This window comes from Pseudovibrio sp. SCP20 (assembly GCF_057774105.1).
In genome coordinates this window covers 1-230,686 of sequence record NZ_JBYMDH010000004.1, presented here as the reverse complement: position 1 = coordinate 230,686, position 230,686 = coordinate 1, and the positions used below count along the sequence as shown (strand labels likewise).

Below are 230,686 nucleotides of genomic sequence, written 5' to 3'. Positions count from 1 at the left end.
TTCCGATTTTTCCAGATAATACTTTTTACCTAGACTTCATGGTGAGACTGTTGCTAAAAATACTTTAAACTTGAAATATTAAAAAATGGAATCGACGCTCGGTTTCTATTAGATGCCAATCCGAGCGCGATCACAAAAAGATAATAGGGGGCCTGACAGTGGAACTGGATGCAGTAAGCATTGAGCAAAGAGACTCAGCTGATCCACTTGCTCATTTGCAGCAGTTATTCTCAATTCCGGATGGGATTATCTATCTGGACGGCAATTCTCTGGGCGCTCTACCCCAAAATGTGTCTTCAGTTCTCACCAACGCAGTTGAAGAGCAATGGGGCAAGAGCCTCATCAAAGGCTGGAACTGTCATAACTGGATTGATCTGCCTAGCAGAGTAGGCAACCGGATTGCAAAACTGGTTGGCGCTGAAGAAGGCACTCTAATTTGTGCCGACAGCACATCTTTGAATGTCTTCAAAGTCCTCGCAACAGCTATGAAGCTGCGTCCGGGCAGAAAAGTCATTCTTTCAGACACAGGCAACTTCCCAACAGACCTTTATATGGCGCAAGGCCTAAAAGAGCTGATTGGCGGTGATATCGAGCTTCGTCTGGTCGCACCGGAAGAAGTTGAAACTGCTCTGGATGAAACCGTTGCAGTTATGATGTTGACGGAAGTTGACTACAGAACCGGTCGCAAGCACGACATGAAAGCGCTCACCGAAAAGGCGCATTCAGTTGGTGTGCTGGCGATGTGGGACCTGTGCCACTCTGCAGGTGCATTTCCCGTTCATCTCAAGGAAGCCAATGTCGATTTTGCTGTTGGGTGTTCCTACAAGTATTTGAATGGCGGACCCGGCGCGCCAGCATTTGTCTATGTCGCGCCAAAACATCAGGCCACTTCTGGTAATCCGCTAACAGGTTGGATGGGCCATGATGCCCCCTTCGCCTTTGATCTGGGCTACACGCCCTCTGCAAAAACAGATCAGATGCGGGTCGGTACACCACAAGTGCTTGCCATGACCGCGTTGAATGCCTCTCTGGATGTGTTTGATCATACCAACTTGGAAGCATTGCAGGCCAAGTCCATCGAGCTGAGTGAGCTATTTATTTCAGAGGTCAAACGCCGTTGTCCTAACCTGGAGCTTGCCTCACCGATTGATCCGATGAAGCGCGGGTCGCAGGTCTCTTTCCGACACGAACAAGGTTATGCGGTAATGCAAGCGCTTATTGATCGCGGTGTGATCGGAGACTTCCGCGCACCAAACATCATTCGCTTCGGGTTTGCGCCGTTGTACCTCTCATTCGCAGACGTCTTTAAAGCAGCTGAAATTCTGGAAGAAATTATTGCAGGTGATCTCTGGGACAAGCCGGAGTACCACCAGAAAAGCAAGGTTACATAAGCATGGTTGAGAGCATTAATCGCGAAATGGAGCATCACGGGGCTGAGCTCTCTTTCAAAGAAAACATGTCCTATGGTGACTACCTGCGCCTGTCAGATGTCTTGGGAGCTCAAGCACCTTTGACAGATGCACATGATGAGCTGCTGTTCATCATTCAGCATCAGACCGCCGAACTCTGGATGAAACTGGCAATTCGGGAAATGTCAGAGGCGTGCAACTGTCTGGCTCAGGATGAGTTTGCTCAGGTCTCAAAGCTTATGGCTCGCGTAAACAAGATCTTCTCTCAATTGAATGGTGCTTGGGATATCCTGCGCACCATGACGCCGAGCGACTACACCACCTTCCGCGACAGCCTTGGCAAATCATCTGGCTTCCAGAGCTATCAGTATCGGGCGATCGAGTTTGTGGTTGGAAACAAGAACCCGGCGCTGATGAAACCGCATGAGCATATGCCTGAAGTCTCAAAGTGGCTTCATCAGATTTATGAGGCTCCTGGCATCTATGATCAGATGGTGCGTGCACTGGCACGTGCTGGCTTCGAAATCTCGGATGAAGTGCTCAAAAGAGACGTTACGAAACCTTATACAACCGATGCGTCTGTTCAGAAGGCTTGGGAAATAATATATCGCAATCCGCGTGATAATTGGCATTTCTACGATCTAGCAGAGAAGCTAATCGACTTTGAAGATTTTTTTCGGCGATGGCGATTCAATCATCTCACAACCGTAGAGCGTATTATTGGAAGCAAAATGGGCACCGGAGGCACCTCTGGAGCGCCATACCTGAAAAAAATGTTGGATACTGTGTTGTTTCCAGAACTTTGGCAGGTGCGCAGCGATCTGTAAGATTGCTGCGAAAATTACCTAATTTGTGAAATTATTTTGTTCTAAAAACCATTGAAACTGCGCATATAAGTGGAATTATCTATATGTTTCAGGCAATATATGCGCAGTCGAAGCTGTTTTCTTGCAACTTATGGGAAGGTTGTAAGGGAATGGAATCTGGAAAGTTTCACTCAACTTGTCCAGACAGAACCACAATAATCGAGTGTTATGGCTGCAAAAGGCGCGGACTTCTGCCTTGAAATAATATGCTACTAAGGGCATTAGGTAGGAGCTTGACAACAATAAAACGCCAGTCCTTTGCAGTCTGGGGGGATAATAATGCTGGAAATCGAACAGCTGTCGAAGCAATTCGGCGGTTTTAGAGCCGTAAATAATTGCTCGTTTTCGGTTCAAAAAGGCACAATCACAGGTTTAGTTGGCCCGAATGGCGCTGGCAAAACCACAATGTTCAATCTCATTGCCGGTGCCTTTCAGCCAACTGCTGGAAAAATTCGTTTTTTGGGAGAAGATGTAACCAGCCTCAGCTCTGATCAGCTGTTTCATAAAGGCTTGGTACGCACCTTCCAGATTCCGCACGAGTTTCATCGTCTGTCTGCATTGGAAAATCTCATGCTGGTTCCACCTTCACAGAAGGGGGAAAGCTTGTTCCAGAACTGGCTCAGCTATGGCAGCGTAAAAAAGCAAGAAGAAGAAGTGCGCCAGAAAGCTCTGGAAACTCTTGAGTTTCTGGAACTGTCTCACGTTGCAAATGAGCGTGCTGGCAATCTGTCGGGGGGACAGAAGAAGCTTCTTGAGCTTGGCCGCACCATGATGACTGATGCAAAGCTTGTTCTGCTGGATGAGCCAGCTGCAGGCGTCAACCGTACTTTGCTGCGCCGTTTGGAAGACAAAATCCTAATCCTGAACAAAGAACGTGGTTACACCTTCATTCTGATTGAGCACGATATGGAGATGATCGAGAAGCTTTGCGATCCGGTCATCTGTATGGCCGAAGGCTCTGTTCTCATCGAAGGTGACTTCCAGACCGTTCGTTCAGATGCGCGTGTGCTGGAAGCCTACCTGGGAGAAACGGTTGGGGAGGCTGCACTCTAATGACTTCTCAAGCAATTGCAGAGCAACCAATGTCCAAGAACTTCGCGCAACAAAAATACTCCGGCAAGCCAATCCTCACCATGACAGGCGTTCGTGGTGGTTACGGTGATGCAGACATCCTGCAGGGTGTCGATATGCAGGTGACCGAGCAGGAAATCGTCGTGATTGTTGGCCCGAACGGCGCAGGCAAGTCGACCGCGATGAAAGCGATCTTCGGTCTGCTGAAAGTTCGTGGAGGTTCTATCGTTGTCAACGGAACCGACATTGCAGGCTGGAAGCCAAACCGCATCGTTCAGCACGGTGTCTGCTACGTTCCTCAGGTGAACAACATCTTTCGTGAGATGACCATTCACGAAAACCTCGAAATGGGTGCCTTCCTTAGGAAAGGCGACATTTCTGAAAGCTTGGAAAGGGTCTACACCCTGTTCCCGGATCTCAAAGAGCGTCGCAACGCATTGGCTGGCAACCTGTCCGGCGGTCAGCGCCAGATGGTTGCGATGGGCCGCGCACTGATGCTCGACCCGTCTTTGCTTCTTTTGGATGAGCCAACCGCTGGCCTTTCTCCAAAGTACATGGAGCAGATTTTTGAGATCACCCGCAACCTGCGTGATGCAGGTCTTTCGATCTTGCTTGTAGAGCAGCATGCCAAGCAGGCGCTTGCATTTGCTGACAAAGGCTATGTTCTCGCCGCTGGTAGCAACCGGCACGAGGGCACCGGTCAGGAACTGCTTGCAGATCGTGAAGTCGCTGAAATGTTCCTCGGTGGGTAATAAGGGAAAATCCAATGTCATTCATGGAATTCGTCAATTTTTACCTCATGCCGGGGATCGTGCTGGGCTCTATCTACGCTCTGGGCGCGGTCGGCATCACGCTTGTTTTCGGCATCTTGAGATTTGCACACCTCGCGCACGGTGACCTTGCAACTCTTGGTGCTTTCGCAGCTTTGGGTGTGGTGACCATCTTTGGTGTGAGCCCTTGGGTTGCTCTACCGGTTGCGATGATCGTTTGTGCCATCATGGCCATCGGTATCGATAAAGTGTTTTATGACTACCTCTCCGAACGTCCGAAGATCATCGTCGTGATGTCGTCACTCGGTATCGCATTGATGCTGCGTGCTGTTGTTCAGGTGATCTGGGGTGTTGATACAGAAACCTACACACGCGGCATCGTTCGTCCGGAAGATTACTGGGGCATCCGCATCCGTGATCGTGAGATCTACACCATCATTGCGATGTTCGTGATTGTTGGCGTGCTTTGGGCATTCCTGCAGAAGACTAAGTGGGGCAAGGCCATGCGTGCCATGTCGGACAACCCGGATCTTGCCCTGCTTTCCGGCGTCGACAACCGTAAGATCACAATGCTGACCTGGGGCATTGTCGGCATCCTGTGTGCAGCTTCCGGGTTCTTCCTCGGCATCAACACAGAGCTGAAGCCTCTCATGGGCTGGACAATGCTTCTGCCAATGTTCGCAGCTGCAATTCTTGGCGGCGTGGGCCGCGTAGAAGGTGCTGTTATTGGCGGCCTCATCGTGGGTATCGCCGAAGAAACATCCGTTCTGTTTATCCCAGGAGAGTACAAAGCCGCCATGGCATTTGCGATCCTTCTGCTCATCCTTCTTGTGCGGCCAACCGGTCTGCTCAAGGGTAAAGTTCTGTAGGAGGGAGAAGAACCATGGAACTCATCGGTCTGCTTAACTATGCGGTGTTCATGGCGATCTTTATCGGCATTTACTCCCTTCTCGCTCTTGGTCTTAACATTCAGTGGGGCTTTTCAGGCCTCTTCAATGCCGGTATCGCTGGTTTCTTCGCGGTTGGTGCCTACACATCAGCACTGTTGACAGCACCTGAGTCCTCCGTGCATCTGGGGGGCTTCCAGTTACCTGTCGTAGTCGGTTGGATCGGGGCGATGATCGCTGCTGGTGCAATCGCATGGCCAATTGGCAAGGTGTGCTTGCGCTTCCGTTCCGACTATCTGGCAATCGCGACCATCGGTGTGGCTGAGATCATCCGTCTCGTCGTCAAATCCGAAGGCTGGATGACTGGCGGTGCGCGTGGCGTTAACAAGATCCCACGTCCATTCGGTGATCTATCTTACTTGTACTCGCAGTTGGCCTATCTCGCGCTGGTTCTGGCAATTGTTGCAGTTGTGTACTGGGCGATTGAACGCCAGATCTCTGCCCCTTGGGGCCGTATGATGCGCGGTATTCGCGACAACGAAGATGCCGCAACGGCGATGGGTAAGGATATCAAAGCCCGCCGACTGGAGGCGTTCATCTTCGGTGCTGCTGTGATGGGCCTTGGTGGTGCGCTCTTTGCTCACTTTAACCGTTCCATAACCCCAGAAGCCATCGATCCGATGATCGCCACATTCCTGATCTGGATTATGTTGATCCTCGGCGGTTCAGGAAACAACCGTGGTGCGCTTCTTGGTGTTGCCGTTGTCTGGATCATCTGGTCTGCCTCTGAGTTTGTAACGGACCAGCTGCCAACCGAATACGCCATCAAGGCAAAGTATATGCGCGTATTCATCATTGGCTTGCTTCTGCAGTTGGTCCTTCGGTTCAGACCGGAAGGTATCTTGCCGGAACCTCAGGGAACCGCAGATAGACCAGAAGTCAAAACCTTTCAAAAACAAGAAAGTGCAGCGAAGTAACGCCAGCACTCATAGAAAATCAATTTTAACGCCCTGACCAATCCGGAAACCGTTTAAAACAGGGCTCTTTGGAGGTGAACTGATGCTTAAGAAAATCGCATTGGCAGCAGGCTTGTTCAGCGCTACTGCACTTGCATCCAACGCTGTTCAGGCTGATGTGAAAGTCGGTCTTCTGGGAGGTATTTCTGGCCCGATCGCAGCAATGGCTCCACCAATGCTGGACTCTGCGAAATTGGCTATTCAGCAGGTAAACGAGCAGGGCGGTATTCTGGGTGGCCAGAAGCTGGAAGCTGTTGTTGGTGATAGTGCATGTAACCCACAGAACGGTGTTGATGCAGCAACCAAACTCGTAAACATCGAACAGGTGGCTGGCCTGATCGGCCCACACTGCTCCGGTTCTGTTCTGGCCGTTGCAAACTCCGTAACCGTTCCAGCCGGAATCACTCTGATCACACCATCCGGTACTTCCCCTGAAATCACAGGTCTGGAAGATAAAGGTCAGGTGTTCCGTACTGTACCGTCAGATGACTTCCAGGGACGTTCCCTTGCACGTACTCTGCTGAACCTCGGCACCAAAAAAGTAGCTGTTGCATACCTGAACAACGACTACGGCAGTGGTCTGGCAAACGCATTCAAGGTTGAGTTTGAAGCAAACGGCGGCGAAATCGCTGGCTACGCAGCTCACGAAGAAGGTAAGGCGTCTTACCGTTCTAACCTCGCTGAGCTTTCCCGTGGTGGTGCTGATACACTCGTTATCTTCGATTACGGTGATGGCACTGGCCTGACCATTCTGCGTCAGGCGCTGGAAAACGGCTTCTTCACCAACTTCGTTGGCGGCGACGGCATGAAGTCTGACGCAATCATCCGCGAACTGGGTGCTGAAAACCTGACAACCTTCATCGCATCTTCTCCAGTCGGCGAGAAGTCCAACAGCCTTGAAATCTTCAACGAAGCTTACAAGTCCGTTGGTGGCAACCCAGATGCAATCTTCGTATCCAACTCATACGATGCTGCATTCCTGATGGCGCTGGCTCTGGAAAAGGCTGGTGGTGACGCTGCTAAGGTTTCCGAAGCAATGTCTGCAGTGTCCAACGGTCAGGGCGAAGCAGTTCTCCCAGGTGAATGGAAGAAAGCAGTTGAGCTGATCGCAGCAGGCAAAGACATCGACTACAAAGGCGCATCTGGCGACCTGAACTTCGATAATGCTGGCGACGTTCCTGGTTCCTATGGCCTGTTCAAGGTCGAAGGCGACGCGTTCGCTCTGCAGCAGGCTCTGAACTAAGCTTCAGCACAGTCTAAAGGAAAGAGCCGGCCTCATCTCAGGCCGGCTTTTTTCATGGACAATTGCTCACTTAGTGAGAATCAACTTGCCAAGTTTCGTGATCGACAATCGGTAGAGATCCTCGCGGTGGGAGATTGTGATCTCACGCTCATCTCCAAAGAGTGCCTTGCTATCTACAGTGCGCTCATGTGGCTGATTTTGAGAGCTTTCCTGAGTTTTTTCCATGTCAGTCATTCGCCTCAGCCTTTCCCCAATTTTGGCTAGAGTGGACAGTCGCGATACCCTCAAGAGCTAGGGGGGCTCTATCGCGTTTAATTCTTGACTTTATTATTCATGTTTTATTACAAGTGCAATGCCTGCTCGTTAAATCCTGGAGATCGCGTCCTTCAGTATTCCGTCTTGGGGCAGGTTTAGTATCGATGCGCAAGCCAGCTGTTTCTCTCTCCCTCAACAGCCAGCCAGCCCACGATATCCTTGATATCTGCGACTGATTTGCATTTGCAACTAGGTTTGAATTTTTGGGTTGGGGTCCTATGAATAAGTTGGTTAAGCTGTTTTCTCTCGCTCTTGCTCCCTTGTGGATAACGCAGATAACTGCGGTTGAGGCAGCAAACACGACAAGTAATCCGGTGATCGCTCTGCAGTTGAACAAAGCGGAGACCACACAAAGCGGATGCCGTGTAAGCCTTCTTGTACGCAATCACCTGCAAGATGAGATCAAGCAGCTGGCTTTGGATCTGGTAGTGTTTGATAGTACTGGCGGAATCTCTGATTTCCTCAGCATGAAGACGGGGCGCCTACCTTCCGGAAAAACCCGCGTTCAGCAGTATGATCTTCCATCCAGCAGTTGTGCAGACATCTCCTCGCTGCTTATCAATGACGTCAGCCAGTGTGAGGGAACGGAAAATGTCTCTCCAGCTAGATGCTTAGACTCATTGAATGTATCTTCCCGCGCTGCGATAGAACTAACACTCTGAACCGCTGCAGAACCGAACTAGAAAAACTACGAGAATTCCAGAATGAATGCCATGATTGAAAACCTGGGCCTGACCGCAGCAGTAAGTCCGTTTATGGATCTGCTCGCAAAAGGTGGCGTCGTCGTTGGATTGCTGCTGGTTATCAGTGTACTTGCTCTGACAATTGTTTTCGCAAAGCTCTGGCAGTTCTGGGTGGCTGGCGTTGGTCGCCATCGCAAAGCAGAACAGGCCGTTGCTTTCTGGCGCGTTGGCAAGCGGGACCAAGCCTACAAGATCGTGGTGACTGATCGTTCTCCGGTTTCAGACGTACTGGCCCACGCTATGCGCGGTCTTATGAAGCCGCAGGTGCCAGAAGAAAAGGTGCGAGAAGACGTAGAGCGCGTCTGCTTTACGCATTTGGGAGATCTTCGCAGCTATTTGCGCGCATTGGATATGATTGCTCAGATCGCACCGCTGCTCGGCTTATTTGGTACTGTGCTTGGTATGATTGGTGCCTTCCAGGCTATGGCAGATGCAGGTTCTCAGGTTGATCCATCCACTCTGGCAGGTGGCATCTGGGTAGCGCTTCTGACGACTGCTGTTGGCCTCGCCGTTGCAATCCCGGCCTCCGTGATGCTGTCCCTCTTCGAAGGCCGCATTGAACGAGAGCAGGGAGCTATGGAGAAAATCGTCACTGAGCTCTTCACTGGGGCTGTGACATCAATTGCGACACAAACAGAAGAAGTAGAGCGCGTAGGCAAAGAGCCACGTTTTGAGGTGGTCCACGATGCGCCTTAGTGAGGCTCCCAAACGCAGTCGTGCTCCAGGTCTCACGTCACTGATTGATGTGATCTTCCTACTCCTGATGTTCTTTATGCTCGCATCCACATTCTCGATTTATCAGAAGCTGGACGTGACATCAGGCGCTGAAGGGGTTGGCCAAATGGAGCAGTCTCCTATCCTCCTGCAGGTTTTCGGAGAAGGGCAGCTGTCAGTGAATGGTGATCGGGTAAAGGTCGAAGTGTTGATCGCAACACTTGAAGAAGCTGGCATTGAAAAGAACCGGCCTGTTGCGATTATTCCAGCCAAAGACTCCACGGTGCAGGATGTTGTGAGTGCGCTCGAGATGCTCAAGACAGCAGGCTGGTCCGCTACGATTGTCGGCAATTGAATTCAGAATATTGCGAAACAAGAAGTTTAAAGAATGCGTCTGAAGACAAAACCACAAAAGAGGACATTGGAGAACACGATCCCCTTGATCAATATCGTGTTTTTGATGCTCATTTTCTTCCTCTTTGCAGGTTCTATCGATAGGGACGATGCAAAAAATGTCAGCCCTGCAGAAACGCAGGAGCAATCCAGTCGTGAACTCATCGCCGGAGCACTTATTATCGCGCCTGATGGTACGATGACCCAAAACGAACAGCCAGTTCAGGTTGAGAATCTAATCCCACTTGAGGGAAGTGAAGAACCTTTGATGGTTGTCGCCGATAAAGCACTCTCCGGCCAAACGCTGGCAAGAACTCTCGCTGCGCTTAAGAAGCAAGGCTTTTCTGATGTCACACTTGTCACTGTGAGGGCATCACAATGAAGCGCGGGATACGGAGAAAAATCGGTGGTTCTGCTTTAACCACAGCCTTGCTGGTTTCAGTGAGCGTTCACGCAGCTGGCTTTGCATGGTTCTATGCTCGAGCCCCTGAAGTTCAGGTTGCTTCAACGCGATCAACGTCACTTTCAGTTGTTGGTTCAATTGAGGATCTGATTGCTGGCACTAAAGAGGTCGTTGAACCGATCGAGCCAGATCAACCGGATGAGATTGAGCCGCGTGAGTTCGAAACTGAAACACCCGTTGAGCAAGTCAAAGAAGTTGAGCCTGTAGAGCCAATTGAGGTTACTAAAGCAGAGATCACGCCAGTCCAACCCGTGGAGCCGATTGTTCCTCAAGCTGTAAAGCCTGAGGTCGTGCCGGTTACAGAAGGCGTTACGATTAAGGCTGATGTTGAGCCAATCAAACCCAAGGAAGAGCTGGAACCTCTTGAGCGCCAGGTTCAACCAGAACAAATCCGGCCGGCTGAAGTTCAGGAAGTAAAGCCTCTCGAAGTTGCTAAGATCCAACCTCTTGAACAGTCAAAGCCAGTAGAACAGGTAAAGGAAGTTGAGCCTGTAAAGCTGGAGGAGCTTGAAAAAGTCGTTCAGCCGGATGAGGTAAAACCGTCCGAGCCAGAGAAGTTGGAAGAAGCTAAGCAGGAAGAGCCTGAAGAGCTAAAGCCAGTTGAAAAGAAACCTGCAGAACCAGTTGAAGACAAGAAAGAGCTAGAGGCAAAGCCTGTCGAAACTGAGGTTGCAGCAGTAACAGTTCCGGTTCCACGCGCGGCACCGCCACGTCCAAAGCAGGTGCAGAAAGTCAAACCCAAGAAAACTGCGAAAAAGGCTCCAACAAAAGCTAAGAAAGGGCCGGCCAAGAAAGCTGGTAATGCGGATGTCAACTCAGTTCGCGGCTCCAAGGTTGCCCGCAAAGGTTCCAACTCTGCAAAGAAGGGTAACAACATTGCCGGCTCCGGTGATAGTGCAGGTAATGCGGCGACAAGCAACTACTGGGGCAAGGTTCAGAAGAAGATTCAACGTGCAGCTGACCGAAGGTATCCACGTCGAGAGAAGAACCGGAAAAAGTCAGGTGTTGTTCGTGTGAGTTTTGTTGTTCATCGTGATGGTGCTGTGACAGGGATCAAGTTAACTCGTTCAAGCGGAAACAAGCGTTTTGATCAGGCTGCTTTAAAAGCTGTGAAAGCAGCAGCTCCCTTCCCATCATTCCCATCTTCGATGAGAAGCGGGACGGTATCCAGAACAGCTCCAATTGTGTTCAGAGCGCAATAACAAAAAAGGCAGCGAGTTATCGCTGCCTGATCATCTCGTCTATGGGGTCGCGCTTATTCAGCTGCGGCCATATTTTTTGGCAGAAGCGGGTCTTCAATCTGCAGCAGATGGCGAATGCTCGCACGGTTATCTGCAAGGTCTGCAATCGTGCACTTGTCGAGCACACCAAGGAATGCTTCCAGCGCTTCATGCAAAACAGAGTTGAAGCCACAGTGGTTGACGAGCGGGCAGTCCTGACGGCCACTGTCAAAGCACTCAGCAAGAAGGAATGACTCTTCAGTTGCACGCACCACCTGTCCAACGCTGATCTGTTCAGCAGGACGTGGCAACACGATACCACCGTTGCGTCCCCGGATGGTTTTCATCAGGTCAGCATCAACGAGCACCTTCATGATTTTGAAAAGGTGGGTTTCCGACATGGAAAACGAAGCTGCGATCTCCGCAACCTTGCTTGGCTTGTCAGGATTTGCCGCACAATACATCAGGGCACGTACAGCATAGTTGGTTTGTTGAGTGAGTCTCATAGTATTAGCTATGCGTCTTCCGGCGTCTGTCGTCAATCAAAATATGCATCTCTAACTCAAGAATAAACCATTCCCAGTTTAGAGTCATTAAAAACTTTGCCGGAGCAGAAAAGAAACCCGACGCTGCCTTTTCGCAAATGCACGCGCAAAATATACCTAAATCGTGCAGCTCCTTCAATAATCACAAAGCAAATATCTGGAGTGCCAAACTCGTCATTTATTCAGCAAGCTAATGGTGATACAGCTCAATGCAGAGAGTGAACACGACGGACGTGATTGAGTTCCAATGAAGATTTCAAAACAAAGCCTTGAGGAGCAGGCCGCAGATTTTCTGAGGCAGCAGATTTTGGCAGGTCATTATGTCTCAGGCGATAAGCTTACGGAAAGTACGCTTGCCAAGGATCTGGAGCTTTCACGCACAACTGTTCGCATGGCGTTGAACACTCTCGCAAGTGAAGGCCTTGTCTCACAGAAGCCATACGCAGGTTGGAGCGTTACCACGCTCACTGATCATGATATCTGGGAAATCTACCATCTGCGTGTCGCTCTGGAGAGCCAGGCAGCGCAAATGGCGGCAGAAACGATCACACCTGAAAAAGCTGTCCGCCTGCGTAAAGAGCTGGATGTCTTTAAAGAGATTTGTCAGCAAGATGGTGTCTCCATTACCGAAGTCACATTCTACGATTTCGAGCTTCATAAGCTGATCATCGAACTCAGTGAAAGCGCGCGGCTCGCGCACATGTATAAGAGCGTGATCAACCAGCTCTCAATTTACATCCGCATCACTCACTTCGATTTCGATATCGAAGACAGCGCGAACACTCACATCGGTTTGGTAGAAGCAATCTGTGCAGGTGAGCCAGATAGAGCCCGCAAGCTTGCGATTGAGAACATCAGCACCTTCACAGAAATGGGTCACAAGCTGAAACATGAACACACCAAGCAGATGGATGAAGACTAAACTCGTTTGTTGGAATGTTTGAAGCAATAAAAAAGGGCGGCCCGGAGGTCGCCCTTTTGCTTTGCCTGAGGAGGATGCTTATTCCGCTGGAACAGCATCTGCTGTTTGGCGGGACTGCCGGAGAATATCTTCGCCACTTGTTAAAGCGAAGTCCTCACGCATCCACTTGATAAATCCGTAAACCATATAGCCGATGATAAACATCAGTGGGATAGAGGTTACGATGGCACATGTTTTGATGGTGTTCAGTGGGGCATCAATGAACATCATCGCAAGTGGAACAGCAGCCAGCATCACACACCAGAACAGGCGCAGCATTGGAGATGGCTCTTCGTTTTCTTTAAGACCCTTTGTGGAAGTTGCAGCCATGGTGAATGCAGCAGAGTCCAGAGTGGTTGCCAGGAAGAGAACGGAAACCAATGCGAACAGAACGATGAAGATCGCGCTGAATGGCAGTGAGTTCATAACCTGAACGATTGCCTGGTTGCCTTCGCCGGAAGCCACGAGACCAGCAACATCAACAAGACCGTTCACGTTTGCAGACTGAGACAGACCGCCAAGGATACCGAAGAAGAAGAAGCAACCTGCACTACCGCTCAGCAGCATGTTCGTGATGACACCACGGATGCTACGTCCCTTGGAGATCTTGGTCACGAAAATGGATACGAATGGAGTGTAGGTGATCCAGTAGAGCCAGTAGAAGATGGTCCAACCTTCTGGGAAACCACCGTTTTCAACTGGATCGGTGTAAAGGCTCATACGCACGAAGTCCTGCAGCATGATGCCAAGACCATTCACGGTAGACTTCGCGATGAACATGGTTGGGCCGATCAGGAACACAGCAATACAGAAGCCGATTGCCAGGTAAGTGTTCATGGAGCTGATACGCGCCATGCCCTTCTGAATACCCACGTAAGAGCTCAGAGAGAAGAACGCAGAGATAATCAGGATCAGAACCAGGTTCACGTTGAAGGTTGGCTCAATACCGATCAGAGAAGACAGGATCTCAGAAACCATCGGCACGGATACACCAAGGGTGATGGAAAGTGCGCCGAAGATGGTGAAGATGAAGATCACGTCAATCACGCGGCTGATTGCACGCCAAAGCGGAGTGATCGGCTTGTTGCCACGGATAGCAGTACAAACAGCGGAAAGGCTGAGGCCAGGGTTTTTACGAACGTGGAAGTGGTAAGCCACTGGCAGGGATACGATGCAATACGCTGCCCAGGCACTGAAGCCCCAATGGAACAGATTGTATGCAGTGCCCAGCTCATAAGCTGCTGTTGTACCAGTCTGAACACCCAGAGGAGGGGCGTTGAAGTAGTATGCCCATTCTGTGAATGCCCAGTAGACGGTTGCGGAACCCAAACCCGCACAGATCATCATGGAGACCCAGGCGAACGTGCTGTATTCTGGTTTTCCTTCGCCCAGACGGATGTTGCCGTACTTGCTCAGGCCAAGTGCAGCAAGAAAGATGACAGATCCAAATACAAGCACCAGCACTGGCGTGCCAAAGATCGTGTTGAATGTGCTGAATAGATAGTTGGCGATTTCGTTGCCCTTGTCAGGGAAGACGGTTAGGCCTGCAACAATAGCAACGACAAAGCTCAGACTTATCGAAAGTAGAAAGGTGTCTAATCTTTTCCCAGTGTTAGACATTTGTTTTTCCTCCATCTTCAAGCGTAGGCCGGTTGGGCGTTCACTTGATATTTTTTGATTAGGTCTTCGTTCAGCTCGATCCCAAGGCCTGGGCGATCAGGAACAACAAGCTGCCCCTCAGCGAAGACCACTGGCTCTTTGGCCAGCCCGTTACCCGCCACCAGCGGGCTATTGCTCTGGGAGTATTCCATCAGGTTTCCATGCTCACATGAGGCAAGGAAATGCACAGAAGCGGCGAGCAAAATGTCTGTGCTGAACCCATGAGGAATGAGTTGGACACCGCGCATCTGCGCCATGTCATAAATCTTGCGCATCTCGGTGATGCCACCGCAACGCGTGATGTCTGGCTGGATGATGTCTGGCTCACAGCGCTCCAGCATGTCGTGGAACTCGCGGCAAGTGGTCAAAGCTTCACCACCTGCGATTTTTTGAGAAGCCTGACGTCCGAGCTTTACGTAACCACGCTCGTCATCCGCCATGACAGGTTCTTCAATCCAATGCAGGTTGAATGGTTCCAGACGTTTGCACATCTGCAAAGCGTGAGAAGCTGTGCGCCATTTGGTGGCAAGGTCGATCTGCAATTCAATGTCCGGACCTATGGCTTCACGGACAACACGAACGATTTCGTAATCGACATCTGGATCATCGCCCAGAACACCACCACCGAACTTCAGGCTCTTGAAGCCCTTGGCCACCAGATCCTGTGCGATCTTGCGGTTGTCTTCTGGGTTATCTGCCGGGATGAAAGTGCCGTAAGCCGGAATACGGTCACGATACTTCGCTCCCAGCAGAATATGCAGTGGCACACCATAATGCTTGGCGGCGATGTCCCACAGTGCAATATCGATAGCGCTCATGGCATGAATGCCAGCCCCGCGGCGGCCAACATAGTTGCTGGACCAGTACATCTTGTTCCACAAACGGCTGATTTCCAATGGATTTTCGCCAATCAGCAGGGACTTGAGACCAGTGCAGTACAAGTTGGACTGCGGGGCTTCAATGAGTGCTGCAATCACGGATGGCGAGCTGTCTGACTCCCCAAGCCCCACAAGACCTGTGTCTGTGTGGATGCGTACGATCAGTGCATCTTCGCCCCACTCGCAGTTTTGTGCGAGCAATGGAATACGAAGATGGATGACCTCAACATCAGTGATCTTCATTTTGTTCTCCCTGATGCGCTGGCTTTTTTTGCAAAGGCCTGCGCGTTGTTTTGATTATTCTGCGGGGATTGAAAGCAGCCGCTCGACGCGCTGATCTTTCTGAATGAGCGAGCAGTAGGCGTAGCCAAAGTCTTCAATGGCTGTCTTTTCGCCGTTGATCACGCCAGCAAGTGTTTTCAGGATTTCTTCTGAGATATTCTCGAGGCTGTCTTCACCGCGCATGATGCCGGTTGCATCAATGTCGATGTCTTCATTGATCAGCTGACTGTTACCACTCACGCGGATGACAGGAACGATGGGGTTGTTAAAGCCAGCACCACCTGTGGTCCAAAGGATTACCTGACAGCCAAGTGCTGCAAAGTGCATCGCTGAACCACCACAAAGCATTGTAGTTTCGGACAGGTACATGCCTGGCACCTCAGGCTTTTCCAGCTTCTTGGCATTGATGCGCAAGATGTCCTGAATTGGCTTGGAACCAGTTTTCGCAAGAGCGCCGAGGGATTTCTCTTCGATGGTTGTCAAACCGCCGATGCTATTGCCAACACTCATGGTTTCAACCTGAGTGCCTTCCACGTGCCAGCGCTTCTCTTCATCACTGATCAGTTGCTCAATCTTCTCAAACACCTCAGGCGTAACCGCACGCTCTTTGAGAATGTGCTCACAACCCAGCAACTCCAGAAGTTCACCGGCAACAGCAGAAGCACCCATGTCAATCAGCTTGTCTGCTGCAAGACCAACACTTGGGTTAGAAGCAATGCCAGAGCTCGTGTCTGAGCCACCGCACTTGATGCCGACGAACAGCTTGCTGATCGGAGCATCCACCATCTCGGTTGCATTTGCGTGATCGACAATCGCAGCAATGCGCTTCAACCCTTCGCGAATGGTTGAAACGGTGCCGCTTTCTTTAATGCAAGTCAGGGTCTCCACTGGACGCCCGGTAGCGCGGATTGGCCCAGCCACCAGATCAGGAGCGATGCTGCCGCAACCCATATTAATCACCAGCGCCCCGGCGATGTTTGGGTTGGTTGCAGCGTTGATCATGGTGCCAATCATCTCTTCGTTGCCACCATACATGCAGGTATTGTAGTTGGTAACGACGACACTACCGGGCGTCTTTTCGGAGATTGCGCGGGCGATGCCCTCGGCGCATTCATCTGCTGCGATAATCATGATGAGGTTGCGGATGCCGACAGACCCATCTGCTCGCTGATAGCCTCTGAACGTCTGCATCAGTCCACCTCAATTCCCATCTGGGTGATGATTTCGCTGATCATCACCTCTGGAATATCCAGATTTAAGCTTCGAATATTTTGAACGTGAGCAAGTTGTCCTTGTGGGACAGGCTTGATCGCCTTGCCAACCGCGACGCCACCTTTAATCAGGTGGTCCTCTGGTTTCATGGGGCGCAGTGCGACTTTGTTGCCAAAGGGAATAGCTTGCAGAAGTTCCAGCTCTCCCAGGCTTTCGTTCTGTTCGGAGATCACCAGAACTGTTTCGCCCTTGCCGGCATCTTCCAGCAGGGTTGCAACATTGTCTGCAGCATTAAGGCGTAGTGCCTTTATCATAATGTACTCCGTCGATTGTCCTACAATCGACTATTACATAAAATGCACTTTAAGTCTTGAGAAAAATCAATATTGTCTGACAATCTTGTCGCAGGTGGTGTGATGCCTATTAGATTCAATAGGTTAAAGCCCACAAGATTTCTCTGTTATCTTCGATTTTGAAGTTGTTTTTGTTTTTGTAGGTAAAAGAAAACACCCGCAGTTACGCAAAACCACGGGTGTTTCAAAGCAAAAAAGCACGATGCAATAGGGTGAGCCTTGCATCGTGCTTGCTACTGAAACTCAAAGGGTAGTGTGTAGGTTCACCTATAAAGGAGAGACATCCACGTAGACTTGATAGTCAAAGATCAAAGCATCCTTCAGCTTCAAAACTGCTGAGAAGGGGATTTGAAGCGTGCTTTTGTCGTGCCGGATGTAATGCACCTCACCAGTGCATATGACTGTATCCTCAAAAGTCCAGCTGTCTTTAAGTGTATGAGACATAGCTGCAATGGACTTAAAGAACGCTGCATTCGCATCAACGACGGCTGCATACCCAACAATCTCATCGAAGTTGCCAAGCTGGAAGCGGACGTCTGGTGATAGAAACGCTCCAACTGCGTCTGCATTCAATGAATCGACAGCTTTATAGAGTTGCTCTGCAAAGTCTCGAGCGTTCAGGGAAGTTTCGCTAACAATAGTCATGGGGCGTCCTTTCATTATATCTCAGGGGAGCGGGGATTATCTGTTGTGTTGGGAGTTTGAACTGGGGAGCGATGGCAGTTGAAGATGCCCATTTGTTAAGGCAAGGCCGACAAACAGAACCGCAATGGCGACAAAGATGACTGGGCTGATTGGCTCTGCGAACACTAGAGCAGCAACAAGAACGCCAGATATCGTCGCGAAGTAGCCGACCTGACTGAAACCGACGCTGTCTGTCCTGTCTTGAATGAAGAAGGTCAGCGCATAGCTGCCAGCAGTGAGCAAACCGATGCCCAACACAATCCACCAAACAGCGGCCATAGGTCCGGCAGCCGCGGCAGGATCATTGATCAAAAGCAAAGCTGGCAACAGCAACAGCACTTGGGAGAACATGGTGCCACTGGCAACGCCTATAGATGTAGTATCTCGTGGATAGGCCTTGTTGCGATAGATATTGGCAATCGCCAGCGACAATGGCATTGCAGCGCCAAACAGGATCCATATCGGATCGAACTGTCCTTCCTGTACGCTACTAAAAGTCACGAGGCTGATACCAGCAAGCCCGATAGTGATGCCCAGCAAACGCTGGGGGGCGATCAGCTTCCGCTCTAGCAGAGATGTCAGGCCGGCAGTGATCAAAGGTGACAAAGTAACCAGAACAGTCAGCAACCAGGCAGGAATATACTTCAACACCCAATAAGCTATCAGCGTTGGCACCGTGATCCCGAGGAAGCCATTCAGGATGTAGTACTTAATGTGTTTGAGTCTGAAGGAAAGCCGCTCTCGCTTCAATCGAAGAAGAAGATATAGAAACAAACCTGCCAATAGAAGTTGCGCTAAGGTTGCGCTCAACGCAGTCACGCCAGCCTGGGTGACAAGCTTCGCGCTGGCATAGTTCACACCCACCAGTACACCGATCAGGATGATGTAACCAGTTGGGTTCTTTTGTTTATCAGTCTGTGAAGAAATCGCGTTACCTGTCATTAGGCCGCTCCTTTCTGATAGACGCCGACATGTTCACGACCATGAGGCTTGCTTAGGTCGACTTGCGGGCCTATCGAAACAATGCCGTTAGGATTCAAATGAAGATGGCTGCGGAAGTAGTGTTCCCGCATGCGTTGGAAGTTCACCGTCCCTGCGATACCCGGGATCTGATAAAGCTCTCGCAGATAGGGACTGAGATTGGTGAAATCTGAAAGGCGCTTCAGATCAGTTTTGAAATGCGTGACATACACCGCATCAAAGCGAATGAGCGTGACAAACAGTTTCCAGTCGACCTCAGTCAATCTTGCGCCGAGCAAGTATCTCTGTCGTTCCAAACGCTGATCAAGAACATTAAGAGCGTCAAACAGATCACGAACGGCTTCATCATAAGCTGCCTGAGTTGAGGCAAATCCCGCCTTGTAAACTCCTGAATTCACATGTGTTTGGATGTAATCGGCAAGCTGATCAATTTGGCCTGTCAGCTCGGCAGGATAAAAGTCAGCAGATGAGCCTGCGAAAGCACCAAAGGATCTGTTCAACATCCGCATAATGTCAGCAGAGTTATTGCTGACAATCTGGCCCGTTTTCTTGTCAATCAGAAGCGGAACGCTGATAGGACCAGTGTAGTTCGGATTAGCCCGTAAATAGGCTTCATAAAGAAATGTATCCTTTGGGACACCGGCGGTTTCATCAAACAAAGCTGGGTCAATCCGCCAGCCTGTATCATCCCGGAACGGATGCATCTCGCTGACAGATATAACATTTTCTAGTCCCATCAGAGCACGCATCACCATCACACGATGACACCAAGGGCACGCGTGAGAGGTGTAAAGATGATAGCGGTTTACCTCTGCTGGAAATGGAGCCGTGCTATCAGCCTCAATCCAGTTGCGGATGTCGCTGCCGAGCTGAGGGTGTTGTCCATCACTGCTCTTGGGTTTCTCCCGCAACTGCCCATCAATGAGCATCATAGTCATAACTGTGTCCTCTGCTTCTTTAGAGAACCTAGGACGTTTCCTGATTTGTGATAATCTGCTATTCGAGAAACTATTTGGTGAGAAAAAGAGAACGCTGAGGCTCAAACGAATGGATCAGATAAGCGCTTTACCTGTCTTCGTGATGGTCGTGGAACATCAAGGCTTTGCAGCCGCCGCACGTGAGCTAGGTGTTTCTAAATCGGCTGTCAGTAAGAGAATTACCCTTTTAGAAGAGCACCTTGGCGCACGTCTTCTCAATCGTTCAACCCGCAATGTCAGCCTGACGGAAGCAGGAGAACTCTATTATGCTCGTGCTGTCGATGCCCTGGAAGCCGCGAAGGAAGCTGAAAATGCTGTGGCCCAAATGCAGGGCAAGCCAAAGGGGCGGCTTAAAATCAATGTTCCCATGACCTTTGGCCGACTTCACATCGCGCCACTGATACCTAAGTTTCTGAAATTAAATCCAGAAATCAGCGTCGATATGATTATGGATGACCGAACAGTTGATCTGGTCGACGGCGGCTTTGATCTCGCCATCCGGGGAGGGCGCTTAAAGGATTCATCCCTCATAGCGCGAAAAATAGCTCCATGCCTCAATGTGTTAGCCGCATCTCCTCAGTACCTTGAGGAACATGGAACACCAGCAACGCCGCAAGACCTACAGGCCCACAACTGCCTGCACTATGCCTATTTTAGCGACCAGCATGAATGGACATTGGAAGGCCCAGAAAGGCAAATAAGAGTAGAAACTTCAGGTAATTACCAGGTCAACAATGGAGATGCTCTCACAACAGCAGTCCTCGGTGGCTGCGGTATCGGTCGCCTGACAACCTTCGTGGCAGGAGAGTACATAAGATCCGGAGCCCTGACCCAAGTCCTGCCTAACTACACTCTCCCAACCCAAACCATGTACGCCGTCTACCCCAACCGCAAATACCTCCCCACCAAAACCCGCGTCTTCATAGACTTCATCTCTGAACAAATCGGCAGCGACCGACCTTACTGGGATGAGGGAATCTTTGAAAAATAGCTGATGTACAATAGCAAATCTCAAGTACGAAAAAAGGCCTCTCGTTATGAGAGGCCTTTTGTGGTTGGGGTTCCATGATGTCAGGACGGTGGGATATCTGGGAGGGATGGTAATCTCCCTTATGGATTTACAACCACATAAACGGTTTTACCGTCTTCGGTGATGGCCTGATAATACGTGCCGCCGCAGTTGTAGTAGCCGTTGTATGGAGTACAGCCTGCGATGTTGTGGCGGCGGTTAACCCGGCGGGATGTGCGGCGTGCAGTCCGGCGAGCGGCGTTTTGTGAGGCAGTCTGTGCATTTGCTTCGCTCACTTTGAAGGAGATTGGTGAGATGGACTTGGTGCCAGGCTGAGACGGTCTTGGGTTATAATCAACTGTGTAACCAACGGAGAGGGCGACTGCTGCGATTGTCAGGGCTTTAACGTTCATTTTTCTTCTTCTTTTTGTTTGGGTGGTCCCGAGAGGCTCTCTGCGCTTTGGGGTTCTCTGCAAAGAACCTCTCGTTTGGGACCGTGGGTTTTGATGAAGAGAACGGGTTGCTCAGATTGCCAGTTAGGCTGCTCTCTTCTGTGATACTCCCGAGCGGAACCAGTCCGGATCCATGTCTGCTTGATCGGTTTGCTTTCCGTCTTCGGGAGAAACTTGATTGTTTTGAGTTTGTTAGCCTGCTTGCTCTTAGTGAGCAGATCCTGCCAGACCAATTCCCATCGCCAGGCCAAGCCATGCTTTGACACGTAGGCCAACTGCCTTGATAACGCCGAGGGCTGAGATCACGTGGGATGTAAAACCGCCTGCCATGTCACCTTTCAGGTCTGTTGTGTAGGCTTGCACAATGCATCCGCTGCCAGGAACCAGATACTTCTGGTGTTCGGGGTAGACCAGATCGAGGTGAGCGACGACTTGACCACGTTTTGCGCGTTCTCCCGGTTCCATCAGTCTTCCGGAAGGAGCCATCTGACCGGCGGAGATTGACTTCTGGATCCGTGTGATCCGTGCTGGCAGAACAGTGTGATACATTGCGATGTTGAAGTTGCTCTCACAAGCGATCTCAGCAGCCATGCCTTCGTAAAGTTCAGTGCGGGACACCTGGGAGAAACCTGCAACCACTCGGGAGCCTTCCTTCTGGGTCCGGTCCGGAATGATCACCATCGCCGGGGCCATCGCGGCCTGAGCAGCTCGTGCTCCAACATGCAGGGTAACTTGCTCAACCACGCCATCTACCAGACTGTAAACTCGTGTCTTTTTCAGTTCGATCTCGGCCTGCTCAAGAGTAGCCTTTGCGCTGGCCAGTTGAGATGGCAGTGTGGAGTACGCCTGCACTTTTGCCGCTTCCAGTTTTGCCTTTGCTGCTTTCACATCAGCAACGCTGGTGTCTCGCTGAGAGATGGCACGTTCCAATCGGGCACGCTGGAAGGCTGCGGAGTTTTTCATCTTGAGCTCTTCGTGATCAGCCAGTGTCATTTCAGCCTGATTGAGGCCAGTCTTGGCGGCATCCAAGGCTGCATCTGCTGTTTCCACTTCCAGATGCGCTGCTTTGATGGCGCTTTTGATTTCGTCAATCTTGCGGTTTGCATGATCAACCTTGGCCTGTTCCATCGCACTTTCCGTGCTGAACAGAGGGTCACCAACTTTGACGCGGTCGCCACCAGTTACGAAGACTTCGGTGACTGTTCCGCCGTTTTCAGCAACAACCGGAACCGTTTTGAAGGGCACGATGCCTGTGAACGACTTTGGGTAGTAGTAGAACACCGCAAAGAAGACGGCGAGAGCCATGAACACCCATAAAACCAAGGCATAATGCACGTTGTACAGGGTGACCGGGATCCCCTTCCAGCGCAGGTACCAGACCCGCAGGACGAAGGGAAAAGAAGTAACAAGAAGCTCAATCATTTTTCCGCCTCCTGCATCTTCGGGTTCCACCACAGCATGAAATCACGTGCGATTGCTGTGAGGATCAGCGCAGTTGGAAGCAAAATGCTGAAGTGAGACAAGGCTGGCATCACTTCATAAGCAAGGGCCACGGTCAGCATCACCGGCACTGTGGTGCGAAGCGGTGTTCCTTTTGCTTTGTGCTCCGCATAGCGGTCAAAGCGGGAGTAAAGATGCACGACCAAAAGAAAGGCCAGAAAGAAAACGACAATGCTGACAATGGAGTAACTGTCAGATTCTCCTGGTGGAACCCACCAGCGTGGTTCACCACCTGCCGCTGAGGCCTCAGTGGTGAATGCGCCCATTACCATGACGCTTGAAAGGATGATCGACTTCACGGTGAATGTCCTTTGCTTCGTTTAGAAAGCTACCGTCCTAGGCAGCACCGTTTGTTGATGTTCGTAAATTAACGTATGAGCAAAGGACGTTCTTTAGAGTTCTGGTCATCGGTTTTTGATTTCTGGACATTTGAGAGGCTAATCGACGCAAAGAACGTCGAAGCGCCCCTCTCAAACAGAGTGGAAGTCGCCATGACACGCATCAGCGCCTATCGATTGCGCCATGCAGCTCAGGTTTATGGGCAAGAACCCGCCGCCGCTTTGGGCTTTGATAAAATTCTCGAAGCTGTCGGCGTTGCACCCGACGTTTTGACGGATGCCAATGGACGGGTTGATCTGCAGCGCGAAGCTGCGGCACTGGAAACAGCCTGCGATGCCTTGCAAGATCCAACCTTCGCCGCACGCGCCGGTTTAGCCTCTCCGGGGGCAAAGACATTGCTGGCATACTTGGCGCAGGCCAGTGACAATGTGGGGCAAGTGTTTCGGTTCGCGCAGCGCTTTTATGCGCTGGAAGATCCTGACCTGAGTTTTGAGCTGGATGGCGATGAACATCACCCGACCATATGCCTGAAGAGTGATATCATCGGCGCCCATCAGTTTCCAAGACACCGGGAGTTTCTGGTGTTTGGCCTGCTCAAACGCACGGAACAGATTGCTGGTCCCGGTTTCGGGCAGATGTCTGTGCTGCTGGAGTGTGATGACACCGATCACTGCGCAACACTGGCAGAACTGGCCGGATGCGAAGTCTCTTCAGCACAAAAGGCCAGTGGCATTCAGTTGCCAGAAGGTGGTTTCGACTTTCCAATAGCCACCTCAGATGCCGCTCTGCGCGATCACCTTCTCAAACATGGCGAAGAACGGCTCAGCCAGATGCCGAAGAGCCGAACCGGTATGTCTGCCAAAGTGATCAAGCTCGTCCGCTCCCGTTTGCCCGGCAACTTGCCAAGTGGGGATGAGGTGGCCGAAGAACTGTGCGTGACCCGCAGAACGCTGACACGCAAGCTTTCCGAAGAGGGTACCAACTTCAAGTCGCTGGTTGAAACAGCGCGCTGCGATCTGGCCAAGCGCCTGCTGGTTGGAACCGACAGCATCGCTCAAGTCGCCTTTCTCCTCGACTTCGCCGATCAAGCCGCCTTCTCCGTCGCCTTCAAACGCTGGACCGGCGCAACCCCCGCGGTGTTTCGGAAGTCGAAGTTGTAGCACGCGCTTGTTCCTTACCCCAACTTTGCCCTGTCATGGGGATGGCTGTAGTCAACCTCTGGTCCAACCGGTACTATGCCTGTTGGGTTTATTGTTGCGTGGCTGGTGTAGTAGTGGGCTTTGATGTGGTGGAGATTGACGGTTTCGGCGATACCCGGTTGTTGGTAGAGATCTCGAAGGTAACCGGATAAGTTCGGGTAATCCTGTATCCGCCGCAGATTGCATTTGAAGTGTCCCACATAGACAGGATCAAAACGTACCAGCGTTGTAAACAATCGCCAGTCAGCCTCGGTTATTGCTGCGCCAGTCAAGTACCGATGTTTCGCAAGCTTACTTTCGAGCCAGTCCAGCGTCTCGAACAAAGGATACAAAGCTTCTTCATAGGCGGCTTGTGTTGTTGCAAACCCGGCTTTGTAAACGCCATTGTTGACTGTGGTGTAGATACGGTCATTCAATGCATCGATTTCGGTTCTCAGAGCTTTAGGATAGTAATCGCCTGATTTCGCTCCGACACCATCAAAAGCTGAGTTGAACATCCGAATAATCTCGGAGGATTCGTTGGAGACAATCGTATTGTTCTCTTTGTCCCAAAGGACAGGGACTGTCACACGGCCTGAGTAGTCTGATTGAGCTGCAGTATAGACCTGATACATGAACTCGGCATGGTTGATGATATCCGGTTGAACGCCTTCCCCTTCTTCGAAGGTCCATCCATTCTCGGCCATATGCCAATGGACGACGGACAATGAAATCATATCCTCAAGGCCTTTGAGGCTCCGAAAGATTAGAGTTCTGTGAGCCCATGGGCACGCGAGTGAAACATAGAGGTGATAACGACCCGCTTCTGCTCTGAACCCACCGGTCCCATTGGGGCCAGATTGACCATCTGCGGTGACCCAGTTTCGAAACTGAGATGCTTTGCGCTCAAATCGCCCACCCGCTTTAGAGGTGTCATACCAACGATCAACCCAGCGTCCATCCTGAAGCAAACCCATGATTTAAACCTCTTTCCAGTTGAAAAACCAAAGCGTAGCGCACACAAAACCGGAACTCAGTCCGGACCGTACACGTACTGTTTGAGAGATAAAATCAGAAATACCAAAAGGACGCCAATCACGCTTTTGCGTGCGGCTGATGAGCTCCAGAACGAAGAACTACCCCAAATACTCCTTCAAGGCCGGTGGAGGATTGTCCAGGAGTTGTGTGGTTTCGGCAGGGGGATGGACGGTGCCGCCTGCAACCAGCATGGCTTGGTTGGTTATGCGGCGGGCATCTTGTGGATCGTGGCTGACCATCAGGAGGGTGGTGCCTGTCTCTGCTGCTAGCTCTGCAACCAGATCCAGCATTTCGGCCTTTAAGGCTGGGCCAAGTGCGGCGAAGGGTTCATCAAGCAAGAGTAAGTCGCGGTGTTGCACGAGTACGCGGGCAAGCGCAACGCGGCTTTGTTGGCCGCCAGACAGTTCAGCGGGTTTGCGCGTTCCCATCCCGGCAAGGCCAACCCGCTCCAGCGCAGCAGCGACCTGAGCGTGCTCTGTTTTTGAGAGTTTGCCGCTTGGACGCAGACCAAGTGCTGCGTTCTGCTCAGCTGTGAGGTGAGGAAAGAGGTTGCCATCCTGAAACAACATCGCGATTGGGCGTTTGCCCGGGGCCAGTTCTGTCAGATCCTGCCCCTTCCATGAGACGTGCCCCATAGAGATCTGGCGGAAACCGGCAATCGCTTCCAGCAGGGTCGATTTGCCTGCGCCTGATGGGCCAATCACGGCAACACTGCTGCCAGCTTCTATGCTGACATCTGCGTGCAGCTGAAAGGCGCCATTGGCGATTACGCAAGACTCAAGCTTCAGCATGCCAGCGTCCTCCTCGGTCTAAGAGCCAGAATAAAGACATGGACAACACCAGCAACAACAGGGCTCCACCTGCCGCCGCTTCCATCTTGTAAGCCCCCATGAGGCGATAGATCTGCAAAGGCAGAGTTGCAATCTCCGGGTCAGCGAAAAGAGCAATCACACCCAGATCGCCCATGGAAAGCGCGGCAGCAAGGCCAGCAGCAAAGCCAATCTGTGGCCTCATGCGCGGAATAAAGACACGCGTGAAGAACACCCAGCCTTCCATGTTCAAAGATAACGCCAGACGTCCATGACGGGACACAGTATCTTTCGCAGCCGGAACCAGAATGCGCAGGGCGAACGGCAGGGCCATGGCTGCATTGACCAGCGCGGTGACAGGTAATGCAAGATCTGTTGGGTTTGCCCAAGGGCGGATGATGATGAACAGCCCTGTACCGATCACCAGTGGAGAGGCTGCAAGGCCAAGGATGCCTGCAAGTTCCACCGTGCCGGGCTTTCTAACAGCAATTGCTGCAGCCATCGGTAATGCAAGCAGCAACAGAATGAAGGTGCTGACTGAGGCCACTCCAACCGAGATCAATGCAGATTTGATCACCAAGAACGGCAGAGAAAGAAGACCTGTGACACCAGAAAGCGCAACAGCGCTGAGTGGCAGAAGCAGGAAGACAGCAGCAAGTATGATCCAGAAGCTATCGATGACAGGCGTACCGCCATCCCAGCGTTGAATGGCTCTGTCCAATCCCGCACCAAAGCCTTCGCCTCGTGAAAGCTTCAGAGCTGCAAAGGCTGCTGCCGCTGTCAGCGCCAATTGCAGGGCAGAGAGCAGAGCGGCGCGCCCAAGGTCAAAATCATAGGTAAAGGCCTGATAAATCGCCAGCTCTATCGTTGTCGCGCGGGGACCTCCGCCAAGAGTAAGTGCAACGGCAAAACTGGTGAGACAAATGGCAAAAATTACGGCTAGTGCGCCGGGTAAAATGCGTTTGAGCATGGGAAGCTCGATCAGGCGGAACAAAGACCAGCCGTCGCACCCCAACTGAGCCGCAAGGCGAAAACGCTCCGACGGCACCTCTTGCCACCCCTGCAATATGAGGCGCGTTGCTAGCGGTAGATTGAAGAACACATGAGCCAGTACAACACCATGCAAGCCATAGATACGGATGGGAGATGCGCCGAAGTAAACCAATACCTCTGAGATCCAGCCGGAACGTCCAAAAACCTGCAGTAAGCCAAGAATGGCAACAATAACCGGAAGGATGAACGGGGCGCCTAGCAAGGCGATCAACAGGCTGCGGCCTTTAAACCTGCGGCGTGCCAGCGCGCGTGCAACAGGCACCGCCAACCCCACGCTGATCAAGGCTGAAAGCACGGCTTGGGTGAGCGTAAACTTAAGTGCCGCCCAGTCTGAAGAAGAAAACCCATGCCCGGCTTCAGCACGCAGCGCAACAGCAGCCAGCGTGCCAAGAATGAGTGCCGCGACGAGCAATGCCGCGGCAACTCCGGGAAGCGAGCTTACTGGCTGAGCGCTTCGAGCCATTCCGGCAGAGCCTCACGTCGTGCAGCAACTGCGTCTTCAGGTGCAAGCAGCAAAGCCTTTTCAGGTGTTTGCAAGGTTTCGAAACCTGCTGGAAGACCGCTTGCAGGCGTAACTGCAGGGTACATCCAGTTGGTTGTTGGGATGATGCTCTGGAAAGCGTCAGAAACCATGAAGTTCAGGAACTTATCCGCCAGCTCCGGCTGGTCGGTGCCCGCGAGTTTCGCTGCCACTTCCACCTGCATGTAGTGGCCTTCATCAAACGCCGCGGTGGTTTTGCTGTCATCTTCCTCAGTAATCAGATGATAAGCCGGAGACGTGGTGTAGCTGAGCACCATCTCTGCTTCCCCATCAAGGAAGAGACCATAGGCTTCAGACCAGCCTTTGGTAACAGTCACGATATTATCGGAAAGCCCTGCCCAGATATCCGCAGCTTCATCACCATAAGCAGATTTTACCCAAAGCAGCAGGCCAAGGCCCGGAGTGGAAGAGCGTGGATCTTGAATGAGGATCTTGGTGTCACTCTCGGCCAGCTCGCGGAAACTAGAAGGAACCGTTGCGCCCTTTTTATGCACGAATGCGAAGTAGCCCCAGTCATAAGGCACAAAGGTCTCATCTGCCCAGTCCACCGGCAGTGTGTACTTCGCGTCAACTGAATGCGGTGCAAACAGACTAGTCTTTTTGGCTGTTTCAATCAGGTTGGTATCCAACCCCAGAACAACATCTGCATCCGTGTTGTTGCCTTCAAGACGAAGGCGGGAAAGCAACGCTGCGCCATCTTCAACACCAACAAGGTTCAGATCACACTCGCAGATCGCTTCAAAGGCTTCTTCCACTTTAGGGCCCGGGCCCCAGTCGGAAACGAAGCTGTCATAGGTGTAAACGGTGAGTTCAGGTTTTTCGGCAGCCATTGCCGATGTTGCAGTGAGTAATCCCGCAGCAATTAACAGATGTTTCAAGTCATCCTCCATTGCGGCGAGAGGGCAAGGATGGATGAAACCGGTACCCTTCCCTCCGCCGGTTCTAGCCGGTTCAGGTTCAACGGGTTCACCAATCTGGCATCTCAGCACGACAAAAGCGCGCACCCCGAGGTCAAGCGGTTCTTAACTGGAAAAGAAGAGCAGTGCAACTGTAAGCAGCAAATTGAAGAGCTAACAAAATTGGGGTTAACGAGAACACTTGACCTTCCAGTAACTGGAACGATTATGATGTTCGGCTCTAGGCTGTTTTGTGCTGTTTTATGTCAGCGAAAAGCGGCGTAATGGTGTGGACTTGGAGTGGCGTTGGTGTTTTCGGATGCTGGCGGATGACTTCAGGTTGGACCGGTGATTGGTAGAGCAGGACAGGACCGATGCGTAGTAAGTACGCAGTTGTGGTTGGGTTTGCGGTTGTTGCGAGTGTCTCGGCTGGGCTTGGGATTTTTCTTGGAAGTTCAATGGATTGGACTTCGGGAAGTTCTGGTGCCACGGACAAAGAGATTCTGTATTGGGTTGCGCCTATGGACCCGAACTTCCGGCGCGATGAACCCGGTAAGTCCCCCATGGGTATGGATCTCATCCCTGTTTATGCTGGCGAGGAAGCTCAGCCAAACGGGACTGGAGTGACGCTTTCACCGAGTGTCATCAATACGATTGGTGTCCGTACAGCGATTGCCAGTGTGGAGCCGATTTCTCAGAAAATCGAAAGCGTTGGCTTTGTTGGCTATGATGAGCACCGTTCCAGTCAGGTTCATCTGCGGACCGAAGGATGGATCCAGAAGCTCAATATACGCGCCGTTGGTGATCCCGTTGAAAAGGGTGATCTGCTCTTCACCGTCTACGCGCCGGAAGTGACGGTTGCCAGTGCTGACCTGATCAGGGCAGTGCGAAGAGGTGATCAAGCTGCTGAACAAAACATCCGTATCCAGCTTCAAAACTATGGTATTGATCCAGCACAGATTGATCAGATGGCCCGGGCCAGCAAGCCCGCGGATGTCTTCAAGGTTTTTGCGCCTCAATCCGGTGTGGTGACCACACTGGAAGCTGCGGATGGCATGTATCTGCAGCCAGATTCCATCGCTTTGACGCTTGCAGATCTCTCTTCTGTCTGGCTGATGGTGGATGTGTTTGAGCAAGATATTGCCCGGCTAAGCCCAAACAGTGAAGTGCTGGCCAGCTTTGAACATCTTCCCGGTAAAGTGTTGGATGGACGGATTGACTACATCTATCCGGAGCTGGACTCAGTCACTCGTACTCTGCCTGTTCGCCTGCATTTCGATAACTCAAAGGGCTTTTTACGTCCTAACATGTTTGGCCGTGTCACGATCATTCCTTCCGAAACACGAAATGCGATCACCATTCCCACCAGCGCATTGATCCGCACAGGTATGTCTGAACGGGTAATCCTGCAAACGGAGGAAGGCACCTTTCAGCCACGTATTGTAACACCCGGTTTGACTGGTAGTTTTGGTGAAGGCAGCCGGACGGAGATCCTGCAAGGTCTGCAGCCTGGCGATGAAGTTGTCACTTCAGCGCAGTTCCTGATCGACAGTGAAAGCTCTCTCTCTGCTGGAATGGAACGGATGTCGCTGGCGCAAGGTGCTCCCATCTGGTCTGAAGGGACTGTTACCCGCGTTGACCCGGAGGCCAACACTATCACTATCCGTCACGCGGCGATCAACGAGCTAGACTGGCCAAAGATGGAAACCACTTTTGCGGTTCGTGGCAATCTGGACGAGTTTGATGTGTCTGCGAACAAGCAAATTGAGTTTGCTATCACGCGAGGCTCAGACAAACGCTTCAGCCTTGTCGAGATGCGCGAGAGTGGAGAAAAGCTCTCCAAATCAGCACCAGCTGAACCGGTGGGGGCCGATGACAAATGATTGGCTCCATAATCCGTGCTTCCATCAAGAACCGTGTGATCGTTCTGATGGCTGCGGTGATGTTGACACTTGGCGGTATCTGGGCACTGAAGGAAACACCCGTTGATGCGATCCCGGACCTTTCCGATGTTCAGGTGATCATCAAGACCCCTTATGACGGTCAGGCACCTCAGGTTATTGAAGATCAGGTAACCTATCCAATCGCCACTGCCATGTTGTCCGTGCCGGATGTGATCGATGTGCGCGGGTTCTCGTTTTATGGCGATTCCTACGTTTACGTGGTGTTCAAAGACAGCACCGATCTTTACTGGGCGCGCAGTCGGGTGCTGGAATATCTGGCTCAGGTGGGCGCCAAACTGCCGGATGGTGTAACGCCTGAACTTGGACCGGATGCAACGGGTGTAGGCTGGATCTATCAGTATGCGCTGATCGACCGAACCGGCAATCATGATCTGGCGCAACTCCGATCCTTGCAGGATTGGTGGCTGAAGTTTGAGCTTCAAACCGTCAGTGGGGTTTCTGAAGTGGCAACCATTGGCGGCATGGTCAAGCAGTATCAGGTTGTTGCTGATCCCAATAAACTGCGTGCCTATGGAGTGACACTGCCAGAGCTGATGAGCACGATTGAGAACGCAAACCGTGAGACCAGCGGTAGCGTTATCGAGATGGCAGAGGCAGAGTATATGGTCCGCGCCACTGGTTATATTCAGTCCATTGAAGACCTGAAGCAAATTCCGATCAAAGTGAATGAACGGGGTGCGGCTCTTACGCTTGAGGATGTGGCCGAAATTCGCCTCGGTCCGCAAATGCGTCGAGGCGTGGCAGACTTGAATGGTGAGGGTGACTCTGTCGGAGCCGTCGTGATTATGCGCTGGGGTGAGAATCCGCTGCGCACCATTGAGGGTGTGACGGCTAAACTGAATGAGCTGAAGCCCAACTTGCCGGAAGGTGTTGAGATTGTAACCACTTATGATCGCTCCGGCGTGATTGAACGGGCCATTGATAACCTGACCCAAAAGCTTACCGAAGAGTTTCTGGTGGTGGTTCTGGTCTGTGCGATCTTCCTGCTGCATCTCAGATCATCATTGGTGATCCTGATCTCACTGCCACTTGGTATTCTGACGGCACTGCTCGTGATGCGATTGCAGGGCGTGAACGCCAATATCATGTCACTCGGCGGAATCGCCATTGCGATTGGAGCCATGGTGGATGCGGCGATTGTGATGATCGAAGCCATGCACCGACGGCTAGAGAAGGAACCAGACCCCGACAAGAACCGCTGGAAAGTGGTTGCTGAGTGCTGCTCAGAGGTTGGGCCAGCATTGTTCTACTCGCTTGCGATTATCACCATCAGCTTCCTGCCGGTATTTGTACTGGAAGCGCAGGAAGGACGTTTATTCAAACCGCTGGCTTTCACCAAGACCTATGCCATGGCAGCGGCAACGATTTTGAGTATTACTCTGGTACCAGTGCTGATGGGTTACTTCGTGCGTGGGCGCATTCACCCTGAGGCTAAGAACCCGGTGAACCGTTTCTGCATTGCCCTGTACCGGCCAGCCCTTTCGCTGGTCATCACGTGGCCAAAGACAACAATCGTGTTTGCGCTGGTTCTGGTGGCCTCTATTCTTGTGCCGCTGAACAGGATTGGAACGGAGTTCATGCCGGAGCTGAAGGAAGGTGACTTCCTTTACATGCCCTCGCTTTACACCGGTGTTTCCATCGGCAAGGCACGGGAAGTGCTACAGCAAACTGACCGCATGATCATGCAGGTGCCTGAAGTGCAAACGGTCCATGGCAAGCTGGGGCGCGCTGAAACCGCAACGGACCCAGCGCCCTTGACCATGTTTGAAACCACTATTCAGCTGAAACCGCAGGACCAGTGGCGAGAAGGTATGACACTTGAAAAGATACGGCAGGAACTGGACAAGTCCGTGCAGGTGCCTGGCCTGACCAACGTTTGGATTCAGCCCATCAAGAACCGCATCGATATGCTGGCGACGGGCATGAAAACACCGGTGGGCGTGAAGGTCTCCGGGCCTGACTTGCAGGTCATTCAGGACATCTCAGTAGAGATCGAAGGTCTCGTCAAAGGTGTAGAGGGGACGCTGTCGGCTTATGCGGAACGCCCCAAAGGCGCACGGTTTATCGAGATTGATATCAACCGAAATGCGGCTGCCCGTTATATGCTGAATATCAAGGACGTTCAGGATGTGGTGCAAACTGCAATTGGCGGTATGGATATTTCTGAGAGTGTTGAAGGGCTGGAGCGTTACCCCATCAACGTGCGCTATCCGCAGGATTGGCGCAGTACACCAGAACAACTGGAGAAACTGCCGGTTGTGACGCCGTCTGGCGCTCACATTCCACTTGGTGCTGTATCTGACGTGAAGATCGTCGACGGCCCGGGTATGATCCGTTCCGAAAACGCACGGCCAACAGGGTTTGTGTTCATTGATATCGTGGGCCGTGATCTGGGTGGCTACGTGAGTGAAGCCCAGCAACTGGTTGCCTCGAATGTGAAAGTCCCGGCTGGCTACTCAATCACCTGGTCAGGGCAGTATGAGTACATCGAGCGGGTGCAAGAACGTTTGCAGCTGGTCGCACCAGTTACACTTCTGATTATTACGCTGATGTTGTTCCTTGCCTTCAACCGGGTAGGAGAAGTCGCGATCATTCTCACTTCCCTGCCAATCGCGCTTACCGGCGGCATCTGGTTTGTCTACGCTTTGGGCTTTGACCTGTCAGTTGCAGTATTGGTGGGCTTTATTGCGCTTGCTGGTGTGGCCGTGGAAACAGCCATTGTGATGCTGCTTTATCTCAACCTCTCCTGGGACAAGCGCATCGAGACGGCTCAGGCGACACATCAGCAGCTGACCACTAAAGACATAATGGAGTCTGTTGTCGAAGGAGCTTTGTTGCGGTTACGCCCCAAAGTGATGACAGTCGCAGCCATCTTCGCAGGCCTGATTCCCATCATGCTTGGCAGTGCTACGGGTTCAGAGATCATGAAGCGGATCGCAGCTCCAATGGTGGGCGGGATGATCACCGCAACGCTGCTTACGCTTTTTGTTATCCCGGCAATCTATGTGCTTTGGAAGAAGGCACGATTGGCTGCCTTGAATAAGAGAATAGAAGCAGCGCCCATCTCTGATGAGCCAATAAAAACAAAGGGTAAGTGAGAGAGTTCCACCTCCCTCACTGAATACTGCTGCCAGGAAAAGGTCGACCTTCAAAGGTGATCAAACTCTTTCCATCTAATTGTAGTTTTCTTGCTTGACCTTCCAGTGACTGGAAGCCTTAGAGTGCGCTCAAGAGACAATGAAATGGTGAAGTTATGTCCCACAGTTCAACACTGAAAATGCAAGTTGAAGGCATGAATTGCGCCTCTTGCGTCGGTCGTGTCGAGAAAGCTCTTAAGAACATCTCGGGTGTTATCAATGCTTCCGTCAATCTGGCGACAGAGAGCGTGCAGGTAAACTATGATGACAGCCTCACACCCAAGGATGTGGCGAATGCGCTAAAAGAGGCTGGCTACCCAGCCGTTTCAGAAAGCATCACATTTGGTGTCTCCAACCTGAACTGCGCTTCCTGCGTTGGCCGCGCTGAAAAGGCGCTGAGAGCTGGTGACGGTGTTCTGGAAGCGAATGTCAACTTGGCCACCGAGAGTGCAACCGTTCGTTATGCCGTGGGCGCAACAACACCAACCACTATTGCTGAACTCGTCACAGCCGTAGGCTATCCAGCCACACTGGAAAAGACGGAGCCGACTGAGACTGCTCACCGTAAAACCGATGAAATCCGTCAGCTCAAAAACAAGACGCTTCTGGCTGCTGTGCTGGCTCTTCCGGTCTTCCTCATTGAGATGGGTAGCCACTTCATCCCAGGCATTCATATGCTTGTTGCGGATACGCTTGGCATGCAGAACAGCTACTATCTGCAGTTTATCCTGACCACGGTTGTGCTGTTCGGGCCAGGCCGTCAATTTTACACCAAAGGCTTTCCATCTCTCTTCAAAGGTGCTCCAGATATGAACTCTCTGGTGGCGCTGGGAACAGCTGCCGCCTATGTATTCTCTCTGGTGTCAACCTTCACACCTCAGGTGCTTCCGGCTGGAACGGTCAACGTTTACTATGAAGCCGCGGCCGTAATTGTCGTGCTCATTCTTCTGGGTCGTTTTCTGGAAGCCCGCGCCAAAGGGCGAACAGGGGAAGCTATTCAAAAACTCATCGGCATGCAGGCCAAAACTGCCCGCGTTGAACGCAATGGCGTGGTAAGCGAAGTTCCTATCGAAGAGATCATCGTTGGAGATGTCATTCAGGTCCGTCCCGGTGAGAAAATTGCGGTCGATGGCACTGTTGTCTCCGGTTCTTCGTTTGTCGATGAGAGCATGATCACCGGTGAACCGATCCCAGTAGAGAAGGCATCTGGTGATGAAGTTGTAGGTGCGACGATCAACGGCACAGGTGCGCTCAGCGTGCAGGCCAGTAAAGTGGGCAATGACACGGTTCTTTCCCAGATCATTCAGATGGTGGAACAGGCGCAAGGCGCAAAGCTGCCAATTCAGGGACTGGTTGATAAAATCACGTCCTGGTTCGTTCCAGCAGTTATCACCATCGCGATCCTAACTGTTGGTGTCTGGTTCCTGTTTGGCCCTGACCCAGCCCTTAGCCTGGCGCTGGTGGCAGGTGTTGCCGTGCTGATCATTGCATGTCCTTGTGCCATGGGCCTTGCAACGCCAACCTCCATCATGGTCGGTACAGGCCGCGCTGCAGAACTCGGAGTTCTGTTCCGCAAAGGTGACGCCCTGCAGATGCTTCAGGAAACCGGCGTGGTTGCATTGGACAAGACCGGTACCCTGACCGCTGGTCATCCGGAACTGACTGACATCATTCTGCGTGATGGCCTTGAAGAGAACGATGTCTTGCGGCTGGTTGCTGCCGTGGAGCAGAACTCAGAACACCCAATCGCAAAAGCAATTGTTCAAGCTGCTGAGGAGCGCGATATCACCTTGCCTAAACCTGAGAGTTTCAACTCCCTGACAGGCTTCGGTGTAAGTGCAGTGGTTCAGGGCCGTGACGTTCTTGTTGGTGCAGATCGCTTGATGGAACGTGAAAACATCTCGCTGGAACAGCTCTCTGTTGAAGGCACAGTTCTTGCAACTCGGGGCAAAACCCCGCTTTATGTTGCACTTGATGGCGAAATTGCTGCAGTGATTGCTGTGGCAGACCCCATCAAACAAACAACACCAGATGCAATCAAAGCCCTGCATGCTTTGGGCCTCAAGGTGGTGATGATCACGGGTGATAACCAGAAAACCGCCAATGCCATTGCAAATGAACTGGGTATCGACAGCGTGGTTGCTGAGGTTCTGCCTGATGGCAAAGTGCGCGCGCTGGAAGATCTGCGCAAGAACGCCGCTGGCAAGCTGGCCTTTGTCGGAGATGGCATCAATGATGCCCCAGCCCTGGCTGCTGCCGATGTAGGCATCGCAATTGGCACAGGCACCGACGTCGCTATTGAGGCAGCTGATGTTGTGCTGATGGCCGGTGATCTGAACGGTGTGGTCAATGCCTTCCATATCAGCCAGCAGACCATGCGCAACATCCGTCAGAACCTGTTCTGGGCCTTCAGCTATAACACCCTGCTGATCCCGGTGGCTGCAGGTGTGCTATACCCATTTGGTGGGCCACTGCTGTCTCCTGTTCTGGCCGCCGGTGCCATGGCACTGTCCAGCGTGTTTGTCTTGACCAACGCTTTGCGGTTACGCTGGATCAAAGCGGCCACCACGCACTGATAAGGGATGAGACTACTATGAATATTGGCGAAGTAGCAGAACGCTCCGGCATCCCGACCAAGACAATTCGTTACTACGAAGACATTGGCTTCCTTCATCCCAAACGGAATGAAAACGGGTACCGCATCTTTGAAGACACCGAGCTTCACAAGCTGACATTCATTGGCCGTGCCCGCTCCCTAGGCTTCAACATCGAAGAGTGCCGGGCCTTACTGGCACTCTATGAAGACAAAGACCGCGGCAGTGCAGATGTGAAAAAAATCGCGCAGCAACACGTACAGGAAATCGAAGACAAAATCGCCGACCTCATCGCAATGCGCGACACCCTAACCCACCTCATCAACGCCTGCGCCGGCGACCACCGCCCCGATTGTCCGATCCTGGATAACCTGAGTGACGGGAAGAGGGAGTAGGGGAGGTAAAAAGAACTGAACATTTTCAGTAATTTACCTCTTTCGAAGTATTAAACTATGCTTGTCTAACTAGTTATAAGTTCGCCGAGTTTAAGTTGATGAAACACAACAAAAACAGCGCAAAGACTGGGGTCTTTGCGCTGTTTTGTGGCTTGGGCGAGAGGAGGGGAGTTACTCGCCAGGCTCAAGCATGTCTTCGTGATCGACGACCTTGCCTTTCACCTTCATCCAGACTGCTGAAGCAACTAGCAGTGCAGTGATGATGCCGCCGATGGTGGAGACCGTCATTGGTAGACCGAAACCAAGTTTGCTGGAGTTCAGAATGAACGTCACAACTACGGTGGTCATGAAGGTTGCAGGAATGGTGCAGATCCAGTGCAGCTTGTTGTGGCGCAGCAGGTAAGCAGCTGCGGTCCACAGCATCAGAGCAGCGGTCGCCTGGTTGGCAACGCCGAAGTAACGCCAGATCACACCGAAATCGACCTGAGTGAGAATAGCGCCGCCAACGAACAATGGCAGAGCCAGCATCAGGCGCTTAGGCAGTTTTGTCTGTGGCATGTTGAACAGTTCTGCAAGGATCAGACGGGCTGAGCGGAATGCGGTATCACCGGAAGTGATCGGCAGGACAATCACACCGAGCACGGCGAGGAAACCGCCAAAAGCACCCAGAAGACCGTTAGACGCCTCATACACGAGGTTTGCAGGGTTACCACCCATGCCTTCGGCAAGGCCTTCAACACCGCCGAAGAATGAAAGCGCAATTGCACACCAGATGATTGCAATAACACCTTCACCAATCATCGCACCGTAGAATACGAAACGACCGTTTTGCTCGTTTTCCATACAACGCGCCATCAGAGGAGACTGTGTGGCGTGGAATCCGGAGATTGCACCACAGGCAATGGTGATGAACAGAGCTGGCCACAGAGGCATGTCATTCGGGTTCAGGTTCTGGAAGAAGTCTCCAGCTTCAACGCCCGGCAGCATGGAATGCTCGCTGGAAACCATCAGAGCAACAGTCAGGCCGATGGACATGAAGAGCAATAGCGCGCCGAAGAATGGGTAGAAGCGACCAATGATCTTGTCGACTGGAACGATGGTCGCGACCAGATAGTAAGCGAAGATACAAACCAGGAAGATGGTGACATCAACGCCAGTCAGGCGACCCAGCAGGCCAGCTGGAGCAGACACGAACACAACACCAACGAGCAGCAGCAGAACAATCGCGAAAATGTTCATGAAGTGCTTTGCGCCGTTGCCAAGGTACTTACCAGCCAGGTTTGGAACAGATTGCCCCTTGTTACGAACGGACAGCATACCGGAGAAGTAATCGTGTACAGCACCTGCGAAGATGCAGCCGAAAACGATCCAGAGCATAGCTGCTGGACCATAAAGAGCACCAAGGACCGGCCCAAAAATTGGGCCAACACCTGCAATGTTCAGCAGCTGAACCAGATAGACTTTCTTGGTGGACATAGGCACATAATCGACACCGTCAGTATGTGCGTGGGCAGGTGTCTGGCGAGACGGCTTAATCCCGAAAACCTTCTCGACAAACATGCCATAGATAAAATAGCCGCCAAACAGCAGGCCAATACTCAAGAGAAACCAGGACATCTTTCTTCCTCCACAAATCTCTGGGAGCGATTAGACTGGTTTCAAGAGGTAGATGCTGAGGTTTCAGCTAAGCGGCAGCAGAGGCCGGGTGAGCGGCATTTAAGACAAATAAGCGGTTAACCGGAATGCAAAAGCTTCACGCAAAATTGAACTGAAGCTTAAGCTAAGTGTATATACGCACTCATGAATATCCGAAATGTTGCTTCAGGCTCTTAAGGTAGCGGCGTGAAACTGGGATCTTGGTTCCGCTGTGCGTCACCACTTCAGCTCCGGTCTCTTGTAGTACAATTTCTGAGATTGCATCCGGTGAGACAAGGTACTGGCGGTGACAACGAGCCAAAGAGGTACGCTGCTCCAACACTTTCAAAGTCAGATGGGTATGCACATAACACTCAGCGGTCGCCACATGGATGCCAGATAAGTCGCTGAAGACATACTCAACAGCATGAACCGGAACAACCTTGAGCTTGTTACCCAGATAGCAAGGCAGGTGCTGCAGCTCCTGCGGGATAATCTCTTCCATCAATTGCGGGCGCAGATCAGAACGCACACGGCCTAGTGTTTTGGCCAGCCGCTCTTCTTCGATGGGCTTCAGTAGGTAATCGAAAGCATGATGCTCAAAGGCTTTGATCGCATACTCGTCATAAGCCGTGGAGAAGACGATACGCGGCATGGTTTCCGGATCCAGCATACCAATCATTTCCATGCCGGAGATCCGTGGCATCTGAATGTCCAGAAACACCAGTTGCGGCTTGTGTTTGTTGATGAAACCGAGCGCATCAATAGCATTGCTGCATTCGCCCGTAACCTCAATGTCATCGGCTTTGGAAAGCAAATCTTTCAGTTCTTCGCGGGCATATGGTTCATCATCAACAATCAGACAGCTAATCATTGGGCCGCCTCCAGAACAGGTGCGGGAAGATGGATGGAAACCCTGGTAAAAGCCTCTTCTTCCCATTCAATATGCAAGCCAAACTCCTCACCCCATTGTTTCTTCAGGCGTTTATCGACCAATGTCACGCCCAGCCCTTCGCGATTTTTGGGTGGAATGTAGAGCCCGGCGTCGTCTTCCACCTGCAGCTCCGCTTGTCCATCAACCAAAGCACCACTTATGCGAACACGGCCACCTTCAACGCTCTGTGAAATGCCATGCTTGATGGCGTTTTCGATAAGGGGCTGAAGAGTGAATGCAGGGATTTTGAGGGATAGCAGTTCGGTGGGAACGTCCACCTCAACTGCTAGCTTGTCAGGAAAGCGCGCTTTCTCAATCGCCAGATAAGCATCCACATGATCCAGCTCTTCGCCCAAAGTGACAAGGCCCGAGGTACGCTTCAGGTTGATGCGCAGAAACTTGGAGAGTTGCAACAGCAGCTCACGCGCCTTCTCTGCATCTCGTTTGGTGATGATCGCAATCGTGTTGAGCGTGTTAAACAGGAAGTGCGGGTTCACCTGTGCCTGCAAAAGCTTCAGCTCTGCACGGGTCAATAGGCTCTGCTTCTCTTCCAGTTCACCATAAAGGATCTGGTTGGATAGTAACTTGGCGATCCCTTCGCCCAGTGTGCGGTTGATGTTGAGGAACAGCTTATTCTTCTGCTCGTAGAGCTTGATTGTTCCAATCACTTCCGTATCGCTGTGCAGCGGGATAACAAGGCATGAGCCCAACTTGCAGCTCGGCGATAGGGAACAACCATAAGGCTCTTCAACCCCATCCGCGTACATCACCTTGTTCTGCTCAATAGCATCCAGCGTCAGCCGGGAGGATATTTCCGTTCCCGGTTTGTGATGGTCAGATCCAATACCGATAAAGGCAAGCAGTTTGGTCCGGTCTGTAATGGCCACCGCACCCACATTGGTCTCGTCCTTGACGATCTGTGCAACTTTGCTGCCAGAGACTTCATTAAGCCCTTTCGCCAACACGCCAACACATCGCTCCGCAATCTTCAGCGCCTGACTCGAAAACGCTGAGGACAGCTTGTCGAACATGGTCTTCTGATCACGCACAATGCTCATGAAGAAGGCTGCACCGAGAGAGTTCACGAGCAGCATGGGCGGAGCAATCTGTTCCACAAGCGCCAAAGCCTGATCAAATGGGCGTGCTACAATCAGGATGATCAGCATCTGCACGACCTCAGCCACAAAGGTGAGCCCAAATACAAACATCGGACGGAACAACAAAGCGCGCTTGTTATGCGTGCGCAGGTAAAAGGCTGTCATGCCAGCCAGCAAACCTTCAGAGGTTGTAGAGATCGTGCAGGCGAGATCCGTGAATCCGCCAAATCCATAGCGATGCAAACCACCTGTGAGCCCAATCAGGAAGCCTGTAACCGGCCCCCCCAACAGACCGCCCAAAACCGCACCCATGGCACGCGTGTTGGCAATGGCACCATCAACCTGCTCACCAAATGTTGTTGCAATCACGCAAAAACCGGAGAACACAAGGTAGATGAGAACCTTGTGCGGTAGGCGAGGAGCGTCTTCAGTGAAGATCTTAAACAGCGGCGTTTTGCTGACCATGTAAACGATCACCAAATACACACACATTTGCTGCAGCAGATGAAGAATAAGTGCCATTTGCGGGCTTTATTATTGTTTGTTGGATGCGCCCCGAAGTGTACCGCGAAGCCCTAAGATTTCAATCCACCTACCAAACCCAGCCCCCAAACGCACGAGTTTTCTAAAATTTTGATATATTTGAGGTATTTTACATACACCCCACCAACCCCACCCAAACGCGCGCAAATGTCGCGAGGGGGAGATGGTAGCGCTAACAGCACAATACTACCAAAGATAAGCACTCAAGTCCGAGGTGGTTTATGTTTGGCTGTAGAAGCTTACGGTTGGTACAACCAAGCTTTTGCAAAGTGGAGCAAGAAGCAACTAACCTGATAAATAAATCAACCTCTCGTTTCCTAAGGCTGAGTACTGCTCAGTACAGTCTCGCCCATGAAAATTCAGTCCTGATACATACATGATCGACAAGTCGTAGAGATTTTGCATATCTATACACGCTCAAATTGTGTGATTGTTGCTTGCTTTCCTAAGAATTGATCTGGAGCTCTCCACCGCGTGCCAGGAGATCTCTTGAAGTGTGAATGGGTATCTTATGACTCTGCAAAAACAGGTTGAGCACAAAGTTATTCCGTCCATGAACTGGGAGAACTGGCAGGAGAGTGTTCAGGGAGGCTCTGGAGATGTGGCTCTTCCTTCTTTAGGGGCTTTGGCGGAAAGATTCCGTGCCCACGTTAAAGGAACGCGCTTTGGCCCAGTCTTTATCGCTACGATTAGTGCCACTGCACATACATTTAGCCGATCCCGACAGCGTGTTGCATTAGATGGTTTGGATGTATTGTTCGTGCAGGTTTACGAGCATACATCAGGGTGTACGACGACATCTGCTCAGCAAAGCTTTAAGCTGAAACCCGATACACTAATCATTCAGGACATGGCAGATTCGTTTTCGGTCGAGCATGGTGAATACAGGCAAATCACTCTCGCTTTGCCACGACAGTTGCTGGTTCCGTATCTGGTGGAGAACCGCACGTATCCGTTTCTCAGCGTCGATACGTCTGATCCAACTGCTGCAGCCGTTGTGAACATGCTGCGGTTGTTTCGGGATCAGGCAGAGCAGATGTCTAAGCAGGATGGTGATCTGATGATCAACTGTCTTGTTGGTTTAACGGCTAATGTGCTGAACCGCTTCCAGAATCCTGCGAGAGAAATTAGTCAGAAAGATCTTTACACTGCGAGGCAACTCAAAGCTCTGGATGTGATCCGGCAGCGGTTTCATGAAGTAGACTTTTCCAGCTCGGAGTTAGCACAACAGCTGAAGATGTCTCGCACTTCTCTTTATCGCTTGCTGGAGCCTATGGGCGGTTTCAATGATTGTGTGCGTGAACAGCGTATGAGACATGCAATCCGTTTGATACGGACATCCAGCCAGGAAACACTCTCGGTTCAGGAGCTAGCGGAAGAATGCGGGTATGCGCATGCCACCAGCTTTACACGCTTTTTCAAAGAGCATTTTGGTACTATTCCCAGCGAGGTGATGGGGGGACTTTCTGCACTTAAAGGTCATCATCTACAATATAGCGAGAGTATCTTTGCGCAATGGCTTAACGCCTCATTTTTCTTCTGATTTTTTGTGTCCCTGAGCCGGAAAGTTCCATTTCTTCTACTATCGATTCGACACCTCTTAAAGAAGCTTACCGTCATAATTTGAGTGATAACCTCGCCATTTGTTTCAACTCACAGCTTAGGCCAAGCCATTTGTTCCAGGCTCTTGCATCATGCTGAGATCTACGAAAAATCTGCCATGCACCGAGCAAGCACAAGCACACATAAGTGTACTAACTGAGACCGATATCTAGGCGCATATCTCTTCATGAGGGAGAGGGAACGTTGTCCGTCTTCTATGCATGAATTGCCCAACTTTGGAGAAATTCTTGGAAAGTAATGTCCCGACGCCTCCAACAGAGTTGCGTTGAATAGCAATCATATCTTCGCGGCTTTTGAGTAGGATCCGTCCCAGCGAACGGTTGGATTCTCCACCCACTCTCATTTTGACTAGAACCTCAGGGATGTAAGCCAGTTTAATCCCCCCTTGAACCAGGTAGCGCAGCATTGCATCATAATCTGCGGAAATGCGAAATCGCGTGTCATAGAGACCCCAGCGTTCAAACACGGAGCGTCTCAAGTAAACGGTGGGGTGAGGGGGCATCCATCCATATTTCAACCGTGCTTGGTCATAGTGGCCAGACTTCCAATACCGGATAACCTGATGTGGGTTAGAGGCAGATATATACTCCAGGTCTCCATAAACGCCGTCGATTTCGGGATCAGACATCGCATCAGCTACTTTCTCTAGGATACGATTGTGTGCGAACACATCATCAGAGTGCATCAAGCCAACAACATCGCTAGAGCTGCGGGAAATGCCGCGATTGATGGCATCATATATTCCTTTGTCACTCTCACTTCGCAAGCATGTGTGATCGTCTGCAAGGCTGCGGAGAATATTAAGTGTGCCATCCGTTGAACCTCCATCCTGAATAACATGTTCCCGATCACTCCATGTCTGAGCTTGCGTGGACAGGATAGCATCTGCAATCGTTTCATGACGGTTGAGTACGGCAGTGATGATAGAAATCTTCATTGTGTGACCACCTGTAATCTTGGGCTTGTCGCAAGTTTATGTGTGGGAGTGAAATGCTGGATCCGATGTAAAATGAGTGCAACGCAGAGGAATGCATAGAAGTTACCGATGGAGAAAAGCCCGGATTCTGAGAGAAGAAAAATTAGCAAGATTGTCCAGAGACCGATGTTGAACAGGTCATATGCTTTTCGCAGGCCAGAAAGCTGAAAGAAGGCGTAAATCAGGAGAGTGAGAACAATGCCGCCTTGTAGAATAAACGTTTCTAGGAATGCATTATCAACCCTGAACGCCCCGCGTGCCTCAGCAGATCTCTGATAGACAACTTCCAGATTGCCAATCGGCTCACCCCAAACTCCAAAAAGGAAATCGCGAATGGGCGTTTCACTGAGATTGGTTTGCACGGCAAGCATCCACCAGGAGAAACGTCCGCTGGTAAGAAAGCTGAGGAGTTCCTCAGAAGATACGGATGCAATGAGTGCCCCGATAAAAACAAAGATGGAAAAAACGGAGAGAAGTAAATAAATCGCCTGATCTCTTTTGACCTGTTCTGCAAATCGAAATGTCGCAAAGATAAGCAAAGCCAGTGAAAAGAGCCGTGTGTTGGTGAGTAAAATGCCAATGATTGAGCTCACCGTCATCACAAAGAAAACCATCCTTATGCTTCTGGCTGCCAGCTGCCTCGTGTAGAGTGCAATAAAAACGATAACTAAGAACAGGGCCTGAGCTAGTTTGCCCGGATGTAAAAAACCGAAGGTCCAACGCGTTCTGCCATAAATGTTTGTTTGCAATGGTAGATCATTGGCAACATGGAAGAAGAAGAAAGTTATCAAAGAGAGAGACAAGGACGCGATGCCGAGAGCAATCAGCCTCTCTTCCGTCAGTCGTTCAGCAAGAACGGCTGCTGATAGAATAAAAGCAACAGGCTCCACGCTGGCGTAAAGCCCATACAATCTAACGTCTGCCCCACTGACGTACTTTGTGAACCATATGCCGACTGAGATCACCGAGGCAAACAGAAGTACACCAACAATTTTGGATATGCTGGTATCTCTGAGACATGATGCATTAAGCAACACGCTGATTGCCGCAAGCCAGATCAAAAGATGGCGCGATGATGAGATTAAGCTTTGCAACTCTCCTGTGATCAGCGGACTGTTTAATGAGATGCTGATGACCGGCAGGAACACCACTACAAGAGCGGCAAAGCTTATGGCCTTAGGGCGTCTTGTTTGCATGATAATTGATGCGATCTCTTTGAGATTGTGGACTTAGAGTTCAATACAATTTTTGGGAGAAGATCACTCCCATGAGTGAACACACCTGCGAAACAGTGCCAGGTTCAAGGCAGTTGAGTTAAGCTGGTACCCAGCCTTGATGCCGCTTTCTGACCCATTGCAATGCTTGTATAAGTTGAAACCAATTGTGTGGGCTTGGTTGAGGGCGCCCCTTCACAGAGGGATCCACGAGTGCACGTGCTATTAACTCGCGCCCATCCTTCGTAATCCGATCACCAAACAGCTCCTGAGCAACACAAATGGCTTCGTCGAAATCATGACCAGTTAATCCTGAGTGATATCGAGAACGTATTTGCCCATAGGAGAAAAGCTCTTTTGCTGCGATCAATAGTTGTTCGTGTAAAGGATCAGGCGTATCGAAGAGACCATGATTTTTTTTGCGTTCTCTTAAGATAACCGTTGTGCTCGCATATGTTAGCCACGCTTTGCTCATTGCTGAATAGAGATCGATGTGAAGCTCACGATCATGACAAGCAACGCGCGTCGCCCGAAAGTTAAGCCGCTGCATGATCTCTGCCTTGATGCCTGACGACACACTCGCTTTTATCTCTTCAATGACAATCGCATGAGCTCGTGTCAGATCTTCTGGAGCAACAAGAATATCGATGTCGTTACCCCAACTTGAAGGCAAGTTCTCATAGTTACGAAGCACAACAAAAACCGCTGTCTTGCGCAGGGAACCGAGAACCCTTGCGAGAAGCGTAGGTGCGAGTATCTCGGTGTCTGACATCAAGGCTTTAATTGGGTTAGTCTCCTGTTCTCCGCAGGATGCCGAAGAAACTCGATGAGTAATGCAGTCATTGGTAAGAGCGCAAAGACACCAATCATTACATAGGTATGCCCTATTAGGCCGGTGATGAGTAAGATTGGCGTTACGACCATAAAAACCAGAAAGCTGTAGGCGTTTAATGACTTCGTTCTGTTGCTCACTCTCCAGCCAACGAAAACCGGTCGCGTTATTGCATGACAGAGAGAGGCAAGAAGCAGCAGAGGCACCAAACTCCAATACTCAGAAAAACGTCCGGCAAAGAGAATCTCGGTGATTTCTCTCGCGAATACAAACGAAAGCAGGAACAGCAAAATTGCCCCTGAGACTGCAACGAGAAGAATGTGCTTATGAAGGCCCATTCTCTGTCCAGATCGAGAAAACTCTGCTGAAAAATGATTGTCGAGCACCTGGCTGACCAAACCAATCGGATTGGTTGCAGAACGGATAGCTTGAAAAGCAGCAAGTCCTCCACCGCCCAAACCTCTATCGACTAGTGAAACAACGATGAAGTTTGCGGCAAAAGAAACTACTGAGTTTCCAAAAGTTGCTAAATGCTTGAAGATTGTTCGATCAGGTAGAGCCCAAGCAATTTTGTGCCGAAAACCTCGCAGCAGCCAAACATAGAATCCAACTGCTGTCAGGCTGATACATGTTTGCAGAACAATCACATGTCCTGCATTTAGTTGCCAATATGAGAGTAAATGGAGCGCAGTAAAGAAGGATGTAAACCGAAAAAGGGTCACTGGCAAAGCAGCTAGAACACTGTGCAATCTAATACAAAGCCAACGACCTACCTCATAGCAACACTGTCCAGCAAAGAAACTGACAGACAAAAACCAAAGCTGCAAACTGGCGTGATCTTTCAAACTATCAAAGGCGTAAGTTGTTAGAGGCGCCAGCAGTGCAAATCCTAAAAGCAGGATTACCAGCAGCACTAAGGCAATCCCGATTTGCTTGGGTGTATCAGCTCCAGAAGCTGAGGATACCGGAAACAAGACCAGGCCAAAAAGAAAGAAAGAAAAACTCTGGTTGAGAGAAAACATCGCTGTGAAGATGCTCAGTTCCTCGCCGCTTAACAAACGAGCAACACACAGAAAAAGGAGAAAATTGAAGCCAGAAGCAAAGATCTGCTCGGTAAGTGACAAAACAGCACGAGAGGCATTCATAGCTTTAGCAATGCCCTCAAGCTTAGAACGGTCTGCTTTATCCCGCGTGTTGCGTCGACACTTGAAAAGTAACGGTAGCGGTGCATTCGTTTGGATATGCGAGCATATTGCTGCTTAATCTCTTCGTCCGTCAGTTCAGGCTTTTGTACGTGAATGACGTTAGGATCACGCAGAGGGGTTGTAAGCAAATCTGGCTTTGGTCCAAGGGCTATAAACAAGCGAGGAATAATGCGTGGCAGGTTGATGTAAGCGCGTTGATATAGAAAGTCATGATAAGACCGCGCGAAAATGACGATCTCATTTCTGGGGCAGAACTTCAGATAGACATGCCCCAACATATGATCCAGCCCATACCAACAAGCCAACAATGAGGCTCGGCTCACACTAAGTGGCTTCACCATACCTGCATTTCTTGTACCTTCGGGCTTCTGGCTGCGTGAGGTCCGTCTCAGCATCGTGGAGATGGATGGGAGGATACCAAATGAGAAGTTTAATCGCGTCACGGAATGGCCCTCAATATCAAGGGTATGAGCCAACTGATCCGCGACCGTTGTCTTCCCGCTTCCATCTGGCCCTAAAACAATGATGTATCGCGCGCGCGCCATTACGAGAGCTTAGTCTTTGCGGTTTTCGTAGCAGTTGGAATCGTGTTGGAACGGATCTCATCGAGCTTAATTGAGATCATCAGTTCATAAAAAGCTCTCAGCAATGCAAAGCGTAATCCCGGGAGCCCATCCAAAAAACCACCTCGCAGAATGTAAAGGTATAGAAATCCGAAGAAAGGCCGGATGGGGAGGCTCATGTAGATCTGTTTGAGCCCTTTTCGCCGAAGTCCCGGATCTTTTGAGAAAATCAATCTCCTCAAAGGATCACTTGCACTATTGTTATTCGGGGTCGCCTTGGTCGTAGCCTCTGCACTTGAGTATCTGTTATGTCTCTCCAGCCAGTGGGAAAGCCCTTTTGCAAAAGGGTAATGCAGCAAATGCTCTTCAAGCCGGTCGGTTGGACGGGAACAGTGGTACTCCTCGTTGATCTCGCGTTCTACATGAACGAAATCAGCATGGCATAATCGGCCAAACCACGTAGGGTAACCAGAGCTTCGACGAATCCAGCGCCCCCCAAACATATCCTTGCGTCTCAAATAGAACATACCGACTGAAGCTGCTTTCTCAGCGAAATTCTCGCGAAGCTCAGCGATGAGTTCTGAAGAAATTCGTTCATCTGCATCCAGGAAGAACACCCATTTGCAGCGGTGCCTCATGGTTTTAAGAGCAAAGTTGCGTTGACTGGCATAGCCTTCGAAAGTGTTCTGAACAAAGACAGCTCCTGCAGATTTTACACGCTCTGAAGTCTGATCTGTGCTGTAGCTGTCCAGAACGATGACCTCCTCAAAGTCTGCCTTTGCAGAAGCGATTGCGCCTTCGACTGTGTCCTCTTCGTTTTTGGTCAGAATGACCACTGATATCGGAAGTTTCTCCTGTGAGGCGCAGCTAGAGGTCATTGTAGATCTCCATCAACTTCGTGGTTGAAGCATCCCAGTCGAACATCAATGAACGGGCTTGCAAACGTTTCCGTTCCTGCTCAGCATTTGCATTGTGAAGACCTAGCCGTAGTACCCGGGATGCCTCACCTTCCAGAGATAGCTCGAAAGCATATTCCGTTTCACCGACTATCTCATCCAGTGCTGAGCCACGTGCTGATAGAACCAGAGAACCGCAGCGGGCAGCTTCAGCAGCTGGGAGGCCAAACCCCTCATAAATAGACGGGATAAGTAGAGCCAGGCAGTTGCTATAAAGACGCCGCAGAACATCATTTGAGACGCCGGTGAGTTGTTGAACTGATTTGATTGAGAGGCCACAGGCTTCAATTTCTGCCCATTCACTGGGAGAGAGCGGCCCTCCACCAACCAGAATGAGTGGTGCGATCAGCCCTTGAGCTTTGGCTTCCTTCATGAAACGCAGCACAAAGGGGAAGTTTTTACAAAATCCTCGAGTGCCCACGTACAAAAAGTAGTCCCGTGGATTAAAGGTGTTCTCACCAACTTCAAAAGAGTTGATTAGTGGTTCGGGATAGAACTCTTCATCAACACCATTGTAGGTCACGTGAACGCAGCCTGGATCTACAAATGGATACGCTTCCAGTAAATCCCGACGGGTCTGCTCAGAAACTACGACAACAGCATCTGCGCGACGACAGGCTTGCTTCTTGAGATAGGCTAAGACCTTATCACGCAAGCTGGTCGGAAATTTCTCATTCATGAAATCATGGATTGTCACCACATTAGCGCGTGCGTTTCGGGAGGTGCGGTAATAGCTTGAATGGAAGATATCGCAGTGTTGTTTTGAACGGGTCAATCGGCGCATTGTTGGCCCGCCATCTTCAGCCTGCTGCGGATGGGTCAATCGCAGACATGAGCGGAAGAAATTTTGGGAGGCACTATCACTCTCAAGAAAGGAGATGTCGAGACTTGAGGCATCAACTCGCTCGATGGTTTTCGCCCAGTATTTGGAGATGCCACCAAAACGCTGAAGTTCGAAAATGATATTGTCAAGCAAGATCATGTGTTTGCTTTAACTCTCCGGTATCTCCAATTAAGGATTGAGCCAGATCTATTCCGTTGTAAGCGAGGTATGTGAGGGCCAGTAAGGCAGCCTCGATGCCACCGCTCTTTTCTTTAAAATCCTCTAGAAAGGCATGAGCTAGTGCAGCTCTGTTTAACTTCTTCATTGACTTGAAACTGCGATGCCGTTGACCGAGCCATAATCCAACCTGATCCGTCAGTTCTGGGGCTTTGCTGTCATAGGCTTCCCAGTCGATCACCAGAAAATCTTCAAGATTTTTGGAAGGGCCGCGTGTGAAGATGTTTTCAGACCCCAGATCTCCATGCGCAGCTCCAACTGCAAACCGCCGCTCGGGGGAAACCTTATCAGCCAGGGCCTTGAGGGATGGTTCTGTGATCCGGCCGAACATTTGCCTCCAGAAAGAGAGTTCTTTTGCGGGTAATTGGGACGGCGTTTCTAGCTTCTTGATGGCCACTAGCAAGTTCTGTGGAACAGGGAAGGTCTTGTCATAAATCTGAAAGCCTTTTGGAGCCGCGCTTACTTGAAGGAGAGCACCCTCATCCCATCTGGAAAATTTGAGGACTTCAGGTACCGAAAGGGCTGTGTGCTCAGCGATTTCGCTTAGATGTTTTGCCTCTCGCTCCAATCCTTGAGAAGCCCGCTTACTCCGAGCCAGCTTGGTAACCGAAATCATTTGGTTTTCGGGTTCAAAATCAAAGATGTAAACACGCTCATTCTGAAACATCTTGTGTAGAAGAAATGCCCGTGTCTGGCTCTGTTTCAAGGTTGGAAGGAGGCTGATCTCAAAATCAGAAAGGAGCTTGAAGCCTACTGGATATAATCGCAGGCTGATCTGGTTAAGTGCGTTCAGCAACCACAAAGCTCTACGTTTTGGCGAGTAGGTTGGATAGATCTGCCGCAATGCCAACAAGGCTTGCCAGCGGCTATCTGAAACGCAGTGAAAATCTAGAACGGGTGCCATCTCAGGCAGCTCTACTCCCGCAACGGATAAGGTCTCTTACAGGAACTGTGGCGCGTGCCGTTCTGCCAAGCATCTCAAACAAGACACCAACGCGTGTTGTGTCCGGCAGTTTTTCTACTTCAACGATATAGTTTGCAAATGGTCCGGCAACGATACGAACCTTCTCTCCGATGACCAGATCATCAATCGGTAACAGCTCGCCTTTGCTGTCGCAGCGAGTCTGCAATCCCTCGATAAGTGCTGCAGGAATTGGTGAAGGTAGCCCATTTCCGAACCCGACCAGTCGCGTCACGCCTTTGGTATTGTTTACCGACTGCCATTTGCCACTGAGTGGATCAAAGTTGACGAACAGGTATCCAGAAAAAAGAGGTCGTAGACCTGTAGTTTTGCCTCTGGAAGCATGCGAAGTTCCGCCTCGTTGAAGGGGCATAAAGCAGGCAATACCCTGCCTAAGTAAATTACGCAACGCCATGTCAAATCCGTTGGGTTTCAGCTGAACAAGAAACCAATGATTGGGATCATTTTCGACAGTAGCAATCATGTCTACCTCAAGAGTGACTAGGGATGTTCGGCAAATTGGTGCATTGAAGTCGGTCGATCAGTTGAGTTGAAGGAACCATAAGTAGGTCTCCATCAACTGATGGAAGCTTCATTTTGGAGCCTGAAAAGCAACGGCTACCGCACCACCACTCAAATGTTGCGTGGCGTTGATTAAGTGATTTGCTGATAAGATATTGTCATGCAAGGGTTTTCACAACTGCATGGTGAGTCGATTAGAAACGTAATCTGAAAATAAATGCCAAGACAATCGTTGAAAAATCACTGCATCCAAAATCATGGACTGAAAAAACGGTAGTAATAAAAGGAATGAGTAGAAATCTGCTAGTTTGGCACTCTCACTTCTGTTCCCGTTGTTCAGTCAAACCTTCAAGTATACAAGCTCGAACTCATCAAAATCCCAGTAAAAACAAGCAATGATGCCAATCACGAGTTATGGCGTAGCCGTGCTTTTTCTCTGCTCTAGTAGATCTTAGTGTCAGCGGTGATGTGATTCGAGGGTGTATTTACGATTACTGCGAGTTGGGTGGGTTTATTCTAGCAATATGTTCCAACTCACAGCTAAGAGAGAGCGATTTGTTTCATGCTCTTGTTTTCTTCCTGATTTTCGAAAGAGTGATTCTCAGCAAACAGCGAGTACATAAAAAGCAATTTGTATCAGGGCGGCTCCTTTGAGGAGGTAAATGCGGCGAATACTACGCATTTCCTTCAATTATTCTGAGGGGTTGTTAAATGAAGTACCAAGACTACATGACCCGGGCTTTCGATATTATGTTCAGCCTGGCGGTCCTAACCATCACTCTGCCAATTCTGGCGAGTACCGCACTGCTTGTGGGAGTTAAACTCGGAAGACCAATAATATTCAAGCAAACACGAACGGGGCAGGCTGGTAGAAATTTCCAGATTTACAAGCTGAGAAGCATGACAGACGAGTGCGATGAGCATGGCGCGTTGCTACCAGACGCTGAGCGTTTAACACGCTTTGGCAAGTTTCTCCGTGCCTGGAGCATTGATGAACTGCCTGGCTTTATTAATGTTTTGAAGGGCGACATGTCGATTGTAGGACCACGCCCTCAGCTTGCAAGCTTCTTAGAGCTCTACTCAGAGCGCCAGTTGCGTCGACATTTGGTGAAGCCAGGCATAACTGGATGGGCCCAGGTCAATGGCAGAAACAGCCTCGACTGGGGATCTCGTTTTGAGCTTGATGTCTGGTATGTCGAGAACAAGAGCTTCTGGCTGGACCTTAAGATCATCTTTCTTACGTTCATAATCGTTTTTAGGCGTGAAGGCATCAACGCAGTAGGCCATGCAACTATGCCTGAATTCCGCGGAGATGAGATCGTCACAGAGCAGTTTGAGTAACTCATTAAACTGCCGAACCAATGAGAAGTCCCGCGGCGCACGCGCCGTGTTCCCACCTTGAATGAGTATCCTCAGTAGTTTGCGTAAGGTCTCGTCGGCGCCGTCTGGTGCTGGCGGAAAGCCAAAGTTCTGAGAAGCAGCGAAAGCATTGTTCTCCAGAACCTGCTGTTTTGATTGCTGCATGCAGGATTGCTTGTCTGAAACTGTTTCAGTTGGAAATTTGACGCTAATTTGGATGTTTTGAAATGAAGCAAAGAAACCTATTGCTCTGCATTGGTGCGAGCTCATTAGCTTTGTCTCTTTGGGTAACGCCGGTGCTTGCACAAGATGTGCCAGATGCAGCAAATGCAATGGTTGAGCACGTCATGGCCGATCCCGTCTCATCGGTTGGCCTCATGCTTCAGTTCGTGAGCACTGCGGAGGACAGTCATCTGCAAATGCTGGGGGATGCCATGCAGTCCAGTCCGCACATTGCAACTCCTCAGTTTGCGCAAGCGATCAGTGAGGCAGTGGCAAGTGATCCGTCGATGGCACATGCAGTTTCCCGCCTTTCTTGGTTTGTTTCTGGTCCGCAGGCCGAGCAAATGGGCGTGGGTTTACACATGGCGTTTCAACCCATGATGAGCACCGGTGACGCTCATGGAATGAACACGCTGGAGCAAGCTATTGTCAATTCCAGCCATTCGATGAAGACAGCATTTAATGCGGTTTCTGCCACGCGCGGATCAGGTGTTGTCGCTGGTGCCCGTCTGCAAGTCGGAGCCAGAACCCGTGATGCTCCCACAACCGGAAAAGGAAGTGGGGGCGGGTTTAGCCTCCCAAGCCCGAATTGATGTTGCTCGGAGTTTACTTCAACCGTTGGTGCATGGATGAGAAGCATACGGCCCATATTGCTAGCAGGCTTGGCTGCTCTCTGTTCGGATGCATCTGTTGCCGAAGAGGGCACTAAAGTGGTGCTGGGTAAGTTTTCAGAATATCGGGTCAGAATGCGGCCAAGGCCTGAATATGATGCTCAGGGGATGAGGTTCCCTGGCTGGCTTATCATGCCCACGCTTACTTCAGGCCTTTATTACGACTCCAATATCTACCAAGAGCAAAACAACATGCAGGGCAGTCTTGTTGGCCTGATCTCGCCCGCTATTGCGGTAAACTCCGATTTCTCCAGACACAGCCTCAATCTCTACCTTTCTGCACGGGAACGTTATGTTTTTGAAGATGCCAATGCCTCAACCCTTTCAGGGCGGGCACTTGCCGACGGTCGCGTCGATGTGCTGAATGACCTTGCATTGAACTTAGGCGGGAGGATTGAGCTGAACCAGGATGAACTGGGAGACAATGATGTTCCGCTCACCTCAAAGACTGGGGTTCGCTATAACGTATATGGCGGATATGCGGGGGCCTCGAAAACCTTCAATCGCGTGACGGTAGGAGCAACAGGCTCAATCAGTCACTATGATTACCACGACGTCGAATCCGTCGATGGAGATGTACTGGATCAGGATAACCGTGATGGTTATCGATATGATCTGATAGCAAAGGTCTCATATGCATACTTCCCCGGCTTGAGCTTTTATGGCAGCGCTGAGTTCAATGAGCGTAACTGGCGCGACACCGGATCAAGCAATCGCGATTCAAGTGGCATCGAACTCTTAGCTGGAATGGAGTTTGATATGCGCGGGACCATTCATGGATCTGCGGGTGTCGGTTATCTCAGTCAGGACTACGAGTTGGAAACTCGTCAGGATATTCAGACATTCGCCTATAACGTTGAACTTCAATGGACACCCATTGCACTGGTGACCGTGAACATCATCGGTCTTCAATCCATTGAAGAAAGTTATGTCTTTGGTTCTGCTGGACAGCTGGAATCTTATGCAGAAATCGCTGTCGACTATGAGTTCTTAAGAAACTGGATCTTCTCACCCGCCTTCATCTACTCGCGCGAAGACTACCTAGGGGTTAATCGCGTTGACAACAGATATAGAGCATTGGTTAAGACGGACTATTTCGTCAATCGCTACATGAAGTTGGGTGCTGCATACGAATACGAGAGGCTTAGTTCTGATCGACCTGGCGTGAGCTACGACAGACATTTGTTAGGGGTCAACTTTAATGCAGAGTACTAACGCGGCAACGTCAACTTCCACGCCTCCTGCGGAGCAACCCAAAGAACTGATCGACTTGCGGGAAGTTCTGCAGTTTATCCAGCGCTATGCCACGCTTATCATCGGCAGTGCGCTGTTTGCAGCAATCGTTGGGGCGGGTATCTCTCTTATAGCCACACCCAAATACACCGCCACCACTTCTATTCTTATCGAAACCCGGGCAGCGAATATTGTGGATGTTGAAGCTGTCCTCAGCGGCTTCGGCTCTGATGATAAAATGCTGCAAAGCCAGATTGAGATAATTGGCTCCAATGCTGTAGCTGAGCGCGTCATCGATAAGCATGGCCTTTGGAACTCTCCTGAGTTCCTGCCGACACCGTCTCTCATCAACGGCATTATAAAGAAGGTAATGGGAGCTGAAGAGAAGGAGACCTTTACAGCTTACGGACGTGATCCTTCTGACCTCTCAAGACGAGTACTCTCCGGTCTGGATGTAAAGCTTCGTCGTAACACAACCGTGGTTGATGTTATGTACGAAGCCCGATCTCCAAGTCTGGCAGCAGAACTGGCGAACGGCTTTGCAAATGCATACCTGATGGATCAGCTTGAAACCAAATACGATGCAACGCGCCGTGTAAATGAATGGCTCAGTATCAGGCTGGCGGAGTTGAGGGAGAGGGTACGCAAGTCTGAGCAGGCCGTTGAGATTTTCCGAAACGAGAACAACCTTCAAGTTGCGGACGGTGCCACCTTCAATGAAAAGCAGATAGCAACTCTCAATCAGCAACTTGTACTAGCCCGCGCAAAAACGGCTGAAGCGCAGGCGAAAGTTAACCAGATAGATAAAGTCCGCAAACAGGGCGGCTCGGCCTCATCTTTTGCAGATGCCGCACAGTCGGCTGTTATTACACAGCTCAGGGCAAAGGCATCTGAGGTTGCGCGGCGAGAAGCTGAGCTGGTGGTGAAGTACGGAAAGAAACACCCGGAAGTCGTCAGTGTTCGCTCACAACTTTCTGATTTCAATCGCCAAATTCGCGAGGAACTGCAGCGCATCGTCAACACAGCGCAAAACGAACTGGCCGTTGCCAGAAGCCGTGAGCTGTCTATCTCAAGCAGCCTTGAACAACTTCGCAATGTAACGAGCTCAGAAAATCAGGCCCTTGTTTATCTGCGTGAGCTTACACGTGAGGCAGAGGCCAATCGAACTCTCTACGAGTCATTCCTGAACCGGTTCAAGGAAACGCAGGAATCTGAGAAAATGGACAACATCACCAGTCGGATCCTAACGCAAGCGACGCCACCGGTCGCGCGCAGTTATCCAAATAAGAAGCTTTTCGTCGTGCTGTCATTTTTACTTGGATTGGTCGTCGGTGTTGTGATTTCCCTTCTTCTGGAACTTTTCGATTACACACTCAAGTCTCATGAAGATGTTGAGGAACGGCTTGGCCTGCCACTGTTTGCAACAGTGCCAATGATTGACCAGCATTCGTCTAGCATCAACAAAGAGGGCGGGATGATCGCTGGCGTTTGGAACAACTTGAAAGCTCGCCTTGGGTTCAAGAGTGCACAGTATCCGGCAAACTCTAAAGCGAGAGCTAAGCTACGTACGCTGCCGGAGGGAATTTGGGAGTACGCCTCGCAAAATCCATTCAGCCAGTATGCTGAAGCAGTGCGGGTATTGCGGTCCCGTGTCCGGTTCTCCAACGTCGATAACTCTCTCAAAACACTGCTGATTACGTCAGCTCTTCCGGGCGAAGGTAAGTCCACTGTGGCTCTGAACTTAGCGCATTATGCAGCAAAAACAGGTGAGCGCGTTCTTTTGATTGACGCAGATATGCGCCACCCTGTTTCAACAGCTGCTTTGGCTGGCTCGACAGAAGCCAATCTTGCGACCGTTCTGACAGGGGAATTCAACATCAAAGATGCAGTTCGGAAAGAGCCGAACTCGTCACTCTATTTCCTGCCAGCTCCAAGACGAAATGATCTCTGGGAAACAGCCGAACTCCTTTCTTCGATGGCAATGCAATCTTTGATAGATGCGGCTTCCAAAACGTTTGATTTGGTGGTGATCGATAGCCCGCCTGTCCTTCCGGTGATCGACAGTCGTGTGCTGTCTCGAATGGTTCAAGGCACCATAATGGTTTCTTTCTGGGACCGAACAGACCGGTTTGCTGTTGAACGTGCAACTGATCTTCTGGAGAAAGCAAACGCGAACATTCTTGGAGTAGTGCTGAACAACTTCAACTCCAACAAAGCAAAGAAGTACAGCTACCAGTCAAGCTACGGCTACGATTACTTCAAATACGAAGCCTACTACGGGTAGTGCCTCATGTTGTCATTACTCAGAAAACACAGAGCCTCGCGCTCGCATGATATCAACCAATCGGCCCGGGTTTTTGAACTACCAGACAACACCCGGGCCTATGTAGTCGGAGATATTCACGGCTCCTTTGAACTACTGAAGGGCGCAATCAGGATGATTGACGAGGATGCTGCTGAATACTCCGGCGACTGCTATGAGATCTTTCTGGGTGACTACATCGACCGCGGCAAGCAAAGTGCAGAGGTTCTCCATTATTTGGCATTTCACTCCTCCCACACAAGGAAACGGATATGTCTCAAAGGCAATCATGAAGAGGTCTTGCTGGATTTTCTGAAGAACCCGTCCCTGATCTCAATGTGGGTCTCATTTGGAGGCTTGGAAACACTGTCTTCTTTTGGTGTGTCCTTAAACGGAACAGATCCCCATCTTTTGAGCAACGAGCTGCGGTGTGATCTGCAAAATGTGATGGGAGCTCGATTGATTGAGTTTCTAAGCCGGCTTCCAACGAGCTTTGAGCTGGGTGATTACTACTTCGTGCACGCTGGCGTTAATCCAAAGAAAGAGCTCTCCGCGCAAACCACTGCCGAGCAGTTATGGATACGTGATGCTTTCCTCACTTCTGCAAGATGCTACCAGAAAAAAATCGTCCACGGGCACACTCCAGTTTCAGTACCAGAGATACTTGAAAACCGCATCAATATTGATACTGGCGCCTACTTCACCGGTGAACTCTCGGTTTTGAAACTTGAAGGATCACAAGCAAGTATTTTGCATGGGTGAGGAGGGAGTATGCCGAAATCATTTCTTGATAGAGCTGCTTTTACTCTACTACTGCTTCTTATAGCTTTCTGTCCGCTGGTTTTAGGAAGCAACAGGGTTTTACTTTGGATCGTGAACTTTGCGGTTGTTTGGGCGGCGTTTCTCCTCTGGGGTACTGCAAGGATAAACTGGAGCTACCAAGGTCCTCCGATAAGCCAGTTAGTCTTCCCTTTTTTATGCATTGGCAGTGTGTTGTTGTGGATCTCAATCCAGCTGGTCCCGAGTGACTTCGCTGGTCTATCTAACCCGATCTGGAACTACTCAGAGGTGTTGTTGCAGGAGGAGTTAGATGGTCGGATGACTGCCAATCCTTTGCTCAGCAAACTCACTTTACTGAGACTAACCACGTACGTCGTTTTCGCCTGGCTTGTCACTCAGTTTGCTAAGGAAACCTCGAGTGCTTATGTTATACTTCTGGTAGTGACCTACTCAGCCACAACCTACGCAATCTATGGCGCGATGGCTCTGGCTTCAGGCGATCCAAATATCCTCTGGTTTGGCCCACGGTTTGATACGACCAACCTCACGGCAACCTTTGTAAACCGCAACAGCGCAGCTACTTATTTCGGCATCTCAGCGATAACCGCAACCACATTGCTTTATGCCAGAGTTCGTAAGCTGGTTCAGGCTTCAAGCATGTCTGAACCATTCCTTCACTTGTTGGAAAAACTTGTTTCCCTTAAAACTGCTTCCTTGCTGGGTCCTGCAATCATTCTGTGGGGTGCAGTGTTCCTCACCAACTCCAGAGCCGGCATCGCTTCCAGTTTGATTGCACTTTTACTCTTTCTGTTCCTATGCCTTGGCCCGTTTTCCATCAGCCGAAAACGAAGGTCTCGTGGTGTCTCCGCCTCGTCCATACTTGTTGTTCTGGTGGTTGCAGGTGTAATCGGGCTTCTGCTAGTGCAGTCCGGCAATGCAATAGGCCTCCGACTGATCCAGCAGGGGATCTCTGACAGCTATCGACTACAGCTCTATCAAACTGTTCTGCAGATAATAGGAGACTACCCGCTACAGGGCGTAGGTGCCGGAGCCTTCCCGACGATGCTGATGCTCTACCCGACTTCTGAGCTCCCTGCAGAACTCACATGGGACAAGGCTCACAACAGCTATCTTGAAGCAATTGTAGGGCTTGGCATTCCTGCAAGCGTAATCCTATTTGCAGTGTTCATTTGGTCGTTTTCTAAGTGTTTGTCTGGCTTGCATTCCCGGCGGGTCCGAAAACTGTACCCTACAATTGGAATTTGCTCTTCCGCCGTTGTCGTAATTCACTCAACGGTAGATTTCAGCATTGAGATACAAGCGGTTGCTCTCGTTTACATTGTTATGTTGTGTGTAGGTGTTGCGCAGTCCTTGAGTGCAAGGAACAGCAGAGCAGGCAGTAGTGTAAGAGGGTAATGTAATGCAATACATACAGCACATCCTGTCAGTCCTCCTTGTTGCGTTTTGGGCTCACGGCTGCACACCAAGTGATCTGAGTAGTTCCGCACAGCATCAGCAACTGGTCACAGACAGTGCGTTCTCACAGGCTAAAGCCTATCACTTAGGCTCAGGAGACAAACTGCGCCTCATCGTATTCGGTGAGCCAGACCTGTCAGGTGAGTTTGTCGTCGACGATCAGGGCAACCTGGACCTGCCACTCGTGGGAGATGTCGCAGCCAAAAACAAAAGCCTGGGTGAACTGGAAGACGCAATCGTCGTTGCCCTGAAAGATGGTTACCTCAAAGACCCACGCATCAGTCTAGAAGTGTTGAATTACAGACCATTTTTCATTCAGGGAGAAATCGGGAAACCCGGCGAGTATCCCTACAAAAACGGCCTCACCCTGCAGGATGCAGTGGCCATCGCAGGTGGATACTCCTACAGAGCCAACACCAAACGCGTCTTCATCCGCAAAAATGGCAATGATTACGATATCCCGGTGAAACTCACCGGCGCCCGCGTCTACATCCAACCCGGCGACAGCATCCGAGTTCCTGAACGGTTCTTTTAAACAAACTGCCCCGCCGCATGCCCTGATGCCCAGGCCCATTGGAAGTTGAAGCCGCCGAGGTGGCCGGTGACGTCGACGACTTCGCCGATGAAGAAGAGGCCAGGGACGTTTGAGGCTTCCATGGTTTTGGAGGAGAGCGCCTTGGTGCTGACACCGCCAAGAGTGACTTCAGCAGTGCGATAGCCCTCTGTGCCTACAGGCTTGATGGTCCACTCGGTGATCGCCAGAGCAGCTTTGCGCAGCACCTTGTCGGAGGTGTCCGCCAGACGTCCGCCCAGCTTGTGTTCCTCTGCAATGTGGGTCGCCAGCTTCTTGGGCAACAAGCCGGAAAGGGCTGTTTTGATGTCCTGTTTGGGCTGGTTCTGCTTTGCAGCTTTCAGCGCCTCAAACACATCCGTGTCGGGCAGAAGATTAACGCGAATGTCTTTGCCTTCTTCCCAGTAAGAGGAAATCTGCAAGATGGATGGACCGGACAGACCGCGGTGTGTGAAAAGCAGGCCTTCGCGGAAGCTGGTCTTTTTGAAAGACACGACAGCATCAACAGAAACACCAGCCAGATGCTTGGAGCGCTCGCGCATGGCATCATCAAACACAAATGGCACCAGCGCAGCACGAGGCGTCACCACAGGCAGGTCAAACTGTTTGGCGATCTCGTAACCAAAGCCAGTTGCGCCCATTTTGGGTATGGAAGGCCCACCACACGCCACCACGACAGAATGCGCACGCACTGTGTCTCTGGAAGTTCCAATGGTGAAGCGGTCGTCCGGCTTGGTCAGGGAGGTGATGCTGGTTTCCAGCTGAATACGCACGCCAGCCTGCTGACAAAGGCCAAGCAGCATGTCGATGATCTGCTGGGCACTGTCATCACAGAACAGCTGCCCTAATGTCTTCTCATGCCAGCCGATGCCATGCTTATCGACAAGCGCGATAAAATCGTGCTGGGTATAGCGCTTCAGCGCTGACACCGCAAAACGAGGGTTCTCGGAAAGATAGTTGGCAGGAGAGGCGTGCAGATTGGTGAAGTTGCAGCGACCACCGCCAGAAATACGGATTTTATCCGCTGGGCGCTTGGCGTGATCAATAACCAGCACGGAACGACCGCGCTTGCCAGCCTCAATGGCACACATCAGGCCAGCGGCGCCTGCGCCTATAATAAAAACATCAACGTTTTGCATGGCGCCCTTATATGGGCTTTCCAGCCAAGGTCAACTCGGGAACAAACAAATAGGGAGGACCGAAGCCCTCCCTACATCAACTCTTCGCTTTGACCGGCCAATTAGGCAGCCACAACATCCTTCAGGAAGGTTGAGATGGTCTGGCGCAGCTCCGTTGCCTGTTTGGAAACAGAGGTAGAAGCCTCCAGCACTTCATTGGCAGAGCTGTTGGTTTCCTGAACAGAGCTGGTCACCACATTCATGCTGTCCGCCACATCCTGAGTGCCTTGTGCGGCCTGCTGGATGTTCTGACTGATAGAAGAGGTCGCAGCGTTTTGCTGTGCAATCGCGGTGGCGATGGAGCTGGTGTACTCGTTCACCTGCTGCATGGTGCCTGCAATCTGCTCAATGGCGGTCACAGCTTCCTTGGTGGAACCCTGAATACCGGAGATCTGCGAGGAAATCTCTTCAGTCGCCTTGGAGGTCTGGGTTGCTAGTTCTTTCACCTCAGAGGCTACAACCGCGAAGCCTTTGCCCATCTCGCCAGCGCGTGCTGCTTCAATGGTCGCGTTCAGGGCCAGCAGGTTGGTCTGCTCAGCGATATCGCGAATAAGGTTGACCACTTCGCCAATCTTCTGCGCGGCCTGATCCAGATCCGTGACGTGATCGTTGGTGGCAGTTGCAACAGTGGTTGCATCGTCAACGGTCTGCTTGGTCTGGGAGATCTGACGGCCAATCTCTTCGATGGACGCAGAAAGCTCTTCAGCAGCGGAAGCCACGGTCTGCACGTTGTAAGAGGCCTGCTCGGAAGACCCAGCAGCGCTTGTTGCACGATCAGATGTGGTGGTCGCAATGTGGGTGAGGGAGTCTGCGGTCTGCTGCATCTTGCCGGTGTTGTCATCAACACGGTCAAGAACGCTGGACACCTGATCGTTGAATGCACTGATCAGCTGATCAACATGCATCTGACGATTGCGCTCCTGCTCATGTTCCTTCTCAGAAAGGCTCTGCAGGCGCTTCTGCTCAGCAACAGTGTCACGGAAGGACATCACGGCGTTTGCCACCTGACCGACTTCATCAACGCCGACAGCGCCGGAGAAGGTAACGGAGGTATCGCCATCAGCCAGATTGCGAGCATCTGTCAGCAAAGCTGCAACTGGAACGGAAACACTGCGGATGATCGTGTAAGCAGCACCAATACCCAGCACGGTCACCAAACCAGCGATGATCAGCGCAAACATGAACTGCCATTGCGCTTCCGCAGACAACTTCTGTGCGTGCATCACCAGCTCATCAGCTGCGTAATCTTCGAAGTCTTTCAGCGCATCAATCCGTTTGGTTGCCAAATCAAACCATTCGGTGCCGGATACGGAGGAGATATCACCGCCAAATGCGGAGGCATAGCCCAGTTTACGCGCAGCTTGCACCTGACTCATGATTGGACGGCTGAAGATCTTATCAAGAAACTTCTCCTGAGGACCAGTCATCAGCGCGCGAGCGGTTTTGAAGTGGGTATCCTGACTTGCGCCTAGGCGAACGAAACGGTGGTAGATCGTTGCATTAAACTCTTGTGCGCTGAAGCCGTTCGCGCCGATTGCGCGCTCAATGCCTGCATTCTCTTTACCAAGCAGAATCTCTTCATACATGCTCAGCTCGCGAACCAGACTTGCATCGCGGCTCACAGCGATGGTGCTTGGCAGGAAGGTGAAGGCTTCATTGATGGTGCCGCTGTAGTAAGCAACAGTCTCGCCAACGGTCGTATTCAGGCTTTTGACGTTGTTGCGGATGCGATCAATGTTTGCCAACCGGCTGTTCACCATCTCCACCTGAGCAGCAAGGCCCTTGTCAATGGAAGCGAGGTGAATGTTTTCCAGCGCAGTTTTATAAATACGGATTTTGCTGTCGGTCAGCTTGTGCTGGTCTGCAAGGCCTTCGGCAAATGCCTTGCCTTTCGCGCCGAGATACCCGGCGGAGCGACCGCGTTCTTTCTGCAACTCATGGACAACCGCACTCAACACAGGCACAAACTCTGCCACCTGTCCGATGTTAGATGCTTCCACCTTGTTGTTGTAGGCGGTGATGATTTGTGCACCTGCAAAATAAAGCATTGGCACAAATGCCAGCATGAATATCGCGATGATGCGATATTTTAAAAGAATACGACGCATGAGAGCACCTGTTAGGGAAACCCAAGTTTCAATTTAAAAGGGGGTAATCTGACACCCAGTTTCACTGATTTGTGAATACACGCCCAAATTGAGTCAGTAATTCTTTATAGAGTCTTTATTCTACTGCTTAGATTTGTACTAACTACCTACTTATTCTCACCTAAGTAGTGTTGGTAGATAAACTACTTACGCTATAAGTATATATGCAATTTGCAAATAATTACTATTTCCCAAATATACTTGAGTTTTCAGAGGCTACAAGAGGGAAGCCTCATTCTAGTGTGCATTTGGTGAGTCGTTTAAGCAACCTAGGGTAACGGGGAGATAACTCTCCCCGCCTGTTTGTTTTACTTGAGCCAGCTTTAAGTGGACCAGACCTGAGCTCGGTCCTGATAGAGCTGTCCCTCCATCCGTGCACCGTACAAAGAGCAAGCTTTCACGTATTCCATGTAGGAACCGTGGATCTTTTCGCTCATTGCATCGCCTGATGGGTATGCCGCAATAACTTGACGGGCCGCTGCACCAATGGCTTCAATCACATCCGGTGGGAAGGCGGAAAGAATAGCGCCGCGCTCAACCAGTGTGGAAAGAGCGATTGTGTTGTTGTAGCGGAACTCCGCGGTGCTTTCTTCCGCTTGCGCAGTTGCCGCCTGTGCCAGAACTTCCTTCAGCCATGGGCTCAGGTTTTCATAGGTGTTCTGGTTCACGATCATTTCCAGACCCGGACCTGGCTCATGGAACGCTGGTAGGTGATAGTAAGGTGCGATTTTGTAAAGGCCGAGTGCAAGGTCATTCCACGGGCCAACAAACTCAGCTGCATCAACAACGCCGGACTGTAGTGCCGGGTAGATCTCTGGCGGAGGGGTCACAACAGTGGTTGCCCCCACTTTGCGCAGGATGTCTCCACCAAGGCCCGCGATACGCATCTTCAGGCCAACAAGATCATCCAGAGACTTGATTGGCTTCTTGAACCAGCCGCCTGCCTGCGCGCCAGAGCTGCCTGCGTAAAACGGCTTCACGTTGTGCGGTGCATAAGCTTCGTCCCAAAGTGCCTGACCACCACCATGGCGTAGCCAACCGGAAAGCTCAGTTGCATCCAGACCAAATGGTAAGGTGGTGAAGTACATGGTCGAGCGGATTTTGCCCACCTGATAGTAAGGCGCGTTGTGGCCGATATCAGCCGTGCCAGAGGAGACCGCAGAGAAAGTCTCAAACGGAGGAACCAGCTCACCACCACCATAATACTTGATGGAGATTTTGCCGTCAGACAGCGCTTCAATGCGCTTGCCCAGCTGTTCAGCAGATGTGCCAACACCCGGGAAACCCTTTGGGAATGCACCCACAAGCTTCAGGTTCAGCGTCGCGTTTGCAATCGCTGGCGCAGCAAGAACTGAGGCCCCACCGGCAGCGCCCGTTGCCACAGCTGTTTTAAGAAAGTCACGACGTTTCATCTGTACCCCTCCGTTGAGCGTATCTCCGAAAATGACAGCGGTTTCGGATCAGGATACGCCTTGAGCAACCACGAAGAACGCAACCGGTTCTCCGTATAAAACACTTAAGTATCAATGCTAGCAGAGGGGAGGGGGCTCTGGCGATATATTTGGGTTTTCAGGCCTGAGAAGAGTTCAAGTCTGGCAGAGCTTTACTTGAGTATCTCAAACATCCGTTCAAGCTGCTCTTCAACGTTCAGCTGGGTCTCATCCAGAACCTGAAAGATGCCATTGCTGTGAACGCCTTCAACAGCCAGATAGACGAGTGTTGCCAGCTCTGGGTCCTCTGACTCATCCTGAATACGAGCATACATCTCTTTATGAAACACGCGGACAGGATCGAGCAGGCTTGGGTCATCCGCAATTGCAGCCAGCATGCCGGAGGCAGCCTTGTTGTCTTCCTTGAACTTGCTGCAAAGCCCTTTCAGGAAAGCACGCATCAGCTTGTGGCGATATGGGTCCTCGGCCAGCTTGTGCTCTTCCGAAGCGATTGTCTCTCGCGTGCTATCTACGTGATACTGAACCATGGCGCGGATGAGCGCCTGTTTGCTCGGGAAGTTGTATAGAAGACCGCCTTTGGAAACACCCGCATGCTTGGCAATAGCATCCAACGAAAACTGCCCACCGCCCTGTGCTTGCACATAGTCGATGGCCGCATCAAGAATGCGATTTTGTGTTCTGCTGGCTTTCGTCGTGCCCTTCACAATGAGTCCCTTGCCCAATTCTGCGAGAAACCGCAGAGAATAATGTTTTGTACGTCAGCGCAGATCTGCGACTTTTGTCAGTATAGGCCATCAGCGGCAACTTTGCGAGACCAAGTCACCCGGACAACCACGAAATTTAGGGTGTGAAAACAAAGATGTGAGCGGCTTTGCACAAAATACCCACTATCGAAGGCAGTGTGCTGCAGCCTGTTTCCGTAAATAGGAAGACAGGAGCTTTAGGCAAGGGCCTGCGTGGAAAAATCGCTGAAATCTGCGCGTAAAAAAGAAAAGGCCTGACGGCGTCCGGCACAAGCCGCGCTCATCAGGCCAATCCTGAGGTGGTTACAATGTGCGTTCAGCTTGCGCTGAAGCAAACCCTGCAATCCCACAAATCGTAAAGATTAAGCAAGCTCAATCTGGGAAGCCTGCAAACCGCGGCCACGACGATCTTCTTCAGCAACGAAAGTGATCGCTGCACCTTCAGCTGGAACTGCGATGCCGGAGCGTTCGAAAGCTGTGATGTGAACAAAGATGTCCTTGGATCCGTCACCTGGGGTGATGAAGCCGTAGCCTTTGTCGTGGTTGAAGAATTTGAGGGTACCGTCTTGTCTCATCGAAACGTCCTTTAAGCCAAAAAATCCAACTCACCTGATGAGGGCGAGTTATTTGTGACGAGCAATGTATTCAAAGGCAGAAAAGGACATTGTCGCGATCGGTCAATCGTAACACTGCCAAGTGTGTCTCCAAAAACAGCCCGTAGTAACCAAGCCTGAGCTCTGTTCTCGTTCAAAAAAGCCAGTCTTAATTCTCATATAGGGGGACGGGTCATATGTCGCCCCTCTAATACTACGGGATAAGCAAATCTCTTAGCTCGCTCGTCCATGCCAACCTAGGTACTCCCGATGAAATCCACAAGGTGTAAACGCCAAAAAAGCGAAATCTCGGAGAATTATGTACCTCGCAGCCGCCCTACCACGCCCTTGGGGAACCAATAGATGCTGCAGATGAACAAGATTCCCAGCCACAGCAGCCACCGTTCTGGCGAGACCACCTCAGACACAACGGGCAAACTACCCAATGATTCCTGAAGGATACCAAGGAGATTCTGCAGGTAAGACTGTGTGAGCAGGAACAGAACAGCCCCAATCACAGCGCCATACATGCTACCCATTCCGCCAATCACAACCATCAACAGAATGTCCACCATTATATCCATAGAGAGGGTGGTTGCCGGTCCGGTATAGCGCAACCAGATGGCCATCAGGGAGCCCGCGAGCGCTGCCATCACCGCAGACAGGATCGTCGCCACGCTACGATACCGCACCACTTTGTACCCGATAGCCTCTGCCCGAAACGCATTCTCGCGGATCGCCTGCAGAACTCGGCCAAACGGCGAGTTCACCATGCGCAGCAAAACAAGGAACAGGCACAGGCTGCTGAAGAAGACCACATAGTACGTGATCAGCTTGCCATTGAGCCGAACACCCAGAACTTTCTCTTTCACCAGCTTGAACGCAGGCGTCATCTCGCGGGGAATGCGGTAGCTCAACCCATCCTCACCGCCAGTGATGCCTGACAGCTGTGAAATCAGCACTAGAAACGCACTCGCCACTGCCAGCGTCATCATCGCAAAGAAGATCGCCTTCACGCGCAGAGAAAACAGCGCAATAACAAAGGCAAACGCCCCAGCCACCAACGCACCGCATACGGTGCCCAGCACAATCGCACTGTAGGAGGCTCCCATGTTCACCAGTGCCAGCGCGGTTCCATAAGCGCCAATGCCGAAGAACATGGTGTGCGCAAAGGACACCACACCCGTGTACCCCAGCAGCAAGTCATAACTGGCCACCAGCACAATGAAGATACAGATCCGCGCTGCTGTATCCAATGACCGCGTGCCCGGAAACAGGAAGGGCGCAAACATCAAGCCAAACAGAATGAGCAGCAGTACGGCACTGAGCATCTTGCTACGTGGGCTGTCACCGGAAAGGAGTTTCATCATCATCGCCTGAACTCCTCAATGTGCTTTGACGACAGGGTAAAGCCCCTGAGGCCGCCACATCAAAACAGCCCCCATCAGCAGAATGGTCGAAACCAATGCCAGCTTGGGGATCAGGAAGCCTGTGTAGTTGGTCAGCAACCCCACCAGCATGGCCCCGATAAAGCAGCCTTCAATGGAACCAAGCCCACCAATGATCACCACGATGAACACGGAGATCATCACTTCAGCGCCCATATGAGCCGTGATGGTTTCCTGATAAAGCCCCCACATCACACCGCCGAGCCCGGCCAGCGCACAGCCAACCATGAAGACAGCGAGGAATAGCTTTTGGATTGGATACCCGAGCGCTTCCACCATCTCGCCATTTTGAACGCCAGCTCGCACCAGCAGTCCGATGCGTGTCCGGCTCAAAACCAACCGCATGGCAACAAACAGCGCGAGTCCGATTGCAATGGCCAGCACGCGATACTTCTCAATGGCAGCTCCTAAAACAACGAAGGAGCCCTGAAACGCAGATGGCCGCGCCAGAACGATCTCATCCGGCCCCCAGATCACGTAGATCAACTGCTGGGTGACAACCAACCCGCCCATAGTCACGAGGATCTGCTTCAGATGCTGCCCATATACCGGCTTCACAATCAACCGCTCAAAGCCATAACCTGCCAGCCCTGTCACCAGCATGGCAAACGCCACTGCCAGCAAAACAGCCCCCAGATTAAGCGCAATGCTGGGGCTCTCAATCCAGCCGCCCAACAGGCCCAAGATGGTGAAACCTGCAAAAGCGCCCAGCGAGATGAACGCGCCGTGCCCAAAGTTGATCACGTCCATCAGACCAAAGATCACAGTCAGGCCCGAGGCCATGATGAAGATCATCATCCCCATCGCCAGCCCTGCTGCGGTCAGCGTCAACCAGGTGGAGCCTGACCCAATCGCCAGCAACCCTATCAGCATAAGAACCGGTACCAGAAACAAGGGAGCTTTGGCTTCAATCACTTCAGAAAGGGGCGGGCGTTCAATGCGTGGTTTAATCAGGCTGTCGCTCATTGGTGCGCCTCCAGTGAAAGTCCCATCAACTTCTCCTGCAACTCAGCATCGTCTGCCAGTTCCGCCATGTCGCCGGAGTACACAATCCGCCCGTCATCCATCACCGCCACGGTGTCTCCCACCGCCTGCGCCATGGAAAAGTTCTGCTCCACCAGCAGGATTGTCGTCTGCATTTCTTTCAGCTCTTTCAGCGCGGCAATCATGGCGTTGATAATCGCAGGAGCCAGCCCCTTGGTTGGCTCATCAATCAGCAGCAGCTTACGTGGCTCGATGATCGCCCGCGCAACAGCCAGCATCTGCTTTTGTCCGCCGGAAAGATTGCCAGCCGCACTCTGCCAGAATGTCTTGAGGGGAGGGAACAAGCCAAAAATCCAACTCAGCCGTTCCTCATCAATGGCACCACTGCGAGCTGCCAGAAGCATGTTTTCATGAACCGTCAGATCGGTAAAGATGCCCATATCTTCCGGCACAAAGGCAATCTCCCGCTGGGCAATGGCAGGTGTGGTTTCTTTCTGGATCTCAGCATTGTCGAACAGGATGGCCCCTTGTGAAGCCTGCCACAGTCCCATGATTGTGCGCAGCGTGGTTGTCTTACCCGCACCATTTCGGCCCAGCAGAACCGTCACGCCGCCGCGCGGAACCTCCAGATCAACGCCCTGCAAGATGTGGTAAGGCCCGATATGTGTGTGAACGCCTTTCAGCGTGAGAAGAGCATCAGACATGCGCACCCTCTTCTTTCTCTTCGGGCGCAATACCCAGATAGGCCTGCTGCACGACAGGGGAGGCGATCACCTCCGCCGGGTCTCCGTCCGCCACCAGCTCTCCGTTGTGCAGCACGATAATCCGGTCTGCCAGAGAGCGGATCACATCCATCTTGTGCTCCACCAGCAGGATTGTTCGGTCCTTGTCCTGTTTAAGCTCACGGATCAGATCGAGCACAATGGGTACTTCATCAACGCTCATGCCCGCCGTCGGTTCATCAAACATCAGCACCTGCGGACCAATGGCAATCATCAGCGCCACTTCCAGCTTGCGTTGATCTCCATGAGAGAGCTCTGAGGTGATCTGTTCCGCCTTGTCTAGCAGATGCACCTCCGCCAGAATGTGTTCCGTCCTCTGGATCAGCTCCACATGACTGTCCGCCATGGAAAACAGATCCATCCCCATGCGTTGATGAGCCTGCACAGCAAGCCGCGCATTTTCACGGACGCTCAGGCCGGGAAACAGATTGGTCAGCTGAAACGCCCGCCCGATCCCCCGCAAAGTACGATCCGCCACGGACATGCGGGTGATGTCCTCACCATTGAACCAGACATGACCTGAGCTAGCCGCCAGCTGGCCGGAGATCAGGTTGAAGTAAGTCGTCTTCCCCGCACCGTTAGGCCCAACAATTGCCGTCAGCGTCCCACGATGAAAATCACAGGACACCGCATCAACGGCCACATGACCACCAAAGCGAATGGTCAGATCATGCGTACTCAGAACCGGCTTCTCATCTGCTTGCATCACCAGAGGCCTGCTTTCTAAGAGAGTTCATTTTGAGCACGAAGTTCCGGGTGTGCCTTCGCCTTCCGCCGTGCCCATAAGATGAAGAGGAAAGCGCAGCCATACATGGTGATGCCGTAAATGCCTGAGGCTAGACTATAAGGCGGTAAGGCTTCACCGCTCATGGCAATCAGAGCTCCGACGGTGATCCCCAGCGTGGCGTTTTGAACGCCCACTTCCATGGCAATGGCAACACTGTCCGGATGCGAAAGCTTCATCATCTTCGCCCCGCCATAACCAATCAGCAGCATCACCACATTCAGGAAGATGAGCACCGGCCCCAACTCCAGAATATTGGCGGTCAGCACCGACCAGTTGGTGGCAATGGCACCCAGCACAATCACCACGAACAAGACGGAAGCCACCAGGGAAACCACCTTGGAGATAGCAGAAGTAAACGAGGGCGCCAGATGATTGATGGCCACACCTAAAGCAACGGGTACAGCAGTAATCAGCGCCATGGATATGCCAATGGCAGTCACATCAATCTTGGGCATTGCCGCACCCAGAAAGTAATCCGCCGCTGCTGCCGAAAAAATCGGAACCGTCAGCACACACAGCACACTGGTAACAGCAGTCAGCGACACAGCCAGCGCAACCGACCCGCCACTGAATCGCGTCAGCATGTTGGACGTCACACCACCCGGTGCAAAGGAAAGCAGCATCACGCCAAACGCCATGGCTGGCTCCAGCTCAACCACCTGCAAAATGAGGAATGCGATGGCGGGTAACAACAACAGTTGCCCCAGCATGCCAACGCTGAACGCACGCGGCATCTGCACCACGCGTTTGAAGTCCTGCAGTGTCAACGTGATCCCGAGGGAGAACATGATAAACGCCAGCGAAAGCGGCAAAAACAGCTTTAAGAGAATGTCCATGGGCCTGTACTTCGCTCTTCGGTGCTCTGTAAGTCCCGTTGTGCCAATCATCTGCAGCTGGGGATGAGGTCAGCGCCAAAGCAGAAAAGCATCACGGGCCAGAGCATTGTGTTTTTGAGATTGAGCAGAGGAAGCGAGAGGCCCGCTCCCTCCTGAAAGCGTGAGGGTGCCAGACCTATTGGTTCTGAATAGGGATATCCATGTCCTCAATGGTGAGTTCACGCACCAACTCAGGAATGCCCCATTCCACCTCAGGGTCCACACGGATTTTGAAGTGATACATGGACTGCAGTGCCTGATGGTCCTCCGCACGGAATTTCATCAGCCCTTTCGGCCCTTCAAACTCCATGCCTTCCATCGCGGTGATCAGCTCTTCGGTATCTGTAGAACCAGCTTTACGGATCGCCTCCACAGCCGCGATACCCGCAGCCATGCCGCCAGCGGTAAAGAAATCCGGCGGTGAACTGTAACGAGCCTGATGTTCCTTAACCAACCAGTCGTTCACCGGATTCTTGGGGATCTCGTAGTAATAGTAGGTCGCCCCTTCCATACCCGGCATAGCCTTGTAGGCTTTAAGTGCAGCCAGAATATTGCCGCCTGTCGCAATCTCGATCCCATACCGTTCCGGGTTCATGGCATTGATTTTCGCCAGCGGATTGCCGCCGCCAGCCCAGATCACGAACAGGAACTTGCGGCCCTCTTCATCCTTCAGCGCTTCAAAAATGCGCTGGGCACTCGCGGTAAAGTCCTTGGTGTCCGTCGGTGCGTACTCCTCAAACACCAGCTTGGCATTGGTTTTTGCAATGGCATTGCGAAAGGCAGCCACACCATCCCGGCCAAACGCATAATCCTGAGCAAGCGTAGCGATGGAGGCGCCATCCTGCCCAAGCGCCACAGCATTGGCGATTGCATCCTGAGAGGAGTTGCGGGATGTGCGGAAAATGTAACGGTTGAAGTTGGCCCCGGTGATACTGTCTGCCACCGCTGGTTCCACAATCAGCAGCTTCTCATACTCTTCTGCAACGGGCAGCATGGCCAGTGCAACGCCAGAAGAGACTGGCCCGATTGCCAGATCCACCTCGTCATCGCCATAAGCTTCGGCCAGCATGGCCCGCCCGATATCCGGCTTGAGCTGACTATCCTTCTCAATCACCTCAATCTTACGGCCATCAATCTCCATGGTTCCGCCAGTGGCGTACTCCAGCCCCATCATCAGGCCCACATGGGATTGCTTGGCATACGCCTCAAACGGGCCTGTTTTACCATAAACGTGGGCAATCTTGATTGGTTCTTCCGCAGAGGAAATGCTTGATGAAACAGTAAGTGCAAATACGCTGGCCGCCAGGCTAACCGCCGCGGCCCGAAGTAATTTATGCATAATGAAACCCCTCCCGCGCTGTCCCGGAGCTTCTCTGAAATGCAGTCGTTCTCTCGAAAGACTTTGGAAGCCAAATCTTATACAACGTAAAGATAGTTGACGCATGTATTCAGGAAGGAGTCAATGATTCCAGATTGAGCCAAATTGTTAAGGTATTCGGAGATGACTTGTATTTAGCGGTTTCACTAAGAAAATTCAGTCACTCATATTTTTGATGGGAGAAAAACGATTTTTCAAAATGAGTGATCTTATCAATATTTGTCAATACTTGTAGGGCAGCTCTGTAAATCTGTGCGATACGGCCTGTCACTGTAAGTCATTGAGCCTGCACGCGCTTCCTCTGCGACAAGCTGACGGCCACACGCCATGGAAAAGCCATATTTCGCCCTGTTTCCACCTCAATTAGCCGTTAGGTCGCCTCTCTCCGGAGGCAAGTCAGCTAAGTGTTTATTCACCATCTCTGACAACCTGATGATAACAAGATCCTGCTACCTTCAATAACAATAAGAATGTTGGTTTAACAGGGCGTCGTTAAGTAATGAGTGCTGTGCACCCAGTATTATCAAAATAACAATAAATCCTGATACAGGATCATCTGCATAAGTTTATGCGGACAACTTAAGGGCGGCCTATTTCCATTGCTTGGTGGGCCATCCTTGTCTCAAGGCAGGTTGTCTTGCCCCGACGATTTTAAGGCCGTACCTCCCCCTCCCATTCGGCCTTTATGCCTGCTTTGTTAAGCACCGAGGTATCCTCCCACCTCGGTGCTTTTTTATTGTGGGGTGCAACTTTTGTATTGGGTTGTAATTAAAGTTCATCTTAAAATTGCAAAACGTGCTTTATGCATCTAATTAGCTCTAACTTGCTATGGGAGCTAATACTTTGAAAAATTATCTAAAATTATTTGTAGTGCTTGCAGCAGCGGTTGTACTGAGTGGATGTGTGACCACGCGGTCTTCCCTGCCAGACCTGTTTGTCGATCAGGCAGACAAAGTGGCACGAGCAAACTACATTGATAAGCATTGCCCTTCTATGACGATGAAGAACCAGGACTTACTGGCGCAGTCTGCCATGCTTGTGTGCCTCACCAGCAAAAGCGCCAATAGGAAATGTGCCGTCAAACAGTACGTGAACGTCTATCTGGAAAGGTACACGCACTACTCAAAAGCCTACAAAGACAAGACATCAGCTCAACTTTGCAAAATAGCGCGCGAAGACGAGAAAATAAAGCCGATGTTCGAAAAAGCAGGAAAGAAGAAGAAAAAGAAAAGCTAAGCGCAAAACCATGATTGAAAAAGCACCGAGGTCAGCCCCGGTGCTTTTTGCCTTTAAGCGACTTCTTCCGCCGGTGACTTAACCAGCTCAAAGCCTTCGTCGATCCAACCTGTCATACCGCCCAGCATAATCTTCACCGGACGACCCAAGACTGAGAGGTTGTAAGCCGCTTTGTCCGCTCCGTTGCAGTGCGGGCCAGCACAATAGACCACGAACACGGTGTCCATCGGCCACTTGGCAAGGTTTTCTTCCGTCAGATCACGGTGATGCAGGCAGAGCGCGCCCTCCACATGCCCTTTGGCAAACCGAACGGGACCGCGCACATCAAGCAACACAAACTCAGCTGTACCCTCTGCCAGATCAGCCTGAACATCTGAGCAGTCAGTTTCAAACTGCAGGATGGAACGGAAGTGCCCGAGTGCCAGCTTTGGGTCTGCCGGGGAATATTCGAGTGCACGTGAAGCCATGTCTCTCTCCAAATCTATGATAGTGCGCCTGTTTTAGGGGGCAGGAGCACCAAAAACGCTTGTTTTAAAGCAGCTTGTGCGATGGGTGCTTCGCTGAACTGCTTTCGGTGATGGCAGGAATTTCGCCTGCTCAGGTAATTTGAAGAATTTCCCCGTTGCACAAAACTGGCTTGAATGACTATATTCGTAAAAAATACGCCAATTTCAAAATGCATGATTTACGATGGTTTCAAAGACACCCACCAAGCCCAAAGGCCCACTCGTTGCAACGCTCATCTATGATGGCCTGTGCACCTTCGAATTCGGACAGGCCTACGAGCTCTTCGGCCTGCCACGACCAGAGTTTGGCGCAAACTGGTACAGGTACGAAACCGTCGCCATTGAAGACGGCCCAATCCGAGCCGCAGGCGGTCTAGAGATCAAAGCTGAAAAGCAGCTCGACGCGCTGGAACATGCTGACATCATCATCATCCCCGGTTGGCGCGGTATCGAAACCCCGGTGCCGGAAGACCTGATCGAAGCACTTTGCAAAGCCTACACGCGCGGTGCCCGTGTTGCCTCCATCTGCTCCGGTGCATTTGTGCTGGCACAAGCGGGCCTGCTGAACGGCAGAATAGCCACCACCCACTGGCGCTACGCCGAAGCCCTGCAAAGCGAGTTTCCCGCCATCAACGTGGAAGAAGACCGCTTGTACTCTGAAACCGACAGAGTGTTCACCTCCGCAGGCAGTGCAGCAGGCATTGATCTGGCCCTCCACATCATCCGGCAGGACTATGGGTCCCAGATCGCCAACAGCGTCGCCAAGCGACTGGTCGCCCCGCCTTTCCGGGAAGGTACACAAACCCAGTTCGCAGAACAGCCTGTGCCGGAAGAAAGGGAAAGCAAACGCTTTGCCTCCCTCTTTGAGGAGCTGGAAAAGAAGCGGGCCTATACCATGTCTGTGCCAGAAATGGCTGCCCTCATGGGCATGAGCCAGCGTACCTTCATCCGCAAGTTCTCAAAGGTCACCGGTCAGGCACCGGCAGAATGGCGACGCGCCAAACAGCTGGAAACAGCCAAGCTCCTGCTGGAAGCGGAAGAGACCATGGATATGGAAAACCTCTCCCACCTCTGCGGTTTCGGCTCAGCAGCAACCTTGCGCCATCACTTCAGAAGCAAATACGGCACCACCCCAACAGCCTACCGCCGCCAGTTCCAAGCCCGTCAGGCTTGAAGGTACGCCTTGATGCCATGCGCTGCGGAGCGGCCTGTTGCGAACACGGCCTGCAGCAGATAGCCACCGGTCGGAGCCTCCCAGTCCAGCATCTCACCGGCTACGAACACGCCAGGCAGTTTGGTGAGCATGTAGTGTTCGTTGATCTCATCAAAAGAAATACCGCCCGCGCTGGAGATCGCGCGGTCAATTGGCCGTGGTGCGGTGAGCTGTAAAGGCAAGGCCTTGATATGCGCTGCCAACTGATCTGCCTCAACCGGCAACGGCCCAGCCTCACGCATCAAAGCAATCGCCGCAGAAGGTAGGCCAGTGGCTTTGCGCAGGAAGTTGCTCATGGACTGCTTACCACGCGGCTTCTTCAGCTTGGCAGCCAGCTTTTCAGCGGACACATCCGGCTTCAGATCAACCTCAATCTGCGTGGAACCCTTTTCAAGGATCGCATCTCGTAGATCAGCAGAAAGCGCATAAATCACGCCGCCTTCAATCCCGGAGGCATCCAGCATGGCATCGCCAACAACACGCTTGCCACCATGCGAGATAGCAATCTTCTTGAGAGGCGTGCCTTTGTAGCGCTCTTTGAAGTGATCAGAAAACGCAATCTCGAACCCGCAATTGGCCGAGAGCAGCTCTTTCACCTCGATCTGCTTGTCGCGCAAGATGGAAACCCACGAACCATCAGAACCAAGCTTGGCCCAGGATCCTCCGCCCAGCGCCAGCAAAACCGCATCAAAACTCTGTGCTTTGACAGCTTCATCGCCTTTCTGAAGCAAAAGAGCTCCCACATCATCAAACCCACACCAGCGGGTGTTGGAATGCAGCGTCACCCCATGCTTATCCAGCAGCTTCAGCCAATTGCGCAGAAGAGGGGAGGCCTTGAAGCTTTCAGGAAACACCTTGCCGCTGGAGCCAGCAAACGTCGGCTCGCCTAGCGAAGCACTCCACTCCCGTAGCGCTGCCGGAGGGAACGCTCTCACAGACTGCAGCAGTTGCTCATGCGCAGGGCGATAGCGGCTGAGAAATGTCTCCAGATCCTCGCTATGGGTCAGATTGAGGCCACCAAGACCAGCCATCAGAAACTTGCGGGCAGGGGAAGGGCGTTGATCAAACACGCTCACCGACACACCGGCTTTCGCCAGCTGCTCAGCTGCAAACAGCCCGGCAGGGCCAGCTCCGATGATTGCAACGCGCTTTGTCAAAGATCCATCCATTCCGCTTTTGGTCACGACAGTGCAGACCAGTAAAAGGTGCAGCTCTAATGCCTTTGTTTCCCGCCAATTACAAGCGTTATGCGCTCTGCCTCCCACAGATGCACAGCCACCTCCATGCGGGAAAATCACCTCCGTAAAGAAGCACCCCTGATTTTGGAAGGAAGACTTCTAAGGAATGTACAGTCCCCCCAGTTCCCGCTTTCCTGAATGCAAACAGTAGAGTGGGGGCCGCGTTGAGAACTGCAATCGTAATGCCGCGTAACATGCATTTCTGTCAGTCTCGAGCCACATCAATAGACCTGTGCGCTCATGATCTGGCGCTTCACAGCCAGAACAAAAGCAATCTGCGCATCTTCGCCGGTGGGGAAGAGGATCTGTTTGATGATGTTGATGTTTTTGCAGTGACAGAACCGGGCAAGAAACCAACCCCTGCAAAGTTCTATGATCCCTTGTCAGAGTTCGGCCCGCAGCTGATCGTCGTGCACCAGCATCTGGAAACGGCGTTCCAGATCATCACTGACTTTCCCGGAACACCAGTGATCTTGCATCGTCACGGCAGGTTTGAGCGTAATAGTGCCTTCAAACGCTGGAAATACACCCGCAAGATGAACCGTCTGGCCGGGATTATCTGGGTTGGTGAAGATGCACGCAATAACTTTTGCGAAAACTTCACCGGCGTAAAAGCCCGCAGTGTTGTCGTACCCAACGGGATAGACTGCGAACTCTGGTCTCCGGCACCAAAAGAAAACTCCGTGATCTATGTGGGCCGCGCCCGGGAAGACAAAGGCGTCTTCGATCTGGCCCAGGCTTGGCTTGCCTGTGCGGAACGATTGGAGAAATCCGGCTGGAAGCTGAATCTCGTACTGGCCGTCACGGATGAAGGAGAGCAATCAACGGCAAACTCTCTTCGCCAGATGCTTGCCAGTCTTTCTTCCAGTGTCTCCATAGAAACCAACTTAGACGCGCCCAGCGTTCAGCAGCGCCTGGCAACCTCTTCCATCGCGGTTGTGCCCTCCATCGTTGCTGAGGGCTTTGGCCGTACAGCCATAGAGGCTATGAGCTGCGGAGCCGCCGTGATCACCACGCACTCCGGTGGCCTATGGGAGGCCGTGGGCGAAACCGGCAAGGTGATCAACCCAAGATCTCCTAAAGAGATCGCAACCGCACTGCTTGATCTGGCGGATAACCAACCCCTTCGTGAAGAGATGGCAAAGGCTGGACGAGAACGCGTGCTGCGCCTGTTCAACATTCACCAGATCGCAGAGACCTATGACGATATGCTCATGAGCCTGTGGGATGACCACGTCAGCGGCACAAAAAAAAAGCAAGGCCTGATTGACCACATGCTCGTATCCGAGTGAGGCCAGTTCGCCTTCAGTTTCAGGAGATCAACCAGATGCACCCTGATCACGTCACCGTAGCCGTCCGCGACCTTGAAGAAGCGCGCAGATTCTTCAAACTGCTGGATTTTGAAGAGCAAAAGGTGCTGGTCATCTCAGGTCCGATGTTTTCCGAGTACATGGGCATTCCGGATCTGGAAGCAGACCACGTCACATTGGTGCTGAAAGGCTATAGCCCAAGGTTCGAAATCCAACTCCTCCACTACCGCAATCCAGAAGCCCGGGCAGAACCATACCCAGAAGACCTCTGCCGAACCGGCTATAACCACCTATGCTTTGCCGTGGATGATCTGGAAGACAGACTGGCCCACCTTCAGGCCGCCGGTTTCAGCGCCCGTTCTGAAGTCATGGAGTTCAATGACAGAAAACTAGTCTTCCTCTTCGGCCCGGAAAGGATCACCATAGAACTCGCTCAATGGATGAAGCCCACCTAAGAGCTGCAGAGGCAAAACTGCTTAAGAAAGCAAGCGGCGAACGGGAGAAGGCGTAAGAGCTCAAGCCCTCTCGTCACTCAACAGCTCATCCAGCCAACACGCCTGTCAAAAGCTCTCTATCCAGCTTTTCAGGCCATCAGTGCTTTGGCAGCTTCCTTGTAGTTCCCGGCAAGCGCGTTCTTCTGAAACAGCAAGCCTTTCAGCCGTTTTGCCTTAGCGTTCGCTCGCTTAATCCGCACAGCCATATGCCGGGCGACCTTGGGCGTGATCTCCAGAAAACCTCTTTCCCGCAACTCAGCACGTAAGGCACTGCTCAAGTCTGCTGCCAAAGTGTCCTTTGTGAACTCTGGCTCTTCTTCCTCATGCAGGCGCGCAATCGCGGCAAGCAGCACCATGTCTGCCATCATCCGATAAGGCCGCCCACGCTGGGCGGTCACCTGACCTGGATGGATACGATATCGAACCAGCCGCTCATTCAGGGCACCAATCTTGCCGCACTCCAGCAAACGCAAATAGAGATCATAATCTTCAGCGCCATCATATTGAGAGCGATAGCCGCCAACCTCCACCACGGCGTCCCGGTGAAACATGATGGTTGGATGATAAAGACAGCACTTCTCATAAAGTCGCTTGCGGATTTCAACTGTCGTCCTCGGGCACTCCATCTGATCGATGATCTGCCCGCTCTCATCAATCACCGAAACCTCAGTTCCGCACAGCAACCAGTCCGGATTGCGCTCCATAATCCGCACTTGCCGCTCTAATCGTCGGGGCTCAGAAAGATCGTCCGCATCCAGCCGTGCCACAAGCGGGCTCTTGATCACGGTAAGCCCGGCATTCAGCGCAGAGGAAATGCCCTTAGCTGGCCCTTCAACGATCTGAAACTGCCCCTTTGGAAAATGCCCCGCAAAATGCTTGGCGATCTCCCGTGTTTCGTCGGTGGAACCATCATCCACCAGCACAACGGCAAAATCGGTGAAGCTCTGTGCCAGCAGGCTGCTGAGGGTTTCACCGAGTGTTTCTGCTGCATCGCGGGCGGGGATCAAAACGCTGACAAGAGGGGGATTGCTTGGCGTTTGTTGTTCAGCCATGGATTAAGTCACCTGTGTGCTAGGCTTTTTTGTGTTGTGCGGAAGGGGAAGGGTGTTTTGCGGGCCGGCCTGACTGTTCCATCAGTTCAGCCTCCACAAACTTGGCGAGCCGCAAGTACCGGCTCACCGCGTAGTTGGTGGAAGCGATCAGGCCCCACCAGCCATAACGGCAATACCCGCGCACCAGATAGCCCTTCAGAAAGGCAAGCGGAAACTCAAAGAGTAAGCGATAGCGCGGCAACCGGCGCCCACGTCCTCGCATCTCCTGAACCTGCATGGTCGAGTAGCGGTTCATCTTGTCATAATGGAACGTGATGCTGGGAATGCTGCGATGGTCCATATGCCCTTTCAGCATGCCAATCTTGGCAGCGCTGGGTGGGCGAACGGTGTCATGTACTGAGCTGGCGGAAAACCGCCCGATGCTCTTGCGATAAAGCCGGATTTGCTTATGCGAAAAGGCGTGCCTGGCAGCGGTCTCCTCGTGAGGCCAAACATCGCGGATGTCGACCTCCCAGAAGTCATAGTTCGCCAGCACAGAAGTCTGAAACAGCCCCAGAATCTCATCCCGCAGTGCAGGCGTCACCACCTCGTCTGCATCAATGTTCAGTATCCAGTCATGCCGGCACTGGTCTTCACCAAACCGCTTCTGCAAGCCATATCCATTCCAGTCATTGTGCAGCACCCGTGCGCCCATGCGCTGGGCAACGGTCACAGTCTGATCCGTGGAGCCACTGTCGATCACAATGACCTCATCAGCCCACTGAATGCAGCTGGCGATAGTCCGGCCAATCCGCTCTTCCTCGTTCTTAGCGATAATGAACACGGAAAGTGGAATGCGCTTTTCATCAGCGCGACCATCTGTGGTCGCTGCCCCCTGTTGGGCCCGCTTTTCTGCGATGCTGATGATTTTGCTCTGGCTGGAGATATCGGGCCTCAAACTCTTGGATTTTCCGCAATAATCCTGAGTTTACTCCCCCCTACACATTCCGAAATTCGCTCAATATGAAGGACTGTTTTCACCCAATTGAAACCCATTGGTATCAATTAAGGGGCCTAACAAACGCCGTACCACCCTCGCCACAAAATGCGGATGTAACCCCATCGTGAAAACCGGTGGTAAAGCGTGGTGAACTGGTGCAAGCAACTGCCAGAACACCAAAACCTAGCATAAAGTCCCTCGGATAGCCCCGCTCACTACAACTTCCGTATGATTGCATCTCACGCCGAGGGGTGAAACGATTTGCGCGCATTGAAGAGCCGGGTTTGAGGCGAGACTTTCGGCACCCACTTTAATTCCTTTGGGAGAAGAAAATGGCCGCAATTATTGGTTGGGCACACACACCGTTTGGCAAACTGGCAGATGAGACAGTTGAGACTCTCGTAACAAAGGTTGCCAAGCAAGCGATTGCTGATGCCGGTCTCGCCGCAGAAGACATTGATGAAATCGTTCTGGGTCACTTCAACGCCGGGTTCTCCAAGCAGGATTTCACCGCAAGCCTCGTGCTGCAGGCGGATGACAATCTACGCTTCAAGCCAACCACCCGCGTTGAAAATGCATGTGCGACGGGCTCGGCAGCAGTGCATCAAGGCGTGAAATCCATCAAGGCAGGCGACGCCAATTTCGTGCTCGTGGTTGGCGTGGAACAGATGACCACCACACCCGGTCCGGAAATCGGAGCAAACCTGCTCAAAGCCTCCTACCTGCCAGAAGATGGCGACACCCCAGCTGGTTTCGCTGGTGTCTTCGGCAAAATCGCAGGCATGTACTTCCAGAAGCATGGTGACCAGAGCGAAGCGCTGGCTCACATTGCTGCGAAAAACCACAAGAACGGCGTCGAAAACCCATACGCACAGATGCGCAAGGACCTCGGCGTGGAGTTCTGCCTCAATGAGAGCGAGAAGAACCCATTCGTGGCTGGTCCACTGAAGCGGACCGACTGTTCGCTGGTGTCTGACGGTGCAGCAGCCATCGTGCTCACCGACACCACCACCGCACTTTCCGCGAAAAAGGCCGTCGCCTTCCGCGGCTTGGGCCATGCGCAGGATTTCCTGCCAATGTCCAAGCGCGATATCCTCAAGTTCGAAGGCTGTTCTGAAGCATGGAAGCGCGCGCTCTCCATGGCCAACATCACCATCGAAGATCTGTCCTTCGTCGAAACCCATGACTGCTTCACCATCGCTGAGCTGATCGAATACGAAGCTATGGGTCTGGTGCCAGAAGGGCAGGGGGCAAAGGCTATTCTGGAAGGCTGGACCCAGAAGGACGGCAAACTGCCGGTCAACCCATCTGGCGGCCTGAAAGCAAAGGGCCACCCAATCGGCGCAACCGGTGTCTCCATGCACGCCCTCACAGCGATGCAGCTCACTGGTGAAGCTGGCGGCATTCAAGTAGAAGGCGCAGAACTCGGCGGCATCTTCAACATGGGCGGCGCCGCCGTCGCCAACTACGTCTCCGTCATGCAACGCCTCAAGTAAGCACAGCAAAATCAGAGAATTGAATATGAAAGCCCCGGACCGCCGGGGCTTTTCTTTTGCATTGTTCTTGGGCAGCTCACCAATCGCTAACTAAGCCCGCAGTCCAGCGATATCACGCGAATGTGAACGTGGTAAATATGCGGCCTGACGCAAGGTGAGATGAGGTATGTCTATGCCAGCACAAGCGCCCGCCCCGAAATACGATGATTGGCTGAAGAAAGTTTATGTTGAGATGAACTGGAAGTTCCACGACCTGGTGGGTGGTGGACGCAAGAAACGCTCTCCAAGCGTGACCAGCAAAGTCTCTGAGGCCAGCGCGGCAATTGGCTCGCAAGTTGATGAAGATACGCCGGATTGGACCGTTGATCCGGATATCCCGGATTATGTGGTGGCAGGCACACCCGCTGAAGAGCGCAAAAAGCGTCCGCTGACGGCTGCGCTGAGTGATGCGGGCATCAGGCCAACAGAGGGGTTCACAGAGCGCCTCAACTCCTACCAATCTCAAAAATCCCATTATGAGGAAGATCCGGTGGGCGCAGCCTATGCTGACCCGGAGGCTGTCAAATGGGACCGCCTGGTCAAAGGCACCTTGGGTGAGAGTGATCAAAAAGCCCGCCAGATGGTGTTGATGCAGCACGAAATTGAGCTGAAAAAACAATCCCGCCAACTCACCCGTGAAGTGTTTCAGGATCAGTCGACCGCACCGGAGTTTAGAGCCTACCTACGTCAGGCCAGCGACACCCCTTCTAACAAAATGGATACGGCACAGCGTGAAACCATCATGTTCTTCAGCCAGAACATGAAAGTGCTGGGCAATGAGCTGGTGGCGACCACCAAAGAGCTGATGGAAGAAAAAGCCTTTGGAGACACCATGATGAAGACGTTGCATCAAGCCAAAGCAAGCGCGGTGACGGAGCGTGAAAAAAAGCGTCTGGCAGAGCTGGAAGAAGAAGCCATCGCCTACGGCACAGCCACGTCCAAACAAATGGCCTTTGCGCTCAACTGCACCAACTGCGTGGAAGCTGCCATCAGCCGAGGGGCAGAAGTGGAAGCAGCGGTTTTGCAACTCAATGACGAACGCCCCAAAGCCGTCTTCGCGACCTCAGGATTGCAGCGCACAGCAGAAGAGATGGTGCTCACGCATCTGGATAAGAGCAACAATGTGAAGAAGACTCTGACATGGGCGGAAACCCAGCCATGGTCGCAGATGGTCAAGGTCAACATCAAAAAAGAGGGGCGCGACTACTCCATCACCTCTGAACTGCGCACCGCCCCGGAGACACCCGCAAACACAGGCGATCCGATGGTCGACAACCATGTCGATATGCCCCACAAATCAGTCACAAAAACCGACCTTGCCAACACACCGGAGCTTGGCTTCAATGGCCTTCGCTCAGACCAGCTGATGGCGTCCATGTCTCATCAGGAGACAGGCGAAAAAGGGCCGGACGGCAAACCTTTTGTCGGCATCCCAAGTGAGGCCTCCATGGCATGGGCCAAAACCCTGCTGACAGCTCAGAAAGAAGGGCAGGACATCTCCGATCAACTGCCAGACTATATGGAAGTCAAAGAAGTCTGGTACCGGGAAAACCGCTCTGGGCTCAGAGGCAAGCTCAAACGCGGAAAGCCGGAAAAGAAGGTCCACGTCGTCACCTACAAGGGAACCTCAGAGTCCGTTCAGGCTGCCCAAAAGCTGCGCAGTGCTCCTAATAAGATGGCCGGAGATCTGGCAGAACTTGCGGACAACATTGCCGATCTGAAGGCAGATCAGGAACGCAAAGCAGAAAAACTGAAGGCGCATAAGGAAGCGCTGGAAAAGTTCCTCAGCTCCAAAGGGGAGGGCATGCTGGAAAGCTTCGGCGAAGCACATGAAGCCTTCAACGCCCTGCAGGAAAACATCCTGCAGAAGGTCATCGCCAAAATGGGCAAGGGCACCAGCCTCAAAAACATCAAGAAATGGGCTGCCAAACAACCGTGGGCGGCGCTGTTTGAGATTGAGTTCAAGCCCGACGAGAGCGGCAAGAAGAACCACTACAATGTCGTCGTGAAAGAAAAAGAGGAAGAGATAGAAGAAACCGATGGCGCTCCGGAAGGCGGTCGCACAGAAACAGATGGCGTATCAAAGGACAATGAAGCGTCACTGACAGGCGCCCTCGCAGCCCTCTCAAAGCCAGCCGTTCAAAAGGAACTGATCCTCAAATACACCGGCGAAAAACACGATGGCCTGCCGATTGTCGAAAAGCCAAGCCCGCTGGCAAAGAAATGGGCAGAGATGATTATGACAACCTATGGCTCCGGCGCCAAACTACCAGCCTATCTGGTCCTCCGGGATGTCTGCTACAAATCAGCCTCACGAAACCTGATCAGACGCGGCAAATACATTTCCTGCAAGGCCGTTGAGTTTATTCCCTCCGCGTTCAAGTAACTGACCAGCTCTACTAGCCAATATCATGTCGGTCTCTAGGACAGAGTATCTAAAGCAGTTCAAGTGTTTCAGCTTAATGTGAACTGCTTTAGGCTCAGGGGGACGATATAGTTTGCGCGTCTCACAAACGGGGCAACAGTCTGCTGAGAGGCGTCAGGAAAGGTATTTTATGGTCAAGCGCGTAGTCATCCCTCAGGAATTTCAGGAAGTTGCAGAAAAGCTCAACATGTCACCGGCAATCTTTTCAGGAAATCATATCTTCCTGAGTGGTATGACGGGCGCGGACATGAGCGGTAACATGCCGGAAGATCCGGAAGCCCAGTTCCGCAACACATTCAAGAAGATCGCCTGTATCCTGAACGAAGCCAATTTGGATCTGGACGCCATCGTTGAAATGACCAGCTACCACATCGGCCTGCGCGAACATTTCGAACTGTTCGACTCCATCCGCCTCGAACTCTTCTCCAAACCCTACCCAGCCTGGACCGCCATCGAAGCCGCCGCCCTCCGCCGCGAAGGCGCAATCGTAGAAGTCCGCGCTGTCGTCAGCGCGAATTATGGTGGGTGATGACTAATGGAGCTAATGAAACCTCTCTTGTTTTAGAATTGGCACCAAGCCGTTTGTGCCACTCATAACATCATTCTAACGCCAAGAGGTCATAGGGGGATAACATGTTAGATGATGACAGCCCCCTGAAAGGCCTTGAGTACACTGCTGACGTTACTGATAGAAAAATGCACTGAAATGCAGCCGCTTAGCAGTGATCGGTTTTGCCAGTTTGGGAGGACTTGGGAGATAACAGAGGGAGAGGGGAATCATATGAAGGCTTTATGGAGCCCTATCTGATAAATGGTCCTGGCCCTATGTTAGCTCCAATGTCTTTTTGGATGTGAGCGGGGAGCTCACGTATATCCAATTGCTTAGGTCCGCGTTTCACTGGAATGAAAAGGCTTTCCAGTTTTCTACGTAATACATTGAAAATATTGACTGATAATTTCTCTTTGTGAGTTCCAACGGTGCAGTCTGCCATGTGTTTCTCCTGTTGTTGCTGGGAGAATTAATGCCGGAGGTTGCATTTGCAGTCCAATTGAATGTAGGGATGAAAGCATAAGGAGATTTTATCAAGGATGCCGAACAGTCTGCCGCCACTCAACGCTCTTCGTGCCTTTGAAGCCGCTGCAAGACATTCCAACTTCACCCGCGCTGCGGAGGAGCTGGGAATGACGCAAGCGGCGGTGAGTTATCAGATAAAAGTGCTCGAAGATCGCACCGGCACACCCTTGTTTAAACGGGTGGGAAGACAGGTTGTTTTGACGGAAGCAGGTGCGCAGCTTGCGACAGTCGCAAGCGAGGCTTTCCAGTCCATTCGCGCTGGTTTTTCGGCAGTGCAAGGGACGCAGGATGGGAGGCTGAAGCTAAGCGTGGTTCCCACCTTTGCCATGAACTGGCTCTCGTTGCGCATCGGCGAGTTTCAGATGGCAAATCCCAAAATTGCTGTTCAGTTGGAAACCACTGGTGACATTGTCGACTTTGCATCCTCTGACGTCGATATCGGGATCAGAAACAGCCCCAAAAAGTCGCCCGGATTATGCTGTCACAAACTCGCAGAGATTACGTACACGCCAATGCTATGTCCAAGGCTTGCTGAGAGCATCGGCGGCGTACATAAGCCTGAAGACCTGCTGAAACTTCCCATTATTGATACCGGTGATCCTTGGTGGAGAAACTGGTTTGAAGCTGCAGGGGTGAAGGATCCCGATTTCTCAAACCAACCCGTTTCTCAAATGGGCACGCAAGCTGTTGAAGGAAACATCGCCATTGCAGGGCATGGGGTCGCGATTTTGACGCCGTTGTTCCATTCAAGCGCATTGCGAGATGGCCTGCTTATCCAGCCCTTCGAGTTAAAGTGCACGGCTGAAAATCCTGTGTGGCTGGTTTACCGTGAAAAGCAGAAAAACCACCGGAAAATAAAGCTGTTTCGTGACTGGATACTAAACGAAATGGAAATAGACAAAGCCTGCTACGCTGTCTGATCCCGTTAGGCAGATTTTACTGGACAAGCTAGGGCAGGTTTTGTCCGTGCGGCACTCTGCTTAAATCCAGTGACAGCAGCGTGTGAAACGCGAAGAACCAGATTCTTCAAAATGTGCGTTGGGCGGAACTGCAGGTATTCGTTTTTGCAGCTTGCCGTTTCAACGGCTCTCTCCCGCATGTAGATTTATTTTCTCAATCAGCACATGTATCGGCAATTTTCAGGGCGCATGTGCCTCTTAAGTGCTTCAGGAATAGAATAGTGTTTCTCGTGCTCCGAATTTTGAGACAGAGCGCCTTTCCCCCGTTCGGGCGCCTGAAAAAAATCTTTTCTACGCCTCCAGTCAGCTTTGGAATGCCATGCTGAGCTTAGAGTAGCTCTACTCTGTACACTCGCAGCCAATGAAGTGCATTCCCGAAAAGTGGGAACCGGTTTTCCTACAAGAATTCACTCCAGCATAAATGATCCCAAAACGCTTGGAGAGCGCAATGGCTTTGGTAGAGAGCTACAACACACAGCAGGACGAGAGCAATAAACTCGCTGTCTTTCCGACCTTTCATAAGGTTGAAGGCAAAATGGTTGTTGTTGTTGGCTGTGGTGATGAAGCTGCTGCGAAAGTGAGGCTTCTGGCGCAAACCAAAGCACACATCCGCGTTGTCAGCCATGAGCGCCCAAGTGCAGCTCTGGCAGAAGCGGTTGCCGATGCCGATGGCGTTTTCATGCTCAGCCTATTCAACCCGGCTTATCTGGATGGCGCAGCCCTCGTATTTGCTGCCACCGATGAAGAAGAGCTGGACCGCGAAATCGTGGAAGCCGCTCGCGAGAAGGGCATTCCGGTTAACGCAGTGGACCGCCCTGAGCTATGTGACTTTTACACCGGTGCGATGGTCAATCGTGCACCTGTTGCCGTGGCAATTACCTCAACAGGCGTTGGCCCTGTTTATGCCCGCCACATCCGCGCACAGGTAGAAGCTCTGTTGCCTCGGGAGGCCGGTCAACTCGCAAGGTTGGCAGATAGTTTCCGTGCTACAGTTGGTAAGCTGATGCCTTCGGGAAGCGCGCGTCGCCGCTTTTGGGCTGAATTTTTTTCAGGTTCCGTCGCTGCGAACACTTTTGCTGGTGAGACACAAAAGGCCCTGACCGAAGCGCATCGCTTGCTGAACTCCGAACAGGACCAGAAGGGATACGTCTGGCTCGTGGGTGCAGGCCCGGGAGCGGAAGATTTGCTGACCCTGCGCGCACAGCGCGTCCTGCAGGAAGCAGATGTGATTTTCTATGATGCGTTGGTACCGGATGCCGTGGTTTCCATGGGCCGCCGCGATGCAACACGCATCAGCGTAGGAAAACGCAAAGGAACGCACAGTTCAACGCAAACCCAGATCAACCAGTTATTGGTCTCTGCCGCCAAGTCCGGCAAGCGGGTTGTCCGCCTTAAAGCCGGGGATCCGATGGTGTTTGGCCGGGCTGGAGAAGAGATTGCCGCGCTGCGAGAGCATGACGTGGACTTTGAGATTGTGCCCGGTGTCACCGCAGCTTTCGCCGCTGCAGCCAGCGCTCAAATACCTTTGACATTACGCGGTGTTGCCTCCTCGCTAGTGTTCGCCACCGGGCACAACCAGAACGGAGATGTCCTCCCGGACTGGGCGGATCTCGCACTCAACGGTTCCACGACTGCCGTCTACATGGGCCGCACCGTGGCGGGGAAAGTAGCCAACCTGCTCGCTAAAGCAGGTTTGGACTTATCCACCCCGGTCATGGCCATTGAGAACGCAGCCCAGACAAAAGAACGCAATTTTGCAGGTACCCTGCATGACCTCTGTAATTTCGAGCATCACGACAGCGTCACCGGACCCACACTTATCGTCATCGGTAAGGCAGTGGCCCACGCAGACCAGTCACGATCGCTCCCGCTAAGCCCATACAAATACGAGAAGTTACCGGCTGTGGTCGCAGCCTAGGGAGACCCCTGATGAAAACTATTACCGCCAACAGACTGGTCGATGGTGATGTCGTCTGGCTCGGCCACAACGGAGAGTGGGTCGAGTTTGTTGAAGCCGCCTGGGTTCTGAGCTCTGACGAAGACATGACCAAAGCTCTGGACTTCGCGAAAGCCGGTGAAGAAAAGCAATATGTTCTCGGCACTTACGCGATTGATCTGGAACTGAAAGACGGCCACCTGCAGCCAAAGAGCCTGAAAGAACGCATCCGCGCCCAAGGGCCAACCACACGCCTTGATCTCGGCAAGCAGGCCGAACGCCATTTGCGTTCTGCCTAAGTCCTTTTAAATTCTGGAGTATTTCAATGTATCGCTACGACGAATTTGATCGCGACTTTGTCAATCAACGCGTAACCCAGTTCGAAGATCAGGTCCGCCGCCGCATGTCTGGTGAGCTGACTGAAGACGAATTCAAGCCCCTGCGTCTGATGAACGGCCTGTACCTGCAGCTGCACGCTTACATGCTGCGCGTTGCTATTCCATACGGCACGCTCAACGCCACCCAGATGCGTAAACTTGCCCATATTGCAAGGACTTACGACAGAGGCTACGGCCACTTCACAACGCGTCAGAACGTCCAGTTCAACTGGCCAAAGCTCTCTGATACACCGCAGATTTTGCATGAACTTGCCGACGTTGAGATGCATGCCATCCAGACTTCAGGCAACTGTATTCGCAACGTGACCTCCGACCAGTTCGCCGGCGCCGCCGCCGACGAGTTCGCAGACCCTCGCGTTTACGCCGAAATCCTGCGCCAATGGTCTTCTCTGCACCCGGAATTTCTGTTCCTGCCACGCAAGTTCAAGATTGCGATTACTGGTGCTGAACAGGACCGTGCAGCTGTGCAGGTGCACGACATTGGTCTGCAGCTGACCCGCAATGAAGACGGGGAAATCGGCTTTGTGGTCTTCGTCGGTGGTGGTTTGGGCCGTACGCCGATGGTTGGCCGTAAGGTACGGGATTTCCTACCTGAAAAAGATTTGCTGGCTTACAGTGAGGCGATCTTACGCGTCTACAACCGCTATGGCCGTCGCGATAACAAGTACAAGGCCCGCATCAAGATTCTGGTTCATGAAACCGGTCTGGAAGAGCTGAAGCAAGATATCGAAACAGAGTTCGAGGCAACCAAAAACGGCATCCTCAACCTGCCAAACGAAGAAGTGGTTCGCATCAACGAATACTTCGCACCGCCATCTTTTGATGCTCTGCCAAAGATCAGCACTGAGCTGGAAGCAGCGAAGCGCGAAGACCGTGATCTGGCCCTGTTCTCCAGCCGCAACCTGAACGCTCACAAGGCAGAGGGTTACACATCTATCACCATCTCGCTGAAGCCAATCGGCGGAGCACCAGGTGATGCGACTGCGGACCAGATGGATGTAATTGCTGATTTGGCAGAAAGGTTTGGACATAACGAGCTGCGTGTTACACACGAACAGAACCTCGTACTGCCACACGTGAAGCTGCAGGATGTCCCCACTGTCTTCAAGATCCTGAAAGCCAATGATCTGGCAGATTCCAACGCTGGCCTGATCACCGACATGATCGCTTGCCCAGGCTTGGATTACTGCGCTCTGGCAAATGCACGCTCCATTCCGATTGCTCAGGAAATCTCCAAGCGATTTGAAGCGGTTAAGCGTCAGAATGAGATCGGCGATCTAAAGCTGAAGATCTCCGGCTGCATCAACGCCTGTGGTCACCACCACGTTGGCCACATCGGCATTCTGGGTGTAGACCGCAAAGGCGAAGAGCTCTATCAGATCACGCTGGGTGGTTCTGCGGATCAGAACACATCCATCGGCAAAATCATTGGTCGCGGCTTCCCTGAAGCAGAAATCACTGATGCCGTTGAAACCGTTGTCGACACCTATCTGGCAAACCGGCTGGACGAAGAAGAAAGCTTCATCGACGCCTACCGCCGCTTGGGTGATCAGCCATTCAAGGACGCTCTTTATGGAGCATAGTCAATCACATAAGGCCTCTTTGGAGGCTCAGGTGAAGTTGCTGAACCGGATGTATTCTGAGCGCGACGCTCAGGACATTCTGGAGCATGCTCTTAGGGAGCAGTTCGCCGGAGAGATTGCTCTGGTGTCCTCCTTCGGTGCTGACAGCTCCGTGCTGCTTCACATGGTGTCACAGATCGACGTCCGTACCCCGGTACTGTTCGTCGATACTGGCAAGCTGTTTGGCGAAACCAAGCGCTATCGTGACGAACTGGTTGAACAACTTGGCCTTTTGGACGTGCGGGTCATCACGCCTGAACCAGAAGACCTCGCTGAGAAAGACCCGAAAGGTGCTCTCTGGGCATCTGATACTGACGCGTGCTGCCACATCCGCAAGGTGGTTCCGCTGGCAAAAGCGCTCGGTGGTTTCGAAGCTTGGATTTCTGGCCGTAAGCGCCATCAGGCCAGCACACGCGCCAGTCTTGAGCACTTCGAGCTGGAAGAAGGGCGCATCAAGGTGAACCCACTGGCAAACTGGACTGCAGCTGAAGTGCTTCAGTACGCCAAGGACAACGGCTTGCCTCCGCATCCGCTCGTGGCAGAAGGGTACCCTTCTATCGGCTGCATGCCTTGTACAGACAAGGTTGCTCCGGGCGAAGACCCGCGCTCAGGCCGTTGGCGCGGTCAGAACAAAACCGAATGTGGAATCCACTTCTCAAGTGCGTCCAAGGGCGGCGCAGCCCAAAGCATCTGAGGTTCAAATGACAACAGAACTCAAACAGACCACTGAGATCTTCAAGAACGACAAGATCGTCGCAGATGACTGGGCTTACATCGCAGATGATGAAGCCCTGCCAACAGAAGGCAAACTCATCTTTTCACTGGAGCGCTTTCTGAAGGAAGAACAGCAGCTTAAGCAGACCAACCTGACTTTGGGTGTCGTTCTGCGTGCAGGTGAAAAGGCAGAGGAGCTTTCTGACCATCTTGAAGCCCTTGAGCTGGTCGCTGTGGACTTCCCTAGCTTTGCTGATGGCCGTGGTTTTTCCGCAGCACGCATTCTGAGGGACGGCCTGCGTTACGGTGGTGAGATCCGCGCCGTTGGTCCATTCATTCTGGACCAGATTGGCTTCATGCTTCGCGTTGGCATCAACAGCTTCGCGCTGGACAACCCGCGTCTTCGTGCGGATCTGGAAGCTGGAAACCTCAATGAGGTCACTGCTTACACCCAGCCGGTGTTTGCTAGAAAAGAAGCGCCCGCTGGTACAAGACCATGGGCGCGTCGTCCAATGTGATCAGAGTTTCTTATTTGGAAACAAAGAGAAAAGGCGGGTAACTTACCCGCTTTTTTTTATTCTGCTAGTTGCGCTTGAAGCTGGTTGGATGCAGACAGCATCTTTCCGTTAAGCTTCAGGAACAGCCAGACCGTTGCGATCTGAATGACAATCAATGGTGCATACAGAGCGAAGTAAGCAATGGACATTGAGCCGAGGACGCCAAGCTTCACAAGACCTGCGTTGATCACGAAGTTACCGAAGACGAACAGTGCAACACCTGGGCAAACCAGAGCGTAAGAACCTGGTGATTTGTCTGGACCTGCGATCCAGCGGTCATAGTAGCCAACTCGCTTCATAACAGCCCAGCCGATCAGGCCAAACAAGATCTGGATTGCGAACAGGCTGATCAGGAAAACATAGATACCACCAGCAGTTACAGGCGCATCAAAGTTATGGGCAAGGCTCATTTTGATGCGGAAGATCGCGATACCAACAACAGTCAGGAACGGAATGACAATCCAGAGTGTTGGTGTGGTCTCGCCTGCTGCCTTGTGTTCCATCATGGACCGGAAACCGAGGATCAGCTTGATGGTACCCATCACAATCGCGGCACCAATAAACAGTGCACTACCCGCAATACCGATCGCTGCGATCACCTTGGTATGGCTCATAGCTGCTGGAGCAGAGAAACCAACACCGATCATGGCAAAGGCAAATACCGAAACCATCTGGCCAAGGCTGTTGTTCTTCGCACATTCATAACCGCCTTCAGTCAACACACGGGAGATGAAGTCCAGATAGATGCGGAAACCCAGAACCCCAACGGCTGCAAAGGCCAGAAGAGAGAATGGGAAGAGCACTTCGCGGATATCCCAAAGGCCTGGAACGAACACCGCGCCAACAATAAAGCTCACATTGACGGTCATCGCCAGAGCTAGCGGAATGGTCATCAGCTGGCTTTCCGCATTGGAGTTCTTAAAGCCTTCAAAGACCTTGGTTTTCTTCCACTTGCCATACTCTGAGAAGTTCCAGAATAACAGGCGGAAGTGCAGGACGGAAAAGAAAATGATGCCAAGAGAAGCCACGATAATCAGAGCCTGCATGGCAAGGGAGCCTGTGCTGAAGGCTTCTGTCAGCGACGCGAAGTTGGCGATTGGAGATCCTTTATGCGGGGTCATCCACATCAGGTACATAAAGAAACTGATAGCAAGGCCGCCTGCACCTACGGCGGACAGGAAGTACAGAGGCGAATACCGCTCACCTAAATTGCTAAGATAACGCATTGGGCTAATCCTCTATTTGAATCTGTATATTAGAATATTAGAAAATACTAAAATAACAAGAAGAAAAATGAAGATGAGCTTGTGTTCCGAATAACCTATTGGAAATATTAGTTTATCACTTTGGAAAACTGTTCGGGATGAAGAGCGCTGGGGGACGCAATGCTCTGCTTAAGACAAAGGTGCTGGCTGGCTGTTGAGAACAATAGATGAACAAATTTCCGTTTAATTTACTTCACGCCTGACCTACCCTTGAAGTCCCCGCCCGATTCTCTGGAGCCGCCCGGCCATGTCATCTTTTTATCGTTGGATTATGAATCTGGTTGATCCCTTTGAGCTTAAGGAGATCGACTGGGAAGGAAGAACGCACTTCCAGCACCTCATCCGCCTGATGCTCAGATATCCGAAACAGACGGTTCTGCTATCGATCCTTGTCTTCGCTGAAGGTATCCTTACTGTCCTGATGCTCTCATTTGTTGGTGTTCTTGTAGACCGCATGGAAGCCACAGGCGTTGCTGGCTTCTGGGAAGAAAATCAATACTTTATCATTGGTACAGCCATTTGCTTTCTGGTTTTGCGGCCACTATTCTCGCTTCTCGAAGCCTTCTTCATGTCGCTCAACTTTCACAACAACATGTCGGTCGCAACGCGAATGGAGTTCTTTCGGCGCCTGATCGGCCAGGACATGGCCTTCTTTCAAAAGGAGTTTGCGGGAAACCTGACAAGCAAAACATGGATGGGCGGGCGCGAAGTGGCAGACATGTTTGCCATGGTTTCAGTGGCGATCTTGCCGAACATTGTCTTTATCGGCACCATTCTCTTTGCGTTGTCATGGATGCATCCCATCCTGGGAGCAGTCCTTTTGGTCTGGATGGCTTTGTTCGCAGTGGCTTCCTATTATCACGTGCCCCGCATCAAGAATGTTGCAAAGATTGGGGCAGACAGCGCACACCGCGTAAACGGTGCTCTGGTCGATATTTATGCAAATATTCAAACGGTTAAACTCTTTCAGGGAGACCGGGGAGCCCTCTCTTATTTCGAGAACCACATGCGCGAGTTCCGCGATGTGGTACATCTTTTCAAAGCAGAACTTTCCAACTCGCGTCTGTCCGTCACGCTGCTCAGTATTCTTGCGCTAGGAGCCATGGGGGCCGCTAGTCTCTGGTTCTGGTTGAACGGTTTCATCACAACGGGTGAAGTAGCCATCATTCTCGGCTTCGTGATCCGGTTGGAAAGCAAACTCTTTGAAGTGCTGTCTATGTTGACCAACCTGTTTCGAGGCTACGGCACGTTCAAGTCAGCCATCAGCATCCTCTCGCGCCCGTATGGTTTGACGGATGCAGAAGAGGCCAAAGAGTTCTGCTATGAGAAGGGCTTGATTGAGTTCAACAATGTAGACTTCGCCTATGGTCAGCAAACAGCTATTGTAAAAGACCTGAACTTCGCTATCCAACCAGGCGAGAAGGTTGGTATCGTTGGCCATTCTGGGGCTGGCAAGTCCACAGTCGTCAATCTTCTCTTGCGCATGTATGACGTTGAAGGCGGAGCAATCACCATTGACCATCAGGATGTACGAGACGTCACACAGGAATCCTTGCGGGCAGAAATCGGACTCGTAACGCAGGATACTTCCCTGTTCCATCGATCTATCTTCGACAACATCGCCCTCGGAAAAGATGATGCGACTGAAGAACTGGTGCGCGAGGCTGCACGTCGAGCGCACGCCTTGGACTTCATTGAAGAGCTGGAAGATGACAAAGGCCGCAAAGGTTTGGAAGCCTATGTTGGAGAGCGCGGCATCAAGCTTTCAGGTGGGCAACGTCAGCGCATTGCGTTGGTGCGCGTGTTTCTGAAGAACCCGCCAATCCTAATCCTTGATGAGGCAACATCAGCGCTGGATACCAAGCTGGACGCTGACATTCAGGAAATTCTGAACGACGTGATGAAGGACAAAACCACACTCGCCATTGCCCACCGGTTGACCACGGTGGCCAGGATGGATCGTCTGATCGTCATGGACAGAGGCCAGATTGTTGAAGCTGGAACCCATGCTGAACTGCTGGCTAAAGACGGCCTTTATGCCGAGCTGTGGCACAATCAGTTTTATGGAGTGAAGAACACCGAAACCGTTCTCACGCCAACAGCAGCTCAATAAAACTACCCCAAGAAGAGAATTGCGCCGCCCTCCCACATGATCTAGCGTTTGGATGACCTGCACAAAGCTTATCATCCGAGGGGGGCGGTATGACCGAGTTTGGCGCGACACTCAGTTCTCAGAATCTGAAGAAATATAGAGCTCTTATCAATGGGTTGCAGTGTGATGCTTCCTCTGGCGAAACCATTGATATGATCTGCCCAAGCACCGGCTTGCCCTACGCAACGATTCCTCGGTGCAGCGCTGCAGATGTTGGAAAGGCCGTCTCCTCAGCCCGATCAGCCCTTGAATCCTCTGAGTGGTCCAGAATGTCTGCCGGTGAGCGCGGGCAGTGTCTGCTAAAGCTCGCAGAGCTTGTTGAGGCAAACAAAGACCATCTTGCCGAACTAGAGTCTCGGGATACCGGCAAGCCTCTCAGCCAGGGCTATGGCGATATCGCAGCCGCGATTCAGTACTTCAGGTTCTACGGCGGGGCTGCTGATAAAATCACAGGTGAGACCCTTCCAATCGCTGCAGACTACCTCGCTATGACTATCCGCGAGCCTCATGGTGTTGTTGCGTCCATCGTGCCATGGAATTACCCCATGCAGATCTTTGCCCGTGTTGCAGGGGCATCCCTGGCAATGGGCAACACATTGGTCGTCAAACCCTCTGAAGATGCATGTCTTTCTGTCATCGAAACCGCAAACCTCGCATTGGAGGCTGGTTTCCCAGCAGGCACACTCAACATCCTGACTGGCTTGGGCGAAGAAGCAGGAGCTGCGCTCTCCTACAATCCTGAGGTAGACTTCATCACGTTCACCGGCTCTCCGGATGTGGGCGCAATGATCCAATCCGCAGCAGCTCGTAATCACATTGGCTGTACTCTGGAACTGGGCGGTAAATCTCCCCAAATTCTCTTTGAGGATGCTGACCTCGGCAAAGCTCTACCGATCATTCAGGATTGTATCTTGAAGAACGGCGGCCAAACCTGTTCCGCTGGCTCCCGTTTGCTTGTGCAACAAAGCCGTTGGGAAGAGGCAGTAGACATGCTCAGATCCGGCTTCAGAAGCGTTGTCTCAGGCCAATACAAAGACTGCCTCGATCTTGGCCCTCTGATCAATGCAAGCCAGCTACGGTGCGTTAATGCCTTTTGCGAGCAAGCCGAAGCAGACGGCATTCCTTTAATCGGGGAGGGCACAATCGCCCCAGATGCGCCCACCGAGGGCTATTACACCACAGCCAAGGTCTATGGTCCGGTGCCAATCGACCATCCTCTTGCACAGGATGAGGTGTTCGGCCCTGTCTTGTCAGTGATACCATTCCGCACCGAGGAAGAGGCCATCCGCATTGCAAACGGCACAGCCTATGGGCTTGTTGCGGGCATCTGGACCAAAGACATCGCGCGGGCCACACGCGTAGCAAAAGCCATTCGCTCCGGTCAGGTCTTTGTAAACACCTACGGTGCCGGAGGAGGAGTGGAACTTCCATTTGGCGGGGTCAAGAAGTCAGGCCACGGCAGGGAAAAAGGCTTTGAGGCATTGAAGGAATTTTCTGCTTTAAAAACCATTGTCGTCAGCCATGCTTAAAGCTGACCAATACACGCGGGGAGGGAAAGCGTGTCAGGAAGATTGGAAGGAAAAACTGCAATAATCACTGGCGGTGCTGCTGGCTTCGGCGAAGGCATTGCAAGAAAATATGCGCAGGAAGGTGCAGCGGTCGTCATCGCTGACCTCAATGGAATAGCAGCTGAGAAACTGGCAGATGATATCGGCGACAACGCCTACTTCATTGAGACAGATGTCACTGTCCGCTCAGATGTGAAAGCCATGGTGGCTCATGCTGTCGAAAAGACAGGACGTCTGGACATTATCGTCAACAACGCTGGCTACACCCACCGCAATTGCCCGCTCACGCAAGTTGATGAAAACAACTTCGACCGTATTCTTGAGGTCAACACCAAAGCCATCTACCTGACGACCCTGGAAGTCTTGCCAGAGATGGAAAAGCAAGGCGGTGGTGTCATCATCAACACCGCCTCAACAGCTGGCATACGGCCACGCCCGGGCCTCACATGGTATAATGCTTCCAAGGGCTGGGTTATCACTGCAACCAAATCCATGGCCGTTGAACTTGCTCCTCAAAACATCCGCGTCAACGCCCTGTGCCCGGTTGCGGGCGAAACCGGAATGCTGGAGCTATTCATGGGCGAAGATACGCCGGAAAAACGCCAGCAGTTTCGGGAGAGCATCCCTCTTGGGCGCTTCTCAAGGCCAGAGGACATCGCCAATGCAGCACTCTGGCTTGCCTCGGATGAAGCACAGTTTATCACTGGTGTAGCTTTGGAAGTCGACGGGGGTAGGACAATCTGACAGCTTATGGCGCCGTCAGATTACATAGCGTCAAGAGTGGTGGCTGAGGAAGTTACAATGCGGTTGCGGCCGGATTTTTTGGCTCTGTAGAGGCAACGGTCCGCAACCCGCAGAGCACTCGCCATTGTGTTCTCGTGGCCCGCTGACAGTCCAACGCTGATGGTCGGCGCAAACGTACGCTCATCGTTGCCGGGGTCCGTTACAGGCATGGAGCTTCTCAACTCAGAGAGAAACTGTTTGGATGTAGGTTCATCAATATCTGGCAGAGCAACACAGAACTCATCGCCCCCAATCCGGATAGCCACGCTTTTGGGTGGAAGAAGATCAGAGATGCGATGCGCCACAGAGATAATCAGATTGTCTCCGGTCTCATGGCCAAACTTGTCATTGATCTGCTTAAAGCGATCAATATCGATCATGGCATATCGCATAGCCTTGCCAGCTCTGATCTGGTCTTTGTGGAGCTTGTCGACCGTGTTGTACAAATGCCGGCGGTTGAACAAACCCGTCATGGGATCACGGTGCGCCATCTCGGTGAGTTCAGTGATACGGTCCAGCTGATTGAGGTTCTGCGAAACGCGCAACATCAGCTCCTCCGGCGTACAAGCCTTATTGAGGAAGTCATTGGCGCCTGACTTGAGGAACTTCGCTGTGAGAGCAGGGTCGTCTGTTGCTGAGATACCGATAACAGCAAGCGTGTTGAAGCTGTGCGTCCGGCGGATTTGCGTCATCACCTCAAAGCCAGTAGCACCTGGCAGCAAGTGGTCGATGATAATTAGCTTGATATCAGGGTTTTGCTTGAGCTTCTCGAGCGCCTGCTCACCAGAAGTTGCAGTGATCACTTGCAGGCAATACAGCTGCAGCCGCTTCTTGAGCAGTGCAAGGGCATGCGAAGAGTCATCAACGATCATGACTTTGGTGTTCAGGTTCCGATCGACACGGTTCACCAACTCCCCAAGATATCCGAGACTTGCAGGGGAATCCTTCAGAACGTAGTCAACGATACCCTTCTTCAGAATGGATCGGCGAGTGGTCTGGTCAAACCGTCCGGAAAACACAATCGTAGGTAGGCCTGCGTTGATGGTCAGGTCTACGACTTCACCATCTGGCGCATCTGGCAGCGTCAGATCAACAAGAGCAAGGAACGGCTTTACCTTTCCTTCTTCCAATATTGCTTTTGCCTGAGCATACGTTTTCGCCGTCGTGACATGGTAATGCCCCGCACGCTCAATCTCGCTTTCAGTAACGCGAGCGAAGAAATTGGCATCCTCAACGAGAAGAATACTCTTTTTCTGATCTGGCATGTGATGTCCTCAAAAACCAGCAAATGCGATTATAATTGCGTTTGCAACCTATTAACCGCCATCAATAGCCTCGAATATGGCTTGTAATAAACAATATTTGAAATGTATTTAAAATTAGACATAAAGTTGTGATAAAATTAAATAAAATCAAAAATTGCATGAAAGAATAGAATTTAAGAAATTAAATACCCAGTAAATGCAAAAATATGTAAGTATAATTTCATATATGATCACATTTATGTGATGTTTTAACGAAATTTAGAGCCGTATATGTATTTGTAATTAGTTAAATTCAAAGTCTTAATCGGTTTAAATTTTACGATCTTGAAAGTATCTCTTCGTAACTATGCTGCTTAGGACCTCAACGAATATTGTTAGAGATTAAGTTGTTGCATCTCGAGAGTCGCAACTATGGGGTGTGGTATCCACAGTTTCGCGCGTAAACCACCCCCTTGAGAGTCGGAATCAGACGTTCATGAGCAGGTACTCACGCTCCCAGGCGCTGATTACTGACATGAAAGTCTCGTACTCTTCCAGTTTGATAGCACGATAAGTCGCCACGAACTGTTCACCAAAGATACCGAGCAAATCATCGTCAGCTTCAAATTCATCAACTGCATGCAGCAGCGTCCGCGGCAGCTTGCTCATCACCTCACTGTTGTCCGTATCAAGAGGCTTATCCGGAGTGATGCCTTTCTTGATGCCTAGATACCCAGCCGCCAGACTCGCGGCGATCACCAGGTAAGGATTTGCATCAGAACCCGGAACGCGGTTCTCCAGCCGTCGTGCATCAGGAGACGAACTCGGAACACGCAATCCAACTGTGCGGTTGTCATAACCCCAGAACAGATTGGTCGGTGACCCACTGTCGCGCGCAAAGCGGCGATAAGAGTTCACATAGGGTGCCATAATCGGCATCAAGGCTGGCATGTAATGCTGATGCCCGCCGATGAAGTGATAAAATGCTGGTGTCGCTTCATTCTCGGCGTTGTTGAAGATGTTCTGGCCAGTCTCACGGTCAAGGATAGACTGGTGAATGTGCATGGAAGAGCCCGGCTGTGAGGACATCGCCTTCGCCATGAAGGTGGCGTAGATGTTGTGCCGCAGTGCAGCCTCACGAATGGTGCGCTTGAACATGAACGCCTGATCCGCCAGTTCCAGCGGATTGCCGTGACGCAGATTGATCTCCATCTGCGCAGCACCTTCCTCATGAATGAGCGTATCAATTTCAAGCCCTTGGGCCTCTGAAAGATCGTAGATATCGTCAATCAGCTCATCAAACTCATTCAGTGCAGAAATTGAATAGGATTGCCTCCCGACTTCAGGACGTCCCGATCGACCAACAGGTGGTTCCAGTGGGTAGTCAGGATCAGTGTTGGGCTTCACCAGATAGAACTCTACTTCTGGGGCGATAATGGGTTTCCATCCCTCAGCATCGTAAAGCTCAAGAACGCGTTTCAAGACATTGCGTGGAGCAATCGGGAAAGGCTTGTCATCTTTGGTGAATGCATCGTGTAGCAACTGAGCCGTCGGGTCTGTCTCCCATGGCACGACTGTCAGCGTAGAATAGTCTGGTTTGAAATAGAGATCGCCATCCGTTGGATTGTACTTAAAGCGATCGTCATCTTCAGGGTAGTCGCCGGAGATAGTCTGCGCGAAGATGGAAGAGGGCATTGTCAGCGTGTTGCTGCTGAAAAACTTGTTTGTTGGCATCATCTTGCCGCGGGGCACGCCTGCAACATCAGGCACAACACACTCAATATCTCCAATGTTCCGGGCTTGCAGCCAGGTGCGCGCTTCCTCAAGGTTGCGCACACCGCGCATATTGAGCGCCGCTTCATCATCCGAATTAATTTCAGAACTCATAGGATATCCAATAGGTTCACCGTCAAATAGTCATGACAGTCATTCACTAATAAAATGGGAAATCAGCTCTTTGTGGCTGCTAGAAGAATCCAGTTTGATCTCTGGATGGAAAGCTAGTTTAGCAGAGATGCTTCTATCTCCCAAATATCCTTGGACCTTAAAACTCTGACTTTGCCTTTTGGTCGCGAGGCAAAGATATTTTGGTTTAGAATTTTATCTGCAGCCAAAAGCAACTTCTTTTCTTCCTCAGGGGCAATTAGTGATGTGTGCTTTCTAACCCGTTATCTCATTGATAAACTGCAGTTTTGAGAAGGAGCTGCGAAAAACTTCTGCATTAGCACTCTCCCAATCTCGAGTTAGCTTCATGGGTAGGAGTGCGCCGGATCAACGATTGGCCTGATACTCAGCTGCGTCCAACAAGGTCGACCAGATTTCTCCCTACGGTAGCTATCGAAAATCTGTATAAAACGACCGCATTTTCTCCAAAGTAACGATGTTTAGCCAACCTGCTATGGACACAGATTAATGCTACTCAGTAGAAATCCGAATGCCTCAGGAATATCACCTGAGCGGGATGCTGCATGCTCACTGTGCGCCTTCGGCATTCCCATAAAATATTGGTTTGGAATGTAGGCCGAAATTAATCCGTCACCAGAAGGATAGACCATGGCGGCTGTATGCAGAGGTGAGCGGCGAAAACGCCCGCAAAACCTCTGTTTTTGAAATTGGAGTATTTGAGAATGAAAAGAATAATTCTGTTGTCAGGAGCTGCGGCACTCGCGCTTTCTATGTCAGCCGCTCTTGCCGAAGATCGAGTGGTAAATGTTTACAACTGGTCCGACTATGTTGACGCACAAGTTCTCAAAGACTTCGAAAAGGAAACAGGAATCAAGGTCAACTACGACACTTTCGATTCCAACGAGGTTCTGGAAACAAAGCTGCTGACTGGCAAAACCGGTTACGATGTTGTTGTTCCCAGCGCTACCTTCCTCCAGCGCCAGATCCAGGCTGGTGTCTATCAAAAACTCGATAAAGATCTGCTCCCAAACCTCAAGCACATGGATCCACTTCTGCAAGAGCGTATTGAAGTGTTTGATCCAGGCAATGAGTTCTCCGTCAACTATATGTGGGGCACCTCAGGGTACGGCGTGAATGAAGAGAAAATCCGCGCCTTGAATCCAGATGCACCAATCGGCAGTTGGGATCTGCTGTTTGATGTTGATGAGCTCTCCAAGATTGCTGATTGCGGCGTATATGTCATGGATGAGCCGGATGAGATGTTCCCGGCGGCAATGCATTACCTGGGCCTCAATCCGGATTCCAACAGCCCACAGGATATTCGCAAAGCAGGTGAGCTTCTGGAAGCCATCCGTCCTTACATCCGCAAGTTCCACAATTCTGAGTTTGTGAACGGCCTTGCAAATGGAGACATCTGCCTTGCCTATGGCTGGTCCGGTGACGTGCTTCAGGCAGCAGATCGTGCTGCAGAAGCTGATAAGGGCGTTGAAGTCACTTACATCCTTCCAAACGAAGGCGCTCAGATGTGGTTTGATCAGATCGCAATTCCAGCTGATGCAGAGAATGTTGAAGAGGCACACGAGTTCATCAACTATCTGATGCGCCCAGAAGTGATCGCAAAGATGTCGGACTACGTCTACTACGCAAACGGCAACAAAGACGCGACGGTTCTGGTGGATGAGGAAGTGACCTCAAATCCAAACATCTATCCAACAGATGAAGTGAAGCAGCGTTTGTACACGATCGGTGCCAAGCCGTTGAAGGCACAACGCATCATGAACCGCACGTTCACAGCCGTAAAGACAGGTCACTAAAACCAATTGGCCTTTGAAGGTGGAGTTGTCTCACATACTGCAGCTCCACCTTAAACTATTGAACAAACAGGCCATCGAAAGGGATTGGAGTATTGGCGAAGAAACCGCTGGGTCCTGTACGTCGCGCATTTTCACCTTGGGGCGACCCGAGCGAGCAGCCCTATATTGAATTTCGGAATATCACGAAGCGTTTTGGAAATTTCGTAGCCGTCGATAATCTTTCCCTCAAGATCTACAAGAGAGAGTTTCACGCTCTGCTTGGTGGCTCAGGATGCGGCAAAACCACATTGATGAGAATGTTGGCTGGATTTGAAGCGCCGACAGAAGGTCAGATCTTTCTTGAGGGACAGGATCTTGCCGGTGTTCCGCCATACAAGCGTCCAGTGAACATGATGTTCCAGTCTTATGCCTTGTTCCCGCATATGAATGTTGAGAAGAACATCGCGTTTGGACTGGAAATGGATGGTCTTCCTGCCAAGGAAATCAAAAGCCGTGTTCATGAGATGCTCAGTCTGGTGAAACTGGAAGGCTTTGCCAAACGCAAACCACATCAGCTTTCAGGCGGTCAGCGCCAACGCGTAGCTCTCGCAAGATCTCTCGCCAAACGCCCAAAGGTGCTGCTTCTGGATGAACCGCTTGCAGCTTTGGACAAAAAACTCCGCGAAGAAACGCAGCTGGAACTCATCAACTTACAAGAGCAGTTGCGTATGACCTTCCTCATTGTGACACACGACCAGGAAGAGGCGATGACGGTGGCTGATCGCATCTCTGTCATGGATAAGGGCAAGATACTGCAGAACGCCACTCCGGGTGAAATCTACGAGCAGCCTAATTCTCGCTTTGTGGCGGAGTTTATCGGTGACATCAACGTTTTGGATGGTCAGGTCACGAAGAAGGAGAATGAGGACGTTCAGATGTTCTCATCCGTTCTGGGCAACCATTTGGATGTGCGCTATCCGACACCTGCCAGCGTTGGGGACCATGCGGCTCTGGCAATCCGTCCAGAAAAAATGCGCATCTCCTTTGATAAGCCGGAACATCCCAGAACCAATGCTATTCAGGGGGAAGTCTGGGATATCGCCTACATGGGGGATGTCTCTATCTATCACATCAAGGTAGCGGAGACTGAAACCCTGCGAGCAATTGTTGCAAACACAACGCGCTTGGTGGAGCGCCCAATCACTTGGGAAGATCAGGTCTGGCTGTCATGGGACAGTGATGCCGGCGTCATCCTGACGCGATGAGGGGAGGCAGATGACAGATCCCAGCCTCTCTTCTACAGGCATCACCCGTTCCGAAACCGTGCCCGTTCCACGATATGAGCCAGAAGCGCCGGAAAATGCGCCGACCAATCCTAAAGGGGGCTGGGGCCGTTTTGCGCTTATTTGCGTGCCATACCTCTGGCTTCTCCTCTTCTTTCTGGTGCCCTTTGTCATTGTCGCAAAGATCTCCCTATCAGAAGCCGCAGTTTCAATTCCGCCCTATCTGCCTGTCATTGATTGGAGCAGAGGTCTTGCCGGCCTGTGGGAAGCAGCAGAGCGATGGTCACTCGACAATTATATTTGGCTGGCGGAGGATGCCCTTTATTGGCAGGCCTATGTCTCTAGTCTGCAAATTGCTTTCCTATCCACATTGCTGACTTTGCTGGTCGGCTTTCCAATTGCTTACGGCATGGCACGCGCTCCACGCAGCTGGCATCCGACATTAGTGATGATGGTGATCCTACCATTTTGGACCAGCTTCCTAATCCGTGTGTACGCTTGGATCGGCATTCTCAAAACAGATGGTTTGCTCAATCAGGCATTGATCACGATTGGTATAATCGATGAGCCGCTGGTCATCCTCAACACCAGCATCGCTGTCTATATCGGTATCATCTACTCCTATCTGCCTTTCATGGTGCTCCCGCTCTACTCCTCTCTTGAAAAGTTGGACACCACATTGATTGAGGCAGCAGAAGACCTTGGCTGCCCGCCATGGAAGACATTCTGGCGTGTCACGGTTCCTCTAGCTCTACCGGGTATGATTGCGGGTTGCTTCCTCGTCTTCATCCCCGCTGTTGGCGAGTTTGTCATCCCAGATCTCTTGGGCGGCTCTTCAACCCTCATGATCGGTAAAACGCTCTGGGTCGAGTTCTTCTCCAACCGCGATTGGCCAGTCGCCTCTGCTGTGGCCATCGTCCTTCTGGCCTTGCTGATCATCCCAATTATGTTGTTCCAGCGGCATGAGACCCGTCGTACTGAGGGGGATGGGTGATGCCGTCGAAACCAAGCTGGTTCAATCTCACATCGCTGATCTTGGGCTTCAGTTTCCTCTACTTGCCAATCGTTATCCTGATTGTGTTCTCATTCAATGAGTCACGATTGGTAACGGTATGGACCGGTTTCTCAACCAAATGGTACGCCTCTCTGCTTCAAAACGAGCAGCTTTTAGAAGCCGCATGGGTCACGCTTCGTGTCGGCCTCACATCAGCCACACTGGCCACTGTGCTTGGAACGTTGTCAGCGCTGGTTTTAGCAAGGCAGGGGCGCTTTTTTGGACGAACTCTATTCTCCGGCATGATCTACGCACCGCTCGTGATGCCAGAAGTCATTCTCGGCTTGTCTCTACTGCTGCTCTTCGTAGCCATCGATCAAAACCGTGGTTTCTGGACAATCATGATCGCCCACACCACATTCTCAATGTGTTACGTGGCAATCGTAGTCCAGTCTCGTCTCTCGGGCTTTGATAGATCCTTGGAAGAAGCTGCCATGGATCTGGGATGCCCACCTGTCCGCACGTTTTTCCGCATCACGTTCCCACAGATCTTCCCGGGCGTGCTGGCAGGCTGGATGCTGGCTTTCACTTTGTCACTGGATGATTTGGTGATTGCGAGCTTTAACTCAGGGCCGGGATCCACGACCCTGCCAATGAAGATCTATTCGCAAGTCCGTTTGGGGGTCACGCCTGAGATCAACGCCATTTGCACCATTCTAGTCGCTCTGGTGACTGTTGGTGTCATCTTTGCCTCTCTCCTCACAAAGCGGCAAAGACTAAAGCGCATGGAAGAAGAGCGACTCGCAGCAGCCCACCTTTAGGAAACTTCATGAATCTGGGAGGTTTTTTCGCGCAATTGTGCACTGCAAACACTCATTCCTCCCAGCTTTATGGTTTTCACCTCAATAAATAGTCGTTCTCGGTACAAAGAGCACTTGGCGAGGACATAAAACACGTCTATCAACGGTGACGTCGCTATACCTATTTTCCCTAGGAGGGAAAGGCAGGATGCTGACACTGATGGATTTGTCAGATCCTGTTGCCAGCATGAAAAGGCGGTATTGCTTGCGTTCTGGGGAATGAGAAACGTGAGTTTTACCAACTCATGTATTGGGAGTTTATAATGAATAAAGTTTATCCAAGTGCTGCCGCTGCTCTGGAAGGACTTACCTTTGACGGAATGATCGTCATGGCAGGTGGGTTTGGTCTCTGTGGCATTCCTGAAAACCTGATTATTGCGCTGCGAGATTCCGGCGCAAAAGACCTGACCGCCATCTCGAACAACGCAGGTGTTGATGACTTCGGTCTGGGTCTGCTGTTGCAGACACGCCAGATCAAGAAGATGGTGTCTTCTTACGTTGGCGAAAACGCAACCTTCGAGCGCCAGTATCTGGATGGTGACCTTGAGTTGGAGTTCAACCCTCAGGGTACTCTGGCAGAGCGTATTCGTGCAGGCGGTGCAGGCATCCCGGGTTTCTACACCAAGACCGGTGTTGGCACCCTGATCGCGGAAGGCAAAGAGCACAAAGACTTCAACGGTGAAACCTACATCATGGAAACCGGTCTGATCTCAGATCTGTCTCTCGTGAAAGCATGGAAAGCCGACAAAGAAGGCAACCTGATCTTCCGCAAAACTGCACGCAACTTCAACCCAATGATGGCAACTGCTGGTAAGACCACCGTAGTGGAGGTTGAAGAGCTCGTAGAGATCGGTGAGCTGGATCCGGATCAGATCCATACTCCGGGTATCTTCGTCGATCGTATCGTTGTTGGTTCATTCGAAAAGCGCATCGAACAGCGCACCACACGCGAAGCTTGAGGGAGGACATTAATCATGGCTTGGAATCGTGACGAAATGGCCGCCCGCGCGGCGAAAGAACTCCAGGACGGTTTCTACGTAAACCTTGGCATCGGTATCCCGACACTCGTTGCAAACTACATTCCTGATGGAATGAACGTTGCACTGCAGTCTGAAAACGGCATGCTCGGCATGGGGCCGTTCCCGACTGAGGATGAAGTCGACGCTGACTTGATCAATGCTGGCAAGCAGACCATCACAGAACTGGATCGCACCAGCTATTTCTCATCCGCAGATAGCTTCGGCATGATCCGTGGCGGTCACATCGACCTGTCCATCCTTGGCGCAATGGAAGTCTCCGAAGAAGGTGACCTTGCCAACTGGATGATCCCGGGCAAAATGGTCAAAGGCATGGGCGGTGCTATGGACCTGGTGGCTGGCGTTAAACGCGTTGTTGTCATCATGGACCACACCAACAAACGCGGTGACAAAAAGCTGCTGCATAAATGCGCCCTACCACTAACCGGCGTGAGCTGCGTTGACCGCATCATCACCAATCTTGGTGTGTTCGACGTAGTTGAAGGCGGCTTGAAAGTCGTCGAAATGGCCGACGGTGTGACCCTGGAAGAGATAAAAGAAAAAACTGAAGCAAACTTGGTAGACTAACCAAGCTTCATTCTGAGCAAGACAAGAGAGGGCAATTTGTCCTCTCTTTTTATTTGTAACTAATAAGAATAATTGTTAAATACGACCCTTCTCAACGAAGGTATCTGTTCTGTGATAACTCTGAATGAAGAGCAATTGATCGCGTCTGGTGGTATTCGCAACATCTATCAGCATCCGGAAAACCCGAAGATCTGCATTAAAGTAGACCGTAGTTCAGAGGGACCTGCTGCCGGCTCCACACAGGCGGAGGCGCAGCTTTTTGAGAAACTGCTTGATCAAAGAGGGCAGCGAGACTTCATTGCAATATCCAATTATAGAGGCCGAGCTGAGACCAATCTGGGCTTCGGTGCGATGTTTGATTTGATCACGGACGAAACATCAGGACGTCCCTCTCAAATTCTGATGAAGATATTGCAGGAAGATCAGTTATTTATCCAAACGGATCGCTTTAAAAAGGCTCTTAAAGTCTTTCGGCGTGATTTGGTGAAAGATGCCGTGTTGTGTCAGGACATTCGCCCATGGAACATTTGCGTCCAAGAACTCGCTGATGGAGAACTCAAACTTGTTCTAATTGATGGTGTTGGGCACAAAAAGAAGCAATGGTTTGAGAGCATCAAACCATTCATTCAAGTCAAGATGCTCTATTACTTCTTTAGTAAGTACATTTATCCGGAAAACCGTCTCCTTCAATTCTATAATAATCGGCGTAAAAGCTACGCTTGGAAACCGGGGCCTCTGTTTTCAAAAAATGCCGATGCCAAAGACGAACTAGATCTAAACTCATAATTTGGGGGAACTCTGGTCATGCCTCTTCAACGCAAAACCTACTCTTGCCTTCCTGAAGCAGTTGGTCCGTATGTGCATGCAGTAGCACATCAGGGAATGCTACACATCTCAGGTCTCACAGCTTTCGCGACTGATGCTCAAGCGCAGGCAGCAGATCAGCAGGCTAAAGAGATCCTGTCGCAGATAACTGCAGTTGCTGCGGAAGAAGGTGTAAGCCTTGCCAATCTGGTTAAAGTGACAATCTTTGTGACAGATTTGATTGAGCTGGGTGAGCTGCGATCTGTTCTTGCAGATGCTTATGGTGACAATCGGCCTGCCAGTTCACTCGTAGAAGTTCAGAACCTCTTTCACCCTGACTTAAAGATTGAAATCGAGGCGACATTAGCGCTCGATTAGAGCTGAAACGCTTGCTCCATTAAAGAAGATCAGGCATTGTGCGCTTCGGATTTCTGAATGATGGAGCACCGTGTGATCCCAATAGACGTACTGGCTGGTTTCTTCACCGTCACTGTTTTGCTGGCACTGGCACCTGGGCCGGATAACATCTTTGTGCTGACACAGTCCGCTGTGTGCGGGCGCATGGCTGGGATTGCGGTCACGTTGGGGCTTTGTACAGGTCTCATCTTCCATACAACAGCGGTTGCGCTTGGCGTTTCTGCTATTTTTCAGGCGTCTGAGCTGGCGTTTACTGTTGTGAAGGTGCTTGGTGTTGGTTATCTGCTGTATCTCGCTTGGGGAGCGTTCAGAGCAAAACCAGAGCCTGTTCAGCAGAACAGTAAGGTTGATCATTCTTCGATGATCCCGCTTTATCGCCGGGGCGTGATCATGAACATCACCAATCCTAAAGTCGCGATCTTCTTCCTTTCGTTCTTCCCGCAGTTTGTTGATCCTGCTTATGGTCCGGTCATGCCGCAGTTCTTGCAGCTCGGTATAGTGTTTATGGTTTCTGCTATTTTGGTTTTTGGCTCTATCGCCTTCGCAGCCGGTTCCATTGGCGATCGCCTGAGCAAGTCCGTAACAGCTCAAAAAGTCATGAACCGGATTGCGTCTGTTGTCTTTGTTGGTATGGCTCTGAAACTGGCTGCAGCGACGCGATAGCGAACGGGTTCAACTGCTTCTTATAAAAGAAAAGCCGCTGAGAAGTTCTCGGCGGCTTTTTTATTGTTCTAATTTCGGGTCAAAGTCACTCGGCAGGCATCATTGCTGCACCTTTTGCAGCTCGCGTGTTACCGCGCTTCTCCCGGAATGTATCAGCGCTTGTCTTGGCAAGCATGATAACCGGGATGATCCCAACCAGCACGATACAGAGCGCAGGCAATGCAGCGTCCTCAAAGGCCTCACGAGAGGCGGCATTGTAAACCGTAGTTGCTAACGTCTCGAAGTTAAACGGGCGCAGCAGCAACGTTGCAGGAAGCTCCTTCATGCATTCTACGAATGAAAGCAGCGTGGCTGACAAGATCACAGGCTTCATCAATGGCATATGTACACGGCCCAAGGTTCCCCAGGCAGTCTGCCCCAGGCTTCGGGATGCCATATCGTAATGCGGTGTGATCTTGCCAAAACCACCATCGATCTGACCGTAGGACATCGCCAGAAAACGCACAACATAGGCGTAGATGAGCGCAGTACCTGAACCGATGAGCAGAAGGCCTGTACCAAAACCAAACATGGCTTCTGCGCCCTCTGAGATCATGTTGTCGAGTGCAGCAACGGGGAACAAAATACCTACCGCCAGAATGGTTCCCGGCACGGCATAGCCGATGGAAGCAATGCGGCCCAATGTGGTGGTCACTTTGCTTGGGAACAGGCGGCGGCGATAAGCAAGGGTCAGGCTGATGCCGATAGAAACAGCGGCAGCCACAGCAGCGAGCCAGAGCGTGTTGCCTGCAGCAGCCCAGAGGGCTGGCTCAAACAGATCTTCAACACGTCGGCTCGCTCGGCTCAGCAGCAGCAGTGCAGGGAACACAAAGCCCAGCACAATCGGCAGCGCACAGACGACAGCAGCAACCCAGCCACGCCAGCCTTTCAGCTCGTAGCTTGGCAGAGCGCGATATGTACCGGTTGTCTGATGAAAACGCTGCTTACGACGACCGTAGTACTCGATAAACATCAGTGCCAGAACGAATACCAGCATGATAGTCGCGATCTGGGCAGCACCGGTCAGGTTAGAGCGGTTCAGCCAGGTATCGTAGACGGAGAACGTAAGTGTCTGAACGCCGAAGAAGGAAACAGCTCCAATGTCGTTCAGGCATTCCATCAATGCCAGTGTCACACCAACCACGATAGCAGGGCGCGCCAAAGGCAGTGCAACCTTCCAGAAAAGGCGTATTGGGCCAGCACCGAGCGTGCGGGAAACATCAAGAGCACAAGCTGACTGGATCAGGAAGGATGCGCGTGCGCTGAGATAAACATAAGGATAGAGAACAAACCCCATCACGAACATGGCGCCACCAAGAGAGCGGATCTCTGGGAACCAGTAGTCACGTGAGGTTTTAAAGCCGAAGATATCGCGGATCAGGCCTTGAACCGGGCCTGTGTAATCCAGCAGTTCCACGTAAGAGAAGGCGATAATGTAGGTTGGAACAGCGAATGGCAGCAGCAATGCCAGATCAAACCAGCGCCGCCCAGGAAAACGGCACATAGTAACAAGCCAGGCTGTGCTGACACCAACCACGAAAACGATAATGCCAACGCCAACCATCAACTGAAACGTGGTGGAGATTGAGCGCGGCAGAATGGTTGAAATTAGGTGCGGCCACAGATTGCCCGAAGACCCCATAGCCATAATAACAATTGCGAAAACCGGCATCACGACGAGGCCGGTTAAAAAGTAGGTACCAAACGCGAGAAGCCGCTCCCCTCGAGAAGAGGGGGCGGCAGTTCTGTATTGTGGCGATCCACTATGTCCGTGTCTGGATGTCATGGAATGGCTTCAACTCAATTTGGATATTGGAACTTAGCTGGATGGGCCGTTGTCGAAACCAACCACGTCAACCAGTTCACTTGCTTTCGCACGTTTTGCTGCAATCTCGTTCAGAGAGATTGGATCAGCTTTGAAGGTACCCCAGGAGGCAACCAGTTCAGATGGCTCAACACCTGGCTTAACTGGGTACTCGAAGTTCTGCGCTGCGTAGATAGCCTGAGCATCGCCAGAAGCAAGGAACTCCATCAGCTTCACTGCGTTGTCTTTGTTCGGTGCATGCTTTGCCAGAACCATACCGGAGATGTTCACGTGAGTGCCGCGATCAGCTGAATTCGGGAACAGGATGCGTACGGAGTTCGCCCAATCCTTCTGCTCAGGATCTTTCTCGTTGGTCTGCATTTTACCCATGTAATAGGTATTGCCCAAGGAGATGTCACATTCGCCAGCAAAGATGGACTTAACCTGCGCGCGGTCGTTGCCGGTTGGCTTGCGTGCCAGATTGTCACGAACTGCTTCCAGCCACTTCTGTGCTTCAGCGTCGCCTTTGTGTGCAACCATGGAAGCAAACAGGCCGATGGAGTAAACGTGCTGGCCAGAGCGTGTGCAGATGCGGCCCTTCCATTTTGGATCAGCAAGCTCTTCATAAGTGATGCTGTCCTGAGCAACGCGATCTTTGGATGCGTAGATAACACGTGCGCGGGTGGTCAGACCGAACCAGTGGCCTTCCGCGTCACGCAGGTTTGCAGGAATGTTGCCATTGATAGAGTCGTTTTCAACGGCCTGAGTAACACCAAGATCTTTAGCGCCTTGCAGACGTCCGATGTCCACGGAAAGCAGGATGTCAGCTGGAGAGTTCTTGCCCTCAGCTTTCATGCGCTCGCCAAGGCCTTTCTTAGCGAAAACAACGTTGGTTTTAACACCGGTTTTCTCAGTAAACGCATCGAGAAGCGGTTTGATCAGTTCCGGCTGGCGGTAAGAGTAAATGTTCACTTCACCTTCTGCCTGCGCAGAAGCAACAAGGCCAGTTGTGCCAAGTGCGAAGCCAGCTACTGACAGCCCAATTCCCTTAAGCAACGTCTTCATCGATAGTCTCCTGAGTGATCGAATATGCGTCTGCAAACGCTTGTCATTTGCCGTTATATCGGAAAGTTGACTTTTGCTGTCAACTAATAAACTACGTGAAAACAAAGAGATAGAACTATTCTAAACTATGAAATTCAGCTTTTTTGCTGCTATCTGCCTGCAATTGCGAATGATTTTCAATTGCGGCTTACGTATACGCAGTCAAAAAGTTTACTGAAAAACTCAGAGTTGTTGAAAACAAGTGAGCCGGAAAGAGGAAAAGTACACGCTTGCACCATGTCTAACGAACGGAAATGATTCCAATTTTACGGAATAGGCGTGTCGCCCTGAAGCACCTTGGCCATCCAGATACGGTTCATGTTTTGACCGCATAAAATAAAGGAGGCTTTCTTACCTTGCAGGTTGCCTCGTTCTTTTGAAAGGCCAGCAAGACCAGCTGCAGCAGCTCCTTCACTGGCATTGTGCGTAGTGCGGTAGAGCAACCGGATAGCTTCTGCGATCTCGTCTTCACTTACACGTATAATGCGCTCCGCACCGGATCGGATTAATGCAAATGCCTCTCTGGCTGGGCCTCTCACACTGATGCCCTCAGCGAAGGTGTTGGCGGAAGATGTTAGTGTGTACTCACCAGCTTCCATGGATCGGGCGCAACCATCCGCTTTCTCCGCAACCACACCAATGATCTTTGTGTTCAACCCAAAGAGGTCGCGAACGGAAATCAGACCGCAGATGCCTGTGCCCAAACCAACAGGAACATAGATCGCATCAAGGTCCTTAATCGCGCGGAAAATCTCCAGCGCATAAGTGGCTGCACCCAAAACGAGATCATAGTCAAATCCGGGAGAAAGCACCTGCTTGGAATCCTCAGCCATCTGGCAGGCGAAGTCGTGAGCCTCTTCAAAATCTTTCCCATGCTCAATGAGGAAGGCGCCGTAGCTTTGTATAGCTCCAGTCGTTTCTTTGGAGGTTCCTTGTGGGACAACAATCGCAGCTCGCTGATGCAATACCTTAGCGGCCCAGGCCATGCCTAAGCCGAAGTTTCCGCGTGTTGCGGCGACAAAACTAGTCGAGCTGATATGGCGTTGAGATTGGCGCAGAAGATAGAGCAGGGCACAGCGGGCTTTGAAGGAGCCCGTAGGCGCATGGTTCTCATGTTTGATGAAAACCTCACACCCCAGTGCGTCATTCAGCAAGGGCCAGCTGTAAAGCGCTGTTGGCACCATGTAGCGCCGCAACTCGTGCGAAGCGTCTTCCAAAGCGGCCAGTGTGAGCATGCGGATCTCCTGCGATGGTCAAGCCACCACAGGAGCGCGTTATTCGGCGAGAACTCGCTGAGGTGGGAAGGTGACTTCAGCCAGCGTACCTTCATCCTCTTCAGAATTTATTGAAAACGAAGCGCGGTTCGCTTCCACAAGGGCTTTGGTTAATGGAAGACCAAGACCAGACCCTTCTGTTGAGGCTGAAGCGTTGAGACGGCGGAACGGCTGAAGCGCTGCTTCAAGATCAGCCTTCGACATGCCGTGGCCCGTATCGCGAACTCGCAAATGAACTTCACCATTAGGATCAAGCACAAGCGAGACAATCACCTGGCCACCGGATCGGTTGAACTTGATGGCATTGGAAAGCAGATTCAACGTGATCTGACGAAGCGTCTTTGGATCAGCAACAATCTTCGGCACGGATAACGGCGTGCTTGCACGAATGATGACCCGCTGCTCATTGGCCTGAGGCTGCAATAAAGCAACGCATTCATTGATGATATCCGCCGCTGAAACGGCTTCAAATGCCAGATCCATCTTACCGGCTTCAATCTTGGCAAGATCAAGCAGATCATTGATGAGTGTCAGCATGTGAGAGCAAGAACGATGAATATCGCGCGCATACTCTTTATAACGCACATTGCCCAGCTCACCGAAACGCTCTTCCTGCATCACCTCGGAGAACCCGATCACGGCATTCAAAGGTGTACGGATCTCGTGGCTGATCTTGGTCAGATACTCGGACTTATGCGTATTGGCTTCCTCAGCCTTGTAACGCGCGCTGACCAACTCTTCTTCAGCACGTTTGAACTGCGTGATGTCACGCAGAACCGCACAGAACAGTTGCTCGTTTGCACCGCTGACACGCCCCATGCTTAGGAAGGTTGGAAAGATATCGCCATCCAATGTCTGGCAAATTATCTCACGGCCGTCATTGAGCACGCTGGAAACGCCGTTTGCAACCAGACCATCCAGATAGTCGAGCGCAGCTATGTGGCTTTCATCTGCTAGGAAGGTTGTAAACGGGGCACCGAGAAGATCGTCCTCGCTAGCATTAAACAACGCTTCAGCTGAGTGGTTCGCGCTGCGGATGATGCCGCGCTGATCCATCACGAGCACACCGTCGGTTGCTGTGGCCAGCACAGACTCCAATTCTTCAATCCGCGTATGCAGATGTTCCACTTGAGAACTGGGAGCTACCGGAGCTGAGGTATGCGATGCAGGTGCAGAGGTGCTTGCTGTGGCCTCATTCTGGATCTTCTCGACCACTGAAATCATCAGAGCCTGAGCGCCATTCCACGGAACCGCATGCATACGTGCGTCAACAGAAAGCACACCGCCTTCCGCAAGTCGTACATGAACAATCCGGTCCACGGTTTGAGGGCTTGGAGTAGGGCATTCTTCCGGCTCAGCGAAGATTGCTTCCAGACCACCTGCCTCGTTCAGTGCTTCGAAACGCTCGTACCCAAGCAGCTCGAGCAATGTATCATTGGCGTAAACAACGTCTCGATCACGAACAACAGCAACGCCAATCGGCAAGCGATCCAGTAAACGCGGATCAATTGGTGCGACGATTGGCTTGTCTGGAATGCGTCCGGTTTTTTCACGTGCACGCTCTGCTGCTTCCTCAATGTCCGGCGGGACACGAGGCAGGACCACATGGGTCACATTGTCTTGCTTCGGCTCAGCCTCCACAGCGTCTTCGCGTGGAGTAGGCTCTGCCGGCAGCGGAATGATATTGTCTGGGGTTTTAGTGGCTTCTTCTGAAGCTTCATGTTCAACAACATCGGTTTCTGCAACAGCAACGGCTGCTGCTTCCTCTGGTGTTGCCGGAATGTCTTCAACGGCTTCAGCCGGAGCAACTGCAACCTTTGCAGACTGCTCTTCTTTCTTTTCAGCGCCGAGTGCACGGGCAATCTTGTCGAATGCGTCCTGCTCAGGCTTAGAAAGACCAGTGTTTTCGCGGGCAACTGGATGCTTGTCGACCAAACGCACAATGCTGTTGGTCAGCTCCGCAAGGCTGCGTGGGCCAGCTCTGTTTTGCTTCTGAGGTGCATCAGGCAGATTGGCAATGGCGCGCTCAAAATCATCCTTGCTGGTTGGCTCAGGAATGATCGGCGCAGCGCTAACACTCTCAACGGCCTCCGCTGCCACTGCTTCAGGCTCTGTAAGATCCTCTTCAAAAGCCTGCAGATCTGTCTCAGCTGTTGCGTGTTCGGCCAGTTCAGGAGCAGGGGCTTCAGCATCTGCCATTGCTGGCTCAGATGGCTCTTCCATCTGAGTCTCAGCTTCAGCCGGAACGGCAATCTCTAAAGGATCGGTTGGATCGCGAAGAACGTCTGCATCTGTCAGCTGCAAAAAGCCTTCGTTCTCTTCAACCTCTAGCTCTTCTTCTTCCTGAAGGAAGTGCAGGCCTTCCTCATGAGAAGGCTTTTCCGCAGCCGCTGGAATGTCGGCTTCCGGCTCACTATCATCTTCAGCTTCTGCAACCGTCTCAACAACAATTGCGGCCTCTGCCGTTATTTCTTCAGAGGCATCATGCTCCGGCTGATCTTCAGCAAGCTCCGATGCGGCTTTATCTTCCGCGTCCTCATCTTCTTCCTCGTTGAAGTCGATGATCAGCTCAGGAATATCTGGCTCGCTCTGAAGAAAACCAGGAGCAGTCACGCCATCATCCAGCAGCTCATCAACGATCTCAGGCGCCAGATGAGGTTCTGTTTCGGAAAGCGCTTCAATGGGTGCCACTTCATCTTGAACAAAGCGCTCAGGTTGATCATGTTCAAGCGTAAGTGCCAAATCCGGCGCTACAACTGCTTCTGGTTCAGCAGGAGCTGCGTCGGAAGGGGCAATTGTATCATCGCTCTCTTCATTCAGCGTCGCGCGTAGTTTGGCAAGAACTACAAGCGGATCAACAATCTCTTCGGCTTTCTTGGCATCAACACTGCGGATAACCCCAAATCCACGCAGTCCGTCATACTCACCGCTCTTTGTCTCCACTGGCTGTGCAGAGAGATCCAAAGGAACAACTTTGTTTGAGTTACAGGCAGGCCAAAGCACTGTCGCGCCGGTAATCGCGCGTTGCTTTTTGATTGCCTTGGAAATCGCAGGCACCTTACCCATTTTCAGCTTTTTGCGGACAGCATCAAACGGCAAGCCGATCAGCGCGGCATCCTGTGGGCCCAAAAGCTCGGCGAACTCCTTCGAGAAGCTGCGAAAGCAACCGTTTTGGTCCAGCTCCCAAGTGAAGCGGATCGGCCGTTGTCGGCGTTTAAAGACAAAGTCAGCCACGAGCTCGGTCCTTACTCTGAAGGTTTCCCAAGAAGGGGTTGGTTGAGAAACGCAATCTACTCTCTTTCACAGGCACCAAGGCACAATGCGGGCGGTGCTATCAAATGATATCTGGTTTGAAACGGGCATGTAAGCGACTTCAGCGGTTTTGCTGTAAGCTTACTAAAGAAACCTGCCTCAATTTATCAGGGGTATATTTTCCCAATTATAGCCCCACCCTAACTTATCTGTAAGCTTTGAAAAACCAGAGCTTGCCATTCATGGCAACCCACCCACCGGCATTTTCAAAAGCTAAATCCTGATAAAGGCTTAGACTTTAACAAATGAAGGCTGAAGTTCGCATCTGTCAATTCCAATAGAAGCAACCTGCTCAATTATTCACCCCCCAATCCTTGTATACTTAAGGTACCGTAAACTGCGGTGCTCGTCTAAGCTCCTATTTTCTTTCCCTATGGTTAAGTATAGCATTGCCACACCAGAGTAAACGAGTTGCAAATAGGGGAGGGAATAGGCCCTTTCTGCACGACCAACAGAACCTTAAACACGAAGGGTGGAGGCTTGAGCATGGTAGATACAAAAGTTCCTTTTGAAGTTTCAGATCAAATGCGCGAATTTGCTGATCGAAGCATCGATCAGGCACGCAAGGCTTTTGATCACTTCATGGATGCAACCGAGAATGCGGTCAGCAGCATGGAAGATGCTTCAAGCACAATGCAGGAGGATTCCTCCGATATGCACCGCCAGGCCCTCGCGTTTGCAGAGCAAAACGTAAACTCTGCATTCGAACTCGCACAGCGCATGTTTCAGGTTAAAGATATGGAAGAGCTGGTGAGCCTTCAGCAGGAGTATCTGCACAAGCAGATGGAACAGACTGGTGCTCAAATGCGTGAGATGGGCGAGAAAGCCTCTCGCACAGTCAAAGAAGTTGCCAAGAAAGCCGGTGATTTTTAAGGGCTGTTTAGGAGCTGAGTCTCCCTCTAATAAAAGCAGAGAATGAGGCGTATCCTCGCCTCGTTCATGGTGTGCTTCTGAAACTTCTCGCTGCAAGGCTGAGATTTGCACCGCCAGAATAAAAAAGTTTTCTTCTTCCAATCAGCGGCTTAAGTGAGATTGCATTTATTGCACTGCAAAATAATGTTGCAATGCACAAAATAACTCCTATATTAATCTCAAGTTGACCTAAGGGGAGACGGTTTTCTCCCTCTCGATCCTTTGTGTTCCTCCCAAGACGATAAGGAGCAATCCCAATGACTACTGCAAAAGTTGATACTGCGAAATCCGAGAAAAAGGCTGAAGAGACCGCTCAGAAAGCTACTAAGTCTGTAGAGAATGAGGTGTTTGCTATGAACAAAATGGAAGTACCTGCATTTATCCAGGAAATGACCGAAAAGAGCGTCGATCAGGCTCGTGAAGGTTATGCAAAAGTGAAATCTGCTTCTGAAGAAGCAACCGCAATGCTCGAAGAGACCATGGAAGTGACTCGCGACAGCATTATGGAAATCAACCTCAAGGCTGTCGATGCTGCAAAGGATAACTCCGAAGCTGCATTCTCGCATATCCGCGACATGTTTGGTGTGAAGAGCCTGTCTGAAGCGATCGAACTTCAGTCTGCTTACAATCGTAAACAGTACGACACGATCAGCCAGCAGGTGAAAGATATGCAGGAAACAGCAACGAAACTTGCGACCAGCATGTCTCAGCCAGCCAAAGAGGCGTTCGACAAGTCCATGAAAGAAATGAAGCTCGCATAAGCCCGGCTAATTTTTTTCCAAAAAAATACATATCCTCCCGATTGGATTGCACAGCATTTTGCAACTCAGGCGGGAGGATTTTGTGTTTAAGCCTCTGAAAAACAGAGTGAAACCACCTAGTCGCAGTGGGTAAGTGGCAATTTTTTATCAGTGTTGTGGACTTTTTTCATTTTGATGTTTCAAGGGACTTGCCAACCTCAAAAATTGAACCTATGTTCCGCGCCACTGGCAAGCAGACGTAGCTCAGTTGGTTAGAGCGTCGGATTGTGGCTCCGAAGGTCGGTGGTTCGAATCCACTCGTCTGTACCATCTCTTCTTAAGGCTCCTTAGTGAGATAGATGAGATCATCTGCTTCGCCAGTTCTTTTTCCTAACACTTTGAAAAGACTTTTTTATTCCTGTGGCAACTGTTTGGGAATGAGAATGGCATTTGCATTCTTCTCGATTATTTCTCCTAGCCAGAATGCGCAGTCAGACTGCTCAAATAAATCTTCAAAGTTCGCATCACTATCCGCACCCTGCAACACGTTGAAGTTTGAAGGATTGCCGATCTTGGGCCATGTCCAAAGCTTCCAGTCTTTTGAAGGACCTGCTTCCGGTGTCTTGGCAAACTGAGCCCAAAGAGCGTTCATTTTCACAGCAAGGGCTTTGTCTTCTTCCGTCGAGTTTGGCGGCATATTGTTGAAGACAAACGGCAGTTCCGAAGCATGGCAGGCGTTGCCCCACTGGTTTTGCGGGCCGCAAACGTTATTCACCTTCGGATTTGTAGGGGGCTTCTCCATGTTCTCAACGGACGTCTGCGCGAAGAAGTAAAGCCACGTATTGTTGGTTGGCTTCTCTCGTTCAATGTTTGCAGACATCGTCGGACAAGCAAAAACAGAATTGCCAATCAAGTTGGCAAGAGCTGTTGACGGTGTCTTGGGCTGTAGGCCATGAGCAGCAGGCGTTTGCGCGCCATAACCCTCACGCCCAACGATCAGCATCGGATTTTCATAGTCACGTCCAAGAATGCCATTAAACGTTACCGCATTCAGATTGCCAGTTGCGTCAATAAAGTTGGCGAACAAGACGCCTTCATCTTTGTTGAAGCCCAGCATCAAAGGCTTCTCGTTGCCTTTCTCCATCTGCACATTTGGCTGTTCCTTCAGGAAGCTACCGTCAATAATCGGCGAAAACGCAATGCTACCAGGCAGGGCACTTAGGAACACGCCCTTTTTAAAGAGGTAGTCCTGCAGCAGAGCTTGAGCGAGAAGAATTTGTCGTGTGGTCGCCTTCTCAAGATCATCCAGCTGAGCCGTCAACGCACATTCATCTGATTCTGGATTGCGAATAGCAGCGCGCAGGCACTTCAGATAGAAGTAAAACAGATCCCGGCCTTCTTCCTTATTGCGGTATTTATAGGAGGCTGCGCTGCTCTGCATGATCCCTGCACGGAACAGATCCTTGGAACTGTCTGCGCTGAACATATGCAATCCAACCGCCATCGCACCGGAGCTGACGCCGAAAATCGTCACCTGATCAGGATCTCCACCGAATGAGGTGATGTGTTTCTGTACCCACTTCAGGGCTGTCTGCTGATCCTGAAGACCATAGTTCCCACCATTGGACGGTTCTTGTCCTGTAATCCCATCTGTGGCCAATGTACCCAGAATGCCAAGGCGGAAGTTGACGGTCACCAGAACGATGTTCTGGTCAGCGGAAAAAGACTTGCCGGTGTAAAGCTCAATGATCTCACCATCAGCAGCATGATAAGCCTTGTCAGCCCCACCAGCCATGAAACCACCACCATGGAAAAACACCATAACAGGCAGCTTGCTGAGGTTCTTGATGGCACCTGCCGGTGCCCAGATGTTCATGTAGAGGCAGTCTTCCTCACCGCGCAGCTGATCTTTTGGATTCCAGATCGGCTGCGGACAGCGAGCGCCATATTGCAAAGCCTCATAGCCGTTGGGCTCATATTCATCAAACACACTGGAAGGCTGCCAACGCGCCGCTTGCCCGTACTGCACCCCTTTGAAGACACTTAGCAGCTGGCTGCCACTGTCATCGGCTTTGCCGCACAGGATTTTCTTGTTGCTCAGGGTAATGCAGGGCTGTTCAGGCGGAGCAGGCTGGTCCGGCGCAAAAAGCAGCTGATCATCAGCATTGGGGCTTTGAGCATATGACCCTGTTATAGTGAGAATGCTGAATGCTAGTGCAAGCACCGTTTTCATGGAACCCCGCCTTCTTATCTGTTTTGGGCTTCCTCTAGTGTTCGTCTTTTAGGAAAAAACGGCGTTAAACAGCATGCTTTAAAATGCATTGCTGAAATTGTGGCAAATTTTTGAGTGTCAAAATGCTTTGTTTAATTCATTGATGATTTTTGTGACTGCCATCACAAACTAAAGAAAATGGCTGTTTTCAGCGACAAATCCGGTGGAATTCAAGGACACTCACCCCTTGAGCACTTGTATTAGGCGCTCAGTGGCTTTTGATAGGGTTAATGTTCGAAGTGAGGCCAGATTCACGACGATTCATCTGACCCTCAAAATTACGATGTGAGAATTTTAAATGAAAAAACTGATGCACGCCGCGATTGCTATTGTTCTCGGCCTTTCCGTTGCAGCATGTACCACAACCAACCCGTACACTGGTGAGTCCCGCATTTCCAAAACCGCTGGCGGTGCTGGCCTTGGTGCTGCGACCGGCGCGATCATCGGTGCGATCGCTGGTGGTAAAAGTGCACGCGTTGAAGGCGCTCTCGTTGGTGCCGCTGCAGGCGGCCTGATCGGTGGCGGTATCGGCAACTACATGGACCGTCAGGAAGCACAGCTTCGTCAGCAACTCCAGTCCTCTGGCGTTTCCGTAACCCGCAACGGCAACCAGATCGTTCTGAACATGCCAAACGATGTGACCTTCGCTGTTGGTCAGGCAACTCTGTCTTCCCGCGCAATGCAGGTACTGAACAGTGTTGCTCTCGTTGCTAAAGAGTTCCCACAGACACGTCTGAACGTTTACGGTCACACCGACAACACCGGTTCCGCTCAGTTCAACCTGCAGCTTTCTCAGCGCCGTGCTGACTCCGTCAGCAACTACCTGTTCAATCAGGGCGTCAACGGTGCACGCATCTCCGCAGCAGGTTACGGCCTGACCAGCCCGATTGCTTCCAACGCAACCGAAGCTGGCCGCGCACAGAACCGTCGCGTAGAAATCATCCTGTCTCCACTGAACTAATCAGTCAGACAGGCAAAAGTTTTAGAACGCGGTCCCTTACCGGGGCCGCGTTTTTTGTTAGTCTCTCATCGGCAACAGGGGAGGCTTGCACATGACACAAAACGATCTGGCTGCATCACATTTCCAGAGCGCTGGAGAGAACTACGCGAAGTATCGCCCGACCTATCCTCCTGAACTTGCCGAGTTTCTGGCTGCTCAGTGTAAGCATCACAATCTTGCTGTTGATGTTGGCTGCGGAACAGGCCAGTTCAGCGCCTTGATTGCCCGACACATCCAGCAAGTCCTGGCCACCGACGTCAGCGCTTCCCAGATTGAAAATGCAGCACCTGTTCCAAACATCCGCTTTGCCGTAGAACCCGCAGAGCAATGCTCAGCCAAAGAGGCCAGTGTTGACCTGATCGTTGCCGCACAAGCCGCCCACTGGTTTGATTTGCCGAGTTTTTATCAGGAAGCCAGACGGATAGCCGCTCCCAGCTGTGTGCTGGCGCTCGTCAGTTACGGAGTGCTTTCCATCGACAACGCTAAGTGCAACGATCGTTTCCTCCAGTTCTACTACGATGAAATCGGCCCTTACTGGCCACCAGAGCGCCAACACGTCGACAATGGCTATGCCAGTTTTGACTTTCCTTTTGAGGAGCTAAGCTACCCGGCAATGTCTATTGAACGAGATTGGACACTGGAGCAGTTTCTCGGCTACGTCCGCACATGGTCATCAGTGAAAGCGGCAGCCAAGGAAGGTAAAGCAAGTCTTATGGACCGCTTTGCAGAAGAGCTTGCAGGCCTCTGGGGTGACCCGCAAGAACTCCGCAAAATCAGTTGGCCCATCGCAATGCGACTGGGCCGTATCTGATCATTAGCAGGTATTACAAACTGCTCGGCCATCGAGTGTGCAAGTCATCAATCTTGAACTCATGCACGTGGCTCTTACCCACTTTGTCGACGCCTTTGGCCCAGTGGGGATCGTTGTCTGGCAAGTCTTCATGGCTATGACGCAGCTTTTGCGCATCTTTGCTCGGCCACAACACCATGGCGGTAAACACGCTGATCCACGCCAGAGCCGCCATGGAAAGAAAACTGGTGGGAATGCCAAAGCTGGAACCAACCCAGCCTGCCAGTGGATATCCAACCAGCCAACACACATGGCTGAGCGCAAACTGACTGGCAAACACAGAAGGAAGATCACTTCCCGTGGCTGATCGCCGCAAAACACGGCCTGAGGGTGTCTGTGCCGCAGAATAACCAAGCCCCATCAGGAACCAGAGTGGCAGCAGTTGCGTAAAGCTGCTCAGAAGAAATCCAAAGCTCAGACACACGGCCATTATGCTGGCACCAAGGATCATCACACTCCGGTCTTTAAAGCGCTCCAGTACCTTCGGCAGGCTGAGGGCTGTAATCATGGAACCCGCTCCAAAAAAAGCCAGAGCAATGGCAACATCATCTGCTTGCAGCCCAAACGTGCCTTGCACAATCACCACGGTGTTCACAATCACCATGGCACCACCTGCAGCAACGGCCAGATATACAGCCAGCATGCCGCGCAGGCGAGGCGTGCTCAGATAGATACGCGTCCCCTGCGTAATACGCTTCACTGTGCGTTGGTTCTCAATCGGCTTCAGCTTGGGCAAGGTGACGGACACAACAAGGGCCGCAGAAGCGAGGAAGCCAATCACCGTGCCGCCAAACAACCCATGGAAGTTGATCACCAACAGCAAACCAGCCGCAATCGTTGGACTCAGCAGGTTCTCCAGATCATAGGCAAGCCGGCTGAGAGAGAGGGCATTTGTATAGTCCTTTTCTTCTGGCAAAACGTCTGGAATGACCGCCTGAAAACTTGGCGTGAATGCAGCCGATGCCGATTGCAGCACAAAGATGAGCACGTAGATCTGCCAGATCTCAGTCACGAAAGGCAGTGCAAGGGCAACCGCCGCGCGGATAAGGTCTAGCCCCACAAGCACAGTACGCCGTGGCAGACGCTCAACAAAAGCCGCAGCAATTGGCGCCAGCCCAACATAAGCAATCATCTTGATCGCAAAGGCGGTTCCAAGCACGGAACCAGCTTCATCTCCGGCGATGTTGAACGCAAGCAGGCTTAGCGCGACAGTGGCGAGGCCAGTACCGAACAGCGCAATAACTTGGGCAAGAAACAGGTGGCGATAGGTACGGTTTGCGAGTACGGAAAGCACGCGGAAACTCCTTTGGCTTCTTGTTTTCTTGAGTTGAGTATATCCCCCTACAGGTAACGGGAGATTGCTTTGAACTCTTCAATCGTTTGCTCGGAATTTGCGTCCGGATTATCGACAGCATCATCAAGGCAGTGGTCGAGGTGATCGTAGATCAGGGTCTTTTTCGCCTGCATCACTGCTTTCTCAACTGCATGAAGTTGTTGAGCTATTTCCACGCAAGGCCGACCATCCTCGATCATGTCAATGATGGAGCGCAGGTGCCCATTGGCGCGTTTCAGGCGATTAACAATTCCCGGATGGGATTGGTGTATATGCTTCTCAGTCATGACACGCTTGTATCCCCCCTAGGGGGATATTGCAAGAAGGCCTCAGACTGCAAAATCGCGGATAAATCATTTCTGTAACCCTTCGTGATATGCTTCGCAGCACAATGAAGTCAGCTATCTGGCGTCAGGACCACGGAAACGAGGGCTTGTCTGCCAGTGCAGAATGCTGAAACTGAACCAGATTGATGGATATGCGTTGCCAGTTAGGTGCGCCGGGAGAGTGACGTGCCGGATAATTTTGTTTTTGCAGTGGACACGGATGGCGGCATTGATGATGCCATCGCACTCATGATGCTGATCGGTGCAGGTAAGAAGATCGACTTCATCACCACCACATTTGGTAATGTAGATGTTGAACAAGCCACGCAAAACATTCTGGACACACTAGCGATCTGCAATGCAGATATTCCCGTCCACAAAGGTGCGTCTGATCCCACTGTTGGTGAACGGATCGATGCCGTTTATGTTCATGGCCAAGACGGCTTGGGCGGTGTCGAGCGACCACAACATCTGCTCAAACCCTCAGGTGAAACAGCCCATAATGCGCTAAGAGATGTCCTGCGAAAAGCTGAGCTTGGTGGACCCAAACTCCAGATCCTGACCATTGGACCACTGACCAATTTGGCAGAGGTGCTACGCGAAGAACCGGACCTGGGAGCAGGGATCGACCGCATATGGACAATGGGCGGCACTTGTCATGGCAGAGGCAACGTCACACCGGCGGCTGAGTTCAATATCCTGTGTGATCCGGAAGCCGCCAAAATGGTACTTTCACAGGCGGTTAACACAACCATGATCCCGTGGGAACCAAGCCTTCATGATGCCCTCCCGGGGGATGTGGTTGATGGCATCTTTGATCGTCTGGGGGATACGATCCCCGCCAAGTTTGCTGAGCACATGTGTGCTTTCATGCGTCAACGAGGGCAGACCTGGTACCACGAAGACCTTCTCATCCTGCCCGATCCTCTGGCTGCTGCAGCTCTATTGGATCCAGAAGTGATTGCCAGAACAATCGTCTGTGGCGTTCTGGTTGAAACTGGCGGTGAGTTTGCCCGCGGTGCAACCATTCTGGATCATGAAGGCAAAACCCAAGCTCCGATCATCGGCATTATGGAGCAGGCCGATCGCACGAAAATGGAGCGAATTCTGGAAGGTACACTGGCAGCGCTTGCATCACGCCACCAGTGATATCATCAAAGAAGCAGAGACCATGCAGTGGCTGCAAGCATCGCAACAGCCATGGCAATCGTAATGCCGCGCATCAAGGTTCCTTCTCCGATCACCTTCAGAATTGAAACCCCAACCATCGCCCACATGCTGTGAGAGATCATGCCGCCAATCAGGAACCCGGCAGTCAGGATCGCGGCGTTTTCATAAAGCCCCATACCATTAGCTGCGAAGAAGCTTGTGAACGCCACAAGGCTCATCGCCCACGTTTTCGGGCTAAGCGGGTGAATAAGCAAACCTTCCCAGAAGGTTGGCAAGCTGACTTCGCCCTTTGGCTTGATGTTCAGCTGCACGATGCGCCATGCCAGATAAGTCATGTAAGCCATGGACGCGAACTTGAAGAATGTGACCAATGGGCCACCGCGTGCCATCAGCTGGCCCAGCCCAAAGGCCACACATAGGTTCAGCACAAGGCTACCGATCTCTGCCGCAACAATAACCGGAAAGGCGGTGCGATAACCGGCGCTGGCGCCAATTGCCATGAAGGTCAGGTTTCCCGGTCCCGGTGTGCCGGTCATAATGGCTACAAAAATCGCAAAGGCGCTGAGTGATGCCCAATCCATATTGTCATTCCAGTCAATTGATACAATCTACACAGCGTGCTAAGTTATTGTATCGATCGTATCTATCAATTGCTTTATTGTTATGAATACAATGTGGAAGCCTGACCCTAATAAGCTCACCTCCCCAAAATACCTAAGCATTGCAACGGCTTTGGAACACGACATCCAGACAGGTCGCCTTGTGGAAGGTGATCGCCTGCCGCCACAACGTGAGCTGGCTTACCAGCTTGGTGTGACGCTTGGGACAATCACCCGCGCCTATGCTGAGGCAGAGCGCAGGAAACTAGTGCGCGGTGAAACGGGCAGGGGCACGTACATCGCCAAAACCAGCAGCACCCACTCTCCGTTGAGCCTAATGCCCAACACAGAAGGCATCCAGAGCTATGATCTTGCTCGCAATTTGGGGATGGCTCACCTGAACCCGGATCTGGGCAGCATGCTGCGAGAACTGAGCGAAGATCCGCTCGTCAATTCGCTCAACGAGTATGGCCCATCAGAGGGGACACCGCAGCATCGTGAGATAGGCGCGCACTTCCTCACTAAGTTTTATGGGGCTCCTGCCAGGCCCAGCCAAACGCTCGTTACGTGTGGCGCCCAGCACGGTATTCAGATCGCTCTGCAAGCCATGTTCAACCGCGGAGACGCCATCGCAGTTGACGCAATGATCTACCCACCCATTTTGTCTGTCCTGCCAGCTCTGGGGCTTCAGATTGTACCGATCGATGCGGAGTGTGATGTAAATGGTCATATGGGGGCAATGTCTGCAGATGCTTTGGAGGATGCCTGCAGTAAACACGATATTCGCGGCGTTTTCCTCATTCCGAACGCTCAGAACCCAACCACCTACACAATGACCAGCAAAGAGCGACAAAGGCTGGCCGCCGTCATTGAGAGGCACAATCTCACCGTCATTGAAGACGATCCCTACACGCCTTTCATCTCGCAAAATCAGGAGAGTTTTCTGGAACTCCTGCCAGAAAACACCGTGCTGATAGGATCACCGTCCAAGGTTATGTCTGCAGGCCTTCGGACTGGCTACATCCATGTTCCAAACAACGTCAAAACAGCCTTTGCAAACGCCATTGGCGAAAGCACATGGATGGCCTCTCCACTCAACGTGGAGATCGTTTCCAGATGGATCATGGGCGGAGAGCTGCAAGCAACACTGCAAATAAAAAGGGATCTTCTAAAGCGGCGCTACAATGCCCTGAAGGCGATGTTCCCGGCAATCACGCTGCAAGGTGGTGAGGAAAAGTTGTTTACATGGATGCAGTTGCCGGAGCAGCAAAATGCGGAGTTGGTGGAGCAGGCTGCGCTTCTGCGCGGGGTTGAGGTGCTATCCCATCGCCATTTTCAGGCTGCGCCTCGCACAGATACCAACGCGCTGCGCATCAGTCTTTCAACCATCGCGCAGGACACTCATTTTGAGGATGCCATATCCCTGCTGAAAGACTCCATAGATCAACTGGGCAGCAATCAAACACCGCGGCCAATGGTCGGCTAGGCAATAAAAAAGCCCCCGCCTGAGGTTCAGGCAGGGGCCGAAATCTGACCTAAGCCAGCATACTAAGAGATCTTAGTATGGGCAGGACATGTCGCTCATGTAGTCATGAACGGTGATTTTGCCTGCGATGATATCTGCGCGAGCTGCTTCAACAGCTGCTTTCATCTCTTCGCTAACCAGTGGAGCGTTGTTTTCGTCCATTGCGTAGCCAACACCGTCTTCAGCAAGACCAAGAGACTGGATGCCGGTGGTGAACTTGCCTTCTTTCGCATCCATGAATGCGTTTGCAACAGCAACGTCAACGCGCTTAACCATGGAGGTCAGCACTTTGCCAGGAGCCAGGTGGTTCTGGTTGGAGTCAACGCCGATGAACTTCTTGTCTTCATCAACAGCAGCCTGAAGAACACCAAGACCGGTGCCGCCAGCAGCAGCGAAGATCACGTCCGCGCCACGTGCGAAGTGAGACTTAGCAAGCTCACCGCCTTTAACTGGGTCGTTCCATGCAGCTGGAGTTGTACCAGTCATGTTAGCGAACACTTCACCGTCTTTGTTGGTGGTCAGTGCGCCCTGCTTGTAGCCACAGGAGAACTTGGAGATCAGCGGAATGTCCATGCCGCCCACGAAACCGATCTTGCCGGTCTGGGAAGCGAGCATTGCCATCATACCTACGAGGTAAGAACCTTCCTGCTCTTTAAAGACAACAGAGCGAACGTTTGGCAGATCAACAACGGAGTCGATGATTGCAAAGTTTACATCTGGGAATTCTTTAGCAACTTTTTCAACTGGAGCTGCCTGTGCGAAGCCCATTGCGACGATTGGGTTCATGCCGCGGCGAGCAAAGTTGCGAAGAGCCTGCTCACGCTGGGAAGCGTTGGAGATCTCAAATTCGCGATATTCGATACCGGTTTCAGCCTTGAAAGCCTCAGCACCATTGTAAGCAGCTTCGTTGAATGACTTGTCGAACTTACCGCCCATGTCAAAGATAACTGCAGGTTTAAAGTCCGCTGCCATAGCAGTTGTGCTCATTGCTGCTGCCAATACTGCGGTTGCAGCGATGGTTTTGATGGATTTCATACCCATTCCTCCGTTATATCCCAATGGGAAACCTTCACGTTGCCCGGTCGCCAAGTCTGTTTTCACCACAAGTTCCCAACCTGGAGACTCACCTCATTGAGGTTAGCGTCTAAGTGCATACCTTCCCCTGCGTAAGTCCAGCTAAGTGTTAGCTTGTCCTTAATTATGCGCCTATAGGTTGTCCAAAACGATCAGGCATGTTGAAAACAGTTCTGTGTACGGCCTTTAGTTGGACACATGCCGGTGTTAGGATCAAGGTTAAAATGCGAATAAATATATTAGGACTGCAAAATTTTTCAGTTATCCGCCAATTTGGCTAATATTGTTCGTTAGAACCATCAAAATTGCTTAGTGATCACGCAGGAGTTTGGGGTGTTCGAATCATTTATTGAGACTGTAAAGGTCAAAACTAGAAAAGCCGGGCTATTACTTGGCGCTGGTCTGTTAGTTGTAGGCGTATCATCAGCCCAGGCAGCGACCTGTGGAGATACTGGAGCAGGCTTTGACCGTTGGCTCGCATCCTACAAAAATACACTGCAATCCCAGGGTATCTCCAAGGCAACTATCAACAAGTCACTGAGCGGAATTACGTATAACCGTAAGGTCATTGGCTACGATCGCAATCAGAAATCCTTCAAACTCAGCTTCGAAGAATTCTACAAGCTTCGCGTCAACAATGCGCTGATCAACAAAGGCCGCAAGTTGATGAAGAAGCACAACGCGCTCTTCACTCGCATCGAGAATGAATTTGGTGTTCCGCGTGAAATCATCACCGCCATCTGGGGCCTTGAAACAGGCTATGGTCGTGGCATCGGTAAGATGAATACCATTCGCGCACTGGCAACGCTGGCCTATGACTGCCGCCGTGCAGATTTCTTCCGCAACGAGCTGTATCATGCTCTGCTGATTGTCCAGAAAGGCGACTTGCAGCCAAGCGAAATGAAGGGCGCATGGGCAGGCGAACTCGGCCAGACCCAGTTCCTCGCGTCCTCTTACATCAAGTTCGCGATTGACTACAGCGGCGATGGCAAACGTGACCTGCTGTACAACACAGCGGATACTCTGGCGTCCACCGCGCATTTCCTCATGTCCTACGGCTGGCAACCAGGCCAACCATGGGGGCCGGGCACACCAAACTACGAAGTGATCCGCTCCTGGAACCGCGCTGGTGTGTACGTCAAAACCATCCAGATCATGGCTGAAAAACTGAGCAACTAATCCAGCCTGAGATATGCAAAAAAGGCCGCTGAGTGTTCTACTCAGCGGCCTTTTATTTGTTTAATCGTTTTTCGGTATGCGCAAATAGTAATCGTCAGGCAGTTCGCGCTCGACCAACGCGGTGAAGAACTTGTTTCCAGCCTGAATTAGACCAAATTGCTCCGAGGGAGCTAAACTATCATCTTTTACGACGTTAGGGCCAAACACGATCGCAAGGTTTGAAGGTTGCATCTTGTTTACATCTGCCTTCTCAGCAATCATCCTGGAAAACTTTACTGTGTCTTGCACCATTTCTGGTAACTCATTCAGCGCAGGCAGGTTATCGAGGACTGGATCATAACTTTTTACAAAGTCCAAGACCTTCGCTAGCTCAGTGTTACTCATGTTTTCTCTGAGGTTCTGCTTAAATGCGCCCGCAAGCTCGTGTTCTACTTTGCCATGTACGTTACTATCAAAGTCCTGAGATGTCCTGTTCGCAATCAGCTTGCTGATCTCATTCTTGCTACCATTTACACGGGCCAACCCAACACTCGATAATTGCTCCGGGTTTTGCTCAAAGTACTTAATGATGCTTTTGTTCTGCACCTCAGCTTCATGCTTATGAAGCACAGCGAAATCGATACCTGTAGAAATCTGCTTTACCGTCAGGCTATGAAACTTTCCATCAGTGTATCCGCAGGCATTGCAGGCATATTTGTAGGCCTGTTCGCCCAGCTCTTTGCCAAACTTGTCTTGCAGAGCTGTGCGAAATGCGCCTTGATCCTGAGCTTTTTGCGTGCCCTCAGAAGAGCTGAGATTGTGCCAGGACACCAACTTGCCTGCCAGTGTGGAGCTTGCTTCGCGGGTTTGCAAAGCGCCACTATCTGTCACGGTCAGCTTCTGGTCCAAATTACCGTTAGCAACATGGCTGTCGATGGCGTTTTGAAAATGTGCGAGGTTAATTGCGGTCATACTCTCATACCCAAAGTTTCAAACGAATGTTCTGTTGTTGCAGGTGCAGAGTGCTGCCAGTCCATTTCAAGCGGGGCTGAGCTGCTCAGACGCTCATGCCAGGAGGCAGAAGTGCTGATGAACTGCTCCAGCTTTTCCTGCAGAGTGAAAGAAGATTTGTCGGCAATGTCGACCACCTGAGACAGGTTGATACGGTCTGAGGCCGGGTCAATGTTGAAGCTCATGCCATGGCCAAGCGTCAGCACGCAGTTCGTCTGCATCAGCGCTTTCAGCTTTGCCGGGTCATCGCAAGGTTGTGTGTTCACGACCGCATTAAACAGCAGGGTCTGCGTGTCCTCGCGCCACTGCACCGTCATGAAGAGTTCTTTCTCGAGCCCAAGCAGAAGCGTGTTGTCTTCATTCAAAGACAGGCCATCAAGGCCAATTCTTCGACCGATCTCGTTCAGAAGTTCATCTAATAATTGGCGCATCGCTCCCCCGCCTTACTTGAGGCATCCAAGTTGTGCTGCTTGGATTTATTTGTCTGTTGCGATCAGATTAGTGTTTCACGTCAGAAAGCTCTGTTCTTTTCAGCACTAAGAGGCGGTGGTAAGTGCTTTTGCGGAGGTGCTCTGAAGCACGGAGTGTGTGCCCTCTGCAAGCCAGAAGGCTGCAGTTGAAACCAGATCAATCAGTCGTTCAGGGACTTTGTGCTCCTGCACATCAGCAACGCTCCAGCGCTCGCAATAGAGCGCCTGCATACTGCCTTCATCAATCGCCAGCCGACCTGAGCCTGTCGCGTTCCCACGGCAGTTCGCTGTGAGCATTGCCATCAAGATGCTCGGATCGCTCAGATTCAGATCTGGCAGATAAAAACTGAACTCCAGATTGCTGTCATCGACGCGGCTTAAAAAGCCAGAAAAGCTGCCCTCAAACACCAGCTCCGCATGGCCGGATTCATCAAACGCCAACTCAGGTAAGCCAAGTGTTTGGCCTATAACTGCGGTGACACGATCCGCACTCTGCATTTGCATCTCCTCAATCACATAGCTTGAGAAGAAGCTAGCGATGCACCAAAGCGTGTGATGTGCCAGAAATTACAACCAGTGAGAAAAGTGCAAATAAAAACAATGTGCTGTAAAGCACAAAGGCGTGCAGGATAGGAGCGCTGCTGAAAAAAGAAAGGCTCCGATGGAGTTTCGGAGCCTTTCCTGAAAATCTGTTTTAGCTGTTCAGCGCTTCAAAGAGCGGCGGCTCTTCGCTTAAGCCCATCAGGCGGCGTGCAGCGGTTAGCGTGTTGCTCATCAGCATTGCGATGGTCATCGGCCCAACACCGCGTGGAACTGGCGTAATCGCCGCTGTGTGACCAAGCGCTTCATCAAACGCCACATCACCAACAAGGCGGGTCTTGCCTTCACCCTTCTCAGGTGCAGGAATGCGGTTGATACCAACGTCAATCACGGTAGCACCCGGCTTCAGCCAATCGCCTTTGATCATCTGCGGACGACCAACAGCAGCAATCACGATATCTGCACTGCGGACCACATCGGGTAGGTCCTTTGTACGGGAGTGCGCGATGGTCACAGTGCAATGTTCTTGCAGCAGCAACTGTGCAATTGGCTTCCCGACAATGTTGGAACGGCCAACAATCACAGCAGTTTTGCCGGAAAGGTCGTCGCCCAGTGCTTTCTTCGCCAGCAGCACGCTGCCTGCCGGTGTACACGGTACCAGTGCACGGTCCGTGTTGCCGCTGCCCAGAAGACCAACGTTAATCGGGTGGAACCCGTCGACGTCTTTTTCAGGTTTGATCAGATCAAGAACTTTGTTCTCGTTGATGTGCTTTGGCAGAGGCAGCTGCACGAGAATACCGTGAACAGCTTCGTCTTCATTCAAACTCGTCACAAGAGCGAGAAGCTCTTCTTCACTCACATCAGCCGGCAAGGTGTGCGTGATGGAGTTGAAACCACATGCTTTTGCAGTCCGGCCCTTGTTGCGTACATAAACCTGACTGGCAGGGTCTTCACCCACAATCACAACAGCCAACCCTGGCTTGACACCTGTTTCAGATTCAAGCCGCGCAGCACGCGCAGTGATCTCGTCAGTTACAGATGCAGCAATGGCTTTGCCGTCGATAATAAGAGCCTCACTCATGGCAAGTCCTATTTAAAGATCACGGTACGGTCACCGTTAAGGAGGATTCGGTGCTCCAGATGATAGCGGACAGCGCGAGCAAGAACCTGACTTTCCGTATCACGCCCCTGGGCAATGAGTTCGTTCACCGAATGGAAGTGTTCAACCCGGCTCACGTCTTGCTCGATGATCGGGCCTTCGTCAAGGTCAGCGGTCACATAGTGCGCTGTGGCACCAACCATCTTGACGCCGCGTGCATGGGCCCGGTGATAAGGTTTTGCACCTATAAAGCTAGGCAGGAAAGAGTGGTGGATATTGATCACCTTGCCAGCCAGCCTCTCACAAAGCTCGTTGGAGAGAATCTGCATGTAACGCGCAAGGATCACCAGATCGATGTTTTCGCGCTCCACCAGCTCCACAATCTGGGCTTCCTGCTCAGCCTTGGTCTCTTTGGTCACCGGCAGATAATGGAATGGGATCTGCTCATGCTCAACGCGAGACTGATACTTGGTGTGGTTGGAAGCAACCGCCACCAGATCCATCGGCAGTTGACCGGTGGAATTACGGTAGAGCAGATCGTTCAGGCAATGACCCATTTGGGAAACCAGCACCAGAACACGTGGCTTCTTGGAAAGGTCATGCACTTTCCAGTCAAAACCATAGCCCGTTGCCACAGGGCCAAAGCCCTCTTCAAACTGCTCTTTGGTCATCCCTTCAGGTGCATTGAAAGAAATGCGCATAAAGAAGCGGTTGGTCTCCGGATCGCCGTATTGGGCGCTCTCGCAGATGTTGCAGTTTTGAGAAGCGATTGAGTTAGCAACCGCTGCAACGATCCCTTTTCTGTCTCCGCAGGAAAGGGTGAGCACATAGTTTGCCTGAGTGTTCATAGGAGGCTTAATCTACACGTTTGAACTGAATTTGCTGCCGCGCACAATAGGCGGGAGCTCCTAATTTTTAAAGGGCAAATCATCATTGAAATGCAGAAAAAAGTGTTGTGCTGCAGCAATGTGATTCATTTTCATACCAGCGGTAGAAACCAATAAAACCACTAAGCTTGTGCGGACAGATCCAGATGTGCCGGACATGGGGTGCCAAGTACGAAATTACCCTGATAATTGCATTGGGAGATAACCGGGTATCAAATCAACCAGATTGAGAACAACACCGTAGATTTCTAGATTGAGCTTCGGTGCGAGCTCTCTGAACCAGGTTTCTGGGTGTCTGAAGACGCACCAGATCGACCGGGGGGCCGGGGGCGCGTCATGAAGCTCTTTATTGTTCAGGAAAGCTTCCTTGATGAAGACATTACAGAGATCACTGAGGTGGTCGCCAACGGTCTTGCCGCGCGCCAACACAACATCACGCTGATTACCCTTACCGGTAAGCCAAGAGATCTCTCCCACTACTCACCGCGCATCACACCAGTCTTTCTGGAAAAAGCCAGAGCTGCCGCCGCTGCTGCTGGTGTTGCCCGCATGGTGGAGAAAGAAAAGCCGGACATCATTCTGTCTCACGGCACCGGCAGCAACATCGCCTGCCTTAGCGCCGTTAAAACCCGCTCTCGTCTCAAAGTGCCCGTTGCAATCACGCTGCATTCTTCAGTGACCATCTCCAGCAATCTGGCGATAGAAACCCAAAAGAGTGCAGCAACCATCGCAGTTCCTCTGCTCTATCGCGAGGCTGACAGGGTAATCTGTACGCTCAAGTCCATTGAGCATGTGGTTGATCTTTGCGAGCAAGTGCCCAAAGAAAAGACCTGCATTATCTACAATCCTCTTGTCGAAATGAACGTGTTTGAAACGGCAGCGGAGCCCATTGAGGAGGATTGGTTCGATCCCCATGGGGCCAGCAAGGTGATCAGTGTGGGTGGAACAGCCAGCCAAAATGCCAACCACCAACTCCTGCGCGCTATGGCCCTTAGTCGCTACAAAGACAACCTGCGGGCTTATCTTCTTGGGCAGAGTGAGGATCAGGAGGAAATGCGTTTGCTGGCCTCAAACCTCGCATTGGATGACATCGTCACCATGCCGGGAGAAGTCGAGAAACCGGAACGCTTTCTACGCGCCGCCAACGTTTATGTCTCTACCTCGCAGCAAGACAGCGTTCCCGGAGAGATGGTCCGCGCCATGGCTCTCGGCACACCAGTCATTGCTCTCGACAGTGGAGCAGGGGCGAGGGAAGTGCTCAGCGACGTTCGCAACGGCTGGCTCGTTCCTGCTGGTGATGCCGACAAGCTCTCAGAAGCAATCCTTGCAGCCGTTAAGTGCGACCGCTCCGATGATACACTGGCGACCCGAGCAAGAGACTTCTCTCAGGAACGTGCAATCGATGCCTATGAGAAGCTGCTTCTCTCCATGATTTCTGAGCGTGTGTCAAACCTGCACTAAGCCACATCGAAAACACGCATCCCATAGGATTTCGCGGCCTAACCATCTAATATAACTAGGTAAAATAGGACGCATCACGCCATTAGTTTGGGATAACCCATCCCACATCACAAGCGTGTTTGACCTGCAAAATCAGCATCAAGTACCCTAAGGTAAGCCGTGTTCTTGGCCAGTGTTTAAGTGTGCGTACAGCTTCGTTCTCCGCCAATAAAAGATACAGGTCATTGGAGCACCACTGTTGAGTTTCTGGTACGGGTTAAGCAGCAAGAAGACGATGTCTCTTGCGCCTGCGTTGCGTGGGCGTTCAGGACTGACTCTGCTCTTTTTGCTTTCCGCCTGTATGGTTGGCCCGGACTTTAAGCGTCCTGAACTCTCCCCCGAGGCCCGCTATGTCCGAAATGATCCTGGCGCTACAGTTTCTGCAGACATACAAGGCGGGGCCTCACAAAACTTCTCCACTCAAAGAGACCTGCCCGGAGAGTGGTGGGAGCTGTTCGAATCTGAGGCCCTCAATACTTATGTAAGTCTCGCTGTCGCTAACAGTCCCACAATCGCGCAGGCAGAAGCCAATCTCAGGCAGGCACAGGAAAACGCCTATGCTGCTGGTGCTGCGCTCTACCCAACAGTCACCGGTAATGCCAGTCGCAACCGGCAAAAGTTCCCGATTGGTGGGGGCGGTGCCAGTGAGATCGTGGCAAACCTGAATCCGTTCTTCACGACCTACAGCTTATCACTGGCCATCTCTTATACGCTCGACGTTTGGGGAGGCACACGCCGAAACATTGAAGCGCAAGTCGCGAACATCCAATACACTCAGTTTCAGGTGGAGGCAGCGCATCTGATGCTGACATCCAACCTGTTGAATGCAGTGATTATTGAGGCCTCCCTAAGGGGCCAGATCCGTGCAACGGAAGAAATCATCAAGGTCCAGCAGAAGCAGCTTTCCATTCTGCGGGCGCAGTTCAGGCTGGGTGGTGTGGATGAAAGTCAGGTCCTGCAACAGCTTGCAACACTGGAGCAAACCAAAGCGACGCTGCCACCCCTGCAACAACAACTGGTTGTTCAGAAGAACCAGATCAAGACGCTGGGTGGTTTCTATCCGACCCAGAACATCGTGAAGGAGTTTGATCTTTCGGATCTGAAGTTGCCACGAAAGTTGCCTTTGAGCTTACCATCAGAACTGGTTGCTCAACGGCCAGACGTGCGCTCTGCGGAGGCGCAGCTCTGGCAGGCTAGTGCAAATATCGGCGTTGCTCTGGCAGCCCAGCTTCCTAGTTTTCAAATCACTGGGAATGTTGGCAACGAATCTGATGTCTTCAATCGCCTGTTCTTTTCTGGAACAGGTGCCTGGCAAATCAACACATCAATCGCGCAAACTATTTTTGATGCTGGAGCGCTAAACAGTCAGCGCAAGGCCGCTGTTGCTGCCTTTGAAGCCTCAGCCGCCAATTACCGTGAAACCGTTGTGACCGCATTTGGAGATACAGCCAATGCCATCAGCGCGCTGGAGAATGATGCTCGTGCGTTGAAAGCCAGCTTGGCAGCGGAACGTTCTGCCAAAAAAAGCCTACGCCTGACACAGCAGCAATACAATGTGGGCGCCATCGATCTGACAACACTTCTGCTCGCAGTGCAGACCTATCAGCAAGCGAAAATCAATTTGGTGCAGGCTCAGGCCGCCCGCTTCACAGATACAGTCGCTCTTTTCATCGCGCTGGGCGGAGGTTGGTGGAACCGCCCGAATGCTGCGCCAATCAGGGACGGAAGACCTCTCACCATCATCTCGGCTGTACCGCCGTTTAATCGCAAGCAGATACAGCCGGTGAACCAGCCATGAGCGAACACAAAAAGCCCAACATCAAAAAGAATATGATCATCATGCTGATCTGTGTGGGCATCGCGTTTGGTGGTCTCTATGCATTCCAGCTTTATAAAGGCCGGGTTCTCAGTAAGATTGTCTCAGGCCTGCAGAACAAGATCGAAACCGTCTCCTCTTACAAAGCCACCAAGCAGCTTTGGACGGACAAAGTCTCTGCCGTCGGCACGCTTATCGCCATCATGGGAACAGACCTGACCCCTGAACTGCCGGGCACAATCACACATATCAACTTCTCTTCCGGCGAAGATGTCCAAAAAGGCATGTTGCTGATTGAGCTGGACACCACGCAAGAAGTGGCGCAGCTGAAGTCCCTACAAGCTCAGGAAACTCTGGCTCGCCAGACCCTCGATAGAGATCTGAAGCAGTACAAAGTCAACGCCGTCAGCAAGCAGCAGATCGATGTCGACTGGTCAAACCTCAAGAACCTTCAGGGGCAGGTTCAGAACCAACTGGCGATCATTGCAAAGAAAAACATACGCGCACCATTCTCTGGCCGACTGGGCATTCGGCAAGTGAGTGTCGGGCAGCTTCTCAACCCGGGTCAGGCGTACGTCAACCTTCAGCAGCTCGATGATCTCTTCGTTGATTTTTACATCCCGCAGCGCTTTCTCAGCACGATCAAACAGGGGCAGGAGATCGAGGTCTCGGTCGATACTTATCCTGATCTGACGATCAAAGGCAAAGTGGTCGCTGTTGATGCGCAGGTTACCGTGACCAACGGTAATGCCAGAGTGCGTGGACGCTTTGCCAATCCCAATAAAGAGCTGATTCCGGGCATGTTCGCGGATGTAGAGACTGTGGTCTCAGCACCAAAGGAACAAGTGACGGTGCCACAAACAGCTGTCACCTACAACTCCTACGGCATCACGGTGTATGTGCTGACCAAGACAGACGAAATGCACATGAACAAGCCGGTCTACACCGCCAAACAGCGCTTCATCGAAACGGGCTCAAAACGAGGCGATCAAATTGTCATCTCCAAGGGCCTCAAAGCGGACGAACTGGTGGTGAGCGCTGGGCAGCTCAAACTGCGCAATGGCTCCAAGGTGGTGATCGACAACTCTGTTCTGCCGCTCAATGACCCTAACCCGAAACCAGTCGAGCAGTAGGAGGGGCCATGAACAGCTTCACTGAGATCTATGTTCGTCGCCCCGTTCTGGCCTCCACCATCAGCCTGATGATCTTGGCGCTGGGCCTGCGTGCCATCTTCCTGCTGCCAGTGTTGGAGTATCCCAAAACAGAAAACGCCGTCATCACCATCTCCACCACTCTGTTTGGTGCCAGTGCTGAAACTGTTGCAGGCTTCATCACCACCCCATTGGAAGAAGCCATCGCACAGGCCAATGGCATTGACTACATGACCTCCACCAGCGCCAGCACGGTCAGCACCATCACAGTCAATCTGGTGCTCAACTATGATGCTGATAAAGCGCTGACGGAGATCAACACCCAGATCAGCTCGGTGCTCGACCAGCTGCCGCAGGAAACCCAGAACCCGGTACTGACCATTCAGATCGGTGAAACCATCGATGCCATGTACATTGGCTTCACCTCAGACGTGATCGACCGGAACCAGCTCACGGACTACATCGTCCGCGTGGTCCAGCCGCAGGTGCAGGCCATTGAAGGCGTACAGAACGCTGAGCTTTATGGTGAAAAACGCTTTGCTATCCGTGTCTGGCTCTATCCGGAAAAGCTGGCGGCTTACGGTTTGACAGGCACCGATGTCTCAAACGCTCTGGCTCGAAACGACTTCATTTCCGGGGTTGGCAACACCAAAGGGCAGATGGTGCAGGTGGAGTTGACGGCCAATACCAATCTGACGGATGTGGAAGAGTTCCGCGAGCTGGCAGTTGCCCAAAACGGTGGTGCCATTATTCGTCTGCGCGATGTGGGCAGAGTGGTGCTGGGGTCCGAGGACTATGACCAAGCCGTTCTCTACTCAGGAAAACCCGCCGTTTATCTCGGTGTCCAAGCGGCCCCATCTGCAAACGTGCTCGCCATGCTGGAGGAGGTGCGCCAGCTTGTCCCAAACGTTCAGGCAGCCATGCCACCAGGACTGGAAGCCAAAATCGTTTACGACTCCGGCCTCTTCATCAACGCTGCAATCGATGAGGTGATCAGCGCACTTGTTGAGGCACTGGTGATCGTAACCTTCGTGGTCTTCCTCTTCATTGGCTCACCGCGCACCGTTGCCATTCCGGTCATCGCAATCCCGCTCTCGCTCATCGGCACGTTCTTCATCATGCTGGTGCTCGGCTACTCCATCAACCTGCTGACCCTGCTTGCTCTGGTGCTCGCCATTGGCCTCGTGGTGGATGATGCGATTATCGTGGTGGAAGATGTAGAACGACATATCTCTGAGGGCAGTACGCCGTTCCGCGCAGCCGTACAGGCCGGGCAGGATCTGGGCAGACCCATTATCGCGATGACTGTGGTGCTCGTCGCCGTGTACGCCCCCATCGGATTTCAGGGCGGTCTGACAGGAGCGCTGTTCACAGAGTTTGCCTTCACAGTGGTTGGTTCCGTGACCATCTCTGCCATTGTAGCACTTACACTCACGCCGATGATGAGTTCCAAAATCCTGAAGGCCAGATCTCAGGAGTCGACCGGTTGGGATGATGCTCTGACCAGAACGGTGGACGATATCTACGACCGGTTCCGCAAACGCTATTTGCGTGCGCTGGAAGCATCTCTGGATAATCGCCCGGTCGTCCTCACGTTCGCATTCCTGATCCTCGCCAGTATTCCGGTCCTCTACTCCACCTCGCAGCAAGAGCTAGCCCCTCAGGAGGATCAGGGGTTGGTGCTAGCCCAGTCAACGCCAGCACCTTCCGCCACCTTGCAGCAGAAAATGCTCTACACCGAGGAAATCTACCGTATTGCTCATGGGTACTCTGAGGTTGAAGGCGTCTTCCAGCTAGTGCTCTCTTCCAGCGTTCTGTCCGGTGTCTTGCTCACACCATGGGATGAGCGCGATAAAACAGCGACTGAGTTGCAGTACGAAATGCAGCCTTTCATGGAAGGGGTAACAGGTTTTGAAACGGTGATGTTCCAAAACCCACCACTACCGGGCAGTAGCGGCTTGCCGGTTCAGTTCGTCATCAAGACCACCCAACCCGTCGAGAAGCTCTACGAAGTTGGGTCACAGATTCTGGAAGAAGCGCAGAACTCCGGCAAGTTCATCTTCATCGATAAGGATCTGAAGATCGACAAACCGCAGGGCAAAATCAACATTGACCGCGATCGGGTCGCCGAACTCGGTCTCACGCTACAGGATGTTGGCCAATCTCTGACGGCTATGATGAGCGGCGGCTACATCAACTACTTCGATTTTGATGGCCGTTCCTACAGGGTTATTCCGCAGATCATTCAATACGACCGCCTCAACCCGGAGCAGCTTCTCGACACCTACATCAGTGTACCCAACAGCACGTCCACACCCAGTGGGTCTTCGAGTGGCGGCGCATCTGCTGGATCGCAAACCAGCATAACCTCCGGCGGCGCGCAGAGCGGCGCGGCCTCTGGCAGTGGCGGTGGGGCTAGCGGTGGTGGTGGCAGTGCAGCTTTCAGCAGCGGCTCCGGCAGTAACCCAGCTGCCAGCGGTTTTGCCAGCAGCAGTGGTGCTGGACAAAGCAGTGCATCCGCTCCTGTCACGACAACCACCACATTTGCATCAGGTGGTTCAGGCGGCAGTGGTTCTTCAACCAGCATCGCCCCGCAAAGCACCGTTGTGCCTCTCTCCAGTGTGGCAACGCTTGATATGCAAGTTACGCCAGAGTTCATCCCTCACTTCCAGCAGCAAAATTCCATGACTCTCTCTGGGGTGCCAAGCTTCGGCGTGCCTCTGGCAGAAGCCTTGCAGGTTCTGCAGCAGATTGCGGCAGAAGAACTGCCAGAAGGGTACGATGTCGACTATGCCCAGCAATCACGACAGTTTGAGCAGGAAAGCAGTGGCTTTGTGGTTACCTTCGCATTTGCTTTGCTCATCATCTTCCTGACGCTCGCCGCCCAGTTTGAAAGCTATCGCGATCCAATCATCATTCTCGTCTCTGTGCCCATGTCCATCGCTGGAGCGCTGTTCTTCATCAACATCGGACTGGGCGGGGCCAGTATCAACATTTACACGCAGGTCGGCATCATCACGCTCATGGGGCTGATCTCCAAGCACGGCATTCTCATCGTGGAAGTTGCCCGCGAACTTCAGGAAAATCAGGGTGCAACCAAACGGGAAGCCGTGGTTGGCGCCCTGCAAATCCGCTTACGTGCGATCCTTATGACAACAGCCGCCATGGTGCTTGGCGTGATCCCGCTGGTGCTGGCCAGCGGTGCAGGGGCAGCCTCACGCTTCAACATGGGGCTGGTGATCGCAACCGGCCTGTCCATCGGCACGCTCTTCACGTTGTTCGTGGTGCCCAACGTCTACATGCTCATCGCACAGGATCGTTCAAAACTGACCCAACCTGATGAAAACGCAGAAGGAATGCCAAAAGGAGACGGAGAACCAGACCCTGCCTCCTAAGATCAAACAAAGCCTTTTGAAAATCACAGCAGCAGAAATCTGCTGGGCCACACTGAAATAAACCCAACTGTGGAACACTTGTAAGTTTCTCACAGCAAAAAGAAATTGAGTGGTTGCCTATTCCAAATCATAAAGCTATAACCCGGCCCACACACAGCGATGGGGTGTAGCCAAGTGGTAAGGCAACGGTTTTTGGTACCGTGTATCGTAGGTTCGAATCCTACCACCCCAGCCATTTTCTCAGAAAATTTAATCTGATAGTTCTCCGCGCAAGCGCCTGTTTGTGTTTCGGAAACAGCTGTGCTGATCTTTCCCCTTTGTCACATCTCAGCTCTCTGAAAGCCCAACATCTTCTGGACCAGGCCGTTTGCCAATAGGCTTCGTCGGTTCTGACAGATTAAGGCAGCTGCCGTTTGAGGCGGGGAGGACGATCCACGCGCCAGCTTTGTAGAGCTTTGCGGCAAGCTGTGGGGTGTCGCTTGCGAACACGGCGATCTTGTCGTCGTAGCTCAGTATCCTGACGGAAGCAGGAAGCAACTCCATCTGCAGGTTTTGAGGATAGGGCACAGCCACCTCATCCACACTGCCAACAAAGGGCACGGCGAGCCCGATGGCCCCCCATACCAGTGTGATGGCAGCAAGGATAAGAGCAACACGCTTGAACTTGCTCACCTCAGGCCTCGCTAGTAGTCATAGATGTGCTCAATGGTGATTCCCTGCTGTTTCAGCTCATCGAGTGTGACGGAAAGGGCTGGAACCTTTGATTGAATGAGTAACCTTTGTTGATCCCCTGTATTCCGCTCTGTTTCGGAAAGGATTGCAGCTGCTGACAAGCTTGGGTTCTTGGCTGAACTCTGCTTCAAAACAGACATCAGAATATCATCATTGCCCGCAATCTCGTGGAACATAACCCCGTCTTTTGAAAGGCGCAGCGCCAGCTCTGTAAATTTGCGATATCGAGGCGTCTCGATGATGATCTTTTCGCCAAGCTGCTGAACCACCTTGAGATCATACTCTGCAAGTACATCTGCACCATGGGGACTGCTGATGACGGATCGCATGGTCAGCTCGTCGTGGCCAATCGTATCCACCGCCGCAGCAATGGCTTTGGCATACTGAGCTTTGGCCCACCACTCCAGGTTCAGCGCAAACCAGCGCTCCCAACTGCGCACCCCATCATTGGCTGCGGCTTGATTGAGTTTTGCACGCGCACTCTCAAAGTCGAACTTGTACCAAGGCGTCTGGTGCAGGAACTTGGCGTACTCAGCTGAAATGCTGTACTCCAACTGATCCTGCAAAGAGGCGTTGTTTGTGCTGGTAAATGCAGCCAGTCGGCCCAGAGTTTCTTCATAGGCCGCTTTCATCAGCATCTCGAAAGAGAAACTAATGCCGATGGTGTAAATGGTGGCCTTGGTGTCAAACTGAGCTGCACCACGGGTATCAGCCTCACTTTTCAGCGCGCACAGACTGGACCAGAAACTGCCAATAGCGTTCAGATAGTTGAACTCATGCGGCATGCCGTTTTCCAGCGTTGTGGCGTAATCCTCATAGGCATAAACGATGTGCCATTCCGGATAAGTCAGAAACGTGCGGGCTTCCTCGCGTTTGTGAGCAGGCTCCAGAGTGCTTTGATAAGTATCGGCAACCTCGGCTGAGGTGCAGGCCTGTTCCACATAAAGAACAGGCGCTGCAGCACCAATGCCGATCACCAGAAGCACACACAAAAGGCCGATGGAAAGCCGTTTAAGAAGCTTCACTTGGGCTCTCCTTCGCAATGCTGTTTCCGCCCCAAAAGCTTGCTGCCAATGCAAAGCTGCCCAATGCAAAATGCGGCAGGTTGGCGAGTATCTTGAAACCAAGCGGATAGGACTGGAAGCCAAGCGTAAATATGCCAAAATCCAGATAACCAGACCCTGTCAGCAGTCCCAAAACCGCATCAGCCAGATACAGCGCCCCGAAGTAGCGCAGGAAAATCCGGGAGGCATTTTGCGAGATCAAAGCCGCAATAAGCGCCCATAGTGCACTGGCGGCATGAAGACTGTCGTCAAACAGATCTAGCGCAAAAATTCCGAAAACATACCCGTTTTCATCCGGAATGCCGGGGATGTAGTTCAGCGAGGTGACAGCAAACAGGATCACGGCATACGCAAATGCGACTTTTCTAAACATTCAAAGGCCCCTTTGCTGCCATGTAGGTGTCCCAAAGCTGGTTAGTGAACCGCATCTGCGGATCGTACTTCTGCTTCAGCTCAATGAACCTTTGATGGTTCGGATAGGATCTTTCAAACTGGTCCTGCGTGGCATGCAGGCGATAAGGCAGGTAGTAGGTACCGCCGATGGCAAGCGTGCGCTCGATGAGGTTACGGGTCATCCGAGCCATATCCGCTTCCCCGCGCTTCGACTTTTCCTGAGAGAACAGCATCACGGCTGCAATTCGGTCCGTCGGAGCAAAAGGCAACACGCTTTGTGTGTCTTTGCGAACGTAGCGCAGAGTGATGTTGAGCAGCTCCTGATAGGAGGAGGGGATGACATCCTGACAAGCCTGCACAAACTCGGCAAAACGGGCTGGCTCAACAAAGTACTCATGCAAAATGTCGGTTCTGGTCGGGTCTTTATCATCCAGCGTAACAACGGGCTCATTGAGCAAGCTGTTGCGGGTGACAGGGCCGCTGTTCAGGGAAGCTCCGATCCCGGTTTCAATCCCCCAACGTACCTTCTTGATGCCCTCAGAGTTCAGCTGACCGCGGAAAATATGCCGGGAGGCCTTGCTGATAAAACCAGAACCGCTTGCAGCTGGCAGGTCAGACTGATCGTCAGTCGGGCGATAGACGATCAGCATCGAGTCTTCAAAAAAGCGATCAATGTCCACGTTCATGCGGCCATAAGCCATCTGAATGGAAGGATCTTCTGCCAACACCTGCTGCATACGCAGGCCGTACTCAGCAGATGGCAACTCGATATACTCCGGCTCCAACCGGCTGTTGGGAACCATATCCAGTTCCAGCTCAGTGATGATGCCAAACAGCCCGTAACCACCCATCGCCGCGTTGAACAGCTCACTGTTCTGCGAAGGACTGCAACGCTGCATCTGACCATCAGCAAGTATGATCTCCAGCGAGCGAACCGTTGACCCACACCCGGAAAATGGTACCGGCCAGCCGTGTGCATTGACGGAAAATGTGCTGGCCACGCCAAAATCGTTGTTGGACTGCATCACAGCAGGTGAAAAGCCGTTTTCATCCAGCTTTGAGATAACCTCATGCCACCGCACACCGCCTGAAACCGTATAGGTCTTGCGTTCCGGATACAGTTCAATCGATCCGCCGTGCAGGGAGAGAGCAGCCCCGTTGGTGGGCAGAGATTGGCCGCCCATGGAATGCCGGGCAACACTTGCCATCACAGGGTGGTTCTCATCTGCCGCCTGCTTCAGCTGTGCTGCCATCTCTTTGCGCAGCGCATCACTGGAAAGGCCAGAGAAGGTCTCGTGCTTCTTGATGCGAACCTGCGTCAGCTCTCCAGCATCGCTCAAAAGGGTGCCGGTTGTCTCGGATTGCGGCTCAATTGGAAAAGCGCCGCCATAGGAACGAGGGGAGGGTGAAAGAAAATGATAACCGGCAGCCCCTGCAAACGCGGCTCCGCCAAGAAGAAAAGCTCTTCTACTGATTTTACCCATAAATGCCTCAGCAATGATCAAATGAATATTCATCACAGGTAAGTGTTACCCGTTACAAATGCAACTAAGAGCTATTTGCAGATCATTGCTTCAGGCTGTAGGTGAGCTGCTTTCTAAGAGGAAGCCTCACCATGTCTGAGCAGATAAACACCTGCCCAGATGAACCAGAGAATAAAGCCGAGGCCGAAGACAATACCACCCGGCTCGCTCATACCCGGAACAACCGTGGCAATACCAGCCAGACCGATGATCACGCCAAGCCAGCTCAGGCCCTTTGAGAGGCTGGAACCGCGCAGGCCTGCCCAGCACAGCAGCAGCACCCAAAGCCCACCGGTGATCTCATTCCCACCACCAATGCCTTCCTGCACGTTGCTCAAGGTCGCCCACATCACCAGCGCTTCGTCATGGTCCAGCGCATAAAGGGCAGAAACCTCAGCCAGAGAAATGTTGGCGAGCATGCCACTGGCCAGAACCAATCCGGCCCAGATCAATCCAAAAGCGGCGGCTATCTGTGAAAGACCCGGCGTTGCTGCCTTCAACCGGTCATGCAGAGCAATCACCAGCACCACCAGAAACACTGCGTTGACGATGTAAATGATGAAATTCCAGAGGTACATAAGGCTCTGATTGGACACGATGAATGCCAGCAGGTTCGCATCACTGCCGTCTTCTCCAAAGCCTGCATCTGCCAGCAAAGTCGTTAAAAGAGCAAAACCAATGATGTAGGTGGCCGCTTCAATAAGAGATGCTATTCCGCCAGCTTTTTGAAGGTTCATCACAGGCGTCCTTATAAAACCATGAGTTGAATTTATGCAGAACATGGGATGTTCTGAGCAACAAAGAGATGTAAAGTGCAGAAAGCCGCAGCGTAAACTTGGAAATTGCGTTAAACAAGAGGCGTATACCCAGACTTGCAAAAAACTATAGTATGCGCATCTTGAAGTTTGAGTGAAGCTGCCAACCAGAATTCGTCACCACGACGCTCCCAGACCAATAACAATACGTGAGTGAACAGTGCGTTATCGCCATGAACTGCAAGGCGATGAGACGGCGGCAGCAGGATTGCTTTTGAGGGAAGCAATCTGATTTGAGGGGGGAGACCGAATGAACCTGGCAGAGTGGCTGGCCCGTACAGCCAGAATAACACCGGACGCACCTGCGCTCTTTCATGGAACGCAGCAGATGGCAACCTATGGCGAGTTTGGCGCACGCTCCGCAGCCATCGCCGGCGCGTTGCAGCGGGACTACGGTGTGGCCAGAGGCGACCGCGTTGCCATCTTCATGAAAAACCGCAGTGAATATCTGGAAGCCAGCTACGGCATCTGGTGGTCTGGTGCCGCAGCAATCCCGATCAACGCAAAACTGCACCCAAAGGAAGCCGCGTGGATCATTGAGAACGCCGAAGCCACAGCCGTCTTCATCTCTGATGATGTGGGCGAGGATCTGATCAAGGAAATCGACCAGACCAAAACCAAGGTCATCTCGGTGGATCAGGACAGCTACCAGCACATGCTCAAGGCAGAGCCTCTGGCAGAGCCGGTGCCGATCGACGCGCAGGATATGGTCTGGCTGTTCTACACCTCCGGCACCACAGGCCGCCCCAAAGGGGTGATGATGTCCTCGCAGAACATTCAGAGCATGATGTTCGGCTACTATGCAGGCATTGGCACACCCACGCACGAAGACGCCACGCTTTACGCAGCCCCCATGTCTCACGGTGCGGGAATCTACAGCTTCATGCACGTTGTGGCTGGTGGCAGGCATGTCTGTCCGGTCTCAGGCGGATTTGACGCAGCCGAGATTTTGGAAATCGCTCCAAAAATCGGCAGGATCGCCATGTTTGCGGCCCCCACAATGGTGCACAGGCTGGTGGAAGTCGCCAAAGCCAAAGGCGCAACAGGCGAGGGGCTGGACACCATCATCTACGCCGGCGGGCCTATGTATTTCGCCGATATCGTTGAAGCCGTTGACGTTCTCGGCCCACGCTTCGCGCAGATCTACGGGCAGGGTGAATGCCCCATGGCCATCACCGTGCTGAGCCGCGAGCAGGTGTGCGACAGAAAACATCCCCGATGGCAAGAAAGATTGAAGTCAGTTGGGGTAGCTCAAGTCGCGTCTCGTGTCCGTGTGGTAGGAGAGGACATGAAAGACCTGCCCAATGGTGAGATTGGCGAGATTGTCGTGTCCGGTTCAGCAGTCATGCTGGGCTATTGGAACAATGAGGACGCAACGGCCTCCACGATCATCGATGGCTGGTTGAAAACAGGCGACATGGGTGCGCTGGATGAGGATGGGTTCCTCACCATGCACGACCGCTCAAAGGATATGATCATCTCGGGCGGGTCCAACATCTATCCTCGCGAAGTGGAAGAAATTCTGCTGATGCATCCGGATGTATCTGAAGTCGCAGTAGTCGGTCGGTTCCATGAAGAGTGGGGCGAAGAGGTGGTGGCTATCATCTCTCCAGAAAAGGGAAAGACCGTCGATTTCGCAGAGCTCGACCAGCTCTGCATTGACAACATCGCGCGTTTCAAGCGTCCGAAGCAGTACATCGCTATGGAGCAGTTGCCGAAAAACAATTACGGCAAGATCCTGAAGCGAGACTTGCGGGAGATGCTGAAGGGACCGGAGAAAGGTGGATCAGTCTGATGAAGACCTTTGAAATTCGTAGTGCTCGCTCAAAAGATATCTCGCAGATCGGAACAGTCGGTCTGGCCTCATGGAAACGGGGCATCGGCCCCCACGTGCCTCAGGTGGCACACGACACCATGAGCAAAGCGTCCTTCACGGATTTTGCAAGTGCCTGTCTGGATCAGATTGTGGTGGCCGTGAAAGAAGACCGCGTGCTCGGCTTTGCAGCAACAGAGCACGCAGACAATTTCATCACCGACCTCTGGATCGATCCGGACTACGAAAGCAGCGGACTGGGCACCGCACTGGTGGAAGAAGCCGAACGCCGCATCGCAGCCCGCGGCTACCACACCGCAGAAATCTCGGTTCTCATCCAGAACGATCGGGCTCTGGGCCTCTATCACCACATGAAGTATGAGGACGTGTTCGAGGCAACCAAGTTCGACGAAGACCTCAACTGCGAAATCACCTACATCCGCCTCCGCAAACATCTCCCGTTTTACGCTGAGGAGATAGCCTGAGGAGAACCCTCAGGCGTGCCACCGGTGGGAAGGGAAGAGTGGGGCTGCTGCCCACAAACTCGTTTAACTCATGCTGAGATTGGAAATATTATAGCTATATCAGTCTGTTGCGATGATGGCAGCTTGTAGCGTTATCGCTTAACAGTCAGCAGCAGCTCAGTTTTTCTTGTCCGGTATAGCGGCTTGGTGTAGATGGACTTCTAGTAACCATTCCTCCCCAAGTACCCAAAGGTGACCAAATGAGCAGTGCCGAGAAAGTTGAGCCGGATGCGTTTGTGGCGATTTGCCCGTCGAGGCAGGTGCTGGTGCGGTTAGCTGAAAAATGGACAATGCTTACGATTGTTGCTCTTGAGGGTGGGCCACTACGGTTTGGAGATTTGAAGCGGAAGGTGGAAGGCGTTTCGCAAAAAATGCTGACCCAAACTCTTCGAAACCTCGAGCAGGACAAACTCCTCACGCGGAAGGTCTATGATGAAATGCCGCTGCGAGTGGAATACGAGCTGACCGCCTTAGGCAAAGACCTCTTGCCTCTCATCAAGCAAATCAAGCAGTGGTGTGAAGCCCACTTCAATGAGATTGTGGCGCAGTAACACGTGAGATGGGAGAGGCAGAAACGAACTGCTGCACATCACATTGCGCCCATCGCGTCTGCTCAATCAAATCTTCCCAGTAACGCCTCCAATAAGGTGCTAACTCGCGTTCATCGCACCTATCAACTCCATCGAAAATTGATGCATTAAGCGAGCAACAACAGGAGTGGGTGAAAATTTCCTGCTCTTCTAAGCTCAAAAATGGACACGCTCCAGTGCTTGCTTTGCATCCATGATAACCAATTGAAATAATTAGTTTTATCATGAATGTGGCACCTTCGTTTAGCTTACCACTTGCTCTCATTTCCTATCGCCAAAGCCAAAATACGCACATAGTTACCATCAGGTACCTAATTGACTATAGATACTAGATTGCGGATTTATACTCCATCTTGAAGCAAGACTGGAGCAGCAGATGAAAATCGGAATCTTAGGTGCAGGCAACGTTGGCACGCGCCTTGCAGAACTGGCCCGCGCAGCAGGACATGATGTGCTGGTTGGCAGCCGTAAAGGAGAAGCCTCACTTGCTGATGCATCCAGACACGGCGATATCGTCCTCATCGCCGTCCATTATCACGCCGTGGAAGATGCACTGAAACCGTTGAGCGAGTTGCTTGCCGGGAAGGTCGTGATTGATGCAACAAATCCCCTCAATGATGATTGGTCACCACGCATATTGGGAGAAAACACCTCAGCCGGAGAAGAGATCGCAAAGCTCCTGCCGAACTCCAAAATCGTAAAAGCCTTCAACACAGTCTTCGCAGACATCATGAATACAGAAGGTCTTTCGCGCAATGGCAGCGCAGTGACAGCTTTCGTCGCCTCCGACCATGATGATGCAGTTAAGACAGTTGCTGACTTCGCAAAAAGCATCGGTTTTGCGCCTGTCACAGCCAATAAGTTGATGGTTGCACGCTATCTGGAAGCAGTAGCGCACCTGAATATTGAGTTGGCTGTTGGACAAGGCGGAGGAACCAACGCGGCATTTCTGTACCATCGCGGTTAGATGAGAGGCTCTGAAGATGCCGATCAAAAGGATCAGCTTTGATGTTGCAGGAGGTCAACTCATTGGCAATCTCCATTTGCCTTCCAGCAAAGGTGTTCACCCCGCTGTCGTGACCTGCGGCCCAATGACATCCGTAAAGGAGCAAGTGACGGGAACCTATGCTGCTGAGTTGGCCAAACAGGGTATTGCCGCATTGGCGTTTGACCATCGCCACTTTGGTGAAAGCGCCGGGGAACCAAGGCACTATGAATTCTACAAGGACAAGATTGCGGATCTCGAAGCAGCGTTTCATGCCCTATCAGCTCTGCCTGAAGTTGCCTCGCATCAGATAGGTGCAGTCGGCATCTGCCTTGGATGTGGTTACATGGCACATGCAATTGCAAACCGGTCGGACATTCGCGGTTTTGTTGGGATTGCGGGATACTACCGTGATGTCGAAGCCATGAAAGCTGCTGATCCAATAGGCTTTGCCGACAAAGTTGCGCAGGGCAAGAAGGCACGGATGCATTACGAGGCGACAGGCTGTGTCGAAACCATCCCTGCAGCAGCGCTGGACCAGGATGCTGCAATGACAATGCAATCTACATTCGACTACTACACAAAGCGAGCCGTTCATCCGAACTACGAAAATCGCTTCGCCGTCATGTCGCGCGAGTACTTTCTGGAGTTCGACGTACAAAGCGCTGCGCCGCACATCAAGATGCCCTTTCTCATGGCGCACGGGCCCAATGCCCTCAACCCATCGTGGGCAGATAAGTTCTACAAGGCAGTGCCAGGGCCTAAAGAACAAGCAGTTGTTACGTCAGAAGGGCAGACGGATATCTACGATAATCCTGAGATCGTAAAGGCCACCGTGTCACAGGCAGTCGAGTTCTTGTCACGAGTTCTTTGAGCGACTGATCCGCAAAACAACAAAATGAATGGAAGGCAGCAACAGTGGTGTTCTGCCAATGAAGGAGTGCGCCTTGTGCGCAGCCTCACTGATTTGCCTTCTCAAACAATGTGCAGACCCTATCAACCTGCACCGCAAACAGCTGTCCATACTTTTAAAATCAGAGCAGCTGAACTCTCAAAAAAATGGAGACAACCCATGTTTATGAAGCAAGTAATGACCGGAATTTTCACCGCAGCTGCAATGGCAAGTTTATTGGCATCAGCTCAAGCGGCAGAGGAAAAACACATCTTCAAATTTGACGATGTGGCATGGCAGGAAACGGGGCTGGAAGGGGCTGAAATGGCCGTTCTGTGGGGTAAGGAAGAAGACGGCAGCGCTGTCTATGCTTTCCGCATCCAGCCTGGGGTCGGCATACCACCTCACACGCACTCCAACGACTACTGGGGTATGGCAATTCAGGGAAACTGGGCACATACCGATGAGGAAGGCAGAGAAGTTATCACTGCACAAAACGCATTCGTCCGCATCAAAGCAGATGATGTTCACTCAGATCGCTGTGCTGGCCCGGAAGTCTGCATCAACGTGCTCGACTTCAACGGCACCCGCGACATTGCCTTCCCTCAATAAGTTAGAAGCAGGCTACCGCTCATAACAGAGCAACCTGCTCAGCAACCGTGTGAAAGCAACTTGTTACTCCCATAACAACAAAAACTGAGTGTGCCTCAAGCAGGCCCATAAGTCCCTCAACTTACTGCCTGTTTGAGGCAACACATCTCCCAATCATTGCAGCTCACTGCAACACCTCGCCCCGGTCCTCTCTCAAGAGTGCTGGGGCTGCTTGTGCCAATCCAAAGTGTCCATTTGCTAAGGTAATCGGAAAGTTCTCAAAGCGCACTTTAGCTCGAGACTTCGCCGACATGGCAAAGCATTTCAAACCTACTCGAAGTAATCGAAGGTTCGTCGCTGGCTCTCCACACGAGCAACAAGCTCTCACTTACCTTAACCTCCGCAATGCATCTAAGGTCTGCGTTCCCCGCAACCCACCAAATCAATTGTACTGCGCACCGACTTTCTTCGCGGCAACCCGATCCCGCAGGGCTTGTGCTTTTTTCTTTTTCTCGACGGCGGCTTCTCCTCCGGCGGTGTCTTTGTAAAGGCGCAGGCCTTCTTCTTCTTCATCGCTGCTTTTTTGCAGGGCTGTATCACTGTAGTTCTTGCGGTCAGGCGCTTTGAGAAGCTTGTAATAGAGCCAGTAGTAGCGGGAGCCTTCCTTCAGGTAGCTCATGGATTTGCTGATGATCTCAGCAAAGTACTTGGAATAAAAAGCGAAAGGGCTTTCCAGTGGCAGCGAGCTGCGTCTGTCTTTTCGGTACTTCAGGCGGAAGAAACCGCCTTCCAGGGGGTGGACACCCTCCAGCTTCACCATGAGATAGAAAAACAGCATTAAAAAGAGCTTGTTGCTTGGACGTCCCTTAGGATGAGTTGCCGCTCTTCGCAGAACAGTCTCGATATGCTCTGGAGAGTAATAGGTCATCCACGCTTCCAGATACACACTCTCCCATTCCTCATCGCTCATCTTGTCATGATGCGCGACCCGATGGTTCAGGTCGTATTTGTTGAGGTCTTCGTCCATCCATATGTTTTTACGATATAAATTCAGATGATCCTCAGAACCGGGTAGAGGTGTCAGATAGAAGAACTCCAGCAGATCCAGCGGCAGTTCCTTCTTGATGATCTCGATATCCCGCAGAATGCTTTCGCGTGTGTCAGAGGGGAAACCAAGGATATAACCTGCATATGTTGTTGCGCCGTGAGCCCGCCATTCCTGCAGCATCTCGCGATATTCAGTGATCTTGTTCTGGCGCTTCTTCGCAGCCAGCAGATTGTCTGGATTGATGTTCTCCAATCCAATGAAGACCCGGGTTACACCCGCCGCACACGCCTTTTCAATGAACCGGTCAATGCGATGGCACAGGGTATCAACCTGAATGATGAATTTGATATTGAACCCATGGTTTTGGCGAAGATCGATGATGCGATCAAACAGCGCTTCCCAATCCTTGTTCCGTGCAAAGTTATCGTCGGTGATAAAGAACCGATTGATCCCCTGCGCGTAGTTGCGGCGAATAATGCGCTCAACGTCATCCGCTGATCGGCTGCGGCTCTTGCGGCCCTGCACATTGATGATGGTGCAGAATGAACATTGATAGGGACACCCGCGCCCCAGATCGAAAGAGGAGTGGGAGCCAGCCGTCCGGATGATGTGCTTCTGCGGCAAAATCGGATCGGGCTGACTGTCCAAATTCGGCAGATCATTCATGAAGTTATAGAGCGGCTTCAGGGTGCCATGCAGGGCATCATCTAAAACTTCATCCAGCCGCTGGTTTTCAGCTTCACCCGCAAAAAACGAGATGCCCTCATTTTGCGCGTCGACAATCTGCTGCGGAATCTCAGGAAGCATGGAGACGCAGCCTGAGATGTGAAAACCGCCGATGCACACCTGAATATCAAGCGCTCTGAACTGACGCGCCAGATCCAGCGCCCGTGGAAACTGGTTGGATTGCACGCCTGCTAATGCGATCAAGGCGCTGCCGCCATCCTTGCGCACCATCCTGGCGATACGCTCCGGCTTCACCCGCCTGTTCGTTTCATCATAACTGTGAAGCTTCAGCTCCACGCCATCACCCAGCACGTTCCTGTTCTGGCAATCCTCCGCCAGACCATAAAGGCAGGCAAGCGTGTTGGAAGGAATGGCAGAGCGGAGCCACTGAATGGGATAGCCCTCATCATCGTAATGCGTAGGCTTGATGATTATGAAGTGAAACTTGCTGGACTTCCCTTGGACGTCTGCCCGTGATTTTCTGCCAACATCATAATGAATGCCCATAAGTTAATGCCTTTATAACGCAGAAAAGACGGGCACTAAGCTATCTACTAGCGCCATCCAGAAAGAGTACTCTGCGTAAACTAAGGCATTTTGTTGATTGGGGAGCCATTCAATTTTGGAGTAACTCAATAGAAAGAAAAGGCTATTTCGGAAATAGCCTAGACTTATCAATAGGTATCACGAGATCACTCGAATATTCGTAACTCATAATCCGCGGGATGCTTATACACGCCGCCCTGAGGTTTTCCCTCCAGCTGTTCAAAACAACAGCAGCAGCGAGCCTTGCAGCAATCAGCGCAGGCGCTCGCCGTCGGGTTTGAACAGCAAGGCCCGTGATGCGGGCAAGGTCAGCCGCAGGACTTCGCTGTTCTGCTCAAGGCGGTTGCCGCGGCTTTCGGCGATCACCTGCACGCCATCCGGCAAAGTGCAGTAGGCGTAGCTGGTTTCGCCAAGGTTCTCGACCAGCGACACGCTCATATCGGCACCAACACCACCATCACCAACCACAAAGTGCTCCGGGCGAATGCCCACGGTCAGCACGGCGTCTTCCATCACAGCAGAGGTTATCCCCGGCACCAGCAGAGTTTGCCCCTCAAAACCGGAAACGGAAATCTCCAGCCCAGCATCCGTTGAGCGAACGGCCTTGCCACTCAGGAAGTTCATCTTTGGCGAGCCGATAAAACCGGCCACGAACTGGTTCGCCGGATCGTCATAAAGTTCCAGCGGCTTGCCCACCTGCCGGATGTATCCGCCTTCCAGCACCACGATCTTGTCCGCCAGCGTCATGGCTTCCACCTGATCGTGGGTCACATAGATCATGGTGGCGTCCACCTCCTTGTGCAGTTTAGCCAGCTCAATGCGCATCTGAACGCGCAGCTCTGCGTCAAGGTTGGAAAGCGGTTCGTCAAACAGGAACACCTTCGGATTGCGCACAATCGCACGGCCAATCGCCACACGCTGCCGCTGCCCACCAGAAAGCGCCTTCGGGTGCCGGGCCAGATACTCCTCCAGCTTCAGAATACGAGCCGCTTCATCCACCCGCCGCTTGATCTCATCCTTGGAATGACCGGTCATCTTCAGGCCAAAGCCCATGTTCTCGGCAACCGTCATATGCGGATAGAGCGCATAGCTCTGGAACACCATGGCAATGCCGCGTTGAGAAGGGTCGATGTCCGTCACATCCTCATCCGCAATATGGATGGTCCCGCTGCTGCTGGTCTCAAGCCCGGCAATCGTCCGCAGTAAAGTGGATTTTCCGCAGCCGGAAGGGCCAACGAACACGACAAACTCGCCGTCTTCAATGTCCAGATCCACGCCATGGATCACCTGCGTGTCGCCATAACTCTTCTTTAGATCGCGCAACACAACTGCGGTCATCAGTTCCCCTCCCGGAATATGTCTTCAATATCGGCGCGGAGGCCTCCCAAAGCCCCGCACGCAATAGGATTTAAGTCATAAAATCAAACTCCCAGCGCAATCTGGGCATTCTCTGAAATCTCTTGAACAGCCAGTGTCATGGCGGGCAAATACGTCTCGACCATCTTGTCCAGCGAGGTCACATAGGTTGTGCTGGTCACGGAAAGCGCACCAATCGGCTCCCCGCGTTTGTTCAGGATCGGCAAGGCCACGCAGATGATGGAGTCCTCATGCTCCTCATCATCAAACGCATGTCCACGCTGACGAATACGGGCCAGCTCATCACGCAGCATCTTCTCGTTCACAAATGTCTTGGCTGTATGCCGCTGGAACGATTGCGCCCGGATGGCTTCTGCCAGCCGCGCCTCAGGCAAAGCCGAAAGCATCGCTTTGCCAACGCCGGTGCAGTAGGCAGGGCCAATCTTGCCCGGGCTGGAGAACATGGAAACGCTGCGCGGCGGCAACCGCTTGTCCACGTAAAGCACCTGATTGTTGTCCAGTACCGCCAGATGGATGGTCTCTGGAATCTGCGCACTCAACCGATCAAGGCTGTCCCGCGCCACACTGGCAAGGCTCGCCCGGCTCCACGCAGAATGCGCCAGTCGCAACACCCGCATGCCGATGGAATAGGTCTGATGCACCTCGTCATGAACCAGCATGCCTTCCTTCACCAACTGTCGCAATTGACGGTGCAAGGTGGCCCGGCTCAGCGGCAAGGCGTTCAAAAGCTCTACGAACCGTGGGGGTGATTCTGCCAGCGCAACCGCGTCCAGCACCACCAGTGCCTTGGAAATGGGGCTGGTGAGGTCTTGTTCGGTTTCCTCAGAGATACTCAGGGTTTGTGCGCCCATTTCCTGTTGTTTCCTTACCCGTTCCGGAAATCTGCAATTTTCATACAGATCCCTTCCTAGTTCCTTTGGTTGACAATTATGCACTAGCACGTAACTATTTCAATGGTCAAAACAAAGTTTCATTCAGTGGAACTTTTATCTTGGCGATATTGGGAGGTTTAGGTGTTTAATTTTAGCAAAGTAGCTGCGGGCGGTTTCGCTGCAGCATTTATGATTTCAAGTTCCGCATATGCCGCTGGCGATCTGATCATCAATCTCGACCAGACGGACCCGGCTCCAAAAAAAGCATTTGAAGACATCGTGGCTGGCTTCTCCAAGGAGAACCCGGACGTGAACGTCATCGTCAACACGATGCATAAGGAGGGCTATAAAACCTCCATTCGCAACTTCCTCACAGCAGACGCGCCGGATCTGGCAACATGGTACGCGGGCAACCGCATGGCACCATTCGTCAATGCCGGTCTGTTTGAAGACGTCACCGATGTCTGGGAAGAAAATGGTCTCAATGAACAGCTGAAATCAGCCGCAGCATCCATGACCATTGATGGCAAGAAGTGGGGGGTGCCTTATACCTACTATCAGTGGGGCATCTACTACCGCAAAGATATCTTCGAAGAGCAGGGCATTGCTGTTCCAACCAACTGGGACGAGTTGGTTGCAGCATCCGCCAAGCTTAAAGAAGCAGGCATCACGCCATTCACCATCGGCACCAAAGCTCTTTGGCCAACCGGCGGCTGGTTCGATTATATGAACCTGCGCGTCAACGGCTACGAGTTCCACATGGACCTCACATCAGGCAAGGTGGCTTACACTGATGACCGCGTGAAAGCGGTGTTCGACAAGTGGTCCGAGCTGGTCAAGCCTGGCTACTACAACACCAACCACCCGGCGCTCGACTGGCAGGATGCTGTGCCAAACCTCGTACAGGGCAAAGCCGCCATGTACCTGATGGGCAACTTCGCGGTGGACGTGTTTAAAAACGGTGGCCTGAAGGAAGAGCAGATCGGCTTCATGCAGTTCCCGGAAATCACTCCGGGCATTCCAATGGCTGAAGATGCACCAACGGACACCATTCACATTCCTGCAAAAGCCAAGAACAAAGAGGATGCCAAGAAGTTCCTCGCGTATATGGCACGCGCAGATGTCCAGACAGCAACCAACATCACACTTGGTCAGCTGCCGGTAAACTCAGGTGCAGAGCGTCCTGAAGAGCGCATCCTGCAGCAGGGCTTTGACATGCTCTCCAACGCATACGCGCTGGCACAGTTCTATGACCGTGATGCTCCGGCAGAAATGGCCAAGGCTGGCATGGAAGGCTTCCAGGAGTTCATGGTGAAACCAGACCGTGCAGACGCCATTCTCAAGCGTCTCGAGAAGATCCGCACCCGCGTTTACAAGTAGTAGGAAAGCGGAATTTATACGTAGGGTGGCGGAAGAATTCGCCACCCTATGCTCTAGGAATGGATAGAGCAGAAGTACAAAACCTTCTGCAGGGGGACATCAATGAGCGAGCAGGCCTTGGCACCTGCCTCACCGGGAAACAGACCACCTATTTCATCGGGCGGGCGTGCCAGAACCAGATCTTCAAAGTGGATTGCCAATCAGCGCAAGCTTGCACCCTGGCTCTTTCTTGTGCCCGGGGTTCTGATGTTTTTGGTCTATGTGATTGCGCCCATCGGCCAGTCCATAGCCATCAGTTTTTATGATTGGGATGGCATCGGCGCCAAAACCTTCATCGGCATCGAAAACTATATCGAGCTGTGGGATGATGAGGCGTTCTACACGTCCCTTTACAACAACGTTTTATGGCTTGTGCTTTACATGCTGGCAGTGCCCGCTGGGCTGATGATTGCGATTTTCCTCAATCAGACAGTCACCGGCATTCGCATCTACAAGTCCTTGTTCTTCTTCCCGTTTGTGATCAGCCAGATCGTAGTCGGCCTCATCTTTTCATGGTTCTATGCCCCCAACTTCGGCCTGTTCACCAAGCTGCTGGAGTTTTTCGGCTTTGAGGGCATCGCTGTCCTGGCCGATGAGCGCTTCGTCACCTATGGCATCATCGCCGCTGGCCTGTGGCCGCAGATCGCGTACTGCATGATCCTGTATCTCACCGGCCTCAACAATGTCTCGCCGGATCAGATTGAAGCGGCTCGGCTGGATGGTGCCAAAGGCTGGAAAATGCTGTGGTACGTCATCATCCCGCAGCTGCGTCCGGCCACCTTCATCGCCGTCGTCGTGACCATCATCGGCGCGCTCCGTTCGTTTGATCTGGTCTCCATCATGACCAGCGGTGGCCCCTACGGTTCAAGCCGTGTGCTCTCCTATTACATGTATGAGCAAGCGCTGTCCGAGTATGGCTTCCGCATGGGCTACGGCGCCTCCATCGCTGTTGTGCTCTTTGCAATCATGATGGTGTTCATCACGCTCTTCATCGTGCGTATGCTGAAAGACGAAAGGGAGGGCTACTAAGATGTTTCCAACTCCCGTCGCAAATGCATCCGCACCAACCCGTGTTGCCTACAAGGTGGCTTTGCCAGTCTCACTACTGGTCTGGCTCCTGCCACTGATCGGCGTCATGGTCACCTCTATTCGCCCCGGCTCAGATTTGGCCATGGGCAACTACTTCGGCGTGCCGTCCTCGTTTGAGCTCGGCAACTATCTGACCGTTTTCCAGAACACGCCCATGGGCCTGTTCATCCTGAACTCGTTCAAGGTCACCATTCCAACGGTGATCGGCGCCATCGCTCTGTCGTGCCTGACTGGCTATGCGCTGGCGACCTACAAGTTCAAAGCCAATCTCTGGCTGTTCTTCATGTTCGTGGCCGGCAACTTCGTGCCCTTCCAGATCCTCATGGTCCCGGTTCGTGATCTCACACTGAAGATGGGCCTCTACGATACGGTGACAGGTCTGGTGCTCTTCCATGTGGCCTTCCAGACAGGCTTCTGCACGCTGTTCATGCGCAACTTCATCAAGGCCCTGCCAAGTGAGCTGATTGAAGCAGCTCGTGTTGAAGGCGTCTCAGAACTGCGGATCTTCTGGTACGTGGTGCTACCGCTCATGCGCCCAGCCATCGCGGCGCTGTCTGTGCTCATCTTCACGTTCATCTGGAACGACTTCTTCTGGGCCACCGTTCTGGTGCAGGGCACGCACGCCATGCCCGTCACCGGTGGCATCATCTCGCTCAATGGCCAATGGGTCGCGCAATGGCATCTGGTCTCCGCCGGGTCCGTCGTTGCAGCCATGCCTCCGGTCATCATGTTCTTCCTCATGCAAAAGCACTTCATTGCAGGGCTAACGCTGGGGGCGACCAAGGGCTAACCAAATACCGGAAGCAGGTTTGCCCCAAGCAACCCTGCTTCCAAAACATCCATCAATGCCAAAGGCGCCAGAAAAAGTGCCTGAAGCTAATAATAAACATAAAAGGGAACAGGGGGCATAAGTGAACCAAGTGGCATCGCCAAATAACGACCTCCGTCAGATCACAACTGCAGGCAGCTGGGTCGCCGTGGATTGGGGGACCTCCAGTCTTCGGGCATGGCTGATTGACGAAAACGGAGTAACGCAAAACAGCGCAAAATCAACGCAAGGCGCTGGAACGCTGCAACCTTCTGAATTTGAAGGAGTTTTGCTGGACCTGATCGGGGACTGGCTACATAGCAACGCAAAACCAACGCAAGTGTTCATTTGCGGCATGGCTGGCAGCCGTCAGGGCTGGCGGGAGGCGGAATATGTGCCTGTGCCAACCAAACTGACAGAACTGCACCAGCATCTGGTTTCGCCCAAATCAGGTAATGCCCGCATCCTGCCGTTCATAGTGCCCGGCCTCTGCCAACAATCAGAACAGCAGCCAGATGTTATGCGCGGTGAAGAAACACTGCTGCTCGGCATTCTGGACGAGTTATCCGACAAATCCGGTGTCTTCTGCCTGCCCGGCACCCACAGCAAATGGGTGGAGATGGAAGAGGGGACAGTTGCCCGGACCTCTACCTTCTTAAGCGGCGAGTTATTCGCCCTCATCGCCAAGCAATCCATTCTGCGCCACTCGCTGGAAACTGAGGCAGAGTTGGACAAAGACGTCTTCCTCGCCACGCTGGATCAGCTGAAAAATCAGGAAGCTACATTGCTCGGCAACCTGTTTGGCCTGCGCGCCGGACAGCTGCTCAACGACACCAGCCTGCAAGCTGGCGCTTCCAAACTCTCCGCACTTGTTATCGGTACAGAGCTTCTCGACATGCTCGCCAAGTGCGGGGACAATCCACCCAAGCAAGTCCACCTTGTTGGTGGCAGCAAACTCGCTCAAAATTACGCGCTGGCCCTGCAACATCTCGGTATCACGCCAATCCTCCACGATGCAGACAAAGCCGCGCTCAAAGGACTTTCCGCCGTCAGACAAGGGGCACTCAATGACAACAGCTAAACAAACACCAGAGCGCAACCTCATGGCTATCCTCCGCGGAGTGCAGCCACATGAGATTCTGGATATTGTGGAAGTGCTTATAGAAGCTGGCTTTTCACAGATCGAGGTGCCGCTCAACTCACCGGACGCCCTTAAATCTATCACCATGGCGCAGGACAAGTTCGGCAAGTTATCCGCCATCGGCGCGGGGACAGTTCTCACCGCAGAGCAGGTCAAACAGGTCCGCGCAGCAGGCGGAACCTTCATCGTCTCTCCCAACTATGATGAAGACGTTATCCGCACCACCAAAGCAGAAGGCATGGCATCCTACCCGGGTGTTCTCACCCCAACCGAATGCTTTGCAGCGCTAAAGGCTGGCGCTGATGCGCTCAAGATATTCCCGGCGTTTCAGGTGGGCGTAAAGGGTATTCAGGCTGTACGGGCCGTGTTGCCGAAAGAGACGCTGGTCTATGCGGTTGGCGGTGTCGGTCCTGCTGAGTTCGCCCAGTATGTGGATGCAGGCTGTCAGGGCTTCGGCATGGCAAGCAACCTGTACAAGCCGGGCTTTACTGCCGCGCAGGTTGCTGAAAATGCGAAAGAAATGGTTGCGGCCTATGATGCGCTCAAACTCGGAGAGAGTGCATGAGTGAGCCCTATGTTTTTGCCAAAACAGAATGCAGCTTAGGGGAGGGCCCTCTTTGGAGTGCCCGCCACGATGCTCTGTTCTGGGTGGACATCAACAATCATTTGGTGCTGAAGAAGGGCATAACCGGCGACCTCGAAACATGGAAGTTCGACGAGCCGGTCTCCGCCTTTGCACAGATCCCGGATAGCGATGACTTCATGTTATCCTCTGCAACAGGTCTGTATCGCTGGTCTCCGGGCACTCACACCCGCAACCTTATCCTCCCTGTCGAGGACCAAAACCCCGTCACTCGCTCCAACGACGCCCGCACCGACCGCACCGGCGGTTTCTGGATTTCCTCCATGGGCCGAAAAGCAGAAAAAGGCGCAGGCAGTCTTTATCGCTTTTTCAAAGGGGAATTAGCGAAGGTCGCCGGTGACATTACAATCCCGAATTCCCTTTGTTTTTCACCAGATGGGAGCACTGCGTACTTTTCAGACACGGTGACATCTCAGATCATCAAATGGTCACTAAATGCGCAAAGTGGCCTGCCAGAAGGGCCCGCGGAGGTATTTGCCGATATCTCCGGGACAGGATTTGGCCCCGACGGTTCCGTGGTTGATGCTGAGGGATATCTCTGGAACGCTCAATGGGGCGGATACAGAGTCGTCCGCTACAAACCTGACGGAATGGTGGATCGCATAGTTGAGATTGACGCAAGTCAGGCTTCTTGTCCTGCGTTTGGTGGGGCTGACTACAAAACGCTGTTTATTACCACGGCTCGCGAAAACCTGAGCGAGGAACAGCTGGCGAAAGAGCCGCTTGCTGGTTCGGTTTTTGCGGTCTCTATTGATACTCCAGGTCTGCCAGACCCAGAACTACAAATGTGATCTCATGAGCGATAAGAAACACTTAGGTATCTGTTACTACCCAGAACACTGGTCAGAGGACTTATGGCAGCAAGATGCCAAAGAAATGGCCGCGCTGGGCATTACCTATGTGCGTATCGCTGAATTTGCATGGTCCCGCATTGAGCCGGAACCTGGCCACTTCTCATGGGATTGGTTGGACAGTGCCATTGAGACTCTCGCAAGTGAGGGCCTCAAGATCGTCATGTGCACCCCAACCGCCACCCCGCCACGCTGGATGGTGGATAAGCACCCGGATATGCTCGCCGTTGACGAAAACGGCCACCCCCGAAAGTTCGGCAGCCGCCGCCACTACTGCTTCTCCCACGAAGGCTACCGCTGGGAATCCCGCCGGATCACAGAAATCCTCGCCGAGCGATACGGTAATCACCCCGCCATCGCCGCCTGGCAAACCGACAACGAGTACGGTTGCCATGAGACAGTCCGCTCATGGTCTGCCTCTGCTCACAAGGCTTTCCAACTCTGGCTGGCGCAAAAGTACGGCAATATCAAAGCCTTGAATGAGGCCTGGGGCAATGTGTTCTGGTCTATGGAATACAACAGCTTCGAGCAGGTCGATCTGCCGAACCTGACCGTTACAGAGAGTAACCCATCTCACTGGCTTGATTTCAAACGCTTTTCATCGGATCAAGTCGCTGAGTTCAACGGAGAGCAGGTCGATATCCTGCGTAAACTCTCGCCGGGCCGCCCGATCATCCATAACTTCATGGGCAACACGTTCTCCTTCGACCACTACAAGGTTGGAGACCAGCTCGATATCTCCAGTTGGGATTGCTATCCCATTGGTTTCCATAGCCAATATCAGATGGAAAATCCGTTGGGCACACCGGAAGGCTACTGGGAAGACTATTTCCAGCAAGGCGATCCAGACTATCAGGCCTTCCATCACGACCTCTACCGACAAGCAGGCCACGGCCGCCTCTGGATCATGGAGCTACAACCCGGCCCCGTGAATTGGGCACCGTATAATCCGATCCCGCTGAAAGGCATGGTGCGCCTGTGGAGCTGGGAAGCTTTCGCACATGGTGCTGAAACCACAAGCTATTTCCGCTGGCGTCAAGCTCCGTTCGCACAAGAGCAAATGCATGCAGGGCTCAAGCAGACCGATAACAAACCAGCACAGGCGTATGTAGAAGCCGCGCAGGTTGCCCGTGAAATTGAGGAGCTTGGCGCATTCACGCCTTCTGAAGCTCCCGTTGCTCTTGTCGTAGACTACGAAAGCCACTGGGCACACGAAACTCAGCAGCAAGGTCAAGACTTTAGCTACTTCCGGCTCGTTCTCGCCTACTATCGCGCGCTCAGGCAGAAGGGCGTTGATGTCGAGATCATCAGACCAGCCTCACAGGACTTATCCCCCTACAAGCTGGTGATTGTCCCCGCCCTGTATGCCATGAGTGAGGAACTCTCCGAAAACCTCGCCGCCTATGTTGAATTCGGCGGGGTCGTCCTCGGCGGCCCACGCCTCGCGCAAAAAGACAAGAACTATCAGATCTCTCAGAAGACCTTGAACCTACCGAAACCATTTGAAGCCATTGAGGTTTTACGTGTTGGTACAAGCCCGAAAGAGTTCGCGACCACCGTTTCAGACCTCGCCGATCAGGAACGCGGCAAAGCCTACGTCTGGCAAGAAGAGGTCACCACCGGCCTTCCGATCCTGTTCGAAGATACCAACGACCATCCGGTCTTTATGGGCGAAAACAACATCTACTACGTTTCCGCCTGGGCAGACCCGGCACTCATGAGCGCCATTCTGGATGAGGTCTTCAAAGCTGCAAAAATAGATAAGGTGGAATTGCCAAACGGATTGAGAAGAAGCAAAACGTCCATTGGCACTTTCTATTATAACTACTCGAAAAATAAGATGAATTTGAAAGCGCTGCGTCTTGCCGATGCAGCGGAATTGGATGGATTGGAGCTGCCTCCCGCCGGGGTGGCTCTGGTTCGGGAAGGAACTGAAGAGCTATGACTGAAGCTCCAAAAACAAAACTCCGCTCACAAGAGTGGTTTGACTCGCCAGACAACCCGGATATGACTGCACTTTATCTGGAACGCTATCTGAACTATGGCATAACGCGTGAAGAGCTTCAGTCAGGCCGCCCGATCATCGGTATTGCCCAGACGGGGTCAGATCTATCCCCGTGCAACCGCCACCACCTGGTGTTGGCAGAGCGCGTACGCGAAGGCATTCGCGAAATGGGCGGCATCTGCTTTGAGTTCCCGGTTCATCCTATTCAGGAGACTGGCAAACGCCCAACCGCAGCTCTCGACCGCAACCTTGCCTATCTCGGTTTGGTAGAAACTCTCTACGGTTATCCGCTCGATGGTGTCGTTCTGACCATCGGCTGTGATAAGACCACGCCAGCATTGCTCATGGCGGCAGCTACAGTGAACATCCCTGCGATCTGCCTGACAGTTGGGCCAATGCTCAACGGCTACCACAACGGCGAACGTGTGGGCTCTGGCACGGTTATCTGGAAAGCCCGTAAGATGTTGGCGACCGGAGAGATCGACTACAAGGAGTTCATGAACATGGCCGCGGACTCCGCTCCGTCTGTTGGTTACTGCAACACCATGGGCACAGCCTCAACCATGAACTCGCTGGCCGAAGCTCTGGGTATGAGCCTGCCGGGTTGTGCCTCTATCCCCGCACCATACCGTGAGCGTGGCCAGATCTCCTATGAGACAGGCAAGCGTATTGTGCAGATGGTGCATGAAGATCAGAAGCCTTCAGATGTTCTCACCCGCAAAGCCTTCGAGAACGCAATTGCCGTGAACTCAGCTATTGGTGGCTCAACCAACGCCCCAATACATATCAACGCAATCGCCCGCCATATCGGCGTTGAGCTGCACAATGATGATTGGCAGAACCACGGCCACAAAATCCCACTGCTCGCCAATGTTCAGCCAGCAGGCGCCTATCTGTCAGAAGAGTTCCACCGCGCAGGAGGTATCCCGGGCATCTTCTCAGAGCTTATGAAACATGACCACATCCACAAGGATGCGATCACGGTTTCGGGCAAAACCACCGGTGAGATTTATGGAGACAGTTCCGTCAAAGACTGCGACGTGATCTATCCCTATGACAAACCGATGATGAAGGACGCAGGCTTCCTCAACCTCACGGGCAACCTCTTCAGGTCCGCGATCATGAAAACCTCCGTGATTTCAGCGGATTTTAGAGCGCGTTACTTGTCTAACCCGGATGATCCAGAAGCGTTTGAAGGTAAGGTCGTGGTGTTTGATGGTCCTGAGGATTATCACCACAACATCAACAATGAAGCTCTTGGCATTGACGCCAACACCATCCTCGTAATCCGCGGAACCGGCCCAGTCGGCTACCCGGGCGGTGCTGAAGTGGTGAACATGCAGCCGCCAGATGAGCTTCTGAAGCAGGGTATTGATGCACTGCCATGTATCGGGGATGGCCGTCAGTCTGGTACCTCCGGCTCACCATCTATCCTCAATGCATCCCCGGAAGCAGCCGTCATGGGCGGACTTGCTCTGCTGCGTAACGGTGACATCGTTAGGCTGGATTTGAAGAAGGGTGAAGCGAACGTACTGATCTCTGAGGAAGAGCTGGCCAAGCGCAAGCAGGAGCTTGCTGAAAGCGGTGGCTATGAGTTCCCTGAGCACCAGACACCTTGGCAGGAAATTCAGCGTGGGATCGTGGATCAGTTTGATGAAGGCATGGTGTTGAAGCCAGCAGTCAAATACCAGCGCATCGCGCAAAAAGGACTGCCACGCCACAGTCACTGATGAGAACATAAAACAAAAAAGCCGCCTCGAATTGGGGCGGCTTTTTTATTGTCTTTGTAATCACTTAGTCTTCGGTCGCAGCCAAAAGGCTCGCGTTACCACCAGATGCTGTTGTGTCGATACACAGATGACGCTCCAGCTGATAGCGCTCAGGCTGGTTGCGTTCCATGATCAGCTGCATCAAGGCACCCTCACGTTCAGCCAGCTCAGCCTTCATCTCTTTCAGCTCTTGGTCAGAGTGGTTCGCTGCAATGGCATCAACACCCTGAAGCTCCTTCAGAGCGCCCACAGCCAAATTGCCTTCCAGCGCGACGATTGGAGCAGAAAGTGAACGCAGCTTCACAGCCAGTTTTTCTGCACCTTGTCCAACAGCAATCACCCCATTGCCAGCTGCCAGCGCCAGAACCACCTGATGCTTCAGGCTTTCAGTGTCTGGACCAAGACATAGCACGGTGCCACGTGGAGCAGAGTAAAGACGGTTGGATTCACCGGTCGGCCCAGGCATGTCGTGCGCATGATCGGCTGCAATCCGGTTCAGCAGGCCTGTTTCCTTCTCAAACAAGGTTGCCAGCTCGGTGTAACGACCAAAGTTGCCTTCCCAGGTGCTGGTGCGTAATGCCCCTCTCGCCTTGAAGATATCCTCGGCAGTAACAGTCTTGTTCAGGTCCACGCTGGCCGCTGCAGAGGTGTCAGCAAGACGGAAGCGCGCCACATAGTGAGGACCACCCGCTTTCGGGCCAGTACCAGAAAGACCTTCACCACCAAACGGCTGAGATCCAACGATTGCGCCGATCTGGTTTCGGTTCACATAAAGATTGCCCACCTTCACACGCTCAACGATGTGCTGAACACGGCTGTCAACGCGGGTGTGCAGACCAAAGGTAAGGCCAAAGCCCTTGGAGTTGATCGCATCAATGGTCTGATCGATCTCTTCCGCCTTGAAGGTCGCGATATGCAGAACAGGACCGAAGATTTCTTCATCCAGCTCCTCAATGCCTTCCAGTTTGATCAGAGTAGGCGCAACGAAGTGACCCTTTGTTGGAACCTTCAACTCTTTGAGAACACGACCTTTTTCAGCCCATTTCTTGCAGTGATCAGCAATCTTCTTCTGAGCGGCTGCATCGATCACAGGACCAACGTCAGTCGACAGTGCAATTGGGTTGCCAACTTCCAGCTCAGCCATCGCACCGAACAGCATCTCTTTGAAATCATCAAAGATGTCTTCCTGCACGTAGAGCATACGCAGAGCAGAACAACGCTGACCAGCACTCTGGAAACTGGAAGCAATCACATCACGAACCGCCTGCTCTGGCAGAGCAGTAGAGTCCACGATCATCGCGTTCAAACCACCAGTCTCAGCAATCAGTGGCGCAGACGGAGCAAGCGCTTTCGCCATCGCACGGTTGATGTGCTGCGCTGTGCCGGTGGAACCGGTAAAGCAAACACCAGCCACACGACTGTCAGAGGTCAGTGCTGCACCCACTTCTCCCGCACCTGGCAGAAGCTGAAGAGCCTCAACAGGAATACCCGCTTTATGCATCAGGCCAACAGCAAAGGTCGCGATCAGCGGTGTCTGTGGCGCTGGCTTTGCCAGAACCGGGTTGCCAGCTGCAAGAGCCGCAAAGATCTGGCCAGAGAAGATCGCCAGCGGGAAGTTCCACGGCGAGATACAGGTGATCGGACCGCGCTGCTGTCCTTTACCATCACGCTCATCCAAACGGATTGCTTCATTCGCGTAATAGCGAGCAAAGTCAACGGCTTCGCGCAGTTCGTTGATGGCATCCATGTAGGTTTTGCCAGCTTCACGGGTCAGCAGAGCGAAAATCTCAGAGGCGTTCTCTTCGAACAGATCTGCTGCTTTGCGCAGAATAGCCGCACGATCATCCGCACTTTTGTCTGACCATTCGGCGCAGCCATGATGTGCCGTTGTCAGAGCCGCTTCAATCTGTTCAGGCGTAGCAGTTGCCACACTACCAACGATGTCGCGTAGGTCAGACGGGTTCTTGACCTGCACAGCCTCTGCATTCTTCACAGAAGCGGCAATAACCGGATGACCTTCCCACTTGGTGGCGGAGAACGACTTCAGGCTTTCAACATACTCAGCTTCCTGACGTGGATCACTCAGATCCCAGCCCTTCGCGTTCTTACGTCCAGCACCAAACAGCGCTGGCGGCAGAGGAATTTTGGAGTTAGCAACGTCTTCGCCAAACTTCTCGATATGCGCCAGTGGATCCTGCGCAATCGCCTGTGGTGTCACGTTTTCATCGCGGATCTGGTGAACGAAGGAGCTATTCGCACCATTCTCCAGCAGACGACGCACCAGATAAGCCAGCAGGTCTTTGTGCGCACCAACCGGAGCATAAATGCGGCAGTTGGAACCGTGCTTCTTCATGGTGCGCTCATGCAGCGCTTCGCCCATGCCATGCAAACGCTGGAACTCGTAGGAGCTCAGCGGCAGGTTCTTCGCCAGTTCCAGAATAGTCGCAACACTGTGTGCGTTGTGGGTCGCAAACTGCGGATAGATCCGGTCAGTCATGCCCAGCAGTTTCTCAGCACAAGCGGTGTAGGAGATGTCGGTAGAAACCTTACGGGTGAAGACCGGGTAGCCGTCAATACCAAGGGTCTGAGCGCGTTTGATCTCGCTGTCCCAGTAAGCACCCTTCACCAGACGAACCATGATCTTACGATCATACTTCTCTGCAACTGCGTAGAGCCATTCGATGACGTGAATTGCGCGTGGGCCAAACGCCTGCACCACAACACCAAAACCATCCCAGCCTTCAGTTGCTGGATCTGCCAGAAGCGCTTCAATCACATCGAGGGAGATATCCAGACGGTCAGCTTCTTCCGCATCAATGTTGAAGCCCATATTGGAGGACTTCGCCAGCATGATTAGAGAAAGCGTGCGAGGAACCAGTTCCTTCATCACGCGCTCACGCTTTGCAAACTCATAGCGAGGATGCAGAGCAGAGAGCTTGACGGAGATGCCCGGATTGTCGCGAATGCTGGAATGCACGCAGTTGCTTGCCAGCGCAGAAATCGCCTTGGAGTAGGACAGGTGATAGCGCTTCGCATCAGCATCCGTACGCGCAGCTTCACCAAGCATGTCGTAGGAGTAGGTGAAGCCCTGACCTTCTTCAGCACGCGCATTGCGCATGGCTTCACGAATGGTGCGGCCCAGAACGAACTGGCGGCCCAGCTCCTTCATCGCCTGCGCAACAGCGGTACGAACCACAGGCTCACCAAGACGCTTCACAACACCGCGAATAGTGCCAACGAGCCCCTGATCATCTGGAGCCAGAACCTTACCGGTCAACAGCAGCGCCCAGGTGGATGCATTGATCAGAGTGGAAGCAGACTGACCCAAGTGCTCTCCCCAGGCACTCGGAGTGATCTTGTCCGCAATCAGAGCATCGATGGTCTGAGCGTCAGGAACGCGAAGCAGCGCTTCTGCAAGGCACATCAGTGCAATGCCTTCCTGGGTTGAGAGGCCATACTCGCCGAGAAAACTCTCCATGATGGTTGGAGATGTATTCGCACGCAAATCCGAGATCAGTTCTGCTGCTTTGTCAGATGCACGGCTACGAGCCTCCGCATCCATTTGCAGTGAAGAAATGAGCTCATGTACCACCTGATTTTCATCAGGAAGGTAGTTATCTCTGATTTTGTTGCGGATGTTCTCCGGCGCAGTCTCTGAACCCATGCCGTGCTCCCTACTATTAAATACCTATTGGGCTGACATTAGCAAAATACCTATAGGGATGTTTCCTGTATTTTTTGATGGTAAAGACTATTTGACTTTGATATTCAGTCGCCATGGTCGTTATGAATATAAAAATGGCATATCATGGAGAAATTGGACGATTTTGACCGCAAAATCCTGGAAGAATTACAGAAATGCGGGCGCATCACCGTTACTGACCTTGCGAAAAAGGTAGGGCTATCCAAAACCCCCTGCCAGATCCGCATGAAGAAACTGGAGGATGCAGGATACATTTTGGGGTATCGAGCAGAGGTGGATCACACCAAATTGGGGGCAGGGCACATCGCATTTGTGCAGGTCAAGCTCAATGATACCCGCTCAAGATCGCTGGAAGCCTTTAATGCGGCTGCGCGTGAAATTCCGGAAATCGAAGAATGCCACATGATTGCAAGTGGGTTCGACTATCTCCTGAAAGTCCGCACAAGAGATATCGGAAGCTACCGTCGTATTCTCGGTGAGAAACTCTCCGAAATGCCTTACGTCGCGCAGACCTCAACGTTTGTTTGCATGGAACAGGTCAAAGACCGCCCGTTCTAATCAACACCGCGCTGCATGTAGTTGGCGCCGGGCCCATAGGCTATCAGCTTTTCTTTAAGTGCGTCTTCGTGGATTGTTCTGAAACCGCGCGCGCGCCAGAACTCGTTGGCCGTATCCAACGCCACAAGTGCGAACTTGTTGATGTAAAGGCTGCGCGCCACCTGACTAAGCTGTGCCAGAACAGCTCGCGCAGCTCCTATACCCTGGGCTGCAGGCAGTAACGCGATATCGTGGATGTAATAGACTTCCGCTGAAAAGGGCAGGGATCCAAGTAAACTGGAGAGTGGCGGAATACTCCGGTTCTCCCACGGATGTGAGATGATGTAGCCTAGTATGGCGTCTTGCTCATCCCGTCTCAGCGCGTAACAGCCCTGCGGAAACAGGCGCACGCGCTCCCGAATGCAGTCGATATCCTCCGGCAGATGCGGATAGGTCTGCTGCATGATCTGATCTATCTCGGGCAGATCAGCTTCCCCCATCGGATGCCAGCTGTAATTTTCCATGGTGCGCTGTAAATCTCTTTAATCAGTCTTTTTGCTCTTCATCAGGCAGCACAATACGCTCAGGTTTCTGATCTGTCATTGTCAACATGCGCCACCCCATCACGGCAAACACAATTGTCAGGATCGGGCTGATAATGTTGAAGAAGGCAAACCCGGCAAACGCCAGTGTCGGTACCCCGAGCGTGGCAGCCATGTAAGCTCCACAGCTGTTCCATGGAATGAGCGCAGAGGTCACCGTCGCACTGTCTCCGACAGCTCGGGAAAGTACCTCTGGACGCAGGCGTCGCTGCCGGAAGGATTTGCGATACATCCGGCCTGGGATCACGATCGCAATGTACTGATCCGCCGCCAGAATGTTGGTTGCTATGGCTGTTGTGACCAAGGACAAAACCAAGGCTCCGGTGGTTTTTGCTGCATGCAGGATTGGCCCGATAATCCGGTCCAGAATACCAGCTTTTTCAACCACGCCACCAAAGGCAAGAGCTGTCATAATCAGCCAGATGGTCGTCAGCATGTTGCCCATCCCACCGCGGCTCAACAAGGCATCAATCGAGGGATCACCCGTCACACTCACATACCCGTTGGACATGGCAATCCAGACGCCTTTGATCATGACCAGCCAATAAGGAAGGTCCACTGATGAGGCCAGACTCACCACTTTGCCCGGGTCCATGATCACGGCAAAAAGGCCACCGGCAAGAGCACCGATGAAGATGGTTGTAAACGGCGGATACCGGATCATCGCCAGTCCCAGCACCAGTACCAGAGGTAAGAAGTTGAGCAGCGTGATGTCATAGTGCTGCTCAATGCTGGATAATGTGCCTTGGGCAACAAAATCTCCGGGCTCCCCCAACCACCAGAACAACGCAAGCGCAATGCTCAAAGCGGGAACCGAGGTCCAGAGGTTCTCCTTGATGTGAATGTAAAGGTTGGACCCTGCCGCAGCAGTAGCGAGATTGGTGGCATCAGAAAGAGGCGAGGACTTATCACCAAAATAAGCACCAGAAAGGATGGCCCCAGCGGTAATCGCAGGATCAAGGCCCATCTTCGTTGAGATGCCCATCAGGCCGATACCGATGGTCCCTGCAACCGTCCAGGAGCTACCAATGCTCACAGAAACGAGCGCACAGATAATGACTGTGGTGAAGTAAAAGTAGTTTGGACTAAGCAGTTGCAATCCATAATAAACCATCGCCATGATGGTGCCGGACATGGCCCACGTCCCAATCAGAGATCCCACTGCGAACAGAATAAAAATCGCATGAAGACCGGTGCTGACACTCTCAACAACGGCATCCTTCAGCTCATCAAAACTGAACCCATGAAACAGCGCAACAAACGTTGCGATTAACGCACAAAACAGCAGGGCAATCTGGTTTGGGCCGGAAGAGGCCTCGTCTCCAAACAGGTAGTAGGACAACGCCAACAGAACAATGAGCGAAGCAACCGGAATGATCGCTCCGATGAGAGACATTTTCCTGGAATATGGAGCTGGCGCGTTGGCCATAAGCTGTTCGTCCTTTGTGTTCTTGTTCTTCTCACGGGCACAACTACGCCCCAGGACAATCAAACAAGTTCAACGGCAAACGAGCCCCGAAGCTTATGCCGCTCCGGGGCTCTGATCTTAGTAAAACTTGGTGTCACCAGCATCCACGCTGATTGAGGTTCCTTTGTTGCCAGCAATCGCTTGTGGAACTTCAGAAAGAGTGCAGATCACTGCTTTCTTGCCGGTTTGGCGAGCAAACGTCTGCGCTGCTTCCACCTTCGGTCCCATGGATCCGGCTGCAAAGCCATAAGCATCCAAAGCATCAGGGGAAGCCGATTTGATCGCGCGCTGGCTGGGCGTACCCCAATCCAAATAAACCGCATCAGCATCTGTCGCCATAATGTAGACGTCCGCGTCAATCTCCTTGGCAAGCAAGCCGGAACAGCGATCTTTATCGATCACACATTCCACGCCAACGAGCTTTTTCTCCTCGTTGTACATGGTCGGAATGCCGCCACCGCCAGCAGCGATGACAAGCACGTCATGATCCAGCAACCATTTGATGGGGCGGATCTCGAAGATGTGCTTCGGCAACGGGCTTGGCACGACGCGACGCCACTTGTCGCCGTCTTCACGAATAGACCAGCCTTTCTCCTGGGCAAGCTTCTCAGCATCCTCCTTGGAGTAAAGCGGTCCAATCGGTTTGGTCGGGTCTTTGAAGGCTGGGTCGTTTGGATCAACTTCAACCTGCGTAAGAATAGTGGCGAATGGTTTTTCAAATGGCAGAAGGTTTCCCAGTTCCTGCTCAATCATGTAGCCAATCATGCCAACCGTTTCTGCTCCCAACACATCAAGTGGATAGGGTTCTACATGCTCGTAAGCGGCACCCTGCAGGGCCAGCAAGCCAACCTGTGGGCCATTGCCGTGTGTGATCACCACTTCATGACCATCATCATAAAGCGGTGCCAGGGCTTCGGCGGCAATACGCGCATTTTTACGTTGGTTTTCGGCGGTCATTGCTTCTCCACGCCGGAGAAGCGCATTCCCGCCAAGAGCGACGACAACACGCATTATCGACCTCCAATCGTCGCAACCATGATGGCTTTGATGGTGTGAAGCCGGTTTTCCGCTTGTTCAAAGGCCAGATTGCGATCGGACTCGAACACGTCTTCTGTTACTTCCATTTCCGAGATACCGAACTTCTGGAAGATCTCTTCACCAACCTTGGTCTCGCGATTGTGGAATGCTGGCAGACAATGCATGAAGAAGGTGTTGGCGTTACCAGTACCTTCAATCAGAGCCTTGTTGACCTGATAATCACGGAGCAACTTGATCCGGCTTTCCCAGACATCCGGTGGCTCACCCATGGAAACCCAAACATCGGTATGGATGAAGTCGACACCTTCAGTACCAGCTTTCGGATCATCTGTGATGGTAATGCGTGCACCATACCGCTTAGCATTCGCTTCAGCAGCCTTCACAACATGTGGTTCAGGATACAGCTCTTTCGGAGCGATAATACGGACATCACAGCCACACAGAGCGCCAAGCATCAGTAGAGAGTTGCCCATGTTGTTGCGGGCATCGCCCATGTACGCAAATGAGATTTCATGCAGAGACTTGGAGGTATGCTCGGTCATCGTCAGCATATCTGCCAGCATTTGCGTTGGGTGCCAGTCGTCGGTCAAACCGTTGTAGACAGGTACGCCAGCATATTCCGCCAGTGTCTCAACAGCCTTCTGGCCAGAACCGCGAAACTCGATCGCATCAAACATACGACCCAGCACCCGGGCAGTGTCCTTCATGGACTCCTTGTGGCCGATCTGCGAACCCGATGGATCAAGATAGGTGACATGCGCTCCCTGATCATGCGCAGCAACTTCAAATGCGCAGCGGGTTCGGGTAGAGGTTTTTTCAAAGATCAGGCAGATGTTTTTGCCAACGAGGGTCTGCCGTTCAGTTCCGGAGTATTTGGCTCGCTTGAGATCACGGGCAAGATCCAGCATGTAAAGCACTTCGCGCTGGCTGAAGTCCTTTAGCTTGAGGTAACTGCGACCTTTCAGATTGAAAGCCATTTTCCTTACGCTCCATCTCTTGGATGTTTCTATTGTTCAACGGAGATTGAAAACTCTAGAAGTCCACGGGTTCTCGAATGGTCGGACAAGTCATGCAGTGGCCACCACCGCGCCCGCGACCCAACTCTGAACCATCAATGGCAATCACTTCCACACCGGCTCTTTGAAGCTTCGAGTTTGTGTAGGTGTTGCGGCGATAACCAACCACGACGCCGGGCTCGATGCAGACGACGTTGTTGCCATCATCCCATTGCTCGCGTTCCTGATCGTAAGCGTTGCCACCTGTTGTCACCACATGCAGCTTCTGAATGCCAAGTGCATTTGCGACAACATCGAACAGGTGGCCTTCATCCTGCCGGTAATCAACGTTCTCTGGCTTATCGCCTGGGCGGATGGAGAAGCAGATGATCTCATCGCAAACACCCGAGAAAGCAGTTGCTTTATCGCGGTCCAGAAGAGTGAATACCGTATCCAGATGCATTGCTGCTCGGCTCTTTGGCATCTGGCAGGCAATAACGCGGGTAGCCGCATGGTTGCGGAAGAGAGCACGGGCCACCTGGCCTACGGCCTGCGGTGTCGTGCGTTCCCCCATGCCGATCAAAACCACGCCATTGCCAATCGGCATGACATCACCGCCTTCTACGGTAGATTCATGGAAGTTCTCATCGGGATCACCCCACCAGAAGTTCACTTTGCCTTTGAAGTGAGGATGGAACTTGTAGATCGCAGTAGTCAGAAGAGTTTCATTCTGACGAGCTTGCCAGAACATTGGGTTCAACGTAACGCCATTGTAGATCCAGCAGGTCGTATCACGAGTGAACAGCGTGTTGGGCAAAGGTGGAATGACGAAATCATTCACATCCAGATAGCTGCCAAACACGCCGGTTGGCTTGAAGCCTAATTCTCCACGCGCAATGCCACCAATCAGGTGGTCGGCAAGAAACTTCTCGTGCTGCTCATACAGCCAGGCCCTTAAATCTTCGGCCATGCCATAACCAACGCGGTTATGAGTGATCCGACGCTCCAGAACCCATTTGCGAGCTTCAGGATCTTCAAGCGTTTCTTTGAGGAGATTGTGCATCTCCAACACATTCACACCGCGCTCTTCCATCCTAAGGCAGAAATCGTAGTGGTGTTTTTGGGCCTCGCGAACCCAGATCACATCATCAAACAACAGTTCCTGACAGTTGCCGGGCGTCAGTCGCATATGCGCAAGCCCGGGACGACAAACCATCACTTCTTTCAGTTTGCCAACTTCCGAATGAACACCAAATTCAGTCATGTTGCAGACTCCGTTCCAGAATTCTTATGTTTTTGCGAGATGGCTATCTCGTTGTTTGGTTCAGAGGTTTGTTGTGGTACAGAGGCGAACTAGCGGACGCTCACCTCTGGCAGCTCGATTGATCTAAACGCTGAGCGATAGAGCAAGTGAAATCAGGATGAACAGGATGATCACGAGTGGAATTGCGAACCTGAGCCACTTGTCGTAAGGCACGCGGCCAATCGCCAGACCACCCATCACAACGGCAAAGGTTGGGTTGAACAGATTCAGAAGACCGCTGGCAGACTGGAAGGCTGTGACCACATACTCAGCTCCTACATTGGAGAAGCCTGCGAGGGGCGCCATGATGGGCATGGAAAGCACAGCCAGACCAGAAGAGGACGGTACGAAGAACGAGAGCACCAGCTCCAGCCAGAACATCACGTTGATGAAGGCAACCTTGCTGAGGCCGCTGACAGCCTGCTCAGACCAGTAAAGGATCGTATCTGTAATGGACCCTGCATCCATCACCACCACGATACCGCGGGCCACGCCGATGATCAGCGCAACACCAAGCAAATCACGTGCACCATCAAGGAAGTTGTCGACAAACTCATGCTCACCCTGCCGCGCGACAATACCCACGAGGATCGAAGCAGCGAGGAACAGGGCGGCCATCTCACCCATCCACCAACCAAGCACCGCAACACCATAGATCAACAGACCGAAGGTGATGACAAAGATTGCCATGATCCAACCATGCTTTGCGGTAAAGTCGGGAATGTCGTCAGTTGAAACGCCTTGCAGGAAGTGCTTTTCGTTATCTTCCTTCATCTCGGCAACGAGGGAATTTGAATGATCTGCTTTCACCTTGGCAGCATACCGCATCACCCAGGCAACACAGACCAGCCAGCCAACGATCAGAATGAGGAAACGTAGACCAATACCGTCGGTAAACGGCACACCCGCTGCGTTGGAGGCAATCACAGTTGCGAATGGATTGATGGTCGAGCCAAGTGTTCCAATCCCGGCCCCAAGCATGATCACGGCAACGCCGGTCATCGAGTCATAACCCGCTCGGATCATCACTGGAATGATGAGGGCATAGAATGCTAGGCTTTCCTCCGCCATCCCATAAATCGTGCCTCCAGCGGCAAAGAAGGCCATCAATATGGGAATCATAAGGTTCTCTCGTCCCTTTAGTCCCGTCATAATCTTGGCAATGCCGGCATCGATTGCCCCTGTGCGTGTGACCACCATCAGGAAGCCGCCGATCACAAGAACAAAGACAGCCACATCAATAGCATTTGCGGTGTAGGAAACAGGGTCATATAGTCCGGCAATAGGAGCCATGAAAACTTCAACTGGACCCTGCGGATTGGCTTCTACCAGATGATAGGTACCGGGAACCGGAACTTCCTTATCAAGCACCGGATTAATGACACGATCGTACTTGCCTGCGGGAACGAACCAAGTTGCAATCGCAACGAGAATGATGAGAGCAAATAGAATTGTAAACGCGGTAGGAAACTTGAACTTCGACATTTGTTTTTCCGCTTAGTTATTTGTCGAATGTAATCATGCTGCCGCTACCTAATATCTATCTAGATACTTGCGTCAACTGATGTTCAGTTTCTTGATTAAAGGGTGTCGCAAACAAAATATTGCGCTACGTCGGGATGTTTTAAAGTAAAGTGTATAAGGTTATTTGGCGTGATCTAATAGAAATTTAAATATCAACCCTTGATAGGGCTCCGCAAGACACTGCAAACCATCCGCTAACACTGAGTGTTGCGTAGCTCATCCATAAAAATCAGTATTGCAGTAGGTTAAGCCTTGTAAAACGCACTCAGAGAAAACTCAGTAGCATGCAAACTAGTTTTTCCGGATCGTAATAAGGAACCGAATGGGTACTCGTCAGATCAGCCCCAATCAGTGAAATTCCTTGAGCTTCCAGCTCCGCCCAATCAAACTCGGCGGCATGCCTCTCATCCGTGACAACAAAGTTGAGCAGCTTATCTGTCGGTGTGTCTTCCCCTGCATCTGCACGTAGATGCTTTAGCAGCGTATCCACGGTTTCATTTGGGCTCATCCCAAACTGCTCAGGATCATTGCCAAGATTAGGAACGTAAACCTTCGGGTTAGGGCTACGCGCAATGGACTTGCCCACGCCTTTAGGCAGAAGGTTCGCAATCAGGCTGCTGTGAAAGCTGCCCGGCGGATAGCAAATCACGTCGGCAGTCTCAATGAGATGCTGCTTCTTCGGCGACACCTCAATCTCCACCGGTTCGCCGCCAGCTAAGGAACGCGTCAGATAAGTCCGCTTGATCTTGCTGGCAATAGGAGCGGTCTCCTTGCCAGTCATATTGTGCTGTCCGACGATGATCTCGCCAGAATCCAGCTCCACAGCAAGGTGCAAACGCGCGTCCACTGTCGCCAGCACTGTGCCAAGCGTGTTCACCAGCTTGGAGAACAGAAAGATGATTGGATCAAGCTTCTGGTTGTTGTTCAGATATCCGCCAGCAAGGATCAGGTTGCCAATGCTTGCCCCACGCAGATCAAAATCAGACGGCATTGCATCATGGAAGAACGCCAGCTGGTGCCGGATGAGGCGACGCATAGGGTTGGGCACCCGTGCAATCAGCTGATCATGCCCTTCCAAAAGGTCAACCAGCTCGCCATGCAACTCGTCAAGTGAGGCAGTCTTTGGAAAGCGATGAGTGAAGAGGCGATAGATCTCAGATTGCCCAAGCACACTCTCGTCCGCCAGCGCAATCAATCGCGAACGCAGATCACCAATCGCGGGCATACCAAACGCATGGCGAAGAACAGCAGAACTCCCACCGCTGTCAAACGGTGTCATCAGGTGGATCGAGTTATGCGTGTATTGCTTGAGAGCACGGGCAGTGGGATTAAGCGCACTACCGCCGCTGAAGAACAGCAGTGCAGGACCAAGCTCCGGCAGACGCTTATAGCGACTGATGCGAACAGGATCTGGAAGTGTGAGACCGCGTGTAACACTAAACTGCTGCATAAACGAACTTGCCCGACTGCGAGAATTCAATTCCTCTTACCATAAGAGATCTATTAGATCGGTTTACGGCTAAATTGTAGATTCAGCCTGACTAAATCAGAAGCATCCCCAACGATCTATCATGAACTCAATAATCTTTAATGCCTCTAAGAAGCATTAAAGTATTTCTCACATTAGATATATCAGTGATTCAGTAAAATCTCTGTCAAATCAAAAATGAATATTCGCTGCTCATGAACCAGAGAGAAGAAAATAAGAGAAAATACCTGTAGTTCTTGTGGGTTTGGTGGGTATTCTTAGTATCTGTATTTGACACCAGCAAATTCAGAGGATGTAAAGCTCTGGAAACAATAAAAATAGAGAGAATAGCATGAGTTCGCAGGCCCAGCCCGTTGCTCAAACACAAGCTCAAGACGCGTTTAAATCCATTCCAAAAGCATTTATGGAATCCGTCGAACGCCTTGCCGATAAACCGGCATATTTCGTGCGTGGCGAAACTGGATGGGATGCAACGAGCTGGACCGAATATGGCGAGCAAGTGCGCAATGCTGCAAAGGCACTTCTCGCGCTGGGCGTAAACCCCGGCGATGCTGTTTGTATTCTGAGCTATAACCGTCCTGAATGGACGATCATGGACGTCGCTGCCATGATGATTGGGGCTGTTCCTACAGGCATCTACTGGACAGCAGCAGCACCGGAAATCAACTATATCCTGCGTCACTCTCAAGGCCGCATCCTGCTTGCTGAGACCAAAGCCCAGCTGAAAGGCATCGGCGAGCAGTCAGAGAACATGCGCCATTTGCGCAAGGTGATCCGTCTGGATGGACGCGTAGAAAACCCAGACCAGTACACCTGGGCAAGCTTCATGTCTCTGGGTGAAAACAGCCCGGGACTGGATGCAGAGCTGGACCAGCGTCTCAACGATATTGCAGCAGAAGACATCGCACTTCAGATCTACACCTCAGGTACAACAGGCCTTCCAAAAGCAGTACAGATCAGCCACCGTGCAATCCGAGCTGAATCTGATGCGCTGAACCTGGCTTTCAAACCAACCCCGGCAGACCGCTATATCTCCTATCTGCCAATGGCACACATTGCAGAACAGTGCGGCACCATCATTCAGGCCTGTGACACTGGCTATCCCGTCTTTTACGCCAAGTCCGTCACCAGCCTTGGCGAACACCTGCCGGAAGTCCGCCCGACTGTAACCTTCGGTGTTCCTCGGATTTTTGAGAAGATCCACGAGAAGGTCGAGAAGCAGCTGAACAAGGAAAAGGGCTTCAAGGGCAAGCTCATCCAATGGTCGCTGCAAACCAGTAAGGATTGGTACGGTCAGACTCTCAACGGCAAATCTGCTGGCTTGGTGCTCAACATCAAGAAGAAGGTCGCCAACCGCCTTGTGCTCGACAAGATTAAGCACAAAATCGGCCTCGACAAGATGCGCATGTTCGTGAGCGGGGGAGCACCAGTCTCTAAGCGTGTCTTGGAAGCCTTCACCGGTTTGGACATCGTGATCCGTGAGGTCTATGGCCAATCTGAAAACTGTGGTGGCGCGACCATCAATATCATTGGTTCAACCCGTCTGGGCTCTGTCGGCAAACCGATGGAAGGCGTCACAATCAAGATAGCAGCAGATGGTGAGATCCTCTGTAAAGCAGGCACAAACTTCTCCGGCTATGCGCATGACCCAGCATCCACCGATGAGGCGCTGCGTGACGGTTGGCTCTACAGTGGCGATATCGGTTATCTCGATAAAGACGGCTACCTATTCATCACGGGTCGCAAAAAAGAGATCATCATCACCTCAGGCGGCAAGAACATCTCCCCGGCATTGCTGGAGCAAGATCTCATGGAACTGCCGATGGTGGAATATGCTGTTGTTGCAGGAAACAACCAGACCTTCCTGAGCGCTCTGATTACAATCGATGGCGTGATGGCACAGCGGTTTGCGACAGAAAACAACATCAAACCGGAAGATGTTCTGAAATCTGATCAGCTGCGCAGTGTCATTCAGGCAGGCATCAACAAAGTGAATGCACGCCACTCACGTGTAGAACGTATCCGCAAGTTTGAAATTTTGCCGGACGGCTTCTCGATCCAGACAGGTGAGCTGACACCAACCCTCAAGATCCGTCGCGCTAAGGTACTGAACAACCACGCTGATGCGCTGGAAAACATCTATAAGCACGACGCTTAATGCAGCTTCTGATGTCAGAAACCCCTTGGTCCAGAGGCATGGTCCAAGGGGCTTCCAAGGGATAAAGCAGGGGCTAAAGCCTACCTACTTTCATCAAGGAACCAGTTTGCTGCATTGTTGTAGCAAATGTCCCTGATCATGCCTCCCGCTAGCTCAAAATCACCCGGAATATGGCCTTTATCCATCCACTCTCCAACGATCTTGCAAAGCAAGCGACGGAAATACTCGTGTCGTGGGAAAGATAGGAACGATCTGCTGTCTGTCAACATGCCGAGGAACTGAGAAAGCAATCCCATCTGTGCAAGTTGTGTCATTTGGCGTTCCATGCCGTCCAGCTGATCGTTGTGCCACCAGCCTGTTCCGGCCTGAACCTTACCGCCCACAGAACCATCCTGGAAGTTTCCAGCAGTTGTCACAACGACTTCGTTCTTCGTTGGATCAAGAGAATAAAGCACAGTGCGTGGCAGGGCTTTTTCACGATCCAGCGTATCAAGGAACTGGTTCAACGGGTTTGCAAGTTCGCGGTCATCGATACCGTCACAACCCACATCTGGTCCCAGTGCTTTAAACATGCGACTGCGGTTGTTTCGTGTTGCGCCAATGTGCATCTGCATCACCCAACCGCGCTTCGCATATTCCTTGCCAAGGAACACCTGAACCGCTGACTGGAAGGCTGTCACATCATCAACGCTCAGCGTTGCGCCGCTTTGCCCTTCTTTAAAGATGCGATCTAACTCTGCAACTGGTGGAACTGAGCAGAACAGCATTGAGTCCAGGCCATGGTCTGCGGCACGACAACCGTGGCGGCCAAAATGATCCAGCCGCATGCTCAACGCTTCCAGAAGGCGTTCATACTTGTCGATATGGAAACCAACGCGCCTGCTGAGCTTCATAATGTAGTCGCCAAATGTCGGCTTATCGATCTTGAAGGCTGGGTCTGGACGGAAGGTTGGGCGCACAACCATAGTTGAGGTTGGGTCCTGAGCGATCATTTTGTGCCAATGCAGATCATCACAAGGATCGTCAGTGGTGCCCAGCATCTTCACGTTCTGCATCTGCAGCAAACCGCGTGCTGAGAACTGTTTGGTCGCCAGTTTCGCGTTGCAAACCTCCCAAACAGTTTCAGCCGATTTGTCAGAGAGGATCACGCCTTCCAGCCCGAAATACCGATACATCTCCAGATGCGTCCAATGGTACAGCGGGTTCCCAAGGAACTTCGGCATTACGGAAGCGTAGGCAAGGAACTTTTCTTTGAAGCTGGTGTCTTTGCCAGTGATCAGGCTCTCGCTGATACCGGCCCACCGCATCGCGCGCCACTTGTAATGATCGCCTTCCAGCCATACGCGGCCAATATCATCAAAGCGGCGGTCCTCAGCAATGGTCTGCGGACACAGGTGGTTGTGATAGTCCACGATCGGCATTTCTGCTGCGTAATCGTGATAAAGTCGTTGTGCGGCTTCTGTCTCGAGGAGGAAGTCTGGTCCAAGAAATGGCTGCATCGTTTTCTGCCCTGAAAGTGGTGGGAGCGACCCTTTGATCTCTCCCTGAAAGTGAGTGCTCGCCCGGCTAGTGCCAGGCAAAACTCCGGGAAATCTAATCTGCCAAATCTGCTACGGCCTGCGCGGCACCTTTTTCTGCCACTGCACGATAGGCGTTGTGAACTGCCTTCTTGAACTCATCGTTAGCAACAAGTTCAGATGGGAACACAGAATCCAACGCAAGCAGAGTATCGACGTAGATTGTCTCGTCAGCGCCATCATTGGCAACGATTGCGGCAAGCTTCTCCTTAAGCGGATCAACCACCTCATAGCTTTCGCCATTACGATCCGCGCGGATGTAGTTCATCCAGCCCCCAATCCCGAGCACCAGATGGCGATAGTTGCCCCCATTGGCCAAATGGAACTTCACGGAGTTCAACCAGCGCTGTGGCATTTTCTGCGTGCCATCGGCTGCAATCTGCCAGGTGCGGTGTTTCAGTTTGGAGTTGGAATAGCGCTTCAGCAATGAGTCTGCATAAGCCACCAGATCCACATCTCCTGGAACATCCAGTGTTGGCAACTGCTCATCCACCATCAGCTTGCGCGCTTCAGCGTAAAACACAGGATCCGCCGCACAATCCGCAATAGTCTCTTTGCCTGCAAGGAAGCCAAGATAGGCGAGGAAGGAGTGAGAACCGTTGAGCGTGCGAAGCTTCATTTCTTCAAATGGCTCCACATCAGCAACCAGTTGTGCTCCAGCAAGCTCCCATTGAGGGCGACCTGCTTTGAAGTTGTCTTCAATAACCCATTGACGGAACGGCTCACAAACGATGCCATTCAGATCAACCTGTCCGCCAAGACTCTCACGGATCAGCTCGCGGGACTCGTCCGTCAGTGCAGGAACAATGCGGTCCACCATGGTGGAAGGGAAGGAGACATTCTCCTCAATCCACGCCGCCAACTCTGCATCCAGCTTCGTAGCAAACTCACGAACCGCGATACCGCAAAGGACACCGTTGTGAGGCAGGTTATCGCAGGACATGACGGTGATCGGGCCATGTCCAAGTGCCCGACGCTTAGCCAGACCCGCAACAATCAATCCAATCGCAGTCTTTGGAACCGAAGGGGAAGAGAGGTCCTGCAGGATCATTGCATTGTCGAGATCCAGTTTCCCGTTTTTAACGCAGTAACCCTTCTCAGTAACTGTCAGTGAAATGACCTTGAGCTGTTCTTCAGCCAAACCATTGATCAGTGCCTCAACACCATCACGCGCCAGATGCTGCGTTTCACACACCGCACCAAGCAGACGAGTGTTCGTACCTTCATCAGCGGTCTCAACCAGTGTGTAGAGGTGATCGTTCTCCTCCAGTTTATCAAACAGATCGGAAGTGCCGAACAGTTCGATCACGCGCATGCCCCAATCACCACCATCGGCAGCAAGTGTCTCATGCAGATGCATAGCAACGTGCGCACGGGCGAAGGCGCCAAAACCAATATGAGCAACGCGTGGCTTCAATGATCCGCGGTCATAAGACGGCACCGAAACATCACTTGGAAGTGCATTGAGATCGAGTTTTTGAAATTCAAAAGTCATAGAAGGTGGGCCTTATCAAAGCTCATTGAGGGAGAAAGAGTGGGTGTCGTTCGAAATCGGCTGCCCGTTCACGACCACAGTCGGAACCAGCGCATTTGGAGAGCGGCCTTTGATGAAGACGGCGAGGTCTCGTTCATCAGTCTTGAGGGAGCCACTGCGGCACAGAGTTAAGGTTTGCTCATCGGAAGTGCTGGAGAGAACCATGTGCAAGGTGCTGTGCTCACCTTCCAGCCACTTATGACTGATGCCATCATCTTCAAATACAGCCAGCTCACGCTTTCCTGTTCCCTGGAATGGGAAGATCGCCAGTGCGTTCAGATCACACTCTGTGGTGTTCTTTGCCGTTGCATTGGCGAGCGGCAGAACAGTGCCAGCCCGCACAAACAGTGGCAGGCGTTCCAGGGGAGCATCAACAACGACTGTCTGTCCGCCTTTGTGATACGCGCCTGTATCGAACTCGTACCATCCGTCGCCATTATCCGGCAGATAAACCGCACGCGTTGTCGCGCCTTGCTCAACCACGGATGCAACCAGCAGATCCTTGCCAAGTAGATAGTCATCCGTCTCGGCAAAGGTGCGCTCATCCCCTTCGTGATCTAGGAAGGTCGGGCGAAGCAGCGGCTCGTCCATCACATGCATGTCGTGCAGCATGGTGTAGAAGTAAGGCATCAGATACTGACGCAGTTGGATCGCATTGCGAATGAGCGGCGTCACTTCCGGATACATCCAGGCTTCATTGACGGTGGCATCATCATTCCACGAATGGATCGTAAAGCGTGGGTGCATCACACCATTCTGAACCCAGCGAGCAAATAGTTCTGGATCAGGACGAGGCCCAGAGAACCCACCAACATCATGACCAACATTGTAAATGCCCGACATGGAAAGCCCGAGGCCCATGCGGATGTTGTATTTCAGGTTGTTCCAGCCCGTCCGGTTGTCGCCTGTCCAAGTCTGAACATAACGCTGCAAGCCCGGGCAGCCACTGCGGGAGATGAGGTAGGGGCGTTCCTCGGGCGCATACTCAACTTGCGCTTCAAAGGATGCACGCATCATAAGGAAGGAATGCAAAGGCCGGATAAGCCCAACTTCGATTTCCTCGCCAAACCCCTGACAACGAGCTGAGAAATCCCAGATCTCATACTCGTTGTTGTCGTTCCAGGTTGAACCGATCCCCCGCTCCAGCAGCTGCTGAGTGACATTCGCCTTCCACCAGCTGACAGTCTCCGGATTGGTAAAGTCGAGGTGAGAACCTTCATCATCCCAGAACAACGATCGCTCCGGCTGATCGGCTTCACTGTCCCGAATAAACAGACCTTTCGCAGCTACATCCTCATACATCGGGTGGTCCTGCAACAGGCACGGCTTGATGTTGGCTGCCAGATGCACACCCGCATCCAGAAACTTAGAAGTCATAGCCTTGGGATCAGGACACTTCTCATAGTTCCAGTTGAACACATAACGTTTCATGCCAATGGATGTGTAGCCGGACGAAAGCTGGAAGCTGTCGCATGGAATAGCGTGTTCCTTGATCAGGTCCACAAAGCCTTCCAGCTGCTCCTGCGCATTGTCAGCATCAGTGTAATACATGGTGGACCCGGAATACCCGAGGCTCCACTTTGGTGGGAAGATGTGCTTGCCTGTCAGCCAAACCTGCGTCTTGGTCACCTCCAACAGGGAAGGGCCGAGCATGAAGTAGTAATCTAGATCGCCATCTTCAGCCCGGTATGATCTGTAAGGCCGATGGTAATTGTCGATCTCGTTTCCCAGATCGAACCAGCAGCTCGCCAGATTATCGTAGAAGACACCATAAGAGATACCGGAGCCGGTACGCGTCAATGTAAATGGCAAATGCTTGTAAAGCGGATCAGTGGTCTCCGCATCATAGCCCATCGCATCCAGATTGCGCATTTCATAGCGACGGCCATTTCGCAAAAGGTTGCCTGCTTTTTCGCCTAGCCCATAAATCCGATCATCCGCAGGCTGACTGAAGAAGTGTGAGTTCTTGTTGTCCTTCATACCCACCATGTAAGCGCCTGTTGGACGCTCACTGGCAATGATTTGATAAGATCCGTCCTCGCTCTTCGCCTCCCAGATAATCTGAAGCGGTGTATTCACGGAGACGCGTAAAGCCTGCGTCTCCAGTACCAGTTTATCCTCCGTAAGCTCCTGCTTGAACTCTGGAAGAGAGAACCCTTCAACAGAAAGACGGGACCGACCTTCAAACGGCATTGGCGTTTCAGCCGGTGTGATGGACCAGGTCCGTCCTTGTCTGAACTCTCCGTTTTTGCGCAAAAGAACCCGAACAAGCTTGTCTTCCAGAACGAACAGAGAGAGCAGGTGCTTGTCATCCACGAGCAAGTCAACTCGGTTCTGTTCGGTCTCTATATAGGACCACTTACGAAGCGTTTTCATTATACTTCAACCAGTTATTGGGTTGTTGTTATGGTTGCTTGGTATCTGTCTGTTATCCGCCATAGCCAAGAATGACGCGTGGCAGGAACAGGCTGATTTCAGGAATGAAGGTCACCAGCATCAGGATGGAGATCACCGCTGCATAGAACGGCAGCATTGGTTTGATCAGATCCTGAATAGCCACCTTGCCCACGGAGCAGCTGATGAACAGCGCACTACCCACTGGCGGTGTGATGATGCCGATGCATAGGTTGTAGGTCATCATGATACCGAAGTGCACAGGATCCATTCCAAGCTCAGTCGCAACAGGTAGAAAGATCGGTGTGAAGATCAGCAGGGCAGGCGTCATATCCATGAAGGTACCAATCACCAGCAGGCAGATGTTGATCACCAGCATGATGATGAATGGATTTTCAGAGACGTTCGCCAGCGCTTCACCAATCGCATACGGAATGTCAGAGAAGGTCATTGCCCAGGACATGCCGATGGAACAGCCAATCAGCAGAAGAACGATGGAACTGGTGATCGCGCTCTCAAGGATGATGGTTGGCAGATCAGAGATCTTCACTTCGCGGTAGATACCAACAGCGAGCAGTAGAGTGTAAACCACTGCGACGGCAGAAGCCTCGGTTGCGGTGAATACACCGCCGATAATACCGCCCATGATGATGAAGATGAGCAGCAATGGCAGGAATGCATCTGCAATCTTGAAGATGATCTCTTTGAAGCTCGGCAGCGGAATCAATGGATAACCGCGTTTCGTCGCAACAATGCCAGCCACAACCATCACACCAAGACCCATCAGAATACCCGGCAGATAACCCGCAACGAACAGCGTTGCGACTGAGGTGCCGCCGGAAATCAGAGAGTACACGATCAGCGTGGAAGAAGGTGGGATCAGCATGCCCGTTGGGCAAGAAGCCGCGTTCACAGCTGCGGAGAAGGCTGGATCATACCCTTCCTTGCGTTGAAGCGGAGACATGATGCCGCCGATTGCAGCTGCAGACGCCACAGCAGAACCGGAAATGGAGCCGAACAACATGTTGGCCAGCACATTGACGTGTGCCAGAGCACCCGGCAACCGACCTCCCACGATCTTCGCCAGCTCAATCAAACGTCGCGCGATGCCGCCGGAGTTCATGATGTTACCAGCAAGGATGAAGAACGGGATCGCCAGCAGCGTGAAGCTGTCCAGGCCACTCGCCATCTTCTGCGAAACAACAAAGAGTGCCTGATCAAAAGAGATCAGAAAGGTAATCGTCGCCGTTGCTGCCAGCCCGATGGCAAAGGAAATCGGCACACCAAGCGTAACCAGAACGCCAAACACACCAAATAGAATAAGACCGCTTTGAAGCTCACTACTTAAAAATTCCATCAGACTTACTCTTATTTAGCAGCAGTATCAGCAGCGTCAGGCATCTGGTCGTTTGGACCTGTACCTGTGCCGTTAACAAGACCAAGGAAGAACTCGACGCAGTAGAACAGCATGATGCCGCCGGAGAACGGGATGGCTGCGTAGATGTAGCCCATTGGAACACGGAGAGCGGGGGAGACCTGCCCGTTGGCGAGCGTCTTCATAACCAGTTGCCCACCGCCATAAAGCATGACGACGCCTGAGAAGAAGGCGATCGCCAGAACGATGAAGTAATCTGAAAGCAGTTTCCGTTTGCCGGTCAGAGAGCCGGTCAGCAGATCAATTGCCAGGTGTCGTCGCATTCCGAGCGTATAGGCCGCACCAATCAGGCCGATCCACATAAACATGAAACGAGCGAGTTCATCGGTCACTGTGCTTGGGGTTCCAAGAACGTATCTCGAGAAAACCTGCCAAACCACACACACCACGAGCACCACAAAAACCGACACGGTGACGGCCTTCAGGATCGTGTTAACTATTTTGGTCAGCGCTTGCATTTTAACTCCCTAATCTAGGTGAGGGCGCGGGCTTAGTATGCAGAAAGAATCTGCAGTGGGCGACCAATTTCTCCTGAGGGGTTGTTCAGGAACTATTGAATTCGTGAGAGGGTTTCAGCTGGAGATCTGCAGATCTACGGATATCCAATGAATCCAATTAAATTACCTCTCTCCCAATTAATTGCTGATTTTTGATTATTGGTCAACCAATATGATAAAATGGTTTGACAATGTCGCAGTTTTGTAGAAATGTGCCATGTGTGGAGAGAGGTTTGGTTGATCTCCTTTCTTCACCTTTCAACAAAACTGCCGGTCCGGTGCTGGCCTCTTGATTCCTAAGAAAGATGAAGAGGTTACCCGAGCACCAACCACTGGTAGATTGCTGAAAGGTATGTGCAAACCCGGAGGAGGTGGGAAAAAGCTCTCAATCAGGTATTTAATCTTTTGAATACAGTAGGTTGAGAGTAACGGCAGACGATTTGCTGACCATCAGAAGGAGCATTCGCAGCTCAATGAGTGGAAGAGTGTCCTGTTGGTGAGGTTTGCAATTCAAAAGCAAAAGTTCCCTGTCATCTGGAGGGTGCATAAATAGGTCGACCAACTTGGACTGATGTCCCAAGAAAGACGAAACCGGTATTGGTCAATGAGGATCAGTGATGCTTGAGCGGATGGAAGGTGCCGACAACGGCCTGGCTTGCCTGCATGATGAGGACTACGACGTCCCCTTCAACACGCAGAATCTGAACAGCAGCACCTTGATCTTCACTGGTGGCCGTAAGGCTGAGTCGCTGAACGGAGAATGGAACTTCTGCGTCGACCTACTGGACACAGGACTGCGCCAGAAGTGGTTTTCCTTCACACCTGAAGCCCCGGAAGAAAAAACAGAACCATACGACTACGACCCATATGTAGGTGAAACCGTTCCGGTCCCATCTTGCTGGTCTATGCTCAAAGATAAGTGGTACTTCTTTGAAGGCAGTGCGTGGTACACGCGTCCGCTGGATCTGGACGAGCTGCCTGATGATGAACGCTTGTTCCTGAGAATAGGGGCCGCTCAGTATGATTGTAAGGTGTTCCTCAACGGAGAGTTCCTCGGCAACCACTATGGTGGCTCCACCCCATTCAACGTTGAGCTGACCGGGCATGCTAAGCAGGGCCGTAACTGGTTGATGCTGTGTGTCAACAACGCTCGCACACTCGACCGTGTGCCCATGCGCAATACCGATTGGTTTAACTACGGTGGCATCTACAGGGATGTAGAACTCTACAGAACCCCAAAAACGCTCATTTCAGATTTCTTCGTCTATCTGGTTCCTGATAGCTCCTACGACAAAATCGCGGTTGAGCTGCAAGTGGATGGACCAGATAAGGCTCCTGTCACTGTTGAACTGGAAGAGCTGGGCATCAAAGTTGAAGTCTCTGTCGACGATGACGGTTTCGGCAAGCTGACCATTCCAGCCAAGCCAGAACTCTGGTCACCAGAAAACCCTCGCCTTTACAGCGTATCTGTAACTCTCGACGCAGATCGCATTGAAGATCAGATTGGCTTCCGCCAGATTGAGCAAATCGGCGCAGATGTTCTCTTGAACGGAAAACCGATCTTCTTCCGCGGTATCTCTGTCCATGAAGACGACGAGTTCACTGGCAAAGTGCTGCGCGATGAAGATCTGGAGCGTCGCTTCCAGCATGCCAAAGAGCTAAACTGCAATTTCATGCGCTTTGCCCATTACCCGCACGACGAACGCGCTGCTAAAATGGCAGACCGGGAAGGCATTCTGCTTTGGGAAGAGATCCCGGTTTATTGGGCAATCGACTTCAAGAACCCGAACACCCTTAAAGACGCCAGCAACCAGCTTCAGGAGCTGATCAAGCGAGACCGCAATAGGGCCTCTGTCGTCATCTGGTCTGTTGGGAACGAAAACCCAGACACAGACGAACGTCTCTCCTTCATGAAGCATCTGGTGGATACCGCGAGAGATATGGACCCGACGCGCCTGAGCTCAGCCGCTTGCCTCGTAAACCACACCAAGAACCGCATCGAAGATCGCCTGAGCCAGCACATCAATGTGATCGGCATTAACGAGTACTATGGTTGGTATGAGGAGAACTTCGACGACCTGATCGACTTCCTCGACAACTCCGACCCCGGTAAGCCCGTTGTTATTTCCGAAACTGGCGCAGATGGTTACATCGGCGACGGCAAGTTGGAGGAGGGCTTCTTCAGCGAGAGTTACATGGCCGAGGTCTATCGCAAGCAGATTGCCACCTTGCGTCAGCGAGAATTCGTGAAGGGCATCTCGCCGTGGATTCTCTATGATTTCCGTGTGGAACGCCGACAAAACATGTTCCAGCAGGGCTGGAACCGCAAAGGCCTGATAGCCTCAGACAAGAAAACAAAGAAAACAGCCTTCAAACTTCTTGCAGATTTTTATGCAGAGCTGAAAGCGAAAAACTGATCTGGATTGCATCATGACATTAGACCCGAACAGAAGACGTTATCAGGATGTGGCAGAAGAGCTGGTTCGCGATTTGGCGAACGGTGCCTTTGTCATTGGTGACAAGCTCCCTACAGAGCGCAAGATTTCTGAGGATTTGGGCGTGAGCCGGTCGTTGGTCAGAGATGCCATGATCATGCTTGAAGTGCAGGGTCTCGTGGATGTGCGCAAAGGGTCCGGCACTTATGTCCTCCGCCTCCCGGGGGATGTCACGCCGGACAGTGCGTTGGAAACGGACATTGGCCCATTCGAGCTGCTGCAGGCCCGCCAGCTTCTCGAAAGCAACATCGCGGCCTTTGCCGCCACAATGGCGACCAAAGCCGACATCATCCAGATGCGTGAAACATTGGCCAAAGAACGGGATGAGATCGAATCCGGTTCAGGAAGTCACAAGGCCGATGAAGAGTTTCACCGTCTGGTCGCACAGGCGAGCCAAAATTCGGTTCTGACTGAGTCCGTTGAGCACCTTTGGACGCTTCGCAAGCGCTCCCGCATGTGGGAGCAGCTACATCAGCGCATTTTCGACAGAGGCTATCAGAAGAAGTGGTTGGACGATCACCAGGCAATCCTGACAGCACTGCAGTGCCGCGATCCGCAAATGGCCCGGCAAGCCATGTGGCAACACCTTGAGAATGTACGCATGACACTATTGGAACTTTCTGACGTCGATGACCCGTCATTCGATGCGTACCTGTTTGATACGGACCCGCTGGCTGCGGTGAACGATCTAAAAAAATAACCGACATGAAATGTTAAACCGGGCTCCGGCCCCAAAATTTGAAAAGCAAAGAGCTAAACATGGAACAGACTTGGCGCTGGTATGGCCCACACGATCCGGTCACTCTCGCAGATGTTCGGCAGGCAGGGGCAACGGGCATTGTCACCGCTCTCCATCACATCCCGAATGGCGAAGTATGGCCAGTTGAAGAAATTCAAAAGCGCAAAGATGAGATTGAAGCTGCGGGTCTCGTCTGGTCTGTTGTTGAAAGTATCCCGGTACACGAGCACATCAAAACGCGTACCGGTGACTTTCAAAAGTACATTGAGACGTATAAGCAATCCATCCGCAATCTGGTGACCTGCGGTATCACTAAGATCTGCTACAACTTCATGCCCGTTCTGGACTGGACCCGCACCGATCTGGCGTATGAGTTGGAAACAGGAGCCACATGCCTGCGCTTTGATGCGGATATCTTTACAGCCTTCGATATCTTCATTCTTGAGCGTCCAAATGCAAAGGATGAGTACTCAGAGGAAGAACTCGCTCGCGCAACTGCCGCGTATAAAGGAATGACGCAGGAAGATAAGGACGGTCTTGTCAAAACCATCCTCGCAGGCCTGCCAGGTTCGGAAGAGTCCTACACCACAGCAGACATCCGCGCTCATTTGGAACGCTATGAGGGCATCGATGCCGATAAGCTGAGAGAACACCTTGCGCTGTTCCTCAAGGAAGTCATTCCGGTATGCGCAGAAGCCGGTGCCGTTATGGCCATCCACCCGGATGACCCGCCACGCCCACTGCTTGGTTTGCCGCGCGTGTGTTCCACTGAATCTGACTACGAGTATATTTCGAAAGCAGTCGATGTTCCTGAAAACGGCTTTACATTCTGCACTGGCTCTCTGGGTGTTCGGGCTGATAATGATCTTGTAGGCATCGTGAAGCGCTATGCAGACCGTATTCACTTCGTGCATCTGCGCGCAACCAAGCGCGAGGAGAACCCGCTTTCCTTCCATGAGGCTGATCACCTGACAGGCGACGTTGACATGGTTGGCGTGATCTCTGCGTTGGTGGATGAAGAAGAGCGCAGAAAAGCAGCAGGTTCAGATGATCTGATCCCATTCCGCCCGGATCATGGCCATGCGATGCTGTCAGACCTGCAGATGAAATCCGCACCGGGCTATCCCGCAGTTGGCCGACTACGTGGTTTGGCCGAACTGCGAGGGGTGGAGACAGCAGTCCGCGCAATGCGTGAGCCAGCCTAAGCAAACTTTCAGCAATCAAACATCAGATAAGCCGGGGCATTGCTCCGGCTTTTTTGTGCCATTGTGAAATCAACGAATATTTTATTTGTGTTATATTATTACGTAACATATAAATGCCATCCCCTTCGTGGTGCTGCCCGCGACGAGTTGAGGTGCCTATCGTGCAATTGATTGAAATGGATGGAGTTGGGATCAAACGGCAAGGCCGCTGGTTGATTCAGAACGTCTCATTAAATGTGAAGTCCGGCGAGATCGTTACGCTCATCGGACCAAACGGTGCTGGCAAAAGCACAACTGCAAAAACGGCACTGGGCGTGCTGAAAGCTGATGCCGGATCAATCAAACGCAAGCCGAACCTCAAGGTCGGTTACGTCCCGCAGAAGCTTGCAATCGACTGGACCATGCCGCTCACCGTCCGCCGGTTGATGAGCTTGACAGCCAAACCGTCGAAGGCCGAGATCGACGTGGTGCTGGAAAAGACAGGCATCTCTCATCTCATAGATTCCAATGTGCAGCAATTGTCTGGTGGGGAATATCAAAGAGCCTTGCTTGCCCGTGCAATCCTGCGCACGCCAGACCTTTTGGTGCTGGATGAACCTGTGCAGGGCGTGGACTACTCTGGTGAGATTGCACTTTACAATCTGATCCTCAAAATCCGTGAGGAGCTGAACTGCGGTATCCTGCTCATCTCACACGATCTGCACGTGGTTATGGCGCAGACGGATACGGTGGTTTGCCTCAACGGCCACGTATGTTGTAGCGGCGCACCAGAACAGGTCGCCGCCTCAGATGCGTACAAACAGCTGTTCGGTGATCCAGCCTCCCAGTCTTTGGCGATCTACCACCATCATCACGACCACAGCCACAAGGCTGACGGCACAATCGTTCCGTCCAAGGGGAACTCGGGAGACTGCTGCAATCATGGATGATTTCATTCTCAGAGCCATGCTCGCAGGTATTGGTTTGGCCTTGGTTGCTGGTCCGCTTGGTTGTTTCGTTGTCTGGCGCCGTATGGCTTATTTTGGCGATACCATGTCCCACTCAGCATTGCTGGGTGTCGCGCTCGCGTTCCTTTTAAACATCAACCTGATGCTCGGTGTGCTCGCCGTTACGGTCACGGTTTCCTTGTGCCTGCTCATCCTGCAAAAGCGAGGCTCGCTCTCAACGGATGCGCTACTGGGATTACTTTCCCACTCCGCTCTGGCGCTCGGCATGGTGCTGATCGCCTTTATGAGCCACGTGCGGTTTGACTTGCTCTCGTTGCTCTTCGGAGACATTCTCGCTGTTGGCAATGAAGATGTGATCGCTATTTACGCATGCGCAGCAGTCATCCTTGGCCTGATGTACTTCCTCTGGCGCCCTTTGCTAGCTTCAACAGTCAACCGTGAACTGGCAGAAGCGGAGGGTTTCAATCCAGACCTGACGCAGCTCATCTTCATGGTCATGATGGCAGCCATCATTGCCATCGCAATGAAGATCGTCGGTGTTCTGCTCATCACCGCTTTGCTGATCATCCCAGCTGCGACTGCGCGTTGGTTTGCAAGAACACCGGAGCAGATGGCTGTTGCTTCCTCAGTCATCGGTGTCGCGAGTGTTGTTCTGGGGTTGGAAGGCTCATTGCAGTTCGACAGCGCTTCAGGTCCGTCTATCGTCGTGGCCAGCCTTTGTTTATTTCTGCTATCATTGTTTGCATCTCGCCTCCTAAACGGGGTATTGGGAAAGGAGCGAGGGCAATAGGGTGAAAGAAGTGGCAATGGCAACTGCAGAAGTGAAGCTCACGAAAAATCAGCGTCTGGTTCTGGATCTGCTGTGTGCTTCAGATGCACCGATGAGCGCATACTCTATTCTGGATCAGCTCCGGACTGAGGGACTTCGCGCACCATTGCAGGTCTATCGTGCTCTCGACAAACTAATCGGCCTTGGCTTGGTTCACCGCCTTGAGAGCATGAACGCTTTTGTTGCCTGTGCTCACCCAGCTTGCCACGCAGTCGAGATGGTTGGCTTCGCCATCTGTGAAACCTGCGGCAAAGCTTTGGAGTTTGCGGATAATGATGTGGCTGAAATTCTGAGCGGCTGGGCCAGCGCAAACGGCTTCGATGCCAAATCAACCTCCATCGAGATCAAAGGCACTTGCGCTTCTTGTCAGGAAAAGTCGGAAGACACCTCAGGAGCTGAGTGAGAACCGGCGCCTAAGATCAAACAGACTCGGCACCTCACTCTCAGTATGATGCAGCTCGGACGGTTCAATCAGTTCTCGGGAAATCCAGTTGGTCGTGTAGAGCAGGGGCTTCTTTTGCTGCCGTGAAGCTGGCTGTCCGCCAAACCCACTTCCATCGACTAGAATAAGATCACTCGGTAACTTGCGCCGAAGTTCTGACAGACTGGAGAAAAGCAAAGAGCGGTTTTTGCTACACACCTGTAGCCCAGTTGCTCGCTCAGCAAGCCGCGCCAGCATATCTGGGAATGACCGCGTACGCTCGCTCACCACATATCTGAGGAAGATGCCTGGTGAATAGTCTCCAAACAGGCTTTCAATATCATCTTCCGGATGCACTTCGCTGAGATTGCGGAACGGCACATAAAGCGCGTTCTCATTGTTGTAGAAGGCTTCATGGCTGACCGTGTTGAAATGCCCCTGGTGTTTGGAGGAAAACACAAGGCTCAACTGGCTTTGCTCTGGGTCAGCGACCTCATCAACAATCCGCAGACCACCGTTGTACAGCGGATCTCCATAGGCAAGCACAAGTGCGCCGGAGATGCGCTGGAACGTCTGATCAAACTCTCTGTCAGGTGAAGGGCCGATGCTCAACAGCAAATCGGAAGCAACAAGGGTGCGTGTGGGGATCGGACAGGTTCCGCCGTGATCGCTCCAAATGACCTCAAGGTCGCTCAAACTGGCAAAATCGCTTGGCTGCACAGTTTCCTAGTCCTCTTAAAGATTGAAGCCCGGCCTTGGGAGCCTGCAAAATCAATAATGAGGAAAAATTGACGTAACGGCAAGTGCGTGTAGAGCGCAAACAGTCAATCTGAAGAAACAATCTGTTTGCTGTGGCAAGAGCGCTACAGCAACGTCAACTGTTGGACTTGTCGTTGCTGTAACGCCCGCAAAAGGAAGGAGAATACACTGCGGCGAGGGAGCGACATTCTCGCCACAGGGTGTGTCAGTTTGGTTTAAGGAGCCGCAACATATGTCGGCTGCAGCGCGGAAGCTGGTGTCACACCAGCGCCGGCACCGGCGATCTTGTAGCCATTGGCCACACGACGTGCGTTGGTCTTCGCGCGGGCCGCTTTACGGTTGCCACCACGATAATCCACGTTGATGCCAAGCTCGTTGATCATGGCCACCAGCTGAGAGCGGGAATAGAAGCCCAGAGTGCTCAGCAGCGCAGAAACGTGATGCTTCACGGTCGCTTCGGAAATGCCGAGCTCATGCGCGATCTGCTTGTTCAGCTTGCCTTCTTTCAGGTAGGTCAAAATGGTGGCCTGACGGCGTGTCAGGTTCGCAAGACCCTCATAGAAGTCGATGCCAAACGCGTTCTGTGCATCTTCTGCTTCAGTTGTCACTTCAACGGTGCCACCGGTCAGAACAGCTTTGAACACTGAGAAGTCAGCGGTTTTAGGCACTGCTGCGGTTGCGCCGCGAGCGATGAAGTATTCGGAAAGGCCTGGGTTATCTTGCTCAAGCAACATAACAAGGCTGGAAATCTCGTAGGTCTCCAGAAGCGTAGACGCTGTGCTGAGACCAGGTGCCCCCTTCATCCGAGGGTTTACAAGTACCACTGCGGAAGGGTGAAGTTCTACCCAAGTCTGCAACTCGGAAAAGCTCTTCGTCACAAGTACATTTACGCCGTGGCACTCATTTGAGTAGATGCTCGCAAGTGCTCTGGAAAATGCCGGATGTGGATCACCAATAATAACAGTGTGCATGGAAACCTTCTCCCTTAGGGTTCCAACAGTGGACTGACGCTCCCGATACATAATTTCTCCTCCCTAAACTATGCACTACGTGTTTCGTCGTATCTCTTGAAAAAAATACATGCATATGGTTTTTTTACAAGCGTTGATGTGAGGCACTATGAAAAATATTTTTCAAGATACCGGCGAAACGCGAAAATCTACTCAGGCAGAGAAGAGTGATCGTATGCGTAAGGAGATACTCCTTGCCGCTATCAGTTGTTTGCACGAATTTGGCTATCACCGTGCATCTATTAAGAAAATTACGGAAAAGACGAGATTTTCGCAGGGTGCGCTGCAGCATCATTTCCCGACTAAAGAAGATCTGATGGTCTTCGTTCTGGAAAGATTGCTCGCTAAATCAGTTCGGCTAACTTTGGAGTGGTTGAACGAAATCGGTGAGGATAAAAGCAGAATTTCTGAGCTAACTATCAAATGGTGGACGAATCAGGCGAACTCTCCTGAGTACCTCACCATGATGGAAATTCTTGTTGCAGCGCGAACAGAAGATACGTTGCGCCGCCGCATCAAACCCACCTTCGACAACTTCGCTAAAGTCACTGACGATCGAATTCTGGCAATCTTTGAGAGTGATCAGATCAGTCAGGCAACAGCGCGCACGCTCATTACAGCATCACGTCAGATGATGACGGGTCTGATTACGTCGGATGGTCTGTTTATGAGAGAGGAAGATAAGCAAGACTACATCGAGCACTGGGCGATGTTTCTGCAGCAGCTTTTCGAGCAAAGAGTGCAAGAAGCTTTGTAGACTTTCGTCTATGGAGGCATCCGGGCACGTAGCCCGAATGCACAATCTCGTCGCAGCCGCTGTTAGATCAGCTGGCTCAGTTTCATTGCAACGCTCATGTCACCATCAATGGTGAACTTGCCCTGCATGAATGCAGCAGTTGGGTCCAGATCGCCAGCGATCAGGGACTGCAGATCTTCGAAGGAAACGCCGATTGTGCAATCTACGTCCTGGTTGTCTGTGGAGATGGAGTTACCATCAATCACGAGAATACCTTCGTCACCGCAGTCAAACTTGATTGAGCTGTCAAAGTCGCTGGACTCAACGCGGCCTTTCAGGTCATTCAAAATTGCTTCCATGCTCATATTTGTTCCCTCCATCTGCTAAATTACAGTGTTTGCGAAAGTCAGGCAGATGCCTAGAGTGTTTACATAGCGCGCTACGTATTACGCATCAGGCATCTTGTTAACGTAAGCGTAATCCAGCATGCCTTCAATGTAAAGAGATCAGATTCCGCTTATTCCAGATTACCCATGCTGCCTTAGTAGGGGCGTCACGCCAACTGATCTTCCAGTGATTTTGTCTTCTCAGTCACCACATCACCAGTGTGCTTTGTTGCGACGGGTTCCACCAGCACAATCCAGCATTCTTCTTCTGCAACAGGGTTATGCATCCTTCCCTTTGGCACCACATGGAAGTCACCTTTGTTGAGTGTCACCGCTTCACCTTCATACTCAATAGTGACGCTACCTTGCACGACGTAGAACAGCTCATCCTCATCATCGTGTTTATGCCAGGTGAGATCTCCTTTGATCTTCGCGACTTTGACGTACTGATCATTCACCTGCGCCACAACGCGCGGTGACCAGTAATCAGTGACCTTCTCAAACTCAGAAAGAAAATTACCAATCATAGGAACCTCATCAATATAGAATACTGCACGATATATGGGGCAGCTATCAGGCAGCGCAACATAGACGGAAGGACATGCGTTGACGTTTGCAGGCAAGCCGCTATAAGCGCCCCATGAACAGTCCTAGCGCCCCTTTCATATACACACCGCCCATGGAGCCATTTCTTGATGTTGTCCATCAGGATGAGCAACTGCTGGTGCTTAACAAGCCTAGCGGGCTACTCAGTGTTCCGGGCCGTGTGGAAGAGCATAAGGACTGTCTGGAAACCCGCGCGCAGTCGATCTACCCAACAGCGACCACCATCCACAGACTGGACATGGACACCTCCGGCTTGCTGGTCATGGCTATGAACAAAGACGCACACCGCCACGTGGGCCTCCAGTTCGAAAAGCGCATGACACGCAAAACCTATATTGCGCGCGTATGGGGACACCTGAGGGATGATGAGGGGGAGGTTGACCTGCCTCTTCGCTGCGATTGGCCAAACCGTCCTAAGCAGATGGTAGATCATGAACTGGGCCGCTCTGCTCTCACCAAGTGGGAAGTCATCAACCGCGAAGAGCAAACAACCCTGGTCAAGCTCATGCCGGTCACCGGACGCTCACACCAGCTCCGTGTGCACATGCTGGAGTTGGGGCACCCGATCGTAGGGGATCGCTTCTATGCGCAAGGGGAGGCGCTGTCATTCTCTGAGCGCTTGCATCTTCACGCTCAGACGCTGGAACTACGACACCCAATCGGTGGTGAGTACAACACCTTCACCGCATCCTGCCCGTTCTGGGATCTGTAATCCGTAATTACACCCCAGACTCACCAAATTTGTAAAAATGAGTCACATTACATACGTGTATCTTCGTGTTTTCTGCATCCGCAGCGCACTATTCACAAGCACTAGGTGAAATTACCGGTAAAATATTGGCGGAATGCGACTTTGTCGCAGTTTAGGTCAGATAACTTGTCCTAAAAGTCAAAGACGCTGAAATGTATCTCCAGGGGTGTCTTTGCGTCTCTACTTAACTATCTGAAATAAAAATGGAATATCACAGTTTGGGGTGTCTGAAACTGTATGCAATGCTATGCAATAAATGACAAGTTGGCGCCTCATCACAAAATCAGTCGTAAAAGTGGCCCGCCAGCAGCCGAGTTTTATGACATCCTATTCATATATCTCTGATTTTTGACTTATGTCATGCGCCTAAAGTAGAATGTGACCCAATAATATCCGTGTCGAACAGAAGAGCAGCTTCCTCCCCTGAACTGTTTTGTGACAAATACCGATAGTCTGTCACGTTTCTGCTTCGGTTCTTGCCTACGGAGAAGAAAATGCCTGTCACTAATCGCGAAGAATTAGACGCCCTTGTTGCTCGGGTTAAAAAAGCACAACAAATCTACGCAACATACACTCAGGAACAGGTAGATAAGATCTTCCGCGCAGCAGCACTGGCCGCTGCCGATGCCCGCATCCCGCTCTCCCGCATGGCGGTTGAAGAAACCGGTATGGGCGTCATGGAAGACAAGGTTATCAAAAACCAGTTCGCATCTGAGTACATCTATAACAAGTACAAGGATGAGCAGACCTGCGGTATCCTGTCTGAAGATGAAACTTTCGGAACAATCACCATTGCAGAACCGACAGGCATCATCTGCGGTATCGTTCCAACCACAAACCCAACTTCTACCGCGATCTTTAAAGCACTCATCTCTTTGAAGACCCGCAACGGCATTATCTTTAGCCCGCACCCACGCGCCAAGCTTGCAACCAACGAGGCCGCACGCATCGTCCTTGAGGCTGCAATCAAAGCAGGCGCTCCAAAAGACATCATTGGCTGGATTGACGTTCCAACTGTTGAACTCTCCAATGCCCTGATGACCCATGAAGAAATCAACCTCATCCTTGCGACCGGTGGTCCAGGCATGGTGAAGGCTGCTTATTCTTCTGGTAAGCCGGCAATCGGCGTGGGTGCGGGTAACACACCTGTGGTCGTAGACGAGTTTGCAGACGTAAAACGTATGGTCGCATCTGTGCTGATGTCTAAAACCTTCGATAACGGTGTGATCTGTGCATCTGAGCAGTCTGTCATCGTTGTAGAAGATATCTACGAGCAGGTGAAAGAACGCTTCTCAACCCACAAAGGTTACATCCTGAAAGGCAAAGAGCTTCAGGCTGTGAAGGATGTTCTGCTGAAGAACGGTGCGCTCAACGCAGCAATCGTTGGTCAGCCTGCTCCAAAAATCGCTGAAATGGCTGGCGTGAAAGTTCCTGCTGACACCAAGATCCTGATCGGTGAAGTGACAGAAGCAAGCGAAGCAGAAGCATTCGCTCACGAGAAGCTGTCTCCAACTCTGGCAATGTACAAAGCCAAAGATTTTGATGCGGCTTGTGATATTGCTGAGAAGCTGGTCGCCATGGGCGGTATCGGTCACACCTCTGTATTCTATACAGATCAGGACCGCTGCGAAGACCGCGTCAAAGAGTTTGGCCGTCGCATGAAAACCGCGCGTATTCTGGTCAACTCCCCAGCATCTCACGGCGGTATCGGCGACCTTTACAACTTCTCTCTCGCTCCATCTCTGACCCTGGGCTGCGGCTCTTGGGGTGGTAACTCCATCAGTGAGAACGTTGGTCCGAAGCACCTGATCAATAAGAAGACCGTTGCGAAGCGAGCAGAAAACATGTTGTGGCACAAACTGCCTGAATCCATCTACTTCCGTCGCGGTTGTCTGCCAATCGCACTGGGTGACCTTGAAGGCAAAAAACGTGCGCTGATCGTAACCGACGGCTTCCTCTTCAAGAACGGCTACACTGATGAAACCGTTCGTGTCCTGAAGAGCATGGGCATGGAAACCGACGTCTTCTACGAAGTGGAAGCAGACCCAACCCTGTCTATCGTTCGCAAAGGTGCAGAACTGTGCCGGACCTTCAAACCAGACGTGATTGTTGCTCTGGGTGGTGGTTCTCCAATGGATGCTGCGAAGATCATGTGGGTCATGTACGAGCACCCAGAAGTAGACTTCGCTGATCTTGCACTGCGCTTCATGGATATACGCAAGCGTATCTACAAGTTCCCGAAAATGGGTGAAAAGGCCATGATGGTCGCGATCCCAACCACTTCTGGTACTGGTTCTGAAGTTACCCCATTTGCAGTGGTAACCGACGATGAAACCGGCGTGAAATACCCAATCGCGGACTATGAGCTGACACCAAACATGGCAATCGTTGATGCGAACCTTGTCATGAACATGCCGAAGTCTCTCACCGCATTCGGTGGTATCGACGCCATCACCCACGCTACAGAAGCTTACGTCTCTGTTCTGGCCAACGAATATTCTGACGGTCAGGCCCTGCAGGCTCTGAAGCTTCTGAAAGAGAACCTGGTTGAAAGCTACGAGAAGGGCGCAGAATCCCCAGTCGCTCGCGAGAAAGTTCACAACGGCGCAACAATCGCTGGTGTAGCCTTCGCGAACTCCTTCCTGGGTGTCTGCCACTCTATCGCTCACAAGGTAGGCGCTGCCTTCCACGTGCCGCATGGTCTGGCAAATGCGATGCTGATCTCTAACGTGATCCGCTACAACGCAAACGACAACCCAACCAAGCAGACTGCGTTCTCTCAGTACGACCGTCCGCAAGCGAAATGCCGCTACGGTGACATCGCAGACCACCTCGGTCTGACCACACCTGGCGACGACCGCGACGCAAAGGTCGAAAAATTGGTGGCTTGGGTAGAAAGCGTCAAGAAAGCTCTTGAGATCCCAGCAGGCTTTAAAGATCTGGGCATCACTGAAGAGCAGTTTATGGCAAAGCTCGACGAAGTCGCAGTAGAAGCGTTTGATGATCAGTGCACCGGAGCAAACCCACGCTACCCACTGATCGATGAGATCAAACAACTCCTTCTCGATGGTTACTACGGTCGCGTCTATGTAGAGGGCCGCGCGGAGGATGTGGTTGTTCTTGCAGAGGAAAAAGCAAAGAAGGCCTCTAAAGCCAAAGCTTAATTCCCGCAAGCACACATTGCGGCTCGAAAAAAGACCCCGGGGCGGAGCTCCGGGGTTTTTGCATGTCAGCCTCTGAAGGCCCCTGACTCAACCCTGAGTAAAAGTTGCGGCAAAGCAACAGGCAGCCATAGGAAACTTCTGCGGTGTTCAAAGCCTCTTCAACTGATGGGCGTGTTTTGCTAGGGCTGTTCGCCTAGTTTAACAACGCGAGAAATCAATTTTGCCTATGTAATCACCGGTCTCTTTTAGTCTATCATTGTTCCGCAAGAGATATCCTTTTGCGGCGCGCTTTCTGTTGCGCGGATGGTGGCATGAGACCGGTTTGGCCTCGTGATTTCTGGCACTATCCATGCGCTTTTTTGCGCGCTGCTTTCTATAAAATCCTTAGCCTTACCGTGTGCTGTAACGGCGTCATGCTGCGCATCCGCTTTTTGACAAGTGGAAATCATAAAGCATGTCGAAATCGCTTAAATGCGTCTGGACACTTCAACCAGAAAACCCACCACGCCCAGTCATTCCTTGTAAGACCTGCGGTGTCCTCAAGCCTTTCAAGCCATCAGGCAAGTTCCGCCTGAACGCCAACGGCACCAAGCTGGATGCCTGGCTCATCTATAAGTGTGAAGCCTGCGATGCCACGTGGAACCGGCCAATCTTTGAACGCCGCGCCCGCAAGCAAATCGCACCTGACCTGATGGAAGCCCTGCAAATCAACTGCCCGCATCAAATCCGCAAACTCGCATTTGACCGGACAGGTCTGCCTGCGGTTGCTGCACCAAGTGAAAAGGAAACAGCAATCGCAGTTCATAAGCAAATCGTGGAAGGCGAAGCCGGGGAGTGGGCACATCTTGAAATCACCCTGAACCTGGACCTGCCAGTCAGCCTCCGTCTGGACAGACTGCTCGCCCAGGAACTCAATATCTCAAGAAACACCCTCAAAACCTTCGCCAAACAAGGCAATCTCACTGGTGACAATGGAACACCTCTTCAACTGAAGAAACCACCCAAACACGCCACCATCATCAACCTCCACCTCGCAGCCAACCACCCCCTGCAACCCCAACTCAACACCACCCTGTTCAACCTCGAACCCGTTGAATAACCAAACCAACCAACCCCGGAGCTTAGCTCCGGGGTTTTTCATTACATTGATGTCGGTATGATGCTAGGTTTTCACTATGGAAATAAAGCAGCGCCAGTTTTCTTATCGGGATGATGCAAGTATCCCGCCTTTCCCAGATCAAGGGCCCGTATCTGTTATGGATGCCAGCTGTGGCCTTTGCGCTAAAGGTGCTGCCTGGATAGCAAAGAACGACCGAAATCAGGAGTTCAGGATTATTCCGCTACAGTCCAAGTTGGGAGAGGCACTAGCATCACATTATGGGCTTGATCCGGCCAATCCGTCGTCGTGGCTATATCTGGAAAATGGAACTGCATACACATCACTTGATGCATTGGTGCATGTTGGAGAACGCCTAGGAAGAATATGGAAAGCGCTCCGTATCTTGATGATCTTGCCAAAGCCATTGCGAGACAGGATGTATGGTGCCGTTGCCCGCAATCGTTACAAATTTTTCGGCAGAACTGATTTGTGTTCCACGCAAGATCCGGAACTAAGAAGAAGGCTATTACTTTGAAAATTTTATTGCTGGGTGGCTACGGTGTGTTTGGTGGACGCCTAACTGAGCTACTCTTGGATATTGAAGATCTTGAAGTTGTCATTTGCGGTCGAAATCAAAAGAAAGCGGAAGAGTTTTGCAAAACACACAGCGGTAATGCGACCCTTACGCCGTTAGGTTTGGACCGCGCTGAAATTGGAGCGCAGCTTCCGGTACTTCAGCCTGATGTTGTCATCGATGCTTCAGGGCCTTTTCAGGCCTATGGAAACGATAAGTATGCGACGATTGAAGCCTGCTTGTCGGCGAAAGTGAACTATCTCGACTTTGCAGATGCCGCAGACTTTGTTTTTGGTGTTTCTAAGTTCGATGATCAGGCGAAAGCTGCCGGGATCTTTGTGATTTCAGGAGTGAGCAGCTTTCCCGTGTTGACCGCCAGCGTTCTCCGGGAGCTTTCAAAGTCCATGGAGATCCATAGAGTTACAGGTGGCATTGCACCTTCTCCGTACGCAGGTGTCGGCCTCAATGTTATGCGCGCTGTAGTCGGATATGCTGGGTCTCCCATCACGCTGTTTCGTGATGGCAAACGGTACCAAGCAATCGGATTGGCCGAGACACTGCGCTACACCATCGCTGTCCCAGGAAAGCTCCCTTTAAGAAATACCCATTTCTCGCTCGTAGATGTACCTGATCTTCAAGTGCTGCCACCGGAACATCCAACAATGCAGTCGATCTGGATGGGGGCCGGTCCAATCCCAGAGATTTTGCATAGAATGTTGAACTGGATGGCGCATGCACGGGCAGCTCTGAAACTTCCTTCATTTGAGCCACTGTCACCGCTCTTTTACAGGGTTTTGAACTTGCTTAAGCATGGAGAACATCGAGGCGGCATGTTTATCCATGTACACGGCTCAGCGGAAGGGAAACCTACAGAAAAGTCGTGGCATATGCTCGCTGAGGGAGATGATGGCCCATATATCCCTTCTATGGCGATCGAAGCTGTCATTCGCAAAATGCTTGCTGGCGATAATCCCAAGATTGGTGCGAGATCAGCTACCAAAGAGCTGGAGCTGAGTGACTATGCTCGGCTTTTTGAAAATAGGCCGATAACCATGGGTTTTCGTCAGCTGCAAGATGAGAAGACACCGTTTAGGCAAGTCCTTGGCTCTGCGTTTGATTGTCTTCCTACTCCTCTTAAGGCGTTTCATAGCGTGGAGAGTGAGCAGACTTGGCAGGGGCGAGCCGAAGTTCGTTGAGGTAGGGGATTTTTTGCAAGATTGATTGGGCGGATGTTCGGCTTTCCTCAAGCCACCAAGGCAGCAACAGTGAGCGTTACTCAGTTGCCAGCAGAAGGTGGGCAGGAGTGGGTCAGAACTTTCGATGGGAAGACATTCAAGTCATCTCTAAAAGCAGGTTCCGGCAAAAACAGTCATTTGATGGTTGAGCAGTTTGGACCTGTGAAAGTCGCTTTGGCGCTTGTTTTGGAAGAAGGAAAACTGCGCTTTATTCCGCGTCGCTGGTCACTCTACTCAATCCCCATGCCGAGCTTTTTGCTGCCGCACGGAAATACCTTTGAAGAAGAAAAAGATGGCAGTTTTTCTTTCGATGTCGAGATCTCAGCTCCATTTGTCGATCATATCGTATCCTACAAAGGGACCTTGGAGCCTCTTGTGCAGAGCTGAGAGCACCATCAAAGATTACACATCACGTCCGCGAGGATTTCGTAGGTGATGGGGTTGCCCATTTGACTGACGTTGAAGCGCATGAACTGGCCCATGGATTGGGTTGGGCTGAAAACGTCGCCGGGGGCGAGCACCATGTTTTCCTGCAGAGCTGCCCGGGCAAGGTCAGCTGAATCTATGCCTTCCGGCAGAGAGCACCAAAGATAAAATCCGCCTTCCGGCATCAGCCAGGTCTGGATACCCAGTTCGGCTAGGTTGGCGGAAACCTCGCGCCGTGTTTTGGCCAGGCGGCGGCGAAGGGCTTCCATGTGCTTGCGATAAGAGCCATCACTCAGACAGGAATGGATCAGTTCAGTCGCGATCGGACTTGGCCCACCGAAGCTAGTTGCGACTTGCAGATCAATCAGCGCCTCAACCCAGTCAGGCCTTGCAGCGATGTAGCCGCAACGCACGGAAGCAGAGAGGGTTTTGGAGAAGCTGCCCAGACGGATGACACGATCAAACCCACCAAGAGCAGTCAGGCGAGGTGTGGTCTCTGGCAGGAACTCAGCAAACACATCATCTTCAACAAGGATGAGATCATGCCGAGAGGCAATCGTCAGGATCTTATGCGCAGACTGCGGGGAAAGAGTAACACCCGTTGGGTTGTGCAGGGACGAGTTTGAGATATAGAACCGCGGCTTATGTTCGATGATTGCTTGCTCAAACTCGTCAAAATCCACACCTGTTCTGGTGCAGGGAATGCTCACAATCTCCACCTGATGTGCTTTCAGGATCGCCTGAAAATTGAAGTAACACGGATCACTCACCAGCACCTTGTCTCCGGGGCGTAGCAGCAGGCGGCACACCAGATCGATGGATTGGGTCGCAGAGCCTGTCAGCAATATCTGGTTGGGATCAACCTCAATCCCTTCAGCTGCAAACTGACGGGCTTGCAGGCGGCGCAGGTTAGCCGCTCCGCGCGTGCTGGCATAATCTGAAAGCAGATGATCGTCCGCCTTGCTCAGATTACGGATAGCTTTGCGCAGCGAGGCATTCGGCATCCAGTCCGCGGGCATCCAGCCACATCCGGGCTTGAGCATATCCACGCCAGTGTCCAGTGATTGACGGGAAACCCAGAAAGGATCGATCTCACGGTCCAGAAGCGGCCCGATCTCGGAAACGGTAAAAGGTTGTGTCTTGGGCGAAACATAAAACCCGGAACCTTTGCGGGCAAAGATGATGCCTTCTGCCGCAAGCCGGTCATAGGCTTCCACCACCGTCGAGGGCGAGACATTCATGGTCGAGGCGAAGCCACGAATACTGGGCAGTTTCTCGCCCGGCTCCAGAGCACGGCTGCTGATCTTGCTGCGCACCGCTTGCATGACACGTTGTGTTTGCTGCCCATAACTCATTTTACATCTCACCTGCTGTATCGATGATTGTAGCAGTACAGTTTGCTGTAATTGTATTGTTTTGTGGCTGTTGTGCCTAGCCCCTCCTCGGTAAAAAAGCAAAAAACGGAGGGATCTCATGCAAGCATCACTGGCACAGCGCAGCTCCGCCGGGTGGGGCAACGGCCTGCTCGGCGTTATCATTTTCAGCGGTTCACTGCCCGCAACACGCGTTGCAGTCGGCGGTTTTGAGCCATTTTTCCTGACTAGCACACGCGCCGTCATCGCCGCGCTTCTTGCAACTGCGTTTCTTGGGCTGATGCGCCAACCACTCCCAAAACGGCAGGATCTCACATCCCTGGCTGTTGTGGCACTCGGTGTGGTGATCGGTTTCCCGCTGCTGTCGTCACTGGCCCTGCAGCAAATGACAGCAGCACAGTCGCTCGTTCTGATGGGCCTTCTGCCTCTCTCAACAGCGATCTTCGCGGTGGTGAGAGGAGGCGAGCGACCAAAGCCTCTGTTCTGGGTGTTTTCCGGTGTGGGCAGCCTTGCAGTCGCCACCTTTGCCCTTTCGCAAAACGGAGAAGGTTCCTTGCTTGGCTCGCTCTACATGTTCGGCGCAATCATCGTATGCGGACTAGGCTATGCTGAAGGCGCAACGCTCTCCAGAAAACTGGGCGGATGGCAGGTCATCTCCTGGGCGCTCGTGCTGGCCCTGCCGGTGATGCTAATCGCATCCATCACGAGCCTGCCTGCAGAGTTTCCGCCGATAACCTCCAAAGCATGGGTCGGACTGGCCTACGTCTCCATATTTTCCATGCTGGTGGGCTTCATCTTCTGGTATCGCGGGCTGGCCATTGGTGGAGCCGCCGGTGTCGGCCAGCTTATGCTCCTGCAACCCTTCTTCGGCCTCATGCTCGCCGCTCTCCTGCTTCAGGAAAGCATCTCGTCCATGATGATCGCAGCCACAGTAGTTGTTGTAGGATGCGTTGTTGGCGCAAAGAAGTATGTGTGAATGAGGATCGAGAACAGGCCAAACCAACAGCCTGCTCTCGGCTAATCTTAAATGCGGCGTAGAACCTGCATGATGGTTGCGCCCGGCTCGCGCAAAGGCGTAGTGCACACGGAAAGCACGCGGCCATCACAAGGCGCGGAGTACTCTGCCACAATGTCACCGAAGGCATTGGTCATGGTGGCGACAGGCTGGCCCTTGGTCACATCCTGATTGAGCTTAACCAGCACCCGCGCAAAACCACCCTGATCTGCGGTAACAGACACTTCTTCATTGCCCACATAAGTCTCGATGCCGAGCAGGTCGACTTTGCCCGCAATCATCTTGTAGTCCACCAAGGTGTTCAGGATGCCCTGTACACCGCGGCGGGTCATGTCCGGATCAAACACATTGGCGCAGCCCAGTTCGACCGTAAGTGATGGAATACCAGCACGAACCAGCTCAGTTTCAACCGAACCGTCGATGCCATCGTCTTCCAATATCTGATCCGCAGGCTGAAGCGCTGCCAAACGGCAAACATCTGCGCTGCGGAAGTCAGCAAACATGAAGAACGGAAAGGCCGTACCCGTGGAATCCGTATGCAGATCCAGAAAGATATCCGCATTGTCCATGTAAAGATTATGCCACAGCGCATATGCAAAACGACTGCCCGCATTAGAGCTTGTTGCATCGCCCGGCATCATCCGGTTGAGGTTCGTAAACGTCTGCGTCTCGTTCTGGGAAGGATAGTAGCGGGAAGCCAGCTGCATACCCGGAGGGTTCGCGCCCGGCACCATAATGACTGTGCCCTTCAGTGTCGCCGGATCAAGATGCGGCAGCAGCTGGTGGATCACATCAACACCCTGAACCTCATCCCCATGCAGCGTCGACTGAATGAAAAGCTTCTTCCCCGGCTCAGACCCTTTAATCACGATCACCGGCACACGGTGGTAATTGCCCAGGGAGTCGGTGGTCGCTTTAAAGAAAAAACGGTGCTTACCAGCCCCAAGCTCATCAACACTGAGCTTCTCGATAACCGGTACACCATCAATGATATCATTTGTTGTTTTCATGAGAGAAACCTATCCCGCCAGCAACGCGATGAACAAGTGAGTTTACATCAAAGCTCACATAGTTGTTGTGAGGCTCCAGGCCAACACAGGCACCTTCATTGACTTCTCAGTCCCATAGCAGTATCTCACATTGTATACTTATGTATCCATTTTGAGGTGTCCCCATGACGATTACCAGCGAACACGCATTTTCGGGCTTGCAGAAGATTTATGATCAAGCTCGCCCGCGTTATCCGCAAAAGGCGTTGGAGCGGATTGTTGATCTGCTGGCAGCGTCCAGAGGGGCAGAGCAGGGAAGCCTGCTGGATGTTGGCTGCGGTACTGGAATCTTAACCCGACAGCTGCTGGCGCTAGCCCCGCAGAGCAAGTTCACCGGCTGTGATGTGAATGAAGACATGCTCTCTCAGGCAAGGGAGCAGGATGCAGACCGAGCAATCTCCTGGCATCAATCCCATGCGGAACAGCTGCCGTTTCAGGACAATGCCTTCCACCTGATCACCGTCGCGCAAGCGGCTCAGTGGTTTGATCGGCCAAGGTTTTATGAGGAAGCACAGCGCCTTCTCATTAAAGGCGGTCACCTCGTCATCATCGAAAACAACCGTCAGCTGGAAGGCAGCGCGTTCATGGATGCCTATGAAACGCTGATCGAAACGCACAACAGCGCTTACTCCAGAGACTACCGCAAGTTTGATTATGCTCAGGAGATGGTACAGGCAGGCTTTGCAGACACGCAGATCCAAAGCTTCCCTTGGTCCCGTACGCTCTCCCAGAGTGAGTTCGTCGAAATGGCCAAGAGCTCCTCAAAAGTGCAGGCTGCGATCAAGGCAAGCAAGGGGGCCTTCCTGAAAGAGCTCAACATCATCCTGCAGGATCATTGGGCGGAGGGAGAGCCGGTTGTAATCGAATACGCAACAAAGGTCTTCAGCGGACGTTGCTGAGACTATTGAGAAGCTCAGGCAAATCGACCAAAGCTGCTTAAACCAATGCAAAGACTATCTTCTTAGAGTGTGGGCGCATCATAACCTGAGGGCGATCCACTGAGCATGATAGGTGGGAGCCGCAAGACAGAAACGGCCCAATGTCCTATCAGAACCTGACTGTTATCTTTGCAGTGGTCTTTTTGTACAGCGTCATGAGCCGGCGGCTGGAGCAAAAGCCAGTCAACGGGGCATTGCTGTTCTGCATCATCGGCTTTCTGCTTGGCAACGATGGGTTGGAGTGGTTCCAGGTCAAACTGACCAATGAGTCCATTAAGGCATTGGCAGAGCTGGCCCTTGCCATCGTTCTGTTTACCGATGCGGCCAAAGCCAACCTCAAGGTTCTTGCAACCAATATCGATCTGCCGCGACGCCTCCTGCTAATCGGCCTTCCCCTGACGATCCTCTTCGGCATTGGAACAGGAATGGCCTTGCTGCCAGAACTGCCGATAATCGAAGTCGCCATCTTAGCTGCCTTGCTGGCGCCCACAGATGCAGCTCTGGGCAAAGCCGTTGTGACAGACCCGTCTGTACCTGCAAAGATCAGAGGAACCCTCAATGCCGAAAGCGGGCTGAATGACGGGATCTGCGTGCCCATCGTGTTTTCACTTCTGCCAATCGCAGCTGATCCATCTCTGATCACCCACCTAAACAAAATGGCCGCCCAGCTTCTGGCCGAGCAGATTGGATTGGGTGTTCTTGTCGGGATCGGCATTGCCACGCTGGCCGGGCAGATCATCGACTACTCCTTCCAAAGCAAAGAGCAGTCCAAAACGTGGGAGCAGGTGACTGTCGTCGCCCTCGCCATCTGCTGCTTCTCCGTTGCCCAGCTGGCAGGGGGAAGTGGGTTCATAGCGGCCTTTGTGGGCGGCATCGTCTTTGGATGGCTGGAGAAGCCCTACAAAGAGCAGCTACTGGACTCGGCTGAAGGAATAGGGGACTCGCTCTCCCTTATGACATGGCTCATCTTCGGCGCCGCCATCATCGGCTCTGTCCTGCATGAGTTCACTTGGGAAATCCTCGCCTATTCCATCCTCAGTCTGACGCTGGTCAGAATTCTGCCAGTCTATCTGGTGTTAAGGGGGGAGCCCTTAAGCACAAAAGAGAAGCTGTTCATTGGATGGTTCGGTCCGCGTGGATTGGCAAGCATTGTGTTCGCCATCGTGGTGCTGGACGCCAACCTGCCGGGCAGTTCTGTGATTGCCTCAACAGCTGTCACCACCATCGGCCTCAGTGTCATTCTGCACGGAATAACAGCGCATTCCTTCATCAAGGCATTGAAGAAGAATTAGAGAAAGGCTGGCAAGAACAAGCCTTGCCAGCACACAATGGCCTAATCAGCCATCTTGGAATTCAGTGCTTCATTATTCGGGAAGTGCCGCAGACCTTCTGTCCAGATTTCTCTGGCTGTCAGAAAATCCCGCTTCCGCTCATAGATCGCCCCCAGCACAAGATAGGGGTACACATGATGCCAGTTGGACTTGGTCTTCTGCTGTGCCTCAATCATGGACTTCAGGATCTTGATGGAAGAAGCCTCCAGATCCCGCTCCTCGGAAAAGCCATAGAGCGTTGCCTTGCCAAGCCATCCACCCCAGCAGGTGTTATCCTTTTGCAGCGCCAGATCATAATACTCATCCGCCGCTGTCGCCAGCTCAACCATGTCGTCTTCATCATCAGACATGTAAGCACCGTAGGTCAGCAGCATGCCATATCGCGAGATGAGCTCCGGATTACTTTTCTCTGAGATCTCCTTTTCGAACATCTCAACCATCTTCAAAAAGCTTTTGGATTTCACCAGCCGCACCACCAGAAGCTCCCCTTCAGGGCTCCAGAGGGATGTGGTTTTAATCTTTTTCAGCCCCTGTTCAGGGCTGACATGTTGATGTGTTGCTTCGTTGCGATCCCACGAAAAAGCCCAGGGCACCCAATGATCAGCATGGGCAGGCAAGCTAAACAACGCCCCGGCAAAAAGAGGCAGTGCCACAACGCAAGCGTGGGGCAATCTTTTGATAATACTCATTAAATATCCATTGTATTGATATCAGTCATGGGCTTTGAACCTTCTTATTTCCTGCGAAAAATTACAGGACCTTTATTGACAGTTGTGTATTAAATGATACATATGCGTATCATGTCAATACCATTGAACAACACCACTAAAGATAAACTGCTGGAAGCAGCCGTGCGCGTGCTCAACATGCAGCCACGGGCTTCCTTGGCAGATATTGCAGAAGCCGCAGGCGTCAAACGCGTTACTCTCCACCGTGTCATTGGCACCCGTGAGGAATTGCTGCGTGACGTGGCTTTCCGCGCTTTGGAGCAGATGGATGAAGCCTGCTACACAGCCGTAAAAGGCAAGCGCAAAGCGTTTGAACAGCTCAAAGCCATTGTAGGCGCTCTGGTGCCTTATGCAGATTCCTGTCACTTCCTCTGGAAGAATCCCGACGTGTGGGATGATCCTGAAATCGCGAGAGAAATCAAGCGTCACGATCAGGAACTCTGTGACTTAATTGATCGAGCAAAGGCAGAAGGCGACATTCTCTCCTTCATCCCGAACAGTTGGATCATCGCTTCTCTGGACGCTGTTTTGTATGCCGCGGCAAGTACCGCAAAGGCAGGCAACATCGCCACCAACGACGCCAGCGCCCTCGCCATCCAAACCCTCTTTGGCGGCATAACAAAGAAGGTCAAAGGCACAGCACTGGCAGGGGCATAAGGGCAGGGCAGACAGCATAAACACACGTAAGGCAGGGTGAAAACGTGATGGCTGCAGGTACAAAAATCGGGCGTCTGGAAGGACTGGACCTCGCCAGGTTCATCGCTTTTGTAGGGATGGTGATCGTCAACTTCTCCATCGTTATGGGGGCAGAAGGGGCAGGGGGATTCCTCGGCGCCATCATCTATGGGCTGGAAGGCCGGGCTGCGGCCACCTTTGTGGTGCTGGCAGGCATCGGGCTTGGTCTCGCGGGGCTGAAGGGAGAGATCAATCTCACCATCTTCACCACGTTCAAACGCGCCGCCTTCCTGCTTGTGCTGGGTCTGCTCAATATGCTCATTTTTGATGCGGATATCCTGCATTATTACGCGTTTTATTTCCTCTTCGGTGCACTGCTACTGCCCTTGAGCAATCGGGCGTTGGGCTGGGTCATTGCTGGTCTGGCAACCACGGCTGTGCTGATGGTTCTCTCGCTGGACTACGAGGCAGGCTGGAACTGGACGGACCTTTCCTATCCTGAGTTCTGGACCCCGGTTGGTTTCGTCCGCAATCTGTTCTTCAACGGCTGGCACCCCGTCATCCCGTGGCTCGCGTTCCTGCTCTACGGCGTGATGCTCAGCCGCTGGACGCTTTCCTCCGCCAGAACGCAGGACGCCCTCATGCTTGGCGGGCTTATGGCCTTCCTGCTGGTGAATGCCGTTAGCGCCTACCTGCAGCCACTCTTGGCCATGGTGGACCCGGAACTGGTGGATCTGGTCACGACCAACCCGATCCCACCCATGCCGTTCTATCTGATCGCCGGAATGTCCGTTGCTTCCATGGTGGTCGGCCTGTGCCTGCGCGCAGCCCCGCTGCTGAAAAGCATCGGCGTGCTGGCCGTGCTCAACCCCGCGGGCCGCCAGACATTGACGCTCTATCTCGCCCACATCCTGCTGGGCATGGGCGTGATGGACGAGCTCGGCTTGCTCGGCGGACAGACAACCCAGAGTGCCTTCCTCGCCTCTGGCATCTTCTGCGTCCTGGCCGTCATCTACGCCCTCATCTGGAGCCGCTTCTTCAAACGCGGCCCCATCGAAGCCCTCATGCGCAAGGTCGCGGGCTAGAAAATCGAAAGCAGGGGAGGTGATAAACGGGCACCTCTCTCACCCAAACCACACTTGCCTCAACTTCAACCTGCAGTTACCCTCGCGTTTTAGCTTCGGGAATAGTTTAGTGCTTCAGTTATCCTCCCCTCCAAAACTGGTGATTTTTGATTGTGATGGCGTGCTCGTGGATTCAGAGAAGATCTACATCCGCATCCTGCACCAGATGATGCAGTCGTTTGGGGCGCCGCTGTCCTTTCAGCAGTGCTGGGAGATGTTCGTCGGTAAAACCAGCCGTGATGTGAAGGACTACCTCAAGGAGCAGGGCCTGACCGCGCCAGAAACCTGGACACAGGACTTCCACGAACAAGCCAACGTCGCGATGAGGCAGGAAGCGCAGCCGGTTGAAGGCGTGAAGCAAGTGGTAGAGCAGCTGGTTGACGCCGGTATTCCCATCTGCGTCGGCTCTAACGGCCATCCAAAAACAGTCCGCTTGTCACTGGAGGTCACGGGCCTGCTGCCGTTCTTCGGTGATAACGTTTTCACCGCTACGGATGTCGGTGTGCCCAAACCCGCTCCAGATCTGTTCCTCCATGGTGCGAAAATGGCAGGCATCAACCCGGAGCATTGCGTGGTGATTGAGGACAGCGCCACCGGCCTCAAAGCCGCCGCCAACGCAGGCATGCGCAGCTTTGTCTACTCGCCGGAAAACATGCCAACCCCAATAACCCTTTTCGGCGCCCACCCCTTCCAGTCCATGACAGCCCTGCCAGACCTGCTGGGCCTCGTACCAGCCTAACCCCCACCGTCATCCCGCACCCGATGCGAGACCCAGAGCCCCACATCAGAACCTCTCTTCCGCGCATTGTTGGCGGATCATCCCTCGGTGTCATCCCGGCCCCCGCGCCGGGATCCATACCCCCTGAAGCTGGCGAGAAAGCACAGCGCCAACCAGAAGGGCGTCGGGCTCGTTTGTCGTGGAAGAGAAAAACAAACTGCACAAACACGAACAGCACCGCATGGCATCCCATGCAGTGGTGAGGCTGAAATCTCCCGAAAACCGGGATGGGCAAGGCAGCAGACAACGCCTGCGCACTATGAGTAAATAAGTTTCTTCGGCATTGGCATGTCGCCTTGCCCGGGCGTTTTTGCAGGAGGCTAAGGCCATACTCCAAAAGACACTGTGAATGCCACTTCTCGCAGAGAAGTGGCACCAGTGCTGGTGCCCTCTGGCCTGACCGGACATCCGCTATCCCTCAACACTGTTGGTGAAAGGGGAACCTCCACGGACCTGCTGCGAAATACGTTACCTCTCACAGTAGCCCCGCCCGGCTCACACCAGCCTGAGGGACGTTCCCCCAAACCACCCGTCAGCATGAACCTGCCTTTCAGTATGCAGCCACGCAGCAAAAGGGGCATAAGTTTTGGCCCCCCCACGCCCCACCATCATCCCGCACAAGCGCAGCGCGATGCGGGACCCAGAGCCTCAAATCAAAACCTCTCTTCTGGATACCGGATCTCCACCCCGTTCCGTCCGGCATGACGGCAAGAGCGCCCATTCCGGTGTCATCCCGGCCCCCGAGCCGGGATCCATATCCCCTAAACCCAGCGAAAAAGCACAAGCCATCCCCCAATCAAACACACAAAAGCGCTGGCCTGCGGGCACAAGGCGCCCGGCCGCAGACCAGCAGGACACTCATGAAGGGCTGTGCAAGGGTAGGTAGAGACCAGCCCTTGGAGTGCCGATCACAGTGATCTAATCAAGAGACACAATATTGGTGTTGACCGGTGTAGGAGAGGCGACGCTGCGTGTCGCGCTGTCGGATGCTCCTCTAGGGGAGAAGGTGCCGAACAACGCATCAGTCAAAATTCCGCAGGTCTTATCAAGTGCCTCTAGGCGGTCAGAGAGTGCATAGTGCAAGGTGATCAAAGCATCACGCTCGCTGCTGTTCTTCATCCGCTCGCTCAGCACCAAATGCTGAACGTAAACAAGGTTCTGAAGATCAGAAACGGCAACGTTCACTTCGTCAATTTCATTTTGAAGAGTATTTGTGGCGCCACAGGCGCATGCAGTGTCGTCCATAATCAAAGCCCTCACGTGGTTGGCTGTTGAATGAACCGCACGACAAACGAGTTTTCGAAGACCCACTGGCGAGCGGGAGGTTCGAAACCTGACCACGGCAGGCGAGTTTATTCCCCCCGAAAGGGTATTGTATTCACCGCCCTCCCGCTCATAGCAAAGGGTTCGCACCTTCAGAAAAAAGGCACAAAAAATCCGCTAGTTACGGGAGCGGCTACCGCGTGGAAAGGAGGTTTCGACGCCTCACATAAGAATGTGGAATGGAACGCTCCACCTGTCAACGAAAAGTTGCAGAAGAAGGCGGAGGTGTTGCCCCAAGGATACGTATTCTATCTCTGATGTTGAAGTTTTTTGAGTTCAACCAAGACCACATCTGCAATCTCAATTAGCGCAAGAAACAATTGTCTAATCAGCTCGTGAAAAATGTAAGTTTTTTCGTTCTGGACATCCAAGCTAATAATTGGGTGAAAGAGACAAAGTGATTTTTGCTCGGCTTCCAGCTCTGTATGCCGTTCTACGTCACCTGCTCTCAATGCTGCTAACTTCAACTGATCAAGCTTTTTGTATCGCTTTTCATTCTCTGCAGGCAAAATGAAGGGTACTACATAGGGTGGCAATTTGTGTGCGAGATGGTCACGAATGTTGCTTGCATCATTGAATAAGTTATCGTGTTTACGCAGTATTTCTCTAACGACCTCAGGAAGTATCTTCCGAAAACTCTTATTCTTTTTCTGGAGGCCGATATACTTCTTTTCGAAAAGGTTCTCATTTTTGTCTCGAGGAATTACCTCTGAATTCCATGTATGAGCAAGGTTGTCTAAGAAACCGAATGAGTTAATTATGAAAGAATGAATAGCAAGATTAGCACTGTCTCGATCGGAATCTTGAGGAATTATTTGTTCTGAAGGAGGTATATGATGAAAAACCAAGTTAACAGAGTTGGTCAGTAGGCTTAAACGTCTCGCTGCTCCGTACTTAGCAAACTTTGTCGCTTCGTGTTGCTGGAAGCCAAACATGATTAGACGTTCTTTGATAGCCATTGACTGAGTGTTGTACTGTTCCAAAAAACTTCGAAAAATCTCCAAAGACTCTAGACTATACATTTGCTCCTCCATTGGAACGGTATGCAGTAAGTGAATCTAATTAAATGATTGCGAGAGACCGCCTACGAAACCTCCAATCAAAGAGCCGATCTTCCCGTACTTTTCTGCACTGATATCTCCATTACTTTGCTCAATCTCCTGTTCGATGGTCTTATCCTCTAACTCGGCAAAAGTTTGCTGTTGTATCATTGAGATACCCGTTGAAGTTAACTGAACTCCGTAATTGGAAAATGCCCCACCCATTGCTTTAAAGTTATTGGCGATCGAAATGATGCCTTCATGCTCCATCCAATCAACTACATCTGAAAGTACTTCAAAGTCACCGAGACCTTCTAATGAGGTTCCTTTGTAGAACTCATCAGCCATATCAGAGTTGATTTCAGATTTTCGTAGGCCTTGATCGAAAAGATAGTGGAGAATTTTCCCTATTAACTCTTGATGAGCCTTGAGATTTGACATGCTGACCTCGTAGTTGGTTTAAGATATGCTCAACTCTAAATTGAGTCTTTGAATTTATCTAGCGGTGGTGGGATGGAACTTCGTGAGTTTGTAACGCAAAGCCTTCAGCAAATTTTGGAAGGTGTGCGGGAAGCGCAAGCTGGTGAGAGCGGTGACAACGTAAATGCTGGCTTAAAAGGTGTTAAACTCGAAGGTAGCCTAATCAATGGTGGTGAGCTTGGAGTCTTCTCTACAGTTGAGTTTGATGTTGCTGTGAGTGCTGAAAACAAAGGGGGTGGGAAAGCAGCGCTAAAGGTATTTGGTGTTGGAGTTGAAGGTGGGGGGCAGCTGTCCGCTAGTTATGCCAACAAAATCAAGTTTAGCGTGCCGGTTAGGTTGCCAGATGGAGATCCTAAAAGAGTAGATGCAGAGATTGCCCGGAAGAGAGCTCTGCAATCTAAAGCTATTAGCGGTGCTGTTATTAGATGAAGAAAGCAAATAGCTTCTGAGTGAAGGGGAGGCTAGTTCTATCCATCCCCCTTGCATTCCCACAAAAATCCCTATATCTCCTCAGCCAACGCGTTCATCGGGCTTATGCTGTGGGCGCTACCCTGCTGCCTTAGAAGAACAAGAAGGGCAGCCTGCTCGAGTGGGATGTAACACGGGCATGCACCGTGGTCCGCAGCGTTTCTAGGTCGCTTTAAAAGTCACCTCTCAAACTCCATGGATCTCAAATTTAGCCAGTCTGGCCACGTAGACGCTTGTCTGCGGGGATCATGCTGGCACTCATATTATGAGCAAGTGCCTGATCCCAGATCAGGGCGCGTGCTCCGCACATCTTGGACGTACGAGAGTGAAGAATTTTGACGAAGCTGGCCTCGCAGAACCCATCCTGCGCGCCGTAAAAGAAGAAGGCTACGAGGCTCCAACCCCAATCCAGCGCGAAGTGATCCCGCTGATGAAAGAGGGCGAGGACATCCTCGGCATCGCACAAACAGGCACCGGCAAAACCGCCGCCTTCGTGCTGCCACTGCTCACCCGTCTGGCAGAAGACCGCAAGAAACCAGCGCCGCACACCTGCCGCGCGCTCATTCTAGCACCAACCCGTGAGCTGGCCTCCCAGATCGCCGAAAGCGTGCGCACCTACGGCCAGTTCATCGGCCCGTCTGTTGCCGTGATTTTTGGTGGTGTGAAGCCCGGCCCGCAGCTGCGCGCTTTGTCCAAAGGTCTGGACATTGTGATCGCCACCCCGGGCCGCCTGGAAGACCACATGAGCACCGGCGGCATTAAGCTGGACGCTACAACTACGGTTGTTCTGGACGAAGCCGACCAGATGCTGGACCTTGGCTTCGCGCCAGCCATCCGCCGTATTCTTGGCAAACTGCCAAAAGTGCGCCAGACAGTGCTGCTCTCCGCCACCATGCCAATCCAGATCCGCAATCTGGCCAAGGAATTCCTGAGCAACCCGCACGAGATTTCGGTCGCGCCGGTGTCCCGTCCGATCGAGAAGATCGACCAGTCCGTACGCTTCCTCAACTCCAGCTCAAAACGCGCCGCTCTACTGGATATCCTCTCCGAAGATGATATCGAGCGCGCCATCGTCTTCACCCGCACCAAACGCGGGGCAGACCGTGTCAGCGGCCATCTGGAAAAAGCAGGCCTCAGCTCAGCCGCGATCCACGGCAACAAGAGCCAGCGCAACCGCGAAAAGTCGCTGGATGGCTTCAAGAATGGCCGCATCAAAATCCTCGTGGCAACGGATATCGCGGCCCGCGGCATTGATATTGATGGCGTCAGCCACGTGGTCAACTACGAGCTGCCAAACGTGCCGGAAGCCTACGTGCACCGTATTGGCCGTACTGCCCGCGCAGGCAAAAGCGGCGTTGCCGTCTCCCTGTGTGATGCAACCGAACAGCCATACCTGCGCGATATCGAACGCCTGATCGGCCGCAAGATCCCATCTGGCGACAGCGATTGGGATGGCGCATCCGGTGATGTGTCAACATTCGACCCAACGGCTGAACCACAACGCCTCAAGCGCCACAAACGTCCGCAAAACAATCGTCGTCGCAATGGCGGTGGCGGCGGCGCTAACCGCTCAGCCGGTGGTGCAGGTCGAGCTGCTCAGGGCAAAGCTGGCGAGAATGGTGCAAGACCAGCAGGCGCAAAGCCAAATGCAGGTCGTGGTCGCGGCAAGCCAAACGCAAACGCCCGTCCGGGCCACAAAAACGGCCAGAACCGCAGCCAAAATCGCTCTCAGAGCGGCAGACCACGCCGCGCAAAACCAGCAGCGGCGCAGCGCTGAGTTTATGAAGAAACGCCGGGGCCTCTAAAGTGTATCTCTGAAAAGTGGGTGCCGGTTTTCAGACAAAGATAAGCAAAAACAAAAGCTAAAGCAGACCAAGCGTTTCAGCCAAAATGCGGCCTGCTTTAGCCCCGGTTTTGCTATCAGGCCTCGGTGGCCTCAACCTCTTCGTCTTCCGCGCGGGTGCCAAAGTTGGCCGGCGAGACGACTTCAATCAGCTCAAAATCTTCGGAATGCTCAATCTCTCGGTGGCGAATGCCAGCGGGCTGCACCACACAATCGCCCGGCCTTACCGTGCGAATGCCATGCCCCTCATACTCAAACCGTGCCCAGCCTTTCAGCACATAATAAAACTGAAAGGAGCAATCATGCACATGCCACTGACCCGTCGCATTGTGCCCCTCCCGCGCTTTGATCACATGGGCAACCACAGCTCCGTTGGTTGCCTCCGCCACGCCAAGGTCGCGATACTCAAAATAACTCCGCAACCCCCGCGCCTCAAATTCCCCACTCTCCCCCTCACTATGACTGAAGCTCTGTTCCTTTTCCATGAAGTCCCTCCCAATCTGAGCCTTGTAAGCGCCGGATAAAAACAAAAGCTATCGTGAGTTTACCGAAGTGAAAAGAGAGCACCTGCCAGACTCGGATCAGTCTCATGACTGAGCATTAATCGCAGTACAGCTAGTAGATCTTCATCAACACGCAGGCTCATTACAAAGTCAACAAATCGCATAAATTGACATGGTTACACTGGGCGTTTTCGGTCATTACTTTTAGTAAATTGCGCCATTTTTCAATCTGCCGTAGGGTTTCTCTCCATTATTATTTTTATCTGCTCTCTTGGGCCATTGTTGTACTGTCGAAGGCTTTTAAATGACCGCGTTGACCAGAACACAGATTGAAGAACAACTGCCAAGGCATCAATTCTATCACATCGTTGATCTTCCGTTTGGACTTCAGACCCCCGGACGTCCGCATTTTAAATACATGTGGGATTTAGTGATCGAATCTCTCGATAAGATCGATTTCACTGGGAAGCGGGTTCTGGATATCGGCTGCCGCGATGGTCTCTTTAGTTTTTATGCAGAAGAAAAAGGGGCATCGGAAGTCATTGGGGTTGATAACTTGATATCGACCGGCGCAGTTGAACTCGTTATTCCTGCCCGGAAATCGAAGGTCAAGATGGTGGAGATGAATGTAAATGACCTTCGCCAAGACACATTCGGAACTTTCGATGTCATTATATTTGCCGGTGTCCTTTATCATCTCAGATATCCATTTTGGGTGATGAAAAAGCTCCAGGAATGCCTAAGACCAGGCGGCACCATGATTGTTGAGAGCGGCATTCTCACTTCGATGAGCCAGTACCCGATGATGTTCTGCCCCGCTGGAGAAGTGAAAGGCCCTTATGATCCAACATCGTGTACCTTCTTCAACGTCACCGGAATGAAATGCACTCTTCAATCTATGGGCTTCATTGATGTGAAACTCGGTTCACTCATCCGGCATTCGGGCGATGGGCATGAGCGACTGAAAACAGATGACGCGAGCCTTGATAAATCCTTTGACCGAAAGATTGGCCGCGCCGTTTTTTCGGCTACAAAAGCAGAGACAGCTGTGAATGAGCAGTGGGTTGATGACTATTGGGACGGAATCCAAAACCCTGAAGTCCTGCGAGAGCGTGCAAGACGAGAGCGTTCGCGAGGTAGTGGTTCAAAGGCCCATCAGGGAAAGGAAGCTACTGTTAAAAATTTGACGACGTAGCCTTTATAGTGTTGCCAGTCCTGATGCTCGCATCAAAGATGCTGGGCGCTTCTGCGCCCTGCTACAGTTAGATCATCCAGCAAGTTCCGTTATACAATGCGTGCCGGACAGACTTGTTTCCATCGTTGTAGGGGCTATCAGGCTGTTTCGGAGCTCAGGCAAGAATTCTGGGATGGTCGAGGCTGCGTGAGGGGATCTTTGAGCACTTTGTTGCTAGCTTTTGATTAGTGCATAAACGCGGCTAGTCAGATCTATTATCAAACCATGATAGATCGGCGCGGATGTCTGTTAGTATCACGATTTTCTCTTAGGAATGCCTTGGAGAGAGAATGCCGGAGAGCTGCACTACACAATCGCCCGGCCTCACGGTGCGAATGCCGTGCCCCTCATATTCAAACCGCGCCCAGCCTTTCAGCACATAATAAAACTGAAAGGAGCAATCATGCACATGCCACTGCCCCGTCGCATTGTGCCCCTCCCGCGCTTTAATCACATGCGCAACCACAGCCCCGTTGGTCGCCTCCGCCATGCCAAGGTCGCGATACTCAAAATAACTCCGCAACCCCCGCGCCTCAAACGCACCACTCTCCCCCTCACTATGACTGAAGCTCTGTTCCTGTTCCATGAAGTCCCTCCCAATCTGAGCCTTGTAAGCGCCGGATAAAAACAAAAGCTATCGTGAGTTTACCGAAGTGAAAAGAGAGCACCGCCCAGACCTGCCACAGCATGTTGTGAGCCTGGCGGATCTCGGTGTGCACACGACGGACATTACCAGTAGCAAGGGGCCCTGATTATAATGAGATTTCTATGGAAGTTTGCTCTTTCTAAGCTTGCGATGAAGTATGTAAATAAAGCAGCTTTATGAGAGCTAGTCTTCTTTCGATCTATAGATCCCCCAGAGGTCTTCCTTTTCACCCGTTGAGAGAAAAATGCTCTTATGGATTGAACATATGTAACGAACTCTATCTTCGGTAAGGTTATTGTAGCTCGCAATGCTTCGGGTTGAACGCCATTTCTCTCCAGTTTGGTAAGATGTGTTTGTCTGTAACCAGCAATAGAGTTGCTTTTTCTGGCGATAAACACGAACTTGTTCTGCAAGCCATCCTGCTACTTTCACTGATATCCCGGCAAATGCTCCACCTACTGCGCCAATCGTTATTCCAGTGAAGAGGCTTATGTCGGGCATCGTTTGCTCCAATGGTATCGCTGCGATTTGAGGGACCGTGTTGCTTGTTATAAGAAGACAACTGAAACCATATCCAAGGAACACATACACGAGCACACACAGTAATACTGTAATGTAGTGAAAAGCGATCCCGTAGTTTTGCTTCTGATAAAATTTTGGTTGGTATGTTATGTAGGGGAAATCCCAAATTTTATTATGGTGTTCTTGACATTTAGAATAGAAAAATTGCGTAATATACGCAGTTCCACTTGCTACTACGGAAAGAACTAAAGCAATGCTGAACTGTATTGCAATCCATCGCAGTTCTTCATCCGGTATGCTGTGACCTAAGACTTTTTCGATTCCCGGGAGTAAGCCCGTAACTGAAGCAAGGGCTGCACCTGCGATCAATGCGGAAGTGCGAAGTGCATTAAGACCGAAATCAAAAACGGATTTAAGCATGATATCGCTGCTATCATCGATTGAGCGCCAGATGCGCTCTCTATGCTCGCGTACCGTTTGAGCATGGTTATCATAGCTCTGGAGCAATAATTGGTTCAGATCGCTATTCACATTCTCAGGAAATTCTGATTGATGTTGCTCTATTATCAATTTTTGAGTTGATGTGAAATTATCCTGATCAGCCGTTGCCATAGGTTCACCTTGAAATTTGCATCTTTTGCAATTTATGCGTCAATTAAACAAAACTTTGAAAGTATAGATTGATGTATATCCCTCATTTCTGTTTGTCTTGCTGAGATTTTGCCTTTCTGCGCAGACGAATAACTGACATGGTGGGGCAAACGCGGTCATTCTGGTCCAGTTTGTCGCCCTGCTTATCAAGTCTGTTCATGTCGTAGATATAGATGTCATCACCTCCGTTTAAATTGCTTCAAATAGCTCTTTTTCAAGTGCTTCAGTCCACTGCAATATTTGGTTAAACTTCCTGAATGTCCGCTTTCGGCTCGATTTTCTCGTCAGTATGCCTTCATGAGTGGATAGTTGGCCTTACTCCCGCAGTAGGGCAAGTCGGCTACAAATAAAGAAAACTGGCGGTGGTGAAGTAGACCAGCACGCCCAGCACATCATTGCTGGTGGTGATGAAAACGCCCGTTGCGGCGGCTGGATCAATGCCGATCTTGTCCAGTATTACCGGCACTGTTGCCCCTACCATGGCTGCCACGGTAGTGACGATGACCAGCGAGAGTGCCGCCGTCAGTGCCAGCCAAACGGGATCGTGAATCTCAAACAAAATGGCCCCGATGCTGATCAACACCGTGAGTACGCTACCCGCAATAAACCCGTTGGAAATCGCCCCGCAGAACTCCTTCCAGAGCCGGAACAGCGTGCTGCCCGTCCAGATAGAGCCCGTCGCAATGCCCTGAACCGCAACGGCAGAGGCCTGCAGGCCTGAGTTGCCCGCCATGGACATGATCACTGGAATAAATGCCGCCAGAATAGCCGCCTTCTCCAGTTCATCCTCAAAAGACCCAACCACCAGTGCGGCCACAGCAGAGCCGATCAGCCCCGTCATCAGCCAAGGCAACCGGCCTTTGATGATCCGGCGCACGGAATCCGTCGGCCGCGCTTCCGGCGAAACACCGCCCATCAGCATCAGGTCTTCCGAGAGTTCTTCGCGCACAATCTGGTTCATCTGCTCAGTGGTGATCCGGCCAATCAGCTTGCCGTCACTGTCAATCACCGGCATGGAGGAAATCTGCCGCTTGGCTGCTTTGCGCAGCACGTCCTCCTGGTCCATCTCCGCAGAAACCGCCAGCACATTGGCATCCATCACATCACCAATGCGAGCCTTGGGTTCCAGCGTCAAAAGGCGCGTCACATCCAGTCGCCCCACCAGTCGGTGCTTGGCATCCACCACAAACACGGTGCGAAACCGGCCTACCAGATCATACTGACTCTTGATCGCGGCAATGGCCTTCTCGGCAGTGTAATCTTGATTGAAAGCCACAAACTTGCGGCTCATCAGGCGTCCGGCAGTGTCCTCTCCATGCCGTATCCGCTCTTCAATCTCCGCCCGCGCATCCAGCTGCGGCACCACAATATCCAAAAGGCTCTGCGGAAACTCGTCCAGCGTATCAGCTAGATCACTCTCCTTCATGGTATTGAGGATCTCCACCAGCCGTGCCGTAGTCCCATCCTTGAGCAGTTCCGCCCGAAAGTCCGGATAAAGCTCAGCCAAAATCTTGGTGGAGGGGCGAATGGGCAGCAAAGCAAACAGCTTGCGCGCTTCAGGCAAGGGCAGGGCGGTCAGCAATTGCAAGAGGTCCGTGGGGGACCACTTTTTCAGCCGCTTCACCAATGGGATGGTATCGTCCACACGCAACTGATGGCGCACCTGTTTCAGCACCTGCTTGTTGTGCTCATGCGCTGCTGTATCTGCCTTACTGCTCCACTGGAGTGGCTTCTTGTTCTTGGCCATCCTCCGCACCTTCGTCTGGGTACGTTCGCTGCTTGCCCAGACCATGCCTCAGCGAAGTAAATCTCTCCCTAAGATCAAGCAAAACCAATCGGCTGAGAGCATTCCTAAAGTTTTCAAAGAATACCGCAACCCGCAAAGAGGAAGCCTTTATAAAATCTAAGCTATGAGGAACATTGGACCGGCAGATCAACTTGCCCCTGCCAGCAGAAAAATGACGCAGGACAGCGTCTACATATTGGAAAATCTCCGAGAAAGATGTGCCATGCTCAACCGGATCTCTCCAAAACTGTGCGTTCAGATTTTAGCTGCATCGTTTCTTTCACTTTTGGCAACCGGTTTTCTGATTAAGTCTTCATACGCGCAGGACAGCTACGCTCAGGCAGAACCCCACGAAGAGCTCAGCGGCGCCGGCTCCATGTATCCGGACGTTCTGTTCAACGAGACCCTGCGTCTCTTCAAAACCTCCAATCCGGATATCGAAGTCAGATACGACCCCATCGGCAGTGGCGCCGGTGTGCTGGCCCTGCAATCCGGCAAGGTGGACTTCGCCGTCTCCAGTGCACCGCTGGAAGCCATTCTGGAACAAGATCTGGATGTCGACGCAGCGGATGAGCCTGTCGCCATTGAAGACAAACTGCTGGAAATCCCAATCACCGCAGGCATGCTTGGCATTCTCTACAATATCGAGGGGGTAGGGCACCTTAAGCTTACCCGCAACGCCCTCTCTGGCATCTTTGACGGCTCCATCCAGTTCTGGAACCACCGCGAAATCCGCATGGTGAACCCGGACCTGCGCCTACCGAAACTGAAGATCACCATCATCGGCCGCAGTGATGCCAGTGGCGCAAATCTAGCGCTGTCCAGACACCTCTATTCCGCAGAAAATGCGTGGGCCGGCAAAACAGCCAGCATCTGGCCGCTGGAAACCTTCCCGAAAGACACCATCCTCGTGCCCAGCTCATCTGAGGTGGTGACCAAGCTCACGGAGATCAACGGTTCCATCGGTTACGCGCCTTCCGCCTTCGGCAGCACGCTCGGTATTCCCATGGCATTGGTTGAAAATCAGAAGGGCAACTTTGTAGCCCCATCCTTAAATGCAGGTGAAGCCGCCATCGAGGAAATCAGCCGCAGCGGAGAACCGCTGTCCATCGATGAGATCCATAATCCTGAGTCGCCAAGCGCCTATCCCATCATTTCATTTTTCTGGCTGGTGACGGAAGACGTCTACCCAGACGCAAAAACGGGAAATGCCGTGCGTGAGTTCGCCGAGTTCGTCTTAAGCGGACAGGCAAGAGGCGCCGCCATCTCCTCCGGCTATATCCCGCTCCCATCCAACATGCGCGCCGCCGCTAAAAAGCTGGCAGCGACCATCCACTGATGCAGTGAAGAGCAGGAGCTTATCGCTCATATAAGAGTACAAATGAAAAAAGCGGCAGAGAATACTCCGCCGCTTTTAAAATGCTCTATGTAGCTCTGCCTTACTTCGGTTCGCTGCGCAGACCTTTGACGATCGCGAAACATGCGACCAGCAGGACAATCGCAAACGGGAAGCCGGTGGAAACGGTCATCGCTTGCAGGCTGGAAAGACCGCCGCCCAGCAGCAGTGCAATTGCCACAAGACCCACCAGAGACGCCCAGAAGATGCGCTGCTGAACCGGTGCATTCACCTTGCCACCTGCAGTGATGGTGTCGATCACCAGAGAACCGGAGTCGGAGCTGGTGACGAAGAAGGTGATGATCAGAACAACGCCCAGAACAGAGGTGATTTCTGCCAGCGGCAGGTTGCTCAGCAGTTCAAACAGCTGAATTTCTGTCGCTGCACCTGCAATCTTGCCAAGGGTCGTGGTTGCTTCCAGCTCAATCGCGGTGCCACCGAATGCAGTCATCCAAAGGGTAGTCACAACGCTTGGAATAACCAGCACGCAGATCATGAACTCACGCACAGAACGACCACGGCTGATGCGCGCAATGAACATGCCCACGAATGGCGCCCAGGAGAACCACCAGGCCCAGTAGAAGGTTGTCCAGCCCTGACGGAAGTTGTCATCCACGCGGCCAACCGGGTTGGAAAGCGCAGGCAGGTACTCCAGATAAGCTTCCAGGTTCCAGAACAGCTTCTGCAGAATATCCAGTGTTGGACCTGCCAGCAGAACGAAGCCCAGCAGCAAAGCAGCAGTAATCACGTTGAAGGTGGAAAGGTGCTTGATGCCCTTATCCAGACCCAGAACAACGGAACACAGCGCAATAGCAGAGATCGCGATGATCAGCAGAACCTTGGAGGTTGTGGTGCTTTCCATGCCAAACAGATGCTGCAGACCAGCATTTGCCTGCTCAGCGCCAATACCAAGAGAAGTCGCCAGACCAAACAAGGTCGCAAATACAGCCAGAATGTCGATCACGTGACCCGGCCAACCCCAAACGCGTTCACCCAGTATAGGGTAGAAAATGGAGCGGATGGTCAGTGGCAGACCCTTGTTGTAAGCAAACAGCGCCAGACCAAGTGCGATCACAGCGTAAGTCGCCCATGGGTGCAGACCCCAGTGGAAGATGGTTGCAGCCATCGCAAGGCGTTCTGCTTCCGCACCATTCAGCGCTTCACCGCCCAAAGGCGCCCAGCTGCTGCCAGAGGTGATGGAAGAGTAATGCCCGATAGGCTCAGCAACGCCGTAGAACACAAGGCCAATGCCCATGCCAGCTGCAAACAGCATGGAGAACCATTCTGAGTAGCTGTAATCTGGTTTTGCATCTCTGCCGCCGATCCGCACCTTCCCGAGTGGAGAGACAATCAGGAAAAGGCAAAGCAACACGAAAATATTGCCGGCAATTAGGAAAAACCAGTCAAAGCTAGAAGTCAGCCACACACGAAGATCGGTGAAGACCGGACCAATAGCGTCTTTGTAGAGCAGAGTAATCGCAACAAAAATTGCAATCGCAATACTGGAGATAGTGAAAACCACGTTGTGAACGTCAAACGGAACACCAGCGATTCGTGGTGTAATATTGTCTTGTCCAACTTCGTAGTCTGTATCAATAGGATTAGACGGCCCTTCCGGGGCCGGGATGAGATCTGCGCAGGTTTGATCAGTCATACTGGTCCTGTTTTATTGGCAGACATCCACACGTGCAGCACCGAATGCGCGCGTTGCATGGACTGAGTAGCTCGACCAAGAGCCAAAATCCGCTTGTTTGCCATCTGCCGCGAAAACTCAAGGGCGAGTCCATGATCACTGCCAGAAGTAAAAGGCCCAAACGAAGGGGCGAAGCTGGCAACGCGGTTGCTCCCATGGCGGAAGCACAGATGGATAGTGGCGCCAAACAGCGAAAGTGATCAGGCCAAGTAAGAAGGGCCGACGCTGATGGTGAAGTGATAGACACCACTTGATGTGCGCGAAACCTACAAATTTAGATGCATTGCACACAAGCGTAAAACTACGTATGGCTGGGGATAGCTTTTTCAACCTTGCCTGATCGTGCAAAAGCAACGCCAGATATAAAAGGTTCCTATCCCACATCTCTCAGGTTGCAATCTCATTATTGCAAAATCGCATTTCTGACGGTGTTGTTCCGTAGTCTGGTGTATAGAGAGGCAGGCCCTCTGTTACTGAGAGCAGAAAAGAAAACCCAGCTGCAGGAGCTGGGTTTTGCTGTTTTATGCCAGTGACCACTTCGCCACGATGTCTTCTGCGCCCTTCAATAGGGCTGCATCATAGGTGCGTTCAGTAACGGCAATGTTCTCTTTCACCTGCCATTCCTGATAAGCACCGGTGATGATTGGCCCAACAGCTTCCTGTGCCATCAACCAACCCATAGCCAAATGCGCCAGCGGCATGCCCGCTTTCTCTGCATACGCCTTCAGCTCATCTGCACAGCCCAGATACTGTTCCAGTAGCGGTGAGTTGAGTTTCGGATTGTTCGCTCGGTCATCTTTCTCATCAAAGTTACCGGTCGGCTTGAATGTCCCTGTCAGCAGCCCCTGCATCAGTGGGCTATACGGCAGGTATTTAAGATCATGCTTTTCACAAAGTGGAATGATCTCATCGCGGCTGCGGTAGCTCAGCGGAATACTGTGATAATGCGTGGCGTTCGGCTCCAGCAAATTGTAAAGCCCTTGGTAGGTCGCCAGCTCACAATGCTGCATCAGCTCCTGCGTCATCCCCAGCGAGAAGTTGGAGACGCCCAGATGACGAACCTTCCCGCTTTCCACCACAGCACGCAGCCCTTCAGCTGTTTCTTCCAGCGGCGTGTTTGGGTCAGGCCAATGACACTGCAAAAGGTCAATGTAATCTGTCTGCAAACGAACCAGTGACTGATCCACCTCTTCAATAATAGAGGCTTTGGTCAGGTTGTTTTTGACGGCTTTTTCCGGGTTGTTCCAAACCAGCCCGCATTTGGTGGCAATGTAGACCTGTTCACGCGCGGTGGTCTCAAGCGCTTTTCCCAAAAGCGTCTCGGCATGGCCCAGCCCATAAACCGGAGCAACATCAAAGAAGTTGATGCCCAGCTCCACAGCAGTCTGCATGGTTCGGATGGAGGTTTGATCCTCGGTATCGTTCCAGGTGCCGCCCACAGCCCAGCAACCAAATCCCAGAACAGAGGTATTCATTTCTTTCAAAGCTTTGAAAATCATTCTTATTTCCGTGATTAAGATCTCCCGAAGCGAAGGGAGCACACAAACTCAATGATGACAATGCGCCATAACCGCCTTTCCAGACCTGACTCTGAAGGGCAGAAGCTCTCCAAACCTGCAAAGACTGAGGCAGAGGCGGGGATAGATTTGTCAGTCGCAGGGATAAGAATTCATAGAAGGGGAGTGAGTATGGGTTGGATGGAGAAGAAAGACACTTCTCTATAGGGCGCGAACAGAGGCTCTTAAATCGCGCCAAACCACTCTGCATCTGCTTCAGAACAACATAACAACGCAAAAAAACGCGGTTCAACGCAAAACCACGCAAACCAACGCAAACGACAGGCCCTATATAAAAGAAGTGGTCTCAGAGACAGGCTAAGCTATGGAAAGCGGCTTAGCTCTGTGCCTTGTTGCCTTAAACCTCCAGAAACATAAGAGCCCCATCTGTTTGACCGGCGCCATTCTGTAAAGGCACAGACCTCACCAAAGTACCCTTCGCCCCATAATCCACCAACTCAACCATCAACCCACTCATATTCTCGAGCAAGTTCCCAAGCTGTTGCGCATCCAGAACGTCAGCTGGCAAAGTGCATTCCAGATGCACCAGCCCATCCTCCACGCTTATGTAAGAGTACCCCATCAGGTCCCGCTCCCGGTTGAGGCCAAGCCAGAAAGAGTAATCCTCTTCAGAATGGATTTGGCAATCAATTACACCGGAAAAAGTGAAGGAACCTGTCTCAGGATAATACTCAAGCTGCCAAACGGTGCCGTGTCGGTCGGTGAGCTTTGCGGCGTTTTGCTGATCCAGACGGAGAGAAAGGCCCCATTTCTCGCCAAGTTGGGCCAGCATGGAGTTAAACTGGTTTGTCATGTCGTCTTACCTTCTCATCGCCCTAAGCATAATCACCAGCTGCGGACTTACGCTCAAATACAGCTTGGGCCCGCTCAAAACTCAGGTTTTGAATGGTAGGGAAGGTGTCCTGCAAAGGCTCCTTGGCATAGTCAGTCCAGGCTTCCTTATCGTTGCCGAACAAACCAATAGCAAAGAAGAGATATTGAACCGCTTCCTCTGGTGTTTCCGGCGCACGGCTGGCAGGATTTTTGGCATACTCAGCTGCCCCCACATCCGTTGAAGCATCCAGACGCTGGTGGAGATCCGCAGCCGTAGCCCGATCAAAGCTGTGCTTTTGTGTGTCGATGACTTTTCCGGTCCAGGACTTCAAATCAGAAACCATCGACTGAAGGCAAAAGTTTTCACTGTACATATCGCGTGCAGTGTGAGCCTTCAGGAAGGAATGCATATTGTCCCGGCGGGAAAGAACGTTGATCAACCCATCGGGAGCGGATTTGAAGCCTTTTCCGGTTTTGACAATATCTTTGAGTGCTGGAGACTCTTCGATCTTGATCATCAACACGTTGAGTTTCTCAGTCGTTCGTTCAAACGCACCTGCCATCAAGGCTCTGGAACCGCCGTGTCCGGTTTCAATCAGATCAATAAGGTCAGCTACAAGTTCCCGCTTAGCATCCCGGCGCTCTTCAACCCGGCTCTTTACACTCTGAAGTTCGGATGTTTCACCAACTTGAGCAAAGCTCTGTTTATGAGAAGAGGAGGGCCGCAGTTGATCATCTGCCGGTTTCCCCGACCGACTGACACTCTCAGCGCTAAGAAATGCCCCATCTGCAATGCCGCCTTGTACGGCTGCGCCATCAGTGAGGGGAGGAACACCAAAAGCACCACTGACTGAGTTTGAGGTCGACGTAATATCCATCTGTGCACCTTCCACGTTGAAGTAAGTTTGGACGGGGATATAACGCGATTAGCTACTTTGGGGTGTGCTAAATATAACTACACTCTATAAGTGTATTTGCGGAACTTGATTGAGCTGGAGGATTTAGCTTCTCCTTGCGTAAGGTTCTTAAATCATTCGCATTTTGTGCGTTTTGATCGACATTACCTATAGGCTCTATGAGTTATCCTATGGCCCATGGTTCTTTCCCCAGGCTGGAGATTTGGCAGATTTCTGCGGGTTGATTGTGTTTTGCACATAGGTTGGTGATGTTTTTGCGTTTTTTTGTCGTTTATAGGTTGACGGTTTGAGGGCTCAGGCCTATAACCCAGCTCATCGAGAGCGACGGCGCTGCCGGC

Annotated in this window: 200 protein-coding genes, 2 tRNA genes, 1 pseudogene and 1 riboswitch; of the genes and pseudogenes, 104 read left to right on the top strand and 99 right to left on the bottom strand. The window is 52.1% G+C overall.

The window, feature by feature from the left end:
• The first annotated feature begins 158 nt into the window (after nt 1-158).
• From kynU to AC3CB2_RS16850, 7 genes are all read left to right on the top strand, one after another.
• Entirely contained in the window at nt 159-1,391 is a 1,233-nt protein-coding gene (gene kynU, locus AC3CB2_RS16880) for a kynureninase (protein ID WP_352934614.1), read from the top strand.
• Nucleotides 1,392-1,393: 2 nt separating this feature from the next.
• Nucleotides 1,394-2,236, top strand: a complete 843-nt coding sequence (gene kynA, locus AC3CB2_RS16875; protein ID WP_054784288.1) for a tryptophan 2,3-dioxygenase — start codon at nt 1,394-1,396, stop codon at nt 2,234-2,236.
• Nucleotides 2,237-2,554: 318 nt separating this feature from the next.
• Nucleotides 2,555-3,328 (top strand): ABC transporter ATP-binding protein, encoded by a 774-nt coding sequence (locus AC3CB2_RS16870; RefSeq protein WP_008552365.1) that lies wholly within the window; start codon nt 2,555-2,557, stop codon nt 3,326-3,328.
• Nucleotides 3,328-4,098: an ABC transporter ATP-binding protein gene (locus tag AC3CB2_RS16865; RefSeq protein WP_352934609.1), complete on the top strand. Its 771-nt coding sequence runs from the start codon at nt 3,328-3,330 to the stop codon at nt 4,096-4,098. The genes AC3CB2_RS16870 and AC3CB2_RS16865 overlap by 1 nt, the downstream gene beginning before the upstream one ends.
• A gap of 14 nt (nt 4,099-4,112) precedes the next feature.
• Nucleotides 4,113-4,985 carry a branched-chain amino acid ABC transporter permease gene (locus tag AC3CB2_RS16860; protein WP_352934606.1) on the top strand — a complete coding sequence of 291 codons (873 nt, stop codon included), beginning with the start codon at nt 4,113-4,115 and terminating at the stop codon, nt 4,983-4,985.
• A 14-nt stretch (nt 4,986-4,999) separates the two neighbouring features.
• A complete protein-coding gene (locus AC3CB2_RS16855; protein ID WP_083417138.1) occupies nt 5,000-5,980 on the top strand; it encodes a branched-chain amino acid ABC transporter permease in 981 nt (326 codons plus the stop codon).
• 82 nt (nt 5,981-6,062) lie between these two features.
• Nucleotides 6,063-7,262 (top strand): ABC transporter substrate-binding protein, encoded by a 1,200-nt coding sequence (locus AC3CB2_RS16850; RefSeq protein WP_014283934.1) that lies wholly within the window; start codon nt 6,063-6,065, stop codon nt 7,260-7,262.
• 66 nt (nt 7,263-7,328) lie between these two features.
• On the opposite strand, the gene hemP is transcribed toward AC3CB2_RS16850, so the two are convergent.
• Entirely contained in the window at nt 7,329-7,496 is a 168-nt protein-coding gene (hemP, locus tag AC3CB2_RS16845; protein WP_014283935.1) for a hemin uptake protein HemP, read from the bottom strand.
• Nucleotides 7,497-7,795: 299 nt separating this feature from the next.
• On the opposite strand from hemP, the gene AC3CB2_RS16840 reads away from it, so the two are divergent.
• The 5 genes from AC3CB2_RS16840 to tolA are packed head-to-tail and all read left to right on the top strand — an operon-like array spanning nt 7,796 to nt 11,092.
• Nucleotides 7,796-8,239 (top strand): hypothetical protein, encoded by a 444-nt coding sequence (locus AC3CB2_RS16840; RefSeq protein WP_014283936.1) that lies wholly within the window; start codon nt 7,796-7,798, stop codon nt 8,237-8,239.
• A gap of 51 nt (nt 8,240-8,290) precedes the next feature.
• A complete protein-coding gene (locus AC3CB2_RS16835; RefSeq protein ID WP_208982449.1) occupies nt 8,291-9,016 on the top strand; it encodes a MotA/TolQ/ExbB proton channel family protein in 726 nt (241 codons plus the stop codon).
• Nucleotides 9,006-9,389, top strand: a complete 384-nt coding sequence (locus AC3CB2_RS16830; RefSeq protein WP_352934600.1) for an ExbD/TolR family protein — start codon at nt 9,006-9,008, stop codon at nt 9,387-9,389. The genes AC3CB2_RS16835 and AC3CB2_RS16830 overlap by 11 nt, the downstream gene beginning before the upstream one ends.
• 33 nt (nt 9,390-9,422) lie before the next feature.
• Nucleotides 9,423-9,809: an ExbD/TolR family protein gene (locus tag AC3CB2_RS16825; RefSeq protein ID WP_352934597.1), complete on the top strand. Its 387-nt coding sequence runs from the start codon at nt 9,423-9,425 to the stop codon at nt 9,807-9,809.
• Entirely contained in the window at nt 9,806-11,092 is a 1,287-nt protein-coding gene (gene tolA, locus AC3CB2_RS16820) for a cell envelope integrity protein TolA (protein WP_352934594.1), read from the top strand. The genes AC3CB2_RS16825 and tolA overlap by 4 nt, the downstream gene beginning before the upstream one ends.
• A 53-nt stretch (nt 11,093-11,145) precedes the next feature.
• On the opposite strand, the gene rirA is transcribed toward tolA, so the two are convergent.
• Complete coding sequence (rirA, locus tag AC3CB2_RS16815; protein WP_037038081.1) at nt 11,146-11,616, bottom strand: iron-responsive transcriptional regulator RirA; 471 nt, start codon at nt 11,614-11,616, stop codon at nt 11,146-11,148.
• Nucleotides 11,617-11,902: 286 nt separating this feature from the next.
• On the opposite strand from rirA, the gene AC3CB2_RS16810 reads away from it, so the two are divergent.
• The gene (locus tag AC3CB2_RS16810; RefSeq protein WP_352934591.1) at nt 11,903-12,577 is read left to right on the top strand and encodes a GntR family transcriptional regulator; all 675 of its coding nucleotides are present in this window, start codon (nt 11,903-11,905) and stop codon (nt 12,575-12,577) included.
• Between the two features lie 78 nt (nt 12,578-12,655).
• On the opposite strand, the gene AC3CB2_RS16805 is transcribed toward AC3CB2_RS16810, so the two are convergent.
• The 7 genes from AC3CB2_RS16805 to AC3CB2_RS16775 form a co-directional block, all read right to left on the bottom strand.
• Entirely contained in the window at nt 12,656-14,236 is a 1,581-nt protein-coding gene (locus AC3CB2_RS16805; RefSeq protein WP_008552453.1) for a BCCT family transporter, read from the bottom strand.
• A gap of 17 nt (nt 14,237-14,253) precedes the next feature.
• Nucleotides 14,254-15,396 carry a mandelate racemase/muconate lactonizing enzyme family protein gene (locus tag AC3CB2_RS16800; RefSeq protein WP_037038110.1) on the bottom strand — a complete coding sequence of 381 codons (1,143 nt, stop codon included), beginning with the start codon at nt 15,394-15,396 and terminating at the stop codon, nt 14,254-14,256.
• 54 nt (nt 15,397-15,450) lie between these two features.
• On the bottom strand, nt 15,451-16,626 hold the full coding sequence (locus AC3CB2_RS16795) for a UxaA family hydrolase (RefSeq protein WP_352934587.1): 1,176 nt from the start codon (nt 16,624-16,626) through the stop codon (nt 15,451-15,453).
• Nucleotides 16,626-16,961 carry a carbohydrate kinase gene (locus tag AC3CB2_RS16790; RefSeq protein WP_352934585.1) on the bottom strand — a complete coding sequence of 112 codons (336 nt, stop codon included), beginning with the start codon at nt 16,959-16,961 and terminating at the stop codon, nt 16,626-16,628. The genes AC3CB2_RS16795 and AC3CB2_RS16790 overlap by 1 nt, the downstream gene beginning before the upstream one ends.
• A gap of 306 nt (nt 16,962-17,267) precedes the next feature.
• The gene (locus AC3CB2_RS16785) at nt 17,268-17,645 is read right to left on the bottom strand and encodes a nuclear transport factor 2 family protein (protein WP_352934583.1); all 378 of its coding nucleotides are present in this window, start codon (nt 17,643-17,645) and stop codon (nt 17,268-17,270) included.
• A 36-nt stretch (nt 17,646-17,681) separates the two neighbouring features.
• The gene (locus AC3CB2_RS16780; protein WP_352934580.1) at nt 17,682-18,626 is read right to left on the bottom strand and encodes a DMT family transporter; all 945 of its coding nucleotides are present in this window, start codon (nt 18,624-18,626) and stop codon (nt 17,682-17,684) included.
• Nucleotides 18,626-19,597 carry a glutathione S-transferase family protein gene (locus AC3CB2_RS16775; RefSeq protein ID WP_425328960.1) on the bottom strand — a complete coding sequence of 324 codons (972 nt, stop codon included), beginning with the start codon at nt 19,595-19,597 and terminating at the stop codon, nt 18,626-18,628. Before AC3CB2_RS16775 ends, AC3CB2_RS16780 begins: the two co-directional genes overlap by 1 nt.
• A gap of 115 nt (nt 19,598-19,712) precedes the next feature.
• Between AC3CB2_RS16775 and AC3CB2_RS16770 the strand changes: the two genes are divergently transcribed.
• Nucleotides 19,713-20,633, top strand: a complete 921-nt coding sequence (locus tag AC3CB2_RS16770; protein WP_488390226.1) for a LysR family transcriptional regulator — start codon at nt 19,713-19,715, stop codon at nt 20,631-20,633.
• Nucleotides 20,634-20,752: 119 nt separating this feature from the next.
• Here AC3CB2_RS16770 and AC3CB2_RS16765 read toward each other — a convergent pair whose 3' ends face one another.
• The 3 genes from AC3CB2_RS16765 to AC3CB2_RS16755 form a co-directional block, all read right to left on the bottom strand.
• Nucleotides 20,753-21,064, bottom strand: coding sequence for a hypothetical protein (locus tag AC3CB2_RS16765; protein ID WP_014284901.1), 312 nt, complete (start codon nt 21,062-21,064; stop codon nt 20,753-20,755).
• A 246-nt stretch (nt 21,065-21,310) separates the two neighbouring features.
• Nucleotides 21,311-22,525 carry an HlyD family secretion protein gene (locus AC3CB2_RS16760; RefSeq protein ID WP_008552385.1) on the bottom strand — a complete coding sequence of 405 codons (1,215 nt, stop codon included), beginning with the start codon at nt 22,523-22,525 and terminating at the stop codon, nt 21,311-21,313.
• The gene (locus AC3CB2_RS16755) at nt 22,522-22,902 is read right to left on the bottom strand and encodes a hypothetical protein (protein WP_352934574.1); all 381 of its coding nucleotides are present in this window, start codon (nt 22,900-22,902) and stop codon (nt 22,522-22,524) included. The genes AC3CB2_RS16760 and AC3CB2_RS16755 overlap by 4 nt, the downstream gene beginning before the upstream one ends.
• A gap of 192 nt (nt 22,903-23,094) precedes the next feature.
• On the opposite strand from AC3CB2_RS16755, the gene AC3CB2_RS16750 reads away from it, so the two are divergent.
• Nucleotides 23,095-24,102: a helix-turn-helix domain-containing protein gene (locus AC3CB2_RS16750; protein WP_352934572.1), complete on the top strand. Its 1,008-nt coding sequence runs from the start codon at nt 23,095-23,097 to the stop codon at nt 24,100-24,102.
• Between the two features lie 14 nt (nt 24,103-24,116).
• On the opposite strand, the gene AC3CB2_RS16745 is transcribed toward AC3CB2_RS16750, so the two are convergent.
• The 4 genes from AC3CB2_RS16745 to thiB form a co-directional block, all read right to left on the bottom strand.
• Nucleotides 24,117-25,097 (bottom strand): glutathione S-transferase family protein, encoded by a 981-nt coding sequence (locus tag AC3CB2_RS16745; RefSeq protein ID WP_352934570.1) that lies wholly within the window; start codon nt 25,095-25,097, stop codon nt 24,117-24,119.
• Nucleotides 25,098-25,256: 159 nt separating this feature from the next.
• The gene (locus AC3CB2_RS16740; RefSeq protein WP_352934567.1) at nt 25,257-25,949 is read right to left on the bottom strand and encodes a thiamine ABC transporter ATP-binding protein; all 693 of its coding nucleotides are present in this window, start codon (nt 25,947-25,949) and stop codon (nt 25,257-25,259) included.
• On the bottom strand, nt 25,936-27,483 hold the full coding sequence (locus AC3CB2_RS16735; RefSeq protein WP_352934564.1) for a thiamine/thiamine pyrophosphate ABC transporter permease ThiP: 1,548 nt from the start codon (nt 27,481-27,483) through the stop codon (nt 25,936-25,938). Before AC3CB2_RS16735 ends, AC3CB2_RS16740 begins: the two co-directional genes overlap by 14 nt.
• A complete protein-coding gene (thiB, locus tag AC3CB2_RS16730) occupies nt 27,459-28,451 on the bottom strand; it encodes a thiamine ABC transporter substrate binding subunit (protein ID WP_425328956.1) in 993 nt (330 codons plus the stop codon). Before thiB ends, AC3CB2_RS16735 begins: the two co-directional genes overlap by 25 nt.
• A 21-nt stretch (nt 28,452-28,472) precedes the next feature.
• Nucleotides 28,473-28,579, bottom strand: a riboswitch (TPP riboswitch).
• Between the two features lie 252 nt (nt 28,580-28,831).
• Here thiB and AC3CB2_RS16725 point away from each other — a divergent pair.
• The 4 genes from AC3CB2_RS16725 to cueR all read left to right on the top strand — a co-directional run bounded on the left by AC3CB2_RS16725 (nt 28,832) and on the right by cueR (nt 36,547).
• Nucleotides 28,832-30,340 carry an efflux RND transporter periplasmic adaptor subunit gene (locus tag AC3CB2_RS16725; protein WP_352934559.1) on the top strand — a complete coding sequence of 503 codons (1,509 nt, stop codon included), beginning with the start codon at nt 28,832-28,834 and terminating at the stop codon, nt 30,338-30,340.
• Nucleotides 30,337-33,519, top strand: coding sequence for an efflux RND transporter permease subunit (locus AC3CB2_RS16720; RefSeq protein WP_352934557.1), 3,183 nt, complete (start codon nt 30,337-30,339; stop codon nt 33,517-33,519). The genes AC3CB2_RS16725 and AC3CB2_RS16720 overlap by 4 nt, the downstream gene beginning before the upstream one ends.
• A 155-nt stretch (nt 33,520-33,674) precedes the next feature.
• Nucleotides 33,675-36,134 carry a heavy metal translocating P-type ATPase gene (locus tag AC3CB2_RS16715; protein ID WP_352934555.1) on the top strand — a complete coding sequence of 820 codons (2,460 nt, stop codon included), beginning with the start codon at nt 33,675-33,677 and terminating at the stop codon, nt 36,132-36,134.
• Between the two features lie 17 nt (nt 36,135-36,151).
• The gene (gene cueR / locus AC3CB2_RS16710) at nt 36,152-36,547 is read left to right on the top strand and encodes a Cu(I)-responsive transcriptional regulator (RefSeq protein ID WP_352934553.1); all 396 of its coding nucleotides are present in this window, start codon (nt 36,152-36,154) and stop codon (nt 36,545-36,547) included.
• A 171-nt stretch (nt 36,548-36,718) separates the two neighbouring features.
• On the opposite strand, the gene AC3CB2_RS16705 is transcribed toward cueR, so the two are convergent.
• From AC3CB2_RS16705 to AC3CB2_RS16695, 3 genes are all read right to left on the bottom strand, one after another.
• Nucleotides 36,719-38,164 (bottom strand): carbon starvation CstA family protein, encoded by a 1,446-nt coding sequence (locus tag AC3CB2_RS16705; RefSeq protein ID WP_352934551.1) that lies wholly within the window; start codon nt 38,162-38,164, stop codon nt 36,719-36,721.
• 181 nt (nt 38,165-38,345) lie between these two features.
• Nucleotides 38,346-39,056, bottom strand: coding sequence for a two-component system response regulator BtsR (gene btsR / locus AC3CB2_RS16700; RefSeq protein WP_352934549.1), 711 nt, complete (start codon nt 39,054-39,056; stop codon nt 38,346-38,348).
• Entirely contained in the window at nt 39,053-40,735 is a 1,683-nt protein-coding gene (locus AC3CB2_RS16695; RefSeq protein WP_352934546.1) for a LytS/YhcK type 5TM receptor domain-containing protein, read from the bottom strand. Before AC3CB2_RS16695 ends, btsR begins: the two co-directional genes overlap by 4 nt.
• Before the next feature lie 532 nt (nt 40,736-41,267).
• Here AC3CB2_RS16695 and AC3CB2_RS16690 point away from each other — a divergent pair.
• Nucleotides 41,268-42,299, top strand: a complete 1,032-nt coding sequence (locus tag AC3CB2_RS16690) for an AraC family transcriptional regulator (protein WP_352934544.1) — start codon at nt 41,268-41,270, stop codon at nt 42,297-42,299.
• Between the two features lie 228 nt (nt 42,300-42,527).
• Here AC3CB2_RS16690 and AC3CB2_RS16685 read toward each other — a convergent pair whose 3' ends face one another.
• The 9 genes from AC3CB2_RS16685 to nusG form a co-directional block, all read right to left on the bottom strand.
• Nucleotides 42,528-43,316, bottom strand: coding sequence for a glycosyltransferase family 2 protein (locus tag AC3CB2_RS16685; RefSeq protein ID WP_352934541.1), 789 nt, complete (start codon nt 43,314-43,316; stop codon nt 42,528-42,530).
• Nucleotides 43,313-44,551, bottom strand: coding sequence for a hypothetical protein (locus tag AC3CB2_RS16680; RefSeq protein ID WP_352934539.1), 1,239 nt, complete (start codon nt 44,549-44,551; stop codon nt 43,313-43,315). Before AC3CB2_RS16680 ends, AC3CB2_RS16685 begins: the two co-directional genes overlap by 4 nt.
• 118 nt (nt 44,552-44,669) lie before the next feature.
• On the bottom strand, nt 44,670-45,341 hold the full coding sequence (locus tag AC3CB2_RS16675; protein ID WP_352934537.1) for a hypothetical protein: 672 nt from the start codon (nt 45,339-45,341) through the stop codon (nt 44,670-44,672).
• Nucleotides 45,341-46,546, bottom strand: coding sequence for a hypothetical protein (locus tag AC3CB2_RS16670; RefSeq protein WP_352934535.1), 1,206 nt, complete (start codon nt 46,544-46,546; stop codon nt 45,341-45,343). The genes AC3CB2_RS16675 and AC3CB2_RS16670 overlap by 1 nt, the downstream gene beginning before the upstream one ends.
• Nucleotides 46,543-47,151, bottom strand: a complete 609-nt coding sequence (locus tag AC3CB2_RS16665) for a nucleoside/nucleotide kinase family protein (RefSeq protein WP_352934533.1) — start codon at nt 47,149-47,151, stop codon at nt 46,543-46,545. Before AC3CB2_RS16665 ends, AC3CB2_RS16670 begins: the two co-directional genes overlap by 4 nt.
• Nucleotides 47,151-48,047, bottom strand: a complete 897-nt coding sequence (locus AC3CB2_RS16660) for a glycosyltransferase family 2 protein (protein WP_352934531.1) — start codon at nt 48,045-48,047, stop codon at nt 47,151-47,153. Before AC3CB2_RS16660 ends, AC3CB2_RS16665 begins: the two co-directional genes overlap by 1 nt.
• The gene (locus tag AC3CB2_RS16655; protein WP_352934529.1) at nt 48,037-49,107 is read right to left on the bottom strand and encodes a glycosyltransferase family 4 protein; all 1,071 of its coding nucleotides are present in this window, start codon (nt 49,105-49,107) and stop codon (nt 48,037-48,039) included. Before AC3CB2_RS16655 ends, AC3CB2_RS16660 begins: the two co-directional genes overlap by 11 nt.
• Nucleotides 49,094-50,089, bottom strand: a complete 996-nt coding sequence (locus tag AC3CB2_RS16650) for a hypothetical protein (RefSeq protein ID WP_488393238.1) — start codon at nt 50,087-50,089, stop codon at nt 49,094-49,096. The genes AC3CB2_RS16655 and AC3CB2_RS16650 overlap by 14 nt, the downstream gene beginning before the upstream one ends.
• Nucleotide 50,090: 1 nt before the next feature.
• A complete protein-coding gene (nusG, locus tag AC3CB2_RS16645) occupies nt 50,091-50,630 on the bottom strand; it encodes a transcription termination/antitermination protein NusG (RefSeq protein ID WP_352934525.1) in 540 nt (179 codons plus the stop codon).
• Between the two features lie 749 nt (nt 50,631-51,379).
• Between nusG and AC3CB2_RS16640 the strand changes: the two genes are divergently transcribed.
• The 7 genes from AC3CB2_RS16640 to AC3CB2_RS16610 all read left to right on the top strand — a co-directional run bounded on the left by AC3CB2_RS16640 (nt 51,380) and on the right by AC3CB2_RS16610 (nt 59,246).
• Nucleotides 51,380-52,009 (top strand): sugar transferase, encoded by a 630-nt coding sequence (locus tag AC3CB2_RS16640; protein WP_352934522.1) that lies wholly within the window; start codon nt 51,380-51,382, stop codon nt 52,007-52,009.
• Between the two features lie 245 nt (nt 52,010-52,254).
• Nucleotides 52,255-52,842 (top strand): hypothetical protein, encoded by a 588-nt coding sequence (locus AC3CB2_RS16635; protein WP_352934520.1) that lies wholly within the window; start codon nt 52,255-52,257, stop codon nt 52,840-52,842.
• A gap of 210 nt (nt 52,843-53,052) precedes the next feature.
• The gene (locus AC3CB2_RS16630; RefSeq protein ID WP_352934517.1) at nt 53,053-54,135 is read left to right on the top strand and encodes an outer membrane beta-barrel protein; all 1,083 of its coding nucleotides are present in this window, start codon (nt 53,053-53,055) and stop codon (nt 54,133-54,135) included.
• Nucleotides 54,122-56,437 (top strand): polysaccharide biosynthesis tyrosine autokinase, encoded by a 2,316-nt coding sequence (locus tag AC3CB2_RS16625; protein ID WP_352934515.1) that lies wholly within the window; start codon nt 54,122-54,124, stop codon nt 56,435-56,437. Before AC3CB2_RS16630 ends, AC3CB2_RS16625 begins: the two co-directional genes overlap by 14 nt.
• A gap of 6 nt (nt 56,438-56,443) precedes the next feature.
• Nucleotides 56,444-57,217: a metallophosphoesterase gene (locus AC3CB2_RS16620; protein WP_352934513.1), complete on the top strand. Its 774-nt coding sequence runs from the start codon at nt 56,444-56,446 to the stop codon at nt 57,215-57,217.
• Between the two features lie 231 nt (nt 57,218-57,448).
• A complete protein-coding gene (locus AC3CB2_RS16615) occupies nt 57,449-58,651 on the top strand; it encodes an O-antigen ligase family protein (RefSeq protein WP_488389909.1) in 1,203 nt (400 codons plus the stop codon).
• A 4-nt stretch (nt 58,652-58,655) separates the two neighbouring features.
• A complete protein-coding gene (locus tag AC3CB2_RS16610) occupies nt 58,656-59,246 on the top strand; it encodes a polysaccharide biosynthesis/export family protein (protein ID WP_352934509.1) in 591 nt (196 codons plus the stop codon).
• Here AC3CB2_RS16610 and AC3CB2_RS16605 read toward each other — a convergent pair.
• From AC3CB2_RS16605 to AC3CB2_RS16555, 11 genes are all read right to left on the bottom strand, one after another.
• Nucleotides 59,243-60,421 (bottom strand): BaiN/RdsA family NAD(P)/FAD-dependent oxidoreductase, encoded by a 1,179-nt coding sequence (locus tag AC3CB2_RS16605; RefSeq protein ID WP_352934507.1) that lies wholly within the window; start codon nt 60,419-60,421, stop codon nt 59,243-59,245. The genes AC3CB2_RS16610 and AC3CB2_RS16605 overlap by 4 nt on opposite strands.
• Nucleotides 60,422-60,522: 101 nt before the next feature.
• Complete coding sequence (locus tag AC3CB2_RS16600) at nt 60,523-62,568, bottom strand: methyl-accepting chemotaxis protein (RefSeq protein WP_352934505.1); 2,046 nt, start codon at nt 62,566-62,568, stop codon at nt 60,523-60,525.
• Nucleotides 62,569-62,930: 362 nt separating this feature from the next.
• Complete coding sequence (locus AC3CB2_RS16595) at nt 62,931-64,019, bottom strand: TRAP transporter substrate-binding protein (RefSeq protein ID WP_352934503.1); 1,089 nt, start codon at nt 64,017-64,019, stop codon at nt 62,931-62,933.
• 191 nt (nt 64,020-64,210) lie between these two features.
• Nucleotides 64,211-64,762: a TetR/AcrR family transcriptional regulator gene (locus AC3CB2_RS16590; protein WP_054784375.1), complete on the bottom strand. Its 552-nt coding sequence runs from the start codon at nt 64,760-64,762 to the stop codon at nt 64,211-64,213.
• A gap of 401 nt (nt 64,763-65,163) precedes the next feature.
• Nucleotides 65,164-65,376, bottom strand: a complete 213-nt coding sequence (locus tag AC3CB2_RS16585) for a cold-shock protein (protein WP_008552358.1) — start codon at nt 65,374-65,376, stop codon at nt 65,164-65,166.
• Nucleotides 65,377-65,711: 335 nt separating this feature from the next.
• Entirely contained in the window at nt 65,712-66,767 is a 1,056-nt protein-coding gene (locus AC3CB2_RS16580; RefSeq protein ID WP_352934500.1) for a branched-chain amino acid ABC transporter permease, read from the bottom strand.
• Nucleotides 66,768-66,779: 12 nt separating this feature from the next.
• Complete coding sequence (locus AC3CB2_RS16575; RefSeq protein ID WP_352934498.1) at nt 66,780-67,808, bottom strand: branched-chain amino acid ABC transporter permease; 1,029 nt, start codon at nt 67,806-67,808, stop codon at nt 66,780-66,782.
• Nucleotides 67,805-68,530 carry an ABC transporter ATP-binding protein gene (locus tag AC3CB2_RS16570; RefSeq protein WP_352934496.1) on the bottom strand — a complete coding sequence of 242 codons (726 nt, stop codon included), beginning with the start codon at nt 68,528-68,530 and terminating at the stop codon, nt 67,805-67,807. Before AC3CB2_RS16570 ends, AC3CB2_RS16575 begins: the two co-directional genes overlap by 4 nt.
• Nucleotides 68,523-69,314 carry an ABC transporter ATP-binding protein gene (locus AC3CB2_RS16565; protein WP_352935140.1) on the bottom strand — a complete coding sequence of 264 codons (792 nt, stop codon included), beginning with the start codon at nt 69,312-69,314 and terminating at the stop codon, nt 68,523-68,525. Before AC3CB2_RS16565 ends, AC3CB2_RS16570 begins: the two co-directional genes overlap by 8 nt.
• 17 nt (nt 69,315-69,331) lie before the next feature.
• Entirely contained in the window at nt 69,332-70,231 is a 900-nt protein-coding gene (locus AC3CB2_RS16560; protein WP_352934494.1) for a bile acid:sodium symporter family protein, read from the bottom strand.
• 175 nt (nt 70,232-70,406) lie between these two features.
• Nucleotides 70,407-71,609: a substrate-binding domain-containing protein gene (locus tag AC3CB2_RS16555; protein WP_352934492.1), complete on the bottom strand. Its 1,203-nt coding sequence runs from the start codon at nt 71,607-71,609 to the stop codon at nt 70,407-70,409.
• An 867-nt stretch (nt 71,610-72,476) separates the two neighbouring features.
• Here AC3CB2_RS16555 and AC3CB2_RS16550 point away from each other — a divergent pair.
• The gene (locus tag AC3CB2_RS16550) at nt 72,477-72,884 is read left to right on the top strand and encodes a hypothetical protein (protein WP_488393237.1); all 408 of its coding nucleotides are present in this window, start codon (nt 72,477-72,479) and stop codon (nt 72,882-72,884) included.
• A gap of 53 nt (nt 72,885-72,937) precedes the next feature.
• Here the strand turns inward: AC3CB2_RS16550 and AC3CB2_RS16545 are convergent, their stop codons facing one another.
• Nucleotides 72,938-73,351: a rhodanese-like domain-containing protein gene (locus tag AC3CB2_RS16545; protein ID WP_352934486.1), complete on the bottom strand. Its 414-nt coding sequence runs from the start codon at nt 73,349-73,351 to the stop codon at nt 72,938-72,940.
• 223 nt (nt 73,352-73,574) lie between these two features.
• Between AC3CB2_RS16545 and ftrA the strand changes: the two genes are divergently transcribed.
• Nucleotides 73,575-74,564 (top strand): transcriptional regulator FtrA, encoded by a 990-nt coding sequence (ftrA, locus tag AC3CB2_RS16540; protein WP_352934483.1) that lies wholly within the window; start codon nt 73,575-73,577, stop codon nt 74,562-74,564.
• Here ftrA and AC3CB2_RS16535 read toward each other — a convergent pair.
• Nucleotides 74,555-75,772 (bottom strand): TIGR03862 family flavoprotein, encoded by a 1,218-nt coding sequence (locus AC3CB2_RS16535; RefSeq protein WP_352935138.1) that lies wholly within the window; start codon nt 75,770-75,772, stop codon nt 74,555-74,557. The two genes, ftrA and AC3CB2_RS16535, sit on opposite strands and share 10 nt — an antisense overlap.
• Nucleotides 75,773-76,005: 233 nt before the next feature.
• Here AC3CB2_RS16535 and AC3CB2_RS16530 point away from each other — a divergent pair, with 233 nt between their 5' ends.
• Both AC3CB2_RS16530 and AC3CB2_RS16525 read left to right on the top strand, forming a co-directional pair.
• On the top strand, nt 76,006-77,133 hold the full coding sequence (locus AC3CB2_RS16530; RefSeq protein ID WP_352934481.1) for a glycosyltransferase family 4 protein: 1,128 nt from the start codon (nt 76,006-76,008) through the stop codon (nt 77,131-77,133).
• A gap of 35 nt (nt 77,134-77,168) precedes the next feature.
• Nucleotides 77,169-77,606 (top strand): VOC family protein, encoded by a 438-nt coding sequence (locus AC3CB2_RS16525; protein ID WP_352934478.1) that lies wholly within the window; start codon nt 77,169-77,171, stop codon nt 77,604-77,606.
• Between the two features lie 128 nt (nt 77,607-77,734).
• On the opposite strand, the gene AC3CB2_RS16520 is transcribed toward AC3CB2_RS16525, so the two are convergent.
• Both AC3CB2_RS16520 and AC3CB2_RS16515 read right to left on the bottom strand, forming a co-directional pair.
• On the bottom strand, nt 77,735-78,697 hold the full coding sequence (locus AC3CB2_RS16520; protein WP_352934475.1) for a glycosyltransferase: 963 nt from the start codon (nt 78,695-78,697) through the stop codon (nt 77,735-77,737).
• A 19-nt stretch (nt 78,698-78,716) separates the two neighbouring features.
• Nucleotides 78,717-79,634, bottom strand: a complete 918-nt coding sequence (locus AC3CB2_RS16515) for a glycosyltransferase family 2 protein (RefSeq protein WP_352934472.1) — start codon at nt 79,632-79,634, stop codon at nt 78,717-78,719.
• A 374-nt stretch (nt 79,635-80,008) separates the two neighbouring features.
• Here AC3CB2_RS16515 and AC3CB2_RS16510 point away from each other — a divergent pair, with 374 nt between their 5' ends.
• The 9 genes from AC3CB2_RS16510 to AC3CB2_RS16470 all read left to right on the top strand — a co-directional run bounded on the left by AC3CB2_RS16510 (nt 80,009) and on the right by AC3CB2_RS16470 (nt 90,858).
• The gene (locus AC3CB2_RS16510) at nt 80,009-81,172 is read left to right on the top strand and encodes an acetyl-CoA acetyltransferase (RefSeq protein ID WP_352934469.1); all 1,164 of its coding nucleotides are present in this window, start codon (nt 80,009-80,011) and stop codon (nt 81,170-81,172) included.
• Between the two features lie 166 nt (nt 81,173-81,338).
• The gene (locus AC3CB2_RS16505; protein ID WP_352934466.1) at nt 81,339-83,597 is read left to right on the top strand and encodes a hypothetical protein; all 2,259 of its coding nucleotides are present in this window, start codon (nt 81,339-81,341) and stop codon (nt 83,595-83,597) included.
• Nucleotides 83,598-83,766: 169 nt separating this feature from the next.
• On the top strand, nt 83,767-84,165 hold the full coding sequence (locus AC3CB2_RS16500) for a RidA family protein (RefSeq protein ID WP_352934463.1): 399 nt from the start codon (nt 83,767-83,769) through the stop codon (nt 84,163-84,165).
• Nucleotides 84,166-84,725: 560 nt separating this feature from the next.
• A complete protein-coding gene (locus tag AC3CB2_RS16495; RefSeq protein WP_352934460.1) occupies nt 84,726-85,631 on the top strand; it encodes a LysR substrate-binding domain-containing protein in 906 nt (301 codons plus the stop codon).
• 487 nt (nt 85,632-86,118) lie between these two features.
• On the top strand, nt 86,119-87,588 hold the full coding sequence (cysG, locus tag AC3CB2_RS16490; RefSeq protein WP_352934457.1) for a siroheme synthase CysG: 1,470 nt from the start codon (nt 86,119-86,121) through the stop codon (nt 87,586-87,588).
• 11 nt (nt 87,589-87,599) lie between these two features.
• On the top strand, nt 87,600-87,905 hold the full coding sequence (locus AC3CB2_RS16485; protein ID WP_352934454.1) for a DUF2849 domain-containing protein: 306 nt from the start codon (nt 87,600-87,602) through the stop codon (nt 87,903-87,905).
• Nucleotides 87,906-87,931: 26 nt separating this feature from the next.
• Nucleotides 87,932-89,587, top strand: a complete 1,656-nt coding sequence (locus AC3CB2_RS16480; RefSeq protein ID WP_352934451.1) for a nitrite/sulfite reductase — start codon at nt 87,932-87,934, stop codon at nt 89,585-89,587.
• Nucleotides 89,588-89,636: 49 nt separating this feature from the next.
• Nucleotides 89,637-90,320, top strand: coding sequence for a phosphoadenylyl-sulfate reductase (locus tag AC3CB2_RS16475; protein ID WP_352935136.1), 684 nt, complete (start codon nt 89,637-89,639; stop codon nt 90,318-90,320).
• 7 nt (nt 90,321-90,327) lie between these two features.
• The gene (locus AC3CB2_RS16470) at nt 90,328-90,858 is read left to right on the top strand and encodes a DUF934 domain-containing protein (protein ID WP_352934448.1); all 531 of its coding nucleotides are present in this window, start codon (nt 90,328-90,330) and stop codon (nt 90,856-90,858) included.
• 56 nt (nt 90,859-90,914) lie between these two features.
• On the opposite strand, the gene AC3CB2_RS16465 is transcribed toward AC3CB2_RS16470, so the two are convergent.
• Nucleotides 90,915-92,123, bottom strand: coding sequence for a TsoY family (seleno)protein (locus AC3CB2_RS16465; protein WP_352934445.1), 1,209 nt, complete (start codon nt 92,121-92,123; stop codon nt 90,915-90,917).
• Between the two features lie 286 nt (nt 92,124-92,409).
• Here AC3CB2_RS16465 and AC3CB2_RS16460 point away from each other — a divergent pair, with 286 nt between their 5' ends.
• From AC3CB2_RS16460 to AC3CB2_RS16450, 3 genes are all read left to right on the top strand, one after another.
• The gene (locus AC3CB2_RS16460; protein ID WP_352934442.1) at nt 92,410-94,275 is read left to right on the top strand and encodes an ABC transporter ATP-binding protein; all 1,866 of its coding nucleotides are present in this window, start codon (nt 92,410-92,412) and stop codon (nt 94,273-94,275) included.
• A gap of 89 nt (nt 94,276-94,364) precedes the next feature.
• The gene (locus AC3CB2_RS16455) at nt 94,365-95,843 is read left to right on the top strand and encodes an aldehyde dehydrogenase family protein (RefSeq protein WP_352934440.1); all 1,479 of its coding nucleotides are present in this window, start codon (nt 94,365-94,367) and stop codon (nt 95,841-95,843) included.
• A gap of 30 nt (nt 95,844-95,873) precedes the next feature.
• The gene (locus AC3CB2_RS16450; RefSeq protein ID WP_352934437.1) at nt 95,874-96,626 is read left to right on the top strand and encodes an SDR family oxidoreductase; all 753 of its coding nucleotides are present in this window, start codon (nt 95,874-95,876) and stop codon (nt 96,624-96,626) included.
• 20 nt (nt 96,627-96,646) lie between these two features.
• Here AC3CB2_RS16450 and AC3CB2_RS16445 read toward each other — a convergent pair whose 3' ends face one another.
• Together AC3CB2_RS16445 and AC3CB2_RS16440 are read right to left on the bottom strand one after the other, a co-directional pair.
• The gene (locus AC3CB2_RS16445; protein ID WP_054784237.1) at nt 96,647-97,930 is read right to left on the bottom strand and encodes a GGDEF domain-containing response regulator; all 1,284 of its coding nucleotides are present in this window, start codon (nt 97,928-97,930) and stop codon (nt 96,647-96,649) included.
• 465 nt (nt 97,931-98,395) lie between these two features.
• Complete coding sequence (locus AC3CB2_RS16440; protein WP_352934435.1) at nt 98,396-99,796, bottom strand: glutamine synthetase family protein; 1,401 nt, start codon at nt 99,794-99,796, stop codon at nt 98,396-98,398.
• A 740-nt stretch (nt 99,797-100,536) separates the two neighbouring features.
• On the opposite strand from AC3CB2_RS16440, the gene AC3CB2_RS16435 reads away from it, so the two are divergent.
• The 9 genes from AC3CB2_RS16435 to AC3CB2_RS16395 all read left to right on the top strand — a co-directional run bounded on the left by AC3CB2_RS16435 (nt 100,537) and on the right by AC3CB2_RS16395 (nt 108,232).
• On the top strand, nt 100,537-101,628 hold the full coding sequence (locus tag AC3CB2_RS16435) for a polyamine ABC transporter substrate-binding protein (protein WP_352934432.1): 1,092 nt from the start codon (nt 100,537-100,539) through the stop codon (nt 101,626-101,628).
• Between the two features lie 92 nt (nt 101,629-101,720).
• Nucleotides 101,721-102,872, top strand: a complete 1,152-nt coding sequence (locus AC3CB2_RS16430) for an ABC transporter ATP-binding protein (RefSeq protein ID WP_352934429.1) — start codon at nt 101,721-101,723, stop codon at nt 102,870-102,872.
• A 10-nt stretch (nt 102,873-102,882) separates the two neighbouring features.
• Nucleotides 102,883-103,884 (top strand): ABC transporter permease subunit, encoded by a 1,002-nt coding sequence (locus tag AC3CB2_RS16425; protein ID WP_352934426.1) that lies wholly within the window; start codon nt 102,883-102,885, stop codon nt 103,882-103,884.
• Nucleotides 103,884-104,705: an ABC transporter permease gene (locus AC3CB2_RS16420; RefSeq protein WP_352934423.1), complete on the top strand. Its 822-nt coding sequence runs from the start codon at nt 103,884-103,886 to the stop codon at nt 104,703-104,705. The genes AC3CB2_RS16425 and AC3CB2_RS16420 overlap by 1 nt, the downstream gene beginning before the upstream one ends.
• Before the next feature lie 302 nt (nt 104,706-105,007).
• Complete coding sequence (locus tag AC3CB2_RS16415; RefSeq protein ID WP_014284048.1) at nt 105,008-105,703, top strand: CoA transferase subunit A; 696 nt, start codon at nt 105,008-105,010, stop codon at nt 105,701-105,703.
• A 15-nt stretch (nt 105,704-105,718) separates the two neighbouring features.
• The gene (locus AC3CB2_RS16410; protein ID WP_008553169.1) at nt 105,719-106,348 is read left to right on the top strand and encodes a CoA transferase subunit B; all 630 of its coding nucleotides are present in this window, start codon (nt 105,719-105,721) and stop codon (nt 106,346-106,348) included.
• Nucleotides 106,349-106,420: 72 nt separating this feature from the next.
• Complete coding sequence (locus tag AC3CB2_RS16405) at nt 106,421-107,134, top strand: YrbL family protein (RefSeq protein ID WP_352934419.1); 714 nt, start codon at nt 106,421-106,423, stop codon at nt 107,132-107,134.
• 18 nt (nt 107,135-107,152) lie between these two features.
• The gene (locus AC3CB2_RS16400; RefSeq protein WP_352934416.1) at nt 107,153-107,530 is read left to right on the top strand and encodes a RidA family protein; all 378 of its coding nucleotides are present in this window, start codon (nt 107,153-107,155) and stop codon (nt 107,528-107,530) included.
• Nucleotides 107,531-107,587: 57 nt separating this feature from the next.
• Nucleotides 107,588-108,232, top strand: coding sequence for a LysE family translocator (locus tag AC3CB2_RS16395; RefSeq protein WP_352934413.1), 645 nt, complete (start codon nt 107,588-107,590; stop codon nt 108,230-108,232).
• Nucleotides 108,233-108,317: 85 nt separating this feature from the next.
• Here AC3CB2_RS16395 and AC3CB2_RS16390 read toward each other — a convergent pair whose 3' ends face one another.
• The 4 genes from AC3CB2_RS16390 to AC3CB2_RS16375 form a co-directional block, all read right to left on the bottom strand.
• Entirely contained in the window at nt 108,318-109,943 is a 1,626-nt protein-coding gene (locus AC3CB2_RS16390) for an ABC transporter permease (RefSeq protein ID WP_425328959.1), read from the bottom strand.
• A 147-nt stretch (nt 109,944-110,090) separates the two neighbouring features.
• Nucleotides 110,091-111,140 (bottom strand): Fe(3+) ABC transporter substrate-binding protein, encoded by a 1,050-nt coding sequence (locus AC3CB2_RS16385; RefSeq protein ID WP_054784704.1) that lies wholly within the window; start codon nt 111,138-111,140, stop codon nt 110,091-110,093.
• A gap of 305 nt (nt 111,141-111,445) precedes the next feature.
• A complete protein-coding gene (locus AC3CB2_RS16380) occupies nt 111,446-112,414 on the bottom strand; it encodes a threonine dehydratase (RefSeq protein ID WP_352934407.1) in 969 nt (322 codons plus the stop codon).
• A 39-nt stretch (nt 112,415-112,453) separates the two neighbouring features.
• A complete protein-coding gene (locus AC3CB2_RS16375) occupies nt 112,454-115,687 on the bottom strand; it encodes a PAS domain-containing sensor histidine kinase (RefSeq protein ID WP_352934404.1) in 3,234 nt (1,077 codons plus the stop codon).
• Nucleotides 115,688-116,251: 564 nt separating this feature from the next.
• Here AC3CB2_RS16375 and AC3CB2_RS16370 point away from each other — a divergent pair.
• The 3 genes from AC3CB2_RS16370 (at nt 116,252) to AC3CB2_RS16360 (ending at nt 117,747) form a co-directional block, all read left to right on the top strand.
• Nucleotides 116,252-116,638 carry a phasin family protein gene (locus AC3CB2_RS16370; protein WP_014284057.1) on the top strand — a complete coding sequence of 129 codons (387 nt, stop codon included), beginning with the start codon at nt 116,252-116,254 and terminating at the stop codon, nt 116,636-116,638.
• A gap of 296 nt (nt 116,639-116,934) precedes the next feature.
• Nucleotides 116,935-117,438, top strand: a complete 504-nt coding sequence (locus AC3CB2_RS16365; protein WP_014284058.1) for a phasin — start codon at nt 116,935-116,937, stop codon at nt 117,436-117,438.
• A 232-nt stretch (nt 117,439-117,670) separates the two neighbouring features.
• A tRNA-His gene (locus AC3CB2_RS16360) sits at nt 117,671-117,747 on the top strand.
• A gap of 82 nt (nt 117,748-117,829) precedes the next feature.
• On the opposite strand, the gene AC3CB2_RS16355 is transcribed toward AC3CB2_RS16360, so the two are convergent.
• A complete protein-coding gene (locus AC3CB2_RS16355; RefSeq protein WP_352934400.1) occupies nt 117,830-119,650 on the bottom strand; it encodes a carboxylesterase family protein in 1,821 nt (606 codons plus the stop codon).
• Nucleotides 119,651-119,987: 337 nt separating this feature from the next.
• On the opposite strand from AC3CB2_RS16355, the gene AC3CB2_RS16350 reads away from it, so the two are divergent.
• Nucleotides 119,988-120,650, top strand: coding sequence for a YiaD family glycine zipper/OmpA-like lipoprotein (locus tag AC3CB2_RS16350; protein WP_008552718.1), 663 nt, complete (start codon nt 119,988-119,990; stop codon nt 120,648-120,650).
• A gap of 91 nt (nt 120,651-120,741) precedes the next feature.
• A complete protein-coding gene (locus AC3CB2_RS16345) occupies nt 120,742-121,500 on the top strand; it encodes a class I SAM-dependent methyltransferase (RefSeq protein ID WP_352934397.1) in 759 nt (252 codons plus the stop codon).
• A 13-nt stretch (nt 121,501-121,513) separates the two neighbouring features.
• Here the strand turns inward: AC3CB2_RS16345 and AC3CB2_RS16340 are convergent, their stop codons facing one another.
• On the bottom strand, nt 121,514-122,833 hold the full coding sequence (locus AC3CB2_RS16340) for an MFS transporter (RefSeq protein ID WP_352934394.1): 1,320 nt from the start codon (nt 122,831-122,833) through the stop codon (nt 121,514-121,516).
• A gap of 47 nt (nt 122,834-122,880) precedes the next feature.
• Nucleotides 122,881-123,159, bottom strand: coding sequence for a metal-sensing transcriptional repressor (locus tag AC3CB2_RS16335; protein ID WP_352934391.1), 279 nt, complete (start codon nt 123,157-123,159; stop codon nt 122,881-122,883).
• Between the two features lie 225 nt (nt 123,160-123,384).
• On the opposite strand from AC3CB2_RS16335, the gene AC3CB2_RS16330 reads away from it, so the two are divergent.
• Complete coding sequence (locus AC3CB2_RS16330; protein WP_008552682.1) at nt 123,385-124,347, top strand: nucleoside hydrolase; 963 nt, start codon at nt 123,385-123,387, stop codon at nt 124,345-124,347.
• A gap of 5 nt (nt 124,348-124,352) precedes the next feature.
• Here AC3CB2_RS16330 and AC3CB2_RS16325 read toward each other — a convergent pair whose 3' ends face one another.
• The gene (locus tag AC3CB2_RS16325) at nt 124,353-124,949 is read right to left on the bottom strand and encodes a LysE family translocator (protein ID WP_008552745.1); all 597 of its coding nucleotides are present in this window, start codon (nt 124,947-124,949) and stop codon (nt 124,353-124,355) included.
• 91 nt (nt 124,950-125,040) lie between these two features.
• On the opposite strand from AC3CB2_RS16325, the gene AC3CB2_RS16320 reads away from it, so the two are divergent.
• Nucleotides 125,041-126,453 (top strand): aminotransferase-like domain-containing protein, encoded by a 1,413-nt coding sequence (locus tag AC3CB2_RS16320; RefSeq protein WP_352934387.1) that lies wholly within the window; start codon nt 125,041-125,043, stop codon nt 126,451-126,453.
• A 72-nt stretch (nt 126,454-126,525) separates the two neighbouring features.
• On the opposite strand, the gene AC3CB2_RS16315 is transcribed toward AC3CB2_RS16320, so the two are convergent.
• A complete protein-coding gene (locus AC3CB2_RS16315; RefSeq protein WP_008552761.1) occupies nt 126,526-127,527 on the bottom strand; it encodes a BMP family lipoprotein in 1,002 nt (333 codons plus the stop codon).
• Between the two features lie 372 nt (nt 127,528-127,899).
• Here AC3CB2_RS16315 and AC3CB2_RS16310 point away from each other — a divergent pair, with 372 nt between their 5' ends.
• Complete coding sequence (locus tag AC3CB2_RS16310) at nt 127,900-128,745, top strand: lytic murein transglycosylase (protein ID WP_244421360.1); 846 nt, start codon at nt 127,900-127,902, stop codon at nt 128,743-128,745.
• 60 nt (nt 128,746-128,805) lie between these two features.
• Here the strand turns inward: AC3CB2_RS16310 and AC3CB2_RS16305 are convergent, their stop codons facing one another.
• The 5 genes from AC3CB2_RS16305 to purU form a co-directional block, all read right to left on the bottom strand.
• The gene (locus tag AC3CB2_RS16305) at nt 128,806-129,696 is read right to left on the bottom strand and encodes a Rho GTPase-activating protein (protein ID WP_352934384.1); all 891 of its coding nucleotides are present in this window, start codon (nt 129,694-129,696) and stop codon (nt 128,806-128,808) included.
• On the bottom strand, nt 129,693-130,166 hold the full coding sequence (locus tag AC3CB2_RS16300; protein ID WP_352934381.1) for a type III secretion system chaperone: 474 nt from the start codon (nt 130,164-130,166) through the stop codon (nt 129,693-129,695). The genes AC3CB2_RS16305 and AC3CB2_RS16300 overlap by 4 nt, the downstream gene beginning before the upstream one ends.
• A 105-nt stretch (nt 130,167-130,271) precedes the next feature.
• Complete coding sequence (locus AC3CB2_RS16295; RefSeq protein WP_352934378.1) at nt 130,272-130,703, bottom strand: type III secretion system chaperone; 432 nt, start codon at nt 130,701-130,703, stop codon at nt 130,272-130,274.
• A 196-nt stretch (nt 130,704-130,899) separates the two neighbouring features.
• Complete coding sequence (locus AC3CB2_RS16290) at nt 130,900-131,826, bottom strand: bifunctional methylenetetrahydrofolate dehydrogenase/methenyltetrahydrofolate cyclohydrolase (protein ID WP_014284069.1); 927 nt, start codon at nt 131,824-131,826, stop codon at nt 130,900-130,902.
• Nucleotides 131,827-131,834: 8 nt separating this feature from the next.
• Nucleotides 131,835-132,692, bottom strand: a complete 858-nt coding sequence (gene purU, locus AC3CB2_RS16285) for a formyltetrahydrofolate deformylase (RefSeq protein WP_008552676.1) — start codon at nt 132,690-132,692, stop codon at nt 131,835-131,837.
• A 375-nt stretch (nt 132,693-133,067) separates the two neighbouring features.
• On the opposite strand from purU, the gene AC3CB2_RS16280 reads away from it, so the two are divergent.
• From AC3CB2_RS16280 to AC3CB2_RS16260, 5 genes are all read left to right on the top strand, one after another.
• Nucleotides 133,068-134,192: a glycosyltransferase gene (locus AC3CB2_RS16280; protein WP_352934373.1), complete on the top strand. Its 1,125-nt coding sequence runs from the start codon at nt 133,068-133,070 to the stop codon at nt 134,190-134,192.
• Between the two features lie 274 nt (nt 134,193-134,466).
• Nucleotides 134,467-136,029: an efflux transporter outer membrane subunit gene (locus AC3CB2_RS16275; protein WP_352934370.1), complete on the top strand. Its 1,563-nt coding sequence runs from the start codon at nt 134,467-134,469 to the stop codon at nt 136,027-136,029.
• Entirely contained in the window at nt 136,026-137,180 is a 1,155-nt protein-coding gene (locus tag AC3CB2_RS16270; protein WP_014284073.1) for an efflux RND transporter periplasmic adaptor subunit, read from the top strand. Before AC3CB2_RS16275 ends, AC3CB2_RS16270 begins: the two co-directional genes overlap by 4 nt.
• Nucleotides 137,181-137,188: 8 nt before the next feature.
• Complete coding sequence (locus tag AC3CB2_RS16265) at nt 137,189-140,593, top strand: efflux RND transporter permease subunit (protein ID WP_352934367.1); 3,405 nt, start codon at nt 137,189-137,191, stop codon at nt 140,591-140,593.
• A 160-nt stretch (nt 140,594-140,753) separates the two neighbouring features.
• Nucleotides 140,754-140,828, top strand: a tRNA-Gln gene (locus tag AC3CB2_RS16260).
• 92 nt (nt 140,829-140,920) lie between these two features.
• On the opposite strand, the gene AC3CB2_RS16255 is transcribed toward AC3CB2_RS16260, so the two are convergent.
• The 5 genes from AC3CB2_RS16255 to AC3CB2_RS16235 all read right to left on the bottom strand — a co-directional run bounded on the left by AC3CB2_RS16255 (nt 140,921) and on the right by AC3CB2_RS16235 (nt 145,042).
• Nucleotides 140,921-141,265, bottom strand: a complete 345-nt coding sequence (locus tag AC3CB2_RS16255) for a hypothetical protein (RefSeq protein ID WP_352934363.1) — start codon at nt 141,263-141,265, stop codon at nt 140,921-140,923.
• Nucleotides 141,266-141,276: 11 nt separating this feature from the next.
• Complete coding sequence (locus tag AC3CB2_RS16250; protein ID WP_352934361.1) at nt 141,277-142,350, bottom strand: hypothetical protein; 1,074 nt, start codon at nt 142,348-142,350, stop codon at nt 141,277-141,279.
• A complete protein-coding gene (locus AC3CB2_RS16245; protein ID WP_352934358.1) occupies nt 142,337-142,762 on the bottom strand; it encodes a DUF4383 domain-containing protein in 426 nt (141 codons plus the stop codon). The genes AC3CB2_RS16250 and AC3CB2_RS16245 overlap by 14 nt, the downstream gene beginning before the upstream one ends.
• The gene (locus tag AC3CB2_RS16240) at nt 142,755-144,266 is read right to left on the bottom strand and encodes an FAD-binding oxidoreductase (protein ID WP_352934355.1); all 1,512 of its coding nucleotides are present in this window, start codon (nt 144,264-144,266) and stop codon (nt 142,755-142,757) included. The genes AC3CB2_RS16245 and AC3CB2_RS16240 overlap by 8 nt, the downstream gene beginning before the upstream one ends.
• A gap of 113 nt (nt 144,267-144,379) precedes the next feature.
• Complete coding sequence (locus AC3CB2_RS16235) at nt 144,380-145,042, bottom strand: DUF4386 family protein (protein ID WP_352934352.1); 663 nt, start codon at nt 145,040-145,042, stop codon at nt 144,380-144,382.
• Between the two features lie 328 nt (nt 145,043-145,370).
• Between AC3CB2_RS16235 and AC3CB2_RS16230 the strand changes: the two genes are divergently transcribed.
• The 6 genes from AC3CB2_RS16230 to AC3CB2_RS16205 all read left to right on the top strand — a co-directional run bounded on the left by AC3CB2_RS16230 (nt 145,371) and on the right by AC3CB2_RS16205 (nt 150,536).
• On the top strand, nt 145,371-146,915 hold the full coding sequence (locus AC3CB2_RS16230; RefSeq protein ID WP_352934349.1) for a class I adenylate-forming enzyme family protein: 1,545 nt from the start codon (nt 145,371-145,373) through the stop codon (nt 146,913-146,915).
• Nucleotides 146,915-147,418, top strand: a complete 504-nt coding sequence (locus tag AC3CB2_RS16225) for a GNAT family N-acetyltransferase (RefSeq protein ID WP_054784691.1) — start codon at nt 146,915-146,917, stop codon at nt 147,416-147,418. Before AC3CB2_RS16230 ends, AC3CB2_RS16225 begins: the two co-directional genes overlap by 1 nt.
• A 239-nt stretch (nt 147,419-147,657) precedes the next feature.
• Entirely contained in the window at nt 147,658-148,008 is a 351-nt protein-coding gene (locus AC3CB2_RS16220; RefSeq protein WP_008552743.1) for a winged helix-turn-helix transcriptional regulator, read from the top strand.
• 415 nt (nt 148,009-148,423) lie between these two features.
• Nucleotides 148,424-149,014, top strand: a complete 591-nt coding sequence (locus AC3CB2_RS16215; protein WP_352934344.1) for an NADPH-dependent F420 reductase — start codon at nt 148,424-148,426, stop codon at nt 149,012-149,014.
• A gap of 16 nt (nt 149,015-149,030) precedes the next feature.
• Complete coding sequence (locus tag AC3CB2_RS16210) at nt 149,031-149,906, top strand: alpha/beta hydrolase (RefSeq protein ID WP_352934341.1); 876 nt, start codon at nt 149,031-149,033, stop codon at nt 149,904-149,906.
• 198 nt (nt 149,907-150,104) lie between these two features.
• On the top strand, nt 150,105-150,536 hold the full coding sequence (locus tag AC3CB2_RS16205) for a cupin domain-containing protein (RefSeq protein ID WP_352934338.1): 432 nt from the start codon (nt 150,105-150,107) through the stop codon (nt 150,534-150,536).
• A gap of 421 nt (nt 150,537-150,957) precedes the next feature.
• Here the strand turns inward: AC3CB2_RS16205 and AC3CB2_RS16200 are convergent, their stop codons facing one another.
• The 3 genes from AC3CB2_RS16200 to AC3CB2_RS16190 all read right to left on the bottom strand — a co-directional run bounded on the left by AC3CB2_RS16200 (nt 150,958) and on the right by AC3CB2_RS16190 (nt 155,063).
• Complete coding sequence (locus AC3CB2_RS16200) at nt 150,958-152,796, bottom strand: B12-binding domain-containing radical SAM protein (RefSeq protein WP_352934335.1); 1,839 nt, start codon at nt 152,794-152,796, stop codon at nt 150,958-150,960.
• 291 nt (nt 152,797-153,087) lie between these two features.
• Nucleotides 153,088-154,173 (bottom strand): ABC transporter ATP-binding protein, encoded by a 1,086-nt coding sequence (locus tag AC3CB2_RS16195; protein WP_352934332.1) that lies wholly within the window; start codon nt 154,171-154,173, stop codon nt 153,088-153,090.
• A gap of 83 nt (nt 154,174-154,256) precedes the next feature.
• On the bottom strand, nt 154,257-155,063 hold the full coding sequence (locus AC3CB2_RS16190; RefSeq protein WP_352934329.1) for an IclR family transcriptional regulator: 807 nt from the start codon (nt 155,061-155,063) through the stop codon (nt 154,257-154,259).
• Between the two features lie 210 nt (nt 155,064-155,273).
• Here AC3CB2_RS16190 and AC3CB2_RS16185 point away from each other — a divergent pair, with 210 nt between their 5' ends.
• The 8 genes from AC3CB2_RS16185 to AC3CB2_RS16150 all read left to right on the top strand — a co-directional run bounded on the left by AC3CB2_RS16185 (nt 155,274) and on the right by AC3CB2_RS16150 (nt 164,770).
• The gene (locus AC3CB2_RS16185) at nt 155,274-156,464 is read left to right on the top strand and encodes an ABC transporter substrate-binding protein (RefSeq protein ID WP_008552698.1); all 1,191 of its coding nucleotides are present in this window, start codon (nt 155,274-155,276) and stop codon (nt 156,462-156,464) included.
• Between the two features lie 246 nt (nt 156,465-156,710).
• Complete coding sequence (locus AC3CB2_RS16180) at nt 156,711-157,532, top strand: carbohydrate ABC transporter permease (protein ID WP_352934326.1); 822 nt, start codon at nt 156,711-156,713, stop codon at nt 157,530-157,532.
• A 1-nt stretch (nt 157,533) separates the two neighbouring features.
• Nucleotides 157,534-158,382, top strand: a complete 849-nt coding sequence (locus tag AC3CB2_RS16175) for a carbohydrate ABC transporter permease (protein WP_008552799.1) — start codon at nt 157,534-157,536, stop codon at nt 158,380-158,382.
• A 121-nt stretch (nt 158,383-158,503) separates the two neighbouring features.
• Nucleotides 158,504-159,481, top strand: a complete 978-nt coding sequence (locus tag AC3CB2_RS16170; protein ID WP_352934323.1) for a 2-dehydro-3-deoxygalactonokinase — start codon at nt 158,504-158,506, stop codon at nt 159,479-159,481.
• Nucleotides 159,468-160,106, top strand: coding sequence for a 2-dehydro-3-deoxy-6-phosphogalactonate aldolase (locus AC3CB2_RS16165; protein ID WP_352934321.1), 639 nt, complete (start codon nt 159,468-159,470; stop codon nt 160,104-160,106). Before AC3CB2_RS16170 ends, AC3CB2_RS16165 begins: the two co-directional genes overlap by 14 nt.
• Nucleotides 160,103-160,975 carry an SMP-30/gluconolactonase/LRE family protein gene (locus AC3CB2_RS16160; protein WP_352934318.1) on the top strand — a complete coding sequence of 291 codons (873 nt, stop codon included), beginning with the start codon at nt 160,103-160,105 and terminating at the stop codon, nt 160,973-160,975. Before AC3CB2_RS16165 ends, AC3CB2_RS16160 begins: the two co-directional genes overlap by 4 nt.
• 4 nt (nt 160,976-160,979) lie before the next feature.
• On the top strand, nt 160,980-162,980 hold the full coding sequence (locus tag AC3CB2_RS16155; protein WP_352934316.1) for a beta-galactosidase: 2,001 nt from the start codon (nt 160,980-160,982) through the stop codon (nt 162,978-162,980).
• Nucleotides 162,977-164,770, top strand: coding sequence for an IlvD/Edd family dehydratase (locus AC3CB2_RS16150; RefSeq protein ID WP_352934313.1), 1,794 nt, complete (start codon nt 162,977-162,979; stop codon nt 164,768-164,770). The genes AC3CB2_RS16155 and AC3CB2_RS16150 overlap by 4 nt, the downstream gene beginning before the upstream one ends.
• A gap of 64 nt (nt 164,771-164,834) precedes the next feature.
• Here AC3CB2_RS16150 and putA read toward each other — a convergent pair whose 3' ends face one another.
• Complete coding sequence (gene putA / locus AC3CB2_RS16145) at nt 164,835-168,473, bottom strand: bifunctional proline dehydrogenase/L-glutamate gamma-semialdehyde dehydrogenase PutA (RefSeq protein WP_352934310.1); 3,639 nt, start codon at nt 168,471-168,473, stop codon at nt 164,835-164,837.
• 144 nt (nt 168,474-168,617) lie between these two features.
• On the opposite strand from putA, the gene AC3CB2_RS16140 reads away from it, so the two are divergent.
• Nucleotides 168,618-169,070 (top strand): Lrp/AsnC family transcriptional regulator, encoded by a 453-nt coding sequence (locus AC3CB2_RS16140; RefSeq protein WP_008552722.1) that lies wholly within the window; start codon nt 168,618-168,620, stop codon nt 169,068-169,070.
• Here the strand turns inward: AC3CB2_RS16140 and AC3CB2_RS16135 are convergent.
• The 7 genes from AC3CB2_RS16135 to AC3CB2_RS16105 form a co-directional block, all read right to left on the bottom strand.
• Entirely contained in the window at nt 169,067-169,573 is a 507-nt protein-coding gene (locus AC3CB2_RS16135; RefSeq protein WP_352934307.1) for a GNAT family N-acetyltransferase, read from the bottom strand. The genes AC3CB2_RS16140 and AC3CB2_RS16135 overlap by 4 nt on opposite strands.
• A gap of 22 nt (nt 169,574-169,595) precedes the next feature.
• Entirely contained in the window at nt 169,596-171,080 is a 1,485-nt protein-coding gene (gene nhaC, locus AC3CB2_RS16130) for a Na+/H+ antiporter NhaC (protein ID WP_352934304.1), read from the bottom strand.
• Nucleotides 171,081-171,197: 117 nt separating this feature from the next.
• On the bottom strand, nt 171,198-172,130 hold the full coding sequence (gene arcC / locus AC3CB2_RS16125; protein ID WP_352934301.1) for a carbamate kinase: 933 nt from the start codon (nt 172,128-172,130) through the stop codon (nt 171,198-171,200).
• A complete protein-coding gene (gene argF / locus AC3CB2_RS16120; protein ID WP_352934298.1) occupies nt 172,130-173,134 on the bottom strand; it encodes an ornithine carbamoyltransferase in 1,005 nt (334 codons plus the stop codon). Before argF ends, arcC begins: the two co-directional genes overlap by 1 nt.
• 55 nt (nt 173,135-173,189) lie before the next feature.
• Nucleotides 173,190-174,416 (bottom strand): arginine deiminase, encoded by a 1,227-nt coding sequence (arcA, locus tag AC3CB2_RS16115; RefSeq protein ID WP_008552679.1) that lies wholly within the window; start codon nt 174,414-174,416, stop codon nt 173,190-173,192.
• Between the two features lie 123 nt (nt 174,417-174,539).
• On the bottom strand, nt 174,540-175,940 hold the full coding sequence (locus AC3CB2_RS16110; protein ID WP_352934296.1) for a YfcC family protein: 1,401 nt from the start codon (nt 175,938-175,940) through the stop codon (nt 174,540-174,542).
• A gap of 304 nt (nt 175,941-176,244) precedes the next feature.
• Complete coding sequence (locus AC3CB2_RS16105) at nt 176,245-177,429, bottom strand: GAK system CofD-like protein (RefSeq protein WP_352934294.1); 1,185 nt, start codon at nt 177,427-177,429, stop codon at nt 176,245-176,247.
• Between the two features lie 370 nt (nt 177,430-177,799).
• Here AC3CB2_RS16105 and AC3CB2_RS16100 point away from each other — a divergent pair, with 370 nt between their 5' ends.
• Nucleotides 177,800-179,626 (top strand): AMP-dependent synthetase/ligase, encoded by a 1,827-nt coding sequence (locus AC3CB2_RS16100; RefSeq protein ID WP_352934292.1) that lies wholly within the window; start codon nt 177,800-177,802, stop codon nt 179,624-179,626.
• Nucleotides 179,627-179,706: 80 nt separating this feature from the next.
• Here AC3CB2_RS16100 and uxaC read toward each other — a convergent pair whose 3' ends face one another.
• The 5 genes from uxaC to AC3CB2_RS16075 all read right to left on the bottom strand — a co-directional run bounded on the left by uxaC (nt 179,707) and on the right by AC3CB2_RS16075 (nt 187,024).
• Complete coding sequence (gene uxaC / locus AC3CB2_RS16095; protein ID WP_352934290.1) at nt 179,707-181,125, bottom strand: glucuronate isomerase; 1,419 nt, start codon at nt 181,123-181,125, stop codon at nt 179,707-179,709.
• Between the two features lie 94 nt (nt 181,126-181,219).
• Entirely contained in the window at nt 181,220-182,698 is a 1,479-nt protein-coding gene (locus AC3CB2_RS16090) for a mannitol dehydrogenase family protein (protein WP_352934288.1), read from the bottom strand.
• 15 nt (nt 182,699-182,713) lie between these two features.
• On the bottom strand, nt 182,714-185,113 hold the full coding sequence (locus AC3CB2_RS16085) for a glycoside hydrolase family 31 protein (RefSeq protein WP_352934286.1): 2,400 nt from the start codon (nt 185,111-185,113) through the stop codon (nt 182,714-182,716).
• Nucleotides 185,114-185,165: 52 nt separating this feature from the next.
• Complete coding sequence (locus AC3CB2_RS16080) at nt 185,166-186,488, bottom strand: TRAP transporter large permease (protein WP_352934284.1); 1,323 nt, start codon at nt 186,486-186,488, stop codon at nt 185,166-185,168.
• 11 nt (nt 186,489-186,499) lie between these two features.
• Nucleotides 186,500-187,024, bottom strand: coding sequence for a TRAP transporter small permease (locus tag AC3CB2_RS16075; RefSeq protein WP_014284108.1), 525 nt, complete (start codon nt 187,022-187,024; stop codon nt 186,500-186,502).
• A gap of 656 nt (nt 187,025-187,680) precedes the next feature.
• On the opposite strand from AC3CB2_RS16075, the gene AC3CB2_RS16070 reads away from it, so the two are divergent.
• The 6 genes from AC3CB2_RS16070 (at nt 187,681) to AC3CB2_RS16045 (ending at nt 193,681) form a co-directional block, all read left to right on the top strand.
• The gene (locus AC3CB2_RS16070) at nt 187,681-189,480 is read left to right on the top strand and encodes a glycoside hydrolase family 2 protein (RefSeq protein ID WP_352934282.1); all 1,800 of its coding nucleotides are present in this window, start codon (nt 187,681-187,683) and stop codon (nt 189,478-189,480) included.
• A gap of 13 nt (nt 189,481-189,493) precedes the next feature.
• Nucleotides 189,494-190,258 carry an FCD domain-containing protein gene (locus tag AC3CB2_RS16065; protein WP_352934280.1) on the top strand — a complete coding sequence of 255 codons (765 nt, stop codon included), beginning with the start codon at nt 189,494-189,496 and terminating at the stop codon, nt 190,256-190,258.
• Nucleotides 190,259-190,317: 59 nt separating this feature from the next.
• Entirely contained in the window at nt 190,318-191,502 is a 1,185-nt protein-coding gene (gene uxuA, locus AC3CB2_RS16060; RefSeq protein WP_352934277.1) for a mannonate dehydratase, read from the top strand.
• Between the two features lie 161 nt (nt 191,503-191,663).
• Entirely contained in the window at nt 191,664-192,431 is a 768-nt protein-coding gene (locus AC3CB2_RS16055; RefSeq protein WP_425328955.1) for an ATP-binding cassette domain-containing protein, read from the top strand.
• Nucleotides 192,424-193,239, top strand: coding sequence for a metal ABC transporter permease (locus AC3CB2_RS16050; protein ID WP_008552780.1), 816 nt, complete (start codon nt 192,424-192,426; stop codon nt 193,237-193,239). The genes AC3CB2_RS16055 and AC3CB2_RS16050 overlap by 8 nt, the downstream gene beginning before the upstream one ends.
• A gap of 16 nt (nt 193,240-193,255) precedes the next feature.
• Nucleotides 193,256-193,681, top strand: a complete 426-nt coding sequence (locus tag AC3CB2_RS16045) for a Fur family transcriptional regulator (RefSeq protein WP_037038169.1) — start codon at nt 193,256-193,258, stop codon at nt 193,679-193,681.
• Here AC3CB2_RS16045 and AC3CB2_RS16040 read toward each other — a convergent pair.
• Both AC3CB2_RS16040 and AC3CB2_RS16035 read right to left on the bottom strand, forming a co-directional pair.
• On the bottom strand, nt 193,667-194,419 hold the full coding sequence (locus AC3CB2_RS16040) for a hypothetical protein (RefSeq protein ID WP_352934274.1): 753 nt from the start codon (nt 194,417-194,419) through the stop codon (nt 193,667-193,669). The genes AC3CB2_RS16045 and AC3CB2_RS16040 overlap by 15 nt on opposite strands.
• A 254-nt stretch (nt 194,420-194,673) precedes the next feature.
• Nucleotides 194,674-195,429: a response regulator transcription factor gene (locus AC3CB2_RS16035; RefSeq protein WP_352934272.1), complete on the bottom strand. Its 756-nt coding sequence runs from the start codon at nt 195,427-195,429 to the stop codon at nt 194,674-194,676.
• A 148-nt stretch (nt 195,430-195,577) separates the two neighbouring features.
• Here AC3CB2_RS16035 and AC3CB2_RS16030 point away from each other — a divergent pair, with 148 nt between their 5' ends.
• Complete coding sequence (locus AC3CB2_RS16030; protein ID WP_014284115.1) at nt 195,578-196,225, top strand: TetR/AcrR family transcriptional regulator; 648 nt, start codon at nt 195,578-195,580, stop codon at nt 196,223-196,225.
• A 62-nt stretch (nt 196,226-196,287) separates the two neighbouring features.
• On the opposite strand, the gene AC3CB2_RS16025 is transcribed toward AC3CB2_RS16030, so the two are convergent.
• Both AC3CB2_RS16025 and AC3CB2_RS16020 read right to left on the bottom strand, forming a co-directional pair.
• Nucleotides 196,288-196,569 carry an SCP2 sterol-binding domain-containing protein gene (locus AC3CB2_RS16025; RefSeq protein WP_008552794.1) on the bottom strand — a complete coding sequence of 94 codons (282 nt, stop codon included), beginning with the start codon at nt 196,567-196,569 and terminating at the stop codon, nt 196,288-196,290.
• Between the two features lie 188 nt (nt 196,570-196,757).
• Entirely contained in the window at nt 196,758-197,117 is a 360-nt protein-coding gene (locus AC3CB2_RS16020; protein WP_014284117.1) for a cupin domain-containing protein, read from the bottom strand.
• A gap of 152 nt (nt 197,118-197,269) precedes the next feature.
• On the opposite strand from AC3CB2_RS16020, the gene AC3CB2_RS16015 reads away from it, so the two are divergent.
• The 6 genes and pseudogenes from AC3CB2_RS16015 to AC3CB2_RS15990 all read left to right on the top strand — a co-directional run.
• On the top strand, nt 197,270-197,908 hold the full coding sequence (locus AC3CB2_RS16015) for a pseudouridine synthase (protein WP_352934269.1): 639 nt from the start codon (nt 197,270-197,272) through the stop codon (nt 197,906-197,908).
• A gap of 533 nt (nt 197,909-198,441) precedes the next feature.
• Nucleotides 198,442-201,111: a bifunctional acetaldehyde-CoA/alcohol dehydrogenase gene (gene adhE / locus AC3CB2_RS16010; protein ID WP_014284119.1), complete on the top strand. Its 2,670-nt coding sequence runs from the start codon at nt 198,442-198,444 to the stop codon at nt 201,109-201,111.
• A 454-nt stretch (nt 201,112-201,565) separates the two neighbouring features.
• On the top strand, nt 201,566-202,210 hold the full coding sequence (locus AC3CB2_RS16005; RefSeq protein WP_352934267.1) for a DUF1062 domain-containing protein: 645 nt from the start codon (nt 201,566-201,568) through the stop codon (nt 202,208-202,210).
• A 76-nt stretch (nt 202,211-202,286) separates the two neighbouring features.
• Entirely contained in the window at nt 202,287-202,745 is a 459-nt protein-coding gene (locus tag AC3CB2_RS16000; protein ID WP_352934265.1) for a thiol-disulfide oxidoreductase DCC family protein, read from the top strand.
• Nucleotides 202,742-203,980, top strand: coding sequence for a saccharopine dehydrogenase family protein (locus AC3CB2_RS15995; protein ID WP_352934263.1), 1,239 nt, complete (start codon nt 202,742-202,744; stop codon nt 203,978-203,980). Before AC3CB2_RS16000 ends, AC3CB2_RS15995 begins: the two co-directional genes overlap by 4 nt.
• Before the next feature lie 12 nt (nt 203,981-203,992).
• Nucleotides 203,993-204,406, top strand: a pseudogene (locus tag AC3CB2_RS15990) (DUF4166 domain-containing protein); the annotation flags it as partial.
• Nucleotides 204,407-204,414: 8 nt separating this feature from the next.
• Here AC3CB2_RS15990 and AC3CB2_RS15985 read toward each other — a convergent pair.
• Complete coding sequence (locus tag AC3CB2_RS15985; protein ID WP_352934262.1) at nt 204,415-205,800, bottom strand: aminotransferase-like domain-containing protein; 1,386 nt, start codon at nt 205,798-205,800, stop codon at nt 204,415-204,417.
• Nucleotides 205,801-205,918: 118 nt separating this feature from the next.
• Here AC3CB2_RS15985 and AC3CB2_RS15980 point away from each other — a divergent pair, with 118 nt between their 5' ends.
• Nucleotides 205,919-206,794 carry a DMT family transporter gene (locus tag AC3CB2_RS15980; RefSeq protein ID WP_352934258.1) on the top strand — a complete coding sequence of 292 codons (876 nt, stop codon included), beginning with the start codon at nt 205,919-205,921 and terminating at the stop codon, nt 206,792-206,794.
• Between the two features lie 47 nt (nt 206,795-206,841).
• On the opposite strand, the gene AC3CB2_RS15975 is transcribed toward AC3CB2_RS15980, so the two are convergent.
• Nucleotides 206,842-207,843: a succinylglutamate desuccinylase/aspartoacylase family protein gene (locus AC3CB2_RS15975; RefSeq protein WP_352934256.1), complete on the bottom strand. Its 1,002-nt coding sequence runs from the start codon at nt 207,841-207,843 to the stop codon at nt 206,842-206,844.
• A 164-nt stretch (nt 207,844-208,007) separates the two neighbouring features.
• On the opposite strand from AC3CB2_RS15975, the gene AC3CB2_RS15970 reads away from it, so the two are divergent.
• Nucleotides 208,008-208,781, top strand: a complete 774-nt coding sequence (locus tag AC3CB2_RS15970; RefSeq protein WP_352934254.1) for a class I SAM-dependent methyltransferase — start codon at nt 208,008-208,010, stop codon at nt 208,779-208,781.
• A 140-nt stretch (nt 208,782-208,921) separates the two neighbouring features.
• Nucleotides 208,922-210,112 carry a cation:proton antiporter gene (locus tag AC3CB2_RS15965; RefSeq protein WP_352934252.1) on the top strand — a complete coding sequence of 397 codons (1,191 nt, stop codon included), beginning with the start codon at nt 208,922-208,924 and terminating at the stop codon, nt 210,110-210,112.
• Between the two features lie 41 nt (nt 210,113-210,153).
• On the opposite strand, the gene AC3CB2_RS15960 is transcribed toward AC3CB2_RS15965, so the two are convergent.
• On the bottom strand, nt 210,154-210,840 hold the full coding sequence (locus AC3CB2_RS15960; RefSeq protein ID WP_352934250.1) for a hypothetical protein: 687 nt from the start codon (nt 210,838-210,840) through the stop codon (nt 210,154-210,156).
• Between the two features lie 111 nt (nt 210,841-210,951).
• Here AC3CB2_RS15960 and AC3CB2_RS15955 point away from each other — a divergent pair, with 111 nt between their 5' ends.
• The 3 genes from AC3CB2_RS15955 (at nt 210,952) to AC3CB2_RS15945 (ending at nt 213,417) form a co-directional block, all read left to right on the top strand.
• Complete coding sequence (locus AC3CB2_RS15955; RefSeq protein ID WP_208982468.1) at nt 210,952-211,536, top strand: TetR/AcrR family transcriptional regulator; 585 nt, start codon at nt 210,952-210,954, stop codon at nt 211,534-211,536.
• A 47-nt stretch (nt 211,537-211,583) separates the two neighbouring features.
• A complete protein-coding gene (locus AC3CB2_RS15950) occupies nt 211,584-212,639 on the top strand; it encodes a DUF418 domain-containing protein (RefSeq protein ID WP_352934248.1) in 1,056 nt (351 codons plus the stop codon).
• Nucleotides 212,640-212,748: 109 nt separating this feature from the next.
• Complete coding sequence (locus AC3CB2_RS15945) at nt 212,749-213,417, top strand: HAD family hydrolase (protein ID WP_352934245.1); 669 nt, start codon at nt 212,749-212,751, stop codon at nt 213,415-213,417.
• Between the two features lie 957 nt (nt 213,418-214,374).
• Here the strand turns inward: AC3CB2_RS15945 and AC3CB2_RS15940 are convergent.
• The 3 genes from AC3CB2_RS15940 to AC3CB2_RS15930 form a co-directional block, all read right to left on the bottom strand.
• Nucleotides 214,375-214,701, bottom strand: a complete 327-nt coding sequence (locus AC3CB2_RS15940; protein WP_352933678.1) for a hypothetical protein — start codon at nt 214,699-214,701, stop codon at nt 214,375-214,377.
• A 326-nt stretch (nt 214,702-215,027) separates the two neighbouring features.
• Nucleotides 215,028-215,801 (bottom strand): hypothetical protein, encoded by a 774-nt coding sequence (locus tag AC3CB2_RS15935; RefSeq protein ID WP_352934242.1) that lies wholly within the window; start codon nt 215,799-215,801, stop codon nt 215,028-215,030.
• Nucleotides 215,802-215,837: 36 nt separating this feature from the next.
• Nucleotides 215,838-216,260, bottom strand: coding sequence for a hypothetical protein (locus AC3CB2_RS15930; RefSeq protein ID WP_352934239.1), 423 nt, complete (start codon nt 216,258-216,260; stop codon nt 215,838-215,840).
• Between the two features lie 72 nt (nt 216,261-216,332).
• Between AC3CB2_RS15930 and AC3CB2_RS15925 the strand changes: the two genes are divergently transcribed.
• Nucleotides 216,333-216,728, top strand: a complete 396-nt coding sequence (locus AC3CB2_RS15925) for a hypothetical protein (RefSeq protein WP_352934236.1) — start codon at nt 216,333-216,335, stop codon at nt 216,726-216,728.
• Between the two features lie 364 nt (nt 216,729-217,092).
• On the top strand, nt 217,093-218,544 hold the full coding sequence (locus tag AC3CB2_RS15920; protein ID WP_352934233.1) for a DEAD/DEAH box helicase: 1,452 nt from the start codon (nt 217,093-217,095) through the stop codon (nt 218,542-218,544).
• 143 nt (nt 218,545-218,687) lie between these two features.
• On the opposite strand, the gene AC3CB2_RS15915 is transcribed toward AC3CB2_RS15920, so the two are convergent.
• Nucleotides 218,688-219,095, bottom strand: coding sequence for a cupin domain-containing protein (locus AC3CB2_RS15915; protein WP_352934230.1), 408 nt, complete (start codon nt 219,093-219,095; stop codon nt 218,688-218,690).
• 322 nt (nt 219,096-219,417) lie between these two features.
• On the opposite strand from AC3CB2_RS15915, the gene AC3CB2_RS15910 reads away from it, so the two are divergent.
• Nucleotides 219,418-220,308 carry a class I SAM-dependent methyltransferase gene (locus AC3CB2_RS15910; protein ID WP_352934227.1) on the top strand — a complete coding sequence of 297 codons (891 nt, stop codon included), beginning with the start codon at nt 219,418-219,420 and terminating at the stop codon, nt 220,306-220,308.
• 307 nt (nt 220,309-220,615) lie between these two features.
• On the opposite strand, the gene AC3CB2_RS15905 is transcribed toward AC3CB2_RS15910, so the two are convergent.
• The 3 genes from AC3CB2_RS15905 to mgtE all read right to left on the bottom strand — a co-directional run bounded on the left by AC3CB2_RS15905 (nt 220,616) and on the right by mgtE (nt 223,913).
• Complete coding sequence (locus AC3CB2_RS15905) at nt 220,616-220,933, bottom strand: cupin domain-containing protein (RefSeq protein WP_352934225.1); 318 nt, start codon at nt 220,931-220,933, stop codon at nt 220,616-220,618.
• A 243-nt stretch (nt 220,934-221,176) separates the two neighbouring features.
• The gene (locus AC3CB2_RS15900) at nt 221,177-222,127 is read right to left on the bottom strand and encodes a hypothetical protein (RefSeq protein ID WP_352934222.1); all 951 of its coding nucleotides are present in this window, start codon (nt 222,125-222,127) and stop codon (nt 221,177-221,179) included.
• A 379-nt stretch (nt 222,128-222,506) separates the two neighbouring features.
• The gene (mgtE, locus tag AC3CB2_RS15895; protein WP_352934219.1) at nt 222,507-223,913 is read right to left on the bottom strand and encodes a magnesium transporter; all 1,407 of its coding nucleotides are present in this window, start codon (nt 223,911-223,913) and stop codon (nt 222,507-222,509) included.
• Between the two features lie 262 nt (nt 223,914-224,175).
• Between mgtE and AC3CB2_RS15890 the strand changes: the two genes are divergently transcribed.
• Nucleotides 224,176-225,291, top strand: coding sequence for an extracellular solute-binding protein (locus tag AC3CB2_RS15890; protein ID WP_352934216.1), 1,116 nt, complete (start codon nt 224,176-224,178; stop codon nt 225,289-225,291).
• 100 nt (nt 225,292-225,391) lie between these two features.
• Here the strand turns inward: AC3CB2_RS15890 and AC3CB2_RS15885 are convergent, their stop codons facing one another.
• From AC3CB2_RS15885 to AC3CB2_RS15870, 4 genes are all read right to left on the bottom strand, one after another.
• Nucleotides 225,392-227,002, bottom strand: a complete 1,611-nt coding sequence (locus AC3CB2_RS15885; RefSeq protein ID WP_352934213.1) for a BCCT family transporter — start codon at nt 227,000-227,002, stop codon at nt 225,392-225,394.
• Nucleotides 227,003-227,562: 560 nt separating this feature from the next.
• Nucleotides 227,563-228,540 (bottom strand): aldo/keto reductase, encoded by a 978-nt coding sequence (locus AC3CB2_RS15880; RefSeq protein WP_352934210.1) that lies wholly within the window; start codon nt 228,538-228,540, stop codon nt 227,563-227,565.
• A gap of 415 nt (nt 228,541-228,955) precedes the next feature.
• Entirely contained in the window at nt 228,956-229,411 is a 456-nt protein-coding gene (locus AC3CB2_RS15875; RefSeq protein ID WP_352934207.1) for a type III secretion system chaperone, read from the bottom strand.
• A gap of 22 nt (nt 229,412-229,433) precedes the next feature.
• On the bottom strand, nt 229,434-230,309 hold the full coding sequence (locus AC3CB2_RS15870) for a hypothetical protein (RefSeq protein ID WP_352934204.1): 876 nt from the start codon (nt 230,307-230,309) through the stop codon (nt 229,434-229,436).
• Nucleotides 230,310-230,686 lie beyond the last annotated feature (377 nt).

Bases quoted from the DNA above. Each gene is read 5' to 3' on its own strand.
- AC3CB2_RS16810 (WP_352934591.1), top strand. From the start codon at position 11,903: ATGAAGATTTCAAAACAAAGCCTTGAGGAGCAGGCCGCAGATTTTCTG.
- AC3CB2_RS16455 (WP_352934440.1), top strand. From the start codon at position 94,365: ATGACCGAGTTTGGCGCGACACTCAGTTCTCAGAATCTGAAGAAATAT.
- AC3CB2_RS16350 (WP_008552718.1), top strand. From the start codon at position 119,988: ATGAAAAAACTGATGCACGCCGCGATTGCTATTGTTCTCGGCCTTTCC.
- AC3CB2_RS16390 (WP_425328959.1), bottom strand. From the start codon at position 109,943: ATGCCGGTTTTCGCAATTGTTATTATGGCTATGGGGTCTTCGGGCAAT.
- AC3CB2_RS15940 (WP_352933678.1), bottom strand. From the start codon at position 214,701: ATGGACGACACTGCATGCGCCTGTGGCGCCACAAATACTCTTCAAAAT.
- purU (WP_008552676.1), bottom strand. From the start codon at position 132,692: ATGAACACTCAGGCAAACTATGTGCTCACCCTTTCCTGCGGAGACAGA.
- AC3CB2_RS16485 (WP_352934454.1), top strand. From the start codon at position 87,600: ATGAAAACTATTACCGCCAACAGACTGGTCGATGGTGATGTCGTCTGG.
- AC3CB2_RS16185 (WP_008552698.1), top strand. From the start codon at position 155,274: ATGATTTCAAGTTCCGCATATGCCGCTGGCGATCTGATCATCAATCTC.
- AC3CB2_RS16765 (WP_014284901.1), bottom strand. From the start codon at position 21,064: ATGAACGTTAAAGCCCTGACAATCGCAGCAGTCGCCCTCTCCGTTGGT.
- AC3CB2_RS15955 (WP_208982468.1), top strand. From the start codon at position 210,952: ATGTCAATACCATTGAACAACACCACTAAAGATAAACTGCTGGAAGCA.
- AC3CB2_RS16365 (WP_014284058.1), top strand. From the start codon at position 116,935: ATGACTACTGCAAAAGTTGATACTGCGAAATCCGAGAAAAAGGCTGAA.
- AC3CB2_RS16090 (WP_352934288.1), bottom strand. From the start codon at position 182,698: ATGACTTTTGAATTTCAAAAACTCGATCTCAATGCACTTCCAAGTGAT.
- AC3CB2_RS15950 (WP_352934248.1), top strand. From the start codon at position 211,584: ATGGCTGCAGGTACAAAAATCGGGCGTCTGGAAGGACTGGACCTCGCC.
- AC3CB2_RS16840 (WP_014283936.1), top strand. From the start codon at position 7,796: ATGAATAAGTTGGTTAAGCTGTTTTCTCTCGCTCTTGCTCCCTTGTGG.
- AC3CB2_RS16470 (WP_352934448.1), top strand. From the start codon at position 90,328: ATGACAACAGAACTCAAACAGACCACTGAGATCTTCAAGAACGACAAG.
- btsR (WP_352934549.1), bottom strand. From the start codon at position 39,056: ATGATTAGCTGTCTGATTGTTGATGATGAACCATATGCCCGCGAAGAA.
- AC3CB2_RS16245 (WP_352934358.1), bottom strand. From the start codon at position 142,762: ATGTTTAGAAAAGTCGCATTTGCGTATGCCGTGATCCTGTTTGCTGTC.
- AC3CB2_RS16585 (WP_008552358.1), bottom strand. From the start codon at position 65,376: ATGAGACAAGACGGTACCCTCAAATTCTTCAACCACGACAAAGGCTAC.
- AC3CB2_RS16595 (WP_352934503.1), bottom strand. From the start codon at position 64,019: ATGAAACGTCGTGACTTTCTTAAAACAGCTGTGGCAACGGGCGCTGCC.
- AC3CB2_RS16635 (WP_352934520.1), top strand. From the start codon at position 52,255: ATGAAGCAAAGAAACCTATTGCTCTGCATTGGTGCGAGCTCATTAGCT.
- putA (WP_352934310.1), bottom strand. From the start codon at position 168,473: ATGGGTTCAGAGACTGCGCCGGAGAACATCCGCAACAAAATCAGAGAT.
- AC3CB2_RS16370 (WP_014284057.1), top strand. From the start codon at position 116,252: ATGGTAGATACAAAAGTTCCTTTTGAAGTTTCAGATCAAATGCGCGAA.
- AC3CB2_RS16760 (WP_008552385.1), bottom strand. From the start codon at position 22,525: ATGATTGAGCTTCTTGTTACTTCTTTTCCCTTCGTCCTGCGGGTCTGG.
- AC3CB2_RS16075 (WP_014284108.1), bottom strand. From the start codon at position 187,024: ATGCAAGCGCTGACCAAAATAGTTAACACGATCCTGAAGGCCGTCACC.
- AC3CB2_RS15905 (WP_352934225.1), bottom strand. From the start codon at position 220,933: ATGGAACAGGAACAGAGCTTCAGTCATAGTGAGGGGGAGAGTGGTGCG.
- AC3CB2_RS16600 (WP_352934505.1), bottom strand. From the start codon at position 62,568: ATGCGTCGTATTCTTTTAAAATATCGCATCATCGCGATATTCATGCTG.
- AC3CB2_RS16830 (WP_352934600.1), top strand. From the start codon at position 9,006: ATGCGCCTTAGTGAGGCTCCCAAACGCAGTCGTGCTCCAGGTCTCACG.
- AC3CB2_RS16005 (WP_352934267.1), top strand. From the start codon at position 201,566: ATGTCGAAATCGCTTAAATGCGTCTGGACACTTCAACCAGAAAACCCA.
- AC3CB2_RS16770 (WP_488390226.1), top strand. From the start codon at position 19,713: ATGGATCAGATAAGCGCTTTACCTGTCTTCGTGATGGTCGTGGAACAT.
- AC3CB2_RS16200 (WP_352934335.1), bottom strand. From the start codon at position 152,796: ATGGGCATTCATTATGATGTTGGCAGAAAATCACGGGCAGACGTCCAA.
- AC3CB2_RS16410 (WP_008553169.1), top strand. From the start codon at position 105,719: ATGGCTTGGAATCGTGACGAAATGGCCGCCCGCGCGGCGAAAGAACTC.
- AC3CB2_RS16305 (WP_352934384.1), bottom strand. From the start codon at position 129,696: ATGACCGCAATTAACCTCGCACATTTTCAAAACGCCATCGACAGCCAT.
- AC3CB2_RS16870 (WP_008552365.1), top strand. From the start codon at position 2,555: ATGCTGGAAATCGAACAGCTGTCGAAGCAATTCGGCGGTTTTAGAGCC.
- AC3CB2_RS16850 (WP_014283934.1), top strand. From the start codon at position 6,063: ATGCTTAAGAAAATCGCATTGGCAGCAGGCTTGTTCAGCGCTACTGCA.
- AC3CB2_RS16100 (WP_352934292.1), top strand. From the start codon at position 177,800: ATGAGTTCGCAGGCCCAGCCCGTTGCTCAAACACAAGCTCAAGACGCG.
- AC3CB2_RS16065 (WP_352934280.1), top strand. From the start codon at position 189,494: ATGACATTAGACCCGAACAGAAGACGTTATCAGGATGTGGCAGAAGAG.
- AC3CB2_RS16860 (WP_352934606.1), top strand. From the start codon at position 4,113: ATGTCATTCATGGAATTCGTCAATTTTTACCTCATGCCGGGGATCGTG.
- AC3CB2_RS16495 (WP_352934460.1), top strand. From the start codon at position 84,726: ATGCCGAACAGTCTGCCGCCACTCAACGCTCTTCGTGCCTTTGAAGCC.
- thiB (WP_425328956.1), bottom strand. From the start codon at position 28,451: ATGGAGGATGACTTGAAACATCTGTTAATTGCTGCGGGATTACTCACT.
- AC3CB2_RS16345 (WP_352934397.1), top strand. From the start codon at position 120,742: ATGACACAAAACGATCTGGCTGCATCACATTTCCAGAGCGCTGGAGAG.
- AC3CB2_RS15870 (WP_352934204.1), bottom strand. From the start codon at position 230,309: ATGGATATTACGTCGACCTCAAACTCAGTCAGTGGTGCTTTTGGTGTT.
- AC3CB2_RS16620 (WP_352934513.1), top strand. From the start codon at position 56,444: ATGTTGTCATTACTCAGAAAACACAGAGCCTCGCGCTCGCATGATATC.
- AC3CB2_RS16030 (WP_014284115.1), top strand. From the start codon at position 195,578: ATGAAAAATATTTTTCAAGATACCGGCGAAACGCGAAAATCTACTCAG.
- AC3CB2_RS16220 (WP_008552743.1), top strand. From the start codon at position 147,658: ATGAGCAGTGCCGAGAAAGTTGAGCCGGATGCGTTTGTGGCGATTTGC.
- AC3CB2_RS16675 (WP_352934537.1), bottom strand. From the start codon at position 45,341: ATGTCAGACACCGAGATACTCGCACCTACGCTTCTCGCAAGGGTTCTC.
- AC3CB2_RS16785 (WP_352934583.1), bottom strand. From the start codon at position 17,645: ATGACTATTGTTAGCGAAACTTCCCTGAACGCTCGAGACTTTGCAGAG.
- AC3CB2_RS16630 (WP_352934517.1), top strand. From the start codon at position 53,053: ATGCCCACGCTTACTTCAGGCCTTTATTACGACTCCAATATCTACCAA.
- AC3CB2_RS16500 (WP_352934463.1), top strand. From the start codon at position 83,767: ATGGTCAAGCGCGTAGTCATCCCTCAGGAATTTCAGGAAGTTGCAGAA.
- AC3CB2_RS16800 (WP_037038110.1), bottom strand. From the start codon at position 15,396: ATGAAGATCACTGATGTTGAGGTCATCCATCTTCGTATTCCATTGCTC.
- AC3CB2_RS16240 (WP_352934355.1), bottom strand. From the start codon at position 144,266: ATGGGTAAAATCAGTAGAAGAGCTTTTCTTCTTGGCGGAGCCGCGTTT.
- AC3CB2_RS16550 (WP_488393237.1), top strand. From the start codon at position 72,477: ATGGGAGCTAATACTTTGAAAAATTATCTAAAATTATTTGTAGTGCTT.
- AC3CB2_RS16190 (WP_352934329.1), bottom strand. From the start codon at position 155,063: ATGGGCGCACAAACCCTGAGTATCTCTGAGGAAACCGAACAAGACCTC.
- AC3CB2_RS16440 (WP_352934435.1), bottom strand. From the start codon at position 99,796: ATGAGTTCTGAAATTAATTCGGATGATGAAGCGGCGCTCAATATGCGC.
- AC3CB2_RS16315 (WP_008552761.1), bottom strand. From the start codon at position 127,527: ATGAAATCCATCAAAACCATCGCTGCAACCGCAGTATTGGCAGCAGCA.
- AC3CB2_RS15935 (WP_352934242.1), bottom strand. From the start codon at position 215,801: ATGTATAGTCTAGAGTCTTTGGAGATTTTTCGAAGTTTTTTGGAACAG.
- nhaC (WP_352934304.1), bottom strand. From the start codon at position 171,080: ATGGCCAACGCGCCAGCTCCATATTCCAGGAAAATGTCTCTCATCGGA.
- AC3CB2_RS16545 (WP_352934486.1), bottom strand. From the start codon at position 73,351: ATGGCTTCACGTGCACTCGAATATTCCCCGGCAGACCCAAAGCTGGCA.
- AC3CB2_RS16435 (WP_352934432.1), top strand. From the start codon at position 100,537: ATGAAAAGAATAATTCTGTTGTCAGGAGCTGCGGCACTCGCGCTTTCT.
- AC3CB2_RS16180 (WP_352934326.1), top strand. From the start codon at position 156,711: ATGTTTTTGGTCTATGTGATTGCGCCCATCGGCCAGTCCATAGCCATC.
- AC3CB2_RS16290 (WP_014284069.1), bottom strand. From the start codon at position 131,826: ATGAGTGAGGCTCTTATTATCGACGGCAAAGCCATTGCTGCATCTGTA.
- AC3CB2_RS16400 (WP_352934416.1), top strand. From the start codon at position 107,153: ATGCCTCTTCAACGCAAAACCTACTCTTGCCTTCCTGAAGCAGTTGGT.
- AC3CB2_RS16460 (WP_352934442.1), top strand. From the start codon at position 92,410: ATGTCATCTTTTTATCGTTGGATTATGAATCTGGTTGATCCCTTTGAG.
- AC3CB2_RS16725 (WP_352934559.1), top strand. From the start codon at position 28,832: ATGCGTAGTAAGTACGCAGTTGTGGTTGGGTTTGCGGTTGTTGCGAGT.
- AC3CB2_RS16380 (WP_352934407.1), bottom strand. From the start codon at position 112,414: ATGCTCACACTGGCCGCTTTGGAAGACGCTTCGCACGAGTTGCGGCGC.
- nusG (WP_352934525.1), bottom strand. From the start codon at position 50,630: ATGATTGCTACTGTCGAAAATGATCCCAATCATTGGTTTCTTGTTCAG.
- AC3CB2_RS15970 (WP_352934254.1), top strand. From the start codon at position 208,008: ATGACGATTACCAGCGAACACGCATTTTCGGGCTTGCAGAAGATTTAT.
- AC3CB2_RS16420 (WP_352934423.1), top strand. From the start codon at position 103,884: ATGCCGTCGAAACCAAGCTGGTTCAATCTCACATCGCTGATCTTGGGC.
- AC3CB2_RS16665 (WP_352934533.1), bottom strand. From the start codon at position 47,151: ATGGCGCGCGCGCGATACATCATTGTTTTAGGGCCAGATGGAAGCGGG.
- uxaC (WP_352934290.1), bottom strand. From the start codon at position 181,125: ATGCAGCCATTTCTTGGACCAGACTTCCTCCTCGAGACAGAAGCCGCA.
- AC3CB2_RS16835 (WP_208982449.1), top strand. From the start codon at position 8,291: ATGATTGAAAACCTGGGCCTGACCGCAGCAGTAAGTCCGTTTATGGAT.
- AC3CB2_RS16625 (WP_352934515.1), top strand. From the start codon at position 54,122: ATGCAGAGTACTAACGCGGCAACGTCAACTTCCACGCCTCCTGCGGAG.
- ftrA (WP_352934483.1), top strand. From the start codon at position 73,575: ATGGTTTCAAAGACACCCACCAAGCCCAAAGGCCCACTCGTTGCAACG.
- AC3CB2_RS16505 (WP_352934466.1), top strand. From the start codon at position 81,339: ATGTCTATGCCAGCACAAGCGCCCGCCCCGAAATACGATGATTGGCTG.
- kynA (WP_054784288.1), top strand. From the start codon at position 1,394: ATGGTTGAGAGCATTAATCGCGAAATGGAGCATCACGGGGCTGAGCTC.
- AC3CB2_RS16385 (WP_054784704.1), bottom strand. From the start codon at position 111,140: ATGAAGACGTTGCTTAAGGGAATTGGGCTGTCAGTAGCTGGCTTCGCA.
- AC3CB2_RS16825 (WP_352934597.1), top strand. From the start codon at position 9,423: ATGCGTCTGAAGACAAAACCACAAAAGAGGACATTGGAGAACACGATC.
- AC3CB2_RS16855 (WP_083417138.1), top strand. From the start codon at position 5,000: ATGGAACTCATCGGTCTGCTTAACTATGCGGTGTTCATGGCGATCTTT.
- AC3CB2_RS16110 (WP_352934296.1), bottom strand. From the start codon at position 175,940: ATGTCGAAGTTCAAGTTTCCTACCGCGTTTACAATTCTATTTGCTCTC.
- AC3CB2_RS16605 (WP_352934507.1), bottom strand. From the start codon at position 60,421: ATGCAAAACGTTGATGTTTTTATTATAGGCGCAGGCGCCGCTGGCCTG.
- AC3CB2_RS16520 (WP_352934475.1), bottom strand. From the start codon at position 78,697: ATGGCTGAACAACAAACGCCAAGCAATCCCCCTCTTGTCAGCGTTTTG.
- AC3CB2_RS16275 (WP_352934370.1), top strand. From the start codon at position 134,467: ATGTCTCTTGCGCCTGCGTTGCGTGGGCGTTCAGGACTGACTCTGCTC.
- AC3CB2_RS16105 (WP_352934294.1), bottom strand. From the start codon at position 177,429: ATGCAGCAGTTTAGTGTTACACGCGGTCTCACACTTCCAGATCCTGTT.
- AC3CB2_RS15985 (WP_352934262.1), bottom strand. From the start codon at position 205,800: ATGAGTTATGGGCAGCAAACACAACGTGTCATGCAAGCGGTGCGCAGC.
- AC3CB2_RS16165 (WP_352934321.1), top strand. From the start codon at position 159,468: ATGACAACAGCTAAACAAACACCAGAGCGCAACCTCATGGCTATCCTC.
- tolA (WP_352934594.1), top strand. From the start codon at position 9,806: ATGAAGCGCGGGATACGGAGAAAAATCGGTGGTTCTGCTTTAACCACA.
- AC3CB2_RS16780 (WP_352934580.1), bottom strand. From the start codon at position 18,626: ATGACAGGTAACGCGATTTCTTCACAGACTGATAAACAAAAGAACCCA.
- AC3CB2_RS16325 (WP_008552745.1), bottom strand. From the start codon at position 124,949: ATGGATTGGGCATCACTCAGCGCCTTTGCGATTTTTGTAGCCATTATG.
- AC3CB2_RS15915 (WP_352934230.1), bottom strand. From the start codon at position 219,095: ATGGAAAAGGAACAGAGCTTCAGTCATAGTGAGGGGGAGAGTGGGGAA.
- AC3CB2_RS16395 (WP_352934413.1), top strand. From the start codon at position 107,588: ATGATGGAGCACCGTGTGATCCCAATAGACGTACTGGCTGGTTTCTTC.
- AC3CB2_RS16565 (WP_352935140.1), bottom strand. From the start codon at position 69,314: ATGCAAGCAGATGAGAAGCCGGTTCTGAGTACGCATGATCTGACCATT.
- AC3CB2_RS16045 (WP_037038169.1), top strand. From the start codon at position 193,256: ATGGCAACTGCAGAAGTGAAGCTCACGAAAAATCAGCGTCTGGTTCTG.
- AC3CB2_RS16640 (WP_352934522.1), top strand. From the start codon at position 51,380: ATGAAGTACCAAGACTACATGACCCGGGCTTTCGATATTATGTTCAGC.
- AC3CB2_RS16580 (WP_352934500.1), bottom strand. From the start codon at position 66,767: ATGATGATGAAACTCCTTTCCGGTGACAGCCCACGTAGCAAGATGCTC.
- AC3CB2_RS15975 (WP_352934256.1), bottom strand. From the start codon at position 207,843: ATGAAAACAACAAATGATATCATTGATGGTGTACCGGTTATCGAGAAG.
- AC3CB2_RS16745 (WP_352934570.1), bottom strand. From the start codon at position 25,097: ATGGGTTTGCTTCAGGATGGACGCTGGGTTGATCGTTGGTATGACACC.
- AC3CB2_RS16445 (WP_054784237.1), bottom strand. From the start codon at position 97,930: ATGCCAGATCAGAAAAAGAGTATTCTTCTCGTTGAGGATGCCAATTTC.
- AC3CB2_RS16510 (WP_352934469.1), top strand. From the start codon at position 80,009: ATGGCCGCAATTATTGGTTGGGCACACACACCGTTTGGCAAACTGGCA.
- AC3CB2_RS16050 (WP_008552780.1), top strand. From the start codon at position 192,424: ATGGATGATTTCATTCTCAGAGCCATGCTCGCAGGTATTGGTTTGGCC.
- arcA (WP_008552679.1), bottom strand. From the start codon at position 174,416: ATGACTGAATTTGGTGTTCATTCGGAAGTTGGCAAACTGAAAGAAGTG.
- AC3CB2_RS16155 (WP_352934316.1), top strand. From the start codon at position 160,980: ATGAGCGATAAGAAACACTTAGGTATCTGTTACTACCCAGAACACTGG.
- AC3CB2_RS16355 (WP_352934400.1), bottom strand. From the start codon at position 119,650: ATGAAAACGGTGCTTGCACTAGCATTCAGCATTCTCACTATAACAGGG.
- AC3CB2_RS16415 (WP_014284048.1), top strand. From the start codon at position 105,008: ATGAATAAAGTTTATCCAAGTGCTGCCGCTGCTCTGGAAGGACTTACC.
- AC3CB2_RS16210 (WP_352934341.1), top strand. From the start codon at position 149,031: ATGCCGATCAAAAGGATCAGCTTTGATGTTGCAGGAGGTCAACTCATT.
- AC3CB2_RS16560 (WP_352934494.1), bottom strand. From the start codon at position 70,231: ATGGACATTCTCTTAAAGCTGTTTTTGCCGCTTTCGCTGGCGTTTATC.
- AC3CB2_RS16035 (WP_352934272.1), bottom strand. From the start codon at position 195,429: ATGCACACTGTTATTATTGGTGATCCACATCCGGCATTTTCCAGAGCA.
- AC3CB2_RS16150 (WP_352934313.1), top strand. From the start codon at position 162,977: ATGACTGAAGCTCCAAAAACAAAACTCCGCTCACAAGAGTGGTTTGAC.
- AC3CB2_RS16160 (WP_352934318.1), top strand. From the start codon at position 160,103: ATGAGTGAGCCCTATGTTTTTGCCAAAACAGAATGCAGCTTAGGGGAG.
- AC3CB2_RS16525 (WP_352934478.1), top strand. From the start codon at position 77,169: ATGCACCCTGATCACGTCACCGTAGCCGTCCGCGACCTTGAAGAAGCG.
- AC3CB2_RS16235 (WP_352934352.1), bottom strand. From the start codon at position 145,042: ATGAACCTTCAAAAAGCTGGCGGAATAGCATCTCTTATTGAAGCGGCC.
- AC3CB2_RS16230 (WP_352934349.1), top strand. From the start codon at position 145,371: ATGAACCTGGCAGAGTGGCTGGCCCGTACAGCCAGAATAACACCGGAC.
- AC3CB2_RS16695 (WP_352934546.1), bottom strand. From the start codon at position 40,735: ATGGCACTTATTCTTCATCTGCTGCAGCAAATGTGTGTGTATTTGGTG.
- AC3CB2_RS16335 (WP_352934391.1), bottom strand. From the start codon at position 123,159: ATGACTGAGAAGCATATACACCAATCCCATCCGGGAATTGTTAATCGC.
- cysG (WP_352934457.1), top strand. From the start codon at position 86,119: ATGGCTTTGGTAGAGAGCTACAACACACAGCAGGACGAGAGCAATAAA.
- AC3CB2_RS16555 (WP_352934492.1), bottom strand. From the start codon at position 71,609: ATGCATAAATTACTTCGGGCCGCGGCGGTTAGCCTGGCGGCCAGCGTA.
- AC3CB2_RS16670 (WP_352934535.1), bottom strand. From the start codon at position 46,546: ATGAATGCCTCTCGTGCTGTTTTGTCACTTACCGAGCAGATCTTTGCT.
- AC3CB2_RS16790 (WP_352934585.1), bottom strand. From the start codon at position 16,961: ATGATAAAGGCACTACGCCTTAATGCTGCAGACAATGTTGCAACCCTG.
- AC3CB2_RS16650 (WP_488393238.1), bottom strand. From the start codon at position 50,089: ATGGCACCCGTTCTAGATTTTCACTGCGTTTCAGATAGCCGCTGGCAA.
- AC3CB2_RS16575 (WP_352934498.1), bottom strand. From the start codon at position 67,808: ATGAGCGACAGCCTGATTAAACCACGCATTGAACGCCCGCCCCTTTCT.
- AC3CB2_RS16270 (WP_014284073.1), top strand. From the start codon at position 136,026: ATGAGCGAACACAAAAAGCCCAACATCAAAAAGAATATGATCATCATG.
- AC3CB2_RS16475 (WP_352935136.1), top strand. From the start codon at position 89,637: ATGTATTCTGAGCGCGACGCTCAGGACATTCTGGAGCATGCTCTTAGG.
- AC3CB2_RS16750 (WP_352934572.1), top strand. From the start codon at position 23,095: ATGACACGCATCAGCGCCTATCGATTGCGCCATGCAGCTCAGGTTTAT.
- AC3CB2_RS16570 (WP_352934496.1), bottom strand. From the start codon at position 68,530: ATGTCTGATGCTCTTCTCACGCTGAAAGGCGTTCACACACATATCGGG.
- AC3CB2_RS16690 (WP_352934544.1), top strand. From the start codon at position 41,268: ATGACTCTGCAAAAACAGGTTGAGCACAAAGTTATTCCGTCCATGAAC.
- AC3CB2_RS16195 (WP_352934332.1), bottom strand. From the start codon at position 154,173: ATGACCGCAGTTGTGTTGCGCGATCTAAAGAAGAGTTATGGCGACACG.
- uxuA (WP_352934277.1), top strand. From the start codon at position 190,318: ATGGAACAGACTTGGCGCTGGTATGGCCCACACGATCCGGTCACTCTC.
- AC3CB2_RS15925 (WP_352934236.1), top strand. From the start codon at position 216,333: ATGGAACTTCGTGAGTTTGTAACGCAAAGCCTTCAGCAAATTTTGGAA.
- AC3CB2_RS16655 (WP_352934529.1), bottom strand. From the start codon at position 49,107: ATGATCTTGCTTGACAATATCATTTTCGAACTTCAGCGTTTTGGTGGC.
- hemP (WP_014283935.1), bottom strand. From the start codon at position 7,496: ATGACTGACATGGAAAAAACTCAGGAAAGCTCTCAAAATCAGCCACAT.
- argF (WP_352934298.1), bottom strand. From the start codon at position 173,134: ATGGCTTTCAATCTGAAAGGTCGCAGTTACCTCAAGCTAAAGGACTTC.
- AC3CB2_RS16610 (WP_352934509.1), top strand. From the start codon at position 58,656: ATGCAATACATACAGCACATCCTGTCAGTCCTCCTTGTTGCGTTTTGG.
- AC3CB2_RS16660 (WP_352934531.1), bottom strand. From the start codon at position 48,047: ATGACCTCTAGCTGCGCCTCACAGGAGAAACTTCCGATATCAGTGGTC.
- AC3CB2_RS16715 (WP_352934555.1), top strand. From the start codon at position 33,675: ATGTCCCACAGTTCAACACTGAAAATGCAAGTTGAAGGCATGAATTGC.
- AC3CB2_RS16225 (WP_054784691.1), top strand. From the start codon at position 146,915: ATGAAGACCTTTGAAATTCGTAGTGCTCGCTCAAAAGATATCTCGCAG.
- AC3CB2_RS15875 (WP_352934207.1), bottom strand. From the start codon at position 229,411: ATGACAAACCAGTTTAACTCCATGCTGGCCCAACTTGGCGAGAAATGG.
- AC3CB2_RS16215 (WP_352934344.1), top strand. From the start codon at position 148,424: ATGAAAATCGGAATCTTAGGTGCAGGCAACGTTGGCACGCGCCTTGCA.
- AC3CB2_RS16865 (WP_352934609.1), top strand. From the start codon at position 3,328: ATGACTTCTCAAGCAATTGCAGAGCAACCAATGTCCAAGAACTTCGCG.
- AC3CB2_RS16720 (WP_352934557.1), top strand. From the start codon at position 30,337: ATGATTGGCTCCATAATCCGTGCTTCCATCAAGAACCGTGTGATCGTT.
- AC3CB2_RS16020 (WP_014284117.1), bottom strand. From the start codon at position 197,117: ATGATTGGTAATTTTCTTTCTGAGTTTGAGAAGGTCACTGATTACTGG.
- AC3CB2_RS16175 (WP_008552799.1), top strand. From the start codon at position 157,534: ATGTTTCCAACTCCCGTCGCAAATGCATCCGCACCAACCCGTGTTGCC.
- rirA (WP_037038081.1), bottom strand. From the start codon at position 11,616: ATGAGACTCACTCAACAAACCAACTATGCTGTACGTGCCCTGATGTAT.
- AC3CB2_RS15890 (WP_352934216.1), top strand. From the start codon at position 224,176: ATGCTCAACCGGATCTCTCCAAAACTGTGCGTTCAGATTTTAGCTGCA.
- AC3CB2_RS16000 (WP_352934265.1), top strand. From the start codon at position 202,287: ATGGAAATAAAGCAGCGCCAGTTTTCTTATCGGGATGATGCAAGTATC.
- AC3CB2_RS15885 (WP_352934213.1), bottom strand. From the start codon at position 227,002: ATGACTGATCAAACCTGCGCAGATCTCATCCCGGCCCCGGAAGGGCCG.
- AC3CB2_RS16295 (WP_352934378.1), bottom strand. From the start codon at position 130,703: ATGCAGAGTGCGGATCGTGTCACCGCAGTTATAGGCCAAACACTTGGC.
- AC3CB2_RS16465 (WP_352934445.1), bottom strand. From the start codon at position 92,123: ATGCGTTATCTTAGCAATTTAGGTGAGCGGTATTCGCCTCTGTACTTC.
- AC3CB2_RS16015 (WP_352934269.1), top strand. From the start codon at position 197,270: ATGGAGCCATTTCTTGATGTTGTCCATCAGGATGAGCAACTGCTGGTG.
- AC3CB2_RS16135 (WP_352934307.1), bottom strand. From the start codon at position 169,573: ATGGAAAATTACAGCTGGCATCCGATGGGGGAAGCTGATCTGCCCGAG.
- AC3CB2_RS16740 (WP_352934567.1), bottom strand. From the start codon at position 25,949: ATGCTGAAGCTTGAGTCTTGCGTAATCGCCAATGGCGCCTTTCAGCTG.
- AC3CB2_RS15980 (WP_352934258.1), top strand. From the start codon at position 205,919: ATGCAAGCATCACTGGCACAGCGCAGCTCCGCCGGGTGGGGCAACGGC.
- AC3CB2_RS16085 (WP_352934286.1), bottom strand. From the start codon at position 185,113: ATGAAAACGCTTCGTAAGTGGTCCTATATAGAGACCGAACAGAACCGA.
- AC3CB2_RS16300 (WP_352934381.1), bottom strand. From the start codon at position 130,166: ATGCGCCAATTATTAGATGAACTTCTGAACGAGATCGGTCGAAGAATT.
- AC3CB2_RS15910 (WP_352934227.1), top strand. From the start codon at position 219,418: ATGACCGCGTTGACCAGAACACAGATTGAAGAACAACTGCCAAGGCAT.
- AC3CB2_RS15960 (WP_352934250.1), bottom strand. From the start codon at position 210,840: ATGAGTATTATCAAAAGATTGCCCCACGCTTGCGTTGTGGCACTGCCT.
- AC3CB2_RS16480 (WP_352934451.1), top strand. From the start codon at position 87,932: ATGTATCGCTACGACGAATTTGATCGCGACTTTGTCAATCAACGCGTA.
- AC3CB2_RS16425 (WP_352934426.1), top strand. From the start codon at position 102,883: ATGACAGATCCCAGCCTCTCTTCTACAGGCATCACCCGTTCCGAAACC.
- AC3CB2_RS15930 (WP_352934239.1), bottom strand. From the start codon at position 216,260: ATGTCAAATCTCAAGGCTCATCAAGAGTTAATAGGGAAAATTCTCCAC.
- AC3CB2_RS16680 (WP_352934539.1), bottom strand. From the start codon at position 44,551: ATGCAAACAAGACGCCCTAAGGCCATAAGCTTTGCCGCTCTTGTAGTG.
- AC3CB2_RS16280 (WP_352934373.1), top strand. From the start codon at position 133,068: ATGAAGCTCTTTATTGTTCAGGAAAGCTTCCTTGATGAAGACATTACA.
- AC3CB2_RS16025 (WP_008552794.1), bottom strand. From the start codon at position 196,569: ATGAGCATGGAAGCAATTTTGAATGACCTGAAAGGCCGCGTTGAGTCC.
- AC3CB2_RS16205 (WP_352934338.1), top strand. From the start codon at position 150,105: ATGTTTATGAAGCAAGTAATGACCGGAATTTTCACCGCAGCTGCAATG.
- AC3CB2_RS16685 (WP_352934541.1), bottom strand. From the start codon at position 43,316: ATGAAGATTTCTATCATCACTGCCGTACTCAACCGTCATGAAACGATT.
- AC3CB2_RS16795 (WP_352934587.1), bottom strand. From the start codon at position 16,626: ATGCAGACGTTCAGAGGCTATCAGCGAGCAGATGGGTCTGTCGGCATC.
- AC3CB2_RS15880 (WP_352934210.1), bottom strand. From the start codon at position 228,540: ATGATTTTCAAAGCTTTGAAAGAAATGAATACCTCTGTTCTGGGATTT.
- AC3CB2_RS16775 (WP_425328960.1), bottom strand. From the start codon at position 19,597: ATGATGCTCATTGATGGGCAGTTGCGGGAGAAACCCAAGAGCAGTGAT.
- AC3CB2_RS16320 (WP_352934387.1), top strand. From the start codon at position 125,041: ATGTGGAAGCCTGACCCTAATAAGCTCACCTCCCCAAAATACCTAAGC.
- mgtE (WP_352934219.1), bottom strand. From the start codon at position 223,913: ATGGCCAAGAACAAGAAGCCACTCCAGTGGAGCAGTAAGGCAGATACA.
- AC3CB2_RS15900 (WP_352934222.1), bottom strand. From the start codon at position 222,127: ATGGCAACGGCTGATCAGGATAATTTCACATCAACTCAAAAATTGATA.
- AC3CB2_RS16140 (WP_008552722.1), top strand. From the start codon at position 168,618: ATGGAGAAATTGGACGATTTTGACCGCAAAATCCTGGAAGAATTACAG.
- arcC (WP_352934301.1), bottom strand. From the start codon at position 172,130: ATGCGTGTTGTCGTCGCTCTTGGCGGGAATGCGCTTCTCCGGCGTGGA.
- AC3CB2_RS16070 (WP_352934282.1), top strand. From the start codon at position 187,681: ATGCTTGAGCGGATGGAAGGTGCCGACAACGGCCTGGCTTGCCTGCAT.
- AC3CB2_RS16535 (WP_352935138.1), bottom strand. From the start codon at position 75,772: ATGGATGGATCTTTGACAAAGCGCGTTGCAATCATCGGAGCTGGCCCT.
- adhE (WP_014284119.1), top strand. From the start codon at position 198,442: ATGCCTGTCACTAATCGCGAAGAATTAGACGCCCTTGTTGCTCGGGTT.
- AC3CB2_RS16265 (WP_352934367.1), top strand. From the start codon at position 137,189: ATGAACAGCTTCACTGAGATCTATGTTCGTCGCCCCGTTCTGGCCTCC.
- cueR (WP_352934553.1), top strand. From the start codon at position 36,152: ATGAATATTGGCGAAGTAGCAGAACGCTCCGGCATCCCGACCAAGACA.
- AC3CB2_RS16705 (WP_352934551.1), bottom strand. From the start codon at position 38,164: ATGTCCTGGTTTCTCTTGAGTATTGGCCTGCTGTTTGGCGGCTATTTT.
- AC3CB2_RS16735 (WP_352934564.1), bottom strand. From the start codon at position 27,483: ATGGCTCGAAGCGCTCAGCCAGTAAGCTCGCTTCCCGGAGTTGCCGCG.
- AC3CB2_RS16805 (WP_008552453.1), bottom strand. From the start codon at position 14,236: ATGTCTAACACTGGGAAAAGATTAGACACCTTTCTACTTTCGATAAGT.
- AC3CB2_RS16080 (WP_352934284.1), bottom strand. From the start codon at position 186,488: ATGGAATTTTTAAGTAGTGAGCTTCAAAGCGGTCTTATTCTATTTGGT.
- AC3CB2_RS15965 (WP_352934252.1), top strand. From the start codon at position 208,922: ATGTCCTATCAGAACCTGACTGTTATCTTTGCAGTGGTCTTTTTGTAC.